The 230,686-nt window shown below is 57.8% G+C and carries 197 protein-coding genes, 3 tRNA genes and 2 pseudogenes (1 of these 202 cut by a window edge); 120 read left to right on the top strand and 82 right to left on the bottom strand.

The window, feature by feature from the left end; genetic code table 11:
• Together IEV54_RS04980 and IEV54_RS04975 are read right to left on the bottom strand one after the other, a co-directional pair.
• On the bottom strand, window positions 1-454 hold the 5' end (the start) of the coding sequence (locus IEV54_RS04980) for a glutamine synthetase family protein (RefSeq protein ID WP_150276243.1). 893 nt of this gene lie to the left of the window's left edge; 454 of the gene's 1,347 nt are visible here — the first part of the coding sequence; its start codon is at window positions 452-454; its stop codon lies off the left edge, out of view.
• 7 nt (window positions 455-461) lie between these two features.
• Window positions 462-1,223 carry a gamma-glutamyl-gamma-aminobutyrate hydrolase family protein gene (locus IEV54_RS04975; RefSeq protein ID WP_150276242.1) on the bottom strand — a complete coding sequence of 254 codons (762 nt, stop codon included), beginning with the start codon at window positions 1,221-1,223 and terminating at the stop codon, window positions 462-464.
• A gap of 273 nt (window positions 1,224-1,496) precedes the next feature.
• On the opposite strand from IEV54_RS04975, the gene IEV54_RS04970 reads away from it, so the two are divergent.
• From IEV54_RS04970 to aguA, 5 genes are all read left to right on the top strand, one after another.
• The gene (locus IEV54_RS04970; protein ID WP_150276241.1) at window positions 1,497-2,906 is read left to right on the top strand and encodes a glutamine synthetase family protein; all 1,410 of its coding nucleotides are present in this window, start codon (window positions 1,497-1,499) and stop codon (window positions 2,904-2,906) included.
• A gap of 134 nt (window positions 2,907-3,040) precedes the next feature.
• Window positions 3,041-3,358 (top strand): hypothetical protein, encoded by a 318-nt coding sequence (locus tag IEV54_RS04965; RefSeq protein ID WP_150276240.1) that lies wholly within the window; start codon window positions 3,041-3,043, stop codon window positions 3,356-3,358.
• A gap of 98 nt (window positions 3,359-3,456) precedes the next feature.
• Complete coding sequence (locus IEV54_RS04960) at window positions 3,457-4,113, top strand: TetR/AcrR family transcriptional regulator (RefSeq protein ID WP_188434328.1); 657 nt, start codon at window positions 3,457-3,459, stop codon at window positions 4,111-4,113.
• A 108-nt stretch (window positions 4,114-4,221) separates the two neighbouring features.
• Window positions 4,222-5,100, top strand: coding sequence for an N-carbamoylputrescine amidase (gene aguB / locus IEV54_RS04955; RefSeq protein ID WP_150276238.1), 879 nt, complete (start codon window positions 4,222-4,224; stop codon window positions 5,098-5,100).
• Entirely contained in the window at window positions 5,100-6,197 is a 1,098-nt protein-coding gene (gene aguA / locus IEV54_RS04950; RefSeq protein WP_150276237.1) for an agmatine deiminase, read from the top strand. Before aguB ends, aguA begins: the two co-directional genes overlap by 1 nt.
• A 28-nt stretch (window positions 6,198-6,225) precedes the next feature.
• Here the strand turns inward: aguA and argH are convergent, their stop codons facing one another.
• Entirely contained in the window at window positions 6,226-7,620 is a 1,395-nt protein-coding gene (gene argH / locus IEV54_RS04945; RefSeq protein WP_150276236.1) for an argininosuccinate lyase, read from the bottom strand.
• A gap of 84 nt (window positions 7,621-7,704) precedes the next feature.
• Between argH and IEV54_RS04940 the strand changes: the two genes are divergently transcribed.
• From IEV54_RS04940 to IEV54_RS04915, 6 genes are all read left to right on the top strand, one after another.
• Window positions 7,705-8,784 carry a sensor histidine kinase gene (locus tag IEV54_RS04940; RefSeq protein WP_150276235.1) on the top strand — a complete coding sequence of 360 codons (1,080 nt, stop codon included), beginning with the start codon at window positions 7,705-7,707 and terminating at the stop codon, window positions 8,782-8,784.
• A gap of 11 nt (window positions 8,785-8,795) precedes the next feature.
• Window positions 8,796-9,545, top strand: a complete 750-nt coding sequence (locus tag IEV54_RS04935) for a LytR/AlgR family response regulator transcription factor (RefSeq protein ID WP_150276234.1) — start codon at window positions 8,796-8,798, stop codon at window positions 9,543-9,545.
• Between the two features lie 79 nt (window positions 9,546-9,624).
• Window positions 9,625-10,563: a hydroxymethylbilane synthase gene (gene hemC / locus IEV54_RS04930; RefSeq protein ID WP_150276233.1), complete on the top strand. Its 939-nt coding sequence runs from the start codon at window positions 9,625-9,627 to the stop codon at window positions 10,561-10,563.
• Window positions 10,560-11,330 carry a uroporphyrinogen-III synthase gene (locus IEV54_RS04925; RefSeq protein WP_150276232.1) on the top strand — a complete coding sequence of 257 codons (771 nt, stop codon included), beginning with the start codon at window positions 10,560-10,562 and terminating at the stop codon, window positions 11,328-11,330. The genes hemC and IEV54_RS04925 overlap by 4 nt, the downstream gene beginning before the upstream one ends.
• Before the next feature lies 1 nt (window position 11,331).
• Window positions 11,332-12,627, top strand: coding sequence for a uroporphyrinogen-III C-methyltransferase (locus IEV54_RS04920; RefSeq protein WP_150276231.1), 1,296 nt, complete (start codon window positions 11,332-11,334; stop codon window positions 12,625-12,627).
• Window positions 12,624-13,856, top strand: a complete 1,233-nt coding sequence (locus tag IEV54_RS04915) for a heme biosynthesis HemY N-terminal domain-containing protein (protein WP_150276230.1) — start codon at window positions 12,624-12,626, stop codon at window positions 13,854-13,856. The genes IEV54_RS04920 and IEV54_RS04915 overlap by 4 nt, the downstream gene beginning before the upstream one ends.
• A gap of 15 nt (window positions 13,857-13,871) precedes the next feature.
• Here IEV54_RS04915 and IEV54_RS04910 read toward each other — a convergent pair whose 3' ends face one another.
• The 4 genes from IEV54_RS04910 to trxA form a co-directional block, all read right to left on the bottom strand.
• Window positions 13,872-14,840: a 2Fe-2S iron-sulfur cluster-binding protein gene (locus IEV54_RS04910; RefSeq protein WP_150276229.1), complete on the bottom strand. Its 969-nt coding sequence runs from the start codon at window positions 14,838-14,840 to the stop codon at window positions 13,872-13,874.
• Between the two features lie 34 nt (window positions 14,841-14,874).
• Window positions 14,875-16,341, bottom strand: a complete 1,467-nt coding sequence (gene ubiD, locus IEV54_RS04905; protein ID WP_150276228.1) for a 4-hydroxy-3-polyprenylbenzoate decarboxylase — start codon at window positions 16,339-16,341, stop codon at window positions 14,875-14,877.
• A gap of 179 nt (window positions 16,342-16,520) precedes the next feature.
• Window positions 16,521-17,786 (bottom strand): transcription termination factor Rho, encoded by a 1,266-nt coding sequence (rho, locus tag IEV54_RS04900; protein ID WP_150276227.1) that lies wholly within the window; start codon window positions 17,784-17,786, stop codon window positions 16,521-16,523.
• A gap of 224 nt (window positions 17,787-18,010) precedes the next feature.
• Window positions 18,011-18,337 carry a thioredoxin TrxA gene (trxA, locus tag IEV54_RS04895; RefSeq protein ID WP_150276226.1) on the bottom strand — a complete coding sequence of 109 codons (327 nt, stop codon included), beginning with the start codon at window positions 18,335-18,337 and terminating at the stop codon, window positions 18,011-18,013.
• Between the two features lie 158 nt (window positions 18,338-18,495).
• Here trxA and ppx point away from each other — a divergent pair, with 158 nt between their 5' ends.
• The gene (gene ppx, locus IEV54_RS04890; protein ID WP_150276225.1) at window positions 18,496-20,001 is read left to right on the top strand and encodes an exopolyphosphatase; all 1,506 of its coding nucleotides are present in this window, start codon (window positions 18,496-18,498) and stop codon (window positions 19,999-20,001) included.
• On the opposite strand, the gene ppk1 is transcribed toward ppx, so the two are convergent.
• The 3 genes from ppk1 to IEV54_RS04875 all read right to left on the bottom strand — a co-directional run bounded on the left by ppk1 (window position 19,980) and on the right by IEV54_RS04875 (window position 24,561).
• Window positions 19,980-22,223, bottom strand: a complete 2,244-nt coding sequence (ppk1, locus tag IEV54_RS04885) for a polyphosphate kinase 1 (protein WP_150276224.1) — start codon at window positions 22,221-22,223, stop codon at window positions 19,980-19,982. The two genes, ppx and ppk1, sit on opposite strands and share 22 nt — an antisense overlap.
• Before the next feature lie 15 nt (window positions 22,224-22,238).
• On the bottom strand, window positions 22,239-23,252 hold the full coding sequence (gene hemB / locus IEV54_RS04880) for a porphobilinogen synthase (RefSeq protein ID WP_150276223.1): 1,014 nt from the start codon (window positions 23,250-23,252) through the stop codon (window positions 22,239-22,241).
• 76 nt (window positions 23,253-23,328) lie between these two features.
• On the bottom strand, window positions 23,329-24,561 hold the full coding sequence (locus IEV54_RS04875) for a GGDEF domain-containing protein (RefSeq protein WP_150276222.1): 1,233 nt from the start codon (window positions 24,559-24,561) through the stop codon (window positions 23,329-23,331).
• A 235-nt stretch (window positions 24,562-24,796) separates the two neighbouring features.
• On the opposite strand from IEV54_RS04875, the gene IEV54_RS04870 reads away from it, so the two are divergent.
• Window positions 24,797-25,372 carry a DUF6436 domain-containing protein gene (locus IEV54_RS04870; RefSeq protein ID WP_150276221.1) on the top strand — a complete coding sequence of 192 codons (576 nt, stop codon included), beginning with the start codon at window positions 24,797-24,799 and terminating at the stop codon, window positions 25,370-25,372.
• Between the two features lie 10 nt (window positions 25,373-25,382).
• Window positions 25,383-26,894, top strand: coding sequence for a methyl-accepting chemotaxis protein (locus IEV54_RS04865; protein WP_223825370.1), 1,512 nt, complete (start codon window positions 25,383-25,385; stop codon window positions 26,892-26,894).
• 2 nt (window positions 26,895-26,896) lie between these two features.
• On the opposite strand, the gene IEV54_RS04860 is transcribed toward IEV54_RS04865, so the two are convergent.
• Window positions 26,897-27,343 (bottom strand): YaiI/YqxD family protein, encoded by a 447-nt coding sequence (locus IEV54_RS04860; protein WP_150276219.1) that lies wholly within the window; start codon window positions 27,341-27,343, stop codon window positions 26,897-26,899.
• Between the two features lie 55 nt (window positions 27,344-27,398).
• On the opposite strand from IEV54_RS04860, the gene IEV54_RS04855 reads away from it, so the two are divergent.
• On the top strand, window positions 27,399-28,157 hold the full coding sequence (locus IEV54_RS04855) for an SDR family NAD(P)-dependent oxidoreductase (RefSeq protein WP_150276218.1): 759 nt from the start codon (window positions 27,399-27,401) through the stop codon (window positions 28,155-28,157).
• A 19-nt stretch (window positions 28,158-28,176) separates the two neighbouring features.
• Here IEV54_RS04855 and IEV54_RS04850 read toward each other — a convergent pair whose 3' ends face one another.
• Entirely contained in the window at window positions 28,177-30,096 is a 1,920-nt protein-coding gene (locus tag IEV54_RS04850) for an ATP-binding cassette domain-containing protein (protein ID WP_150276217.1), read from the bottom strand.
• A 64-nt stretch (window positions 30,097-30,160) separates the two neighbouring features.
• On the opposite strand from IEV54_RS04850, the gene IEV54_RS04845 reads away from it, so the two are divergent.
• Together IEV54_RS04845 and IEV54_RS04840 are read left to right on the top strand one after the other, a co-directional pair.
• Complete coding sequence (locus IEV54_RS04845; RefSeq protein WP_150276216.1) at window positions 30,161-30,646, top strand: TIGR02444 family protein; 486 nt, start codon at window positions 30,161-30,163, stop codon at window positions 30,644-30,646.
• A 141-nt stretch (window positions 30,647-30,787) separates the two neighbouring features.
• Window positions 30,788-32,410, top strand: coding sequence for a methyl-accepting chemotaxis protein (locus tag IEV54_RS04840; protein ID WP_150276215.1), 1,623 nt, complete (start codon window positions 30,788-30,790; stop codon window positions 32,408-32,410).
• Between the two features lie 44 nt (window positions 32,411-32,454).
• Here IEV54_RS04840 and IEV54_RS04835 read toward each other — a convergent pair whose 3' ends face one another.
• The 7 genes from IEV54_RS04835 to IEV54_RS04805 all read right to left on the bottom strand — a co-directional run bounded on the left by IEV54_RS04835 (window position 32,455) and on the right by IEV54_RS04805 (window position 36,040).
• Complete coding sequence (locus IEV54_RS04835; protein WP_150276214.1) at window positions 32,455-32,991, bottom strand: hypothetical protein; 537 nt, start codon at window positions 32,989-32,991, stop codon at window positions 32,455-32,457.
• Window positions 32,992-33,008: 17 nt separating this feature from the next.
• Window positions 33,009-33,482 (bottom strand): sigma D regulator, encoded by a 474-nt coding sequence (gene rsd, locus IEV54_RS04830; RefSeq protein ID WP_150276213.1) that lies wholly within the window; start codon window positions 33,480-33,482, stop codon window positions 33,009-33,011.
• Window positions 33,483-33,576: 94 nt separating this feature from the next.
• A complete protein-coding gene (locus IEV54_RS04825) occupies window positions 33,577-34,098 on the bottom strand; it encodes a DUF3833 domain-containing protein (protein WP_150276212.1) in 522 nt (173 codons plus the stop codon).
• A gap of 12 nt (window positions 34,099-34,110) precedes the next feature.
• Window positions 34,111-34,626 carry a disulfide bond formation protein B gene (locus IEV54_RS04820; RefSeq protein WP_150276211.1) on the bottom strand — a complete coding sequence of 172 codons (516 nt, stop codon included), beginning with the start codon at window positions 34,624-34,626 and terminating at the stop codon, window positions 34,111-34,113.
• A gap of 187 nt (window positions 34,627-34,813) precedes the next feature.
• A complete protein-coding gene (secB, locus tag IEV54_RS04815) occupies window positions 34,814-35,311 on the bottom strand; it encodes a protein-export chaperone SecB (RefSeq protein WP_150276210.1) in 498 nt (165 codons plus the stop codon).
• 35 nt (window positions 35,312-35,346) lie between these two features.
• The gene (gene grxC, locus IEV54_RS04810) at window positions 35,347-35,604 is read right to left on the bottom strand and encodes a glutaredoxin 3 (protein WP_150276209.1); all 258 of its coding nucleotides are present in this window, start codon (window positions 35,602-35,604) and stop codon (window positions 35,347-35,349) included.
• Between the two features lies 1 nt (window position 35,605).
• A complete protein-coding gene (locus IEV54_RS04805; protein WP_150276208.1) occupies window positions 35,606-36,040 on the bottom strand; it encodes a rhodanese-like domain-containing protein in 435 nt (144 codons plus the stop codon).
• A 200-nt stretch (window positions 36,041-36,240) separates the two neighbouring features.
• On the opposite strand from IEV54_RS04805, the gene gpmI reads away from it, so the two are divergent.
• The 3 genes from gpmI to IEV54_RS04790 all read left to right on the top strand — a co-directional run bounded on the left by gpmI (window position 36,241) and on the right by IEV54_RS04790 (window position 40,362).
• Entirely contained in the window at window positions 36,241-37,779 is a 1,539-nt protein-coding gene (gpmI, locus tag IEV54_RS04800; RefSeq protein ID WP_150276207.1) for a 2,3-bisphosphoglycerate-independent phosphoglycerate mutase, read from the top strand.
• Window positions 37,780-37,788: 9 nt separating this feature from the next.
• Window positions 37,789-38,979, top strand: a complete 1,191-nt coding sequence (locus tag IEV54_RS04795) for a murein hydrolase activator EnvC family protein (protein ID WP_150276206.1) — start codon at window positions 37,789-37,791, stop codon at window positions 38,977-38,979.
• Between the two features lie 75 nt (window positions 38,980-39,054).
• The gene (locus IEV54_RS04790) at window positions 39,055-40,362 is read left to right on the top strand and encodes a S41 family peptidase (RefSeq protein ID WP_223825342.1); all 1,308 of its coding nucleotides are present in this window, start codon (window positions 39,055-39,057) and stop codon (window positions 40,360-40,362) included.
• Window positions 40,363-40,390: 28 nt separating this feature from the next.
• Here the strand turns inward: IEV54_RS04790 and hisF are convergent, their stop codons facing one another.
• The 4 genes from hisF to hisB form a co-directional block, all read right to left on the bottom strand.
• Entirely contained in the window at window positions 40,391-41,167 is a 777-nt protein-coding gene (gene hisF / locus IEV54_RS04785) for an imidazole glycerol phosphate synthase subunit HisF (RefSeq protein WP_150276205.1), read from the bottom strand.
• Between the two features lie 97 nt (window positions 41,168-41,264).
• Window positions 41,265-42,014: a 1-(5-phosphoribosyl)-5-[(5-phosphoribosylamino)methylideneamino]imidazole-4-carboxamide isomerase gene (hisA, locus tag IEV54_RS04780; protein WP_150276204.1), complete on the bottom strand. Its 750-nt coding sequence runs from the start codon at window positions 42,012-42,014 to the stop codon at window positions 41,265-41,267.
• Between the two features lie 96 nt (window positions 42,015-42,110).
• A complete protein-coding gene (gene hisH, locus IEV54_RS04775) occupies window positions 42,111-42,755 on the bottom strand; it encodes an imidazole glycerol phosphate synthase subunit HisH (protein ID WP_150276203.1) in 645 nt (214 codons plus the stop codon).
• Between the two features lie 3 nt (window positions 42,756-42,758).
• Complete coding sequence (hisB, locus tag IEV54_RS04770; RefSeq protein WP_150276202.1) at window positions 42,759-43,352, bottom strand: imidazoleglycerol-phosphate dehydratase HisB; 594 nt, start codon at window positions 43,350-43,352, stop codon at window positions 42,759-42,761.
• 140 nt (window positions 43,353-43,492) lie between these two features.
• Here hisB and IEV54_RS04765 point away from each other — a divergent pair, with 140 nt between their 5' ends.
• The 16 genes from IEV54_RS04765 (at window position 43,493) to IEV54_RS04690 (ending at window position 57,834) form a co-directional block, all read left to right on the top strand.
• Window positions 43,493-44,632 (top strand): NAD(P)/FAD-dependent oxidoreductase, encoded by a 1,140-nt coding sequence (locus tag IEV54_RS04765; protein ID WP_150276201.1) that lies wholly within the window; start codon window positions 43,493-43,495, stop codon window positions 44,630-44,632.
• A 20-nt stretch (window positions 44,633-44,652) separates the two neighbouring features.
• Entirely contained in the window at window positions 44,653-46,815 is a 2,163-nt protein-coding gene (locus IEV54_RS04760) for an AsmA family protein (protein WP_150276200.1), read from the top strand.
• On the top strand, window positions 46,812-47,858 hold the full coding sequence (gene mutY / locus IEV54_RS04755; RefSeq protein WP_150276199.1) for an A/G-specific adenine glycosylase: 1,047 nt from the start codon (window positions 46,812-46,814) through the stop codon (window positions 47,856-47,858). Before IEV54_RS04760 ends, mutY begins: the two co-directional genes overlap by 4 nt.
• A gap of 21 nt (window positions 47,859-47,879) precedes the next feature.
• Window positions 47,880-48,152 carry an oxidative damage protection protein gene (locus IEV54_RS04750; RefSeq protein ID WP_150276198.1) on the top strand — a complete coding sequence of 91 codons (273 nt, stop codon included), beginning with the start codon at window positions 47,880-47,882 and terminating at the stop codon, window positions 48,150-48,152.
• A gap of 87 nt (window positions 48,153-48,239) precedes the next feature.
• Window positions 48,240-48,315: transfer RNA gene (locus IEV54_RS04745), tRNA-Phe, on the top strand.
• A gap of 209 nt (window positions 48,316-48,524) precedes the next feature.
• Window positions 48,525-49,997: an ATPase domain-containing protein gene (locus IEV54_RS04740; RefSeq protein WP_150276197.1), complete on the top strand. Its 1,473-nt coding sequence runs from the start codon at window positions 48,525-48,527 to the stop codon at window positions 49,995-49,997.
• Window positions 49,990-50,400, top strand: a complete 411-nt coding sequence (locus IEV54_RS04735) for a response regulator (RefSeq protein WP_150276196.1) — start codon at window positions 49,990-49,992, stop codon at window positions 50,398-50,400. Before IEV54_RS04740 ends, IEV54_RS04735 begins: the two co-directional genes overlap by 8 nt.
• Before the next feature lie 298 nt (window positions 50,401-50,698).
• A complete protein-coding gene (locus tag IEV54_RS04730; protein ID WP_150276195.1) occupies window positions 50,699-51,466 on the top strand; it encodes an ABC transporter ATP-binding protein in 768 nt (255 codons plus the stop codon).
• A 12-nt stretch (window positions 51,467-51,478) separates the two neighbouring features.
• A complete protein-coding gene (locus IEV54_RS04725) occupies window positions 51,479-52,228 on the top strand; it encodes an ABC transporter substrate-binding protein (protein ID WP_150276194.1) in 750 nt (249 codons plus the stop codon).
• A gap of 44 nt (window positions 52,229-52,272) precedes the next feature.
• Complete coding sequence (locus IEV54_RS04720) at window positions 52,273-52,965, top strand: ABC transporter permease (RefSeq protein ID WP_150276193.1); 693 nt, start codon at window positions 52,273-52,275, stop codon at window positions 52,963-52,965.
• Between the two features lie 20 nt (window positions 52,966-52,985).
• Window positions 52,986-53,663 carry an ABC transporter permease gene (locus IEV54_RS04715; RefSeq protein ID WP_150276697.1) on the top strand — a complete coding sequence of 226 codons (678 nt, stop codon included), beginning with the start codon at window positions 52,986-52,988 and terminating at the stop codon, window positions 53,661-53,663.
• A gap of 8 nt (window positions 53,664-53,671) precedes the next feature.
• Window positions 53,672-54,895 carry a methyltransferase gene (locus IEV54_RS04710; protein ID WP_150276192.1) on the top strand — a complete coding sequence of 408 codons (1,224 nt, stop codon included), beginning with the start codon at window positions 53,672-53,674 and terminating at the stop codon, window positions 54,893-54,895.
• Between the two features lie 316 nt (window positions 54,896-55,211).
• A tRNA-Thr gene (locus IEV54_RS04705) sits at window positions 55,212-55,287 on the top strand.
• Window positions 55,288-55,393: 106 nt separating this feature from the next.
• On the top strand, window positions 55,394-56,464 hold the full coding sequence (locus tag IEV54_RS04700) for a tyrosine-type recombinase/integrase (RefSeq protein ID WP_150276191.1): 1,071 nt from the start codon (window positions 55,394-55,396) through the stop codon (window positions 56,462-56,464).
• Window positions 56,465-56,593: 129 nt separating this feature from the next.
• Complete coding sequence (locus IEV54_RS04695; RefSeq protein WP_150276190.1) at window positions 56,594-56,854, top strand: hypothetical protein; 261 nt, start codon at window positions 56,594-56,596, stop codon at window positions 56,852-56,854.
• Window positions 56,854-57,834: a replication protein RepA gene (locus IEV54_RS04690; RefSeq protein ID WP_150276189.1), complete on the top strand. Its 981-nt coding sequence runs from the start codon at window positions 56,854-56,856 to the stop codon at window positions 57,832-57,834. The genes IEV54_RS04695 and IEV54_RS04690 overlap by 1 nt, the downstream gene beginning before the upstream one ends.
• A 282-nt stretch (window positions 57,835-58,116) precedes the next feature.
• On the opposite strand, the gene IEV54_RS04685 is transcribed toward IEV54_RS04690, so the two are convergent.
• Window positions 58,117-58,998, bottom strand: coding sequence for a hypothetical protein (locus tag IEV54_RS04685; RefSeq protein WP_150276188.1), 882 nt, complete (start codon window positions 58,996-58,998; stop codon window positions 58,117-58,119).
• A gap of 1,123 nt (window positions 58,999-60,121) precedes the next feature.
• Between IEV54_RS04685 and IEV54_RS04680 the strand changes: the two genes are divergently transcribed.
• From IEV54_RS04680 to IEV54_RS04670, 3 genes are read left to right on the top strand one after another with little or no spacing between them, the layout of a single operon-like run.
• The gene (locus IEV54_RS04680) at window positions 60,122-60,811 is read left to right on the top strand and encodes a hypothetical protein (RefSeq protein WP_188434327.1); all 690 of its coding nucleotides are present in this window, start codon (window positions 60,122-60,124) and stop codon (window positions 60,809-60,811) included.
• Window positions 60,808-61,647 carry a dCTP deaminase gene (locus tag IEV54_RS04675; protein WP_188434326.1) on the top strand — a complete coding sequence of 280 codons (840 nt, stop codon included), beginning with the start codon at window positions 60,808-60,810 and terminating at the stop codon, window positions 61,645-61,647. The genes IEV54_RS04680 and IEV54_RS04675 overlap by 4 nt, the downstream gene beginning before the upstream one ends.
• A gap of 8 nt (window positions 61,648-61,655) precedes the next feature.
• Complete coding sequence (locus tag IEV54_RS04670) at window positions 61,656-62,687, top strand: thiamine-phosphate kinase (protein ID WP_188434325.1); 1,032 nt, start codon at window positions 61,656-61,658, stop codon at window positions 62,685-62,687.
• A 380-nt stretch (window positions 62,688-63,067) separates the two neighbouring features.
• Here the strand turns inward: IEV54_RS04670 and IEV54_RS04665 are convergent, their stop codons facing one another.
• From IEV54_RS04665 to IEV54_RS04655, 3 genes are all read right to left on the bottom strand, one after another.
• On the bottom strand, window positions 63,068-64,867 hold the full coding sequence (locus tag IEV54_RS04665; RefSeq protein WP_150276185.1) for an ATP-binding protein: 1,800 nt from the start codon (window positions 64,865-64,867) through the stop codon (window positions 63,068-63,070).
• Window positions 64,864-66,027, bottom strand: coding sequence for an SIR2 family protein (locus tag IEV54_RS04660; RefSeq protein ID WP_150276184.1), 1,164 nt, complete (start codon window positions 66,025-66,027; stop codon window positions 64,864-64,866). Before IEV54_RS04660 ends, IEV54_RS04665 begins: the two co-directional genes overlap by 4 nt.
• Window positions 66,028-66,539: 512 nt before the next feature.
• Complete coding sequence (locus tag IEV54_RS04655; RefSeq protein WP_223825341.1) at window positions 66,540-67,199, bottom strand: hypothetical protein; 660 nt, start codon at window positions 67,197-67,199, stop codon at window positions 66,540-66,542.
• Window positions 67,200-70,697: 3,498 nt separating this feature from the next.
• Here IEV54_RS04655 and IEV54_RS04650 point away from each other — a divergent pair.
• The 14 genes from IEV54_RS04650 (at window position 70,698) to gtfA (ending at window position 87,776) form a co-directional block, all read left to right on the top strand.
• The gene (locus IEV54_RS04650) at window positions 70,698-71,015 is read left to right on the top strand and encodes a hypothetical protein (RefSeq protein ID WP_150276181.1); all 318 of its coding nucleotides are present in this window, start codon (window positions 70,698-70,700) and stop codon (window positions 71,013-71,015) included.
• Between the two features lie 108 nt (window positions 71,016-71,123).
• Window positions 71,124-71,876: a hypothetical protein gene (locus IEV54_RS04645; RefSeq protein WP_150276180.1), complete on the top strand. Its 753-nt coding sequence runs from the start codon at window positions 71,124-71,126 to the stop codon at window positions 71,874-71,876.
• A 238-nt stretch (window positions 71,877-72,114) separates the two neighbouring features.
• A complete protein-coding gene (locus tag IEV54_RS04640; RefSeq protein ID WP_150276179.1) occupies window positions 72,115-72,297 on the top strand; it encodes a hypothetical protein in 183 nt (60 codons plus the stop codon).
• Window positions 72,298-72,434: 137 nt separating this feature from the next.
• The gene (locus IEV54_RS04635) at window positions 72,435-73,364 is read left to right on the top strand and encodes a DNA-binding protein (protein WP_150276178.1); all 930 of its coding nucleotides are present in this window, start codon (window positions 72,435-72,437) and stop codon (window positions 73,362-73,364) included.
• A gap of 152 nt (window positions 73,365-73,516) precedes the next feature.
• Window positions 73,517-75,502: a type I restriction-modification system subunit M gene (locus tag IEV54_RS04630; RefSeq protein ID WP_150276177.1), complete on the top strand. Its 1,986-nt coding sequence runs from the start codon at window positions 73,517-73,519 to the stop codon at window positions 75,500-75,502.
• Entirely contained in the window at window positions 75,499-76,914 is a 1,416-nt protein-coding gene (locus IEV54_RS04625) for a restriction endonuclease subunit S (protein WP_150276176.1), read from the top strand. Before IEV54_RS04630 ends, IEV54_RS04625 begins: the two co-directional genes overlap by 4 nt.
• Window positions 76,914-80,120 carry a type I restriction endonuclease subunit R gene (locus tag IEV54_RS04620; protein ID WP_150276175.1) on the top strand — a complete coding sequence of 1,069 codons (3,207 nt, stop codon included), beginning with the start codon at window positions 76,914-76,916 and terminating at the stop codon, window positions 80,118-80,120. The genes IEV54_RS04625 and IEV54_RS04620 overlap by 1 nt, the downstream gene beginning before the upstream one ends.
• Before the next feature lie 137 nt (window positions 80,121-80,257).
• Window positions 80,258-80,833, top strand: coding sequence for a hypothetical protein (locus IEV54_RS04615; protein ID WP_150276174.1), 576 nt, complete (start codon window positions 80,258-80,260; stop codon window positions 80,831-80,833).
• 373 nt (window positions 80,834-81,206) lie between these two features.
• On the top strand, window positions 81,207-81,668 hold the full coding sequence (locus IEV54_RS04610; RefSeq protein ID WP_188434324.1) for an ImmA/IrrE family metallo-endopeptidase: 462 nt from the start codon (window positions 81,207-81,209) through the stop codon (window positions 81,666-81,668).
• 953 nt (window positions 81,669-82,621) lie between these two features.
• Entirely contained in the window at window positions 82,622-83,770 is a 1,149-nt protein-coding gene (locus tag IEV54_RS04605) for a PIN domain-containing protein (protein WP_223825340.1), read from the top strand.
• Window positions 83,771-83,864: 94 nt separating this feature from the next.
• Complete coding sequence (locus IEV54_RS04600) at window positions 83,865-84,236, top strand: hypothetical protein (RefSeq protein WP_150276172.1); 372 nt, start codon at window positions 83,865-83,867, stop codon at window positions 84,234-84,236.
• Between the two features lie 392 nt (window positions 84,237-84,628).
• Window positions 84,629-85,276: a c-type cytochrome gene (locus IEV54_RS04595; RefSeq protein ID WP_150276171.1), complete on the top strand. Its 648-nt coding sequence runs from the start codon at window positions 84,629-84,631 to the stop codon at window positions 85,274-85,276.
• Window positions 85,273-86,190, top strand: coding sequence for a c-type cytochrome (locus tag IEV54_RS04590; protein ID WP_150276170.1), 918 nt, complete (start codon window positions 85,273-85,275; stop codon window positions 86,188-86,190). The genes IEV54_RS04595 and IEV54_RS04590 overlap by 4 nt, the downstream gene beginning before the upstream one ends.
• A 143-nt stretch (window positions 86,191-86,333) precedes the next feature.
• Entirely contained in the window at window positions 86,334-87,776 is a 1,443-nt protein-coding gene (gene gtfA, locus IEV54_RS04585) for a sucrose phosphorylase (protein WP_150276169.1), read from the top strand.
• Window positions 87,777-87,827: 51 nt separating this feature from the next.
• On the opposite strand, the gene rnk is transcribed toward gtfA, so the two are convergent.
• Together rnk and IEV54_RS04575 are read right to left on the bottom strand one after the other, a co-directional pair.
• Window positions 87,828-88,235, bottom strand: a complete 408-nt coding sequence (rnk, locus tag IEV54_RS04580) for a nucleoside diphosphate kinase regulator (protein WP_150276168.1) — start codon at window positions 88,233-88,235, stop codon at window positions 87,828-87,830.
• Window positions 88,236-88,532: 297 nt separating this feature from the next.
• Entirely contained in the window at window positions 88,533-89,426 is an 894-nt protein-coding gene (locus tag IEV54_RS04575; protein WP_150276167.1) for a LysR family transcriptional regulator, read from the bottom strand.
• Between the two features lie 116 nt (window positions 89,427-89,542).
• Here IEV54_RS04575 and IEV54_RS04570 point away from each other — a divergent pair, with 116 nt between their 5' ends.
• Window positions 89,543-91,279, top strand: a complete 1,737-nt coding sequence (locus IEV54_RS04570) for a sulfatase family protein (RefSeq protein WP_150276166.1) — start codon at window positions 89,543-89,545, stop codon at window positions 91,277-91,279.
• A gap of 20 nt (window positions 91,280-91,299) precedes the next feature.
• Here the strand turns inward: IEV54_RS04570 and IEV54_RS04565 are convergent, their stop codons facing one another.
• Window positions 91,300-92,145, bottom strand: a complete 846-nt coding sequence (locus IEV54_RS04565) for an acyl-CoA thioesterase (protein WP_150276165.1) — start codon at window positions 92,143-92,145, stop codon at window positions 91,300-91,302.
• 200 nt (window positions 92,146-92,345) lie between these two features.
• Here IEV54_RS04565 and IEV54_RS04560 point away from each other — a divergent pair, with 200 nt between their 5' ends.
• Entirely contained in the window at window positions 92,346-93,797 is a 1,452-nt protein-coding gene (locus tag IEV54_RS04560; protein ID WP_150276164.1) for a YdgA family protein, read from the top strand.
• Here the strand turns inward: IEV54_RS04560 and IEV54_RS04555 are convergent.
• Genes IEV54_RS04555 through IEV54_RS04520 form a run of 8 tightly spaced genes read right to left on the bottom strand, consistent with a single transcriptional unit; the run spans window position 93,763 to window position 100,668 of the window.
• The gene (locus tag IEV54_RS04555) at window positions 93,763-95,415 is read right to left on the bottom strand and encodes a complex I subunit 5 family protein (protein WP_150276163.1); all 1,653 of its coding nucleotides are present in this window, start codon (window positions 95,413-95,415) and stop codon (window positions 93,763-93,765) included. The genes IEV54_RS04560 and IEV54_RS04555 overlap by 35 nt on opposite strands.
• Complete coding sequence (locus IEV54_RS04550) at window positions 95,412-97,016, bottom strand: proton-conducting transporter transmembrane domain-containing protein (RefSeq protein WP_150276162.1); 1,605 nt, start codon at window positions 97,014-97,016, stop codon at window positions 95,412-95,414. The genes IEV54_RS04555 and IEV54_RS04550 overlap by 4 nt, the downstream gene beginning before the upstream one ends.
• A complete protein-coding gene (locus IEV54_RS04545; RefSeq protein ID WP_150276161.1) occupies window positions 96,926-98,350 on the bottom strand; it encodes a complex I subunit 5 family protein in 1,425 nt (474 codons plus the stop codon). The genes IEV54_RS04550 and IEV54_RS04545 overlap by 91 nt, the downstream gene beginning before the upstream one ends.
• Window positions 98,347-98,652 (bottom strand): NADH-quinone oxidoreductase subunit K, encoded by a 306-nt coding sequence (locus IEV54_RS04540; RefSeq protein WP_150276160.1) that lies wholly within the window; start codon window positions 98,650-98,652, stop codon window positions 98,347-98,349. The genes IEV54_RS04545 and IEV54_RS04540 overlap by 4 nt, the downstream gene beginning before the upstream one ends.
• Window positions 98,649-99,557 (bottom strand): MnhB domain-containing protein, encoded by a 909-nt coding sequence (locus IEV54_RS04535; protein WP_150276159.1) that lies wholly within the window; start codon window positions 99,555-99,557, stop codon window positions 98,649-98,651. The genes IEV54_RS04540 and IEV54_RS04535 overlap by 4 nt, the downstream gene beginning before the upstream one ends.
• Window positions 99,547-99,876, bottom strand: a complete 330-nt coding sequence (locus IEV54_RS04530; protein ID WP_373286425.1) for a cation:proton antiporter — start codon at window positions 99,874-99,876, stop codon at window positions 99,547-99,549. The genes IEV54_RS04535 and IEV54_RS04530 overlap by 11 nt, the downstream gene beginning before the upstream one ends.
• Before the next feature lies 1 nt (window position 99,877).
• On the bottom strand, window positions 99,878-100,129 hold the full coding sequence (locus tag IEV54_RS04525; RefSeq protein ID WP_150276157.1) for an MrpF/PhaF family protein: 252 nt from the start codon (window positions 100,127-100,129) through the stop codon (window positions 99,878-99,880).
• A complete protein-coding gene (locus IEV54_RS04520) occupies window positions 100,126-100,668 on the bottom strand; it encodes a Na+/H+ antiporter subunit E (RefSeq protein ID WP_223825339.1) in 543 nt (180 codons plus the stop codon). Before IEV54_RS04520 ends, IEV54_RS04525 begins: the two co-directional genes overlap by 4 nt.
• 178 nt (window positions 100,669-100,846) lie before the next feature.
• Here IEV54_RS04520 and IEV54_RS04515 point away from each other — a divergent pair, with 178 nt between their 5' ends.
• Window positions 100,847-102,130: an ABC1 kinase family protein gene (locus tag IEV54_RS04515; RefSeq protein ID WP_150276694.1), complete on the top strand. Its 1,284-nt coding sequence runs from the start codon at window positions 100,847-100,849 to the stop codon at window positions 102,128-102,130.
• Window positions 102,131-102,152: 22 nt separating this feature from the next.
• Here IEV54_RS04515 and IEV54_RS04510 read toward each other — a convergent pair whose 3' ends face one another.
• From IEV54_RS04510 to IEV54_RS04500, 3 genes are all read right to left on the bottom strand, one after another.
• Entirely contained in the window at window positions 102,153-103,790 is a 1,638-nt protein-coding gene (locus IEV54_RS04510; protein WP_150276156.1) for a methyl-accepting chemotaxis protein, read from the bottom strand.
• Between the two features lie 251 nt (window positions 103,791-104,041).
• Window positions 104,042-104,974: an alpha/beta hydrolase gene (locus tag IEV54_RS04505; protein WP_150276155.1), complete on the bottom strand. Its 933-nt coding sequence runs from the start codon at window positions 104,972-104,974 to the stop codon at window positions 104,042-104,044.
• Window positions 104,958-106,433, bottom strand: a complete 1,476-nt coding sequence (locus tag IEV54_RS04500; protein WP_150276154.1) for a flavin-containing monooxygenase — start codon at window positions 106,431-106,433, stop codon at window positions 104,958-104,960. The genes IEV54_RS04505 and IEV54_RS04500 overlap by 17 nt, the downstream gene beginning before the upstream one ends.
• A 261-nt stretch (window positions 106,434-106,694) precedes the next feature.
• On the opposite strand from IEV54_RS04500, the gene IEV54_RS04495 reads away from it, so the two are divergent.
• The 8 genes from IEV54_RS04495 (at window position 106,695) to cydC (ending at window position 116,177) form a co-directional block, all read left to right on the top strand.
• Window positions 106,695-107,873: an acyl-CoA dehydrogenase family protein gene (locus IEV54_RS04495; protein ID WP_150276153.1), complete on the top strand. Its 1,179-nt coding sequence runs from the start codon at window positions 106,695-106,697 to the stop codon at window positions 107,871-107,873.
• Between the two features lie 21 nt (window positions 107,874-107,894).
• Window positions 107,895-109,037, top strand: a complete 1,143-nt coding sequence (locus IEV54_RS04490; RefSeq protein ID WP_150276152.1) for an acyl-CoA dehydrogenase family protein — start codon at window positions 107,895-107,897, stop codon at window positions 109,035-109,037.
• A 142-nt stretch (window positions 109,038-109,179) separates the two neighbouring features.
• Window positions 109,180-109,542: a CidA/LrgA family protein gene (locus tag IEV54_RS04485; RefSeq protein WP_150276151.1), complete on the top strand. Its 363-nt coding sequence runs from the start codon at window positions 109,180-109,182 to the stop codon at window positions 109,540-109,542.
• Complete coding sequence (locus tag IEV54_RS04480; protein WP_150276150.1) at window positions 109,539-110,264, top strand: LrgB family protein; 726 nt, start codon at window positions 109,539-109,541, stop codon at window positions 110,262-110,264. Before IEV54_RS04485 ends, IEV54_RS04480 begins: the two co-directional genes overlap by 4 nt.
• A 167-nt stretch (window positions 110,265-110,431) precedes the next feature.
• Entirely contained in the window at window positions 110,432-111,832 is a 1,401-nt protein-coding gene (locus IEV54_RS04475; RefSeq protein WP_150276149.1) for a cytochrome ubiquinol oxidase subunit I, read from the top strand.
• An 8-nt stretch (window positions 111,833-111,840) separates the two neighbouring features.
• Window positions 111,841-112,842: a cytochrome d ubiquinol oxidase subunit II gene (cydB, locus tag IEV54_RS04470; protein WP_150276692.1), complete on the top strand. Its 1,002-nt coding sequence runs from the start codon at window positions 111,841-111,843 to the stop codon at window positions 112,840-112,842.
• Complete coding sequence (gene cydD, locus IEV54_RS04465) at window positions 112,826-114,505, top strand: thiol reductant ABC exporter subunit CydD (RefSeq protein ID WP_223825337.1); 1,680 nt, start codon at window positions 112,826-112,828, stop codon at window positions 114,503-114,505. The genes cydB and cydD overlap by 17 nt, the downstream gene beginning before the upstream one ends.
• Window positions 114,498-116,177, top strand: a complete 1,680-nt coding sequence (gene cydC, locus IEV54_RS04460; RefSeq protein ID WP_150276148.1) for a thiol reductant ABC exporter subunit CydC — start codon at window positions 114,498-114,500, stop codon at window positions 116,175-116,177. The genes cydD and cydC overlap by 8 nt, the downstream gene beginning before the upstream one ends.
• 24 nt (window positions 116,178-116,201) lie before the next feature.
• Here cydC and IEV54_RS04455 read toward each other — a convergent pair whose 3' ends face one another.
• Window positions 116,202-119,480, bottom strand: a complete 3,279-nt coding sequence (locus tag IEV54_RS04455) for a carboxyl transferase domain-containing protein (RefSeq protein WP_150276147.1) — start codon at window positions 119,478-119,480, stop codon at window positions 116,202-116,204.
• A 1-nt stretch (window position 119,481) separates the two neighbouring features.
• On the bottom strand, window positions 119,482-121,173 hold the full coding sequence (locus IEV54_RS04450; RefSeq protein WP_150276146.1) for an AMP-binding protein: 1,692 nt from the start codon (window positions 121,171-121,173) through the stop codon (window positions 119,482-119,484).
• A 161-nt stretch (window positions 121,174-121,334) separates the two neighbouring features.
• Here IEV54_RS04450 and IEV54_RS04445 point away from each other — a divergent pair, with 161 nt between their 5' ends.
• Window positions 121,335-122,282 (top strand): LysR family transcriptional regulator, encoded by a 948-nt coding sequence (locus IEV54_RS04445; protein ID WP_150276145.1) that lies wholly within the window; start codon window positions 121,335-121,337, stop codon window positions 122,280-122,282.
• Here the strand turns inward: IEV54_RS04445 and IEV54_RS04440 are convergent.
• Window positions 122,240-124,633 carry a penicillin-binding protein 1A gene (locus IEV54_RS04440; RefSeq protein ID WP_150276144.1) on the bottom strand — a complete coding sequence of 798 codons (2,394 nt, stop codon included), beginning with the start codon at window positions 124,631-124,633 and terminating at the stop codon, window positions 122,240-122,242. The two genes, IEV54_RS04445 and IEV54_RS04440, sit on opposite strands and share 43 nt — an antisense overlap.
• Before the next feature lie 185 nt (window positions 124,634-124,818).
• Here IEV54_RS04440 and IEV54_RS04435 point away from each other — a divergent pair, with 185 nt between their 5' ends.
• The 12 genes from IEV54_RS04435 to IEV54_RS04380 all read left to right on the top strand — a co-directional run bounded on the left by IEV54_RS04435 (window position 124,819) and on the right by IEV54_RS04380 (window position 141,339).
• The gene (locus tag IEV54_RS04435) at window positions 124,819-125,883 is read left to right on the top strand and encodes a pilus assembly protein PilM (protein ID WP_150276143.1); all 1,065 of its coding nucleotides are present in this window, start codon (window positions 124,819-124,821) and stop codon (window positions 125,881-125,883) included.
• The gene (locus IEV54_RS04430; protein ID WP_150276142.1) at window positions 125,883-126,458 is read left to right on the top strand and encodes a PilN domain-containing protein; all 576 of its coding nucleotides are present in this window, start codon (window positions 125,883-125,885) and stop codon (window positions 126,456-126,458) included. Before IEV54_RS04435 ends, IEV54_RS04430 begins: the two co-directional genes overlap by 1 nt.
• Complete coding sequence (locus IEV54_RS04425) at window positions 126,455-127,078, top strand: type IV pilus inner membrane component PilO (RefSeq protein WP_150276141.1); 624 nt, start codon at window positions 126,455-126,457, stop codon at window positions 127,076-127,078. The genes IEV54_RS04430 and IEV54_RS04425 overlap by 4 nt, the downstream gene beginning before the upstream one ends.
• A gap of 2 nt (window positions 127,079-127,080) precedes the next feature.
• Complete coding sequence (locus IEV54_RS04420; protein ID WP_150276691.1) at window positions 127,081-127,605, top strand: pilus assembly protein PilP; 525 nt, start codon at window positions 127,081-127,083, stop codon at window positions 127,603-127,605.
• A gap of 56 nt (window positions 127,606-127,661) precedes the next feature.
• Complete coding sequence (locus IEV54_RS04415) at window positions 127,662-129,761, top strand: type IV pilus secretin PilQ (RefSeq protein ID WP_150276690.1); 2,100 nt, start codon at window positions 127,662-127,664, stop codon at window positions 129,759-129,761.
• A gap of 5 nt (window positions 129,762-129,766) precedes the next feature.
• Window positions 129,767-130,282 carry a shikimate kinase AroK gene (aroK, locus tag IEV54_RS04410; RefSeq protein WP_150276140.1) on the top strand — a complete coding sequence of 172 codons (516 nt, stop codon included), beginning with the start codon at window positions 129,767-129,769 and terminating at the stop codon, window positions 130,280-130,282.
• A 97-nt stretch (window positions 130,283-130,379) separates the two neighbouring features.
• Window positions 130,380-131,459 carry a 3-dehydroquinate synthase gene (aroB, locus tag IEV54_RS04405; protein ID WP_150276139.1) on the top strand — a complete coding sequence of 360 codons (1,080 nt, stop codon included), beginning with the start codon at window positions 130,380-130,382 and terminating at the stop codon, window positions 131,457-131,459.
• Between the two features lie 20 nt (window positions 131,460-131,479).
• Complete coding sequence (locus IEV54_RS04400) at window positions 131,480-133,060, top strand: AAA family ATPase (RefSeq protein WP_188434323.1); 1,581 nt, start codon at window positions 131,480-131,482, stop codon at window positions 133,058-133,060.
• 235 nt (window positions 133,061-133,295) lie between these two features.
• Window positions 133,296-137,744: a glutamate synthase large subunit gene (gene gltB, locus IEV54_RS04395; protein WP_150276137.1), complete on the top strand. Its 4,449-nt coding sequence runs from the start codon at window positions 133,296-133,298 to the stop codon at window positions 137,742-137,744.
• A 106-nt stretch (window positions 137,745-137,850) separates the two neighbouring features.
• A complete protein-coding gene (locus IEV54_RS04390) occupies window positions 137,851-139,269 on the top strand; it encodes a glutamate synthase small subunit GltD family protein (protein ID WP_150276136.1) in 1,419 nt (472 codons plus the stop codon).
• 177 nt (window positions 139,270-139,446) lie between these two features.
• Window positions 139,447-140,529 carry a uroporphyrinogen decarboxylase gene (gene hemE, locus IEV54_RS04385; RefSeq protein WP_150276135.1) on the top strand — a complete coding sequence of 361 codons (1,083 nt, stop codon included), beginning with the start codon at window positions 139,447-139,449 and terminating at the stop codon, window positions 140,527-140,529.
• A 39-nt stretch (window positions 140,530-140,568) separates the two neighbouring features.
• The gene (locus tag IEV54_RS04380) at window positions 140,569-141,339 is read left to right on the top strand and encodes a ParA family protein (RefSeq protein WP_150276134.1); all 771 of its coding nucleotides are present in this window, start codon (window positions 140,569-140,571) and stop codon (window positions 141,337-141,339) included.
• 4 nt (window positions 141,340-141,343) lie between these two features.
• Here IEV54_RS04380 and IEV54_RS04375 read toward each other — a convergent pair whose 3' ends face one another.
• Complete coding sequence (locus tag IEV54_RS04375) at window positions 141,344-142,174, bottom strand: universal stress protein (RefSeq protein ID WP_150276133.1); 831 nt, start codon at window positions 142,172-142,174, stop codon at window positions 141,344-141,346.
• A gap of 161 nt (window positions 142,175-142,335) precedes the next feature.
• Here IEV54_RS04375 and IEV54_RS04370 point away from each other — a divergent pair, with 161 nt between their 5' ends.
• On the top strand, window positions 142,336-143,616 hold the full coding sequence (locus tag IEV54_RS04370; RefSeq protein WP_150276132.1) for a bifunctional O-acetylhomoserine aminocarboxypropyltransferase/cysteine synthase: 1,281 nt from the start codon (window positions 142,336-142,338) through the stop codon (window positions 143,614-143,616).
• Window positions 143,617-143,783: 167 nt separating this feature from the next.
• Here IEV54_RS04370 and IEV54_RS04365 read toward each other — a convergent pair whose 3' ends face one another.
• Complete coding sequence (locus IEV54_RS04365; protein ID WP_150276131.1) at window positions 143,784-145,580, bottom strand: SLC13 family permease; 1,797 nt, start codon at window positions 145,578-145,580, stop codon at window positions 143,784-143,786.
• A 358-nt stretch (window positions 145,581-145,938) separates the two neighbouring features.
• Here IEV54_RS04365 and IEV54_RS04360 point away from each other — a divergent pair, with 358 nt between their 5' ends.
• The gene (locus IEV54_RS04360; RefSeq protein ID WP_188434322.1) at window positions 145,939-147,729 is read left to right on the top strand and encodes an acyl-CoA dehydrogenase C-terminal domain-containing protein; all 1,791 of its coding nucleotides are present in this window, start codon (window positions 145,939-145,941) and stop codon (window positions 147,727-147,729) included.
• Between the two features lie 118 nt (window positions 147,730-147,847).
• Here the strand turns inward: IEV54_RS04360 and IEV54_RS04355 are convergent, their stop codons facing one another.
• A complete protein-coding gene (locus IEV54_RS04355; RefSeq protein ID WP_150276130.1) occupies window positions 147,848-148,207 on the bottom strand; it encodes a hypothetical protein in 360 nt (119 codons plus the stop codon).
• Window positions 148,208-148,526: 319 nt separating this feature from the next.
• Here IEV54_RS04355 and IEV54_RS04350 point away from each other — a divergent pair, with 319 nt between their 5' ends.
• Complete coding sequence (locus IEV54_RS04350; protein ID WP_150276129.1) at window positions 148,527-150,314, top strand: acyl-CoA dehydrogenase C-terminal domain-containing protein; 1,788 nt, start codon at window positions 148,527-148,529, stop codon at window positions 150,312-150,314.
• A gap of 260 nt (window positions 150,315-150,574) precedes the next feature.
• On the opposite strand, the gene IEV54_RS04345 is transcribed toward IEV54_RS04350, so the two are convergent.
• Entirely contained in the window at window positions 150,575-151,366 is a 792-nt protein-coding gene (locus IEV54_RS04345; protein WP_150276128.1) for a 2-keto-4-pentenoate hydratase, read from the bottom strand.
• The gene (locus IEV54_RS04340; protein ID WP_150276127.1) at window positions 151,359-152,270 is read right to left on the bottom strand and encodes a TauD/TfdA dioxygenase family protein; all 912 of its coding nucleotides are present in this window, start codon (window positions 152,268-152,270) and stop codon (window positions 151,359-151,361) included. Before IEV54_RS04340 ends, IEV54_RS04345 begins: the two co-directional genes overlap by 8 nt.
• Before the next feature lie 117 nt (window positions 152,271-152,387).
• On the opposite strand from IEV54_RS04340, the gene IEV54_RS04335 reads away from it, so the two are divergent.
• The 10 genes and pseudogenes from IEV54_RS04335 to ilvA all read left to right on the top strand — a co-directional run.
• Window positions 152,388-153,476 (top strand): AraC family transcriptional regulator, encoded by a 1,089-nt coding sequence (locus IEV54_RS04335; protein ID WP_150276126.1) that lies wholly within the window; start codon window positions 152,388-152,390, stop codon window positions 153,474-153,476.
• Window positions 153,469-154,134 carry an ABC transporter ATP-binding protein gene (locus IEV54_RS04330; protein WP_150276125.1) on the top strand — a complete coding sequence of 222 codons (666 nt, stop codon included), beginning with the start codon at window positions 153,469-153,471 and terminating at the stop codon, window positions 154,132-154,134. Before IEV54_RS04335 ends, IEV54_RS04330 begins: the two co-directional genes overlap by 8 nt.
• Window positions 154,134-156,605 carry an ABC transporter permease gene (locus IEV54_RS04325; RefSeq protein WP_150276689.1) on the top strand — a complete coding sequence of 824 codons (2,472 nt, stop codon included), beginning with the start codon at window positions 154,134-154,136 and terminating at the stop codon, window positions 156,603-156,605. Before IEV54_RS04330 ends, IEV54_RS04325 begins: the two co-directional genes overlap by 1 nt.
• On the top strand, window positions 156,595-157,674 hold the full coding sequence (locus tag IEV54_RS04320; RefSeq protein WP_150276124.1) for a lipocalin-like domain-containing protein: 1,080 nt from the start codon (window positions 156,595-156,597) through the stop codon (window positions 157,672-157,674). The genes IEV54_RS04325 and IEV54_RS04320 overlap by 11 nt, the downstream gene beginning before the upstream one ends.
• Window positions 157,675-157,702: 28 nt before the next feature.
• A complete protein-coding gene (locus IEV54_RS04315) occupies window positions 157,703-158,065 on the top strand; it encodes a DUF2237 family protein (RefSeq protein ID WP_150276123.1) in 363 nt (120 codons plus the stop codon).
• Window positions 158,058-158,591 carry a CIA30 family protein gene (locus IEV54_RS04310; RefSeq protein WP_188434321.1) on the top strand — a complete coding sequence of 178 codons (534 nt, stop codon included), beginning with the start codon at window positions 158,058-158,060 and terminating at the stop codon, window positions 158,589-158,591. The genes IEV54_RS04315 and IEV54_RS04310 overlap by 8 nt, the downstream gene beginning before the upstream one ends.
• 144 nt (window positions 158,592-158,735) lie before the next feature.
• A complete protein-coding gene (locus IEV54_RS04305; protein ID WP_188434320.1) occupies window positions 158,736-160,910 on the top strand; it encodes a TonB-dependent receptor in 2,175 nt (724 codons plus the stop codon).
• 22 nt (window positions 160,911-160,932) lie between these two features.
• The gene (locus IEV54_RS04300; protein WP_150276688.1) at window positions 160,933-162,081 is read left to right on the top strand and encodes a PepSY-associated TM helix domain-containing protein; all 1,149 of its coding nucleotides are present in this window, start codon (window positions 160,933-160,935) and stop codon (window positions 162,079-162,081) included.
• A complete protein-coding gene (locus IEV54_RS04295) occupies window positions 162,078-162,287 on the top strand; it encodes a hypothetical protein (RefSeq protein ID WP_150276120.1) in 210 nt (69 codons plus the stop codon). The genes IEV54_RS04300 and IEV54_RS04295 overlap by 4 nt, the downstream gene beginning before the upstream one ends.
• Before the next feature lie 299 nt (window positions 162,288-162,586).
• Window positions 162,587-163,636, top strand: a pseudogene (gene ilvA / locus IEV54_RS04290) (threonine ammonia-lyase, biosynthetic); the annotation flags it as partial.
• Window positions 163,637-163,655: 19 nt separating this feature from the next.
• On the opposite strand, the gene trkA reads toward ilvA, so the two are convergent.
• From trkA to IEV54_RS04260, 6 genes are all read right to left on the bottom strand, one after another.
• Window positions 163,656-165,032, bottom strand: a complete 1,377-nt coding sequence (gene trkA / locus IEV54_RS04285; protein WP_150276118.1) for a Trk system potassium transporter TrkA — start codon at window positions 165,030-165,032, stop codon at window positions 163,656-163,658.
• A gap of 101 nt (window positions 165,033-165,133) precedes the next feature.
• Window positions 165,134-165,820: a response regulator gene (locus tag IEV54_RS04280; RefSeq protein ID WP_150276117.1), complete on the bottom strand. Its 687-nt coding sequence runs from the start codon at window positions 165,818-165,820 to the stop codon at window positions 165,134-165,136.
• Entirely contained in the window at window positions 165,817-167,358 is a 1,542-nt protein-coding gene (locus tag IEV54_RS04275; protein ID WP_150276116.1) for a sensor histidine kinase, read from the bottom strand. The genes IEV54_RS04280 and IEV54_RS04275 overlap by 4 nt, the downstream gene beginning before the upstream one ends.
• On the bottom strand, window positions 167,271-168,719 hold the full coding sequence (locus tag IEV54_RS04270) for a TrkH family potassium uptake protein (protein ID WP_150276115.1): 1,449 nt from the start codon (window positions 168,717-168,719) through the stop codon (window positions 167,271-167,273). Before IEV54_RS04270 ends, IEV54_RS04275 begins: the two co-directional genes overlap by 88 nt.
• 117 nt (window positions 168,720-168,836) lie before the next feature.
• Window positions 168,837-169,709 carry a DMT family transporter gene (locus IEV54_RS04265; RefSeq protein ID WP_150276114.1) on the bottom strand — a complete coding sequence of 291 codons (873 nt, stop codon included), beginning with the start codon at window positions 169,707-169,709 and terminating at the stop codon, window positions 168,837-168,839.
• A complete protein-coding gene (locus IEV54_RS04260) occupies window positions 169,709-170,545 on the bottom strand; it encodes a CvfB family protein (protein ID WP_188434318.1) in 837 nt (278 codons plus the stop codon). The genes IEV54_RS04265 and IEV54_RS04260 overlap by 1 nt, the downstream gene beginning before the upstream one ends.
• Before the next feature lie 165 nt (window positions 170,546-170,710).
• Here IEV54_RS04260 and IEV54_RS04255 point away from each other — a divergent pair, with 165 nt between their 5' ends.
• The 6 genes from IEV54_RS04255 (at window position 170,711) to IEV54_RS04230 (ending at window position 176,206) form a co-directional block, all read left to right on the top strand.
• Window positions 170,711-171,259, top strand: a complete 549-nt coding sequence (locus IEV54_RS04255) for a sigma-70 family RNA polymerase sigma factor (protein WP_150276113.1) — start codon at window positions 170,711-170,713, stop codon at window positions 171,257-171,259.
• Window positions 171,256-171,996, top strand: a complete 741-nt coding sequence (locus IEV54_RS04250) for an anti-sigma factor (protein ID WP_150276112.1) — start codon at window positions 171,256-171,258, stop codon at window positions 171,994-171,996. Before IEV54_RS04255 ends, IEV54_RS04250 begins: the two co-directional genes overlap by 4 nt.
• Before the next feature lie 204 nt (window positions 171,997-172,200).
• Window positions 172,201-173,700 carry a DUF4331 domain-containing protein gene (locus tag IEV54_RS04245; protein WP_150276111.1) on the top strand — a complete coding sequence of 500 codons (1,500 nt, stop codon included), beginning with the start codon at window positions 172,201-172,203 and terminating at the stop codon, window positions 173,698-173,700.
• A gap of 10 nt (window positions 173,701-173,710) precedes the next feature.
• Window positions 173,711-173,974 (top strand): hypothetical protein, encoded by a 264-nt coding sequence (locus IEV54_RS17325; RefSeq protein WP_223825331.1) that lies wholly within the window; start codon window positions 173,711-173,713, stop codon window positions 173,972-173,974.
• Window positions 173,952-175,100: a tetratricopeptide repeat protein gene (locus tag IEV54_RS04235; RefSeq protein ID WP_188434317.1), complete on the top strand. Its 1,149-nt coding sequence runs from the start codon at window positions 173,952-173,954 to the stop codon at window positions 175,098-175,100. The genes IEV54_RS17325 and IEV54_RS04235 overlap by 23 nt, the downstream gene beginning before the upstream one ends.
• Window positions 175,097-176,206: a HupE/UreJ family protein gene (locus IEV54_RS04230; RefSeq protein ID WP_150276109.1), complete on the top strand. Its 1,110-nt coding sequence runs from the start codon at window positions 175,097-175,099 to the stop codon at window positions 176,204-176,206. The genes IEV54_RS04235 and IEV54_RS04230 overlap by 4 nt, the downstream gene beginning before the upstream one ends.
• 36 nt (window positions 176,207-176,242) lie before the next feature.
• Here IEV54_RS04230 and IEV54_RS04225 read toward each other — a convergent pair whose 3' ends face one another.
• The 7 genes from IEV54_RS04225 to IEV54_RS04195 all read right to left on the bottom strand — a co-directional run bounded on the left by IEV54_RS04225 (window position 176,243) and on the right by IEV54_RS04195 (window position 186,894).
• Window positions 176,243-176,623, bottom strand: coding sequence for a rhodanese-like domain-containing protein (locus IEV54_RS04225; RefSeq protein ID WP_150276108.1), 381 nt, complete (start codon window positions 176,621-176,623; stop codon window positions 176,243-176,245).
• Window positions 176,620-178,401, bottom strand: a complete 1,782-nt coding sequence (locus IEV54_RS04220; protein WP_150276107.1) for a SulP family inorganic anion transporter — start codon at window positions 178,399-178,401, stop codon at window positions 176,620-176,622. The genes IEV54_RS04225 and IEV54_RS04220 overlap by 4 nt, the downstream gene beginning before the upstream one ends.
• Window positions 178,398-180,140, bottom strand: a complete 1,743-nt coding sequence (locus tag IEV54_RS04215) for a bifunctional protein tyrosine phosphatase family protein/NAD(P)/FAD-dependent oxidoreductase (RefSeq protein ID WP_150276106.1) — start codon at window positions 180,138-180,140, stop codon at window positions 178,398-178,400. The genes IEV54_RS04220 and IEV54_RS04215 overlap by 4 nt, the downstream gene beginning before the upstream one ends.
• Before the next feature lie 10 nt (window positions 180,141-180,150).
• Window positions 180,151-181,014, bottom strand: coding sequence for an MBL fold metallo-hydrolase (locus IEV54_RS04210; protein ID WP_150276105.1), 864 nt, complete (start codon window positions 181,012-181,014; stop codon window positions 180,151-180,153).
• 150 nt (window positions 181,015-181,164) lie between these two features.
• The gene (locus IEV54_RS04205) at window positions 181,165-182,595 is read right to left on the bottom strand and encodes an efflux transporter outer membrane subunit (RefSeq protein WP_150276104.1); all 1,431 of its coding nucleotides are present in this window, start codon (window positions 182,593-182,595) and stop codon (window positions 181,165-181,167) included.
• The gene (locus tag IEV54_RS04200; protein ID WP_150276103.1) at window positions 182,592-185,741 is read right to left on the bottom strand and encodes an efflux RND transporter permease subunit; all 3,150 of its coding nucleotides are present in this window, start codon (window positions 185,739-185,741) and stop codon (window positions 182,592-182,594) included. Before IEV54_RS04200 ends, IEV54_RS04205 begins: the two co-directional genes overlap by 4 nt.
• Before the next feature lie 4 nt (window positions 185,742-185,745).
• Window positions 185,746-186,894, bottom strand: a complete 1,149-nt coding sequence (locus IEV54_RS04195; RefSeq protein WP_150276102.1) for an efflux RND transporter periplasmic adaptor subunit — start codon at window positions 186,892-186,894, stop codon at window positions 185,746-185,748.
• A 203-nt stretch (window positions 186,895-187,097) separates the two neighbouring features.
• On the opposite strand from IEV54_RS04195, the gene IEV54_RS04190 reads away from it, so the two are divergent.
• The 4 genes from IEV54_RS04190 to IEV54_RS04175 all read left to right on the top strand — a co-directional run bounded on the left by IEV54_RS04190 (window position 187,098) and on the right by IEV54_RS04175 (window position 192,680).
• Window positions 187,098-187,733, top strand: a complete 636-nt coding sequence (locus IEV54_RS04190; RefSeq protein WP_150276101.1) for a TetR family transcriptional regulator — start codon at window positions 187,098-187,100, stop codon at window positions 187,731-187,733.
• Between the two features lie 135 nt (window positions 187,734-187,868).
• A complete protein-coding gene (locus tag IEV54_RS04185; RefSeq protein ID WP_223825330.1) occupies window positions 187,869-189,050 on the top strand; it encodes an efflux RND transporter periplasmic adaptor subunit in 1,182 nt (393 codons plus the stop codon).
• Window positions 189,047-192,148, top strand: coding sequence for an efflux RND transporter permease subunit (locus tag IEV54_RS04180; protein ID WP_150276099.1), 3,102 nt, complete (start codon window positions 189,047-189,049; stop codon window positions 192,146-192,148). Before IEV54_RS04185 ends, IEV54_RS04180 begins: the two co-directional genes overlap by 4 nt.
• Window positions 192,141-192,680: a DUF3087 family protein gene (locus IEV54_RS04175; RefSeq protein ID WP_150276098.1), complete on the top strand. Its 540-nt coding sequence runs from the start codon at window positions 192,141-192,143 to the stop codon at window positions 192,678-192,680. Before IEV54_RS04180 ends, IEV54_RS04175 begins: the two co-directional genes overlap by 8 nt.
• Before the next feature lie 38 nt (window positions 192,681-192,718).
• Here IEV54_RS04175 and IEV54_RS04170 read toward each other — a convergent pair whose 3' ends face one another.
• The gene (locus IEV54_RS04170) at window positions 192,719-193,807 is read right to left on the bottom strand and encodes an NADH:flavin oxidoreductase/NADH oxidase (RefSeq protein WP_150276097.1); all 1,089 of its coding nucleotides are present in this window, start codon (window positions 193,805-193,807) and stop codon (window positions 192,719-192,721) included.
• 100 nt (window positions 193,808-193,907) lie between these two features.
• On the opposite strand from IEV54_RS04170, the gene IEV54_RS04165 reads away from it, so the two are divergent.
• The gene (locus IEV54_RS04165) at window positions 193,908-194,243 is read left to right on the top strand and encodes an ArsR/SmtB family transcription factor (protein WP_223825329.1); all 336 of its coding nucleotides are present in this window, start codon (window positions 193,908-193,910) and stop codon (window positions 194,241-194,243) included.
• A 101-nt stretch (window positions 194,244-194,344) separates the two neighbouring features.
• On the top strand, window positions 194,345-194,734 hold the full coding sequence (locus tag IEV54_RS04160; protein WP_150276095.1) for a septal ring lytic transglycosylase RlpA family protein: 390 nt from the start codon (window positions 194,345-194,347) through the stop codon (window positions 194,732-194,734).
• 126 nt (window positions 194,735-194,860) lie between these two features.
• Here the strand turns inward: IEV54_RS04160 and IEV54_RS04155 are convergent.
• A pseudogene (locus tag IEV54_RS04155) lies at window positions 194,861-195,293 on the bottom strand (GNAT family N-acetyltransferase).
• Window positions 195,294-195,422: 129 nt separating this feature from the next.
• Here IEV54_RS04155 and IEV54_RS04150 point away from each other — a divergent pair.
• The gene (locus tag IEV54_RS04150) at window positions 195,423-196,406 is read left to right on the top strand and encodes an alpha/beta fold hydrolase (protein ID WP_150276094.1); all 984 of its coding nucleotides are present in this window, start codon (window positions 195,423-195,425) and stop codon (window positions 196,404-196,406) included.
• Here IEV54_RS04150 and pdxR read toward each other — a convergent pair.
• Window positions 196,386-197,825, bottom strand: a complete 1,440-nt coding sequence (pdxR, locus tag IEV54_RS04145) for a MocR-like pyridoxine biosynthesis transcription factor PdxR (protein WP_150276093.1) — start codon at window positions 197,823-197,825, stop codon at window positions 196,386-196,388. The genes IEV54_RS04150 and pdxR overlap by 21 nt on opposite strands.
• A gap of 99 nt (window positions 197,826-197,924) precedes the next feature.
• Between pdxR and IEV54_RS04140 the strand changes: the two genes are divergently transcribed.
• The 3 genes from IEV54_RS04140 to IEV54_RS04130 all read left to right on the top strand — a co-directional run bounded on the left by IEV54_RS04140 (window position 197,925) and on the right by IEV54_RS04130 (window position 201,013).
• Entirely contained in the window at window positions 197,925-198,521 is a 597-nt protein-coding gene (locus IEV54_RS04140) for a pyridoxamine 5'-phosphate oxidase family protein (RefSeq protein ID WP_150276092.1), read from the top strand.
• Between the two features lie 214 nt (window positions 198,522-198,735).
• Complete coding sequence (locus IEV54_RS04135; protein WP_150276091.1) at window positions 198,736-200,058, top strand: substrate-binding domain-containing protein; 1,323 nt, start codon at window positions 198,736-198,738, stop codon at window positions 200,056-200,058.
• A 235-nt stretch (window positions 200,059-200,293) separates the two neighbouring features.
• Complete coding sequence (locus IEV54_RS04130; protein WP_150276090.1) at window positions 200,294-201,013, top strand: hypothetical protein; 720 nt, start codon at window positions 200,294-200,296, stop codon at window positions 201,011-201,013.
• A gap of 56 nt (window positions 201,014-201,069) precedes the next feature.
• Here IEV54_RS04130 and uraH read toward each other — a convergent pair whose 3' ends face one another.
• Entirely contained in the window at window positions 201,070-201,480 is a 411-nt protein-coding gene (uraH, locus tag IEV54_RS04125) for a hydroxyisourate hydrolase (protein ID WP_150276089.1), read from the bottom strand.
• Window positions 201,481-201,490: 10 nt separating this feature from the next.
• The gene (locus IEV54_RS04120) at window positions 201,491-201,991 is read right to left on the bottom strand and encodes a GlcG/HbpS family heme-binding protein (protein WP_150276088.1); all 501 of its coding nucleotides are present in this window, start codon (window positions 201,989-201,991) and stop codon (window positions 201,491-201,493) included.
• A gap of 149 nt (window positions 201,992-202,140) precedes the next feature.
• On the opposite strand from IEV54_RS04120, the gene IEV54_RS04115 reads away from it, so the two are divergent.
• From IEV54_RS04115 to IEV54_RS04095, 5 genes are all read left to right on the top strand, one after another.
• Complete coding sequence (locus tag IEV54_RS04115) at window positions 202,141-202,812, top strand: heavy metal response regulator transcription factor (RefSeq protein WP_150276087.1); 672 nt, start codon at window positions 202,141-202,143, stop codon at window positions 202,810-202,812.
• On the top strand, window positions 202,809-204,179 hold the full coding sequence (locus IEV54_RS04110) for a heavy metal sensor histidine kinase (protein WP_150276086.1): 1,371 nt from the start codon (window positions 202,809-202,811) through the stop codon (window positions 204,177-204,179). Before IEV54_RS04115 ends, IEV54_RS04110 begins: the two co-directional genes overlap by 4 nt.
• Before the next feature lie 280 nt (window positions 204,180-204,459).
• Window positions 204,460-205,704 carry a YbfB/YjiJ family MFS transporter gene (locus IEV54_RS04105; RefSeq protein WP_223825328.1) on the top strand — a complete coding sequence of 415 codons (1,245 nt, stop codon included), beginning with the start codon at window positions 204,460-204,462 and terminating at the stop codon, window positions 205,702-205,704.
• The gene (locus IEV54_RS04100) at window positions 205,697-206,074 is read left to right on the top strand and encodes a hypothetical protein (RefSeq protein WP_150276085.1); all 378 of its coding nucleotides are present in this window, start codon (window positions 205,697-205,699) and stop codon (window positions 206,072-206,074) included. Before IEV54_RS04105 ends, IEV54_RS04100 begins: the two co-directional genes overlap by 8 nt.
• Window positions 206,075-206,185: 111 nt before the next feature.
• Window positions 206,186-206,797, top strand: a complete 612-nt coding sequence (locus tag IEV54_RS04095) for a hypothetical protein (RefSeq protein WP_150276084.1) — start codon at window positions 206,186-206,188, stop codon at window positions 206,795-206,797.
• 61 nt (window positions 206,798-206,858) lie between these two features.
• Here the strand turns inward: IEV54_RS04095 and IEV54_RS04090 are convergent, their stop codons facing one another.
• The 6 genes from IEV54_RS04090 to IEV54_RS04070 all read right to left on the bottom strand — a co-directional run bounded on the left by IEV54_RS04090 (window position 206,859) and on the right by IEV54_RS04070 (window position 212,644).
• Window positions 206,859-207,761: an MFS transporter gene (locus IEV54_RS04090; protein ID WP_229734521.1), complete on the bottom strand. Its 903-nt coding sequence runs from the start codon at window positions 207,759-207,761 to the stop codon at window positions 206,859-206,861.
• Window positions 207,682-208,065, bottom strand: a complete 384-nt coding sequence (locus tag IEV54_RS17320) for a hypothetical protein (RefSeq protein WP_229734520.1) — start codon at window positions 208,063-208,065, stop codon at window positions 207,682-207,684. Before IEV54_RS17320 ends, IEV54_RS04090 begins: the two co-directional genes overlap by 80 nt.
• Window positions 208,066-208,198: 133 nt before the next feature.
• A complete protein-coding gene (locus IEV54_RS04085; RefSeq protein ID WP_150276083.1) occupies window positions 208,199-208,546 on the bottom strand; it encodes an ArsR/SmtB family transcription factor in 348 nt (115 codons plus the stop codon).
• A 60-nt stretch (window positions 208,547-208,606) separates the two neighbouring features.
• Window positions 208,607-210,538, bottom strand: a complete 1,932-nt coding sequence (locus IEV54_RS04080) for a metallophosphoesterase family protein (RefSeq protein ID WP_150276082.1) — start codon at window positions 210,536-210,538, stop codon at window positions 208,607-208,609.
• Window positions 210,539-210,660: 122 nt separating this feature from the next.
• Window positions 210,661-211,989: an ATP-binding protein gene (locus IEV54_RS04075; protein ID WP_150276081.1), complete on the bottom strand. Its 1,329-nt coding sequence runs from the start codon at window positions 211,987-211,989 to the stop codon at window positions 210,661-210,663.
• Window positions 211,982-212,644, bottom strand: a complete 663-nt coding sequence (locus IEV54_RS04070) for a response regulator (RefSeq protein ID WP_150276080.1) — start codon at window positions 212,642-212,644, stop codon at window positions 211,982-211,984. Before IEV54_RS04070 ends, IEV54_RS04075 begins: the two co-directional genes overlap by 8 nt.
• 204 nt (window positions 212,645-212,848) lie before the next feature.
• On the opposite strand from IEV54_RS04070, the gene IEV54_RS04065 reads away from it, so the two are divergent.
• The 5 genes from IEV54_RS04065 to IEV54_RS04045 all read left to right on the top strand — a co-directional run bounded on the left by IEV54_RS04065 (window position 212,849) and on the right by IEV54_RS04045 (window position 217,765).
• Window positions 212,849-213,232 (top strand): PepSY domain-containing protein, encoded by a 384-nt coding sequence (locus tag IEV54_RS04065; protein WP_150276079.1) that lies wholly within the window; start codon window positions 212,849-212,851, stop codon window positions 213,230-213,232.
• 58 nt (window positions 213,233-213,290) lie between these two features.
• Window positions 213,291-213,755 carry a DUF2271 domain-containing protein gene (locus tag IEV54_RS04060; RefSeq protein ID WP_150276078.1) on the top strand — a complete coding sequence of 155 codons (465 nt, stop codon included), beginning with the start codon at window positions 213,291-213,293 and terminating at the stop codon, window positions 213,753-213,755.
• Window positions 213,756-213,776: 21 nt separating this feature from the next.
• Entirely contained in the window at window positions 213,777-216,002 is a 2,226-nt protein-coding gene (locus tag IEV54_RS04055) for a PepSY domain-containing protein (RefSeq protein ID WP_150276077.1), read from the top strand.
• Between the two features lie 180 nt (window positions 216,003-216,182).
• Window positions 216,183-216,794, top strand: a complete 612-nt coding sequence (locus IEV54_RS04050) for a hypothetical protein (protein ID WP_150276076.1) — start codon at window positions 216,183-216,185, stop codon at window positions 216,792-216,794.
• Between the two features lie 113 nt (window positions 216,795-216,907).
• Window positions 216,908-217,765 (top strand): SDR family NAD(P)-dependent oxidoreductase, encoded by an 858-nt coding sequence (locus IEV54_RS04045; RefSeq protein WP_150276075.1) that lies wholly within the window; start codon window positions 216,908-216,910, stop codon window positions 217,763-217,765.
• 41 nt (window positions 217,766-217,806) lie between these two features.
• Here the strand turns inward: IEV54_RS04045 and IEV54_RS04040 are convergent, their stop codons facing one another.
• Window positions 217,807-218,190, bottom strand: a complete 384-nt coding sequence (locus IEV54_RS04040) for a winged helix-turn-helix transcriptional regulator (RefSeq protein ID WP_150276074.1) — start codon at window positions 218,188-218,190, stop codon at window positions 217,807-217,809.
• Between the two features lie 87 nt (window positions 218,191-218,277).
• Between IEV54_RS04040 and IEV54_RS04035 the strand changes: the two genes are divergently transcribed.
• Entirely contained in the window at window positions 218,278-219,345 is a 1,068-nt protein-coding gene (locus IEV54_RS04035) for an SDR family oxidoreductase (protein ID WP_150276073.1), read from the top strand.
• 15 nt (window positions 219,346-219,360) lie between these two features.
• On the opposite strand, the gene IEV54_RS04030 is transcribed toward IEV54_RS04035, so the two are convergent.
• The 6 genes from IEV54_RS04030 to rpsU all read right to left on the bottom strand — a co-directional run bounded on the left by IEV54_RS04030 (window position 219,361) and on the right by rpsU (window position 226,366).
• Window positions 219,361-220,110, bottom strand: a complete 750-nt coding sequence (locus tag IEV54_RS04030; RefSeq protein ID WP_150276072.1) for an MBL fold metallo-hydrolase — start codon at window positions 220,108-220,110, stop codon at window positions 219,361-219,363.
• Between the two features lie 37 nt (window positions 220,111-220,147).
• Window positions 220,148-221,461 (bottom strand): PQQ-dependent sugar dehydrogenase, encoded by a 1,314-nt coding sequence (locus tag IEV54_RS04025; protein ID WP_373286421.1) that lies wholly within the window; start codon window positions 221,459-221,461, stop codon window positions 220,148-220,150.
• A 412-nt stretch (window positions 221,462-221,873) separates the two neighbouring features.
• Window positions 221,874-221,950 (bottom strand) — tRNA-Ile (locus tag IEV54_RS04020).
• A gap of 114 nt (window positions 221,951-222,064) precedes the next feature.
• Entirely contained in the window at window positions 222,065-223,918 is a 1,854-nt protein-coding gene (rpoD, locus tag IEV54_RS04015) for an RNA polymerase sigma factor RpoD (protein WP_150276070.1), read from the bottom strand.
• Between the two features lie 89 nt (window positions 223,919-224,007).
• Entirely contained in the window at window positions 224,008-225,906 is a 1,899-nt protein-coding gene (gene dnaG, locus IEV54_RS04010; protein ID WP_150276069.1) for a DNA primase, read from the bottom strand.
• 244 nt (window positions 225,907-226,150) lie between these two features.
• Window positions 226,151-226,366 (bottom strand): 30S ribosomal protein S21, encoded by a 216-nt coding sequence (rpsU, locus tag IEV54_RS04005; RefSeq protein WP_022961595.1) that lies wholly within the window; start codon window positions 226,364-226,366, stop codon window positions 226,151-226,153.
• A gap of 259 nt (window positions 226,367-226,625) precedes the next feature.
• Here rpsU and tsaD point away from each other — a divergent pair, with 259 nt between their 5' ends.
• The gene (tsaD, locus tag IEV54_RS04000; RefSeq protein ID WP_150276068.1) at window positions 226,626-227,657 is read left to right on the top strand and encodes a tRNA (adenosine(37)-N6)-threonylcarbamoyltransferase complex transferase subunit TsaD; all 1,032 of its coding nucleotides are present in this window, start codon (window positions 226,626-226,628) and stop codon (window positions 227,655-227,657) included.
• Here tsaD and plsY read toward each other — a convergent pair.
• Entirely contained in the window at window positions 227,647-228,231 is a 585-nt protein-coding gene (gene plsY, locus IEV54_RS03995; protein ID WP_150276067.1) for a glycerol-3-phosphate 1-O-acyltransferase PlsY, read from the bottom strand. The genes tsaD and plsY overlap by 11 nt on opposite strands.
• Before the next feature lie 49 nt (window positions 228,232-228,280).
• Here plsY and folB point away from each other — a divergent pair, with 49 nt between their 5' ends.
• Together folB and folK are read left to right on the top strand one after the other, a co-directional pair.
• A complete protein-coding gene (gene folB, locus IEV54_RS03990; protein ID WP_150276066.1) occupies window positions 228,281-228,643 on the top strand; it encodes a dihydroneopterin aldolase in 363 nt (120 codons plus the stop codon).
• Window positions 228,640-229,188 carry a 2-amino-4-hydroxy-6-hydroxymethyldihydropteridine diphosphokinase gene (gene folK, locus IEV54_RS03985; RefSeq protein WP_150276065.1) on the top strand — a complete coding sequence of 183 codons (549 nt, stop codon included), beginning with the start codon at window positions 228,640-228,642 and terminating at the stop codon, window positions 229,186-229,188. Before folB ends, folK begins: the two co-directional genes overlap by 4 nt.
• 21 nt (window positions 229,189-229,209) lie before the next feature.
• Here the strand turns inward: folK and IEV54_RS03980 are convergent, their stop codons facing one another.
• A complete protein-coding gene (locus IEV54_RS03980; protein WP_150276064.1) occupies window positions 229,210-230,454 on the bottom strand; it encodes a multifunctional CCA addition/repair protein in 1,245 nt (414 codons plus the stop codon).
• Window positions 230,455-230,686 lie beyond the last annotated feature (232 nt).

Raw genomic sequence — 230,686 nt, 5'->3', positions numbered from 1 at the left:
GCGGCAGGTCGGGATCTTCGTTGCGTTTGGTCAGGTAGAACTCCATCTCGGGAGCGACCAGTGGCTGCCAGCCCTTGTCGGCATACAGCTTGAGAACCTTCTTGAGAATGTTGCGCGGCGACATCTCGATCGGTTCGCCGGTCTTGTCATAGCAATCGTGAATAATTTGCGCGGTCGGCTCGATCGCCCAGGGCACAAGGTAAATGCCGGTGAAATCGGGCTTGCAGATCATGTCGATGTCGGCAGGATCGAGCAGGTCATAATAAATGTCGTCCTCGACATAATCACCTGTGACCGATTGCAGCAAAATGCTTTCGGGTAGGCGCATGCCTTTTTCCGAAATAAATTTCATTGTCGGTGCAATTTTGCCCCGGGCAATGCCGGTGAGGTCGCTGACCATGCATTCGACTTCGGTGATCTTGTGTTCTTTCAGCCATGCTTCGATGTTGTTCATAAAATCCTCAGGAGTGCCGCGCCGCTCTGGCGCGGCAGGCGTCTCCAAACGCCTGGAATAGGGATAGATAGAAAGGATTGTCACAAACCTGCCATTCCGGATGCCATTGCACGCCTAGCGCGAACGCTGGGGAATCGACAACGGAAAAGGCCTCGATCAATCCGTCTGCTGCGGTAGCTTCAGCTCGCAATCCGGCACCCAGCCGGTCAACACCCTGAGTATGCAGGGAGTTGACCTGTGCCGAATTGCGACCGGCAATTCGCTGCAGAAGGCCCCCCGGTTCCAGCTTGACCTCATGGGCCGGTCCATACTGGACTGCCACGGGTTGTTCCTTGTTTTCCCGATGTTCAATATAGCCGCCTACTTCATGCAGACGCTGATGCAGGCTGCCGCCAAAGACAACATTCATTTCCTGAAAGCCGCGACAGATACAGAGCACCGGAATGCCTCGGTCGATTGCTGTCTTTATAAGCGGTAGAGTGGTGGCATCGCGCTTGGGGTCGTGCCGCGTACCTTCCGCGCTGGCGGGGCCCTGGTAATGATGGGGCTCGACGTTGGAGGGTGATCCGGTGAACATCAGGCCGTCGACGGTATCGAGCAGCTGGTCCGTAGCCAGACGTTCGCCCAGCGCCGGAATCAGCAGTGGCAAGCCGTCGGCACCGTCGACGATGCCAAGGATGTATTTTTCACCTACTATATGGAAAGGGTGCAGGCCCAGCTGATCGGTGCAGCAGGTGATGCCAATCAGGGGTTTTTGAGTAGATGACATGGTTTGCAGCCTGTAGTGAATAACATACATGAATTCATTGTTGTTCAATTTTTCATACAATAGCAACAAAAAATAATTAACACAAAACCCGCCATCAAGGTTCCGATACAGGCATTCAAAAATGCCTCGCAGCCCTGTTTGCGGCCTTATTTGGTGCGGCATGCACCCTATTTGTGCATCAGTGATTCTATTGACTCGTCATAGGCTTTCAGATTTACTCTCTCCCTGTAGCCAACGTGATTGATATATTTTACAAACAACAGGTGACATTCCATGCAATCCCAACCCGGAGCGGACTCTGCAGCAGCCATCGCTGCGCCCGTCAGTGTCCAGGAAGCTGAGGCCTTTTTGGCCGAGCATCCGGAAATCCATTTTATTGACCTTCTTATTGCCGATATGAACGGCATCGTCCGCGGTAAGCGCATAGATCGGTCGGCACTGCTCAAGGCCTACGAAAGAGGCATTGCACTGCCAGCATCGATCTTTGCCCTCAACATCCAGGGCACTACGGTTGAAGAAACCGGCCTGGGGCTGGAAATAGGCGATGCGGATCGGATATGTCTGCCCATCCCCGGCACTCTGAATGTTGAGCCCTGGCAAAAGCGGCCCACCGGGCAGTTGCTGATGACCATGTATGAGGTCGACCGCAAGACGCCCTTCTTCGCAGACCCGCGCTATGTGCTCCAGCGCATTGTTCAACGTTTCAGCGAACTGGGCCTCAAGCCGGTCTCCGCTTTCGAGCTGGAGTTTTACCTGATCGACCAGGAAAACATTACCGGTCGGCCGCAGCCGCCGCGCTCGCCGATGTCAGGCAAGCGCCCCAATTCCGTTCAGGTCTACTCGATGGACGATCTGGACGAGTACGCCGAGTTCCTCCAGGACGTCATCGAAGCTGCCCACGAACAGGGCATCCCCGCTGACGCCATTGTCGCGGAATCGGCGCCGGGCCAGTTCGAGGTCAACCTGCACCATGTGGATGACCCGGTCGTGGCCTGTGACTACAACGTGCTGCTCAAGCGGGTGATCAAGAGCGTAGCCTACGACCATGAAATGGATACTACATTCATGGCCAAGCCCTACTACGATCAGGCCGGCAACGGTATGCACGTGCATATCAGTCTGGAGGACGAACAGGGCAAGAACATTTTCGCTCCCAACGCCGATGGTACGCTGAGCGAGACCCTCCGCTGGGCGGTCGGCGGCCTGCTGCAGACGCTGCCGGAATACATGGCCTTCCTGTGTCCGAACGTGAACTCCTATCGCCGCTTCAGTCCGAGCTTTTTCGTACCCTGCGCAGCTACCTGGGGTATCGATAACCGCACTGTGGCTGTTCGTGTGCCCGGTGGCGAGCCCGATGCGATGCGCATCGAGCACCGTCTGGCTGGCGCCGATGCCAACCCCTATCTGTTGATGGCGGCACTGCTTTCGGCTATCCATTACGGTATCAGCAACAAGATCGAACCGCCGGAAATGACGGAGGGCAATGCCTACGACCAGCACGAGGCTTCCTTGCCAACCAACCTGCGCGATGCTCTGCGGTCGCTGGAGACCTCGGAGGTAATGAAGGAATACATCGGCGAGGAGTATCTTGACGTGTTCGTCCTGTGCAAGGAAAGCGAGCAGGAAGAGTTCGAGCGCACCATCTCCGATCTGGAGTACATGTGGTACCTGCATACGGTCTGATCGATGTGCGGCTGAAGATCAATCCCGCCCCTGAGGCGGGATTGTTGTTTTCAGGCTCTTCTTCGGACGGACGGCCCGAACTTCCCGCTAGCGTCATGCTCGAATGCAGAACACGCGTACGACAGGAGTGCTCGATGAAAAACCGTCTGACATACCGGATCCTGGCTATTGCCATGGGTGCGTTGCTGGTTGCAACTCAAGTGCAGGCTGCCGATACCACGGGTGCGCATACCGGTTCGGGTCACCGCATTCACCAGCAGGATAATGACGCTGGTGGGAGCGGCTCGATCGGCGGAGGTCCTCGCGTGGTGAATCCCGATGACGACAACGGTTATCAGAGTGATTCCACCATCCACCGCACAGGGGGCGATGAACGGACCAATGCCGATGGCAGTGAGTTCGAAACTGATCTTGACGGGACCAGCAACACCACCTTTCCTGGCGACGATTAATTTGCCGGCGGATCTCGGCATCGACCTGCGGGGGCGATGGACACCTGTGCTATCTTCCCCATGCAGGTACCCATGTGCGCCCACGGATGCGAGAGATCATGTCAGCCGTCAAACCTCTGCCCAAACGCCGAGCCAGTAGTCAGGAGCGCATCGATCGCATTCTGGATGCGACAGTGACCTTGCTGGCGCAGCGCTCGCTCGGCGAGTTGTCAATTTATGCCATTGCTGCTCAGGCCGATATTCCCCCTTCTTCGGTTTATCACTTTTTCCCGCAGCTTGCCGACGTGCTTGCTGCTCTGGCGGAGCGAGTCTTTGCGGAGCTGGATGGCGTTCTGGGAGCTGCGCCGGCCGGATTCGAGCCGGCGAGTTGGATGGAGCTTATCGAGCGCCTGGAAGATCGCTTCCAGCAGTATTATCAGTCGCACCCAGCAGCTCGCGAGCTGATTCTGGGTGCCCATGAGCTTGCGGGTGTGCGCCAGGCCGACCGCCACCATGACAGACTTTTGGGTCAGAGTTTGCGCGCCTATCTGGCTCGGTATTACCAGTTGCCAGCGTTGCCGGAGGATGTGGATATCTTTGCCTTGGCGATGCAGGCGGCGGACAAACTGCTGGCGGCAGACCACCAGCAGCATGGGGAGTTGACCGCGCCCATGCGGCGGGAGGCCAAGCGCATGATGGTAGCCTACCTCGGACTCTATCTGCCGCCTGTGTTGCCGCGAGCGAGTGACGCAGCCGATACGGATCCGTTGATGTGATCGATAGTTGTCGTACTGAATGCCGTATTTGATGTAAAACAGGATAATTATTTTGTTTAGCGGATATTTATCCGGTATAAGGTTTTATCAATCTATCAGGAGACCGCCATGACCCGCCTTGTCAGTGTCGCTGCTACCCAAATGAGTTGCTCGTGGGATCGTCAGGACAACATAGCCAAAGCCGAGAAGCTGGTGCGTGAAGCTGCGGCCAGAGGCGCTCAGATCATTCTGATTCAGGAGTTGTTCGAGACCCCCTATTTTTGCCAGAAGCCCAATGCTGAGTATCTGCAATTGGCAACAGAAGTCGACAGTAATCCGGCTATTGCGCATTTTAAGGCGCTGGCCAAGGAGCTCGAGGTCGTTTTGCCGATCAGTTTCTTTGAGCTGGCCGGGCGAGCGCGCTTCAATAGTGTGGTGATCCTTGATGCCGATGGTCGCAATCTGGGTTTGTACCGCAAAAGCCATATTCCTGATGGCCCGGGCTACCACGAAAAGTATTACTTCAATCCTGGCGATACCGGCTTCAAGGTGTGGCAGACCCGCTATGCAAAGATTGGCGTGGGCATTTGCTGGGACCAGTGGTTTCCCGAGTGCGCACGCGCCATGGCCTTGATGGGTGCCGAGATCCTGTTTTATCCGACGGCGATTGGCAGTGAGCCCCATGATTCGACGATCAGCTCCCGGGATCATTGGCAGCGGGTGCAGCAGGGGCATGCCGGAGCGAATCTGATGCCGCTGGTAGCCAGTAATCGCATCGGTCGCGAAGAGCAGGACGGATACGAGATCACCTTTTACGGCTCATCGTTCATCGCCGATCAGTTCGGTGAAAAGGTGCAGGAAGCCAACGAAACGGACGAGACTGTGCTTGTTCAGCAGTTCGATCTGGATCAGCTGGAGCATATACGCAGCGCCTGGGGCAGCTTCCGTGATCGACGGCCGAATCTGTACGGTCCGCTGAAAACCCTCGATGGTTCACTGGAGTCCTGATGTACACATTGCATAGCACGCCCCGCGCAGACAGTTACAGCATGCCCGCCGAATGGGCCCCGCATAGCCAGACCTGGATGATCTGGCCCGAGCGTTCGGACAACTGGCGCCAGGGCGGCAAGCCTGCCCAGGCCGCGTTTGCCGAGGTTGCCAAGGCCATTGCCGGGTTCGAGCCCGTCACCGTCTGTGTTTCGCAGGCGCAGTATGAGAACGCCAATCTGCAGTTGAGTCACCCCGGCATCCGGGTGATCGAGTTGAGTTCAGATGACGCCTGGGTGCGCGACACTGGCCCCACCTTTGTTACCAATAGCCAGGGTGGTCTGCGCGGGGTGGACTGGACGTTCAACGCCTGGGGCGGTTTCAACGGTGGTCTTTACTGGCCCTGGCAGCGTGACGATCAGGTGGCCGACAAGATTCTCGGGATTGAACGCTGCCCGCGCTACCGTACCGAGGGGTTTGTACTCGAGGGTGGATCGATCCATGTGGATGGCGAAGGCACCTTGCTGACCACCGAGGAGTGTCTGCTCAACAGCAACCGCAATCCGCACCTGCTGCGCGAGGAAATCGAAGTGGTTCTAGCCGACCACCTGGGCATCAGCAAGGTGATCTGGTTGCCGGAAGGTCTCTATAACGACGAGACCGACGGCCATGTGGACAACTTCTGTTGTTTCGTACGCCCCGGCGAGGTGTTGCTGGCCTGGACAGACGACGAGAGTGATCCCAATTATCCGCGCTGCCAGGCGGCGCTGCGGGTGCTGCAGGCCAGTCGAGATGCGCAGGGTCGCGAGCTGGTTGTGCACAAGATGCCGATTCCGGGTCCACTGTATGCGACCGCGGAAGAATGCGCCGGAGTTGACCGGGTAGCAGGCAGTCAACCACGGGATCCATCGATCCGGTTGGCCGGTTCCTACGTCAATTTTCTGATCGTAAACGACGGCATTATTGCACCCAGTTTCGACGACCCGCAGGACGAGCCGGCCCGCGAGCTACTGCAGCAGCTGTTCCCGGACCGCCGGGTAGTGACGGTGCCGGGCCGTGAGATTCTGCTTGGTGGCGGCAATATCCACTGCATAACCCAGCAGCAGCCCGCCACCTGAACAGGCGGCGGACCAGGGTTCATGCAGTTCAGCTGGCGAGCAGGTCGCGACCGCGCACTACGGCGGCGCGAACCTGGGCTGGAGCCGTGCCGCCAATGTGGTCACGGGCATTGACCGAGCCTTCCAGCGTCAAGACATCAAACACATCCTTCTCGATCTGATCGCTGAATTGGCGCAGTTCTTCAAGACTCATTTCGGCCAGATCCTTGCCGCTTTCCACGCCAAATTTGACCGCATGTCCGACGATCTCGTGGCAGTCACGGAAGGGCAGGCCACGGCGAACCAGGTAGTCGGCCAGGTCCGTAGCAGTGGAAAAACCGCGCAAGGCCGCCTCACGCATGGCCTCGACATTCGGCTGGATTGCCGGGATCATGTCGGCGAAGGCGCGAAGACAGTCGCGCAGGGTATCCACGGCGTCAAACAGGGGCTCCTTGTCTTCCTGGTTGTCCTTGTTATAAGCCAGTGGCTGGCTTTTCATCAGGGTCAGCAGGCTCATCAGTTGGCCATACACGCGACCGGTCTTGCCGCGCACCAGCTCGGGCACGTCAGGGTTCTTTTTCTGCGGCATGATCGAGGAGCCGGTGCAAAACCGGTCAGGCAATTCGATGAAGTTGAACTGGGCACTAGTCCAGAGCACCAGCTCTTCGGAGAAGCGTGACATGTGCATCATGGCCAGTGAGGCCGCAGCGCAGAATTCGATGGCAAAATCGCGATCCGATACGCCGTCCAGTGAGTTGCCGGAGACAGCATCAAAACCGAGCAGCTCACAGGTGATGCTGCGATCAATCGGGTAAGTGGTGCCTGCCAATGCGGCGCTGCCCAGGGGCATGCGGTTGACCCGCTTGCGGCAATCGAGAAGGCGCTCGCGGTCGCGGCTGAGCATCTCGAACCAGGCCAGCAGATGATGGCCGAAGGTCACCGGTTGCGCGGTCTGCAGGTGGGTAAAGCCGGGCATGATGACCGCTGCATGGCGTTCGGCCTGGTCCAGCAGTCCGGTCTGCAGGCGTTGCAGCTCGACCAGAATCACGTCGATCTCCTCGCGCAGCCAGAGACGAATATCGGTCGCCACCTGATCGTTGCGTGAGCGCCCGGTGTGCAGCTTCTTGCCGGTAACACCGATTTGCGCGGTCAGTCGCGCCTCGATGTTCATGTGCACATCTTCCAGATCAACACGCCAGTCGAACTGCCCGGCCTCGATTTCGCTCTGGATGCTGTGCAGGCCGGCGATAATGCTGTCGCGTTCTTCTTCGCTTAGCACGCCGACGCGGGCAAGCATCGTCGCATGGGCGATGGAGCCCTGGATGTCCTGTTTGTATAAACGCTTGTCGAAATCAACCGAGGCGGTGAAGCGGGCTACAAAGGCGTCGACGGGCTCACTGAAGCGGCCGCCCCAGGATTGGTTGGTTGTCTGATCTTGGCTCATAGGTCGGGTTGTTCCGCTGGCAAAAGCCCATAGCATACCACTTCATGCTTGCGCGATGGCGCCCCGCTGGCGGACACTTGAGTGATGAAGAACGGACTCTGGACACTGCTTGCGCAACCCTACTCGGGGGAAGATTTCTTTCTCCCCGACCTGTGCTCGTCCGTTGCCGTTTTTACTCTGGTTGTGCTGGCTGAGCTTCTGGTACTTACCTGGGTCCTGGCAGTACCTTCCGCCAAGGGTTTTGACTGGCTGAGCCTGGCCATGGCATCGCTTTTCGTGCAATGGATTGTGCTGTTGTCAGCGGCATTGCTATGCCGCCTGCGCGGCTGGATTCAGCGGCGTGCTCTGTGGATAGCGATCGCGGTCTGTCTGCTGGTAGTGGTTGGTCTCACCCTCATATTTACCGTCCTGGCCGACTGGGTACTCAAGCAGGGTATGCTTGGTGCGCCTCAGTTGCAGGCCGGGCAGATGCTGCGCCACGGTCTCATCGCCCTGATCATGACGGGTTTGCTGTTACGCTATTTCTATCTGCAACAGCAGTGGCAACGCCAGCATGAGGCCGAGCTCAAGGCTCGGCTGCAATCGCTGCAGTCACGCATACAGCCACACTTTCTGTTCAATAGTCTCAATAGTATCGTCAGTCTGATCGGCAGTGCCCCGGACAGAGCCGAATCGGCAGTGCTCGACCTGGCCGATCTGTTTCGCGCGAATCTGGCTGAGGTCGGGGGTGTTGCTACCTGGGAGGAGGAGCGGCACCTTTGCGAAGGCTATTTGCGCATCGAGCATTACCGGCTCGGTGAGCGGTTGCAGGTTGAGTGGCAGTGCGATTTGCCGGCGCACACTCCGATGCCATTGCTGACTCTGCAGCCTTTGCTGGAAAACGCTATCTTGCACGGGCTCCAGCCCAGTCTGACGGGGGGTAATATCCGCATCTCCGCGGGGCTGCATGGCGGGGTAGTCGAACTGTTGGTGTCAAACAGTTGTCCATCATTGACGAACAATCATGAGGGCAGTCGCATGGCGCTGGACAATATCCGTGCACGCATGAATGTGCTATTCGGTCCTCAGGCCAAGCTGGAAGCCTGGCGCGAGGGGGAGCGCTTCTTCAGCAGGCTGGTCTATCCTGTTAGTCACACGTCCTCAATCTTGCAGAGAAGTCATTAAGGCATGAAGGCATGAAAGTACTTGTAGCCGACGATGAACCACTGGCCCGGGAACGCTTGTCACGTTTGCTCGATGCGTTGCCTGGTTACCAACCCTTGCCGGATATGGCGAGCAACGGGCAGGAGACGCTCGACCTGGTGCAGCGTGAGCATCCCGATATAGTCCTTCTGGATATAAAAATGCCCGGTCTGGATGGATTGCAGACGGCGGCGAAGCTGTGTGAGATGCCTGACGCGCCAGCGGTTATCTTCTGCACTGCCCATGGCGAGTATGCCCTGGATGCCTTTGCGGTCAGTGCCGTGGGCTACTTGCTCAAACCTGTGCGTAGCGAGGCCCTGGCCGACGCACTGGCCAAAGCGCAAAAACTCAATCGAGTGCAGTTGTGCAGCCTGGGTCGCGCCAGCGGTCAGGGCGAGGGTAGCCCGGCGCGTAGCCATATCAGCGCACGTACCCGCAAGGGTGTGGAGCTGATCCCGATCGACGAGGTCCTGTATTTCATCGCTGATCACAAATATGTCACCCTCCGTCATACCGGCGGCGAGGTCCTGCTGGATGAACCGTTGAAGGCACTGGAAGACGAATTTGGCGATTATTTCGTCCGGATACATCGTAACGCGTTGGTGGCGCGGCATCGCATCGAGCGCTTGCAGCGCAGTTCTGTAGGGCATTTCCATCTGCACCTCAAAGGGCTGCCTGATGAAAATCTGACGGTCAGCCGTCGTCACGTACCGGGTTTGCGCAAACTGATGGATCATCTGTGATTGCCGGCTTCAGGGAAGCTCGCATGGATGCATGCCGGAGCATGGCGTATCATGCAGACTGGTTTTGAGCGAGAATCCCATGAGTCGACATCTGCGTATTGCCACCCGCAAGAGCGCCCTGGCCCTGTGGCAGGCCGAGTACGTCAAGGCACGTCTGGAACAACTCCACCCCGAAGTTACCGTCACGCTGGTGCCGATGGTCAGCCGTGGCGATCAGCTACTGGATTCGCCGTTAGCCAAAATCGGCGGTAAGGGTCTGTTCGTCAAGGAGCTGGAAGCAGCGATCATCAGCGACCAGGCTGACCTGGCGGTGCATTCCATGAAAGATGTACCCATGGCCTTCCCCGAAGGCTTGGGATTGTATGTGATCTGCGAGCGCGAGGACCCGCGCGACGCCTTTGTTTCCAATCAATATGAAAATGTCGACAGCCTCCCCCAGGGCAGTGTTGTGGGGACTTCAAGCTTGAGACGCCAGGCGCAGATCATGGCCCGACGGCCTGACCTGCAAGTACGTTTTCTGCGCGGTAACGTGAATACCCGTCTGGCCAAGCTGGATGCCGGAGAATACGACGCAATCATTCTGGCTGCTGCTGGTCTCATGCGTCTGGGCTTTCACGACCGCATCCGTTATGCAATGCCCCCCGAGGAAAGCCTTCCGGCCGGCGGCCAGGGCGCGGTGGGTATTGAATGTCGCAGTGACGATCAGGAACTGCATGCGCTTCTTGCCCCTTTGAATGATGAGGACAGCGCCTTGCGGGTGCGCGCGGAACGAGCGTTGAATACACACCTCAACGGGGGCTGTCAGGTACCGATTGCCTGCTATGCCGAGCGCCAGAACGGCGAGATATGGTTGCGTGGGATGGTCGGAGATCCCGATGGCACCTTGTTGCTGACGGCGGAGGGTCGCGGTCCTGAGGCCAGCCCGGAGGCACTGGGCATTCGCGTGGCGGAAGATCTGCTTGGTCAGGGTGCACAGAAGATTCTTGATGCGGTCTATCTGGGAGCCGAGAGTCGGTGACACCCGCAATACTGCTCACCCGCCAACCTGCGGACAACCAACGATTGGCGGGAAGGCTCGATGCCCTGGGCATAAGAAGTTATTGCACGCCCCTGCTGCAGATCCGGGCGGTCGAAGAAAGCAGTGAGCAGCGAAGTTTGCTGCTGGATCTGGATCGTTATCAGGCGGTGATAGCGGTCAGTCCTGTGGCTGCGCGGTTGGGCCTGGAGCGGCTTGACCGTTATTGGCCGCAGGTTCCGCTGGGCATAGATTGGTTTGCCGTGGGCGAAACCACCGCAGGTATTCTGCGCCAATACGACCTGCCGGCCCAGGCGCCGCTGGATGGCCAGGACAGTGAGGCGCTGTTGGCTTTGCCGCGCTGGGAAGCACTTCTTGCCGAGCCGAATCTGCGGGTGATGATCTGGCGCGGCGTGGGTGGGCGCGAGCACCTTGCTTCGCGCATAGCTTTTGCTGGCGGGCAGGTAGACTATCTTGAGTTGTATCAGCGCCTGCCCGCGGACGGCTTGCCACAATCGATCGAGGCTGCCCGCCAGGCCGGCGTACGTGGCATAGTGGTACTCAGTGTTCAGGCGCTGGAATACTGGCATGCAGCTGCTGGACAGGAATGGTTGCAGCAACGTCTCTGGCGCTGCTGGGTTCCCGGCAATCGGGTGGCCAAACGGGCTGCCGAGCTGGGCTGCGAAGACATAATAATGTGCAACGGTGCGGATGATGACGCGTTAGTTACCGCCATCAATGCCCACCGGCTGACAGTACAAGGGGAATAGCGTGGAACCGATCGACCCGAGCAAGAGCGGCAGCAAGGATAACGCCACAGATCACGCTGCCAGCGATGATTCCATCAAGTCTGAAAAAAACCGGGCAGAAGGCCCCGGCACTGGGCCGGTCGGTGCGCACCCGGAATCTTCTGCAGGCGCTAAACCCGTGACTGGCGCCCAGTCCGATATTTCGAAGCCGTCTGCAAGCGCTTCTACGGCTAACGCGGGTCTGGGCGGCAAGGGTAAGACACCACCTCCCGGGACCAGAGCGTCAAAGGGTAACAATGGATCGGGGCGGGGTCTGGCTGCAGTAGCGCTGATAGTTGCCATCGCGGCCCTCGGCCTGCAAGCCTGGCAGTGGCAAACAGATAACCAGCAGGCCGCAGTGCAAGGAGAGGAACTGAGCGGACAGATGGAGCAGTTGGCTAATGCGCAGCGCCGTGGCCAGCAGTCCATGCAGGCACGGCTGGAGGGACTTCCCGATGGCGCCACGTGGCAACAGATGCAAAGCCTGGCCGCCGAGCTTCAACGCAGCCAGAGAGCCCTGAGTCAGGAGTTGGACGTCATACGCGGGGATGCTCGTGCTGACTGGAAACTGGCCGAAGCGGAATATCTGCTGCGCCTGGCGAGTCTGCGATTGCTGGCCGCCCAGGATGTCAGGTCAGCCCGTGAGTTGTTGGAAGCGGTTGACTCCATCCTGCGCGAGCAACCCGACAGCGGGGTATTTGCAGTACGCGAGGCGTTGGCGCAGGTTCAGGCATCTATCGAAGCGTTACCTGAAATTGATCGCTCGGGTATCTATCTGCGACTGGCGGCATTGCACGAGCAGGTCAACCGGCTGGTTCTGTTGCCGGTGCCGGAGTTCGACCCAGACGCAATCAGCGCAGAGGAGGAATATGAGGATCGACTCTCACGCCGGACTCGCGCCGAGCGCGTACTCATGCGTCTGGAACGCTATGTGCGTGTGGATTTCCAGCGCGGCAAGGTCATTACCCCCCTGCTGGATGAGGCGGAGATGCAACGGGTTCGTCGTACCCTGCAATTGACCATGGAGCAGGCTCAGTGGGCTGCTCTTCGCGGAGAAAGCGCCATATACCAGGCTAGCCTGACTCAGGCGAAGAATATTCTGCAGCAGTTCTTCGAGCTGGAGAATCCGCAGGTGAAGGCAATGCAGAGTCAGCTCACTGCATTGGCTGAACGCCAGGTCGATCTTGATGCGCCAGATCTTTCGGATGTTCAACAGGATCTCGCTGCCTACATCCAGAGTCGTCGTAGCCCAACCAATAGTGGGGAGGGCGCTCAATGAGCAAAAGTTATCTGGCTGTACTGGCCATATTGCTGGTCGCTGCTCTACTGGGTATGGCGGTAGCCGAGGACCCGGGCTACCTGTTGATTGCCTGGCGAAATATGTCGATCGAAACCAGTATCTGGGTCGGGATTGCCTTTCTACTGGCGCTCTGGCTGGTGCTTTCTTTGCTGCGTGCAGTGGTTCGTCTGCTTAATGTGTCGGGTCGTAGAATCAACCCCTGGTCCCGGCATAACCGCCAGCGTCGGGCCAACCAGGTCACGACCCGGGGCCTTCTGGAATTTGCCGAAGGCCACTGGGCCGAAGCAATGAGATTACTCAAGCGCTCGGCACCCCACGCTGAGCAGCCATTGATCAATTACCTTGTGGCGGCCCGGGCTGCTCACGAGCTGGAAGATTATGCCCAGTGCGACGGCCTGTTGCGCGAGGCTTACGAGACCACTCCTCAGGCTGACGTTGCCATCGCGGTGACCCAGGCGCAGCTACAGATCGCTCGCGGTCAACTGGAGCAGGCTCTGGCCTCGCTGACGCGGCTGCGCAAGGACCATCCCAAGCATCTTTATGCCTTGAAACTGATGGGCCAGCTCTACGCCAAACTGGAAGACTGGTCCCGGTTGGAGAAGCTTCTACCGGAGTTGCGCCGGCACAAGCTGCTGAGTCCTGGCGATCAGGAAAGCCTGGAGCATCAGGTTTATATCGCCCTGCTCGGGGAGGCCGGCCAGCGTCGACAAACGGAACCCGGTCAGGCCGATATGCTGACAGCGCTCTGGGAGCGGCTGCCCAAGCATCTACGGCACGATCCGGCGCTGGTCGAGGCCTACTGCATTCAGTTGCGTCATCAGGGTCGCAGCGATGAAGCGGAGACGATTTTGCGCGCTGCCCTGCGCGAAGGTTTCAACGAACGACTGATCCATCTTTATGGTCTGGTGGAGGGTAAGGATCCTGCTCGCCAATTGAGCAGCGCAGAGCACTGGCTGGCCGACCACCCGCATAATGCTACTCTGTTGCTGGCCCTGGGTCGGCTGGCGTTACGCAACAAGTTGTGGGGTAAGGCAAGGGAATACCTCGATGCCAGCTTTACCAGCAAGCGGGATATTCAAACCTGTGCGGAGCTGGTTAGGTTGCTGGAGCATATGGGCGACCAGAAAAGCAGTCAGCAAATGCTGCGTCAGGGATTTGACCTGATGGTGCACGACTTGCCCGAGCTGCCGATGCCGGATGCTCGCTGAGTAGGCCAGCGCCCTTCAATCGCGAGGGGCGTAGGCAAACACGTCGGCGTGCATCTGTTCACCCGGCATGCCTGCCTCAACCAATGCATCCAGGGTGCCGTAGACCATAGGCGGCGAACCACTGACGTAGAACTCGTACTCGCTCAGGTCGCCGAGGTCTGCGCGGATCGCCTCATGCAACATGCCCTGGCGCCCTGACCAGTCGGGATGGTCGCTGACGATCTTGTGCACAATCAGGTTCTCCTGCTCCTCCCAGCGCTGCCAGTAGGTGGTCTCGTACAGATCATCGCCATGACGCACCCCCCAGTAGAGGTGAATCGGGTAGGCGAAGCGCTGCTCGAGACAGTGCTCGACCATGCTCTGCATCTGCGACAGACCGGTGCCTGCGGCGATCAACACAAGCGGGCGATCCGGCAATGTAGCAAGGTGGCAATCACCAAAGGGTACCTGAACATGGGCAATGCGATCACGCCGCATTTGCTCGATCAGGGCTTCGGTCGCCGGATCCTTGGCCAATATATGCAGTTCCAGCGTCCGCTCCTGGTGGGGTGCAGAGGCGATAGAGAACGGGGTCGCTTCACCATCGGGTCTTTGCAATAGCAGATACTGGCCGGCGTGATAGCGCAGGGGTTTACCTGCCGGGGGGCGTAAATCAATCTGCCATACATCCGCCCCTATTGGCTCACAGGCGACTACCTGGCAGGCAACGCTGTGCTGCGGCAGCTCGCCGGGCGCAAGTACATGCTCCCAGAAAAGCTCGCAGTCTTCTTGCGGCGTGGCCAGACAGGTGAAAATTTCACCCTGGGTACGTGTTTCGTCGTTCTGCATGACTCTGCCCTGCAGCAGCTGCGCATTGCATACATGACAATTACCGTTACGGCAGCTTTGCGGCGCGTCGAAGCTAAGCCGGCGCGCGGCATCAAGAATGCGCTCGCCGGGTAACAGGTCCAGTACATGACCCGCCGGTTGCAGTGTTACCTTCATAATCCGCTCTCTGGCCTCATTGGAGTTGGCGTCATCAGTCAATACCCAGCTCGGCCCAGATATCGTCAATACGCTTCTTTACTGCAGGGTCCTGGGCAATGGCTACTCCCCACTCGCGCGTGGTTTCTCCGGGCCACTTGTTGGTGGCGTCCAGGCCCATCTTGCTGCCGAGCCCGGATACCGGGGAGGCAAAATCCAGATAATCGATCGGCGTGTTGTCGATCATCACCGTGTCCCGCTTGGGGTCCATCCGGGTAGTTATTGCCCAGATCACATCATTCCAGTCGCGGATGTTGATATCGTCGTCGGTAACGATCACGAACTTGGTATACATGAACTGGCGCAGGAAGCTCCAAACGCCGAGCATTACCCGCTTGGCATGGCCCGGGTATTGTTTCTTCATCGAGACAACGGCCATCCGGTACGAGCAGCCTTCAGGCGGCAGATAGAAGTCAGTGATCTCCGGAAACTGCTTCTGCAGAATGGGAACGAATACCTCATTCAGTGCTACACCGAGGATAGCCGGTTCATCCGGTGGTCGTCCGGTGTAGGTGCTGTGATAAATCGGTTTTTCACGCTGGGTTATACGCTCAACAGTAAATACCGGAAAACGATCTACCTCATTGTAATAGCCGGTGTGGTCACCAAAGGGGCCTTCGTCAGCCATTTCGCCGGGATGGATCACGCCCTCCAGCACAATCTCGGCACTGGCTGGCACCTGCAAATTGGAGCCCCGGCATTTGACCAGCTCGGTACGTTGGCCGCGCAGAAGCCCTGCGAAGGCGTATTCCGAAAGACTATCGGGTACGGGAGTCACGGCGCCGAGAATGGTGGCCGGGTCCGCGCCGAGCGCGACGGCAATCGGAAAGGGCTCACCCGGGTGTTTTTCACACCAGTCCTTGAAGTCCAGAGCGCCGCCCCGGTGGCTCAGCCAGCGCATGATCAGCTTGTTGCGACCGATTACCTGCTGGCGGTAGATGCCCAGGTTCTGCCGCTCCTTGTTCGGGCCACGGGTGACCACCAGACCCCAGGTGATCAGTGGCCCGGCATCCCCAGGCCAGCAGGTCTGCACCGGGATCGAGGAAAGATCCACGTCCTCGCCCTCCATTATCACTGCCTGGCAGGGAGCGTCGCGCACAACCTTGGGGGCCATGGAGATGACTTTCTTGAAAATGGGCAGCTTGGACCAGGCGTCTTTGAGACCCTTTGGCGGATCGGGTTCCTTGAGGAACGCCAGCAGCTTGCCGATTTCACGAAGCTCGCTGACTTCCGTAGCGCCCATGCCCATGGCCACTCGCTGCGGAGTGCCAAACAGGTTGCCAAGCACTGGCATGCTGTAACCGGTCGGGTTTTCGAATAACAGAGCCGGACCACCCTTGCGCAGGGTGCGATCGCATATCTCGGTCATTTCCAGTATTGGCGAAACGGGAGTCTGGATACGCTTGAGCTCGCCGCGCTGCTCCAGGCCCTTGATGAAATCACGTAGATCGGAGTACTGCATCTCAGCTTCAAGCCTCAAGCGGCAAGCTGCAGGCATCCTGGAGACTGCCTCAGCCTGTGGTTTCTGGTTGGAAGCGCATTATGCCGGTAAAGCTGTTTGCGGGGGTGGCGTAAAATGCAACAAGCTGCAAGCAGTGTAGATCTGCTTGCAGCTTGAGGCTTGCCACTTGTCGCTGCGGTTCAGTTCTTGCTGCGCTTCATCGACTGGAAGAACTCGTTGTTGGTCTTCGTGTCTTTCAAGCGGTCCAGCAGGAACTCGATTGCGGCGATTTCGTCCATCGAGTGCAGAATCTTGCGCAAGATCCACATGCGCTGCAACTCGTCTTCGCTGGTCAGCAGCTCCTCGCGGCGGGTGCCGGAACGGTTGATGTTGATCGCAGGGAACACACGCTTTTCGGCAATCTTGCGATCCAGGTGGATCTCCATGTTGCCGGTGCCCTTGAACTCCTCGTAGATCACCTCGTCCATCTTCGACCCGGTGTCGACCAGTGCGGTGGCGATAATGGTCAAGCTGCCGCCTTCCTCGATGTTGCGAGCTGCGCCGAAGAAGCGTTTGGGTTTTTCCAGGGCGTGGGCGTCGACACCACCGGTAAGTACCTTGCCTGAGCTGGGGATTACGGTGTTGTAGGCGCGCGCCAGACGGGTGATCGAGTCAAGCAGAATGATCACGTCCTGTTTGTGTTCGACCAGACGCTTGGCCTTTTCGATCACCATCTCGGCGACCTGCACGTGCCGGCTCGGCGGCTCATCGAAGGTAGAGGCAACGACTTCACCGCGCACGGTACGCTGCATCTCGGTCACTTCTTCCGGGCGCTCGTCGATCAGCAGTACGATCAGGTGACACTCGGGGTTGTTGCGCGCAATGTTTGCCGCAATGTTCTGCAGCATCAGCGTCTTACCCGCCTTGGGCGGAGCAACTAGCAGGCCTCGCTGACCTTTGCCGATAGGTGCGCACAGATCGATGATCCGGGCCATCAGATCTTCTGTCGAGCCGTTACCCGCTTCCATCGCCAGACGCTGGGTCGGAAACAGCGGTGTCAGGTTTTCGAACAGGATCTTGTTCTTGGTATTTTCCGGCCGATCGAAGTTGATGGAGTCAACTTTCAGCAGCGCAAAATACCGCTCGCCGTCCTTTGGAGGTCGAATCTTGCCGGCGATGGTGTCGCCGGTGCGCAGATTGAAGCGCCGGATCTGGCTGGGTGACACATAGATGTCGTCAGGGCCGGCCAGATAGGAGGAGTCTGCAGAGCGAAGAAACCCAAAACCGTCCTGAAGAATTTCCAGCACGCCGTCGCCGTGAATGTCTTCACCGCCTTTGGCGTGTTTTTTCAGGGTTGCGAAAATCACATCTTGCTTGCGCGACCGGCCCATGTTCTCGAGGCCCATCTGTTCGGCGATTTCCAGCAGTTCGGTAATAGGTTTTTGTTTGAGTTCGGTCAGGTTCATAGAGTCGGTAGGATATAATTTTTCGGCAGGACGGGTTAGTAAGAGGCCGCCATGAATGCATGGGGCGATGGGTTTGGCTGATGTTGGAAAGCCACAATCGCAGGGTGCGACAAGGAATTGAGGGCTAAATCTAGCACTGCTTGCTGGGAACGTCCATAGTCAGATAGCAGAAAGTCTGCACGCAGTGAACTCCCCCGGTCGGCGGACAACCGGGGGAAGGTAGTTCAGATGTTGCTATCAAGGAAAGCAGAGAGCTGTGACTTCGAGAGTGCTCCTACTTTGGTCGCCTCGATATTGCCGTCCTTGAACAGCATCAAGGTCGGAATGCCGCGTACACCATACTTGGGCGGCGTGTCGGCATTCTCGTCGATGTTCAGCTTGGCAATTTTCAGTTTGCCCTGATATTCCTTGGCAATCTCATCCAGAACCGGGGCAATCATTTTGCAGGGGCCGCACCACTCTGCCCAGTAATCGACCAGCACGGGGCCGTCAGCCTTCAGCACTTCGCTATCGAAGCTGCTGTCTGTGACATGCACGATCAAATCGCTCATTAGTTTCTCCAGGGTTCAAAGACAAATCAGGTTTCACTATAGCATCACCTCGGCAAACAGCGGAAGGCGGCGGGTAAGCAGTTATGCACACGTGCACGCGGGCCAAAGGCTTCAATGCAGTGTTAGAATCCGGGGAACTTACCCCCGGAGGCAGTCGCATGGTGCAAAGAGAACAGTCCGATTTCCCGCTGGTTGCTGCCATTGACCTTGGCTCCAACAGTTTCCACATGGTTCTGGCCAAGGTGGATCACGGCGAAATTCGCATTCTCGAACGACTCGGTGAGAAGGTGCAGTTGGCCGCGGGCCTTAATGAAAAGGGTGAACTCAACGAAGAGTCAATGCAACGCGGTCTCGATTGCTTGAGGCGTTTCGCACAACTGACCAATGGGTTGCCTGATGGCGCGGTACGTATAGTCGGTACCAATGCGTTACGGGAGGCGCGCAACCGGGGTCAGTTCATGCGTCAGGTCCGGCAGATAATCGGGCACAAGGTCGATGTTATTTCAGGTCGTGAAGAAGCGCGTTTGATTTACCTTGGCGTTGCCCACACTCAGGCGGACGATCAGGGCAAGCGTCTGGTGGTGGATATCGGCGGCGGAAGTACCGAGTTCATAGTGGGTGAACGTTTCGAATCCTTGTTGCGAGAAAGTCTGCAGATGGGCTGCGTGTCCTACACGCGTGCGTATTTTTCCGAAGGCAAGGTCAATGCCAGTCGCTATGCCCAGGCCTATACCACGGCGCGACTGGAGCTGATGAACATCGAGCAGGCTATCGGACGCATGGGTTGGCAGGAGGCAGTGGGTGCCTCTGGGACCATTCGTACCATTGGGCAATGTATGCAGGGTTCCGGACAGAAGGAGCCGGGATTGACGCTTGAGGGTCTCAATTGGGTCAAGCGCCGGGTCATACGGGCAGGGCACGTCGACAAGATCGATATCCCCGGCCTGAAGGCCGATCGTCGTGCGACCCTGCCAGCCGGCTTGGCGATTCTGGAAGCGATCTTTGACGCACTCGGTGTGCAGAATATGGCCCACTCCGACGGCGCGCTCCGGGAAGGTGTGCTTTATGACTTGCTCGGCCGCCATCAGCACGAGGATGTGCGCGAAAGAACCCTGAGCGCGCTGATGGAGCGCTGCCATGTGGATGTTGACCAGGCATCGCGTGTAGAGCACAAGGCGCTCAGTCTGCTGGGCAAGGTGGCTGGGGCCTGGGGTCTGACTGAAGTCAGGCACGCCGACATGCTGTGTTGGGCTGCGCGGGTACACGAAGTAGGCCTGGATATCGCACATAGCCAATATCACAAGCATGGCGCCTATCTGATCGAGCATGCCGATCTGGCGGGATTCAGTCGCCAGGAGCAGCAGGCTCTGGCGCAACTGGTGCGCGGCCACCGACGTAATTTGCCCAGTACCGAGCGCCTGGCGGAATTCGGTGAAGAGGCAACCTACCTGCTCAGGTTATGCATGCTGTTGCGCCTGGCGATTCTGTACCACCACATTCGCGGCAATCAGACCATGCCGGAGCTTGCCGTTGAGGCCGGCTCCGACTACCTGCAGTTACACTTCCCCGAAGGTTGGCTTGACGCCAACCCGCTGACCAACGCCGACTTTGCCCATGAGGCCCAGTTCTGGGCCAAGGCGGGTTATACGTTGACGGCGCGCTGAGGCGAACTGGAGAGCTTCTCCAGCAGGGTGCTCTGGGCACTGCGCGCCAGTTGATTACCCGTAGGTGAGCTGCGCACGTAGGTGCCATCGGTTTGCAGAATCCAGCTCTGGGTATTGTCAGTCATGAATACCAACAGCTCCTGCTTGGCTCGGGTGATCAGCTTCTTGCCCTCGAGGGGGAAGCAGGTCTCGACGCGCTTGTCCAGGTTGCGCTCCATCATGTCGGCACTGGACATCCACACCTGCTCCTGGCCGTCGTTGAGAAAATAGTAGACCCGGCTATGCTCCAGAAAACGGCCGATAATCGAGCGCACGGTAATGTTGTGTGACACCCCCGGTACCCCTGGACGCAGGCAGCACATGCCGCGAACAATCAGATCGATTTTCACGCCGCACTGGGAGGCCTTGTAAAGCGCCTTGATGATCTTTGCATCGGTAAGGGCATTGGCTTTGGCGATAATATGTGCAGGCTTGCCGGCCATGGCATTCATGGTTTCGCGATTGATCAGTTCGAGCAGGCGTTTCTTGAGGGTGAAGGGTGCCTGCAGCAGCTTCTTCATGCGCAGGGTCTTGCCCATGCCGATCAGCTGGTTGAAGAGTTTGTGCACGTCCTCGGTCAACGCCAGGTCGGAGCTGAGAATGCTGTAGTCGGTGTACAGGCGAGCGTTGCCTGCGTGGTAGTTGCCGGTGCCCATGTGCACGTAACGTCTGAGGATTTTGTCCTCGCGACGCAGGATCAACATCATCTTGGCGTGGGTCTTGAACCCGACCACGCCGTAGATCACTACAGCTCCGGCCTGCTGCAGGCGGCTGGCCAGTTGCAGGTTGGACTCCTCATCAAAGCGTGCGCGCAACTCGATCACCACGGTGACTTCCTTGCCGTTGCGGGCGGCATCAACCAGTGCGTTGACAATTTCCGAGTTCGCTCCAGTGCGATACAGGGTCTGCTTGATTGCGAGGACGTTGGGGTCCTGCGCGGCCTGGCGCAGCAGATCGACCACCGGGCTGAAGGACTCATAGGGGTGTTGCAGCAGAATGTCCTGCTTGCCGATCGCCTGGAAGAGGGTGTCGTTGTTCGACAGCAGCTTCGGAATGCCAGGGCTGAAGGGCGGGAATTGCAGTTCCGGATGGTTTTCCAGTGCGGTAATGGAAAACAGCCGGGTCAGGTTGACCGGGCCATTGACCTCATACAGCTCGGACTCGCTCAGACCGAACTGCTTGAGCAGAAAGTCGGTAAGCGGCTTGGGACAGTTATCCGCGACCTCCAGGCGCACCGCATCGCCGTAGCGGCGCGAGAGCAGTTCGCCACGCAGCGCCCTTGCCAGATCATCCACCTCGTCAGGGTCGACGATCAGATCGGCGTTACGGGTCAGACGGAACTGATAACAGCCCATCACCTTCATGCCCGGGAACAGATCATCGGCATGGGCGTGGATCATCGACGACAGAAAAATGAAGTTGTCACCACCGTTGCACAGCTCGTCGGGCATGCGGATCAGACGTGGCAATGAGCGCGGCGCGGGAATAATGGCCAGGCCGGAATCGCGACCAAAAGCGTCGATACCTTCGAGCTGCACTATGAAGTTCAGGCTCTTGTTCACCAGCAGCGGGAACGGATGCGTGGGATCCAGACCAATGGGGCTGATGATCGGCGCCACTTCCTGGCGGAAGAATCGGCGAATCCACAGGGTCTGCTTATGCGTCCACTGGTGTCGGCGAACGAAACGGATGCCTTTCTCCGCCAATTGCGGCAGGAGCATATCGTTCAGCAGGGCGTATTGACGACTTATCTGCTGGTGGGCTATCTCGCTGATCTTGGCCAGCACCTGCTGGGGCTGGAGGCCATCCGGGCCGGTCTGTTCGCGGGCGAAGGTAATCTGCTTCTTCAGGCCGGCCACGCGAATCTCGAAGAATTCGTCGATGTTGCCGGAAAAGATCAGCAGAAACTTCAAGCGCTCCAGCAGGGGGTAGGATTCATCCAGCGCCTGTTCGAGCACGCGGATATTGAATTGTAGCTGCGATAGCTCGCGATGAATGTACAGCTCCGGGGCATTGATGTCGGCCAGGGGCGCGGCTGGCTCAGTCTGCGTCGCAGTCGGCGCTGGAAGCCTGGGTGCGTTGGCTGAGCCACTCGGGCTGGTCTGGTCGGTCTGACTGGCTGGCGCGACGGTGTTGTCCGCGGTCTCACTTGTCTCGTCACGCACGCTCTTCAACTCCTGCATGGGTACCTCGAATGATTATTCTTTTTGCTGCAGCTGTCTGGCTGCCGCTTTGGCGAAATAGGTCAGGATGGCATCGGCGCCTGCACGCTTGATGGCGGTCAGGGACTCGAGGATAACGGCTTCGCTGAGCCAGCCATTCTGAATTGCCGCGCAATGCATCGCATATTCGCCACTCACCTGATAGACGAAAGTCGGCACGCGGAAGGTACTTTTTACCCGATGAACGATATCCAGGTAGGGCATGCCTGGTTTGACCATGACCATGTCGGCGCCTTCAGCCAGATCCTGGGCAACCTCATGCAGCGCCTCGTCACTGTTGGCCGGGTCCATCTGGTAGGTGGACTTATCGGCTTTGCCGAGATTGCCGGCAGAGCCCACGGCGTCACGGAAAGGCCCGTAATAGGCGCTGGCATACTTGGCGGAGTAGGCAAGGATACGGGTGTTCACATATCCCGCAGCTTCCAGGGCGTGACGCATTGCGCCGACGCGGCCATCCATCATGTCTGATGGTGCGACTATATCGGCTCCGGCCTGCGCATGGGACAGCGTCTGTTTGACCAGAGCCTCCACGGTCACATCATTCAGGACGTATCCCTGATCATCTATGATGCCGTCCTGGCCGTGGGTGGTGAACGGGTCCAGAGCCACATCGGTAATCACGCCCAGGCCAGGAAAACGCGCTTTCAATGCGCGCGTAGCACGCTGAGCCAGCCCCTCGGGATTATAGGCCTCGGCCGCATCCAGAGACTTGCAATGGGCTGGTGTGACCGGGAACAGAGCGATCGCCGGGATGCCGAGCTCGACCAGTTCAGCCGCTTCCTCGAGTAACAGGTCGATGGAAACTCGCTCGACACCGGGCATTGAAGCGACGGCTTCGCGCTGACCTGTTCCTTCAAGGACGAACATCGGATAGATAAGATCGTCTACGCTGAGCCGGGTTTCGCGCACCAGTCGGCGGGAAAAGTCATCGCGACGGGCGCGGCGCAAGCGGGTGTTGGGGAACTGTCGATTGGCAGGATTGAAACTCACTGGAACTCCTCAGGTTTGGATGCAGTGGCCCTCACAAGTAACAGAAGTCTGCACGATAACCTGTCTGTAAGGGACGTTATACCTCCAGATTATGACGGAATTGCGACAGTAAGCGTAATGCCATTTGGTCGCCGGGGTCGGCGCCCTGTTCTGCGGCGAGCTCAACGCGGTTGCGACCCAGCGCCTTGGCCTGGTAAAGAGCGCCGTCAGCAGCGCCAAGCAGAGCGTCAAAGTTATAGCCCTGCTGGACCGAGCAGGCGACGCCCAGGCTGAGGCTGAGGTTCACCGGGGTGCTTTCGCAATGCCATGGCTGGTTGCACAGGCCTACGCGAATCCGCTCGGCAACCTGACTGGCACTGTCGGTATCCAGGCCTGGCAGGATGAGCACGAACTCTTCACCACCAAAGCGCCCGAGAAGATCGTCGGTCCGAAGATGCTGGCGAATCCGGCTGACCATATGGCAGAGCACCGCGTCTCCTGTCTGGTGACCGAATTCATCGTTGATGCGTTTGAAATGATCGGCATCCATCATGATCAGGGTAACAGGTGCCTGCAGCTCCTGAGCCTTGACCAGCACTTCGCTTGCCCGGGCGTGCAGGCTCCGGCGGTTCAAAGTGTCCGTGAGTGAATCGCGCTCGGATAGGCGGTGCAATGCCATGGTGGTGCGGTAGTGCGTCATCAGAATGAAGCCGCTGGCCAGCCATATCTGGGCGACCATGGCTCCCAGTAATGTGGCACTCTGCAGCGCGTTGTCGGCGATTGCGGTGGTCGGTGCAAATTCGGTCAGACTTAAAAGTGCGCGTATTATCAGGCCCGAACCGCAAAGCAAGGCAATGCTACCGGTCAGCCAGAAGGCGGTGCGCAGAGGTTGCTCTGCAGTCACGAACAGCTCGCGGGCACACAGCAGGCTCATGCTGGCCAGGATCATAGATGAGATGCCCAGTCTGGCAGTGAAGCTGTCGATTTCAAACCGGAATACCCACAGCAATGCCATTGTCAGTAGCGCGGCAATGATGGGCCATGTCTGCGGCTGGCTCTTGCCCTTGAAGGCGCGTATGCCAAGCCAGGTGACACCGATACCCAGAGTCATCAAGCCGTTGGCCAGGACAATCGACAGACTCGGGTGGACCAGTTCCTGATTGACGTTGAGCAACAAGCCCAGCATCAGCGCAAAATTCCCCACGGCCCAATGCCGTAACCCTGTCTGAACTCCCGAATGCCAGGCAGCAACTGCTAGCAGCAGCGTCATGCTCAGGGTAACCAGCGAGAGCGCCGCGCCTAGAGAAGAGAGGTCCAATTGACCGAGCATAGCGGGTTTTCATCCTTGTCCGGCCAGGTGCAACCGGATCCCTTGCATGCGTTGAGTTCAGCCCTTGAAGGATACTCCCGATGGTGGGGGTGAGATAGCGAGATGCCAGAGCAATATTCCAAGTTGTGGATGAGTTAGCACTATCCTGTCGGACACTTCTGCGGAAGCTGTACAAAAAACAATCTGTGTATAATAATGTGCTGCCTTACAAATAGCTGGCGTGTGGAGTTGAGTCTTGAGCAGGCAGGAAAGCCGTTATTCCTCGACGAAAAAAATGGCGGTCGGGCTGTTGCTGTTGGGATGGTTTGCCGGACTTGCCTGGGCATTCTGGTGGTTCGAAGGACAATATGTGAAAGCCTTCGAGCGGCCTGTGTATTTCAGCGCGCAGAACGTTCAGCCGCCATTCGCTCCCGGCCAGGTTCAGGTGTTGCATGTGTGGCAGCCGGGTTGCCCCTGCAACGGAGGTCATGAGGATTATCTGGAAAGCATGACGGAGCGATTCTCGGAGCTTGGCGTCATGTTTGCTCGCGCCGGGTCGCAGAGCACTGAGGGCCTGCTGCCGGCACTCAAGCAATTGCCTCATTGGCCGATACCCAGTGAATGGAACGACTGGCCAGGGGCGCCCTCTGTGGCGATCTGGGACGCGGCGGGAAACCTGGCATACGTTGGGCCATACAGTGATGGAGCGCACTGCAGCAGGGATAGCAGTTTTATAGAGCCGGTGATCACAACCCTGTTGGCCGGACGACCGGTCAATATTGTCACCCAGGATACGGTAGCTTGCCTGTGTGACCTCAAACGAGGCATCTAGCGTGAATACAATGCAATCCAGCTCCCTGGCAGCTCACTATCTCAAGGCTGACCGCGTCATGCTAGTGGTGCTCTGGGTTTGTCAGGTTTTCGCGCTGGGGCTGGCGGTCTGGTACGGCACCTGGTTGCAGGCCCTGCTGGTCGGCGGCGGCACCCTGGCGGTTATGCACGGTCTGCATGCGTTGATCGGCGGAACTCGCCTGTTTCGTTGCGTGATGGGCGCCGCGCTGATGGTGATGTCGATGCTGCACATCAACCAGAGCATGGGCACTGTCGAAATGCATTTTTCGATTTTTGTGCTGCTCGCTGTGCTGATCTTCTATCGCGATTGGCTGCCAATTGTTGTTGCTGCCGTGGTCATTGCCGTACATCACCTGCTTTTTTTCTACTTGCAGTCGCGCGTCGCGGGTGTATGGCTTGCAGCAGAGGCAACCTGGGGTCTGGTCTTCGTGCATGCCGGCTATGTGGTGGCCGAGACAGCGGTGCTGGTCTACCTGGCGCGCGAAAGTTATCGCGACGCCCGTGATGGCGAGATGCTCGCTTCGCTTACCAGTGCCATTATGAAAAATCCGGAAGCCATGGACTTGACCCATCGCGCTACGGACGCTACGCCAGTCCTGCTCGGTTTCAACCGTCTGATCGGTCAACTTGATGATCTGATCTCAGGTGTGCAGGATACCCTCAAGCAGCTTAGCGGCGTAAGTGGCGCGGTATCGGACAAGTCAGGTCTGGTACGCGAGGGCGCTGACCGTCAGGCTAGCGAAGCGCAATATATGAGCCAGGCAATGCAGGAACTCAGCTCTGCGACCACAGACGTGGCGCGCAGTGCCGAGGAGGCCGCGGGCGCGGCCCGCAATATGAACAATCATGCCCGTCAGGGGAACGAGGCAATGCAGCAGATACGGGTCGAGATCGATTCACTGAGCGGCGATCTCGCTGTGACGGGTGACGCGGTCAACGGTACCGCCAATCTGGCCAATGAAATCCATCAGGTCGTGGATATGATCCGCGGTGTGGCCGAGCAGACCAACCTGCTGGCGCTGAACGCAGCGATTGAGGCGGCGCGTGCAGGTGATCAGGGCCGAGGGTTTGCGGTGGTTGCCGATGAGGTACGTAACCTTTCGCAGCGCACGGCAAAATCTACCGCCGAGATACAGGATCTGATAACTCGCCTCCAGCATGCCTCTGAGGCTGCGCGATCGGCAATGGAGCGCAGTCAGGAGTCGGTGCAGCGGTGCCTGGGCTCCGCGGACGCCAGCGCTTCTACGTTGGCCAATATGGTCGAGGAGATGGGCCATATTTCGCGTCTAAATGACATGATCGCAACGGCAACGCTGGAGCAGTCCACCGTGGGTGATGATGTGTCGCAGCACCTGGTCGGGGTCAAGGACGTTGCTCGGAATAATGCCGAACAGGCGGTTGCTCTCGATGGGCTTTCCAACGAGGTAGACCGGTTGCGCACAGAGCTTGAATCCCAGGCCCTGGGGTTCGTGACTACTGCTGGCGCTCGGGGCCGGTCCTAGCGTCAGAGTTTTGCCAGCAGCCGGTCGAGAGAGTTGGCGAATGCCTGCTTGTCTCGATCGCTGTAGGGGGCGGGCCCGCCACCGCCTGCCAGCCCTGCACCGCGAAGCTCGTCCATCAGGTTGCGCGTGGCCAGACGTTCGCCCACGTTGGACTTGGTGTATATCTCACCGCGCGGGTTGATCGCGGTGACATTGCGGTCGACCAGGCCTGCTGCCAGCGGGATGTCGGCAGTGATCACCAGATCGCCGGGTACTGCATGATCGATGATGTACTGGTCCGCCACATCGGCGCCGCTGGCAACCGTTACCTGGCGAATTCCCGGTCCGGGCGGCAAGGTCTGAGCGCTGTTGGCAACCAGCACCAGCTCTATCTGGCGACGCCGTGCTGCGCGTACTACCACGTCACGAACCGGTCTCGGGCACGCATCGGCATCAATCCACAGGGTCATATCAGGCTCCGTCAGCAATCCGGATATTGTGGCGCAAACTTACGAGGTATGCAGTATGGATTCCAGTGGGCAAGACGTAAAAGCGCGCGGGGCGCTGATTGCCGGTGCAAGTAGGGGCATCGGTCGTGCTCTGGTTGAAACCCTGTTGCAGCGCAACGATTTCGATTGTGTGTTTGCGGTGGCACGAAACTGGGACGGCCACTCGTTTCCAGCCGATTCCAGGTTGCATACTATCAGCGCGGATCTGACTGACGATGCCGCGCGTGACGCTCTGGCGTTAACGCTGTCAACGCACTGCAAGCAGCTTGACCTGGTGATCAACACGGTCGGGTTTCTTCATGAGCCGGGTGGCCAGCAGCCGGAGAAAAGCCTGAAGCAACTGAATATGGCTGCACTTCAACACAGTTTCTCGATCAATGCCGGCGTGCCGATTCTGCTCGCGCAGGCGCTGCTGCCGCTGCTACGTGGCCATCGCCATTGTGTGTTCGCCTCGCTCTCAGCTCGGGTAGGCTCAATTGGCGATAATCGGCTGGGTGGGTGGTATGCCTACCGTGCCAGCAAGGCCGCGCAAAACATGCTGATGCGCACCTTTGCCGTCGAATGGAAGCGTTTGAACCGCGACAGTGTTTGCCTATTGCTGCATCCGGGCACGACCGATACGGAGCTGTCTGCCCCCTTCCAGGCCAATGTGCCGGAGGGCAAGCTGTTCACCACAGAGTTCGTCGCAGAGCGATTGCTGGCGGTGATAGCCCAGCGCTCAGCGGCCGATACCGGTAATTTTTACGCCTGGGATGGGGAGCCGATACCCTGGTAGGAAGGCTGTCGAGGCCGCTTCAGCCGGCCTCGGCCTGTTCGAGAACCTCGAGTTCTTCATGGCCTTCCAGCCAGCGCTCCTCCAGCTGTTCGACTTTCTGAGTGCAGTTTGCCTGGCGAGCCAGTACCTGCTTGAGCTGGTCCTTGCGGTCGGCGCCGTACAGATCGGTATCAGACAGTTCTTCTTCGATACTGGAGAGTTCCGTCTGTGCTTTGGCCAACTCCTTCTCCAGTTTCTCGATCGCTTTTTTCAGTGGTGCAAGACGCTGTCGGCGTTCAGCGGCTTCTCGGCGCTGGGTCTTGGCGTCAGGTCTGTCGTCCGTGACGCTGGCGTCGCCATTGGCGGCTCTCAGTTCTTCCTGTTGTTGCTGGCGGAAGCGCGCCAACCACCTCGTATAGGTATCGAGATCGTCGCTGTAGGTTTGCAGCCGCCCGTCGGCTACAAGCCAAAGCTCATCGGTGGTGTCGCGAATCAGTGCACGGTCGTGGGATACCAGTAGCATTGCCCCTTCAAAGCGCTGTAACGCCAGAGTCAGTGCGTGGCGCATTTCCATGTCCAGATGGTTGGTAGGCTCGTCAAGCAGGAGCAGATTGGGTTTCTGCCAGGCAATCAGTGCAAGGGCCAGACGGGCCTTTTCGCCACCGGAAAAATTCAGTACGGGCTCTTCGGCCCGAGCCCCATGAAAATCGAAGCCGCCGAGGAAGTTGCGCAGGCCCTGCTCGCGTTCCTGCGGTGCTATTCGGGCCAGGTGTAGCAGGGGGCTTGCCTTCGCGTCGAGGCTGTCGAGCTGGTGCTGGGCAAAATAGCCAATTGCCAGATGCTCGCCCGTTTTCAATTCTCCGCCTATCAGTGGCAGAGTGCCGGCCAGTGTCTTGATCAGCGTCGACTTGCCTGCGCCGTTCGGGCCCAGCACACCTATCCGTGCGCCAGGTACGAGCTGCAATTTGACCTGCTCGAGTATTTGCGTGTCGGCATAACCGAGTACGCCCTGGTGGAGGTCGACCAGGGGGCTGGACTGGTGATCGGCCTCGCGAAAGCTGAAGGAGAAGGGCGAGTCGATGTGCGCCGCTGTCAGCGTTTCCATGCGCTCGAGCGCCTTGATCCGGCTTTGTGCCTGCTTGGCCTTGGTCGCCTGCGCACGAAAACGGGCGATGTACTTCTGCATGTGCTCGCGTTCAGCCTGTTGTTTTTCGAAAGCGGCCTGCTGCTGGGTCAGGCGCTCTGCGCGGGTGCGCTCAAATTGCGTGTAGCCACCGCGGTACAGGGTGAGCTGTCGACCTTCCACATGCACGATATGGCCAACCACTGCATCGAGAAAGTCCCGATCGTGGGAGATCAGAATCAGCGTTCCCGGGTAGGCTCGCAGCCAATCTTCCAGCCAGAGAATGGCGTCCAGGTCCAGGTGGTTGGTTGGTTCGTCCAGCAGTAGCAGATCCGATGGACACATCAGCGCCTGGGCCAGGTTGAGGCGCATCCGCCAACCACCCGAAAAATCACCGACCAGAGCGGTACATTGTTCACTCGAAAAACCCAGGCCGGCGAGCAGCGTGCGGGCCCGGCTGTCGGCACTGAAGCCGTCGTGGGCTTCCAGCTCTGCGTAAAGGGTGCCGAGGGCGTGGGCGTCCTCCCGTTCCTGCGCGCTTTGCAGACGGGTTTCTATATCACGCAGGCGCTTGTCGCCGTCGAGAACATAGTCCACCGCACGGCGTTCCAGGTTCTCGATTTCCTGTTGCATATGCGCGATTCGCCAGTCTGCCGGAAGCGAACAGCTGCCGGCGTCTGTGCTCAGCTCGCCGCGCATCAGCGCAAAAAGACTCGATTTTCCTGCCCCATTGGTGCCCAACAGGCCGACTTTCTGGCCCGGGTGCAAGGTGAGGTTGGCGTTTTCCAGGAGGCGCAATGGCCCACGCTGGAGCGTTAGAGATTCGATTTTGATCATGGCGCGAGTATATCAGCGCCCCGAGCCACTGTGATCATCCTTTGCCAGGGAGTAAGCTGGCCCCATGTTGCTCCGCGAAACAGCGCTAACCGATTACGTATCCCGTCTCTATCCCCACCCCGGGGTGGAGCCATTGCTTTTGCGGTTACAGAATGATCGAGACCTGGATGTACTGCTTCTGCTGGTAGCCTGTTGGCTGGGCTGCAGCGGCCGAGCGGCGGCGGTCGCAGATTGGCGTGCCATCTGTGACTGGCAAGCGCCGTGGCACAGGCAGATCATTGGCCCCCTGCGAGCCGCGAGAATCGCGGTGCGCGGGCTTGATGGTGATGCGCAGCTGTATTCGCAGATAAAAGAATGCGAACAAGCGGCGGAGTGGTCACAATTGCAGCGGTTGCAGATTGAGTGTCTGCGGCTGATACCTTCTGGTGACGCTGAGCCCGACTGTTTGCAGCATCTGATCAGTTGCTGCCTGGGGCAGGGAGTCTCGGCCAGTGAAGAGCTTCGGTTGACGCTGCAGCAGCTTGCTGATCTGGCCGCTGAGGTCGGTTGAGGGAGGCTCCCTGTCGGGGCTGCTGATCGGCCGGTGCCTGTTGGTTCATTTTTTAAAGTGTCAATAAATGTTGCGGTGCCCTTCAGCCAGCTCCCTGGTTGTCGATACTTTGCAGACCTACCTTCTACGCTCCGGTGCATCATGTTCAAACATTCCATACGCGCTCAGACGCTGGCACTTATTGCCTGCAGTCTGCTCCTCCTTACCGTCATCGCGTTGGCCAGTAGCGCCATCCTGGCGGCTGGCGTGAGCTCTTATCGGTCGCTTGTTGATGGGCCTGTTCAGGCCGCACAGCTGATCGAGCGGGCCAATAGTCAGTTCAAGACCCAGGTGCAGGAATGGAAGAACGTGCTCTTGCGGGGTCAGGATCCTGCGGCCCTCGACAAATACTGGACTGCATTCCAGGCTCAAGAGCAGGAGGTGCAGACGATTCTGGCCGAGCTCGTCGCTCTGGAGGGTGTGCAGGAGAAAACCACAGCCGCGGTCAACGAGCTGCGTGCCGAGCACCGACAGCTGGGAGAAGCTTATCGCAGAGGCTATCAGTCGTTCATGGCAGCCGGTCAGGATGCGCAAGCCGGTGATACCGCGGTGCAAGGGGTTGACCGGGCTGCATCAGCTCAGATGAATACGCTGGTCGCTGATCTGCGCGCCCATGCCGAAACACAGGCGGCTGGTATTGCTGCTGAAGCTGCCAGGGCAAGGCTGGTAGGTACACTGACCCTCTTGCTGGCGGGAATCCTGCTGACGTTGCTCAGTGTCTGGCGGATCGACCGCGCTCTTGTCGCGCCTATTCGCACACTGATAGACCAGGTAACCGCCCTCAGCCACGGACGAACGGGCAACAAGGCAAGCCTGAAACGGGATGACGAACTGGGTCATCTGGCCGAGGCCGCCAACACGTTGAACGACTTCCTTGCCGAGACTTTTGCCCAGTTGCGCAGTAGCACGGTCGAGCTTGACCAGGCCAGCGGTGAGCTCAACAGCGTTGCTACAACTATCGCCGGCGGAACCCGCGAGCAGTTCGATCGGACCGACCAGGTGGCTACGGCAATGCAGGAAATGTCCGCCACCGCGCAAGAGGTTGCCCGCCATGCCGGAACTGCGGCGACCTCAGCGGATGCTGCGGATAACGCTGCGCGTCAGGGTGAGGGGGTTATGCAGTCGACAGTGCGCAGTATTACCGAGATGCAGAGCGAGATAACCCGTACTGCCGGCGTCATAAACCGTCTCGCGGATGACAGTAGCCGCATAGGAAAGGTTCTTGACGTCATTCGCGGCGTTGCCGAACAAACCAATTTGCTGGCCCTGAATGCCGCGATTGAAGCTGCCCGTGCGGGTGAAGCGGGAAGAGGCTTTGCCGTAGTGGCTGACGAGGTCCGGACCCTCGCGCAGCGAACGGCCGCGTCAACTGCTGAAATCAACGAGATTATTGCAGCCGTTCAGCGCGGGGCTATCGAGGCTGCCCAAGCCATTGAGACTGGTCAGGAACGCAGTGATCAGGGTGTGCGCCTGGTAACCGAAGCGGGGGAGATGCTGCATGACGTGACGCGTGCCATTGAGGCGATCAGGGATATGAATCGTCAGATTGCAACCGCGGCTGAAGAGCAGAATGCGGTGGTAGACGATATTTCGCGTAACTTGACGGAGATTACCGAGATTGGCATGGCTAACCAGGAAAACATTAAGCGCACCGCCAAGGCCAGCGAGCGTTTGCATGTGCTTTCAACTGATCTGGGGAATATAACCAAACGCATCAGCGCCTGAGCCCCGCAGGGTTCAGGCATTGTGCGTGATCGGTCTGCAATCGATCAGGTGTTACTGCCTGATTCGGTCTTTTGCTCGCCAGGCCGGGTTGCGGCCGGCTTGCGGCTGCGTGGCTTGCGGGGTCGACTGGCAGCTTTGCTCGGAGGCTTTGGGTTGTTGCGCTTTTCGATGGCCAGGTCTGCCTGGCTCTCGATACGCTCCAGGCCTTTGGCAATACGCAGTGTCTGCCGTACGTCACCCTGAAGTTGCCGGGTATAGGTCTCCGCGGCGTTACGCGCATCCTGCAATTCGTTCAGCCCTGCCTGTAGGTTGGCTACTTTCTGTTCGCTCTTCTCGATAGCCTTGCGATCAGCTCCCGACGTTTGACGATTGCTCAGTTTTTCCTGGGCCTCGGCCAACTTTTCCTGCAGCTTGGCATGCTGGCGGGTCAATTTCTCCATGGCCTTGCGCGCATCTTTTTCCGCTTCGCGGCACGCATCGGCGAGATGCTCGTTCAGCGTGCGGGTAAGCGTCTGCAGCAGGTGCAGTGGGGTGATGACGGGGGCAGCTTGCTTGCCGTTATCTTTCTCTTTGCTTGTCACATCAAGCTCCGTTGCGTTCAGCTTGCGCTGAGTATGTCCTGGTGGGCGGTATGTAGTACTTCGATAAGGCAGTCTTCGAGCTCGAAACGCTCATGTAGCAGGCCGCCCAGTCGAAGCAGGCGTTCGTGCATCTGCTGTCGGTCATCATCCGATCCGGCCCGTCCGTACAGATCATTGAATTCAACTGCACTCTGGGTGATGGTCTCGATCCGGGGGTAGACCTGACGCGCAAGCGCCAGTCCGCCCTGGTCCTCGAAAGCCTCGGCTTCGTGGATCAGTTGCTCATAGACTTCGAAGTGACCTGCGGAAACGTAGTCGACGAGGACGTCGCAGAAGGATTCGAGGGTGGCCTGGCTGGCTTTGCCGGTTTCGGCAGCCTGGCGTAACTGGTTGTATTGCAGCACCAGTTGCTTGCGCTCTGCCAGCCAGCGGTCAATCAGTTTATGTACACCGCCCCAACGTTCCTGGGCTGTTGTGCAGCTCTCCAGCATGATCCACCTCTACTTGCAATTGGCTGGTTGGATCGATGCCAGACGGCGTCAATCCCTTGTAGATGGACAGCATAGGTCAGCCAAGGTGCCTGCATCAAGGCTTGATGAAGCTGAGGGTTACCTGGCCCAGCTCCACGCCCCATTTTGACATTGTCGCGCGGTTGAGCATGACCTTGTCATCGATCAGGTACATCCAGTCGTCAAAGTCGACCAGCCAGGTGCTGTCATCAACCTTGAGCCTCAGTGTGTAGCGCCAGTGAAAGGCATTGCCGGACACTTCGCCGACGGCCTCACCCTCCACATCGTCCGCGGTCCCGCGCCAGGTTCCATCAGATTGCTTCACCAGGGTCCAAACGCGACGCTCGGTGGAGCCGTCTGAGTAAGTGAAATATTCATCCAGCACGCCGGTGTCGCCTTCCCAGCTCCCCACCATGCGCACGTGGAAGCGTCTTACCAGCTCGCCATCACGCTTCTGGAACATGCCCCAGGCTTCCAGTTCGCCATTGAAATAATCCTGCAGGCGCAACTCCGGGGTTTCATTGGCATAGTGTTCCACGTCGGGGCTTGCGCAGCCCGCGAGGGCCAGGGCAAAGACAAAAGCGATGATCAGGCGCATGGGGTCTCCATTTCAGTCGTTACTGCGAAAGAGCTGTGTGAGTCCGAACAGGCTGAAGGCGATAAACGCTAGCAGCGTACCTTCGGCGATGCTGAGGCCGAGAAAAGTCCAATCGACCTTTGCGCAGTCGGCGGTGCCGTTGAACAGCATGTGCATGATGTCCTGGAGGGGCAGAACGTCAATCATGTAGTCCAGGCTCGGCAGGCAGGACGGTAGCTGGTCGGACGGCTGGTGCTGCAGCCAGACCTGGCGCCCGGCCACGGCGGCGCCGAGGATGGCAAACAAACTCACTCCGACTCCATAGAGGCGAGCTGCTGTGGGTCTGCGGGAGGTCGGCTCGGCGCTTGGGCTGTGTATCAGGGCGGCCAGGCACACCAGGCCGACAAGAACAAGTATTACGCGCTGAATGATGCATAGCGGGCAAGGTATCAGGCCAACAACATGTTCAAGATAGAGCGCAACGCCCATCAACAGAACGCATGTGATCAACGCAAGCAGATACAGGGGGCGGGAAGCAGGTAGGGCCATGGAATTTCCGTCTGTTCGAATAGGCAGGCGAATTACAGTAGATCAAGGAGTGCGGGCTGACAAGGATGTCGCAGGGCGGGGTTGTAACAACACCGGGCCGCCGAGTGGATGGGCCTGGCCGCGGTCCGCGCCGCAATCGAGCTATGCGGCACGGATCGTTTCAGCCATGGGCGGCTGACCGGGCGACTCAGTTCTTCTCGGCAGCTTCTGCCACACGGCGCTGTTCTGCCTGGGCAAACAGGGCGTCGAAGTTGACTGGTGACAGCATCAGGGGAGGGAAGCTGCCCCGGAGTACCAGGTTGTCAATCGCTTCACGGGCATAGGGGAACAGGATGTTCGGGCAGAATGCGCCAAGAGTGTGGCGCATGCCAGCCTCATCCAGGCCGCTGATAGCGAAGATGCCGGCCTGCTGAACTTCGGCGATGAAGGTGACATCGTCTTCGCCATTGGTAACGGTGGCGGACAGGCTGAGTACTACTTCATGTACGCCTTCCTGCAACTCGCTGTGGCGGGTGTTCAAATCCAGATTGACGTGGGGGTTCCATTGGGATTGAAACACCGCTGGCGCCTTGGGAGACTCGAAGGACAGATCCTTCACGTAGATACGCTGCAGCGTGAACTGTACCTGGGGCTGCTGATCCGCAGCGCCGTTGGCGCCCTGAGTGTTCTGGTTTTCTTCGGCCATGATGGGGTCCTTGTATTGTGGTCTTGTTAATAGTGTTAGCTGGCGAGCATGGCGTCGAGTTTGCCTGAGCGCTCAAGCGCTTGCAGCTGATCGCAACCGCCGACGTGGGTCTTGCCAATCCAGATCTGTGGTACCGAGGTCGCACCGCCGGCAAGGCGGGTCATTTCTGCCCGCACCTTGGGCTGACCATCGACGCGAATTTCGTTGTACTTGACGCCTTTCGCATCCAGCAACTGCTTGGCACGGATACAGAAGGGGCAATAGTTGCTGCTGTAGATCGTTACTTCTGACATGTTATTTCACCACTGGAAGGCTGTCGGCGCGCCAACTGCTCATGCCACCACTGAGGCGACTGACGTTGTCGTGTCCAGCTGCCTTGATCTGCTTGGCGCAGGATCCGGCGTGCTGGCCGCTCGCGCAGGCAAGAATGATCGGGCGCCCCTTGTACTTGTCGAGGTCACCCAGGCGAGTATTCAGACTGTCGTACGGGATGTTGATCGAGTCCACGATGTGACCGGCGGCATAATCCTTCTTGGAACGCAGGTCGACGACCACGGCGCTTTCGCGATTGATCATGGTGGTGGCCTGCTGAGTGGAAACAGTCTTGCCGGCTTTGCGGCCCTCGGTAACGATCAGCAGCGTGACTACCACCAGGAAGGCGACCGCCAGAAACGGATGATTGCCGAGGAACTCGGCGAACTGGGTAAAGAAATCGATAACGCGTTGCATGCGAGTACTTCCGGATAAATAAAGTCCGCCAGTATACACAGCAGGCGGCGGTGGCAGAACCATCCCTGCCGAATGGTACGCGGGGCGTTGCAGCATGACAGGCTGGTGCCGGCGCAGTAGACTGTGGGCATCGCGTCTGCCCGGCCGTCATGCGGCCAGGGCTGCTATCCGATCATTCAAATATTTTGTGAGTCGCCTTCATGACAGATGCCCCCAAACCCCTGGTTCTGATGATTCTCGATGGTTTTGGCCACAGTGAATCGCCTGACTCCAACGCCATCATGGCCGCCCGCACCCCGGTATGGGACAAACTGTGGGCGCAGGCTCCCCATACGCTGGTGTCCGGCTCGGGTATGGACGTAGGGCTACCTGACGGACAAATGGGTAACTCCGAAGTAGGTCACATGAATCTGGGCGCTGGCCGGGTGGTCTATCAGGACTTCACCCGGGTAACCAAGGCGATTGCCGATGGCGAGTTCTTCGACAATCCGGCCATTGTCGAGGCAGTGGACAAGGCGGTTGCAGCCCAGGGCACCGTGCATATCATGGGTCTGGTCTCGCCCGGCGGCGTGCATAGCCACGAAGACCATCTGGTAGCGATGGTGGAGCTGGCAGTGCGACGCGGCGCCGACAAGATTGCCGTGCACGCCTTCCTTGACGGTCGGGATACCCCGCCGCGTAGCGCCAAGCCCTCCCTCGAGATGCTCGAACAGGCCTATAAGCGCCTGGGCAAGGGACGGACGGCTACGCTGATCGGCCGTTATTTCGCGATGGATCGTGATAATCGCTGGGAGCGTGTGGAATCCGCCTACAACCTGATCGCTGATGGTGAGGCGCAGTTTACCGCGGCAACCGCTGTGGACGGTCTGCTTGCCGCCTACGAACGTGAAGAGAACGACGAGTTCGTCAAGGCTACCCGCATTGGCGAGCCTGCACCGGTTGCTGACGGGGATGCACTGATATTCATGAATTTTCGTGCTGACCGCGCCCGGGAGCTGAGCCGCGCCTTTGTCGAACCTGATTTCAAGGGGTTTACTCGCCAGCGTCAGCTGCACATGTCCGGTTTTGTCATGCTGACCCGGTACGCGGCTGATATTCCGGCACCCTGTGCTTACCCGCCTGCTTCGCTGAACAATGTGCTGGGCGAATACCTGGCCAGTCAGGGCAAGACCCAGCTGCGGATTGCCGAGACGGAAAAATACGCCCACGTGACGTTTTTCTTCTCCGGCGGCCGTGAAGAACCCTTTGCAGGTGAAGAGCGCATTCTGGTTCCATCTCCCCAGGTGGCTACCTATGATCTGCAGCCTGAAATGAGCGCGCCAGAGGTCACTGATCGAATCGTCGAGGCGATTGATCAGCAGCGCTATGATGTGATTATCGTCAATTATGCCAATGGTGACATGGTTGGGCATACCGGCGATTTCGACGCTGCGGTCAAGGCTGTGGAGTGTCTTGATACCTGTATCAAGCGCATCTGCGAGGCCCTTGCCCGGGTAGACGGAGAGGCATTGATTACGGCTGACCACGGCAACGTCGAGAAGATGTCCGATCACGATACAGGTCAGGCACACACCGCACATACCTGCGAGCCGGTACCCTTTGTGTATGTAGGGCCGCGGCAGGTGAGCATGCGCGAAGGCGGCATACTGTCTGATGTGGCGCCAACCATGCTGACTCTGCTGGGTCTGCCCAAGCCGGCTGAGATGACGGGTCGATCGATTCTGACATTGGCCTCCTGAGACTCCGACATGCTCAAGCTCAGGCCGTTGCGCACACTTTCACAGCACTTTTGCACCGCTGCAGTGCTGGCAGCGCTGGTGTATAGCGCTCCGTTGACTGCGCAGGAGACCCAGACCGACTCCCGTGAGGCGAGAGCCGAGCTGAAACAGACCGAAGCGGAAATTGCACGGCTGAAAAAAATGCTCGAGAGCTTCGAGCAGGAGATGTCCGGTCTGGAGTCGCAACTCAAGCGCAGTGAAAGCGAGATTGGCAGGTTGCAGCGCGAGAGCGAGCAGATCGAGGAAAAGATCCGCCAGGGCGAAACCCGGGTTCGCGATCTGCGCGAGCAGGCAGCCGGTTTGCAGGTCGCACTGACTGGGCAGCAGGATCAGATCGCCAGGCAGGCACGCGCGGCTTATATGGCTGGGCAGCAGGATTATCTCAAGATGTTGCTCAACCAGGACGACCCTGCGCGCATGGCGCGCATGATGCGCTATTACCAGTATCTGAGTCGTGCTCGAATGACCGAAGTGACGCGCTATACCGATACCCTTGAGCAGATACGCTTGGCCAGCGCGCAGATTGTCGAGCAGCAGGCCCTTCTTGAAGAGCGCCGCGAGCGGCTCGCTGCCAATGCCACGGAGCTACAGTCTCAGCAGACCGCGCGCACCGGGCTGCTGGCAAATCTGCAGGGCAAGAGCCGTAGTCAGAGTGAAAAGCTGGCAACAGCTCAGGCTGAGCGTGCGGGCCTGGAAAAGCTTATCAAGTCCATTGATGAAACCATAACCAGCATCCCTACTCCCGCCGGCAGCCTGCCTTTTGCCAGCGCCAAGGGGAAGTTGCCATTGCCGGTCAAGGGCCCTATTCAGGCGCGTTATGGTAGCCAGCGTGGTGGCGATGCGCGGCTGAAGTGGGATGGTCTGTTGATCGGCGCATCCCAGGGCACTGCGGTACATGCCGTTCATGGTGGGCGAGTGGTATTCGCCGACTGGCTGCGTGGTTCGGGTTTGCTGGTAATACTTGATCACGGCAGTGGTTATCTGAGTCTGTACGGCCATAACCAGAGCGTGCTCAAGGACGTTGGTACCTGGGTGCAGCCCGGTGAGGCCGTTTCCACAGTTGGCGCCAGCGGGGGGCTCACGATGCCAGCTCTGTATTTTGCGATTCGCCACCAGGGCCGTGCACTGGACCCTGCGGCCTGGTGTATGCTGTCGGGGTGAAGTGCCGGCGGCCAAGACCTGCAAGTGCGTTTCCTGCCCTAGTCCGTAAACAAGCCCCTGTGTTGGGAGAGATCGATGACCGCTGTGCGTACCATGCTTGCCGCCTGCATCAGCCTGGCATTTGTTGTTGGGCCCGTGCTGGCCCAGGAAACAACCGCACCTGCTCCTGTGCCGGCACAGGCGCAGAGCCCGGCAGCCCCTCTGCCGCTGAACGAACTGCGGACTTTTGTCGAGGTAATGGAGCGTATTCGCACAGCCTACGTCGAGCCGGTTGATGATGCGACTCTGCTGGAGAACGCCATCCGCGGGATGCTCGATGGGCTTGACCCGCATTCTGCCTATCTGGAGCCAGAAGCATTCCGTGGGCTGCAGGATGCAACCAGCGGCCAGTTTGGCGGCCTGGGTATTGAGGTGGGTCAGGAAGATGGGTTCATCAAGGTCATCTCGCCTATCGATGACACGCCCGCCGCTCGTGCTGGTATCGAGGCTGGCGATCTGATCGTCAAGATTGATGGCGAGCCGGTAAAGGGTTTGACTATCATGGACGCGGTGGAAAAAATGCGTGGCGAGCCGGGCACCACCATCACTCTTACCGTGATTCGCGATGACGGCCGTCCATTCGAGGTCGAGCTGGAGCGGGCGGTGGTCAAGGTGGCCAGTGTGCGCACTGAGCAGCTGGATCCGGGTTACGCCTATATGCGGCTCACCCAGTTCCAGGTCAACACGGGCGACGAAGTGCGCCGCGAGCTTGAGAAGCTCAACGCGGATGGCGATCTCAAAGGGCTGGTACTGGATCTGCGTAATAACCCCGGTGGCGTGCTCCAGGCCGCAGTCGAGGTGGCGGACAGTTTTCTGGATTCAGGTCTGATTGTTTATACCCAGGGCCGGCTGAGCAACTCAGAGCTGCGCTTCTCTGCCACCAACACCGATCCGAGCATTGGCGTGCCAATGGTTGTCCTTATCAATGGCGGCTCGGCTTCGGCCTCCGAAATTGTTGCTGGCGCACTGCAGGATCATGGCCGTGCGGTCATCATGGGTACCAACACCTTCGGCAAGGGCTCGGTACAGACGGTCTTGCCGCTCAACAACGACCGCGCGCTCAAGCTCACTACCGCGTTGTATTACACTCCTGACGGACGTTCTATTCAGGCGCAGGGTATCGAGCCAGATATCAAGGTGGAGCAGGCCAGGGTGACCAGGGATGAAGCGGAGATGGGATTTCGCGAGGCAGATCTGGCAGGACATCTGTCGAACGAAACGGGTGTCGAGAGGCCCACTGTGCGCAAGCCCGCGGGTCCCGAGCGGTCTCAGGACGCCGACTACCAGTTGAATCAGGCGCTCAATCTGCTCAAGGGTCTGAATATCTCGCGCGCCAGAGGCTAGCGCGCCAGATAGCGTTCCAGGCGGTTGATCAGAGACGCATTTCAATGCCGCGGTCGGCCATGTACTGCTTGGCCTGGGTGATCGAATACTCGCCAAAATGAAAGATGCTCGCAGCCAGCACTGCATCGGCACCGCCGAGCTGCACGCCGTCAGCCAGGTGCTGCAGATTACCGACCCCGCCCGAGGCGATTATCGGGATATGCAGCCTGTCACTGATCGCCCGGGTGACCCCCAGATCGAAACCGCTCTTCATGCCGTCCTGATCCATGCTGGTTAGCAGGATCTCGCCCGCGCCCAGCTCCTGCATCTTGAAGGCCCACTCTACTGCGTCCAGGCCAGTTGGCTTGCGCCCGCCATGGGTAAAGATCTCCCAACGCGGGGTTGCCGCCCCCTCATCCGATACCCGTTTTGCATCGATGGCCACCACGATGCATTGGGAGCCAAACCGATCGGCAGCCTCGCCCACGAATTCGGGGTTGAATACCGCGGCGGTATTGATCGACACCTTGTCGGCACCGGCATTGAGCAGGTTGCGTATATCCTGAATGGTGCGAACGCCGCCACCGACAGTCAGCGGTATGAACACCTGGCTGGCCATGCGCTCGACAGTGTGCAGGGTGGTGTCCCGCTCCTGATGGCTGGCAGTGATATCGAGAAAGGTGATTTCATCTGCGCCCTGCTCGTTGTAGCGCCTCGCTACCTCGACCGGATCACCAGCGTCACGGATGTTTTCAAACTGCACACCTTTGACCACGCGACCATTGTCGACATCGAGACAGGGGATAATGCGTTTAGCGAGACCCATCGACTTTCTCCGAAAGCAGCTTCAAGCGGCAAGGCGGTTGGCCGTCCCCTTCAAGCTGCAAGATAATTCCATTGAGCGGCGCGCCCTAGCTTGTGGCTTACCGCTTGACGCTTGAAGCTGCTTTATCACACAGCGCCTGGGCCTCTGCCACATCAAGCGTACCTTCATAGATCGCCCGGCCGGTGATGGCGCCGACAATGCCTGGGGCGCCAGCATCCAGCAGTGTCTGGATGTCGCCCAGGTGATGAATGCCGCCTGAAGCAATAACCGGAATGGATGTGGCGTTGGCCAGTGCGGCTGTAGCTTCGACATTACAGCCCTGCATCATGCCGTCCTTGGCGATGTCGGTGTAGACGATCGCCGATACGCCATCTGCTTCGAAACGGCGCGCCAGATCGACTGCCTGAACGCTGCTTACCTCTGCCCAGCCGTCGGTGGCTACAAATCCGTCCTTTGCGTCCAGTCCGACAATGACCTTGCCCGGGAAGGCGCGGCAGGCTTCGGCAACGAATTCCGGTTGCTTGACTGCCTTGGTGCCGATGATCACGTAGCTGACGCCAGCGCGCACGTAGTGCTCGATTGTTTCCAGGGAGCGGATGCCGCCACCAATCTGGATCGGCAGGTCAGGATAGGCGCGGGCGATGGCAGTCACCACTTCGCCATTGACAGGCTTGCCCTCGAAGGCGCCATTCAGGTCGACCAGGTGCAGGCGGCGGCAACCAGCCTTGACCCACTTGGCGGCCATTGCCACAGGGTCATCGGAAAATACGGTGGCATCGTCCATCAGGCCCTGACGCAAGCGAACGCAGGCGCCGTCCTTGAGGTCGATAGCGGGGATTATAAGCATGACTTTTTCCTTTGGAAAAAGAGCTTCAAGCTTCAAGCCTCAAGCCTCAAGCGGGGTTGCTTGCAGCTTGCAGCTTGCAGCTTGCCGCTCGGGTTTCTACCAGCGACCATCCCATGCCAGAAAGTTCTGCAGCAACTGCAGGCCATTGGTATGGCTTTTTTCCGGGTGAAACTGGGTGGCAAACAGGTTGTCCTGAATCAATGCTGCGGCAAAGTCGGTGCCATAATGGCATCGCCCTGCCACATGGGTATGGCGTTGTGGTTGGGCGTGATAGCTATGTACAAAATAGAATCGCGCATCCTGTTCGATGCGGTGCCACATAGGGTGATCTATGGTCTGTTTGACCTGATTCCAGCCCATGTGCGGCACCTTGAGGCGCTGCTCGCCATCGTAGAGCTCATTCCCGAAAAAGCTCACTTTGCCGGGGATCAGGCCGAGGCCTTCTACCCCACCATTTTCCTCGCTGTGTTCGAGCAGCATCTGCATGCCCACACAAACCCCCAGCAGCGGCTTTTCGCGCACCACATCACGCACTACAGCATCAAGGCCGAGTTGGCGTAATTCGCTCATACAGTCGCGGATGGCGCCGACGCCGGGTAGTACAACCCGGTCGGCCGCCATGATGATTTGCGGGTCGCTGGTGACGTCCACACGGTTCGCGCCCACATGCTCAAGGGCTTTGGCGACCGAGTGCAGGTTGCCCATGCCGTAGTCGATGACTGCTACCTGACCTCCAGCCATGGGTTAAAGACACCCTTTGGTGGAGGGCATCATGCCACTCATGCGTGGGTCTTCCTCGACCGCCATCCGGATTGCGCGACCGAAGGCCTTGAATACGGTCTCGATCTGGTGGTGGGTATTCACGCCGCGCAGGTTGTCGATATGCACGGTGGTTTGCGAGTGATTGACGAACCCCTGGAAGAATTCACCGAACAGATCCACATCAAAACCACCCACGCTGGCACGGGTAAAGTCCACATGCATGTGCAGGCCGGGTCGCCCGGAGAAGTCGATCACCACGCGTGACAACGCCTCGTCCAGCGGGACGTATGCGTGGCCATAGCGGCGCAGGCCTTTCTTGTCACCCACCGCCTTGGCGAACGCCATGCCCAGGGTAATGCCGACGTCTTCCACCGTGTGGTGGTCGTCGATATGCAGATCGCCACGGGACTTGATGCTCATATCGATCAGCCCGTGCCGGGCGATCTGGTCAAGCATGTGCTCCAGAAAAGGGACACCGATGTCGAAGTCCGACTGCCCGGTGCCATCCAGGTTGATGTCGACTCTGACCTGGGTTTCCAGAGTGTTGCGCTCGACGCTTGCCTTGCGCTCCGCCATGGCTGTTTCTCCACTGAGTGATCTATCGAGGGTGGGCATTATACGTGCAGGCAGTGCGAGGGGCTACCGCGTACTGATTGCTTATGTGTATCGGGTCTATGGCTCTTCTCCCCGCATCCGAGTCAGGGCAGAATAACCTGATGACCGATATACAGACAGTGGTTGTGGGTGCCGGAGTAGTGGGGCTGGCGGTAGCGCAGAAACTGGCAGAAGCCGGGCACGAAGTATTGGTGCTCGAGCAGGAGGCCTGGCCGGGACAGCATGCGTCCAGCCGAAACAGCGAGGTGATTCACGCCGGGCTGTATTATCGACCTGGCTCGCTCAAGGCCAGGTTATGCGTGCAGGGGCGCGATCTCTTGTACCCCTGGTGTGTCGAGCATGGCGTGCCGCATCGGCAAATCGGCAAACTTCTGGTAGCGGTTGAGGAGGCAGAAGTGCCGGTTTTACGGGCGCTACAAGCCAATGCCGCGGACTGCGGCACCCGGCTTGAGTGGCTGGATGCGGATGCTGTGGTGCGGGCCGAGCCGGAGGTCAGGGCGGTTGCCGGTCTTTTTTCACCCCTGACCGGTATTGTTGACAGCCATGCTCTGCTTCAATCGCTGGAGGCTTCTCTGCAGTCAGCTGGCGGGATGGTCAGTTATCGCACACAGGTGACGGGAGTGGCGCCAGGTGCAAGCGGATTTCTGGTGCGCGGACGTAGCGCAGGCGAGTCGTTCAGTCTGCGCTGCCGGTATCTTATCAACGCGTGCGGCGTATTTGCCCAGCAACTGGCTGCATGCATCGAGAATCTGCCAGCCAGCACCGTACCTGCACTGCATTTGTGCCAGGGTCGCTATCTGGCTTACAGCGGGAACTCGCCGTTCAGTCATCTGGTCTACCCCGTGCCTGCAGCCAACACCTCTGGTCTGGGCGTGCACGCCACCCTGGATCTGGCCGGCCAGGTTCGTTTCGGACCTGATGTGAAATACCTTACGCGAATCGATTACGACGTCGAAGACGGGCTGGTTGATGAGTTTGCCCGGGCGGTCCAGCGCTACTGGCCAGGCTGCAAGCCGGATCGGCTGGTGCCAGGCTATGCCGGTGTGCGGGCCAAGCTCAGCGGACCGGGAGATGCCCCGGCCGACTTCGTCATACAGGATCATCGGGAGCATGGTATAGAGGGGCTGATCCAGTTGTTCGGCATAGAGTCGCCCGGCCTGACCGCAAGCCTGGCATTGGCCAGGGAAGTGGTCATGCGTCTCGACAAGCTCTACCCTATGACAAAGGCCCCGATGGCCTGAACTGTTTACAAGGAATACCCATGAAAGCGCTTGCCAAGGTCCTGGGACTGGTTGTGTTCGGCGTGTTGTTGCTCGCCGTCGCTCTGTTGTTTTTCCTGACCCGGATATTCGACCCCAACGATTACAAGGACAATATTCGTGAAATCGCCCGCGAAAAGGCCAACGTCGAGCTGACCCTTGGCGGTGACATTGGCTGGTCCCTGTTCCCCTGGCTGGGAATCGAGCTGAAACAGGTCGGGGTAACACCGGTTGATCAACCAGATCAGTCGCTGGCCGAGGTGGGTAGTCTCGGGCTCGGAGTAGAGGTGCTGCCATTGCTGCGCCGGGAGCTGCGCTTCAGTGATGTCATCCTCAACGACGTCAGTCTCAACCTGGTCAGAAATGCTGACGGCCAGGGCAACTGGGAAACGGTAGGTCCGCAGACCAGAGAACATGCCGACACCGGATCAGGCTCCGTAGAGGCACCTGATACCCAGAGAGAAGAGCTGGATATAGCGGTGCAGAGTGTGAATATCACCAACGCCCGGATTCTCTATGAGGATCGCGAAACCGGCCAGAGTGTGCAGCTTAACGACGTCAATCTGGAAACAGGTGCGCTGGTTGAAGGGCAGCCGTTCGATATCGCCTTTATCGGTTTGTTGACGACTGAGCAGCCTGCCATGCGCATGCGAATTGACCTGCAGACCGTTGCGCAGTTTGATCTGGGACTTGAGCGCTATCAGTTCGATGCCATCGATCTCAAGCTGGATGCCAGTGGCGCGCCATTTTCGGGTAGGGCAGTTTCTCTGCAGCTGCAGGCCGACAGCGTGGTCGATCTCGGCGCCCAGGTGGCAGAACTGAATCAGGTTCGGCTGTCGCTGGCAGATCTGCGCGCAACGGGGGCAATCAAGGCTACACAGCTGGATCAGGATATGCAGCTGGCCGGCAGGCTGGACGTAGCAACTTTCAATGCCCGCTCACTGATTGAGGCGTTTGGGCAGGAGATTCCGGAAACGGCGAATCCGCGAGCGCTGGAAGAAGTATCCATGGCAGCCAATCTGGTTGGCTCGGCCACCAGCCTTATGTTCGAAGACCTGCAGTTGCAGGTCGACGGCAACGAATTTACCGGCAGTATGGGGCTGGCAGATCTCGAGCGTCAGGCGCTCCGGTTCAGGCTTACGGGCAATCGCCTTGATCTCGACGACTACCTGCCACCTGTCGATGAGGACGCCGCGCAGGAGCCAGCGGGCACCAGTGGGGGCAGCAAGTCGGAGTCTACGCCTATGGCCTGGAGCGATGAGCCAGTCCTGCCGTTGGGGCTGATCGCAGAGCTGGATGTGGATGGCAGTTTGGACATGCAGGAAGTCGTATTGACCGAGCAGGTCATCAGGCCATTCAAAGCTGCTGTTCAGGCCCGGGGAGGCATGGTGAACATCAGTCGGTTCGAAGGCGGCGTGTTTGGTGGCGACTTTGCTGTGACCGGGCAAATTGATGCGCGCACGCGACCTGTGACCCTGAGCGCGAAGAAAAAACTTGCAGGTATGAACTCGATAGCCATTCAGGAGGCCTATGACGTTGCACCCCAGCTGCGTGGAGCCATCAACCTGGATATGGATGTGCGCGCCACTGGCAATAGTATGCAGCAGTGGATGTCGAGTTTGAATGGTCGGGCCAGCTTCGATGTGAACGACGGCGCATTACTCGGGATTAATCTCGAACAACAGCTCTGTCAGGCGATTGCACTGGTCAATCGTGAGCCCCTGGGCGCCCCCGTGGGTTCACAGGACACTCCGTTCAGCGCCTTGAAGGGTAATTTCCGTATCGTTGACGGCACAGTTATCAATGAGAACCTGGTGGCCGATCTGCCGGGCATCACCGCAAAGGGCCGCGGTGAAATCGTCCTGCCGACTCAGCGTCTGGACTACCGCCTGGGTCTGGTTCTCAAGGGCGACAACATCGAGATGCCTGACTCGGCTTGTCGGGTCAATGAGCGCTATGTCGGCGTTGAGTGGCCGATCCGTTGTAGCGGCTATCTGCATAACGCTGCCAGCAGCTGCGGGGTTGATACCGAAGCGGTTACTCAGCTCGCTGGTCAGCTTCTGGGCAATGAAGCAAAGCGCAAACTGGGCGACAAGTTGGAAGAAAAGCTGGATCAGCAGGCGCCAGCCGTCCGTGACGCGCTACGTGGCTTGTTCGGCCAGTGACCGAGCCAACCTTCGCCGAGGCCGTGCTGGGTTGGTATGACCTGCACGGCCGCAAGGATCTGCCCTGGCAGCAGAACATGACTCCCTACCGCGTCTGGGTGTCAGAAATCATGCTGCAGCAAACCCAGGTAGCCACGGTGATTCCTTACTATGAGCGGTTCATGCAGGCGCTGCCGGATGTGCAGGCTTTGGCTGCAGCTCCGGCAGATGAGGTGTTACATCTGTGGACCGGTCTCGGCTATTACAGTCGGGCCCGCAACCTGCACAAGGCCGCCAAGCGGGTGGTCGATGAATACGCTGGGGAGTTTCCCCTTGATCTGCCCCTCTTGATCGATCTTCCGGGTATCGGGCCGTCCACAGCGGGTGCGATTGCCAGTCTGAGTATGGGCTTGCGCGCCCCCATCCTGGATGGCAACGTCAAGCGGGTGCTGGCGCGCTTTCATGCCGTGCAGGGCTGGCCGGGCGAAAAGGCAGTTCACGACCGGCTGTGGGCGATAGCTGAAAGCCACACGCCTCACTCCCGGGTCAATCACTACACCCAGGCGATGATGGATCTGGGCGCAACCCTGTGTACGCGGAGCAAACCATCGTGTCTGATATGCCCGCTGCAGGCTGGCTGTCAGGCTCGCATGCTGGGCGAGCAAACTGCGTATCCGCAACGCCGGCCGCGCAAGAGTATTCCGGTACGCAAGTGCCTCATGCCCCTGCTGGTTAATCCCTTGGGCGATGTCTGGCTGCAACGCCGCCCCGACAGCGGGCTCTGGGGCGGTCTCTGGTGTCCGCCGCAGCTGGATGATCACAGGCAGCTCGAGGCTCTTATCGCCCGTGAGGGCTGGCAGGCGGCCGAACCTCAGGTGCTGGAGCCATTACGGCACACCTTCAGCCACTTCCATCTGGATATCCAGCCACTGCTGATCAGAGTTGAGCATGGTCATGGCGTGGCCGAGAGCGGGCAGGTCTGGTATAACCTGCGCCAACCTTCCCGTCTGGGGCTGGCCGCACCGGTCAAGAAACTGCTTCAGCGGGTCGAATCGATTATCTGAATTCATCGTGGAGGATTGCCCATGACCCGTATGGTGATGTGCCGCAAATATCAGCAGGAACTGCCTGGCCTTGATCGGCCGCCTTATCCGGGCGCCAAGGGGGAAGCGATCTTCACGGATGTCTCGAAAAAAGCCTGGGACGAATGGCAGGCCCACCAGACGATGCTGATCAATGAGCGCCGCTTGAACATGATGGATGCCGAGGACCGCCGCTTCCTGCAGGGAGAGATGGACAAGTTTCTCGCCGGCGAAGATTACGCCCAGGCCGACGGTTACGTGCCTCCTGTGGAATGACAATCGGGTAAGCGGCTGAAAGAATGGCAAATAATTTGTGCGGCCGCTTGACAGCTAAGGTCTTAAACCGTTTAATAGCGCCCCGTTGCCCAGATAGCTCAGTTGGTAGAGCAGAGGATTGAAAATCCTCGTGTCGGCGGTTCGATTCCGTCTCTGGGCACCATCTTTTTTTAAAAAACTCGCCGAATGGCGAGTTTTTTTTTGCCTCGGGTTTTTGCAGGCTACATCCTGTTGCGCCGGAAAACTCAGTCGGGAATGTGGCTCGGTAGTGGGCAGCGGAACTTTGGCACCCACCATTGTCTAGAGTCCTGTCGGTGAGTTTTCGCTTGCTGACTCGCAAGAAGATCTGGTTTGCACAATGGATATAGTCTAGTGACCGACAAAATCGACAATACCCAATTCGACCGCCTTCAGACCGGTGTACCCGGGCTCGACGAAATCCTCTGTGGTGGCTTGCTGCCCCAGGCGGTATATATCGTGCAGGGCGGGCCCGGCGAGGGGAAGACGATTCTCGCCAACCAGTTCTGCTATTACCGCGCCAAGCTGGGCGAGCGCGCCCTGTACGTCACTCTCCTGGCTGAGACTCACAACCGGCTCTTGCGTCATCTGCGCAAAATGGATTTCATGGCGGATACCGGCGATCAGCAATCGGTATTTTACGGGAGCGCCTTTGATACCTTGCGTCAGGACGGGCTGGAGGGGGTACTGCGCTTTCTCATGCGCAACGCCAAAAGCCATGACGTATCGACGATCGTTGTTGACGGCCTGTTTGCGCTGGAAGAATCCGCTGAAACGGAGCGCAGCTTCCGCGAGTTCATCAATGATCTGGCGGCATTTGCTGACATCAGTGGTTCTACGGTTTTGTTGTTAACCAACAGCGAGCGCAGCACAGGCAGTCCCGAATTCACCATGGTGGACGGCTGGATAGAGCTCAATAGCGGCGAGCTGGAGTGCCGGAGCTTTCGTTACATTCGCGTGCACAAGCTACGCGGTAGCGGCTTTGTCGCCGGGCGTCACATGACTCGAATCAACCAGCAGGGCTTTCACGTCTACCCGCGCCTTGAGTCTGTTGCTGGCGATGCCAGGGCCGTGGCAATGCGGGAGGAGCGAGTCTCCAGCGGTGTGCCGAGTCTGGATGAGCTGATTGAGGGTGGTTTTCCCTACTCCTCCAGCACAGCTCTGGTCGGCCCCACCGGTATCGGCAAGACTTCCCTTGGGTTGGCATTTATCTGTCAGAGTACAGTCGAGGAGCCAGGCCTGCTGTTTGGCTTTTATGAAGACAGCATTCGGCTGGAGCGCCGCGCGGCTGCTTTGGGGCTGGATCTGGCCAGTCTGCTGGAGTCGGGCGCTGTAGAAATATTGAATTACCCGCCGACCGAGCAGATTGTCGATCACTTGGCTGAGGATATGCTTCACGCCGTCCGCCGCCGGGGGGTGAAAAGATTGTTTGTCGATGGGGTGGACGGATTCCGCCAGGCGGCTGTCTACCCATTGCGCACGGGACGATTTCTATCGGCCCTGATCAGTTGTTTGCGCGCCGACGGTGTGACCACCGTATTTACCGCCGAGCTCCCAGAGCTCATGGGTGGTGAGAACGCAATGCAGTTCACCGCCATCTCGGCGGTAGCCGAAAATATTCTGCTGTTGCGCTACGCGGAGCTGGACGCCACGCTGCATCGCACTCTGGCGGTAATGAAAATGCGTGAAAGTTCCTTTGCACCCTACGTCTTCGAGTTTCACATAGGCCAGGACGGCTTCCAGATTGATAGCCGAATGAGCGGGACCGAGGGTGTCATATCAGGCCTCCCACATCGGCAGGGCCGCGGGGAAAACACCGATGGCTGAAGCCGCTGGCAAGTCTGGCAAGCCACTTATCCTGCTGGCAGAGGACGAGCGTGCAATCAGGAAGGTAATGGAAATTCTTCTTGAGAGTGAGGGCTACGATGTCATGTGCGCGCAGCACGGGATTGCAGCCCTCGATATTCTTCTGACCGTCACGCCGAGCCTGGTCATTACCGACTACATGATGCCGGAAATGGATGGCGCAGAGCTTTTGCGTGCTATTCGCGGAAATGCCCGACTCAGCGCCATTCCTGTGCTGTTGATGAGTTCGGCTGTTCCGACGGATCTGCCTGATCATCATTTGGCCGACCAGACCTTTTTGAAAGGTGGTGAGCTGGAATCACTGCTCGCGATAGTCGCCTCCTTGGTTGCCCACGGCGCCCCACCGTCGACCGAGCCTGCCTGAACAGCACCGTAATCGTGCGGTTCTCGTTCGCATTCGCTCATTGAGTATTTTTCCTGGCACCGTTAGAAGGGGGCTGCAGGCTCTCGGATGAATGTGGACAACAGATTTAATCTGGACAGACTTTTGCATGCACATTCGGGACATGACCCGGAGAGGGTTCTTGGTCATGTGGCGGACCTGTGCTAGTTTTGCCTGATTACAGGATCATTACTCCTATACAGACGGAACTGTGTTGGTACGCTGGACCACTCCGGCCAAATTTACTGACGCCCTCTGGCGCCGATCTGGAAAAACATACGTGACACCGCCCGCACTGGAAGTCCGCAATCTGCACAAACGTTTTGGCGACCTTGAAGTGCTCAAGGGCGTTGATCTGGTCGCCCATGATGGCGCCGTCATCTCGATTCTCGGCTCCTCCGGTTCGGGTAAAAGTACGCTGCTGCGTTGTATCAATCTTCTGGAAAATCCCAACGAAGGTCAGATCATCGTTGCCGGCGAAGAAATGAAACTCAAGCCCGGCCGCGATGGCGCGCTGGTTTCGGCGGATAATAAACAGATCAATCGACTGCGTGCACGGGTCGGCTTTGTATTTCAGAGCTTTAATCTCTGGCCGCACATGAGCATTCTGGACAATATTATCGAGGCGCCTCGCCGCGTTCTGGGCCAGCCCAAGGCAGACGCTATCGCCGCGGCCGAACTGTTTCTGGAAAAGGTCGGTATTGCCGACAAGCGGCACTCCTTTCCTGCGCAGTTGTCTGGCGGGCAGCAGCAGCGCGCTGCCATTGCCCGAACTCTGGCGATGCAGCCTCGAGTCATTCTGTTTGACGAGCCCACCTCGGCACTGGACCCGGAAATGGTGCAGGAAGTGCTTTCCGTGATCCGGGCGCTGGCCGACGAGGGTCGTACTATGCTGTTGGTAACTCACGAGATGGGCTTTGCCCGACAGGTGTCGAGTGAGGTGGTGTTTCTGCACAAGGGGCAGGTCGAGGAAATCGGCACTCCTGAGCAGGTGTTCGAACATTCGAAATCAGAACGCTGCAGACAATTCATGTCCAGCCACAAGTAAGGAGCCGTACCCATGAAAAGCTATAAGAAGGTTCTGTTGGCGGTTACTGCCGCCATGGTATTCAGTGCCCCGGCCCTGGCAGACAAACTGCGCATCGGTACCGAAGGTGCTTATCCTCCATTCAACATGATCGACAGCAGTGGTGAAGTGACCGGTTTCGATCTCGACATCGCCAAGGCGCTGTGCGAGCGGATGGGCGCTGAGTGCAGCGTGGTTATTTCCGATTGGGATGGCATCATCCCAGCTCTGAATACCCGTCGCTTCGACTTCCTGGTGGCCTCCATGTCGATCACCGAAGAGCGCGAGCAGGCCGTGGACTTCACCATGCCCTACTACACCAACAAACTGCAGTTTGTTGCGCCGAAGAAGTCCGAGTTCGGCGTGGATGAAGAGAGCCTCGACGGCAAGACCATTGGTGCCCAGCGCGCAACTATCGCGGGCCAGTGGCTCGAAGAAAACATGGGCGACGTAGTCGATATTCGCCTGTATGACACCCAGGAAAATGCTTACCTGGACATGAACGCCGGTCGTATCGATGGCGTGCTGGCTGACGCCTTCGTGCAGTACGAGTGGCTGCAAAGCGAAGCTGGCGAAAACTTCGAGTTCAAGGGTGAGCCGGTATTCAGCAACGACAAGATCGGTATCGCTGTGCGCAAGGGTGATCCACTGCGTGAGCGTCTGAACGAAGCCCTGCAGGAAATCGTTGACGACGGCACCTATGCCGAAATCAACGCCAAGTACTTCCCCTTCAGCATTTATTGACCTGACTGGCCGGGCCCCTCGGGGCCCGGAACTGATACCCGCCCATGTTTGAATTACACGGTTTTGGTCCGGCCCTGATTGAAGGGACCTGGATGACCATCCGCCTGTCCCTCGCATCCGTTGCACTCGGGTTGCTGCTCGGACTGCTGGGTGCTAGTGCGAAAATATCCGATAACACGCTGGTGCGAGGTGTAGGCGGATTTTACACATCAGTGGTGCGCGGTATCCCGGAAACACTCTGGGTGTTGCTGGCCTATTACGGTACCACCTCCATTTTCAATTACCTGGGCAGCTTTTTCGGCAACCCCTACCTGACGCTGAGCCCGTTCATTGCCGGCACCCTGGCCCTCGGTCTGTGCTTTGGTGCCTATGCTACCGAGGTATTCCGGGGCGCCTTGCTGGCCATTCCAAGCGGCCAGAAAGAGGCTGGACTGGCCCTGGGTATGTCGCGAACCCGAATCTTCTGGCGTATTACTCTGCCCCAGTTGTGGCGCGTCGCGTTGCCAGGCCTGGGTAATCTGTATCTGATTCTGCTCAAGGACACCGCTCTGGTATCGCTGATCAGTCTGGAAGAAATCATGCGCAAGGCGCAGTTTGCCGCCAATGCCACCAAGGAGCCCTTCACCTTCTACTTCATGGCCGCACTCATTTATCTTGGGTTGACGGTGATTATCATGGCTGCACTGCATGTGTTCGAGCGGCGAGCCAACCGGGGTTTTGTGAGGACTGAACTGTGAGCTGGGCTGAACGCTGGGAAATGATCGCGCGATTCCTGCCAGACTTGCTCGAAGGCACCTTGATGACCCTGGAGCTGGTAGGAATTGCCGTGGTCGTCGGCCTGATCCTCGCCATTCCGCTAGGTATCGCCCGTGCATCGCGCCATTGGTACGTGCGCGCGCTACCCTATACCTACGTGTTCTTTTTTCGCGGTACGCCGCTGTTACTGCAGCTGTTTCTGGTCTACTACGGACTCTCGCAGTTCGAGGCCGTACGCGAGAGCATGTTCTGGCCCTATCTGCGCGAACCCTACTGGTGCGCGCTGATCACCATGACCATGCACACGGCTGCCTACATCGCGGAGATCCTGCGCGGTGCCATTCAGTCGGTACCCGGGGGAGAAGTGGAGGCGGCTCGTGCCCTGGGCATGTCCCGGCGGCAGGCGTTGCAGTACATCATTCTGCCGCGTGCCATTCGCATCGGTCTGCCTGCCTACGGCAACGAAGTGATCCTGATGCTCAAGGCCAGTGCGGTGGTCTATACCATCACCCTGATGGACATCATGGGCGTGGTGCGCGGCATCAACGCCCGGACCTATCAGTTCGAGCTGTTTTTTCTGGTAGCTGGCCTGATTTACCTGGTGATCACTGTGGTTTTCACTCAGCTATTCAAGCTGGTAGAGCGCTGGCTCAAGGTTGAGGCCAGCCGCAAACGCTGAGGCAAACAATGAATTTTGCCGAGCGCTTCCAGCAACTGGATGCCTGGCTCGTTGAGCATCAACAGCTTTGGCGAGCCAAACCCTTTACCGAGCACCAGTGCTCCTGGGAAAACCAATGGCCCGAGCTTGCCATCTGGCTACGCAGGCGCAGCCTGGAGCAGGCTGAACAGGCGCATACCCAGCTTCATCTGCTCGATGCACCCGCGCCCTTTGGTAATTTGGCGCGAGCAGGTATCGCCCTGACGCGGTTGCCTGACTGGTCTTCACAGCGGCACGACGAGCTTCCTGAACCGCTGTACCGTCACATCCCCGGACGCAAATGGCAGCAGATATCCCGCTTTGCCCAGGCAAGCCAGGCTCGTTGGCAACAGCCAGCCAGCCACTGGGTTGACTGGTGCGCGGGGAAGGGCCATCTGGGTCGCGTGCTTGCCTGGAAGACGGGGCATCCTCTGTTGTGTCTGGAGCACAATGAACAGCTCAACCGCGATGGTGAAAAGCTCAGTGAGCAATTTCACCTTAGCGCTCGGCATCAGGATGCAGACGTTCTCAGCCCAGCGACCTGGCATCATCTGGCACCCGAGCAAAGCCTTGTGGCGCTGCACGCCTGTGGGCAGTTACATATGACGCTACTGCAGCAGGCAGCAGCCAGCAGATGCGTTCAGGTGGCGCTGGCGCCCTGCTGCTATAACCGCATCGAGGGGCCGGAGTATCAGCCCTTGTCAGACACAGCCAGAATTGCGCAGTTAAAACTCAGCAAAGACGATCTTGGTCTGCCGATGCAGGAGAGTGTTACTGCAGGCCAGCGGGCGCGCCGCCTGCGGGATTGCTCCATGGCATGGCGTCTGGCATTTGATCTGTGGCAGCGCGAAGCGCGGAACTCGGACCAGTATCTGCCTACCCCCTCGCGTCCGGAAAGCGCCACTAATAACGGTATTGCGTCTTTCTGCCGTGAGCTGGCCAACTATCACCAGCTGGATTTGCCAGAGCCTGACAGTTGGCCGGAGATGGAGCGGCGCGGCTGGCAACGGCTTGCCGAGGTGCGCAATCTCGAGCTTGTGCGCGGACTCTTTCGCAGGCCGTTGGAGATGTGGTTGCTCCTGGACCGGGCCCTGTTCATGCAAGAGGCGGGCTACCGTGTCGAGATCGGCCTGTTCTGCCCATCGGAGCTGACGCCGCGCAATTTTCTACTGATTGCGGAAAGACCTTGCGCACAAGTCATCACCAGTCTGTGAACGGCTTGCACACAGACTTATCCACAGATGCGCGGTCTGGTAACTTATCCCCGGCGTCTGTGCATAACAATGTTGATGACTTATTAGTATCTCCCTGAAAGCCACACAGAATGCGGCTTTCAGCTATCTGATCAAAAATGAATCAAAGTGGATAACCGAGAAGAAACAAGAGGTTAAGGCCTCTTTGTCAAGTGCTGCTATAGATTTCATGCACAAGCTGGCCAACCCTATGAATAACCCCTGAAACCAGGAAATTTCACTCCAAGGGCCTCTCACGTCTTTACACAGCACACAGCCTAGATATAATGCACCCCGCGCCGGTATAGCTCAGCTGGTAGAGCAACTGACTTGTAATCAGTAGGTCCCGAGTTCGACTCTTGGTGCCGGCACCATATAAATCAGGGGCTGCAGCGATGCTGCAGTTTTTGACACCGCATTCAGATGTTCCCGAGGTACATTTTCAGTACAGTCGTACTGATCGCCACCTCGGAGAACGGCATGGCAACACTCGTTAAAACCCCCTCTGGTACCTGGAAAGCCCTCATCCGCAAAAACGGATGGCCTACTACCTCGAAGACCTTTCGTACAAAACGTGATGCCCTTGACTGGTCCCGGCGGGTCGAGGATGAAATGGTGCGCGGCGTTTATATTCAGCGCACAGCCTCGGAACGAACGACGCTCGAACAGGCTCTCAAACGTTACCTCTCGGAAGTCAGCCCCACCAAAGCCCCTAAAACCCTTATTAGCGAGCAAGGCAGCGCGAAGAACCTCGTTCGTAGGCTTGGGGGCTATTCCTTAGCAGCCCTGTCTGCAGAACTGATCTCTGGCTACCGGGATCAGCGTCTAAATGAGGCAACGCGGCGCAATACACCTGTTAGCAACAATTCGGTTCGCCTTGAGCTGGCGTTGCTCAGTCACATGTTCAACGTCTGCATCAGAGAGTGGGGTGTCGGGCTTCCGTTCAATCCGGTCTTGAATGTCCGAAAGCCTGCGGCGGGAAGGGGGAGGGATAGACGTCTGACGCCTGACGAGGAGCGTCGTCTTTATGCTGCCGTTGACGCTCATTCGAACCCATTTCTCGGCTACATCGTCCGGGTTGCTATCGAGACGGGGATGCGGTCCTCCGAAATCACTAATCTCCGAAGATCGCAGGTAGATATCCGACGCCGAATCATCACATTAAGCGCCACCAAGAACGGCGAGCGTCGCGTGGTACCGCTCAGTAAAGCCGCGACTGCGGTTTTCAGCCGGGCGCTCGACCATCCATATCGACCTATCGACACTGATCTGATTTTTTTTGGGGAGCCGGGCGCAAACGGCCGCAGACGTTCTTATGCCTTCAATAAGACATGGCAACAGATTAGAAACCGACTGGGAATGCGTGACCTGCGCTTTCACGACCTGAGACACGAGGCGGTTAGCCGCTTAGTAGAGGTTGGGCTCTCGGATCAAGAGGTGTCTGCCATTAGCGGCCATAAGTCGATGCAAATGGTTAAAAGGTACACCCACCTGCGGGCGGAAGACCTCGTGGAGCGTATTGATTTGCTGCGCAAGCAGCGGCAAATCTAGAGAAATACAGCCATCTTTCGCATGCGAAAGATTTTATTTTGAGTTTTTTGCGAGGGGGCCCCAAAAAGGGCCGAAAAAGGGGCACCTCTTCGCACTATTAGTGAAACCCATAGAATATTGGAGTTTCACATGGTTGACCCTAGTAACCGCGAGCATGCTGCGGAAAAAATCGAAAAAAACCTGATCGCGACTTACGGCATGATGCTTAGTCGCGAACAGCTCGCAGATTTGCTCGATCGTCGTATTGGCGGACTGAACTGGGAGCTTGCTCGGGAAGAGTCTCAGCTTCGACGAGAGCTCGGTCCGTCGATGGTCCGATTTGGCCGTCGCGTCTATTACAGTGCGCCTGAGCTTGCTCTAATTCTGGCTGCTCGGCTGGGCCGTGATTGATGGAGCAAGAACAAACTTCTGCTGATGATGACGAGACCATGTCAAGCGGATTGGGGTTGAGCGGTCCCAAGTTAAAGCGCATGGATCGCGCTATCGATCAAATGCTTGCTATCGAAAACCAAACTGCTCAGGAGGCGGGAGAAATTGGCTTTTTAGCGAAAACCTTACTGCAGGCTAACCTACCACATAGTAAAAATTCCGACAGTTCCTGGACTCGTATCAATGGAAATTTAACTTTTCATGTTACGAGTCAACCGGCAGTAGGTTTACCCTATGGGAGATATCCCCGGCTGCTCTTGGTTTGGATAACCACCGAGGCCGTGCGCAACGCGGCTAAATTAGCGCGTGGCCAAATTACGAATTCCGAAGCTCGGCTGCTAAGTTTGGGCGCTTCTTTAAAGCGGTTTATGGCTGATCTGGGGCTTAGGGCTACAGGTGGGAAAAGTGGATCGATATACCCATTTCGCGACCAAATGGACAGGCTATTCAATGCTACGGTGACGGTCAGCGTAACTAAAATTCAAGGAGAGACCGGGTCGGTTGTTATCAGCTTGGGGCCTTTGCGCGTAGTAGATAGGTTCGAATTGTGGCCTAAGACCTTCGATAGCACAAAGGACTCATACATAGAGCTTTCATCGGGATTTTACGAGCTCGTTACCAGTAAAGCGGTGCCCATCGATAAACGTTTTATACGGCATTTAAAATCATCGATGTCGTTTGACGTCTACTGCTGGGCGACTTACAGAGTTAGCTATTTATCCAAGTGGACTGAAATACCATGGTCCGATTTGAAGAGCCAAATAGGAGCGGGTTACCCAGATACCGTCCAGGGGCGCAGTGATTTTCAAAAAAACTTCAGAAAAGCGCTTCATGCCGTGAAGTTGCTGTGGCCGCAACTAAAGGCGACACCCACCAAAAAGGGGCTGACTCTTAAGCCCTGTGCACCTCAAGTACCTCGACGCGTCTCAGAACCAACCTAAGCTACCCAGCTGACGCAGTCGCTAAGCTGCCAATTTATCCACGCATATTTACTCCCGCATATCCGCACATGACTGCTCCATTTAAATGAATATTTACTCCTTTTTCACGCATATTTACTCCTTCTGACCTTCGTCAAAGGCTTTAAGAACGGGCCTTTCAGAGGTATTCCTGTTGAGCCTGTAACTTCTCCTGTAAAAAAGATCTTCCTCTACGCGAAGAAGCGACTTTCCGTAGGACACAAAAAAACCGCCCCTGGAGGCGGTTTTTCACTTTTATCACCCTCAGTCGAAGGTTTCTCCTCCAGCATACTCGGCGTACATGTACACCGTAGATTGCGTTATCTCTGCTGCGTCCGTGAGGGATAGGTTGAGTTGGTTATTGTACGTCTTCAGTTCGGCCCAAAGCTCTCTCTCGGGTAGGGGCGGGAGGTTTCTGATGTGCTCAATCTCCCTACCCTGCTCATCGCACTTGATAACGGCATGTGGATTCCGCGCATCATCACTATTAACCAAGCAATAACCCTTGCGATTGAAGGGCTCTACCCCAGTAACTGTCTCAACAATGCTGTTGTACATAGGCTTGTGCGAGGCACCGTTGAAGTAAATCGGTGAATCACTCAGGGCGGAGAAAGTCACAAGCCAGAGGGTCAGCTTGAAGGAAAACCTCCCTGTATGATCAGCGAAGGTCACCACGATAGGGGTGTGGTTATGATGACAGTAACTGATGTCGTTGGGGTCTAGCGGCTCTCTGTACTCGGTGTGCTCGTCGACAGCCCTGCTAAAGCCAATGGTGAGGAATCTGGGCTTCTGAGCTAACACAGGGGTAGGCCTTGTGTAGCTGGTAACCCCAAACCCATCGGGGTCCAAGGATTGGGCGATCAGGTAATCACGAACCACCAATGGCATTTTCCAAGGCGCGGCACGCCCATGTGCCAGAAACGTCATTGGTGTTTGGCCAGGAACCTCCAACAAGGCGATCGCTGCCGCAGTTTCCTCAGGGATCGTCTCTGGAAGGCCAGCACTTGCCGCATTCCAATGACGGTAGCCCAGCAAGTGGCTGAGTTTTTCTTGATGTGTAGATAGTTTGCTGCTTTGACCAAGGGCTTTGGTCGTCGAATGCAGGATTTTGGCTAGTTCAAGGACTTGCTTGCGAGATAGGCACATACGGGGCTTCCTCAGATCTGGTTTGCATCTGCTCCCCCGTTCCAGACGATTCAAAGATCGTAGGATTGACCCAATGTATGGTTTAACGCGATCCGCTGACGCGGACAGGGGAAGGCATTCACCGCGGCGTAAATTGCGCTGGGGAAGGGCAGGGGCTCCCGGAACCTGCCTTCAGGTTATGTCCTACCCGACGAAGATGCAACTGGGTTACTGCACCATCGAGATGGCTTGCTGAATAATCGGCGCAACCGTCGCCTCAGAGATACCGCGCTCCTGACAGTATTTCGAGCTAAGCCAGGACGTTACATGAGTTTGCCACTTGGATGCGTCAGATACTTGGAATGCTTCTGGATTGGCCGATGACCTGAAAGAAGAGTGTGCTGATTTTTGTATAATCAGGTGGGTTTTAGCTGATCTCAGGCTAATGCGACAGGCTCAAAGCGTCCAAAAGCCGACATTAGCAACCCTTTGGGGCATAACGGAGGGTAAACAAACACTTTTCAGAGCCGGCAATCCATAAGATGAGGAAAATCAAGTGAGTCAGCATAGGATCATAATAGTTAATTTTCATCTGAACTGACCCGAATTACTCGCGCAAGTTTAGGGTTTTTAGAGTGCCCACCCTATGCACCTTTAGTAATGGGTTATGAAAGCGAACACAAGCGCCGCAACGGTAGCACCTATCGCGACGACACCGTAGACGTACCCAAGAAGTACAGAGACAAAAGATCCCTCGAGCTTTGCCATAACCAACTGTCCCGCTTGTTGCAGCATCAGTGATAGCAGCAGACCTACCGGGTAAAATCCAGAAAGTTCGTGGGTTGCGAGAGTCGGAAGCGTGAGGACAGCAGCACTAGCTAAAAAGATTGGTAACATGGCCGCGATAAGGAACCCCGGGCCAACCGCCACGTTCCTCGTTCTCGACATCAGAAGCCCAGTGATCACACCTGCGCTAGCACCCAAAGATAAGAAGCCAAATGCAGTCACGAAAATTTCCCAAAATTCGATTTTTTGACTTCAAAGTACACCCAAATGCCAGGCACCTTGACCGAGGCGAACGAAATTATCAGACTGGATCCGCCAAGTCACCATCGTTGACTATCTGCCTAGGACTTTCCCCCAGATGACGATACGCCCGCTGAAAAAAGGCAAAGATTCTGCTTCTCTGAGACATGATCGCTCTCAAGCGGAAATCATCACGGAGGTGGTTCAAGATGCCTCGAACGTATCATTGCTGGCCTGCTTGGATGGGCTGTTGGCGGATGAGGATCTGCTAGCTGATACTGCTAGACGCTCCCACAGGCACCAGCTTGGCTTTTGGAAGTACGTGCTGATGGTAGATGACGAAGGGAGAGCCCTTCGTATGCATCTCTGGGACCGTGATCACTACGTGCTGGAGGACATTCACTCACACTGCGCTGATTTTACGTCCCGCATAGTATTCGGGAGGCTGACAGAGAATGCTTTTAATCTGGTCGAGGGTAGTAGTTTAGCAAGCTTTCTATATCGTTTTGATGAGGGCGTCGGACATAGTGTGGCTGTGCCAAACGGTCATGTAGAGGGATCGCTCCGCTCGAGCCGGGTTCTGGGGCCAAATGAAGTGTATTCGAAGACAGCGCAGGAATTACATAATGTGAGCGATGTCGAAGTTGGTACGGTTACCGTGTCCGCATGGTTTCAGCGCTCGCACGATGCGCTGGTATTGAAGGGCGCCAATGCTTGCGCAGAGGATTGCGTGGCTACCATCGGGATCGAAATAGGGGAACTCCGTTTGGTCCTAGAAGAAATCAGAAAAAGGATTTCCGCGAAATGATTCTTCCAAATACAGTCATTAAGAATCTCTCTCCTAGTGCCGGTGGCGGCTTGATTCACCCGTTTAGTGATGAGCAGCTTCGGCCGAGCTCTTATGATTTGACCGTCGGCGACGAATATTACATCGAAGAAGGTAATGGTGCCCTTACTGTTGAGACCCAAAACCTGAAAAAAAAACAGACGTTGATTATCCCACCTCATGCTATTTGTTTTTTGCTCGCCGCCGAAACCATAAATTTGCCAGCTGACGTTACAGCAAAAGTATCTTTGCGCATGACTCATATATACGCCGGCATGATGCTGACTACGCAGCCGCCTTTTGACCCAGGTTATTCAGGTAAAGTCATCGTCATGCTTCATAATTTTTCCTCGTCTCCTGTATGCATAAAATCCGGGGAGCGGATAGCGACAATCGAATTTATGCGGCTCGAATCTGGTGTTACTAATCTAAGGGCACATCGATCAGTCAATAATCTTGTCGAGCAACTTAGGCAGCCTCTGATCAGTAGCTTGCGTCAGATAGCAAACTCTTCCAAAGACGCGCAAGACAAGGTTGCTTGGCTTAGCGGGCAAATGGTTATATTTGCCGCCCTCATTGTCGCGATACTAGCGATTCCGGGACTTCTTTCCTACAACGCATTATTTGACCGTCTAGGGGATCAGACGCAACGGTCCAACAACATGGACGTGGCCTTGGATCAATATCGAGAAGAACTCCGGCTGAATAAGCTCGAAACGGAAAAACTTAGAGTCCAGATGACTCAGCTGCAGTCACGATCATCTTCCGTTGCATCTTCACCCGAGGCAGAGAAATCTATTACGGGCGAAACACCCTGATGACTTCAATGAGTGATCTTGGGGAAAAGGCCTTCCTCCGATCGTTGTTGCCGAGCCTCAAGGTCGACCCCTCTTTTGTGAATGGTTTCGGGCACGACGCTAGTATCCTAGACATAGGACTAGAGCAATTATTAGCGTGTAAAATCGACCGTGCTCCGTTTCCGGTGGCAATCGGACGCGGAGTCGGTTGCTATAGGGTATGGGGTCGTTTAGCGGTTGCCGCCAATGTCAGTGATCTGCTCGCTGTCGGCGCAGAGCCAAGGGCTATGATGCTTTCGTTGGTTGTTCCGGGAAACTTCGAGGCTGATGCCGCTCGGGAAATCGTAATGGGCTGTGAAGAATCATGCATTTCCCACAGAATCGCCTTTGTTGGCGGCGATACCAAGGAGGGGACGTCTCCGCAGGTGGTTGGTGCTGCTTGGGGTACGGTCATCCGAGGGGCTGGTTTCGGTCGAGAGGCAGCAAAACCTGGTGACTTTCTGTTCATAGCTGGGCGGCTGGGTGCATTTGCAAGCAGTCTTGCATTAATGGATTCGCAGGATGGTGTCTCTGGATATCCTAAAAGTTGGATTGATGCACTCGTGTCCCCCATGGCCAGAATCAATGAGGGGCGCTACATGCGCGAGTCTTGCAAAGTCGTAGCCGCCTGCGATTTAAGTGATGGACTAGCCGACGCTATTCGCATCTTTTGTGCGGATGGGGCTGGAATTACTCTCTCTGAGCCCAACTTGCCTATGAATCCCTTAGCTAAAACCGCCTCTGAAAAGCTCCGAGTTCCACTCTGGCGGTTCGCGTTTGGCGTAGGGGACTGGGCGATTGCATTCGTTGTTCGGGAATCGGATGTAGAGACGTTTAGAGCAGGAATACCCGATGGCATGGAGCTAACCCAAGCAGGTCGCTTCGACGGTTCGGGAGATATCTTGGTTAAAGATCGAGCGGGTCGGATCCAGAAGCCGCCAGAGCTAATTAACGAGCACTTCCGACGTCGCGCGGAAGATGATGACAACCACTATTTGCGAGCGCTAACTAGGAAACGATAGGCAGCCTCTCGCTATGACTAGGACCCCATATCCATCTGCAGCTAGGCCACGTTCAGAGCTTGAAAGTTGCTGACGTTTTTGTACTGCGCTGTCGTAGCGTTGAGCAAGCGAATTTGCTCGGTAGTTTCAAACGGCACAGCTCGCAGGGTAACTGGGGTCACATGAAAATTAACCCTTGTTTGCGAAGCTCGCTTTCTTCCTAAATTTAACCGTTTCGATAGACGGCTTTGAACGTCCGCTTCTGGCCAATTGCTTACTCTAGAAAGGGACTGCATTCGGCCAAAAGTGGACGTTCGCTATGGCTAGCCGTGCGGCACCGTTGTCCGAGAGTCTCAAAGCGCAGATCATTCACCTCCGCTACCTAGTTTTACGTTCGCAAGCTACTCCAACCCGTCTGCGACATCATTGCTCCATAGTTTTTCCAGATCGACGTCCTCGCTTGCGGGCTGCTTGCTACCTGGTAGCCGATCAACCTGGATCACCATTGGCAGTTCAAAGGCGGTGCCAGTGACCACGCAACACCCTTGTGAGAGTCCAGGAATGAGACTGCGTGATAGCGCGTCCAGCGTAGAGATCGTGTTGTCGACCAAGTACAGGTCGCGGTCATTTACCAGGCGGTGAATAAAGAAATTATGAATTTGCGAGACGATTGTGGGCGATATGTCTGCTGGGCGCTGGCTAGCGATAGTGATGAACATCCCGAACTTACGTCCCTCTTTAATGATTTCCTCGAATTGCTCAAGCCGATAATCTCTCCAGGTTTCGCTTTCTCTAGCCGATTGAGCGGACAAAATGTTGTGAGCTTCGTCGATGATAAGATGAACTGTTCGGTCCGGCGGATTGGCAACCGTGTCCTTGTGATCGTTGTAATAATGCTTTGCGAACAGCAACGGTAAAACCTTCTTGACCTCATTATTGCAGCGGCGCATGGAAATCACGGTCAGCAAGCGCTCCTCTGCCGGCACATCTGATACGCACAATACTTTACGTAGATTGGCGAGCGAGGATTCGACGCGCTTAAGAAGCGGCTGAATGTGCTCGAACTGGACGTATCCAGCATTCAGGTCGGAGATCAGCTGTAAGTTGACGCGTAATACCAGCTGGTCGAATACGTCGAGGCCATCGGCACTGAGCGTTTCCACTGTGGGACCTACGTGCAACGCGTATTGCGCGCCATCGGTTCCGATGAATGCTCTGTTGTACATGAAGCGGCCACCAGTCCGATGCCAAGTGATGTTTGCCAACATCTCCTGGACCTGCTGGTTTTCCATTAGCTTCGCGACCGTTCGCATCAGATCTAGCGTCGCCGGCTTGACCTCTCCGGCACAAAACGCAATCTTGAAAGCCCACTTCGTATAGTTCTCAAGCGAGCCAGGGATCGCTCCATAGCGTTCCCAGCCTGCGATGACACGGTTGAGAAAGGGCTTTTGTGTGTTGGGCGTGGCTTGAAAAAGCAGGGCCATAGTTTCCAGCTGCCAGAACTCCTGCACGGACAGCGGAAAGCGGGATGAAGGGTCATCCAAATCAGGGTTAGTCAGCGTGGACAGCGTGTAGACAGCCTTGTGATCTGCCGCCGCGAGCTGCTCGCCTCCATACTCACCGTTGAAGTCAAGAATAATGAAGCGGCTCTTGCCTGTAATCAGAGGAAGCTTCTGATCGAAAAGAACAGTATATAACTTCGCTAGCGTATTAGATTTGCCACTTCCGGTATTACCGAAGATACCGATATGGCTATTGAAGAGGCGCTTCCATGGCAACCCAATTGCTATCTCCTCTTTGAGCATGGTGCCGATCCTGAAATCGCTTTCTATTTTGCGGTCAAAGATGGATCTGATTTTTTCTTCAGAAAGCAGATAGGCCGCATCCTGGATCATTGGCAAATACTTTATGCCCTGAGTGAAGCCCGCGCTGTCGAAGTATCCGATAGGCCTCGCTTCTACCTTCCGCACAAATGTTTGCCGGCCGTCATGCAGCTCAGTACGGCCTTCATCCAAGAACTCTCCCTCCACCATGCAAACGATATCGCGAAAGCCGCGCTGGATAGACAGGTACTCGCGGATTGAGACTCCCTTGTATTTCTCGCCCTCATAGAACAGCGTTTCCTTGCTCGACTGCTCATCGATCTTTAAAACCAGTTTGGTACCGTGAACTGCTATTACCTCCCCAACCCGAATGCTCATGCCGGGTCCTCAACATTGGGCGCTGAAGCCAGGAGAGTATCCGGTTTAGGAGCCGCTGCGCTTGGCCAAGCCAAGACCTGCTCATTGAATGCGGTAAAGTCCATCTCTCCATCTTGCAACATCAGGCACTCGACGTTGCGGTGTAACTTGAACCTGGCTTCCATTACGGCGTGTTCTGCCGCGCTGTAGCAGCAGACAAAGACCTTCAGGCCGGGGTTGGAAAGAGACCGCATTACTAAACTGAGGATGTGCTCGTCAGCAAAAGAGAAGCCGAAGGTGACGAGGACGGCGTTGGGCTTTTCAAGCTCGTAGCTGAGCAGCCGCAGCATCTGATAATAGTGTTCCTCGTATACCGTCTCGTGGAACTTCCATTTGGTAGGGTTGACGATAGGGATCTGCTCATAAGCTGCCCAGAACGCTTCCAGTTCTGGATCGGAAAAATCCGTGCCTGGCACGTCGGCAAGGGTCGATGCCGGATTGTTAAGTGCCTCCGAAAATGGCTTTAACAATTCCATCGCATCGTTATCCAGCAGGCTCTCGCGGCGAGACAGGTCATAGTCAACTTGGATCTTGGAGTCCTGCTTGCTCCAATAGATGGACCCATGCAAGTGGATCAGATTGATCTGGGGGATACTGCTCTGATAACGACCGAAGACGCCTGCCTGACAAAGGTAAGACCCAAAGTTTCGGGCCTGTAGGATGCGCTGCGTGAACCCCCGCGTTCCATCATTCAGCACGAAATCAATGTTGCCCTCCTTAATAAGCGCGTCAGCCACGAGAGGGAAACAGCCGTCGTAGTTCGTTGTGAACACATTGCAGCGGCGATCCAGCGCTTTGCGGCGCTTCACCATCTCAAGTGCCGTAGTTAGGAACGTGCGGTAGTTTCTGATAACGGTGGCGCCGGGCTCTTCGGCTAGCGCCTGCTCTAGGTTGAGGCGCTCTGCGGGACGTATGCAACTGGCGTAGTAGTGCATGAACAATGGGACGAGACGCTTGTCTTCGTCATGTTCAAATTTGGTAGCTAGTTCTTCGAGTGTATAGCGAGACTTACCATCACCGGCCTGAACCTGCAGCTGGAGGGTTGGAAGCAGCCCGAACGATGCGCCTGATCCGAATAGAAAATTGATGTCTTGGTTGTAGATGTCGCCGATAGAGATCATAGGCCGTCTTCCCTGACTAATCAGTTAAAGGACTTAGTGGTGCAATTAGAGAATACAGAGCACCGCGGGCAAAGTGCAGCAATAAAGGACCGGGCTGGCTTCCAGGCGGAAAAGGCCGGCGACTTATGGGAAAGTGAAACATTCAACTGCGGTGGCCGAAACGCTTGTGGGAGATGTGGCGCGTAACGATCATCTACCCCCTGTCGTAGCAGGATAAAGGGATGCTAGACTCCTGATGGGATCTAGCATCCCTACCTTGCACCACCACAGCCCTGACCAGTCAAGACTCGACCCTAGGCTGGTTCAGGGCTTTCATTTTGAGGGCATCAAGTTGGGTGGTCTGGCACTCGATGCCCGAGACTCTTCTCCTCGAGATCCGCATACGGCCTCCTTAGTCTTTACTCTAGCGTTATACCACTACAGCCTTCGCCAGCAAGAACTCTGGCCGGCAAGGGCCCCTAAAAATTTGGGGTCATTCAGGAGGGGCTAGCACCCGAGGGCCCCAGACGTTCCTACGAACTCGACTTGGCCCTACTGATACGTTTGGGCTTGGTGGGTGGATCAGGAGGCGTAGACACGCTCGATGCCTGTTTGGCAGCTTTAGCCATGGCTGCTGTCTCTGCTTCCTTGCACGTTGCCCAATACACGCGGAGCGCCTCGATATCGCCATAGGCTCCTATCTCAGGCAGTCGCTCAATGAAGCGGCCATATAAGCCATCCTGAACCTTGCCGTGGCTGCGCATCCACTCAATCGCAGCATTAGGATTGGTGAGCATCACATAGTGAAATTCGCCAGATGCTCCAGGCTTGGTTACGATGAATTGCAGTTCCCGGAGTTTCTTCATTCGGCGACGCCAGGTGTCCACAGCCCGCTCGCCGAGGAATCCCGCTTCGGCAGCAAAAGTGCTGGGGTTTTCGATCGTGATGACTGGATGATCCGGCATACGCGTCCATAAACAAAACAGCACATGGCCGGCAGGCTGTCCCTTTGATTGGGCGTCGATGATCTGCATGGCAATGGGCAAGGTTCGAGGAATCGTGCTGAAGCCATGGTTAGTTTTGCGAGTCCATATCCACTGCTCGGGAAAGCTGGGGAAGTGAACCTCCATCAATTGCTGAGCACGCTCAGCCATATTTAAGCGGCGTTTTGCTGACTGCTTTACGTTGGCCATTCTGAAGCCCTTATCCGATTTCTGCTGAGCCCAGTTTCCCGTTATCCGCTAACGATAACAAACCGTAATTACACGCTCATATCGTGCATCTTTACGCATCCGAATGAGCGATACAGGCCAATCAAATTCTTTATATCATGCTATCCCATTGACTTAAGTTGCGTTATACCGCGCAAAATCATACTTTAACTGTATGATTTTAATACTTTTTTATATTTAATTTCGGTGCTCATTGTGCTCCTTGTGCTGATTTGTACTCATTGTGCTCGCCGTGCTCTTGGGTGATGGGTGTGGGAAGAGGGTCATATTGAGGTTAAGCCGCTCGAATCTTTTGCGCCTAAAACCCCGAGTATTGTCAGCAGACTCTTCAAGGTCGGGGGGATAAAAGCGGCTGTCGGCAACTATGACCCAGCAGCCCCAACAACAGGCTTCATGTCACACGGTACCCCTTGGGAGGTTTCATTAGTTCTGTCAGTATTGTCGTACAGTTAGTCTTTGCCGACTTACCTTATCGCTGGCGTCACCTCCTAGCCACTTTGATTCACCGCTCCCCCGCCAGGGGTTCTACCCTCCCTACGGCGTACCAACGCGTCATTGACCTGCCTCAGGGCGAAGAACTTCAGGGCCATGCAGCACTTACTATCCCACACGAAGCTGGGAATCATGGTCCGCTATCTGGGAATCGACGTGGACGACGCTCCTGATTTGGCAGAACAGACCTAGGTCAGGCCAGCGATAGCGACGGCCTAAGCCAGGCCATCACTATCAACTTGAAGCAGACATTTACTGTCAAAAGGGTGGGGCTACCCACCTCTACCTGGTAACGAACCTGCCTGATAGTGACACCACTGAAGCGAGAGAGCTCCTATAAAGACCGGTGTGATTCATGTCGCTTACCAGTACTCTCTGACTATCCACTCATGGCCGTTAGCCGTCCAAAGCCCCAAATTGGCATCGCCCAAAGCTTGCCGATCAACCCATGTCTTAACTCGTCTCCTTTTAAGGTTTCGAGATTCCAGAAAAGCGGGGAGATTTAAGGTACTGAAAGGAGATATTCAGGCATACAGGGTTTTTCTGAGTCATTTAGAGGGGGTGTTAGGGATGTCAGGGAGATTGAGAAAAGATCACGTGAAGCAGTTTTCTGTTTTTTTAGGAGTAAAAGGAGGGATCCTGCGAATTGCAAGGATAGGGATAAGGCCGGTAAGGGTGTGTAAGGGACGGCAAAGTAATTCATCATGAGGTTGGATGAGTTTCACGAGGTAGGCCTCCTGCGAGCCCTCGTCATCGCAGGTAAATCTCGGTGATCTCCGGCCGGAAATGCCCCAATTCCTGACTCACCGTCTCCAGTGCTTCGTTCCTTAATAATCCTTTGGATTGAAGCTCGACCATTCTCTGCTGGGCATAGGCATGCCGCAGCCCGTGCGCTCCGGTAGACCAGCCTAGGGCTCTTTGGGAGGCCGCTGTGACAGACTGGCTCCACGCGTGTCCCCCAGGTAGCTGGTAATGCTGCTTGTAATAGACGCCGCGATCTGCAACTACCACTGGCACCTCCAGCCTTAGGGTCTCCAGGGCTTTGGCTAGATCTGCCGGCACTAGGACCTCTCTTGCTAAACCACCCTTTCCGATAACAACGTATCGATGTCCTGATCTACCCAGAAACTTCTCATCCCTAGCTGGTCGGCTGTCAGCTCTTCGTTCTTTGGCTGGTTGCAGAGTGATCAACTCGTGGGCTCTCAGTCCTGCTGCGTAGGCGATTTCCGTCGCTAGTGCATTGGCTTCTCGCTGATGCGAAGCAATTCGACGCACTTGTTCTCTCGAGTAAGCCCGAGACTGCAGTGCTTGCGTCTGCTCTGACTTTATAACGGGCAGACGTTCTGAGGGTTGCAGTTTACCAATGGACCGTAAAAAGGACTGCACAGCCTGACGATCCAAATCCAGGGTCTTTTGTCCTACAACCTGGCCTCGTGTCTCCAGGAAGCGGATAGCGTCCTCACGGGAAAGTCCGTGGAGACCACCTGGGACGCGCTCTGAGCTGGCGTATTCTGCGGCTCTTGTGAGTGCCTGGTGATAGTTGCGACCCGTCCCGACACTTTTCAGATTGCCACTGCGCTGGACCTGTCGAATCGCTGAGAGAGCCTGCTTGGCGGGCTTAGCAAATTTCGCCATTCGTTGCCCCCTTGCGCTTGAGCCAGCGGGCTACTGTCGAATGTGTTACTCGGACCCTTTGCTCGAGCAGCCAGCGCTGTAGCTCAGCTGGACGCGCACCTGCTTCATGCAAACGCAGAAGCTCTCCGGTGTATTTGTCCAGCCGGGAGGTGCGATAGGGTTTTTTGCGCCTAGCGAGTGAATCCTGGCGTAGGCGCTTAGCTAAAGCGTTGGGGTCGAATTCGTGAGGCATGTTGTATTCCAGTCAGAGCGATTGGAACACGATATCCAGCAGGAAATAGGCGCGCCACCGAAGTGGGGTGTAAAAACGAGATGTTCAACTGCATTGTAAGAATGACTGGCCAAATTCTGGCTCAGCGGCTTGTCGCCTATTCGCCCCTGTTCGCATGTCCCATGCGGGCTCGGACTGGTCTCGCCCCTACCACTTATACAACAGTCCTTAAGTCAGCCGTCGCGTCGAACATGCGATGCGGTATGGCTCGGTTAAGGACGTCTCATTTTGGCTAGATGAGTTACTAGATCTCCAAATTATGAGCCGGAGCGGGCCCTAGTGTATCTGCCGCTGAATGGCAGCTAAGACGCAGAAACACCTCAGATTAACGTGGTGGTGCACGCGTGAACAAAGTGCTCACGATTTCAACAAGGTCATCATAGCGCGCCGGCGATGGGTAGGATATGGCCTTTTGAAATCGTGCGTTGGACTCTGTGCGCGAAACTTGCTTAAAGGCTCTAGCACGGCTATGTCAGGCCGGTTTTTGAGGCTGACATAGCCGTGCTACGCACGGAAGCGCGACGTAGTCGCGCTGGGTTGTGCGAGTCGTACTCGCACAGCACGTGGTTGGGTCATCCACGTGCGCAAGGAGCGCGAATCCAACCATTAGGTGAGGTGTTGACACAGAGTCCGTAGCTGCAAAGTAGGACTGGCTCTTGGGGAATGGGGCACGTGCTGCAGGGTGCGTATAGTCATCACCTGCAGCACCAGACATCTCGAGACGGATGTTCTCCTGCTGTGTATGAAAATACGCATGTTAAACATTTGCCCAACTCGAATGGGGGGGTAGAAATGGTGTTGTTCGATTTAGCTAACCAGTTCCCAATCTTGGGCGCTCAGTTAAAAATTCTGATGCGAGACGAGTCGTCAGCGATTGGAGTCATTGTGTGGATAGAAGAGTATTTATCCGGCCTTTGTGATGCAGGAGTCATTGACTGGCGCCAGCGCCTCGAATGCCAAGCTGCAGTGGCCATGTGTATTGGTGTCGGGGAAACGCATTTTCAGATGCTTGTGACACCGATACTGCACTAGACAATACGCTTTTGGCTGAGGCTTACATTATGCAAAAGGGTAACGAAGTCGCTATTGATGAATTGGTCGGTCAGTATCCGAGTTACCAGTGGCGCATTTGGACGCGTCGCTACAGCGAAGAATTAGGCAATGAGGTCCTTTCGGCGAGCTCATTTTTTCTAGATGTGCCGGAGGAAATCCTTTTCTTCGCGCCAGCCATTGGTGACGGCAAGCTTGATGCTCTCGTTGAGGAGCTGAATGCGCGCGCAGGTTGGGATGGCGCAATTCAGAAGTGGCAATCGAGGCGTCTTCGAGCTTTGATAGCTGAATTACCGTTACCAACGCCTGGTCCCGTCGGGCATGGGTAAAATTGAGTAAATGATAGCCCGCGGTGATCAATGTTTTTGACCCCTGATTCGGATGAACGGGACAGCCGTTATTGGTAGCGTTTCTTCTCACACTGTTGAGGAGTACCTATGTCGAGCCTTACTGAAACAATCGCAATGAAAATCCCGGTTACCGCTGTATCGAACCCTAACGGCTTTAAGCCTGGGTTTGTGAGCTGCTACGACATGAGGCAAATACTTAATGACGCTGCGAGTTACTTTAAGCTAGGGGACGCGCTGGCCGCGGTAGGTATTCTGGAAGACGTCTTATGGTCACCGAAGGCATCCAAGCTATCCATAGTGCATTGGCTTCGCTTGCCGATTTATCTGCAGCATGCGGGCTCTAATGAAATGGCATGGCAGGTTCTCGAGATTTATCGCTATCGGCGTAAGGATTGGGGATCGCAGAAGGAAATCGCTCGTACAATGCGAGAAATGGCTGTAAATGGAAACCGGAAAGAGAGTTTTTACGTCGCTATGTTCTGGTTTATCTGCTGTGAGGATAGGGAGAGGGCATCACAAATCAAAGCCGCTCGTTCATCACTAGGTATGAGCGCGCAGGACCTGAAGCAGTTTACAAAGACCTTAGCTGAAAAAAATGGCACCTTACCAAATGCAGGAGATTATTTAGACGACGGTTTTTGTGCGCTCAAAACAGCTGTCTGGCAGAACATCTGTTCACTGAACCCCAAGCGCCTGCAAACGCGACTACAAAACTACGCGCACAGGCAAGGTATGCCCTTTCCGAAGCAGTTAACAGAAGCGTTGATTCAATACCGCCTAACTGAAAAGGAGTATAGGTTTGATTCGATCGTCGCTCTGGTTCGCGCGCAAAATCTGTAAGATTAATGATCCGGCGCTGGTGACACCGTTTCACTGATTGATGATGACGACTCCAACCAATGAAGGAGCCGTCATCATGAATGTATCTAGCAATAAAGTGGTCAAAATCGGCAAGCTCGCGATGTCGCCGTCACAATTTATGGTGGTATGTGCTATTGGGGGCGCGCTGGCTGCAATACCAGGCGCTCTCGCCTCAAGGTCACAACCTTGGCCTTGTTCAAATTTCCTGGAAATCCTCATGAGCCGACAGCTGCTCAATACCCTGCTGCTTGGCGCGCTGCTCCTAGTCGTATGTGCAGGGCTGGCCAGCTTCAAGCCACTAGTCGAGATGCGTCAGATTGAGCGGTTGACCTGTCTATTCTGGGGAGCTTACGCAGGGTCCTCACTCGGCCCGCTCCTCAGCGGCATGGGTATGGGGTAGTAAGTAGTAATAGTAATAATCCTACGATTACTACTGTTGCTGCGTGGTCTCAGCTCATTTGCAAAAGTTACACCGGGTTCGGTGGCGGCGTGTTTTGGTTGACGGTAGCGTGGAGATTCATAACCACATGAGACTGAATGATGACGCTAAGTACCGAAATCCGAGATCGCATTTACACTGCTGCAGACGAGCTGTACGAGCAGGGCGGAAAGGAGTCTTTTCCAAAAGTTGATGCAGTAAGGAAGGCCGCTCGCGTGAACATGAACGATTGCTCAACTGGAATGAAAGACTGGCGTCGAGCGCAGACCGTTCGTGCGGCACCTTTGGCCGTACAGGTGCCGGAAGCTATTCAGCTTATGAATGGGCAAGCCCTCGCCCAGCTATGGGCGCAGGCTCAAGAGCTGGCGAACGCATCTCTACGGGCGGCCGAGGCAGCTTGGGAAGGGGAACGCGCCGAGCTGGAGGTGATGAGGTCTGAGTTGGCAACGGCTTACGAGCTGCAGGCCGGCGAGTTGGAGTCGTCGCTGGCCGGGCTCGAGTCTGCAAAGGAAGTGGAGCGAGCGCAGGCCCAATTTGTTGAGAACATGGAAGCAGCCTTAGCGTCGGCTAATGAAGCTGCCGTAGACGCTGAGCAAAAAGCTGCGGAATCTAAACGCCTGGCACGGGAGCTCCGCGCCGAACTGGATCGGGCTCACACAAACGCTGACCGTCTACGTGAGGAAAGGGATCGGGCGGCTGAGCTCGTCAGGGAGGCGGATGAATCAGCGAAGGCTCAGGAAAAAACGCTTGCCGAGCTACGTATAGCCATGGCTGCATCTGATCGCGCAACAGCGTTGGCAGAACAGAGAGCCGAGGAGGTGGAGCGTCGCGCGTTGGAGCTAAGAGCCGAGCTGGACCGTGCCCATCTGGATGCTGACAGAGTTCGTCAGGAAAGAGATCATGCGGCCTCGTTGGTCAGAGCGGCGGAAGAGGCGAGGGATGGCGCGCGTCAGGAGCTGGCCACGATGCGTGAGGAAGTCGCATTCCTGCGCGCAAAAGCTCAGGAGCCAGAAATGACTGATTCGTAAGGGATCGCTCGCCCTTCCGTCAATGCTGCGGTTACCTCGAGCAGGGATGCTCTTCAAGCCCTTCATTGGGCGCTCTAAAGTGCTATTTCTACCATTCGCAAAACTCAGCAGGTAAGCTGCCTCCAGAAGAATATATTTTCAGGAGCAGTACCATGAACACGGAAAATCACTCCCAAACCGCGGCCTTCCTATGGTCCGTTGCGGACCTCTTGCGCGGGGATTTCAAGCAATCGCAGTACGGTCGAATCATCCTGCCTTTCACGCTCCTGCGGCGTATGGAGTGCGTGCTTGAGTCAACGCGGCAGGAGGTTATCCGTGAGGCCAAAGCCCAGGAGGGCCGGCCAGATCTGGTACGTGAGCAGATGCTGCTGCGCGCTGCGGGTGGGCTGCAGTTCTTCAATGCTTCGCCTCTGTCACTTGGCACTCTGTCGGATACCCAGACTGCTGACGACCTGATGAGTTACGTCCAGGCGTTCAGTAAGGACGCTCGGGAGATCTTCGATCATTTTCATTTTGAGGATTATGTGCAGCAGTTGGCCTCCGCCGATCTGCTCTATCAGGTAGTGCAGCGCTTTGCCGCCACGGACCTGAGCCCGGCGCGCATCAGCAACTTCGGCATGGGCATTGTTTTTGAGGAGCTGATCCGGAAATTTGCAGAGAGCTCGAACGAGACTGCCGGGGAGCACTTTACCCCGCGCGATATAGTTCACCTGACCACCTCCCTGGTCATCACCGGCCAGGACGATAAGCTCAAGCCCAACAGCATCGTGACTATCTACGACCCGACAGCAGGCACGGGTGGTTTTCTGTCCGAAGGCGAGGAGTACATCCAGTCCATCAGCGACAAAGTCACAGTCTCCCTGTTTGGACAAGAGCTGAACCCCGAGTCCTATGCCATCTGCAAGGCGGATATGCTGATCAAGGGGCAGACGGTAGGCAACATCAAGCTCGGCAATACGCTGTCGGATGATCAGCTACCCGGCGGCGAAAACCACTTTGATTTCATGCTTAGCAATCCGCCTTTTGGTGTGGAGTGGAAGAAGGTTCAAAAACAGATCGCAGAGGAGCACAGCCGCAAAGGTTTCGATGGTCGATTCGGTCCTGGCCTTCCACGGGTATCTGACGGCTCGTTGCTGTTCCTGCTGCACCTGGTCAGCAAGATGCGCGAAGCAAAAGACGGTGGATCTCGGATCGGTATCATTCTTAACGGCTCGCCGCTGTTCACGGGTGGCGCGGGTTCTGGGGAGTCAGAGATTCGCCGCTATTTGCTGCAAAACGATCTGGTCGAAGCCATCGTCGCGCTACCCACCGACATGTTCTACAACACAGGTATCGCTACCTATGTATGGGTGCTTTCCAACCACAAGGTTGCTGCGCGCAAGGGCAAAATTCAGCTGATTGACGGTAGTAAGTACTACGCCAAGATGCGCAAATCCCTCGGCAGCAAGCGTCAGTACATTACCGACGAGCAGATCGATGAACTAGTACGGCTCTATGGTTGTTTCGAGGAGACGCCGCAGAGCAAGATCTTCCCCATCGACGCTTTTGGTTATCGGCGCATCACTGTCGAGCGGCCGCTGCGGCTGAATTTCCAGACCACTGCCGAACGCATCGAGCTAGTGCTGGAAGAGAAAGCTATCCAGAAGCTCAATGCTGCCGCCCAGCAGCGCCTTATAAGCGCCCTGGAGTCAATGGACGCAAGCCTGCAGCACCGCAACCGGGAACAGTTCACGAAGCTGCTGAAAAAGGCGCTGAGCAACCACGATGTATTCCCGGCAACGGCAGAACTGAAGGCACTGCTCGCTGCCCTGAGTGAGCGTGATCCGGAAGCTGATATCTGCATAAGCAAGGGCAAGCCGGAGCCCGACGCGGGCCTGCGCGACAATGAGAACGTGCCGCTGGGTGAGTCGGTCTATGACTATTTTGAACGGGAAGTGATACCCCATGTGCCTGATGCTTGGATCGACGAGAGCAAAACAGATGCGCAAGATGGTGAGGTGGGTATCGTCGGTTTCGAGATCCCCTTCAACCGCCATTTCTATGTCTTTCAGCCGCCGCGCCCGCTGGAGGAAATCGATCGTGATCTGAAAGCCTGTACCGACCGTATCAAACAGATGATTGAAGAGTTGTCAGCATGAGTGGATTTGAGCCGTACCGGCAGTACAAGATGTCCGGCGTGGATTGGTTGGGTGATGTGCCGGAACATTGGACTACCGGTACGCTACGTTGGTACGCAACAATCCAAGGCGGGATTGCTAAGGGTAAGGACTATCAGGGGCGCGATACCGTTTCCGTTCCGTATTTGCGCGTCGCGAATGTTCAGGATGGCTTCTTGGACTTGACTGAAGTCAAAGAAATTTCCGTCTTAGAATCCGAACTTGAACGTTACAGCCTCCAGCTTGACGACGTGCTGATGAATGAGGGCGGTGACAACGACAAGTTAGGTCGTGGCGCCGTATGGCGAGGCCAAATAAATCCCTGCCTTCATCAGAACCACGTTTTTGCAATCCGGACAAACCATCTACTTAAGCCGGAGTGGCTGGCGACGTTTACTGGTAGCCAGCCGGCGCGCACATATTTTTTTCTAAACTCGAAACAAAGCACGAACTTAGCATCAATATCTGCAAGTAATATTATGAGTCTTGCTTTGCCAATACCGCCTGTTGCAGAGCAAGAGCGAGTCCTTCGCTTCCTCAACCATGAAATCGCCCGCATCGATGCCCTGATCCAAGAGCAGCAGCGCCTTATCGAGCTCCTCAAGGAAAAGCGCCAGGCAGTGATCTCCCATGCCGTCACCAAAGGTCTCGATCCGACAGTACCCACGATGGACTCCGGAGTGGAGTGGCTGGGGCCAGTGCCGGCGCATTGGCGCCAAAACTACAAGCTAGGAGCAATGGCTGATGAGCGTCGTGGCGGGTTTGTTAATGGACCATTTGGAAGTGATTTGCTGTCAAGTGAACTGACGCACGAGGGGGTGCCAGTTGTCTACATTAGAGATGTTAAACCGACCGGTTACTTTCGAAAGAGTACCGATTGCGTAACTAAAGAAAAAGCACGGCAGCTCAGTGTATGCCGAGTCCTGCCCGGAGATGTATTAGTTGCTAAGGTCGGCTCGCCCCCTGGAGATGCCTGCATCTATCCAGGCTCAGAACCAGATGGGATTGTTACCCAGGATGTGGTGCGCATTCGAGTTAAATCGGAAGTGGTCGATGCAGAGTATTTGGTTTTTTTGCTCAAATCAAACTACGCAAGAGCGGTGGTAGATGCAGTTAGTGTTGAGTCAACCCGAAAGAGATTCAGTCTGGGTGATTACAAGCAGTTAAAGCTTCCTCTACCACCACTGGCCGAGCAGGTTCAAATAGCGCGCAATATTGGGACGCAGTTTGAAACGATGGATGCTTTACTGTCGACTGCGAATGAGGGCATCTTCTTGATCCAAGAACGGCGCTCTGCACTCATCACCGCTGCAGTTACTGGCAAAATCGACGTACGGGATTGGCAGCCCTCGGCCATCGCCCCGTCTTCTCAACTCGCGCAAGAGGCCGTGTAATGGCAGACAGCAAGGAAGCTCAGTTACAGCAGGACATCATCACTGCCATGACCGCCCGAGGGTGGCTCACCGGGCCGGCCACTGGGTACGATCGTCGTTCAGCACTTTATACCGAAGACCTTCTCGGCTATTTCAAGCAAGCCTGGCCAGAGCGTTGGGACAAGTTCAGCAAGGCCAACCCCAAAGATCCGGAGGGAGTGCTGATTCAGAAAGTGGTACGCGAACTTGAACAGCACGGCACCCTGGATGTGCTACGGCATGGTTTCAAGTTGCCAGGGGTCAAAATTGATCTCTGTAGCTTCAAACCTGACCACGGCATGAACCCGGACACCCTCACGCGTTACCGGGCCAATCGCCTACGTGTGGTGCAGGAGGTTTCCTATTCGCCCCATGCCCGCGAAAGTGCAGACTCAGGGAAGGGATACAATCCCAGGCTGGATCTGGTGCTTTTCGTCAACGGCATACCGGTGGCGACGCTGGAGCTGAAAAGCGAGTTCAAGCAAACGGTAGAGAATGCCAAGCGGCAGTACCGTTATGACCGCCCACCCGTGGACCCCGTCACGCGCAAGCCCGAGCCGCTGCTGACTTTCAAGCGCGGCGCGCTGGTGCATTTTGCAGTGGGGCAAAGTGAGGTGGCGATGACCACCAAGCTGGCGGGTAAGGACACCTTCTTTCTGCCATTTAACCAAGGCACAGAGGAGAATGGTGCCGGCAACCCTGTGCCGGCAGATGCAAGCCAGTACGCTACTGGGTATCTATGGAATCGGGTTTTCCAGCCAGAAGCCTGGCTCAAAGTGCTGGGACGCTTCTTGCACCTGGACAAACAAACCAGCGAAGGATTTGACGGCAAGCGAATCACCAAAGAAACGCTGATCTTTCCCCGCTTCCACCAATGGGAAGTGGTCAACAAGCTGATCGATACTACGCGTAGCGAAGGCCCAGGCCAGCGTTACCTGGTTCAGCATAGCGCTGGCTCGGGCAAGTCCAACTCAATCGCCTGGACTGCCCACCAGCTCGCTTCACTGTACGACGCTCAGGGCAACAAGCTGTTCAACTCGGTGATCGTGGTTACTGACCGCACCGTGCTGGATACCCAGCTGCAAAACACCATCTATCAGTTCGAGCATGCCCAGGGCGTAGTTAGGCCGATCAGCAGGGATATTGGCAATCAGAGCAAATCGGAGCAGCTGGCTGATGCCCTGTCTGAGCAAACGCGGATCATCATCGTCACCATCCAGACCTTTCCTGCGCTGTTTGCTGCCTTGGACAAACACCCAAAGCTGGCTGCTGGGCGTTATGCAGTTATCGCCGACGAGGCCCACTCCTCTCAGACTGGTTCCTCAGCTAGCAAGCTGAAACAGATCCTCGGCAGTGATGCGCCAGAGAAGGACGAAGAGGAAGTTTCAGTTAGCGCCGAGGAGTTGCTGGATGCCGCCGTCGCCGCACGTGGGCCGAATGAGCGGATCAGCTACTACGCCTTTACCGCCACGCCCAAAGCCAAGACGCTGGAGCTGTTCGGTCGCCCGCCTGATGCCTCAACACCCCCCAGCGCAGACAACAAGCCCGAGCCCTTTCATCTGTATTCCATGCGTCAGGCTATCGAGGAGGGTTTCATTCTCGATGTGCTGCGCAATTACACTACCTATAGCACCGCCTGGAAGATTGCTCACCCCGATGCCGACGACGAGGAGGTCGACAGCAAGAAAGCCCGTATGAAACTGGCGCGCTGGGTGCGGCTACACCCATACAACATCAACCAGAAGGTCGAGGTTATTGTTGAGCATTTCCGCGCCAACGTGCGGCACCTGCTCAATGGGCAAGCCAAAGCCATGGTGGTCACTGCAAGCCGACAGGAGGCTGTGCGTTATCAGCTTGCGGTCAAGGCCTACGTGACACAGCAAGGCTACGACGATGTGCACCCGCTGGTCGCGTTTTCGGGCAGCGTACTGCCTGATGAAGTGATCCGAGAAGAGGTGACTGAGAACAGCAGCCTGCTCAATGGCGGGCTGAACAATCGCGATCTGGCGGAAGCATTCGATACCCAGGACTTCAACGTGATGATCGCGGCCAACAAGTACCAGACCGGCTTCGATCAACCCAAGCTTTGCGCCATGTATGTAGACAAGAAGCTGCAAGGCGTCGATTGCGTCCAGACACTCTCGCGCTTGAATCGTACGTTCGGTGACAGCAAGCAGACCTTTATCCTGGATTTCTTCAATGATCCGCAGGACATTCTCGATGCCTTTCTGCCCTACTATGCCAAGGCCGAACTGAACGACGTTACGGATCCACAGATCCTCTACGATTTGCAAAAGAAGCTGGATGCCGAGGGTATCTACTACCGTTCTGAGGTAGAGAGTTTCGCGCTGGCTTTCTTTGATCCCAAGGCCCCAGCTTCCAAGCTGAGTTACCACTGCTACTCGGCCAAGGACCGTTTCGCCAAGCGATACCGTTTCAGCCAGGATGCCCGCCAACACGCACTGGATTACAAGCGCAACGCTGAGGCCAATGGCGACAGCACGGGCTTGAAGAAGGCCGAGTACGATCTTAAGGAAGCCGGCGAGCAGCTCGACCAGCTCACGTTGTTTCGCAAAAACCTGCAGAGTTTCGTGCGGCTATATGAGTTTCTGTCGCAGATAGTCCCTTACGAAGATCGGGACCTGGAAGCCTTGTGTGTATTCGCGCGCCATCTGTACCCGTTGCTCAGCGTTGAGCAGCTTGAGCAGGAGAGCGTGGATGTGGGCGACCTGCAGCTTACCCATTACCGCCTGACAAAAACGGCTGAGCATCAGTTGAGGCTGGAGGACGAGAAAGGCGAATGGGGCCTAGACCCTGCTACCGGTATTGGCTCAGGCAAACCTCACGACGCAGAAAAGAAACGCCTGGCGGAGATCATAGAAGCTTTGAATGATCTGTTTGGCGCTGAGGTTGGCGACGACGATCAGCTGCAGTTTCTCACCGGAATAGCCCAACGCATTAGCCGGCAGGACGATGTAATGGCGCAGGTAAGCAATCACAGCGAAGAACAGGTAATGCACGGTCTTTTCCCCAAGCGCGTTGTGGACACGGTGCTGGACGCCATGACGGACCATGAAAAGCTGTCGCTGGACGTGCTGGACAACGAAGTCAGCGGCCGCAAGTTTGCGTTGCTGGTCTTGCAGATGTTGAAGAGTCTGGGGGCGCAGCCTGAGAGGCGAGAGCTGTAAGCTGATAAGGCGCCTCTCTATGACTTAGCAAGGTTCTGCATCGGTTTTGAGCCACTCCAGTTTGTGACACCCGATTGGGTCGCGGGCGAATAATTTTTTGTGCACGATCGTATCAACTCATTTACAGGAGATACGCGATGCACCCCACGACCATGATTTATTCCCTAGTCACGAAAACCAGGACCAGAATACATTCCATAGAACTGCCCATCAGAGCTACTGCGCGCAGCCTGCAATTAGAGCTGCCGTTTGCCAACGTCGACGTTTGGCTGGGCGGCTACGGAGAGATAAATGGGCGGATATTGCAGAGCTTTTCATGTGAGGAGACGGCACGTTCTTCGTATAACCGGTTGTGTGACAGAATAAAAGTCTGCACGTCTTCGCTAGCAAAAGTTCAGCCAGCCGGCAAAGGCCCGACCGAGAGAAGCAGGAAGGTGCGGGTCCTTGCAGTCTACGTTGGGTATCCCGAAGACTATCGCGTTCCAGTTGAATTAGTGCATGAGCACACAATTACTATTCCCGCGTCCATGGTTAAAGAAATTTCGGGGAGCCTCTACGTACCGCGCTGGTTTCTAAGGAAAGCCCTGATAGATAGACAAGTACGCCAACCCTATGAGCACTTGGTTCGTGTGGAAGGGGAGTGGGATGGTGAAGAAAAGCTTTGGGCGGCAGTGTTTGAGCCTATGCTCAAGTACTTGAACGAATCGGTTTGAGAGATTTCTCAGAACTTATGTATCGGCCCTAGTTTCGTAGACGCCTAAGGCTAGAGGCGGCTGGGAGCACTGTCATTTCAAGCTACCCAACGTAGGTATTGAAGGGCGCGCTGTTGAGTTGCTTTGGCTCAGGGGGTCGTAACCACGGTTGGCTAGCTAAAGGTACAGTGCGCTTGCGTATGAGAGCGTGCCGAGCCGACTCCAGCACGGCCTTATTTCCCCAAATGTTTTTCTAAGCCTTGCTATTTGCTGCGGTTTGAGGTGCGTTAAACGCACCTTTTTGTATTCCAGCGTGCTAATATTTATGAGCAAACGCTAACCCGGACGCCATTTGGCTTCGGGTATTTGCATGGCAGTCCGAAAAGGAGGGCGCATGAAATATCACTCAGCAAACGACGTCCTCAAGGCTCATTGGGACGGCAAGCTGCCCGTGAACCCGGCGGCTATTGCGCGAGATATGGGGATCACTGTTAAGGCGCAACAGGACTTAGGCTACTGCGGCCTTTATCGTTTTAACGACGGCGCTCCCGAGATCATTTATAGCCCTGAGGCGTATGTCCCGCGTTTGCGATTCACAGTAGCCCATGAACTTGGCCATCATGTAAATGGAGATCTCCACGCACCACGTGACGACAGCTCAACTTTTTCATCGGCTGCCTCTAGTCCGATTGAGGTGGCGGCTAATCAGTTCGCCGCCGCATTGTTGATGCCTGCCGACGTGGTGAGGTACCTCGTTCGGGATAAAGGAATGAGGGATCTAGGTGGGCTGGCGGATAAATTTGGGGTTTCCCCTGCCGCCATGCGGTTCCGTCTGAAAAATCTTGGTCTCATATGATAGAGCGGGGAGAGGATTTAGCTGGCTCTGCGGAGCAGGTACTTGCGGGCGAGGAGACAAAGGACGTAGCTGCGACGCTGGACACTAAGGCTTGGCGCTTCAAATGGGAGAGACGGCTTACCTGGGTGACGCTAGGGGTGGTGGCATTATTTTATGCCGCTCTACTAGGGTTTATTTTCATTGGCCCTTTCAGGCTAACCATAGGGCCTGGTTTTCATTTCTTTGCGGCTCGATCCCTGGGAATGGCTGATATCCCAGTTATCATCGCGTTGTCGACGGTGCCCACCCTGCTACTGATTGCTTTGCTGCGATACTTTCATCATCACGATAACCTTCAATCGGAAGGAACCGAAACCTTTCCCATAAGTGTTCAGGCGATGCGAGAGATTTTCAAAGGCATCGATACTACGCCCAAGCCTTAGTTTCTCTACCGAAGGTCTCACCTTCGACACGCGAGTTTATACACATCTGTCATCGAATATTCCTTGAGATTATTGGCCCGCGGTAACACACCGCGTTCTATGGGGGCCGCCTCGTTTAGGCTCGGAGATTACGGCCGGACCGGTGAATTGGCCATGGCTTCGTGGACGTCTCCAGTCTAGGGGGGTTCGGAGGTGCAACTGACCTTTACTTTGAACCTCCGCCGTCCGGTTTCGCGTGACGTTTGTCTCCGGCAGGGTTCCTTGGGCGTTTTTCTACAAGTTGGCAAGCTAGGGAGCTGTCTCATCTCAGGATCTCGTTTGGCTTGCCCCGCTTAGGATTTCGCATTGTGATTCGGGCCCGGTATGTAAATACTCTGGTCGTCCGATTTTGGTAGGTAGGTTCTCCGACATATCTACAGAGCTAGGGGCGGTAAACATTGCAGTAGGCTTTAATTAGCCCTGAGCAAACGGCCCAATCGTGGCGGCCGACGACTTGGTCGGGCTGCACATCACCTTCAAGGATAATGGCCGATGCCAGCACTGCATTTATTTATCGATACAAACATCTTTCTTAATTTTTACTCCTTTTCAGACGACAAGCTCGAAATCCTTGATGAACTCAAAGAGCTCACGGCGCCGGGCCAAATTGTTCTGCACCTGCCTAAGCAGGTTGAAAATGAGCTTAAACGTAATCGTGAGGCGAAGCTGCAAGTAGCTATGTCTGACTTCAAGAAGGCTCAACTCCCGACCGGCGTGCCACACCATATGCGAGGGTCTGAAGCAGCTAGGCAGTATGATGAAGCCGTAAAAAGTGCTGAGCAGGCTAAGAAGCTATTGATCGCAAATGCTATAGCCCTTGCGTTGAGTGATGAACTGGAGGTTGATCAGAAGCTCTCGAGACTGTTTGAAAAAGCGACTCGTTATGTCGAAGACGATGAGTTATACCAAAAAGCGCTGGTGCGAATGAATAAGGGCAATCCTCCCGGAAAAGCTCAAAGCATTGGTGATCGGTATATCTGGGAGACACTGCTGGCTCAGGTGCCAAACGGCGATTTATTTATCGTCTCGAAGGACGGTGACTACGCTTCCCCTCTAACGATGGACAAAAATACTCGCCCACTTGCGTTTTTAGCTGAGGAGTGGAACGAGCGAAAGCAGGGCGGACATCTGACTATTTTTAGGACTATCAATGAGGTAGTGGCTTACTACAAGAACACTCAAAATCAACCAGATGCCGGGGAGCATGTGGCTACCAGGATTCCGGAGGAGCCCGAAAATCCAGAGGTGGAAGATGACGGTCAGCGGCAAGTCCCTGAGACCCCTGCTCCGGCACTTCAATTCGGTGTGCCGCCGCAGGAGGTTATTGCTGCGGTGCCACGTGAAGAAATAGAAGCCGCCATCCTCCAGTTGGTGGAAAGTGGAAGTTTCGCTACCACTCATTTTGCAGTGGCGAACCTGAATCGATATCGGCAGTCCCTGACGAAACAAGACGCCGAACGTTTATTCCAAGCGGCAATCGATAACAGTCAGATTGGCTGGATCGTCTCTGACGAAGACGTTAACGATTTTTACTTATCTTTGATCACTCAATGGGTAACAGAGATAAACCAAGAGCTGGCGGATAGCATTATCGAACTGTTGGGCTTGTCGCCCGAAACCCCTGTGGAAGAAATTTTCTAGTTTGAAGCTCTCCTCAAGTCGTCTGAAGGGCTACTGACACCTCGGGCCCTCACGCAGGATGTAAAGCCTGAACCCACCGAAGGAGAAAGGTTTTATGTTCTATAAATGTCTGGTTATCGGTATGGTCTGCGTTCTGGCAGGCTGCAAAGGTGATTTTGATGGTAGCTATGCAGGAGATAATGGCATGGGTACCTACGCCGTTATGACTGTGAACGGAAACAGCGCTCGGATCGAATCTATCGGCCGGATGAGACGGGACATCAAGTGGGCGGATGATTTTGACGCAGATGTCCGCGAGGGAAAGTTAGTCCTTTCAAATGGCCCTGTTGTTTTCGTCTACGGTCTAGGCATCGATGAAGAGAGTCTGGATTGCTTGAGCAAAAGCTGTCAGGGATTTGCTGGTCTAGGCGCGGCTGGAATGCCAAGGACATGGAAGCCGTTCACGCGCTCAAAAGGTACAAAATAGGTACACCAGAAAGGTACAGTAGTGGTACAGTGCCCAGTTTTTGCGATCTCGGCAAAACTCATGAAAACCAAGCATAAACAACTAGTTAACTCTATTGTACCCTTGGCAATACTAGCCTAGACTTTACTGGCCTCAGGGTAACATCTAGCGACTTGTAATCAGTAGGTCCCGAGTTCGACTCTTGGTGCCGGCACCAGAAAGAGAAAAGACCCGTTCCGAAAGGAACGGGTCTTTTTTTTGCGGCCTCAGCCGGCCTCAATCTGGCATCACCTATCTCAATCGCCTTTCTCTCCTCGCATTCGCTACATACAGCCATTTCTGCGGCTATGCTCAATGTAACGGCAAGGGGACCGCACCCTTGCCGACATTAAAATAATCCACAAGGTTCTGATATGAACGTCTTGCGCTGGACTAGCTGCTTGCTCCTTCTGGCGGTATCCATTCCGATCCATGCTGCAGATTCGGTTTCTGTATACACAAAAGGTGGAGCCAACCCGGCGGCCATGGCTTGCATTACCTGCCATGGTGCTGAGGGTGAAGGGATGGGTGCCGCGGGCTTTCCCCGGCTGGGTGGCCTGTCTGCCGAGTATATGAAAAAGCAGCTGACTGATTTCGCTTCCGGTGAGCGCGCCAATCCGATCATGCAACCCATTGCTGCGGCTTTGAGCGCTGAAGAAGCTCACGCTGTGTCTACTATGCTTGCCGACAAACCCTGGCCCGCGGTCGAGCGGGTTGGTCGTGCAGCTGCGGCTTTGGGTGTCGGTGAGATACTGGCATTACGCGGTGCATGGGAACGCAATATCCCGGAATGTGTAGCCTGTCACGGACCTGGAGGTGTGGGCGTAGGCGAGGCGTTTCCGCCACTAGCAGGACAATCAACTCAATATATAGCCGCGCAGCTCAATGCATGGCGCCAGGGTGCGCGCAATAACGATCCCAATGACCTGATGGGCCACATCGCTCGCAAACTGACTGATGCCGAGGTGGGAGCCGTAGCGCAGTACTTCGCCGGCTTGGCTGAAAAAGGAGCAGGCCAATGAGAATGCGCATAAAGCCTTTATTGCTGATCGCTCTTGCCCTTTCCGCGTCAGCTGAAGACATTGTGATGGAGGATCAGTCGCAGATTGTCACCGGTGCAGTTGTGGGCGCAGGCGTCCATGATTTCAGACCACCGCTGGAAAGTGCGCTTTCAGACAATGCCTATGGAAAGCTGGTGCAGGAGGGGCGCGCGGTGTTTGTCGACACCAGAAACCGTGCCCCGGAGTTTGTTGGTAACGGTCTCGCCTGCGCCAACTGCCATCTTGAGCAGGGGCGCAAAGCCAATTCCGCACCGCTTTGGGCGGCGTACACCATGTACCCTGCTTACCGGAGCAAAAACGACAGGGTAAACAGCTACGTTGAGCGTATACAGGGTTGCTTCCAATTCAGCATGAACGGCACAGCTCCGCCGGCCGACGGACCGGTTATAGCTGCTCTTTCGGCGTATTCCTACTGGCTTGCTACTGGTGCGCCTACCGGTCAGGAGCTGCCCGGGCGGGGCTACCCGGCTGTGCCTGAGCCATCGGATGGATATGATCTTGTGCAGGGAGAGCAGATCTACGCGTCCCAGTGCGCGGTTTGCCATGGTGATAATGGCCAGGGCCAGAAATCCGGGGATGACTATGTTTTTCCACCTCTCTGGGGCGCGGATTCCTTCAACTGGGGTGCAGGCATGCATCGAATCAATACTGCCGCTGCGTTTATCAAGGAAAGCATGCCTCTGGGTAAGGGTGGATCCTTGTCAGATGCTCAAGCCTGGCATGTGGCGGCCTATATGAACAGCCACGAGCGGCCACAGGATCCCCGGTTGATTGATGGTTCGGTTGAGAAAACCCGCGATAAGTATCACGCCAATGATGGGGAAAACCTTTATGGCAAGACCGTCAATGGTCAGATGCTCGGTAAGGGTATGTAGCACTTGGGGCCTGTGCGTGTGAATTGCTGGCGGCATATTGGTGGACGCGGGGCGGCCCGTCTCGGTTTTTCGCCACTGTGCCTAGGTGCTATGCTTGGTTACGGGCTTGACTGGGATTCTCATTCTGACGGAGGTGCTCCGCATTGGCGTTACGCAACGCAGTACAACTGATCTGTTACCCCAATCGTCTTGGCAATAATCTTCATGACCTGCACACCGCGATCAGTCGTCATCTATCCGACGCCATCGGTGGCATTCATATCCTGCCGTTCTTTCCTTCCAACGCCGATGGCGGATTTTCCCCCCTGACGCACAAGGAAGTGGATCCTGCATTTGGGACCTGGGAGGACATTGAGCGGTTGGCTGACGAGTACGATATCTGTTCGGATCTGACGGTCAATCACATCTCTGACGAGTCCGAGCAGTTCAAGGATTTCCTGCAGAATGGTTTTGACTCGCCCTATGCCGAGCTCTTCGTACACGTCAACCGGTTTGGCGAGATCACTCCCGACGACCTGGCCAAGATTCATATCCGCAAGGAGAAAGAGCCCTTCCGCGAGATAACCTTTGCCGATGGCAGCACTGACCGCGTCTGGTGCACCTTTACCGAACGGCAGATTGATCTCAACTATGAAGCGGACATTACCTATCGGCTGATGGAAGAATACATCCAGTTTCTTACAAGCAAAGGCATCAAGCTTCTGCGTCTGGATGCGTTCGGCTATACCACCAAGCGCATCGGCACCAGTTGCTTTCTGGTCGAGCCGGATGTGTATCGCATTCTGGAGTGGGTCAACGAGACCGCTGCCCGGTACGGCGCGGAATGCCTGCCGGAGGTGCACGACCACACCAGCTTCCAGTACGCGATCAGCCGGCGCAACATGCACCCCTATGCTTTTGCCTTGCCACCGCTGCTGCTCTACACGCTGCTCGACAACAACAGTGTGTATCTGAAGAACTGGTTGCGCATGTGCCCGCGCAACAGCATTACCGTGCTCGACACCCACGATGGCATCTGTATTCCTGATGTCGAGGGTGTACTACCCCATGACAAGATTCGCGAGTTGATCGATAACATCAACGCGCGCAGTGCCGACCCGATCCTGCGGCGCTCTGCTGCCCGGGTAAACAGTGTGGGAGCCATATATCAGCTTACCTGTACCTTTTACGATGCCTTGATGAAGAATGACGACAGCTACATTGCTGCCCGTGCAATTCAGTTTTTCACGCCCGGCATTCCCCAGGTGTATTACGTCGGCCTGCTCGCCGGCTGCAATGACGAGGAGCTGATGAACGCCACCGGCGAGCTGCGTGATATCAATCGGCACTATTACAGCCTGGAGGAAATGGATGAGGCCATCGAACAGCCTGTAGTGCAACGGCTGCTGAAACTCATGCGTTTTCGCTCGAGCTATCCGGCCTTCGATGGACGTTTTGAGCTCAATTACTCCAATGACTCAAGTGTCGCCATGGCCTGGCGACACGGTGAGTATTACTGCCATTTGCTGGTGGATCTGAATTTCAAGACCGCGCGGATCACCTACCTCGATGAGGTGGATTTCAGCGAGAAGTTGTTTACCTGCTGAGCGCTGCTGGAGTGGGCCGGTTGTGCCTGCCAGCAAATTCGGGCGCTTAATCTAGAGGTGATATTCCCCGTTAGCCTCTGGCTGATAGGGAATGTCCAGGACCTTCAATTTGAGTGGCCGGCATTGCGCAGATGACCACTCGATGCGTTGGCCGATCTTGAGACCAAGGATCGCCATGCCCACCGGGGCCAGCACAGATACCGTGTCGGGCCCACCTGCATTGTGTGGATACACCAGCGTCACCAGGAATTCTCGTGCGGTGGTTTCATCCAGCAAACGCACTGTGGAGTTCATCGTAACGATGTCGGGCTTGATGCGCTTGTGGCTGACGACCCGTGCGCGGGCTATTTCAGTCTCCAGCGCTTCCAGGGTATCCATGGGGTATTTCAGCGGGTCCAGGACCTGGTCCAGGCGCTGTAAGTCGAGCTTGCTGATAACGATGCTTGGATTGCTGCTCATGAGCGCGATTCCTTTTGATCTTTTCAAACGATATATGTCCGCTGGCGCGCAATAGCGGCGCGGCGGGCGACAGATACGGTGTTTAATTGCAGTGTGAAACGGCCGGGTACGCGAAAGCGCCCCGGCTTAGACGAGGAAGTCCTGAGGCGTTCGAAATGGAGTGCGCGAATATTCCATTGGCGGCGAAAGGTACTTTGTAAGGTAAGAAATAAAGTAAATAAAAAGTAGGGTAAGCGAGAAAATTACTCGGCAAAAGCTACTGCCACCATAATCAATCTACTGGTAAAAGCAAGGGCCTCACGGTGGGGCGTCAGCCAGGATCTGCAACCGCATCGCCTGCGCCGCCGGCGACAGGGTATGTCCAGCACGGCTCACCAGTCCGTACGCCGAGTGCTGGTTGAAGCTGTTATGCCTTAACGGCAGGATCACCAGTCGACCGGCGCTGACGTCGTCGGCAATGACATCCCAGGGCGCCATGCTCAGCACGTTGCTCTGCGCCACCAGGGCTTTGAGCACCATGAAGTTGTCGCACTGGATACTCACGGGCTGTTCCCGACCGCTCACCGAGCTCAATTCACGCTCGACACTTTCAGGCAATCGGGTAGCGGCCAGGGGGTATTCCAGGAGCTCCTCGATATCCAGATTCCTGCGTTCTGCCAGGGGGTGATCGGGACGGCTGAACATGACGCCCGGGTGCACGCCCAGCGCTTGGATGCTCAGTAACGGATCCTGTGAAAGATCACGAATGTCAGCGACGAACAATTCGAGCTCATCGCGCAGCAACCGCTCACGAAGGCCCTGCCAGTTGTCGATCAGCAGCTTTACCCTGACCCGCGGCCAGTCGCTTGCCATGCGGCCCAGCGCCTGGGGTACCAGCCGCGCTGCGGGGTAAGGCCCGCTGCCTAGCAAGAGTTCACCTGCCTCCAGATTGTCCAGTTGACTCACCGCGTTCTCCAGGGCGCGGCTGCCGGCCAGTAGGCGCTGAGCATGTTCGAGCACTACTTGGCCATGCACAGTGAGACTGATGCCGCGGGTATGGCGATCCAGTAGTCGACAATCCAGGCTGGCTTCCAGGGCCTGAATGCTGCGGCTGAGGGCCGGTTGGCTAAGGTGGGCCGCTTCGGCGGCGCGGGCGAAGTTGCCATGCTCGACCAGCGCGGCGAAGTGGCGTAACTGCTGCAGATTGGTCATGCGGTCTCCGCATCGAATGAGGTCATAAAATGCATTGGAATTATGCATCCGCTTTTGTCAGCCTGCCACTGTCGTCTACCAACAAAAGCCCGCGTCAAAGACGCAAGGAGCATCAGATGAAGCGACGGGAACTACTGAAATGGGCTGGAGCGCTTTCAGCCGGCAGCCTGGCATCATCCATCAGTGCCCGCGCGGCTCTGCCTGGCACGGCTCAAAGTGCGCCACAACCGCCCGGACCGCGAGCGAGCAAGCTGAACATTCTGCTCATTGTGACCGATCAGGAGCGGGCCTTTACGGACCTGCCCAGCGTGGTGCACCTGCCTGGGCATGAGCAATTGCTGGCTTCGGGTGTAAGCCTTGAGAATTTCCACGTCAATACCACGCCCTGCTCACCGTCCCGGTCGGTGATGTTTACCGGCCAGCACACGCAAAAGACCGGGGTGATTGCCAATATCGGTCTGCCCCCCTTCAACGAGCTGGAAAGCAGCATGCCGACCCTGGGCCATATGCTGCGTGACCAGGGATACCACACGGCCTACAAGGGCAAATGGCATCTTTCGCATATCCCTGAATCGAGCGATTTGACCTATGGTCTGGTCAGGCCGACCACTGACGAGTTGATGCCCTATGGCTTCGCTGATTTCAATCTGAATGGCGACCCACATGGTTCACACCTGAGCGGTTTCATCTTTGACAAGGTGACCGCTAGTGACACCGTAGGCTGGTTGCATGATCACAAGGATGACGAGCAGCCCTGGTTCCTGGCGGTCAATTTCGTCAATCCCCACGACATCATGTTCTACAGCTCGGGGGCGGAGCAGAAGAACTCGCGTCTGCGCCAGAATTACCTGGGGCCGATATCTCCGGGCCCCAACACGGGGGTCTATGCCAAGCAATGGGACGTGCCGCTGCCCAAGAGCTTCTACGCCGATGACCTGAGTACCAAGCCCTGGGCTCAGCGTACCGACGTGGCCATCTGTAATCAGGTGTATGGGCATATTGCGCCGGATGATGAACAGGCATGGCAGGGCTTGCAAAGTTACTATCTGAACTGCATCCGCGACGTGGATCAGTCCATTGCCCAGGTGCTTGCGGCATTGAAGGAGAGCGGTCGCGATCAGGACACCATCGTTATCCTTACCGCAGACCATGGCGAGATGGCCGGGGCGCACAAGCTGCGGCAGAAGGGGCCGCATATGTACAAGGAAAATACCCGGGTCAATTTCATTGTGCGCCATCCCGATATTCAGCAGTCTCGCAGTACCCCGGCGCTGGGCTCGGCAGTTGATATCGTACCCACGGTGCTCGAGCTGGCGGGGATAACCCCCCAGATGCAGGCAGAGCGCTACCCGCAACTGGCAGGGGTCAGCCTGGCGCCGAGCCTGGGCGGTGCGGCGTTGCGTTCTCTGCGTGACGAGCGCGGGCACCTGTTCAACTATGGCGTGGTGATGTATCTGGATCCGGAATTCAGTGAGGCGGTGATGACCAACACTGACAAGGTTACACCCTGGGCGATCATCAAGGAGTCATTGCGCCAGGGTCAGCTCGGACCGTCGCGTAACAACCGCGCACTGTTTCGCGGCATTCATGATGGACGCTACAAGTTTGCCCGCTATTTTGCGCCGAGCAATCACCACACGCCCGAGGGCCTTGACGACCTGATGCGCAACAATGATCTGGAGCTTTATGACACCCAGGCCGACCCCGATGAGCTGCATAATCTGGCGGTGGATCCGCCCGCTCAGTGGGGTTTGATCAACGGGCTCAACCAGCGCCTCAACGCGCTGGTCAGCACCGAGGTCGGAGTGGACGACGGCCGCGAGCACCCCGGGCCGACGTTCATGTACAACTAGCGGGGCAGGGACTGATCAGGTCAGATTTTCAGCCCTTGCAGTTGTTCTCTCAGGACATCGGGAATGGGTGCCGGGCGACCACTGGCCTGGTCAATCACCACCATCACGCTGTTAGCCGCTGCCTGCAAACCGTGCTCGCTGGTAGCGCAGCCGGTGAAGACGAAAGAGCTGTTGCCAATGCGGTTGATGCCGGCGCGCAGGTCAACCGGTTTCCAGCCAGCCTGGAAGTGCAGGTAGCTGACGTCCATTGATGCGATCAGTATGCCCAACCCGCCCAGATCCAGATGGCGGATGGCGCCGAAGCGCGCCTGTTCCATGTAGCGAGCCAGAGCGGCTTCGCTGCGTTGGCTGTCAGCGTCGAGATCCGCATAGCGGGGCGTCAGTTGCTGGATGACCGGGAAGCTTGTTACCAGGCCGACTCGCTCTACATAATCCGGGGTCGGCAGGAGCTGCGCATCATTACTTACGATGGCTTCCAGCCGCTCACGGGTTGCTGCTGGCAGGTCAACCCGTTTGCCGTTCTCGTAGGCACCCATGAGCGCCTGCTGGGTGCCTACATGTTCACCGTTCTGAAACAGATCGCTGCGCACCCTGTAATCGTCATTGGTACAGGTTTGCACCTGCACCTGCGCTTTTACCTCGCTGCCATACCAGGTGACCTGACGAAAGTCGGTAATGCTGCGCAGCGGCCGCAGGCGAACCTCGTCGGAAAACCAGGCATCAGGACCAAACAGGTCCAGGTGGGCCTGCAATCTTGCTTCCTGATGCAACTGATAGATGCGCGAGTTGTTTACGTGGCGCCAGGTATCCAGGTCGGTAAAGCGCGGTGTCAGGCTGCAGTGAAAGGTGTTTTTATTTTCGTTCATGTCGACGTGGTAATCCTGTGCGTGGTTCTTGTTCAGCCTTCAAGCATCGGCATTTGCCCGGTGGATCGCAAGTCGCGGCGGCCATGATAGGCAGCGCAAATGGCCGATCATCTTGGTGATGCGATGCGGCGAGGCTGACAGCCTTGGCGCTATGGCCTACAGTTCCCGTTGATTCTCCATCACTGGTTAAGGACACATGTATGAAAAAAGCAGGGATAGCCGTCGCGGTCGTGGTTGCACTTGGCGTGGCCGGCACGGCGGGCGCGTGGTACACCGGCACGCAAATGGAAGAGGTGCTGCGTGACGCGGTGGCGCGCAGTAACGCGCAGATTGAAGAGGCAATGCCCGGTGCCTCGGTGACCATGGAGATGACCCGATTCGAGCGCGGGCTGTTTTCCAGTGCCGCCCGGTATGAAATCACTTACCCGGGTGAAGAGGAGGAAGGGTTGGTTACCCTCGCGGTTATCGACCGGCTGGAGCATGGTCCGTTTCCTGCCTCGCGCCTTGCCCGGTTGAAACTGACGCCGGTTATGGCGACCAGCAATGCGACACTGGAACGCAGCGACAGACTGGAACCGCTGTTTGCCGCCAGCGGCGACCAGACGCCCGTGCAAATAAGCAGCACCCTGGGTTATGGCAACAGTGTTGACGGCAGTTTCAGTGTGGCACCGCTGGTGTTCCAGAACGAGAAAGTGACGGCCGAGCTGGCGCCGGTAACGCTCGACTTTGCCACCGACGTCGAGGGTAATGCAGTGTTGTTGGAAGGGCAGTGGGACGGCATGCGCATGACCTCGCAGCCGGATCTTGAGGCGTCATTCACTCTGGATCTGGAGGGGGTCACCCTTTTCACCGATCAGCAGCGTGGCTCTGCCGGCATTTACCTGGGTGAAGGGCGTCTTGCGGTAGAGACCTTGCGGCTGGTGAGTGAGAACGACGGAACCATGTTGCTGGAAGGGCTGACGCAGAACGCTGTGCTTGGTGAAGACGCCGGTAATCTTGCAGGCGGCATTGATTTCGGGTTGGCGAAGGTCAGTTACGACGGTCAGGAGCTGGGGTCGGCGGAAATGAAATGGAGTTTTTCACAGTTCGACCAGGACGCCACAGCCGAGATCAATCAGTTGTACAACGAGCTGAACATGAGTATTTACCGCGGTGAAGAGCCTCCAGAGCAATCCGAGCGCTGGAGAGAGGCACTTACTGCTCTGTTGGCTGCGCAGCCAAAACTGGCACTGGATCTGCTGGTGATCCGCACGCCCAATGGTGAGAGCAGGGCGCGAGCAGAGGTGCACCTGGCCAATCCGGAGTCCTTCGATCTTGCGCTGCCCGAGATGCTCCCACAATTGTTTTCCAGGGTCGACTCACATGTGCAGATATCCCTGCCCATGCTGCGGGACATGATCACGTACAAGACTCTGTTCGATCCGGGTGCGGATGCCGAGGCGGTTGCCGTGGAGGCCGAGGTGGTAGTCGAGATGTTGGCGGGTATGGCTGAAAGTACCAATCTGGCCCGCAAGGAAGACGATAATCTGGTGACCAACCTGATCTACGCTGACGGCGAAATCGAACTCAATGGTGAGACCATCCCGCCACAGGCGCTGGTAGGTATGTTGGCGCTGTTCAGTCCAGCCAACCCAGAAGCAGCAGGAGAATAATGATCCAGGCGCTGACCGCCACAGCGCCGCCGCTCCAGAGATGATTCCAGCGCCGCTCAATGTCGCGCCAGCGGTGGCGCTGGATGTCAGGGTGAGCTTGTGGCACCGGGGGGCGCTGGAGCATGCGCTTTAGCCGCAGCGAGCAGGCCCGTGCCGGATTCGGCAGAGTCTGCAGTCGTGCGGGTAGCTGCCAGCCGCTTACGTGTACCGCCCAGGCCGTGACCGTTGCGCCAAGAAGCGGCCACATGGCTGCCCACAGGGGCTTGAGAGGCAGGCTGGCGAGCAGGGCGTTGCGCAGCTCGGGCCATATCCATGGCAGCAGGGCCGGCATTGAGCAGAGTAAAACCCAGGGCACCCATTGGCCAGCAGGAGGCGAGGCAGCTGGTGCTTCGGGCTGATTGCGCCACATCAACCAGATGGCCCGCAGCACCAGTAGCGCGGTGGCAGCAGAGCCCAGGGTCAGCAAAACAGACCAGTGACTTACGTCGCTTGCATACACCGTATCCTTGAGCAGGATCTTGACCGCTGCACCGCTAGTAAATGGCAGGCCTGCCAATGCCAGCGCTGGCAAGGTCATCAATAGCCAGTGGATAGCACCCAGGCGGTAGTGCGCTGCCAGGCCTGCACCCATGAACAGCGCGCCCTTGGCGAGGCCGTGATGCACGCCGTACAGAGCCAGCAGGACGGCAGCCGCGGGGCGCGCATCAGGATGTAGCCAGGCCAGTGCCACAATCACCAGCAGATAGCCGATCTGGCTGACCGAAGAGTAGGCAAGGGCGCTTTTCGCCTTGATCTGTATCAGACCCAGAGCCACACCGTAAAAGGCGCTGATCGTGCCTATGGCAAGCAAGGGCATTGCCCAGCTCTGCAGGAGCGGGTCCTGCTCCGGCAGAAATCGCCACATTCCCAAAATGCCTGCCTTGATCATTGCGCCGGACAGCACCGCACTGGCCGCCGCCGGAGCCGCAGGGTGAGCCAGGGGCAGCCATACATGCAATGGCCAGAATCCCGCCTTCAGGCCAAAACCCATGATCACCAACGCCGCGGTCAGCGTACCGACCGGCACGCTTTGCCAGGTTGCCAGATCAAGCGCGCCACCAGATTCGTGAATGCGCAGCAGCATGCCGGCAAAGATCAGCATCTCACCGAGGACTGCCAGCTGCAGATACAGGCGCCCTGCCTGCCGGGGCTTTGGTCCGCGCTCGTGCACGATCAGCCCGTAGGCAGCCAGGCTCATCAGGCTGAAACCCACGTAGAAACTGCCCGCGTCCTGAGCTATTACCAGCAGCAGATTTCCGGTCAGGGATAACAACCAGCAAGACCAGAACCGAAACTGGTGTTGATCGTCCACCAGGTCGGTGCATGCATAACGGCTGGCGCAGCCCCAGAGCAGGGCGCTGAATGCCAGCCAGGCGCGCGATAGCAGGTCCTCTGCGGCCCAGGCGGCACCGGGCCATAATATGCCGGGCTCCAACGCTGGCGCCGGCCACAGGCTCAGCAGCAGGGCTGGCAGACAGCTCAACCATAACCAGGGGGCCAGGCGTTCAGGCCAGCGCCACAAAAGCGCCCCCGCAAGTAGCGGTGCCAGGGGGATGAGGAGCCAGAGAAGCGCACTCATGGATCGAACTGCCTGTCGATAATCAGTTGGCTCCAGGCCAGCGGGCTGAGTTCGGTGTTGGCAAAAATGCCTACCAGGAGCGAGAGAACGGTGGTGAAGATCACGGGGGCTAGCAGCATCCAGTGGGTTTCGCCGAGCCCCGGTTTGCCATTACCCAGGTTGCGTTCTTCAGGCCACTGCGCCGGGGGCGCAGAAAACCAGCCGCGATAAATCAGCGGCATGAAGTACGCTGCGTTCAGCAGGCCGGAGGCCACCAGCACCAGCAACACCCAATCCTGCCCGACATCCAGCGCACCGATGCCAAGGTACCATTTGGTAATAAACCCGGCCGTCGGCGGCACACCAATCATGCCAAGGGCCCCCAGGGTGAAGGCAGTCATGGTCACGGGCATGCGTTTACCCACGCCATCCATTTCCCGGATACGGTGGATACCCAGGGTCTCGGCGAAATTACCCGCGCAATAGAACAGGGTGACCTTCATCAGTCCCTGGTGCACCAGATGCGCCAGCGCGGCCACGGCGGCCAAAGGCCCCAGCAGTGCGACGCCGAGTGTAATGTAGGACACCTGGCTGATTGTAGAGTAGGCCAGTCGTTTTTTCAGTTCCTGCTGCTGCAGCGCTTTCAGCGACCCGTAGAGAATAGTGGCGGCCGCCAGAGCCAGCAGTGGGGTCGCCAGCCCCAGCGCCTGCATCTGTTCCACACCATATACGTCAAACACTACCCGGATAATGCCAAAGGCCCCTGCCTTGACCACAGCTACCGCATGCAGAAGCGCGCTGACTGGTGCTGGCGCGACCATGGCCTGGGGCAGCCATCCATGCAGGGGAATCAGCGCGGCCTTGACCCCCAGGCCGGCGATCATCAGGGCGAAGGCCAGAATCAGGCTGGGGCGATGGGCGTCAAGCATGGGCCCCAGATAGCCTCCGGGTTGGAACTCGGGGCTGCCGATCAGGCTGTGCAGCAGTGCCACACCCATCAGCAGCAGGGCGCCGCCGCCCATTGTGTAGGCAAGATACACCCGCCCTGCATGCAGGGCCTTTTTGCTGCCGCGATGTACTACCAGAGGAAAGGTCGCCAAGGTCAGCAGTTCGTAAAAAAGCAGGAAGGTGACCATGTTGCCAGCCAGCGCCACCCCCATGGTGGCGCTGACACACAGGCTGAAATAACCGAAAAATCGGGAGCGCAGTGGGGAGTTTTCCAGGTAACCGATCGCATAAACGGTGGTCGCCAGCCAGAGCACGGCGGACAAAGTGATGAACTGCAGGGAGGTGGCGTCAGCCTGCAGAACGAGGCCGCCGCCGGGCAGAAAGTCGATGGCAAAACGAAAACTCAGACCCCTGTCCACGCCCCAGAGCATGACGCCAACCAGACATAGCTTGAGAGTGGCGGCCAACAGGTTCAGGCTGATGCGCAATCTGACCTGATCTTCACGCAGGGTGAAAATAATCAGCCCGGGCAGCAGCGAGCTGAGCACCAGTGCGAGCGGCAGGAAGGTAGTCCAGGCGCCGGTCACAGGCCTGCCTCCCCGAACCAGCGGATGACGGGTTCGCTCATCAGGGCCATGGCCCAGACCACCAGCGCTGGCAGCATTGCCAACCATTGGGCGGATGTATCCGGATCATAGTCCGGGCGGTTGGGGTCGGCGCGGTCGAAGGCGATGGCCACCACCCGAAACACATAGGCGGCACTTGCCAGGGTGCCGAGCAACACCCCGAGTGCCCAGGGCCAGTGCGAGGGCTGGGAGAACAGTGGTTGCAGAAGCACCCACTTGGCCACAAATCCGCCGCTGGGGGGCAGCCCGACCAGGCTGCCGCCGGCCACCGCAAAGGCGAACATGGCAATCGGCATGGTCTGGCTGGCCCCTTTGAGTGCGCTTACCTTGCGGCTACCCAGGGTCGCCTGCATCTCGCCGGCGGCAAGGAACATGGATACCTTGGCCAGGCCGTGGGCAATGACGAACAGCCAGAGCGCGGTGGACAGGGTCGGGTCCTGCCAGTGCAGCAGCAGGCCCAGCGCCAGCAGGGCATAGCCCAGCTGGGCAACGGTGGAATAGGCTACCAGCACCTTGATCCAGGGTGTACGCAGTGCCGCCCAGCCTCCGCTGATCAGTGCTGCTATGCCAGCGACGGCAAAGAAAACACCTGCCTGGCGGGCCAGTTCGACCGGAGCGAGGTTGTCCCAGAGCATCCAGAGGATGAACAGGGGCCCCTTGACCACCAGTGCCGAAAGCAGCGCGCTGACCGCGGTGGGCGCGGACGCATGGGCGGCCGGTAACCATTGGTGCAGAGGCCAGAGCGCGGCCTTGAGCATCAGGCCCAGGGTGAGTAGCAGCAGCGCCAGTCGCGTTACCCGATCATCGGTCACCATGTCTGCCAACAGGCGAATATCCAGCACGCCGTATTGACCATAGATCAGGGCGACGCCGAGCAGATAACAGAGGGATGCAGCGAGCGACAGCAGTAGATAGCGCAATGCGGGTGCATGTGCCTTGGGCCCGGAGAGGATGACCATTGCCACCGCAACCAGGCCGAGCAGTTCGAGTGTGACGTACCAGTTGAACAGATCCCGTGACAGCCAGAGCGCCGCGAGACTGGTATGCAGCAGGCAGGACAGCGGCCAGAAGTCGGTGTCGCGTGTCTGGCTGTGGCGGCTGCGCTCGGCATAGACCGCGACCAGCAGATGCACCAGCGCGGTGAAGACGAGCAGGGACGCGGTCAGCGGTCCAAGCTCGAAGCGTATGCCCAGGGGCGCGTCCCAGCCGCCGAGATTCAGTTGCTGTGTGCCGGTCGATACCACGGTGCTCAGGGCCATGACAGCCAGCCCCAGGCTCAGGGCATTGGCGGCGATCACCAGGCCGCCGGCACGCAGCCGCAACAGCAACAGCAGTAACGCGGTGAAGAGTGGAACCAGCAGGCTGAGTAATGCCGCGCTCATCTGCGCTCCTGGTCTGCGGGCTGCTTGGTGTCAGCGTTGTCACCCGCGTCAGCGGTCGCTAGCCGAAGGGCAAAGGCGGTAGCGCTCGCGGCTACCACTAGGCCGGTCACCACGAGCGCCTGGAGCACCGGGTCTATATCTGCGCCGCGACTGGCCAGTGCTACCATGACCATGAATACACCGCTACCCATTACATTGACAGCCATGATGCGGCGAAGTGCGCTACGTTGCAGCATCAGGGCATGCAGGCCGAGGACCCAAAGGGCAATACCGCCGAGAAGATAGAGAGATACATGGGTCATGGCGAGGGTTGCTCATTTTCGCCGATCACCAGAACGGTCAGGCTGACTGCAATTGACAGGGTGGCGGCGATCTCGATCAGCACGATAAGCGGCTTGCTCCAGTTCAGCGGATAATCCAGCCAGCCCGCGCCAAACCAGTGGGTACCAACGGCGACCAGCGCAAATACGGCTATGCCACCCAGGATCAGAGAGCGGGTTAGCCCGCTGTCCCAGCGGATATTGGGCAACAGGCCAGCCAGGTTGAGCATCACCGCTCCCGCCGCCAGCACGGCGCCGGCCTGAAATGCGCCGCCGGGCGCCACGCTGCCCCGCCACAGCAAATAGCCGCCGATCATGATTGTGAGTGGCGCGAGCAGCCGGCTCCAGGCGCGCAGTATCGGCCAGGCGGTGGGTAACTGCATGGTCGTTCGGCCGAGTTGGCGCACCCCGAGCAGCGCCAGCAGCAATACCACCAGCTCCAGCAACGTATCCCAGCCGCGGAAGTTGAGCAGCACCGCAGTGACCGGGTGGCTGACGCCACTCGCTGCAAGTTGGATCTCGACCATGTCCGGAAGTGCCGCAGTGTTCTGTGCCAAGGGCCATACCGCGCGGGTCAGCATGGCAACCAGCAAACCGCCCAGACCCAAGCTGACGATTATCGCCGCCCGGCCTGAGCGCGGGCCGGGTTCTGCATCGCTGCGCGCCAGGGCGGCAAGCAGCATGACACCGATCAGACCGGCACCGATTGCCGCTTCAGCCAGTGCCAGGTCGACTGCTCCGAGCCGGGCCCAGGTAAGCGCCAGAAGCAAACCGAACACGATAAACAGCACGATTGCGTTATAGAGGCTGCGCACATGCAGGGCCCCACCGGCGAGCATGAGTAGCAGCAGTATGAGTATGCCATCGAAGATCAGCTCAGCGGGCATCGTTTGCCTGCCTATGCTCGGTCGTCGCCTTGCTGCTCTCTGCTTCGCGCTGGTAACGGGCCAGCAGCTGACACGCAGTTGCACCGGAAGCCATGACCAGCAGCCAGACCATGATCATCAAGCCGACGCTCTGCCAGCTGTCGCTGCGCAGGGAAAGGCCGGCAACCAGCAAACCCAGACCCAGGGTGTCGGCCTTGGTGACGGCGTGCAGGCGACTATACACATCGGGAAAACGCAGCAGGCCCAGTGTCCCGGCCAGAAAAAAGAACACGCCACCAAGCAGGAATGGCCAGCTCAGCCAACTCATCCATACTGTCAGCTCAGGCATGGGGCCTCCGGCGCATCAGCTGGACCAGCGCGGCGCTGACCACGGCGGCAAGTACGGCCAGCACCAGGGCTGCCTCGATCAGTGCAGGCTGACCCTGTGCGTGGGCCAGGACCAGTAGAATTGCCGCACCAGTAGTGCCGAACAGCTGCACGGTGAGCAGTCGGTCCGCCCGGGTCGGTCCGCGCACCAGTCGCCAGAGTCCGGCGGCTATACTCAGAAGCAGCAGGGTTGCGAGCAGCATCATATTGGCGTGTCTCCAAGCAGTTGTGCGAGCAGGGATTCCAGCCGGGTTACCGTGCTCTGCCAGTCTTGCTGTTGATCCAGCGCGTGTATATGCAGCGTCTGTTCCTCATGGTGAGAGGCGAGGGTGCCCGGTAGCAGGCCAACCAAGGCAGACAGAAGGAGTTTGGCTCGTGGATCTGTGGCTTTGAGCTCGAAAGTCTGCCAGGCGGGCGCGATCGGTAGTCTGGGGTGCAGTGCGCGTCGGGCTACATCCCAGCCACCGGCAAAGAGCTCAAGCAGAAAGAAGCCGATAAAGGCGGGCAGGACCTGCAGGCGCAATTTGCCAGTGTGTAGCCGCAGGCGGTACCCGACAAATGCCCCGATCAGCGCCAGTGGCACACCGAACGCCCAGCCCTGCCCCTGGCTTAAAAGCGCCCACAGGGCCAGCCAGGTGCAGAAACCCAGAAAGGGGCCGAGCCATCTTTCATCAGAGGGCGGCTGGCTATCGGTACCAACACGGGCGCCGGCTTGTTGCTGTGTTCTGCTGGAAGGGATCGCCACTGGCTCTTCGCTGGTTGGGATAAGGCTCCATCTTAGAAGATGCGACTCCACGGCTCAAAAGTCTTGCCCGAACCGTCGGAATGCTAGAGGTTGTCATCTTTGCTTACCGGGCTCTGATTGCGGGTGACGCTGGCTCGGCTCAGTATCGGAACTCCATATCTTGAATAGGTTCCGTGCCTTGTCATCTGCCAGACCGCCTTCCGTCTCCGCCGCCCGACGTTTTTTGCGCCTGGCCGGCACTGCCACCCGTATTGCCGGTGGCGTATTCGGTCAGCGCGTGTTGCGCGGGCGTTCGGGAATTGACTGGCAACCGGTTGGCGAGTTACTTGCCGCCGTGCTGGGGGACATGAAAGGCCCGGTGCTCAAGCTCGGTCAGATGGCTTCTCAATGGCATGACGTGTTGCCGGAGCCGATTTCCCGTGCGCTTGGAGCATTGCAGAACAGGGTTCCGGCTCTGCCCTACGATCGCCTTCAAGCTCACTTGCGCAAGGTTTATCAGGGCGAACTCACAGACTATTTCGAGTTTATCGACGAGCAGCCTTTTGCGGCGGCGTCACTCGGGCAGGTCCATCGCGCCCGCGGGCTGAATGGTGAAGCCCTGGTGCTGAAAATCCAGTACCCGGGGATCGCGGAGATTTGTGCGGCTGATCTCAGGCAGGTGCGGCGGCTGTTGCCTTTGGGGCGACTTTTTCGCGCCCCTGCTGCGCAGCTTGAGGGCATTTACCGGGAGTTGGAGCAGACCATTCACGCGGAGCTGGATTACGCCGCAGAAATGCAGCGGCTCAAGCGCTTTGGTGATTTTTTTGCCGACTGGGATGCTGTTCTGTTGCCGCGCCCGATCGAGCATCTCTGCCGGCCCGGTGTGCTGGTGCTGACCGAAGTGCCCGGTTTGCCCTTCGCCGAGGTCGCTCAGGCGCCATTGGAGGTCCGACAACGGCTGGCGCATACGCTGCCGGCCTGGCTGGCAGCGCAGGCTTTCGACCTGGGCGAGTTGCACGCAGATCCGCACCCCGGCAACTTTGCTTATACACCTGCCGGTGAGTTGGTGGTCTATGATTTTGGCTGCGTGCAGGCGGTTGACCCAGCGGTGCTGGCCGCTTACGTCTGTACCTTCAAGGCCTTGCAGTCAGGCAATGCTGAGCAGCTGGAAAGAGGCTTTCAGGCGCTGGGGACGCGTCAGCCGCAATCTGCACCGCCCTGGGCATTGTATCGCAACCTGACGCAGCTGCTCGGTCCCCTGCTGCAGCCGGGCGTGCTATGGGATTTTGCTGACCAGCCGGTACACCAGGAAATTCAGCGATTGATACCCGATGCACTGGCGTCCCTGAGCAGTCTGCAGCCCGCACCGGGCACGCTGTTGGTCAATCGAACATTGGAAGGGCATTACTGGAATCTGACGCGTTTGGGTTTGCGCGTGCCGGTGGCCGATCTGCTTGGGCAGCAAATCGAGCAACACCGGTGAGTTGGGCGATTAAAGAACGCGTTCAGAGCTGAAAGAAACGCACCTTTTCCTTCAACTGCACTGCCAGGGTCGACAGCTCCCGGCTGGATGAGGCGACTTGATCAGATCCGGCGGAGGTCTCAACCGTCGCATCGTGGATCCGGTTGATGTTCTGGTTCACTTCTTCGGCAACCGCGCTCTGCTCTTCCGAGGCGCTGGCGATCTGCGCATTCATGTCGTTGATAGCGCTGACCTCGTGGCTGATCTTGCCCAGGGCGCCTTCGGCCTGGCGGATCTGATCTACGGTCTTCTGCGCCAGTTCCCGGCTGGTTTCCATCACGCCTACCGCGTTGCTGGCTCCTTCCTGGAGTGTGCCGATCATGCCGCGAATCTCGCGAGTTGAATCCTGTGTACGGGTGGCCAGCGAGCGGACTTCGTCGGCGACCACGGCAAAACCGCGACCGTGTTCACCGGCCCGGGCCGCTTCGATCGCAGCGTTCAGGGCGAGCAGATTGGTCTGTTCCGCAATGGCGTTGATCACTTCGGTAATCTTTTCGATGTTGGCGCTGTCGCGGGAGACTTTCTTTACGGTCTCGGTAGCATCTTCCAGTGTTGTGGCCAGGTCTTGAATGGCGCTGGCCGTGGTGCCGACAATCCGGTTGCCGGTGACCACTTCCGCGTCGGCATTGCGGGTGGCATTGGCGGCATTGGCCGCATAACCGGCAACCTCGTTGACTGTGGCCGCCATCTGGTGAATGGCAGTCGCCATTTGCTCTGACTCGCGCGATTGCAGACGGATCTGCCGGTTATTGCTGTCGGAGGTACCAAGCAACTGCTCCGCAGCTTCGTTCAGATCTACCGAAGCCGAGCGTACCTGCTCGATAACGTCCGAGAGGTGTTTTACGGTGTCCCGGGCAGCACCCATAACGCTATCAGGATAGGTCGTTGTGATGCGCTGATTGAGCTGACCATTGGCCAGGCGCTGCATGACTTCAGCCACCTCATGGGGCTCTGCGCCCAGGGTCGAACGGATCTGTTTGATAATGAGCATCGATACGCTGACGCTGAGCAGCACGGCGACCCCTGCAAGGACCAGTATCAGGAACTGGAAACCGCCAGCCACTTCACGAACGGTGCCAATTTCGGCAGCAATTATGTCCTCCTGGTAGTCGATAAAGGCATTGATACGACGCAGCCATTCACTGTAAGCCGGCGAGACTTCTTCAAGCAACATGCTGCGCGTCGCGAGGGTATCACTGGCGCGCCTCTGCGCAACTAGTTCGGCAGTCAGGGGCAAGGTCTGGCTTTCGATCTGCTTGATGGCCGTTAGCAGGCGTTGCTCTTCGGCGTTCGGGTTGCCCTGGGCAAACAGGCGATCCATGGCGACAGCCGACTCCTGGTAAAACCCGTTTAGCTGCTCGATCTGCTGCAAAAAACCATTGAACGACTGAGCATCCGGCGCGAGCACCGCATCGCGTATTGCAATGGCACGGTCATGCACGCTGCCCCGGAAGTTGATCGCATAACGTTGCTTGACGGTGTCAGTGTCGCTGACCTGAGTCAGGGTGGAATCGATAACGCTGACGCGGTTGATACCGACCAACGCGATAATAATCATCAGGGATAAAACAACGCCGAATCCCATTCCGAGACGTTGCGCAATAGTGAGCTGGCGGAACATGGATTGTGTCCTTGGTTGTGTACAGGAATGCCGTAAATTCGAGACAATCTTATACACATTTTATCCGACGTACAAGAAAGTGCTGGCATTTTGATATTCTCTGTCACACAGGAGCACTGTAATACGGGGCTCATCCGGTTTGAGCAATTCGAGGCGGGAGGGTGCGATTGACTTGTACAAGAACCGGCGTGCTTGGCATGGAGGCAGGTTGATTGGTCTGCAGCGCAGTGCCTGCCACAGACCGTGTCTGTTCAGACCCTAGGGCGCTTGTTCAGGAATACGCCGACCCTTTCCAGCGCGAGGTCGGCCACCTTGAGAATGCCGGTGTTGGCCTGAAAAACATGCCAGCACTCGGGATAGCGCTCCAGTTGCACATTCACGCCCGCAATGCGGGCCTTTTCGGCCAGTCTTAAGCTGTCGTTGAGCAGCAATTCGTCCTCACCGACCTGGATCAGCAAAGGTGGCAAGCGAGTCAGATCGTCGTTGATCGGCGATAACCCCGGATTGCGCCGGTCCATCCCGGGTGGACAAAAGAGATCGGCGGCCTGTTCGATCCAGCTTGCATTCAGCAGTGGATCACCTGACTCGGGGGCATGCAGTTGCTCGCCGGTAAAGTCGACCACGGGTGAAAAGCAGACCAGCGCGCCCGGCATATGTTGGCCCTGGCGATCCAGCTCCAGGGCGGTGATGAGTGCCAGGTGTCCTCCTGCAGAATCACCGGCCAGCACGATGTCGGCGGGTTCGTAGCCTCTGCGTAGCAGGGCCTGGTAGGCGGCTACCGCGTCGTCCCGCGCGGCGGGGAAGGGATGCTCCGGTGCTAGTCGATAGTCAAGTACACACAGATCCCGCTCGCCAGTGCGGGCCAGGGCGGCAGCCAGCCCCCTGTGAGTTGCCGGCGAGCCGATCAGGTAGGCGCCACCATGCAGATAGAGAATAATCTTGTCAGAACCCGCCGGGAGACGGTGCCATTCGCAGGGTCTGCCGGCAATCAGTTCGCGGCTGCGCTGCACTCCACCACTGACCGGCATGGCGGCCGTCAGGATGCGAATGACCGCCCGCTGGATCGCGATAGGTACACCTGGGCGTATCAGGCCGCGGAATAACAGCCGCATTACTCCGCGGATAATCGAGCTGAGTATTGGCTGGCCCGGATTGGGGTGAGTGTAATCAGCGTGCACATTCATAATCGTTGAGCTCCGGGGTCCGTGTCAGGCGGCGATAGTTGAAGGTGTAGCCCGGCCAGTTGTTGGTCTGCTTGCCTTCTGCAGTCTGGTACCAGCTATTACAGCCGCGACTCCAGATGGTGGTGCTGATATCGTCCTGGATCAGGGTGTTGAAGGCAGTCTGTACCTCGGGTTTCACGTCAATGAAGCGCAGCCCTCGCCGTGCCAGGGTCTGCAGGCAACTGATAACATAGTTGAACTGACTTTCCAGCATGTAGATGATCGAGCTGTGCCCCAGGTTGGTATTGGGGCCATAAAGCATGAACAGGTTGGGAAAGCCGCTGACGCTGATGCCCTTGTAGGCTTCGGCCCCTGCCTGCCAAGCCTCGTTCAGGTCGTGGCCGCCGCGGCCCTGTATCGTCATCGGCGCCAGAAAGTCGGTGGCGGCAAATCCGGTGCCGAAGATCAGCACGTCGGCTCTGTGTTCCTGGCCATCATCGGTTTGTATCCCGTCCGGGGTGATGGCATCAATGCCGGTGGTGATCAGCTCGACGTTGTCACGATCGACGGCCGGAAAGAAATCATTGCTGATCAGCATGCGCTTGCAGCCCATGGGGTAGTCAGGCACCAGTTGGGCGCGTTTTTGCGGATTGCTTACGCCCTTTTCCAGATGCTTGCGAAAGCTGCCTTCCATCATTTTCATCAGCGACGGAAAACTGATAAATGCCAGAGCGCGCATTTCGTGGGTCAGGTAGTGGCCGCTGCGACTGAGCTTTTGCAGAGTTGGAAAGCGCCGCAGCAATGCCTGCTCACGCTTGCCGTAGCGTCTGTCCGACTTGGCTATTACGTAGGGTGCGCTGCGCTGGAACAGCATGAGCTTGCTGACCTTGGGTGCTATCTGCGGGACGAACTGGATTGCCGAGGCGCCGGTGCCGATCACCGCCACCTGTTTATCCTGCAGATCAATGTCATGGCGCCAGCGGGCGGAGTGAAAGGCCTCGCCGTTGAAGCTGTCGAGTCCGGGAATCGAGGGGTAGATCGGACGATTGAGCTGGCCGCAGGCGGTTATCAGCGCGCGCGCCTGGTACTCACGTCCATCGGTCGTGGTGACATGCCATAGCCCGGTGTCTTCATCAAATCGGGCCTGGCTGACTTCGGTATCGAACTTGATCCGTGGGTAAAGGTGATACTTGCGTGCACAGTGGCGGATGTAATCGTGGATCTCGGCCTGCGGCGAATAGCGGCTCGACCATTCGGCGCGGGGCTCGAAGGAGAATGAGTACAGGTGCGAGGGAACGTCGCAGGCAGCCCCCGGGTAGCTGTTGTCGCGCCAGGTGCCGCCAACATCTCCCGCTTTCTCCAGAATCAGAAAATCACTGATTCCTACCTTGTCCAGACGTATTGCCAGACCTGTTCCGCCAAACCCGGCGCCGATGATCAAGGCGCTGAGTGGCGCTTCCTGTTGTTTGTTGTTGTGCATTGTTAACAGCTCCTCCAGTGCCGGGGACCGGCCTGCTCTATCCTATCCCGTTGGCAGTGAACAGGGTGAAGGCTGAATGGCCAGCGATAGCGGGATTTCAGTCAGGTCCGGGCGCTAACGCCGGGCAATATATTGCTGTGACTAATGGGTCATTATTCCTGCGATCAAGGCACGGGTGTTGGAGGCACCCGGAGAGTATCTTATGCTGCCTGATTACACATTCACCGATACACGCTGTCGATTCATTGAGGAGACCATCCCGTGACCGATCTGGACGCATTCCGTCAGGAAGCTCGTACCTGGCTTGAAGAGAACTGCCCCAAGAGCATGCGCACGCCCTTTTCCGCTGACAATGATCAGTGCTGGGGTGGCCGTGACTTCAAATTCAAGAGTGAAGAGCAGCGCCAGTGGCTCGAGCGCATGGCCGACAAGGGCTGGACAGCGCCCGACTGGCCAAAGGAATACGGCGGTGGTGGGCTGAGCCGTGAGGAGCACAAGGTTCTGCGTGAGGAGCTGTCGCGCATTCAGGCGCGCCCGGCGCTGTCCAGTTTCGGTGTGTGGATGATTGGCCCGGCGATTCTCAAGTTCGGTTCCGAAGAGCTCAAGCGCCAGCATCTGCCGAAAATGGTGCGTGGTGAGATTCGCTGGTGTCAGGGTTATAGCGAGCCCGGGGCAGGCTCTGACCTGGCTGGCCTGCAGACCAAAGCCGAGGATATGGGCGATCACTTCATCGTCAACGGTCAGAAGATCTGGACCTCCTACGCCGACAAGGCCGACTGGATGTTCTGTCTGGTGCGCACCAACCCTGACGCCAAGAAGCAGATGGGCATCAGCCTGGTGCTGTTCGATATGACCACTCCCGGTGTAAGCACACGGCCGATCAAGCTGATCTCGGGCAGCTCACCGTTCTGTGAGACCTTCCTGGACGACGTACGGGTCGATAAGGATCAGGTTGTCGGTGAGGTCAACGCTGGCTGGACCATTGCCAAGTATCTGCTGACCCACGAGCGCGAGATGATCGGCGGTATGGGTCGCACTGCCGCAGGGCAGAAAACCGTTCCGGAGTTCGCAGTCGAAGCTCTGGGTCTGGAAAACGGCAAGCTGGCTGACGGTTACCTGCGCAGCGATATTACCCGCTGGGAACTCGATGCCAAGGCGTTCGAACTGACTGCCGAGCGCGTGCTTGATGAAGTCAAGGCGGGCCAGGGCGTGGGCAACACATCGGCGATGCTCAAGTATTACGGTACCGAAGTGAACAAGCGCCGTCAGGAATTGCTGGTAGCGCTGCGCGGCAGCGACGCAATGGTCTGGGAGGGTGAGGCCTGGAATGAGGGTGCAACACCACGCACCTGGTTGCGTTCCAAGGGTAACTCGATCGAGGGCGGCACCTCGGAAATCCAGCTCAACGTGATCGCCCGCAATATTCTCGGGCTCCAGTAGAACGAATCGAGGACAGCATTCATGGCAGCTTTGGTACTCAATGAAGAACAGCAAATGCTCCGGGACGCCGCACAGGGCTTCCTGAGCGAGAACGCTCCGATCAGCCAGTTGCGCAAGCTGCGCGACGAGCGTGACGAAACAGGCTTTTCCACCGATTTGTGGAAGGGCATGGTAGAGATGGGCTTCGTCGGCACACTGGTCGATGAAGAGTTTGGGGGGTCGGCCTTTGGCAACGTGGGTATGGGTCAGGTATTTGAATATGCAGGTCGTAATCTGAGCGCCTCACCGCTGCTGTCGACCGGCGTGCTTGGCGTGTCGGTGCTGCAACTGGCCGGGTCGAAAGCGCAGAAGCAGGATCTGTTGCCGGCTATCGCCGAGGGCCGCCTGCTCACAGCATTGGCGGTGGACGAGACCCCGCGACATGCGCCAAGTCGGGTTGCCACCACCGCCCGCCGTCAGGGCGACATGTTCGTGATTGATGGCCAGAAGTCTTTCGTCATCGATGGTCACGTTGCCGACAAGCTGATCGTTTCAGTACGCACCAGTGGTGAGCTGAATGATCACGAAGGTATCAGTCTGTTGCTGGTCGATCGCGATACCGCCGGCGTCAGCGTTGAGCGGACCATCATGGTCGACAGTCGGAATGCGGCGATCGTGCGTTTCGACAATGCGCAGGTGAATGCCGACGCGCTGCTGGGCGACATTGATCAGGGGTTCGCGACGCTCGAGAAAACGCTTGATATTGCCAATGCCCAGTTGGCGGCAGAGCTGCTCGGCATCTCCCTGCAGTCCTTCGAGGTCACGGTGAAATACCTGCAGGAGCGTAAGCAGTTCGGTGTGACACTGGGTTCCTTCCAGGCTTTGCAACATCGATGTGCGCACCTGTTCAGCGAGCTCGAACTGGTCAAGTCGGTGGTCCTCAAGGCGCTGGTCGCGCTGGACGAGCAGGATCCAGAGGCATCGGTTCTGGTTAGCTTGGCCAAGGCCAAGAGTTGTGAAGTGGCCGAGCTGGCAACCAATGAAGCGGTGCAGTTGCACGGCGGCATGGGCATGACCGACGAGTTCGATGTGGGCCTGTTCATGAAGCGGGCGCGGCCGGTGCAGGCCCTGTTCGGCGATTATCGTTACCATGCTGATCGCTTTGCCAGCCTCCGCGGTTACTGATCACAGTCAGACTGTCACTGCATCACCCAAAGACCGGTCATTTGACCGGTCTTTGCGTTTGCGGACCATGGTAGGGGTGGTCAGACCCGCGACCAGCCATTAATCTTCGCACTTCTTCCACTGGCCACTCGAGGCTTTGATCATGTTACTGCGCGGACTGACCTGGCTGATTGTCTTTCAGTTGCTTGGTAGCGGCCTCAGCGTTTTGCTGTTGCCATTCCTGCCTGGGCCGATCATCGGCATGGTGCTGCTGGTGCTTTTTCTCTGTCTGCGCGGTGAAACAGGCGAGTCGCTGGATATGGCAGCCTCCGGACTGCTCAAGTATCTGCCCCTGATTCTCGTACCTCCGGCCGTCGGGGTGATGGCCTACGGCAGGGAAATTGCCGCCGACGCCACAGCGATCATGATCGCCCTGCTGTTGTCTTTCGTGCTCACTCTACCCCTGTGTGGCTGGCTGATGCAGAAACTGATCAGGCGCCAACGCAACGCGGAGAGCGGACGATGATCGGCAACTTGCATGGGGCCTGGCAGGCGGTTGCCGGGCATCCGTTGTTCCTCCTGGGACTGACGCTGGGGGCCTACCAGCTTGGATTAGCTCTATACGAGCGCACGCGTATGGCGGTCTTTCATCCGGTATTGGTGTCGGTCGCTATTCTGGTTGTATTGCTGTCGCTGCTGGGTTTTGAATATGCGGTTTACCGCGAAGCAGTCTGGCCGCTGGTGATTCTGCTCGGCCCCGCGACCGTAGCGCTGGCGGTTCCGCTGTATCTGAATTTGCGACGGATCCGGCTGTATTTCTGGCCGGTGGTGCTGACGATCCTGCTCGGCGGATTGTTTGCCACTGTCATTACCCTGTTGATTGCCTGGGCGCTGGGTGCTGACCTGATGATGTTGATGACGCTGGCGCCCAAGTCTGTCACCTCACCGATAGCCATGCTGGTGGCCGAACAGATTGGCGGTATTCCCGAGCTGGCGGCGGTATTTGTGATGTTCACCGGGGTGCTCGGGCCTCTGTTCGGTCCCTGGCTGTTGCGCAAATGCAAGATCACCGAGCCCGCCGCCTGGGGCATGGCCATGGGCATGACCGCCCACGCGGTCGGCACCTCCCGCGCGATCGAAGAGGGCGAGGAACAGGGGGCGTTTTCGGCCCTGGCGATGAGTCTGCTCGGCGCCGCCACTGCGCTGCTGTTGCCCCTGGGCGTGACTCTCTGGCTTGCATTGGCTTAGGCGTAATGCTGCGGCAATTCACCACCTGTCCTTGATCTGAATCAAGGAGCACACTTAATTCAGGAACATTCAGGACCCTGCTGCAGTCACAGCCACGATTCGTTTCGGTTGCTATGCTGACTGAGCCGGGCCGTCGGTGCCATCCATTTCCATAAGGAGCTGTGCTCATGGAGCTCGATCCCCTCCTGCTGTCGCGCATCCAGTTTGCGTTTGTGGTGTCTTTTCACGCTATCTTTCCGGTATTTACTATCGGTCTGGCCTCCTTTATCGCCTTCCTGGAAATACTCTTTTTCAAGACCGGCAATCCGGTATGGGAGCGTCTCTCCGCGTTCTGGGTGCAGGTCTTCGCCGTAGTATTCGGCATGGGCGTGGTGTCGGGTATTGTCATGTCCTTCCAGTTCGGTACCAACTGGAGTAACTATTCCTATGCGGCGGCCAACTTCCTCGGCCCTGTGCTCAGCTACGAGGTAATCACTGCCTTCTTTCTGGAGGCGGCGTTCCTCGGGGTATTGCTGTTTGGCCGCAACCGCGTGCCCAAAGGGGTGCACCTGTTTGCTGCCTGTATGGTGGCTCTGGGTACCTTCATCTCTTCCTTCTGGATTCTCGCTGCCAACAGCTGGATGCACACGCCGGCTGGTGTAGAACTGCGTGAAGGGGTGTTTTTCGTTACATCCTGGACGGAGGCGATTTTCAATCCGTCCTTCCCGTACCGGTTCATGCACATGGGCCTGGCGTCCTTCCTCACCGGTGCCTTTGTTGTAGCGGGTGTCAGCGCCTGGTACCTGCTGCGCGGGCGCGAGGTGGAGGTAAACCGCAAGGCGCTTTCCATGTGCCTGTGGCTGATACTGATCATCGCCCCAACCCAGGCAGTTGTCGGTGATTTCCATGGCCTCAATACGCTGGAGCACCAGCCGACCAAGGTGGCGGCCATGGAAGGCAACTGGGAAACGACCAAGGGTATGCCCTTGCTGTTGTTCGCCTGGCCGGATCAGGAAACCCAGAGCAACCGCTTTGAAATCGGTATTCCCAAACTGGGCAGTTATATTCTTACCCATGACTGGGAGGGCGAAGTGCCTGGTCTGAACGAGGTGCCGGCAGTGGAGCAGCCACCAGTGGCCATTGTCTTCTGGTCGTTCCGGATCATGGTCGGCCTGGGCCTGCTGATGATCGCGGTGGGCGTGACTGGCTTGCTTCTGCGCCGTAAACAGCGCTACTGGCAAACGCCGTGGTTTCTGCAGGCCCTGCGTCTGATGAGTGTGACGCCGTTCGTGGCGGTGCTGGCTGGTTGGGTGGTAACGGAAGTGGGCCGCGCGCCCTGGCTCGTCTACGGTCTGGTGACCCATGCCGAGGGGGTGACACCCTCCCTGACCGGTCCCATGGCGCTGTTTACCCTGCTTGGCTACATCCTCGTTTACGCCATGATTTTCAGTGCCGGGCTGTATTACCTGATGCGCGTATTGCAGGACGGTCTGGAGATCAACAGGCACGCCGATGACGCCGATGAGGTGCATCGTCCGGCACGTCCGCTTTCGGGCAGCGACGTCTCATTTGAACAGAAGGGGGCCTGAGCATGGATATGGAAATCTTCGATTTATCAATGATCTGGGCAATGATCATCGCCTTCGCTGTGATCATGTACGTGCTGATGGACGGCTTCGATCTGGGCGTAGGAATGCTGTTCCCGTTCGCCCCGGACGAGGATGCCCGCGATGTGATGATGAATTCGGTAGCGCCAGTCTGGGACGGTAACGAAACCTGGCTGGTGCTCGGTGGTGCTGGCTTGCTGGGTGCCTTCCCGCTGGTCTACTCGATCCTGTTGCCGGCGCTTTATATCGGTGTCTTTCTGATGCTCGCGGGTCTGATTTTCCGCGGTGTAGCCTTCGAGTTTCGCTTCAAGGCCAAGAGCTCACGCTACCTCTGGAACTGGGCGTTTGCCGGTGGCTCCTTTCTCGCAGCCTTTGCCCAGGGCGTGGTAGTGGGTTCCTACATTCAGGGTTATGAAACAGAGGGTCTTGCCTATGCGGGCGGCGCGTTCGACTGGCTGACGCCCTTCACCGTGACTACCGGGCTTGGGTTGATGGCTGGCTATGCTTTGCTGGGTTGCACCTGGTTGATCATGAAAACGGAAGGGTACATTCAGGAGTGGGCCTACGGTCTGGCGCCCTGGTTGCTGGGTGCGGTGCTGGCGGTATTTGCGATCATCAGCATCTGGACTCCCTCGGTCGATCCTGCGGCCTTCGAGCGTTGGTTCGCCGAGATTCGCTGGATATGGATCTTCCCGGTGCTGGCAACGTTCTTCGCCTTCCAGATCTGGCGTAGCCTGAGAAAGCGCAAGGAGGCGATCCCGTTTATTGCCACCATGGCGATGTTTGCGTCGACCTATTTCGGTTTGCTCTGGACCCGTTGGCCCTATGTGATTCCGCCGAACTTCACCCTATGGGATGCGGCGTCCGCGCCGGAATCACAGTTGTTCCTGCTACTCGGCATGCTGTTTGTGATTCCGATCATCCTGGCCTACACAGCCTGGACCTACTGGGTATTCCGCGGCAAGGTCCGTGTCGGTGAAGGCTATCACTGAGTCGGGGCGCCGCAGCCGTGACTGGTTGCGGCAACAGGGTCTGCCGATCAGGCCCTGGCTGCGCGCAGCGGTGGTGTTGGGTGTTTTACACACGCTGACTATCGTTGTGCAGATGGGGCTGATTGCCTGGTTAGTGCATGCATTACTGATTGCAGATGTACCCCCTGTGGCGTTGTTCTGGCCGGCTGTGGGCCTGGTTCTGGCTATCGTTTTCCGCGTCTTGATGCAATATGCCCAGGAGCGTTGCGCCCAGCATGCGAGCGCGCAGGTACGTCAGCAGGTGCGCTGCCAACTGGCTAACCATTGGGCCCTGCTGGGCCCCGTGCGTCTTGCTGACCGCTCCAGTGCGACTCTGACCAATCAATGGGTTGAGCAGGTCGAGGCCTTGGACGGTTATTACGCCCGATACCTGCCACAACAGTGGCTTGCCTTGTTGTCCCCCCTGTCGATTCTGCTGGTGGTGTTCTGGCTTGACTGGCTGGCGGCACTCTTCCTGCTGTTTGCCGCGCCGTTGATTCCGCTGTTCATGGCGCTGGTGGGCATGAGCGCGGAGAGGGTCAGTCAGCAACACGTGCTCGAAGCAGGCCGTCTGGCCGGGCATTTTCTTGATCGGGTGCGCAGCCTCACCAGCCTGCAATTGTTTGGTCAGGTGGGGGCGGCTACGCTGTCGGTAGAGGCCGCAGCCGAACGCTATCGTGCGGTAACCATGCGAACATTGCGCATTGCCTTTCTGTCTTCGGCCGTATTGGAGTTCTTCGCCTCGGTGGCCATCGCCGTGGCGGCGATGTACATCGGCTTTGGCCTGCTGGGGTATATCCAGTACGGTCCTGCGGCCCAACTGACATTGTTTTCCGGCCTGTTCATCCTGCTGCTTGCGCCGGAGTTCTTCCAGCCCCTGCGCAGCCTGGCGCAGTCCTATCACGATCGCGCTGCGGCACTCGGGGCAGCAGACAGCCTGGGCGCGTTGCAGCTCGAATCGGCAGACCTCGATCAGGCTGACAGCCTCAGCCGCGGTGCGGATGACAACAGCATATCTTTGCAGAACCTCTCACTGGCTTATCCTGAGCGGGGCCGGGTGCTCAACGACATCACCTTGACGCTCACCCGTGGCCAGGTTGTTGCGCTGGTGGGGCCGTCGGGGTCCGGTAAGTCCAGTCTTCTGCATTGCATGGCCGGCTTTGTGCAACCCGACGCCGGCAGCATCAGCCTGTTCGGTCTATTGCCCGGTCGGCAACCTGTTGCGTGGCTTGGGCAGCGGCCTTTTCTGATCCAGGGGACCTGGGCCGACAATCTACGTCTTACTGCGCCTGACGCCGATGAGCATGCCATGCTGCACGCTGTTGAGGCTGTCGGCCTGGGCTCGGTTCTGGCCGCCCAGCCAGAGGGTTTACACACGCACCTGGGGGAAGGTGGTCGCGGATTGTCCGGTGGCCAGGCACAGCGCCTGGCGCTGGCGCGCGTATGGCTGTCGGATGCGCAGCTGGTGTTGCTGGACGAACCGACGGCCAGCCTCGACGAACAGAGCGAAGCCGAGGTAATAGCAGCCCTGCGCGCGCTGGCAGGCAGTGGAAAAACCCTGATCATTGCTACCCATCATCCAGCCCTGATGGCGCTGGCGGAGCGGCGTATCGAGATCGCCCGGGGGAGACTCGTCGATGTCTGACCTCAGCCCCTGGTTGCAGATGATCATGCAGCGTCGTGGCCGCCTCTGGGTGGGTGCGCTGTTGTTGGCGCTGACGTTGTTCAGTGCGGTGGGTCTGCTGGCGCTTTCGGGTTGGTTTATCACCGCCACCGGCGTGACGGCTTTATTGTGGGCCGCCGGGCAGCGGGTGATGTTTGATGTATACATGCCGGGTGGCGGCATCCGCTTTTTTGCCCTGACGCGCACGGTGGCGCGGTACTCTGAGCGGGTTTTCAATCACAACACGGTGCTGAGCCTGCTTGCGGATCTGCGCGGCCGGCACTTTGCCGCACTGGCGGTATTGGACGGTGCTACGTTAAGCCGGCTGCGGGCAGCGCAGTGGCTCAACCGTCTGACGGCTGACATCGACACTCTCGATACGCTTTATCTGCGTCTGCTGGCACCGCCCCTGGTGGCCCTGCTGGGCGTTGTGCTGGTAAGCGCTCTGATCGCGGTTTTTCATCTTTCCCTGGCGTTGTTGATCGGAGTAGTGCTGCTTGCTGTGTTGTTGATTCTGACGTTGGGGATGGCGCGAATTGGCTTGCACTACAGCGCGCGGCGGGTAGAGCAACTGGACGGATTGCGGGTGCAGGCCGTTGAGCAGTTACAGGGTATGGCTGAGCTGACAGCGGCGGGCACCCTGGAGCTGCACCGCCGGCACCTGCTCCAACGCAGCCAGCAGATGCTCGACGATCAACTGGCGCTCCAGGGTCGTATTGCGCTGGGTCAGGCACTGGCAACTCTGGGTGTCATGGGCGCCGTGGTGGTTGGTCTGTTCGGCGCCATCCAGGCGTATTCCGAAGGGCTGTTGTCCGGCCCGGTGGCGGTGATGATCCCGCTGGCGCTGATGGCATTGAGCGAAGGATTTGCCGGTCTGCCCGCGGCCTTTGCCCAATATGGTAGCACCCGGGCAGCGGCCAGACGGTTGAACCAGCAGACGGCAATGAGTACGGCTCTGGTGGACCCGGAAAAACCCGCCGAAGTACCGACTGATCTGACCCTGCAATGGCAGGATGTGTGCGTGCCGTACGCAGGTTTGCAAAACGTCAATCTGACTCTTCATCATGGAGAGCGATTGGCTTTGATCGGACCCTCAGGCTCGGGGAAATCGACGCTGGCAGCGCTGGCTGCGCGTCTGATTGATCCGGAGATCGGCCAGATGACTGTGGGCGGCACTCCGCTGGGCGGCATACAGTTGGGCAGCACCCGGCTGCATCAACTGTCGCTGACCCAATGGCGGGCGCAAGTGGGCTATCTGACGCAACAGACCGAATTACTCCACGACAGCATCGCCGCCAACCTGTTACTGGGCAATCCTGCCGCAACTGACGAACAGCTCTGGCGGGTGTTGGAGATGGTTGACCTGGCCGAGTTGGTCAGTGGTTTGCCTGCCGGGATCAACACCTGGGTCGGCGAATCAGGCAAGCAGTTCTCGGGCGGGGAGGGGCGACGACTGGCTCTGGCCCGGGTACTGCTCAAGGAGGCGCCAGTGGTGATTCTGGACGAGCCCTTCAGCGGTCTGGATGCGGCGACGCGCAAGCGTGTAATCGCCCGCATGGAACCCTGGCTTGCCGGGCGAACGGCACTGCTGCTGGGGCATGATGCAGGTTTGCTGCCCCAGGCCGGCCGAGTATTGTCGATGGCCGACCTGTAGGCATCAAGTCGCGGACCTACCGCATTACCAGGTATCCACAAAGGGGCGCAGCCCCTTACGCAGTGACTCGGTGGGTGCCGAGTTGAGACCCCGCAGCAGCCAGTCCCGGGTTTCCAGCGGATCAATTACCGCGTCGATCTCCAGGAAGCTCGCCATGCTCACGCCCTTGCCCCGCTGATACAGCTCGGCGACCAGTTTCTCGTACATCGCGTTACGCTCGTTTTCATCCTCGATAGCTGCCAGCTCCTTGGCGTAACCCAGGCGTACCGCGCCTTCCAGACCCATAGCGCCAAACTCGCTGCTGGGCCAGGCGATGGTGAACAGCGGCGCCTGGAAGCTGCCGGCGGCCATGGCCTGGGCACCCAGCCCATAGCCCTTGCGCAGCACTACGGTCATGAACGGGATCTTCAGACTGGCTGCGGTGACGAACATGCGCGAGACGTGGCGCACGGTCGCCTGTTGCTCGGCTTCCGGTCCGACCATGAAACCGGGCGTGTCGCACAGCGAGACCATCGGCAGGCCATGGGCCTGGCACAGCTGCATGAAGCGGGCGGCTTTGTCGCCACCCGCTGCATCGATCGCGCCGCCCAGATGCATGGGGTTGTTGGCCAGCAGACCGAACGGGCGGCCTTCGATACGGATCAGTGCGGTGATCATGCCGGGGGCGAACTGACGGCGCAGCTCCAGCACCGAGCCGCTATCGGCCAAGGTCCCGATGACCTGGCGGATGTCGTAAACACGCAAACGATTTTCCGGGATCAGGTGGCGCAATTCGCGCTGGTCGGCGGTTTCCCAGTTCTTCATGTCGCCCTGGAAGTAGGCCAGGTATTGCTTGGCCACGCGTGTGGCTTCAGCCTCGTCCTTGACGACCACATCCACCACGCCGTTGGGACCTTGCACGCTGGTGGGCCCGACCTGCTCCGGCGTATAGCTGCCCAGGCCGCCACCCTCGATCATAGCCGGTCCGGCCATACCGATGGTCGCGTTCTCGGTGGCGATGACTACGTCGCAACACCCCAGCAAGGCGGCGTTGCCGGCGAAACAGCGACCGGAAACCACACCCACTAGCGGCACCTGACCGCTCAGGCTGGCCATGCGCATGAACGTGGTGCAGTCCAGACCGGCAACGCCCACCTTGTCGATATCACCGGGCCGGCCGCCGCCGCCCTCGGTAAAGAACACCACGGGCAACTTCCATTTCTCGGCCAGATCGAGCATGCGGTCGGTTTTCTTGTGGTTCATCGCGCCCTGGGTGCCGGCGAATACGGTGTAGTCGTAGGACAGGGCCATGCAGCGACTGACGTGCTCGCCAAACAGGTCGGCATTGATAGTGCCGATGCCATTGATCAAGCCGTCCGCCGGGCTCATGGCCAAGAGCTCTTCATGGGTGCGACGGCCGCGTTGTGCCGCCAGGGCCATGGAGCCGTATTCCTTGAAGCTGCCGTCATCGAGCAGGTCTGCGAGATTTTCGCGGGCGGTGCGCTGACCGGTCTTGCGCCTTTTTGCAACGGCGGCAGGGCGGCGCTCGTCGGTCAGGTCGGCCTGCCGTTCGAGGACTTCGGCGAGATCGGCACGAATATGCGCAATATCGATCTGCTCTTCGTTGGATTGCTCGCCTGCGGCCACATCGGCGGGTTCGAGGAACAGCAATGGACTGCCTTCGAACAGACTGGCGCCAGCTTCGACCAGTAGCTCGCGGACGATACCGCTTTGCGTGGCCTTGACCTCGAATTCCATTTTCATCGATTCCATCACGGCGACCTGTTGGCCGACCGCAATGGCATCACCGGGCTGCACTGACAGAGCAACCAGCACACCTTGCACGGGCGCGTTCAGCGGCTCGGTACCCGGGGGCGCGGTGATCTGACTGGCGTTCTGGTGGGCTTGCGCAGTTTTCTGTGGGAAAAACAGGTTTGGGTGCGCGCTCCTGTCGACCAGCTCAGCAGCATGCTGCTCGATAAACGCAGTAGTGACGTCATTGGCCTGAACCTGTGCATTGCCGAGCAGGTTCTGCAGAAAGGCAAGATTGCTGCTGACACCTTCCAGCCGAAACTCGCAGAGGGCGCGATAGGCGCGGCGCAGCACGGCGGGGTAATCGGCATCGGCCTGAACAATGACCTTGGCCAGCAGGGAGTCGAAGCTGGGGCTGGTGGTGTAGCCACTGTAACCGTATCCGTCGACCCTGATGCCCGGCCCACTGGGTGGCTCGTAGGCGGTAAGGGTGCCGCCAGCGGGGCGGGCACTGCCATCGGCAGACATGTTTTCCAGATTGACCCGTAGCTGCACTGCAAATCCGCGCGGGGCCGGGATCTGCGACTGGGTCAACCGTAGGTCGCTGAGCGTCGCCCCGGCAGCCAGGCGAATCTGAATCTGCGCCAGATCCAGGCCGGTGACCGCTTCGGTAACGGTGTGCTCGACCTGGATGCGCGGGTTGGCTTCCATGAACACGAAGTCGCCAGCATCTTCGTCGAGCAGAAATTCGAAAGTACCCAGACCGCGATAGCCTGCTGTCTTGGCCAGGGTCAGGGCTGCTTCCAGCAACTGGTCACGTTGCTCCGGGGCAAGGCTCGGGCTTGGCGCTACTTCCAGCAGTTTCTGGTTGCGCCGCTGCAGGGTACATTCGCGTTCCCATACATGGCTAACGTTGCTGCCATCACCGATGATCTGCACTTCGATATGCCGGGCATTGCGAATCAGTCGCTCAACGTAGAGATCACCGGTGCCGAAGGCGGCCTGGGCTTCCGAGGTGCAGCGGGCATAGGCCTCGTCGAGTTCATCCAGGCTATATACAGCGCGCATCCCGCGGCCACCGCCACCGGCCAGGGCCTTGAGCATCACTGCTCCGCCCGGGCCTTGATCCTGCAGAAATTGCATGGCCTGTTCGAGGCTGGTTGCCTGGTTGGTGCCCTGGCCCAGCGGTACGCCGCACTGGCTGGCCAGGCGTCGGGCACTGGCCTTGTCGCCAAAGGTGTCGAGTACCGAGGCGTCGGGCCCAATGAAGACGATGCCGGCGCTATGGCAGCGGCGGGCGAAATCCGCGTTTTCGCTGAGAAAACCGTACCCTGGATGTATCGCATCGCAGCCGTGCTCACGTGCTATGGCAATGATCTGCGCTGCGTCCAGGTAGGCGCTGGCACCGCGACCGCTCAGGGCTACCGCCTGATCGGCCTTGCGCACATGCAGGGATTCGCTGTCATCTTCGGCGTAGATGGCAAGGGTAGGGATATCCAGTTCAGCCGCGGCGCGGGCCAGGCGGATGGCGATCTCGCCGCGATTGGCGATCAGCAGACGCTTGAAGTTCATATCAGATCCATTCCTGCAGTTCCTGTTTTTTGACCTTGCCGGTTGCTGTCATGGGTAAGGATTCGACCAGCCGGATTTCGGGTATCTTGTACACCGCCATGGCTTTCTTGCACCACTGATGTAATACGTCGGCAGTCAGTCCGCTGCCGGGCTTGGCGACTATAAAAGCCAGAGGCATCTCACCACGCTGTTCGTCCGCCCGGCCGATCACTGCCGAAGCCAGAATGTCCGGATGCTGGCCGAGCATCGCTTCGAGCTCACTGGGGAACACGCTCATGCCGTTGACCTTGAGCATTTCCTTGCGTCGTCCCAGATAGCGAATGTGGCCCTGTTCGGTGATCACGCCGCTGTCGCCGGTATGCAGCCAGCCATCACGCAGGGCCTCGGCGCTGGCCTCGGGCTTGTTCCAGTAACCCTTGAGCAGTGACGGTGTGCGCACGCACAGTTCACCCTCGGCACCCAGGGGTAGCAGCTCGCCGGTGGCGAAATCACACACCTTGAATTCGGTGCCGGGTACCGGCAGGCCGACAAAGGTGGGCGCCGAGCGCAAATCGAAGTCGTCATCCTGCATGCCGGCGGTAAAGGTATCGCAGGTATGCGTCTCGGTCATGCCGAAACTGGTTTCGAACAGGGTGCAGCCGGTCAGCTCGCGCCAGCGGCGACGATATTCCGGTGTGAGCTTTTTTATAAAGGAAACGCAGCTGGTGACGGCAAGGGAGCTGAAGTCGAACTCGCTGACCCTCGGGTGATCCAGTACTTCCGAAGCGCTGTCGACCAACAGGCCGGTGTGGCCGACCCGGTAATGCTGCACTGCACTCATGAACGCAAGGGCATCCCACCGCGCCAGCAGCACCATGGTGGTTCCGGCAAAGACGGGAAACAGCAGGCCGGCATTTTCGCCGGCAATCCAGAATTCCGGCATGAAATTCAGGCTCACACGGTCCAGATCCAGACCCAGGGCGACAGGCATGAAGCTGGCGCAGGTATAAAGCATGTCGCCATGAGTGTGTATGCAGCCCTTGGGCAGGCCGGTGGTGCCGCCGGTGTAGTTCAGTGCGGCAATATCATCCAGCTGCAGTTCCGGCAGGTTCGTTGCAGGTGCGAGCTTTTCCAGGGCCGGCAGCATATCGATGCTGTCGGTAATGGCCAGTTTGGGCGCCTGCAGCAGATCGGGTACGGGTATCGAGGGAGTGGTGGGGCACAGTTCGGAGAGGCTGGTACTGATGACCAGTTTCAGGTCGGTTTCGGCCCGCACTTCGCGTATCACCGGCAGCAGCTGATCAAAACAGACTATGGCGCTGGCGCCGCTGTCCTGGAGTTGATAGCCCAACTCCATACCCTTGGCCATCGGGCTGACGGGAGCGTGAATGGCTCCGGCTTTCAGAATGCCGTAGAAGGCGATGTGTAATTGCGGGCAATTGGGCATGAACACCGCAACCCGGTCGCCGGCGCCGATACCGTGCTGGTAGAGCAGCGCAGAGAAGCGATCACTGAGATCGTCCAGTTCTGCATAGCTGAGCTGGTGGCCGTAGAAATGGATGGCGGTTTTATCCGGAGTGCTTTTTGCCCAGTGCTGCAGATAGCGGGTGATTGGCTGCTCGCCCAGGGGGTAAACAGCTTCGGTGGGTGCGCCCCTCGGCCAGGCTGCTTCCTGCAGGTTACGCAATGTCGACAGATACTCATGTTCCCGCATCGGCTTGTCTCCGTGGATTATTGATCTTGTGCTGAGCAGCTTAGGCCCAGGAAGCCGCGGGGTGAAGCGAAGGTTATTCATCTATAATCATGAATCAATTTCATAATATTGGGAGGGCGGCGGGGTGAGTGTCGCACGCTACCGATCCAGAGCTTCTTCACATGAATGAAATGAATGGCATTCCATCGCTTGCGCGCATGGATCTGAACCTCTTCAGGGTTTTCGAAGTGATTTTTCGCGAACGCAGTCTGACGCGCTCGGCAGCGGTACTGCATGTCAGTCAGTCTGCGGTCAGTCATTCCCTTGCACGCCTGCGCGAGCATTTTGCGGATCCACTTTTTGTACGTGAGGGGCGAGGCGTCATGCCTACTGTGCTGGCGCAGAGGCTGGCGCCAGTGATCAGCGATAGTCTGGCGCGCTTGCAGAGGAGTCTGGAGGGGCTGCAGGACTTCGACCCCTTGCGTGATGAGCGCACCTTTACCTTGAGTCTGCCGGAGCAACTGGAGATGGTATTGCTGCCTCCCTTGCTCACCCACCTACGTCGCAGCGCTCCCGGATGCAGGGTGCGCACGGCGGGGCTGAGATGGTCGGAGCTGAAGTTGGAACTGGCAGCCGGGCGCATTGACCTGGCGGTACAGATCGCGCGGCCGGTAGAGGCCAGTCTGCGCCAGATGCAGTTGCTGTCGGAGCCCCTCTGCGTGGTTGCAGGACCGGGTTTCGAGGGCGAGTTGACTACCGATCGATACCTTGAAAGCGACCATATTGCTGTAGCGTCATGGCGTCGAGGGTTATCCTATGAAGATCTGGCGCTGGGGCATATGGGTTTGATGCGACGGGTCGTGCAGCGGTGTCAGAACTACCAGGCCGCCAGCCTGGTAGTGGCGCAGAGTGACTTGCTGCTGACCATGTCACGGCGTCATGCAGAGCTGGTAAATGCGGCACTTGGCAATCGCTTGCTGGATATGCCGCTACCGTTGCCCTCTATCGGCCTCAACCTGTACTGGCATGAGGCCGCGGAGCACGACCCAGTGAACCGCTGGCTGCGCCAGCAGGTATCTGCTCTGGCTCAGAACAGTTCGAGAGGTGTGACGGCGCCTTCGCTTGAGTAGCCGCCGGCATCCAGTTCGCTGAATGAGGGAGGGGCGTCCTCCTCCTTGAATACTTCGAACAGGGCGTTGTCGCTTCCGGGTCGGGCGGTCCGGCCGGTATCAGGATCAATCCGCGCGTTCACCAGCCCATCCGGCATGGGTTGGGTGCTCTCCGGTCGGTCTTCCAGAGCTTCGGCCATGAATGTCATCCATACTGGAAGTGCTGCTGTACCGCCGTATTCCCTGCGGCCCAGAGTGGCTGGCTGGTCGAACCCAACATACACCGTGGCAACCAGGTCGCCGTTGTATCCGGAGAACCAGGCGTCCTTCTGCTCGTTGGTGGTGCCGGTCTTGCCCGCCAGGTCAGGCCGCTGCAATGCACGCGCCCGGGCAGCGGTGCCGCGGGTGATGACGTCCTTGAGCATGCTGGTTAGCTGGTAGGTTGTGCGAGGGTCAATCACACGCTCTGCCGAAGGTATCTCCAAATCCGGCACTGTCGATATTGCACGGTATTGTTCTACACGTAGCTGATGGGCTTCGATCACCTTGGGCGTAACTGCGGGTCTGGCAAAGTCGATGACTCCGCTCTGGTGGTCCTGAATCCGCTCGATCAGGTACGGTTTGACTGCGTAGCCGCCATTGGCAATGGTGGTGTAACCCTGGGCAATCTGCAGCGGCGTCAGTTCCGGTGTTCCCAGGGCGGCTGAAAGATTTCGCGGTAGTTCGCGACGACTGAAACCGAAGCGTTCAATGTAGGTAAGCGCCCGATCCACACCGATGTCCTGCAGCAGGCGGATAGAGACCAGATTGCGTGAGCGGTAGAGTGCTTCACGCAGTCTGATCGGGCCGAGAAAATCGCCCCCCGAGTTTCTTGGCCGCCATGCTTCTTCCATGTGGCCATCATCTACTACCAGAGGCGCATCGTTCACCAGGCTTGCGGGTGTATAGCCATGGTCGAGAGCTGCACTGTAGAGAAAGGGTTTGAAGCTGGAGCCTGGCTGACGTTTCGCCTGGGTGACACGGTTATATTTACTTTGCTCGAAGGAGAAGCCGCCGACCAGAGCCTGAATGCTGCCGTCGTCCGGAGAGAGCACTACCAGGGCCCCCTGGGCTTTTGGAATCTGGGCGAGCCGATAGCGAACATCTTCTTCATGCATTACCCGGATGATGTCCCCAACATCGAGCACGTCCGAAGGGGACCTCGGATTTGGCCCCAGGCTGTTGGTGTTGATGTGCTTTCGGGCCCAGCGCATGCCTTCCCAGGGTATCTCGCCGAGGGCGCCGCCGCGCATCTGAATCAGAGCTTTATCAGCGCTGACGGCAGTGACGACTGCGGGCAATAATCCGCCCATCTCCCGGTAGGGCCTAAGAAGGGTTTCCCACTGATCGGGCGTAGCTTCAGGGTTGCTCGCCTCCGGCCCCTTGTATCCGTGCCGCCGGTCGTATTCCATGAGACCTTCACGCAGTGAGCGGTTGGCGAGGGTCTGCAGGCTGCTATCGACAGTGGTGTAAACATGATAGCCGCTTGTGTAGGCGTCATCACCGAAACGCTCGACCATCTCCAGGCGAGCCATTTCAGCGACATAGGGCGCCTCGAGCTCGGCCTTTGCCTCGTACTTGGTCGCCTTTATCGGCTTGGCGACAGCGTCTTCATAGGTTTGCTGATCGATATTGCCAAGACTGAGCATTCGGCCCAGAATCCAGTTACGACGAATCAACGTTCTTTCCGGATTGGAGACAGGGTTGTAACGTGATGGAGCCTTTGGCAGGCTGGCGATCATGGCCAGATCGGCAAGGTCGAGTTGGTCAATCGACTTGCCAAAGTAGATCTGGGCTGCAGCCTCTATTCCATATGCACGATTGCCCAAATATATCTTGTTGACGTAGAGTTCGAATATCTCCCGTTTATCGAGGCTTCGCTCTATTTGCAGAGCAAGCAGAATTTCGTTGAATTTGCGGGAAAAAACACGTTCGCTGCTCAAGAAATAGTTCTTTGCCACCTGCATGGTGATAGTACTACCGCCTGTTTGGATCTGGCCGGTTTGTACCAGTTCAACAACAGCGCGCAGCAGGCCCATCGGGTCTACGCCACGATGGTTTAGAAAATTGTCGTCTTCAGCGGCCAGCAAAGCATTGATGAAATCGGGCGGTATCTGGTCATAGCTTATTGGAATTCGACGCATCTCACCGAATTCTGCTATGAGTCGATTATCTGTGCTATATATCCGCAAAGGGGTTTGTAACTGAAGGTCACGTAAAGCGTCGACATCAGGCAAATCCGGGCTGAGATACAGGGCTACCCCGCTCAAAACAAGGATTGGGGCACTGACGAGAGCAATTATTGACCAGAATATAAATTTTAAAAATGGCATGGGGGAGAAGCGAATTCCCTGTCAAATGAAATGGTTAGGGATGAGGCCAGATGAGAACGGGTTAACAGACTCCATTATAAGCGTATTTTTTTTGTTTTAGCTATTTGCGCTTGTGCTAGGTCTGTTATTTAATGTAGGAAAACATAAACCGTCCGTAAGTGTCGGATGCTGATAGGAAATTGGCTGTGCTAGGGCTCATAAAGAAAAAAGCGAATACGCTTCTGGGTATCGATATCAGCTCCACTACTGTGAAGCTGCTTGAACTCAGTCGCTCCGGCAACCGCTACAAGGTCGAAGCCTATGCGGTTGAACCCCTCCCACCAAGTGCGGTCGTCGAGAAGAATATCGTCGAGCTCGAAGGTGTTGGTCAGGCGCTGGAGAAAGTCCTGGCCCGATCACGCAGTTCGCTGAAGCAGGCTGCCGTTGCGGTTGCCGGCTCCGCCGTCATTACCAAAACCATCGAAATGGATGCGGGTCTCGATCCTGACGAGATGGAAGAGCAGATCAAGCTCGAGGCGGATCAGTACATTCCCTATCCTCTCGATGAAGTCGCCATCGACTTTGAGGTGCAGGGTGTGTCACCCCGGAATTCCGAGAGGGTAGAGGTGCTGCTTGCTGCCTGTCGTCGGGAGAACGTCGACATCCGTGAGGCAGCCCTGGCATTGGCGGGGCTCAACGCACGGGTAGTCGAGGTCGAGGCATATGCGATGGAGCGTGCCTGCGAGCTGGTCATCGATCAGCTTGAGGGTGACCGAGACGACGTTACCGTTGCGGTGATCGATATCGGCGCCACGATGATGACCCTCAGCGTCCTCAGCAAGGGGCGGATCATCTATACCCGCGAGCAACTCTTCGGCGGCAAGCAGTTGACCGACGAGATTCAGCGTCGCTACGGACTTTCCCAGGAGGAAGCCGGTCTGGCGAAGAAGCAGGGCGGCTTGCCGGACGACTACGAAAGCGAAGTGTTGAGCCCGTTCAAGGATGCGGTAGTGCAGCAGGTCTCGCGCTCTCTGCAGTTTTTCTTTGCCGGCGGCCAGTACAACGATGTGGATTATATCCTGCTGGCAGGGGGGACCGCTTCCATTCCGGGGCTCGATCAACTGATCCAGCAAAAAATAGGCACCACAACGCTGGTTGCCAACCCCTTTGCAAACATGACCCTGTCAAACAAGGTCAACGCCGTCGCGCTCAGCAATGACGCTCCTGCGCTGATGATTGCCTGTGGTCTGGCAATGAGGAGTTTCGACTAATGGCTCGCATTAACCTGTTACCCTGGCGCGAGCAGCTCAGGGAAGAGCGCAAGAAAGAATTCATGACTGTTCTGGTGCTGATTATCATTTTTGCCGGTGGCCTGGTTTTTCTCGGGGATCGTTTCCTCAACGGCAAGATTGATCACCAGAATGCCCGTAACGAGTTCCTGCAAAAGGAAATCACCTTACTCGAAGCGCGTATCAAGGAGATCGAGCAGCTGCAGGCGCGTCGCACGCAACTTCTCGATCGGATGAAGATCATTCAGGACCTTCAGGGTAATCGGCCGATCATTGTCAGAGTGTTTGATGAGTTGGCCAGAACACTGCCGGATGGCGTGCACTTTGATTCGCTCGGGATGCAAGGGCCGACAATCAGCATCAAGGGTCGGGCCGAATCCAACAGCCGGGTTTCCAATCTCATGCGTCAGATGGATGCGTCCGATTGGCTCACCTCACCGAATTTGACCGCGGTACGAGCCGTTACCTCCGGTGGGCTGGATCAGGCTAACGTGTTTGAGCTTTCAGTGAAGCAAACCGAACCAAGTGCCGGTACCGCTGGGGAGAAGCAGCCATGAGCCTGTCTAAATCCATGGATAGCTTCAAGAAGATCGATATCAACAATATCGACTTCAATAATGTTGGCTCCTGGCCCGGTGCCTTGAAGTTCATAGTCGGTCTGGTATTACTTATTGCCTTGTTGTTTGCCGGCTACCATTTCCATCTCAAGGATCTACAGCTGGTCCTCGAGCGCAGTGAGGCTCAGGAAGTTACCCTGCGCAAGGACTTTGAAGCCAAATCCTTCCGCGCTGCCAATCTGGAAGCCTACAAGGAACAGTTGGTGGAAATAGAAGAGCGCTTCGGTACGCTGCTCAAGCAGCTGCCAAGCGACACCGAGGTGCCGGGCCTGCTGGAAGATATAACCCAGATGGGGCTCAACAGCGGCCTCGAGTTCGAATCCATTACGCTGCAACCGGAAACGGCGAAACAGTTCTATATCGAGTTGCCCATAAGGATCGTGGTGCAGGGCAGTTACCATGACATGGGTTCTTTTGTCAGCAGCGTTGCCAGCCTGCCGCGTATTGTTACGCTGCATGATTTCAGCATCGCGCCGGTAACCGAGGGAAATGGGGACCTGCTTAAAATGAGTATTCTTGCCCGTACCTATCGCTACAACGATACAGGAGGCGAGCAATGATCATGCACAAGCGTGTATGGGGCTTGGCCCTTGCTTCCTCCCTGCTCCTTTCCGGCTGTGGCGATAGCGGCTTCGGCGATCTGCAGGCATTCATGGCTGATACGCGGGCCAAGCCTGCAGGAAGTATCGAGCCACTGCCACGGTTCAAGGCATATGAGGCTTTTACCTACAGTGCAGCTTCATTGAGAAGTCCGTTCCAGCCACCTATTCGAGTTGACGTGACTCAGAGGCAGCGTGGATCCCAGGACGTCAAGCCAGATGATGACAGAATCAAACAGTTCCTCGAAGGCTTCAATATCGAGGGGTTCGAGATGGTTGGTACCCTGAGCGACGAACAAGGCATGCAAGCGCTTATTCGAGGTGCAGGCAGCGTCCATAGGGTGCAGGTAGGAGACTATCTGGGTCGTAACCATGGACGCATCATCGCAATCGAAGAAGGTCGTGTCGAGGTGATGGAGATCGTCCCGGACGGTGAAGGCGGTTGGTTGGAGCGCCCGCGAACGCTCAGCTTGCCTGTGCGCGGATAGGACAACCAGGGAGAGAAATCATGAACTGTAAACAGTCAAGCGTGGAACGCAATCAAATGCCTCTTACCAAGAAAGTTACGCTCGCCGCGGTTATTGCGCTGCTGAGCCCTCTGGCCCTTGCGGCCAACCTCCAGAACCTAGATGTTGCCTCTCTACCGGGTGAAAGGGTTGAACTCAAGCTGACTTTCGATGAGCCGGTGCTCTCGACACCGAAGGGCTACACAATCGAGCAGCCTGCGCGTATTGCCATTGACCTGCCGGGCGTTACCAACCAGCTGGATTCCCGTAATCGGGAGCTGGGCATGGGCAACGCGCGAAGTCTGACGGTCGTCGAGGCCAACGATCGCACTCGGTTGATTATCAATCTGGACAGCCTGGTCCCTTACACTACTCGCACCGATGGCAATGATCTTTACGTGCTGGTAGGAGAAGGTGCGGCCCCGGGTTATGCAGCTGCACCTGCGGCACAGCCAGCGACTGCTACAGCAGTTCCGGGTAATTGGAGGTCCTCAGACGAGCCCGTAGTCAGTAGTCCCGGAACCAGCGGATCGGCGATTCGGGGTTTGGACTTTCAGCGTGGTGATCAGGGTGAGGGTAACGTCGTTATTGATTTGTCCGATCCTTCGGTACGGGTTGACGTGCAGGAGCAGGGTGGCAAGATTCGGTTGAACTTCCCCAATACCGAGTTACCGGATGCTCTGCGGGTTCGGCTGGACGTCACCGATTTTGCTACACCGGTCAACTTTGTGAATGCATCCAGCAGTAATGGCAATGCAGTTATCAATATCGAACCAACCGGCTTTTATGAACACCTTGTCTATCAGACCGACGATCGTCTGATTGTCAGCTTCAAACCTTTGAGTCGTACCGAGGCGGAGCAGCGTCGTGCCGAGGACTTCGCCTACACCGGCGAGAAATTGTCTCTCAACTTTCAGGATATCGAGGTCCGCTCGGTACTGCAGCTGATCGCTGACTTCACCGATCTCAACCTCGTAGCCAGTGACACGGTTCAGGGCAGCATCACCTTGCGCCTGCAAAATGTACCCTGGGATCAGGCTCTGGATCTGGTGCTCAAGACCAAGGGCCTGGACAAGCGCAAGATTGGTAATGTGTTGTTGGTTGCACCGGCTGATGAGATTGCTGCGCGTGAGCGCCAGGAGCTGGAGGCAAAGAAACAGGTTGCCGAGCTGGCGCCTTTGCGCAAGGAGATTATCCAGCTCAATTACGCCAAGGCGTCCGATGTGGCTGGGCTGTATGAAGATACTGCCAATGCAGGCACTCTGAAGGACGACATGCGCGGCTCGGTCATATTCGATGATCGTACCAACAGTCTTCTGGTAACCCTGACCCAGGAGCGCATCGACGAACTGCGCCGCATCATTACTCAAATTGACATACCAGTTCGCCAGGTAATGATCGAGGCACGCATCGTTGAAGCCAACGTCGGCTTTGACAAGGCGCTTGGTGTGCGTTGGGGCGGCAGTATCGATCTTGGGGACCGCTATGAGGTCTTCGGTCGTAACCCCGGCGGCGGCGCAGCAATGCCCACTCCGGCGGTCAATGCTCCTTTTGTTGACATGGGTGTGATTGGTGCGAGCTCGGGAATTGGTATCGGTTTCATCACCAATAACGCAATCCTTGATCTTCAGCTTTCAGCCATGGAAAGCACGGGTAATGGCGAAATCATTTCCCAACCGAAAGTCGTCACCTCAGACAAGGAAACAGCCAAAATCCTCAAGGGTTCGGAAATTCCTTATCAGGAAGCCAGCTCCAGCGGTGCAACGACTACGGCCTTTGCCGAAGCCGTTCTGTCTCTGGAAGTGACTCCCCAGATCACGCCGGATAATCAGGTGATCATGGAGGTCATCGTCACCAAGGATGAGCCCGACTTCACCAATGAAGTGAACGGTGTGCCAACCATTCGCAAGAATGAGGTCAACGCCAAGATTCTGGTGGGTGATGGCGAAACCATCGTTATTGGTGGCGTATTCTCCAGTGAAACCCAGAACAGTCAGATGAAAGTACCTTTCCTTGGTGATCTGCCGGTGCTCGGGAAGGTATTCCGCCGCGACGTGACTTCAGAGACGAAGTCCGAGCTCCTGATCTTCCTGACTCCACGGATTATCAAGAACGGCGCCATCACTGTGGCCAGGTAATCGCCTTGCGTAATGTCTTTCTGGTAGGCCCGATGGGGGCAGGAAAAAGTACCATCGGGCGACTCCTTGCCAAGGAGCTCAAATATCCTTTCAAAGACTCTGATCGTGAAATTGAGGCGCGAACCGGCGCCGATATTCCATGGATCTTTGACGTGGAAGGAGAAGAGGGTTTTCGTCAGCGCGAAGAGGCTATGATTGCCGAGCTGGTGCTGGAGAGCGGTATCGTTCTGGCTACCGGCGGCGGGGTAGTCATGCGCGAAGCCAATCGGCAAGCTCTGGCAGCTAACGGCCTGGTTGTTTATCTGCGTACCAGCGTTGACCAGCAGTTGCAGAGAACGTCCAAGGACCGGCAACGGCCCTTGTTGCTGAACGCTGATCCCGAACGAGTGTTGCGTGATCTGATGGCCAAGCGTGATCCTCTGTACCGGGAAATTGCCGACATCATCATCGATACGGATCAACGGGGCCCAAAAGTAGTGGTTAATACCGTTGTTGCGCGGCTGCTCGAATCTGATTCCTGAATCCGTTCCCGTCTACCTGTCAGGTCGCTTCCGTACCTGACTGCCCATAATGCCATCGTCTGTTGTATTCTTGCCGCATTCGCTTGGGAGAAACTATATGCAGCAACTGACGGTCGAGCTCGGTGAGCGCAGTTATCCAATATTCATAGGCTCCGGACTGTTGGAGCAGCGCGAGCTGTTCGCTCCCTATATCGCAGGTAAGCAGGTTTGTATTGTAACGGACGATACGGTAGCTCCTCTGTATCTTGATGCTCTGTGTCGCACTCTCGACGGTTACCAGTTGTCCCGAGTCGTGCTGCCTACCGGTGAGGCGTACAAGAACTGGACAACCCTGCAGCAGATCTTCGATACCTTACTGGCTTCGCGGCATGATCGACGCACTACCCTGATTGCTCTGGGTGGTGGCGTTATTGGCGATATGACCGGATTTGCCGCCTCTTGTTATCAGAGGGGTGTGGATTTCATCCAGGTACCAACGACGCTGCTTTCCCAGGTTGACTCTTCTGTCGGCGGCAAGACGGGGATCAATCATCCGGCCGGAAAGAACATGTTGGGGGCTTTCTACCAACCGCGCGCGGTCATAATTGATACGGCGAGCCTGAGATCGCTGCCTCCTCGTGAGGTGAGCGCCGGTCTGGCTGAGGTCATAAAGTACGGGCTTATCCGCGACGAGACCTTTCTTGATTGGCTAGAAGCCAATATGCAGGAGCTTCGAGGCCTGGACCATGACCTGGTAACGCAGGCGATTGCGCGTTCCTGCGCCATCAAGGCGGAGGTTGTTGCTGCGGATGAGCGAGAAGGAGGTGTGCGAGCGATCCTGAATCTGGGTCATACCTTCGGACATGCGATCGAAGCTCAACAGGGTTATGGCCAGTGGCTACACGGTGAAGCGGTTGGGGCCGGCATGGCCATGGCGCTGGATATGTCCAGGCGGCTTGGCTGGATTGACGCAGCAGCTTGTGATCGCGGAATCCGGATAATTGCCCTGGCAGGTCTCCCCGTAAGGCCGCCTGAAACAATGACGCCGCAGGACTTTGTCCGTCTGATGGCGGTGGACAAGAAAGTTCTTGATGGACAGTTACGCCTGGTTTTGCTGGAAGCCATCGGCAAAGCGGTGGTTACCGCCGAATTTGATACTGAAACATTGCAAGCTACCCTTGCACAGGGCCACCCATGACAGATTCACAGGAAACAGGCATGAACGCGTTGAGCGGTGCTGAAAGTATCGAAGAGTATTACCAGCTAAGCCATGATCCTTTTGCAGCGCGTACGCCGGGATTCAAGTTTTTCACGCCGCAACGCAAGACAGTGCTGGCGCAACTGCACCATCTGGCCCGATTTGGTGATCAGGTTCTGTTGGTCACCGGCCCGCAGGGAAGTGGCAAGACGCTACTGCGCCAGGTGTTGGTAGCCAGCAGTAACAAGGATACTACCCAATGCGTGGTGACCACCGCGCGCGAGTTTCCGAGCGCCAGCGCACTGACTTCCTTTTTTTGTCAGGCGGTTAATGCCAGTGGACGAGACTCCAGGTCGCTGTTGCTCCGGGCCGGCCAGCTCAATGATACGGGCGTAAACCTTTATCTGATTATCGACGACGCGCATCTGCTGGAACAGGATGCGCTACAGGAGCTCGTTGACTTGAGCCGGGTGAGCGGCGGGGACTCTCCCCTGCGTATCTTCCTGTTTGCCGATGATAGTATCCAGCCCATGCTGGACAGCGTCAGCGCCGATGAAGAGGGTGCTGAATGGCTGCATCTGATTGCCCTGCAGCCCTACACCCTTGACGAGACTCGGGATTATCTTGCTCAGCGTCTGGAGGCTGCAGGACAAGGCATCGAGTTGCTCGATGAAGATCAGACGCAATGGATTCATCGACATAGCGGTGGCTGGCCTGGTCGTATCAACGACGCAGCCCGGCAATCCATGGGCGAAGCCATGGCTGAGCAGGAGTCGCCCATCACATCCCGCCGTGCCGTCCTGCCGTTGAAGTCCCTTGTGGCGGTGGTTCTGGTGGCTGTGGGCATAGGTTTTGCCTGGTTCATGGGTGAACGCGAGGGAGAGCCGGTCACCACGGTGCTGGAGTTGCCGGATCCGGTAGTACCGGTCGATGCAACCAATGACCCCCAGCTCGCCGAGCTCACCGAATTAAACGCTGCCCCCGGCCTTGCTCCATCAGAGAGACCTCCAGGGTCAGATGAGCTCGCCGAGGTCCCGTCTGATAACGAAGATACCCGTATTGCGGACTCCGAACGTTCTGCCACGGTCAATCTTTTTCCCAGTAACGGTGCTGGAGAAGTTCCCGTGGAAGCCTCTGCTGAGGCGCAGGTAGAGAGGTCGGAACAATCACCAGCTATGCCAGCTCAGCCAGTGCAGCCTGTACCCGAATCGCCGGTGGTGGACGCGCCGACACCGACGTCAGAGGCTCAACCGGTTCAGCCTGCCCGCGAGCCGGTAGCTCCCTCGGCACCACAAACAGCTGCGGCTGGTGCGAGTGGTGATGACTGGTACCGTGCGCAGCAACCAGGTAGATATGTGTTGCAGGTGCTCGGCTCGCGCAGTCGTGGCGCAGCCAGTGGTTTCATCAGTAATAATCCCGGCGTGGCAGAGTTGAGATTTTTCCAGACGACCCATCAGGGTGAACCCTGGTTTGTCGTTACTCAGGGCAACTATGCTGGTCGTCAGCAGGCTCAGCAGGGAATCTCCGGACTGCCTGCTTCAATGCGCAGCGCTAACCCGTGGCCACGCTCGGTGGGTGATATTCAAAAAGCCCTGAAATGACATAGGTTCTGGTGGCGGGGTGAGGCTTTCACTTCGCCGCTAGTAGTCTGGTCACTGAAAAGCTTTCTTATTTACGACATTTGGATACGCTTATGCGGCACTTCTAGCCGAAAAAAAATTGTGGCTGTACAAACCGCTGTGTACAATTACTCCCCTTTTGTCCGGCGCCGAGCCAGATCCAGTCTCGTTTGAGTCTCGTAAGCGTCTGAATTCAATAGCATTTGAGAGTGTGCCTATGAAAGCAGGTTTATATCAGCCTGATCAGTTCAAGGATAACTGTGGTTTTGGTCTTATCGCCCATATGCAGGGAGAGCCGAGCCACCACTTGTTACTGACGGCAATTGAAGCCCTGACGTGCATGACACACCGTGGCGGCATCAACGCTGACGGCAAGACCGGTGACGGCTGTGGTCTGCTCATTCAGAAACCGGACCGATTCCTGCGCGACGTAGCCCAGGAATCGATTGGCGTCGCCCTGCCTGAACAATATGCCGTTGGCATGGTCTTCATGGGTGCTGATCAGGCCGCTACAGAGGCAGCCCATTCGGCCTTTGATGCAGCGCTCCAAGGCGAGGGTCTGGTATCGCTGGGCTGGCGTGAAGTGCCGGTAGACAGCAGTGTCCTCGGGCCGCTGGCTCTGAGCAGCATGCCGCGAATCGAGCAGGTGTTTGTCTCTGGCGAAGGCCTCGACGAACAGCAGTTCGGCATCAAACTCTTTTACGCACGACGCAAGGCCGAGATTGCCATGCAGGCGGCCCCGGATTTCTACGTCTGCAGCCTGTCGCACAAGGTCATCTCCTATAAAGGTTTGATGATGCCGGCTGATTTGGGCCGCTTCTATCCAGATCTGAGCGATCAACGTATGGAAACCGCTATTAGCGTGTTCCACCAGCGTTTTTCCACCAACACACTGCCCAAATGGCCGCTTGCTCAGCCGTTCCGGCTGGTTGCCCACAATGGTGAGATCAACACCATTACCGCCAACCGCAATTGGGCCCACGCTCGCCGCAACAAGTTTACCAATGAGCTGTTACCTGACCTTGAGAGCATTTCGCCCATCGTCAACGTGACTGGCTCGGATTCCTCCAGCATGGACAACATGCTCGAGCTTCTGCTTGCCGGTGGTATGGATCTGTTCCGTGCGATCCGTATGGTGGTGCCGCCAGCCTGGCAGAACGTTGAGACCATGGATGCTGATTTGAAGGCATTCTACGAATTCAACTCGATGCACATGGAAGCCTGGGATGGCCCGGCCGGTATCGTGTTGACCGAAGGCCGCTACGCCGTGTGCCTGCTTGACCGTAACGGCCTGCGTCCTGCCCGTTACGTGGTTACCAAGAACGGCTACATTACCCTGGCCTCGGAGATCGGTGTCTGGAATTACCAGCCCGAAGACGTGATTAGCAAGGGCCGGGTGGGCCCGGGCCAGATTCTCGCGGTTGATACCGAGACTGGTGAAGTGCTGCACACGGATGACGTCGAAGGTCGACTGAAGTCCCGTCATCCTTATCGCAAGTGGCTGAAGGAAAACGCACTACGTATCCAGGCCACGATGAACGATCGCGATCATGGCTCGGATTTTCTCAGCCCGGAACAGCTCAAGCAGTACATGAAAATGTTCCAGGTCACCTTCGAAGAGCGGGACCAGGTGCTTCGTCCATTGGCCGAAAATGGCCAGGAAGCAGTTGGCTCCATGGGTGACGATACGCCGATGGCAGTGCTGTCGACCCGTGTACGTTCGGTTTACGACTACTTCCGCCAGCAGTTTGCCCAGGTAACCAATCCGGCAATCGATCCGCTGCGGGAAGCCATCGTGATGTCGCTGGAAACCTGTGTTGGCGCCGAGCGCAATGTGTTCGAAGAGACTGCCGAGCACGCCAACCGCGCCATCCTGAGCAGCCCGGTCATGTCGCCTGCCAAATGGCGCACATTGATGAATCTCGAACGCCCGGGTTTTGCCGTTCAGCGTATCGAGCTTAATGTGCCAGCCGACATGCCCCTGGCCGACGCGGTCAAGGACATAGCACTACAGGCTGAGGCCGCCGTACGCGAGGGCAAGACCCTGCTCGTGCTCAGCGACCGCTATATTGAAGAAGGCAAGCTGCCGGTACACGCGGCCCTCGCCGTGGGCGCCGTGCACCACCACCTGATTGAAGTGGGACTGCGTTGCGACTGTAATATTCTGGTCGAAACGGCTACCGCCCGCGACCCGCACCACTATGCAGTGCTGATTGGCTTCGGTGCTACTGCGGTCTATCCGTACCTGGCTTACGAAGTGCTTGGCGACCTGATCCGTACCGGCGAAGTCATTGGTGATCTGTACGAGGTCTTCAAGAGCTACCGCAAGGGTATTTCCAAGGGGCTGTTGAAGATCCTGTCGAAGATGGGTATCTCCACTATCGTCTCCTATCGCGGTGCTCAGCTGTTTGAAGCAATCGGTCTGGCTGATGAGGTAGTCGACGTCTGCTTCCGCGGGGTGGTCAGCCGGATTCAGGGTGCGCGCTTCAGTGACCTGCAGATGGAGCAGGGGCTGCTGGCCAAGGAAGCCTGGAATCCACGCAAGGCTATACAGCAGGGCGGCCTGTTGAAGTTCATCTTCGGCGGTGAGTACCATGCCTACAATCCTGATGTGGTGAGGGCATTGCAGGATGCGGTTCAGGGCGACAGCTACGACAAGTATCTGGAATATGCAGGGCTGGTAAATAGCCGTCCGGTAGCGTCCCTGCGTGACCTCCTGCGCCTGCGTGACGATCAGACGCCGATTGATCTCGACCAGGTCGAGCCGCTCGAGAGCATCTTCAAACGTTTCGATTCAGCGGGTATCTCGCTGGGTGCATTGTCGCCGGAGGCCCACGAAGCCATTGCTGAAGCGATGAACCGTCTGGGCGCCCGCTCGAACTCGGGTGAGGGTGGTGAAGATCCTGCCCGTTATGGCACCTCACGCAGCTCCAAGATCAAGCAGATCGCCTCTGGCCGGTTTGGTGTTACCCCCGAATACCTGGTCAATGCCGATGTGCTGCAGATCAAGGTGGCCCAGGGCGCCAAGCCGGGAGAGGGTGGTCAGTTGCCTGGCGGCAAGGTCAATGAGCTGATTGCCCGCCTGCGCTATGCAGTGCCCGGCGTAACGCTGATCTCGCCGCCGCCGCACCACGACATCTACTCGATCGAGGATCTTTCGCAGTTGATCTTCGACCTCAAGCAGGTCAACCCCCAGGCCCTGGTATCAGTCAAGCTGGTATCCGAGCCCGGGGTAGGCACCATCGCTGCCGGCGTTGCCAAGGCTTATGCTGATCTCATCACGATTTCCGGGTATGACGGCGGTACCGGTGCCTCGCCACTGACATCCATCCGCTATGCAGGGTCGCCCTGGGAACTGGGCCTGTCTGAAGCGCATCAGACTCTGCGCGGTAACGATTTGCGTGGCAAGGTCCGGGTACAGACTGACGGTGGCCTGAAAACGGGTCTGGACGTAATCAAGGCAGCGATACTCGGTGCCGAGAGCTTCGGTTTCGGCACAGCGCCGATGATTGCCCTGGGTTGCAAGTATCTGCGGATCTGCCACCTGAACAACTGCGCTACCGGTATTGCAACGCAGAACAAGCACCTGCGTGACAACCATTACATCGGTACCGTGGAAATGGTGATGAATTTCTTCACTTATGTCGCGACCGAGACCCGGGAGTGGATGGCGAAGCTGGGTGTTACACGCTTGCAGGATCTGATCGGGCGGACCGACCTGCTGGAAATTCTGCCGGGTAACACCAGCAAGCAGCAGAACCTGGACCTCGAGCCACTGCTGTTCAGCAAGGATGTACCTGCTGACAAGCCTCAGTACTGTGAATCGCCACGCAACGAGCCCTTTGACAAGGGCCTGACTGCGGAGAAGATGGTCGAATTGGCGCGTTCCTGCATTGACGGGCTGACTGGTGGCGAGTTCGAGATGAAGCTGACCAACTGCGACCGTTCTATCGGTGCGCGGGTATCTGGCGAAATCGCCCGGGTACATGGCAACCAGGGCATGGTCAAGGCGCCGATCACCTATCGTTTCAAGGGTACCGCAGGTCAGAGTTTCGGCGTCTGGAACGCCGGCGGACTGCATATGTACCTAGAAGGTGATGCCAACGACTATGTGGGCAAGGGTATGACAGGGGGCAAGCTGGTAGTAGTGCCGCCCAAGGGCAGCCCGTTCCGCTCGGAAGAGACGGCGATCATCGGCAATACCTGCCTCTACGGCGCCACTGGCGGCAAGCTGTTCGCCGCGGGCAGTGCCGGTGAGCGTTTTGCCGTGCGTAACTCCGGTTGTCACGCGGTTATCGAGGGTGCCGGCGACCATTGCTGTGAGTACATGACCGGCGGGATGGTTTGTGTGCTGGGCCATACCGGTCACAACTTCGGTGCAGGCATGACCGGTGGCTTTGCCTTTGTACTTGACCAGGACAACAGCTTCTTCGACAAACTGAACCACGAGCTGGTGGAGCTGCATCGGATTTCCAGCGAATCCATGGAGTCCTACCGCAGTCACCTGACCATGGTTCTGAACGAATACGTAGCCGAGACTGGGAGTGCGTGGGGTGCCGAGGTTCTGGACAACCTGGACAATTACATACGGCGCTTCTGGCTGGTCAAGCCCAAGGCGGCCAGTCTGGGTGCCTTGTTGAGCAGCACCCGAGCCAATCCGCAATAAAGCGGCTGTCTGGCATCAGGCTCGCGGTGTTTGAGCGGGTCTGAGCCCAAGGTGAATGTTTGCGGCCGTGCTCCGTTGGAGCACCGCTGCTGCTAAGAGGTTTTTTATGGCTGACCGTTTGAACAACGACTTCCAGTTTATCGATGTGGGCCGCAAGGACCCGCAGAAGCGTCCGCTGCGTATGCGCAAAACCCAGTTCGTCGAAATCAACGAACAGTTCAAGCCAGAGCAGGCGGGCGATCAATCGCACCGTTGCCTGGAGTGCGGTAACCCATACTGCGAGTGGAAGTGTCCGGTACACAACTATATTCCCAACTGGCTCAAGCTGGTCTCGGAAGGCAATATTCTCGAAGCTGCCGAGCTGTGTCATCAGACCAACACGCTGCCTGAGGTGTGCGGACGGGTCTGCCCCCAGGACCGCCTCTGTGAAGGTGCCTGCACCCTGAATGACGGCTTCGGTGCCGTAACCATCGGCTCGGTGGAGAAATACATCACCGATACCGCCTTTGCGATGGGCTGGCGACCAGATCTGTCCCAGGTAGTGCCTACGGGCAAGCGTGTTGCCATCATTGGTGCCGGCCCCGCAGGCCTTGGCTGTGCCGATGTGCTGGCGCGTGCCGGCGTTAGTCCGGTGGTGTTCGACCGTAACCCCGAGATCGGCGGTCTGCTGACTTTCGGTATCCCCGAGTTCAAGCTCGAAAAAATGGTCATGTCACGCCGTCGCGAGATATTCGAGGGCATGGGTATTGAGTTCCGCCTGAATACCGAGATTGGCAAGGACGTGACTATTGACGAACTGCTAGGAGAGTTCGATGCGGTATTCATGGGTATGGGCACCTACACCTACATGAAAGGTGGCTTCCCGGGTGAAGATCTGCCGGGTGTATACGATGCTCTGGATTTTCTTATCGCCAACGTCAACCGCAACCTCGGATTCGAGAAGTCCGAAGCTGATTTCATCAACCTCAAAGGCAAGCGGGTGGTTGTGCTGGGGGGTGGTGATACCGCGATGGATTGTAATCGTACGTCGATTCGCCAGGGCGCCAAGTCGGTACACTGTGCCTATCGTCGTGATGAAGAAAACATGCCCGGCTCGCGCAAGGAAGTAAAGAACGCCAAGGATGAAGGCGTGAAATTCCTCTTTAACCGCCAGCCGATTGCGATTGTTGGTGAAGATCGCGTTGAAGGCGTAAAGGTGGTCGAGACCCGTCTCGGTGAGCCCGATGCCCGCGGTCGTCGCAGCCCCGAACCTATTCCCGGCTCGGAAGAGATCCTGCAGGCCGACGCGGTTATTATCGCCTTCGGTTTTCGTCCCAGTCCTGCGGACTGGTTTGCCGACAAGAGTGTGGATACCGACAGTCAGGGTCGAGTGGTTGCAGTCGAGCAGGCGCAGTATCGGTTCCAGACCAGTAACCCGAAGATCTTTGCCGGTGGCGACATGGTTCGTGGGTCCGATCTGGTAGTGACTGCGATATGGGAAGGTCGTCAGGCTGCAGAGGGAATTCTCGAGTATCTCGATCTCTGATCGCGCCAGCGTGAAATACAGGGCGCCTTCGGGCGCCTTTTTTATGCCTGTGACAGTGGTCGCGCTCTAGAAAACATGACATGTGGCAACATGCCCTGAGGTTTGGCCGGCCAGCGCTGATCTTTCTGCCGATTTCCCGGTACAATGGCGGCTGATTCCGCTATTGGATGCTACTACATGCCCCAACTGAAAAATGACCGTTTCCTGCGCGCCCTGATGCGCGAGCCTGTTGATGTGACTCCGGTTTGGATGATGCGCCAGGCCGGGCGCTATCTTCCCGAGTACCGCGAAGCGCGCAGTCGGGCGGGTGACTTCATGGGGCTGTGCATGAATCCCGAGCGAGCCTGCGAGGTGACATTGCAACCGCTGGAGCGCTACCCGCTGGATGCGGCGATCCTGTTTTCCGACATTCTGACTATTCCGGATGCGATGGGGCTCGGACTGTATTTTGAGACAGGCGAAGGCCCACGCTTTCGCAAGCGTATCGATACCCCGGCCGATGTTGAGGCACTGAAGGTGCCTGATCCGGAACAGGATCTGGGCTACGTGATGAATGCCGTGCGCACCATTCGCAGCGAACTCAATGGTCGCGTGCCGCTCATCGGCTTTTCCGGCAGCCCCTGGACGCTGGCTACCTATATGGTCGAGGGCGGATCTTCGAAGGATTTTCGCAAGACTAAGGCCATGTTGTACGACCAGCCTGAAGCCATGCATCAATTGCTCGACAAACTGGCCCAATCGGTAACCTCTTATCTCAACGGTCAGATCATGGCCGGCGCCCAGGCAGTGCAGATTTTTGATACCTGGGGTGGCAACCTGTCGGCTGATGCCTATCAGAAGTTTTCCCTGGCCTATATGCGCAAGATTGTATCTGGCCTGATCCGCGAGCATGACGGGCGCCGCGTACCGGTGATTCTGTTCACCAAGAACGGCGGGCTCTGGCTGGAAAGTATCGCTGATAGTGGGGCCGATGCGCTGGGTCTGGACTGGACGATCGATATGGGCGCAGCACGCTCGCGGGTGGGCTCGAAGGTCGCACTGCAGGGCAATATGGACCCCACGGTGTTGTACGCCAAGCCGGCTGCTATCCGCGAAGAAGTCGCGCGCATCCTAAAGAGCTACGGCAAGGGCAATGGTCATGTATTCAATCTTGGTCACGGTATCACTCCAGAAGTAGATCCTGCGCATGCGGGTGCGTTTATCGAGGCCGTGCACGAGTTGTCGGCGATCTATCACGACCCCTCTGCTATCGTAGTCTGAATCAAATCAGCCATACGCAGGACTGACCGGGAGAAGGTTATGCGGCGAGTCATTTTCAATCAGAAAGGCGGTGTCGGCAAATCCAGCATCGCCTGCAATCTGGCCGCAGTCAGTGCTGCGGCGGGGTACAAGACATTGGTCGTGGATCTTGATCCTCAGGCCAATTCCAGCCACTACCTGCTCGGCGACGGTCTCGAAGATGTTGACCTGACCATTGCCGACTTCTTCGCGCAAACGCTGTCCAGTAGTCTGTTCAACAAGAAGGCCGAGCAGTTTGTCACCGAAACGCCCTTTGAAAACCTCTGGCTGATGCCCGCGAGCCCGGAACTGGGTGAGCTGCAACATAAGCTCGAGTCGCGCTACAAGATCCAGAAGTTGCGCAAGTTACTCAACGACCTGAAAGACAATTACGAACGGATTTATATCGATACCGCGCCGAGCTTCAATTTCTATACTATTTCCGCGCTGATCGCTTCTAACCGCTGCTTGATCCCCTTTGATTGCGACAGCTTTTCCCGCCAGGCGCTCTATGGTCTGCTCCGTGAGTTGGAGGATATCAAGGAAGAGCATAACGAGGACCTGGAAGTTGAAGGCATTGTGGTGAACCAGTTCCAGGCGCGGGCATCGCTGCCACAACAGATGCTCGACGAACTGATCGCCGAGGGGCTGCCTGTCTTGCCTGTGTATCTTTCCAGTTCAGTGCGAATGCGCGAGTCTCATCAGGTCAATACACCGCTGATTTTTCTCGATGGCCGGCACAAGCTGACCCAGCAGTTCATCGCGTTGCACGACCATATCGAGGCTGGCTAGGGCCTCAGCGAGCAACCAGCACGTCACAGGGCGGCTCTCTCAGCAGCGCGAGCGCAAGGCTGCCCAGTAATGCTTCCCCCATGCTGCTGCGGCTATGGCTGCCAAGAGCGATGAATCCGGGATGGATTTGGGCTATTTCCAGTTCAAGCAAGGCGCGGAGTTCTCCACTGCGCATCTTCAGCTCAGTATCGGGTCTGGGTGTACCAATAAGATCCAGAGTCTCCATCTCATCTTCCAGTAGATACGATAACGTTTCCTGTCTCTCGACCATGAATGCTTCGCGGGCAGCCGGCCCAGCCAGCCGCGCTCCCAGCGGTGGATTGCACATGTGCAGTGCATGTAGCTTGCCCCCTTGCAGCAGCATTGCAGCACAACGCAAGGCCTCACTGGCGCAGGTTGAAAAATCCAGCGCCAGCAACCCGTTGTCATAAGAGCTGCTCTCACTGGCGACTAACAGCACCGGTACCGAGGAAAGTCGGCTCACTCGCTCGAGTGTGGTGCCCACAAATAGCTCCGGATTGCGTTGATGGTGCCGACCCAGTATCAGCAGCTGTGCCGCACATTCACTCGCTGCGCGCAGGATGGTCTCGGCAACAGGACCGCGCTGAATGACAATCTGTACGTCGGCAGTGCCACCGGGGCATCGTTCGAATTGTTTCTCGAGCAGGACCCTGGCCTCGGCACAGGCCTTGTCCTGAAGGGCCAGGGATAAATGATTATCCACCGTATGCAGGGCAATGAGTGGTGCGCCCAGACGGCCGGCGAGCATGCATGCCCGGCTAATGGCCAGATCGGATTCGGGGCTGAGGTCGCTGGCAACGATGATCGGTGACACGGCAAGCACTCCTTGAGGTTTACTGCTCCAGTATGCCCTCCTGTTTTGTGTGATTAGTTGACCGAAAGCAAGCTTTGCTCTCAGGTCCGTTTCCGATATTGACCTGTCACCTGCTGCATGGGCATGCTTGTCGGCACACCCCTCGACGGACAAATATAACCATGAAGCTCGAAACACTCGCGGTACACGCCGGTTATTCCCCGGATCCGACCACCAAGGCAGTAGCGGTCCCGATCTACCAGACTACCTCTTACGCGTTCGATAACACCCAGCACGGTGCTGATCTATTCGATCTCAAAGTGCCCGGGAATATCTATACGCGCATCATGAACCCGACCAACGATGTACTCGAACAGAGGCTCTCGGCGATGGAGGGTGGTGTGGGTGGTCTGGCTGTGGCGTCCGGTATGGCGGCCATCACCTACGCTATTCAAACCCTGGCCGAAGTCGGTGACAACATCGTTTCAGTTGCCAAGCTGTACGGCGGTACCTATAACCTTTTTGCCCACACCCTGCCGCGTCAGGGTATCGAGGTTCGCTTTGGTGATCACGCCGATATAGCCAGCCTGGAAAGCCTGATTGATGCCCGGACCAAGGCGGTTTTCTGCGAGTCAGTGGGCAACCCCTCGGGGAATATTATCGACATTACCGCTCTGGCCGAAGCGGCCCACAGGCATGGTGTACCGTTGATTGTCGACAATACAGTGGCCACGCCAGCACTTTGCCGGCCAATCGAGCATGGTGCAGACATCGTCGTGCACTCATTGACCAAGTATATCGGCGGCCATGGCACCACGCTGGGCGGCATGGTTATCGATAGCGGAACCTTCCCCTGGGCAGATAACGCAGAGCGTTTCCCGCTTTTGAATACGCCCGATCCTTCCTACCATGGCGTGGTGTATACCGAGGCCTTTGGCCCGGCTGCATTTATCGGCCGCTGCAGAGTGGTGCCGTTACGCAACATGGGGGCAGCACTGTCGCCGATGAATGCGTTCCAGATCCTGATGGGCCTGGAAACACTCACCTTGCGTATGGAGCGTCACTGTGAAAACGCGATGAAGGTCGCGCAATACCTGCAGCAGCATCCGCAGGTCAGCTGGGTGCAGTTTGCCGGACTGCCGGACCACCCGGAACACGCGCTGGCGCAGCGATACATGGGAGGCATTCCAGCCTCGATTCTGTCATTCGGCATCAAGGGCGGTCAGGAGGCAGGTGCGCGCTTTATCGACGCCCTGGATCTTGTCGTGCGACTGGTGAATATTGGTGACACCAAATCCCTTGCATGCCATCCGGCAACCACCACCCATCGCCAACTGGATGACGAAGAGCTGGCCAAGGCTGGCGTACCGAGGGATATGGTGCGGTTGTCGATCGGTATTGAACATATCGATGACATTCTTGCGGATCTGAAGCAGGCGCTTGAGAAAAGCGAGAAGGGCTAAGCCGCAAGCCGCAAGCTGCAAGCGGTAAGCGGTAAGCGGTAAGCTTCAAGCTGTCCGAGCTGGTTGATAGTGAGCAGGTTTCAGCCTGCCAAGTGGTAATTGGCGGGCTTTATTATAAAAGCCACTTCAAACTGCTTGAAGCTTGAAGCTTGAAGCTTGCCGCTGCGTTAGCCGGGAAATAACGGCCAGACCAGCGGTATCACCAGCGTCGCCGTGGCCCACATGATCAGGTTCATCGGTATCCCGATGCGCATGAAGTCGGTGAACTTGTAACCCCCTGCACTGTAGACAAAGGTGTTGGTCTGGTAGCCGATTGGTGTGGCGAAGCTGGCGCTGGCGGCGAACATCACGGCAACCACAAAGGGCCGCGGGTCGGCGCCGAGCTGATAGGCAACACCCATCGCGATAGGCGTCAGCAATACCGCGACGGCGTTGTTGCTGACAATCTCGGTGAGGATCGAGGTCAGCAGGTAGATGAAAGACAGCATGAAAAGCGGGCCCATCAACGGTGCCAGCAGCATGACCTGATCGACAACGCTATCCACCAACCCGACCTTGTTCATCGCGACGCTTATCGCCAGCATACCGAAGATAATCGTCAGAATGCGCCAGTCTATGGCCTTGTAGGCGTCTTCGGTATCCAGGCATCGGGTCGCCAGCACAGCGGCGGTAGCGATCATTGCCAGACCCTCTATAGGCATCACTTTCAGTGCTGCCAGCACCATCACCGCCAATACGGCAGCAATCGCGATAGGCGCCTTGTCGCGGCGATAGGCACGCTCCTGCACGGTGTTCAGACTGATCAGATCACCGTTGTCGGCAAATTTGCGGATCTGTGCGGGGGTACCCTCCACCAGCATCACGTCACCGAACTGCAGCTGAAAATCATCCAGGTTGTCCTGGATGTTTTCGTTATGTCGATGGATCGCCAGTACGTGAATACCGTAGCGGGCGGTCAGGTTCAAATCGCGCATGGGGCGATGGCTGTAGCGCGAGTTACGGCCAACGATGGCTTCGGCCAGCACCACATCCCGGGTGGATATGGTTTCGAAATTGGCTGGCTGCTGGTGATTGAAGGTAAGCAGGCCGGTCTGACGTAGCTCTATGAAGTCGCGCATGTTGGCGTGCAGTACAAGCCTGTCGCCGGCATTGAGCACAGTCGTATTGACCGGAGTAGAGAGCTCTTCATCGCCGCGGAAAATCTTCAGAACCTGAATGCCGGTATCGCCATTGAGCTTTGCATCGCTGATGGTCTGATTGACCACGGGGGAGTCATGGGGGACCAGCAGTTCGGTCATGAAGGGTCTGCTTTGATCCGGGCGCAACTGCTTTGACAGACTCTCGCGGTCAGGTAACAGTCGATGACCGACCAGCATGATGAATGCCAGGCCGATTGCTGACATGATCAGGCCAGGCAGGAATATTTCAAACATGCCGAAGGGCTCCATGCCCTGCTCTCGAGCCACGCCGTCGACCAGAATGTTTGTCGATGTGCCGATCATGGTCATGGTGCCACCGAGGATCGTCGCGTAGGACAGCGGTATCAGCATCTTGGATGCCTTGCTGCCAACCTGGGCCGCGAGCGTTACAGCGACGGGCGTTAGAATGGCAACCACGGGTGTGTTGTTGATAAAGGTAGATAGCACCATGGCGGTCAGCATCAGGCTGAACAGGGTGCGTAACGGGCTGCCGCCACCCATGCGCGACAGCCACTTGCCCAGCGCCTCGACGCAGCCTGTGCGTTCCAGCGCAGCGGAAAGCACAAACATGCAGGCAATGGTAATAGGCGCACTGTTGGACAGGATGCCGAGGACGTCGGAAGGACTCAGTAAGCTGCTGACCAGCAGCACCGCCACAGCGATACCGACCACTACATCAGGGCTGAATTTTTCCCGTGCAAAGGCGTAAAAAACCCAGCACAGCAGAACGGCGACGCCAATCATTGGCAGGGAATCCCAGTTCATCAACCCGAACCTTGTCTTGTAACAGTGGCTCCGCGGGTCGGAACCTTTCAGGCCGCCACATTAAGAGGGATGGCTAAGATTGTCCAAGCACGAAAACTGATTTTTATATAGCTTTATAGAATAAGAGGCCTGGCGGGTAAGGACGAGTGCGGCGCAGCGCTGGTCAATCGTCTCGAACAGAGCACAGCAGTCTGCATAAGGACTCCCGCTGTTCTGCTGGCGCCTTATGGCTTTGTATCAAGCAATGAAATTGGCAGGCATTTGCCTTGACCGACAGGGCCTGGCGGCATAGTGTTCAAACGACTGTATGAATTCTGACGCCTGGCACATGCCAGGTGTTTCTTTAGGAGATTGAACCATGCCTGATTACAAAGCTCCGTTGCGCGACATGCGCTTCGTGATGGAAGAACTGCACAACTTCGGCGCCGGTTACGAGCGTTTCGAGTTGACCGAAGCGACCCCGGATCTGATTTCCGCGGTGATGGAAGAAAGCGCCAAGTTTGCTGGTGAAGTGCTCGCACCGCTGAACCGTACCGGTGACGAGGAAGGCTGCCATATCGACGACGGCGTCGTTACTACACCTGCAGGCTTCAAGGAAGCTTACCAGCAGTTCGTGGACAACGGCTGGGCGTCGATGACAGGACCCGAAGAGTTTGGCGGTCAGGGTCTGCCGGCATCCCTCGGATTTGTAGTGGCTGAAATGATCGGTTCTGCCAACTACGCCTGGAGCATGTATCCGGGTTTGAGTCAGGGCTGCGCTGCAGCTATCCGTGCCCATGGTAGTCAGGAGCAGAAGGAGCTGTACCTGAACAAGCTGGTACCAGGGCAGTGGACCGGTTCCATGTGTCTGACCGAACCCCAGTGCGGAACCGACCTGGGCCTGACCAAGACCCGCGCGGTACCCCAGGCCGATGGCAGCTACCAGATTACTGGCACCAAGATCTTTATCTCCTGCGGCGAGCATGATTTTGCCGAGAACATTGTACACCTGGTGCTGGCCAAGCTCCCCGACGCGCCGGAAGGCACCAAGGGTATTTCGTTGTTCATCGTTCCCAAGTTCCTGCCTGACGCCAATGGCGAGAAGGGCGAGCGTAACGGCGTCAAATGTGGCTCGATCGAGCACAAGATGGGCATCAAGGCATCGGCTACCTGCGTGATGAACTTCGACGATGCCAAGGGCTTCCTGATCGGCGAGGTCAACAAGGGCCTCAACTGCATGTTTACCATGATGAACCACGCCCGCCTGGGTACTGGTATGCAGGGTCTGTGTCACGGTGAAGCGTCCTATCAGAGCGCCCTGGCCTACGCCAAGGATCGCCTGCAGATGCGCGCCCTTTCCGGCCCGGCCGAGCCGAACAAGCCCGCCGATCCGATCATCGTACACCCCGATGTACGCCGTATGCTGCTGACCATGAAGGCCTTCAACGAAGGCAATCGTGCGCTGGCCTATTACACCGCGCAACTGCTGGACAAGGCGCATTACTCCAAGGATGCAGCCGAGCGCGAGAATGCCGAAGAGCAGCTGGCGTTCCTGACGCCCATTTGTAAAGCCTTCATGACCGAAACCGGTCTGGAAGCAACCAACCACGGTGTGCAGATCTTCGGTGGTCACGGATATGTCCGCGAATGGGGTCAGGAGCAGCAACTGCGTGATTGCCGCATCGGTCTGATCTATGAAGGCACCAACGGCATCCAGGCACTCGACCTGCTCGGCCGCAAGGTACTGATGACCCAGGGCAAGATGCTGCGTGCCTTCACCAAGGAAGTGCACCTGTTCTGCAAGGAAAACGAAGGCAACGCCCAGTTTGGTGATTACATCAAGAAGGTCAGTGCGCTGAACGCCCAGTGGGGCGAGATGACGCAGAAGATCGCGATGAAAGCCATGCAGGATCGTGAGGAGATCGGTTCGGCCGCCATGGACTATCTGATGTTCTCCGGTTACGTCACCCTGGCGTTCTTCTGGGTGAAGATGGCGATTGCCGCGCAGAGCAAGCTTGATGCCGGCACCAGCGAAGTGGATTACTACAAGGCCAAGCTGGCCACGCAGGAGTTCTACTTCAAGCGTCTGCTGCCGCGCGCCCAGGCCCACGTCGAGGCTCTGGAGTCCGGTGCTGAGAGCCTGATGCAGATGACTGCCGAGCAGTTCTAAGAGTCAGCGGCAAGCTTTAAGCTTTAAGCTGTAAGTAAAAAAGCCCCGACTGGTTCGGGGCTTTTTGTTTTTAATGCGTAGATAAACACATGTTTATGACGTCAACGCACTATCGAGCCTAGAGAGATAATGAGTCATCAGGAAAATGCGTGCGAAAGCGTTGTTCACTATCAAATTTCAGTTGCGCGCCCTCACTGATTTGATTTTGCGCATTTTCTAGATCGGCTTGGGCGCGACTAAGTTCACGCTCGGCCCTTCGTACAGCACGATCTGCTCGTTTGACGGCTTTTTCGCCATCAATAATCATTTTGTTCCCCGTATCCCAGTCCTTGGCTATTTGTCTTTTCAGTATTACCTGATCACTCAGCTCAGCAGCATGGTCGCGCATCAGGTCGCTAGTGGTTGGAGAGGTTGAGCATCCGGTTACAAATAACGCAAAGCAAAGGGCGAAAGGAATGTGGTGATTAGTATTAAGCATGTTTTTTACCCCTAATAGGACTAAGAGCCTGGGGTTTGGCATCGTGGAGTGCCATTCAACCAGGTGAAGTGAGATGTTCTTGCTTTAGCGAAAGTCACAGTGCCGCGGGGTTTGGTCGCAAAGAGTTCGCTCCTGACTGAAGGGCGCAATTGTGATACTTACTGGCACGATCCTTTGATAACAAAAGCAACGAATTGGCTATGTGACCGGAAATTACAATTTAGTCATTTAAAGACGCTATGACCAAAAACGTTGCCGGGCTACACTTGTGACATTTCCCGGACTGTTCCGGGCGCAACCACTGCTAGAGGAGTGTCCCATGGCCGACTACAAAGCCCCCCTGCGTGATATCCGCTTCGTACTCAACGAGGTATTCGAAGCCGACAAGCTGTGGCAGAGCCTGCCCGGCCTGAACGGCGCAATCGATGCCGAAACCGCTGAAGCCATGCTCGAGGAAGCCGGCAAGATCACCTCGCAGACCATTGCCCCGCTAAACCGTAGCGGCGATGAAGAAGGCGCCCAATGGAACGACGGCGTAGTGACGACCCCGGCTGGCTTCAAGCAGGCCTACACCACCTACGCGGAAGGCGGCTGGGTGGGTCTGGGAGGCAACCCTGAATTTGGTGGTCTGGGTATGCCCAAGACGCTGGGCGTGCAAGTAGAGGAAATGGTCTACGGCGCCAATAACAGCTTTGCGCTTTACCCGGCACTGACAGCAGGTTGCTGCCTCGCGCTCGACGCCCACGGTAGCGAAGAACTCAAGCACGCCTATCTGCCCAACCTGTACGGCGGTTCCTGGGCCGGCACCATGTGCCTCACAGAACCTCACTGCGGCACCGATCTGGGCATCATCCGGACCAAGGCGGTTCCCCAGGCCAATGGCACCTATGCGGTTACCGGCACCAAGATCTTCATCACTGGTGGCGAACATGACCTGACAGAAAACATTATTCATCTGGTTCTGGCCAAGCTCCCCGATGCACCCGCTGGTCCCAAGGGTATTTCGCTTTTTCTGGTGCCCAAGATCCTGGTCAAGGAAGATGGCAGTCTGGGCGAACGTAATACTGTCAGTTGCGGCTCGATCGAACACAAGATGGGCATCAAAGCCTCTGCAACGTGCGTGATGAATTTCGACGGCGCCGAAGGCTACCTCATCGGTGAAGTGAACAAAGGTCTCAACGCCATGTTCACGATGATGAACTATGAGCGCTTGTCCATCGGCATCCAGGGTATCGGCTGTGGCGAGGCGTCCTACCAGACCGCGGTGGCCTATGCCCGCGAGCGCATTCAGAGCCGCTCCCCCACCGGAGCGATTGCCCCGGAGCAGGCAGCGGATCCGATCATCGTGCACCCGGACGTGCGCCGCATGCTGTTGACCATGAAGGCCATGACCGAGGGCAGCCGCGCGTTCTCCACCTATGTCGGTTCGCAGCTGGATATCAGCAAGTTTGCCGACGACCCGCAGATCAAGAAGAAGGGCGAGGACCTGGTGGCGCTGTTGACGCCGGTGGCCAAGGCGTTCTTCACCGATATCGGGCTTGAAAGCTGTGTGCATGGTCAGCAGGTGCTGGGCGGTCATGGTTACGTGCGCGAGTGGGGCCAGGAACAGTTGGTACGTGACGCCCGTATCGGCCAGATTTACGAAGGTACCAACGGTATTCAGGCACTGGATCTGATGGGCCGCAAGACTGTTGCCAATGGCGGCGCCTTCTTCAAGGTATTTGCCGAGGAAGTTCGTGAATTTATTGCCGCCAACCAGGATCAGGCCCTTGCTGACTTTGTGCAGCCGCTAAAAAAAGCGCTGTCCAATCTGGAGGAGCTCACTGCGCTGGTAATTGATCGCAGCAAGACCAATCCCAACGAAATCGGTGCAGCCTCTGTCGAGTATCTGCATGTGTTTGGCTACACGGTTTACGGCTACATGTGGGCGCGTATGGCCAAGGCCGCTCTGGCCAAGCTGGATCAGGACAGCGACGGTTTTTACGCTGCCAAGCTGGGCACCGGACGCTTCTTTATCAAGCGCCTGTTACCGCGCATTCACTCCTTGAGTGAAGCTGTGCGCTCCGGTAGCGAGCCCTTGTTCGAGCTGGATGCCGCGCAGTTCTGATTGCCGGGATGCGCAATTGAGCGCTTTGTAGGTAAAGGCTTACACGCGCTGGTGGCAATCAGCTATGGGCAGTCCCTGCCCTGATCCGTAATATGGATCTTGCTAGGAGCAACGCAGGGACGCACCAAGTTTGAAATGGAATAGGGACAGTGCCTGGAGGCACCTTGATCCACGGATGATCAGGAACAACGTTCTGCAAAACCCCGCTTCGGCGGGGTTTTCTTTGTCTGAAATTTGACCAGACTCCCCAGCCTCCCAGGCTACTCGAAGCTGCATTCAAGTGTGCCCAGCTGGGTCAGTTCCAGGCGGATCAAGTCACCATTCTCGACCTTTTGCATGGGGCCCAGCGAGCCTGAGAGTATGACATCACCAGCCTTGACCGGTGTGCCGCGCTCCGCCAGTTCGCGGACCAGCCAAAGGCACGCCGTCAATGGGCTGCCCATGCATTGGCGAGCGTCGCCTTCAATGGCCTTTTCTCCGTTGCGGTAAAGCTGCATTGTCATGTTTGCGAAGTCCAGCTCCCGAACATCCTTCGCCTCATTGCCCAGCATATAAAAGCCTGATGACAGGTTGTCTGCGACAGCATCAAACAGACTGCGCGGCCAACCGGCGAACGCCGAGTCGCATATTTCAAGCGCGGGTAATACCTTGCTGATACTGTTCTTGAGGGTTTCTTCGTCCACCTTGGGATCATTGATACCGGCACTGAATATGAACGCGACTTCGCCCTCCACTCGGGGCGAGATCAGTTTGCTCGTAGGTATTTCCGCGCCGGCCGCAAAACTCCAGCCCTCCACCAGCTTGCCGAACAAAGGTGTATCCAGTGCCATCTGCGCCTGCGCCTTGGGATCAGTCAGGCCCAGCTTGTAGCCCACTACCTTGTGACCGGCAGTGTTGAACCGTTTGATCAGTTCGTCCTGGACCGTATAGGCCTGTTCCAGCATGCCGATCTCGTAAGTGCCCGCAACCGGATCGCAGGGCTCGACATGCCGGCGCGCCTGATACAGCTGCCGAGCTGCACCCCTGGGATCGAAAAGAGTTTCTTCATTCATTCAGGCTACCTCGTTCGGGCTTTTCACCCACAACAGTGGTTCGGTACATTTCACGGCGCTGGCCGAAGTAGTCAGACACCGGCTGGTGCCATACGCAGCGGTTATCCCAGATAGCCAGGGTACCCGGCGTCCAGCGCATACGGCAGGTAAACGCCGGTGCGCTGGCGACCGAGAACAGGTAGTCCAGCAGGGGGCGCGCCTCTTCGGCCTTCATGCCTTCTATCCCCAGAGTATAGGCAGGGTTGGCGAACAGCACATTGCGGCCGGTTTCCGGGTGGCGGGTAATCAGCGGATGGCTGCGCACATCGTGGTCGATATTCTCTCCGTAAAGAATCTGCATGCTTTCCAGGCCCGCATTGTGTTTGGCATTGGGGCCATAGCCATATTCCGGTGTGTTGATACCGTTTAGCCCCAGCAACATCTTGCGCATAGCCGGCGATAGCCATTCGCAGGCCAGATACATATTGTTGAACAGGGTATCGCCTCCGACCTTGGGTACGTCGTGACCATAGAGCAGTGTGAAGGCCGGAGGGCGTTCCTGGAACGACCAGTCCGAATGCCAGGCACCGCCAAACACAAATGGCGTGCCCTCGCTGGCTTCCTTCACCACATGCACCACGTGGGGGTGATCGGCCATGGGTTTTACGTAGGGTTCCACGCCGAATTCGCCAAAGCGCTGTGATACCGCTTCGAGCTGCGTGACACTTAACGACTGGTCGCGAATGAAAAGCACCTGGTGGTCCAGCAAGGCCTGACGCAGATCCGCCTGGCCATCCTCGGACAGGTTGTTCAGATCAATGTCGTGGATGTCGGCACCGAGCCCGCCACAAACGGGCTCGGTACGGAAATGAGAGCTGCTGCGTGCCTGGTTGTTGCTCGCAGAGGTGTAGAAAAATTCGGGCATGACAGTTACCTCTTGTTATAGGTTGATACCCGCCGAGCATGCCTCAGGTCCTATACTGCCTCCATGATAAACTGTGCCACCGTATGATAGTTACTGCCATTTTAAGAGGGGCATGATGTGGACTGGCGGCAGCGAAGAGATAACACCAATCTGCGTTTTCTGCTCGACGTGGCAGTGGACAACAATGTCGAGTTGGCGGCCTGCCTGGCCAATACGGGTTTACCTTGTGCGGCAGAATCCCAACAGGATATCGAGTGCATTGAAAGCGTGGAGCTGTGGCAAGAGCTCGCGGTGATCCGCAATCTTGTCGCTCGACATTCAATGCCGGGTCTTGGGCTGCAGGTCGGCCGGCGTTACCACCTGACCAGTCTGGGTCTGCTGGGTTACGCGATGCTGGCGAGCCGCACCCTGCGTGATGCGATTGACGTAACCAGCCAGTTCAGAGCTCTATCCTTATCGATTTGTCCCGTGAGTCTGCAGAATCACCCTGAGGGTGTGTTGATGACAATGGATCAGGGTGTCCTGCCAGCTGACGCGCAATGCCTGGTGGTGGAGCGAGGCATGACTGCCTGGCAGTGCCTTTTCTCCGAGTTGCTGCAGCGGCCCTTCATACCACTGCGAATGGATATCTGTGTGCCCGGCGCGGGCACCTCCGAGCTGTATCTTGCGCATTTCGGCTGTGCCGTGAACACCCAGGCGCCCCGTAACGCCATGCTTATATCGGACGCGGATCTTGATGCCGAGTTGCCTCTGGCCAACGCGTTAACCCAGCGAACATGCGCAAACCTGTGTCAGCATCTGTGTGACAGCCTTGAAGATATCCACGCGCCGTTAGCGCGCCAGGTGATGCAGCTGCTTATGAGTCGTTCCGGGCAGATTCTTCCGGCGCGAACTGTTGCCGCCCATCTTGCCCTGTCCGAGCGTACCCTGCATCGCCGTCTGGCCGAGGAGGGGCATCCGTACCGGAGACTGGACGAACGGGTCAGGCGTAACCTCGCCGAAAGGCTATTGAGCGACAGCGCTCTGGGGCTGGACAGCATCGCCCGGCAATTGGGCTACGCCGAAGCGGCCAGTTTTTCACGTGCGTTCAAACGCTGGTCTGGCCTGTCGCCGGACCATTGGCGCAGACGACGCCCGACACAGACATTAGAGCCATTGATCAATGCGCTGGTGCATCCCGGCTCTGGAGAATCGCAACGTGCTTGAAGTAACCAACCTGAAAAAATCGTATCCAGGCCCACAAGGGCAGCTTCCGGTACTCGACGGGGTCAGCCTGCAGCTTGACGCGGGCAGGAGCCTTGCGTTGATGGGGGAGTCAGGTAGTGGCAAGAGCACTTTGTTGCATCTGGTTGCCGGGCTGGATCAGCCCGATAGCGGCGCTGTTCACGTTGCCGGAAGATCGCTTGCCGGCCTGGATGAGTCTGCGCGGGCCGCCTTTCGCCGCGATCAGGTAGCGGTCATTTTTCAGCAGTTCAACCTGATCCCGTCCCTGCGAGTAGTCGACAATCTGGCCTTTCAGGCTCGGTTGGCCGGTCGTATCGACGATCAATGGCTGGGCTGGCTCGCGCAGCGGCTGGGCTTGAGTGCACTGCTGCAGCGCTACCCCGAACAGCTCTCCGGGGGGCAGCAGCAGCGGGTTGCCGTTGGTCGTGCGCTCGCCGTGCGGCCACCGCTGGTGCTCGCTGATGAGCCCACAGGCAATCTGGATGAGGGCAGCGCCGACGAGGTCATGGCCTTGCTTCTTGAGCTGGTGCAGGAAGCGGGCTCAAGCCTGTTGATGGTCACCCATAGTGCATCCCTGGCTGCGCGGCTGGATCGTCAGGTAATGCTCAAGTCTGGACGAGTGCACGGGAGTGATTTGTGATCCGACACTGGGGCTGGGTACTGCACACCCTGCTCAGCCATTGGCGTCGGCATCCGTTGCAGGCCGGCTGTCTGTTGGTCGGGCTGTGGTTGGCTACGGCACTCTGGACCGGCGTGCAGGCACTGAACAGTCAGGCGCGTGAAAGCTATGATCGGGCTGCGGAATTGTTCACTGGCAGCGCCCAAACCGCCCTGGTAGACCCGGCAGGTCAGCCCTTTTCCCAGCAGTACTTCATCACCCTGCGCCGCGCAGGGTGGCCGGTGTCGCCGATGTTGAGCGGGACAGTGGAGCTGGTCGGTGTCGAGGGTACGCGGCGGTTGCAGTTGACCGGGATTGAGCCGCTGACATTGCCCGGCGAAGGGACCATTGCCACCCAGGCCGGCGATCAGAGCCAGCTACAGGCGTTCATGCTGGCGCCGGGCCTTACCTGGATCGCAGGCGATACCCTTAGCGAACTTGGTCTTGCCGCCGGTGACACCCCGGTTCTGGCCAGTGGTGAACAGCTTCCGCCGCTGCATGTCGTGGATACCCTGCCGCCGGGCATGCTGCTGGTGGATATTGGTCAGGCACAGCGGCTGCTGGAACAGACTGAAAAGCTCACTCAGCTGGTGGTTGCCGCTGGCTTCGCCGCTGACCTGCCGCCGCTGCCGGAGAGTGTGTCGCTGGTCTGGGAGACCCGCGGTGAGGATGACCTGGTGCGGCTGACCGACAGTTTTCACCTCAACCTCACCGCCCTGGGTCTGCTGGCTTTCGTGGTCGGGCTCTTTATCGTGCATGCTGCGGCCAATCTGGCCATGGAGCAGCGTCGTGGTCTGCTGCAGACGTTGCGCGCCTGCGGCGTCAGTCTCAAGACACTGCTCGCAGTTCTTCTGTTCGAACTTCTGATACTGGCGTTGCTGGGCGGCAGTCTCGGAGTACTCAGCGGTTTTGCGCTCGCGGCGTTACTGGTTGGTGATCTGGCGGCCAGTTTGCGAGGCTTGTATGGTGCCCAGGTGGCGGGGCAGTTATCTCTGGATGCACTCTGGTGGCTTACCGGGTTGGGCATGAGTTTGCTCGGGACCCTGATTGCCGGTGGAGGTAGTGTGCTCGCGGCGATGCGTCTGCCGGTGCTGGCCTGGGCCAGACCGCAGGCGTGGAGAGAGGCCCAGGGCCGAATGATCAAAAGACAAACGGTACTTGGTGTGCTGCTCTTGCTGGTGGCCGGCGGGCTGATTTTCTGGGGCGACTCACTGCTTGCCGGCTTTGGTCTGCTCGCCTGCCTGTTGCTGGGCGCCGCCTGGTTGTTGCCACTGTGCCTGCAGGCAATATTGCGAGTGGCCCAGTTGCGCCGTGGCGGTCCGGTGCGGCAGTGGTTCTGGGCGGACAGTCAGCAGCAATTATCAGGCTTGAGCGTGGCCCTGATGGCGCTGCTGCTGGCGTTGGCTGCCAATATTGGCGTGGGCAGCATGACCGAAGGATTTCGCCAGACCTTCACCGGCTGGCTGGACCAGCGTCTGGCTGCCGATATCTATGTGCGTCCATTGGACTCGCAACAGGCGGATGTCATTGAAAAATGGCTGAACCATCAGCCTCAGGTGCACGCACAGCTACCCAGCTGGCAGCTGGACACGCGTGTCGGCGGCTGGCCCACCCAGCTGAGCGGTGTTATTGACCACCCGCTCTACGCCGACACCTGGCCACTATTGGAAAACGCCCCGGATCCCTGGCCTCAGCTGGTTGCAGGCACAGGTACCATGGTCAGCGAGCAACTTGCCTACCGTCTGGATCTGGCGGTGGGTGATACCTTGATGCTGGACACCCCTGCCGGGGTCTGGCCGTTGAACGTGCTGGGCCGCTATGCCGATTATGGTAATCCCAAGGGCCAGATGCTGGTATCTGCCGCCGGGTTGCAACAGCGTTGGCCCGATCTGCCACTGACCAGTATCGGGATACTGACTGAACCCGCCGCCGCGCCCAGGATAGCTTCCGACCTGCGCACAGAGTTTGATCTGGGCGACAGCCGGGTGATTGATCAGGCTGCCCTGAAAGCCTATTCGCAGCAGATATTTGAACAGACATTCTCTGCCACAGCCGCGCTTAACACCTTGACCCTGGGGGTTGCCGCGGTGGCGCTGTTTACCAGCTTGCTGGGCCTGGCCGACAGCCGACTAAGTCAGCTTGCACCGCTCTGGGCAATGGGCTTGCGGCCGGGCCAGTTGGCCCTGCTGAGTCTGGCGCAAATGCTCGTTCTGGCGGCACTTACCTGCGCGCTGGCCATTCCGCTTGGGCTGGCGCTGGCCTGGTGTCTGGTCGAAGTGGTCAATGTGCAGGCATTCGGCTGGCGCCTGCCCTGGCACTGGTTTCCACGGCAATGGTTGTTGTTGGTGTTGCTGGCCCTGGCCGCGGTATTGCTGGCGAGCATCGGCCCTGCCTGGCGCATCATGCGCACCGGGCCCGCGCGCTTGCTGAGGAGTTTTACCCATGGTGCCTAAATGGCTGTGCGCATTGATTCTGAGCTCCCTGGCGGCCTGTGACAGCTCCCCGCCGACCGCGCCTGCTGGCTTTGCCGGTTTGGGAAGTGAGGCGGAAGGTTTCAGCGCCGTTACCCCGGGCGAGCCGCTGCGCTTTCCAGCCGATTTTGCCGCCCACCCCGACTATCGGATCGAATGGTGGTACGTCACCGCCAACCTGACAGATGAGCAGGGCAAGGCGTGGGGCGCACAATGGACACTCTTTCGTCAGGCCATGGCTCCGCAGAACGAGCAAGAGGCACAAGATGGCTGGCAAAGTGCGCAGGTCTGGCTTGGCCACGCCGGCCTGACCCATGCCGATGGGCATCAGCATGCCGACCGCCTGGCCCGGGGAGGTATAGGTCAGGCTGGCGTGCGGGTCGAGCCTTTCCAAGCCTGGATTGATGACTGGTCCCTGGAAGGTGATGCCGACGGGCAGCTAAGCCCCCTGCAGGTCAGCGCCGCCTCGGAGGGTTTCAAATACCAATTAAGTCTGCAGGCAGAGGGGCCGCTGGTATTGCATGGTGAACGCGGTTTCAGCCGCAAATCGGATCGTGGCCAAGCGTCCTGGTACTACAGCCAGCCGTTCTATCAGGTTGAAGGCGAAATCGAGTGGCAAGGGGAACAACACAAGGTCAGCGGCAGTGCCTGGCTCGACCGGGAATGGAGCAGTCAGCCGCTGGCAGAGGATCAGCAGGGGTGGGACTGGTTTTCACTGCATCTGCACGATGGCAACAAATTGATGCTTTTTCGCCTGCGCAGTGACGATGGCAGTCATTTTTACTCGGGCACCTGGATTACCCCGAACGGAGTCAGCGAGCCGCTGGACCAGGAGCTCATCACCATGACCCCGCTGGCGCAAACCGAGGTCGCAGGACGCACTCTGCCGACCCATTGGCGATTGCAGGTGACAGGCAAGGGGCTCGATATCGAAGTGCAGGCGCTGAACGAGCAGGCGTGGATGGGCACCGGGATCCCCTATTGGGAGGGTCCCATCAAGGTTACTGGTAGCCACACTGGTGTCGGCTATCTTGAGATGACCGGGTACTGACTAATTTAATGTAAAAGGAGAACACGCAATGGCCAACAGTGCGAAGAACGTTCTGGGCACCGCCCTGGAGCCATGTTGCAATCAAATCAAAGCCGGTTTTTACCGGGACGGGTTTTGCCATACCGGTGATGCCGACCTCGGCCGGCATGTGGTTTGCGCGGTAGTGACCGACACCTTTTTGCAATACAGCCTGGAGCGCGGGAATGATCTGATCACGCCCCGGCCCGAGTGGGACTTTCCCGGGCTCAAGCCGGGTGACAGGTGGTGCCTTTGCGCCAGTCGCTGGAAAGAAGCCTACGAGGCGGGCGTTGCACCTCCGGTGTTGCTCGATGCCTGCCACGAAAAGGCGACCGAGATCATCAGTCTTGAGGTGTTGCAGGCGTATGAGTGAGGCTCTGGAGGTACACGGTCCTCAAGTCGAAGAGGATCGATTGATCGATGTCTATCGAGCGCAGCGTGATGTGCCCTCGCCCTGGGTGGCGATCAGCGATCAGGTGATGGGTGGCGTGTCCAATGCACGGGTTAGTCAGTGCGAGCGGAGCAATTCGAGTGCTAGCTGTCTGACCGGGCAGACCAGTCTGGATAACAATGGCGGCTTTGTGCAGATGAAGCTGGATATCGGGCCGGCGTATTCCCTGGCCAATTTCCAAGGCTTGTTTATCGAATTGTGCGGCCCCGCCCACGAATACAATCTGCATATCAAGACCAGCCAACTGGACAGGCCCTGGCAATCCTATCGCCATACTCTGCGGGTGGAGCCGTATTGGATCCGTTTCAATATACCCTACTCGCAGCTCAGCCCTCATCGTACTGACATTGAGCTGGACCCCGCGCAGATCAAGAGCATTGCAGTGGTTGCCATTGGCGAAGCGTTCGACGTCGATGTCTGCGTGCGCCGGGCCGGTTTCTACATCTGAGTAAATGCTGAACAAAAAGGGGTGGGAAAGTTTCTGCATGATAAGTAGAATGCGAACCGTTTGTATTACGACGAACATATTTGTGCGCCACGCGTGCGTTCTGTCGTTACGGTTTCCCTTACTTATCCTTCAGAGCTGCCTCCCATGCCGACTCCTTATTTCAAGCTTTCCGCCCTTTCCCTGGCGCTAACGGCACTGGCTCCGCTGGCGCATGCCCAAACATCTGCTCAGGATGAGCCGGCCAGTGCAATCGAGCTGCCTACCACAGTGGTTAGTGCCAGCGCGGATGCCTCCGCCGAAGGCCTGCCGGCACCCTACGCCGGCGGTCAGGTGGCAAGCGGCGGGCGGATTGGCATTCTGGGTAACAAGGACTACATGGAAACGCCCTTTGCGCTGACCAGCTACACCGAGATGCTGATCGAAGACCAGCAGGCGGCCAGCGTTGGTGAGGTGCTGATCAACGACCCAGCAGTGCGCGTGGCCCGTGGCTTCGGTAATTTCCAGCAGGTATATCTGGTACGCGGTCTGCCCATCTTCTCCGATGACATGTCCTACAACGGCCTGTTCGGTCTGCTGCCACGTCAGTATCTGGGTACCGAGTTCATCGAGCGGGTTGAAGTGCTGCGCGGCGCCAATGCCTTTCTGTATGGCGCTGCGCCCGGCGGCAGCGGGTTGGGTGGCGCTATCAACATCGTGCCCAAGCGGGCGCCGAACCAGCCGTTGAGCCAGGTCACTGCCGGGGTACGCTCCGGCGGCCAGGCCTATGTGGCTGGTGACTTCGCTCGCCGTTCCGAGGACGACCGCTTCGGTTTGCGTTTGAACATGGCGCGTCGCGATGGCGATACCGCCGTTGATGGTGAGTCCACCGAGCTGGATGTGGTCGCGCTGGGCGCCGACTTCCGCGAGGGCAACATGCGGGTTTCAGCCGATGTGGGTTATCAGGATCATCGTCTGGACGGGTCGCAGCCGAATATAACCATCGCCCCCGGTCTGGATATTCCGTCCGCACCGGACGCTTCTGAAAGCATTGCCCAGCCCTGGACCTACTCCAGCGCCCGGGACACTTTCGGGACCCTGCGCGCCGAATACGATTTCCGCGACAATCTGACTGGCTGGATTGCTGGCGGTCTGCGCAATGGGGAAGAGTCCGGCGATTTCGCCAACCCCACGTTGATCAATGCTGCGGGTGACACCAACGCCTATCGCTTCAACAATGTGCGCGAAGACGAGGTAAAGACCGGTGAAGCGGGCGTGCGCGGCAACTTCGCCACCGGCTCTGTAGGTCACACGGTCACGCTGTCGGCAGCGGTGTTTTCCTCCGAGTCGCGCAACGCGTTCGGTTTCTCCGATTTCGCCGGTTTTGGCAGCAATCTGTACGCGCCGACCGACGTCGCCGCGCCACCGACTACTGCCTTTATCGGCGGTAGCTTCGACAGTCCGCTGGTGACCGAAGAAGTTGATACTCGCAGTGTTGCCCTGGCCGATACGCTGGCGCTGATGGACGATCGTTTGTTGGTCACCCTGGGCGCCCGCCACCAGAACATCGAGACCCACAGCTATGACGCGACTTCCGGCGCTGAGACTGCGGAGTATTCGGAAAGCGCGGTCACGCCAATCGCCGGTATCGTTTACCAGATCAATCCCGAGTTCTCAGCCTATGCCAATTACATTGAAGGCCTGGTCAAGGGTGATGTGGCCAATGCCGGCTCCGGTCAGCCGCCGCTGAACAACGAGGGTGAAGTGCTTGAGCCTTACAAGACTCGGCAGAGCGAAATTGGTCTGAAGTATGACGGTGGCCGGTTCGGCGGCAGCGTAGGCGTATTCCAGAGCCGCAAGCCGATTGGCGGCGTGGAGAACAATACCTACAAGATTGTCGACCATCAGGAAAATCGCGGCCTCGAATTGAGCGCCTTCGGTCAGCCGGTCTCGGGTCTGTCGCTGCTCGGTGGCATCAGCCTGCTGGACGCAGATGTGGATGGCAACGAAGCTATCGGCTCGCCGACTACCCAGGCCAATCTGGGCGTTGACTGGATGGTACCGGGCGTAAATGGTCTGGCGCTGGATGCCCGGGCGATCTACACCAGCGAACAGTACGCCGATCTGGCCAATACCCAGGAAGTCCCGTCCTGGACCCGTTTCGATCTGGGCGCGCGCTACACCACCTTCATCAACGATGCGCAGCAGGTGACCCTGCGTGCTCGCGTGGAGAACGTGGCTGATCGCGACTACTGGGCGTCGGCCGGTGGCTACCCGGGCTCCGGTTATCTGACCGTTGGCGCGCCGCGTACGCTGATCGTCTCTACCACGCTGGATTTCTGAGCAGAGGCGAGGGCGGGTAATGTTGAGTGCAGGTTCGCTTAAGGTCTGGTCCTGGTTGCATACCTGGACCAGCCTGGTCTGTACGGTATTCATGCTGCTGCTGTGCCTGACCGGGTTGCCGTTGATTTTCCATCACGAGATCGGTCACCTGCTGGGCACCGAGGCCGAGCCGGCAGAAATGCCGGCCGATACGCCGCGGATCAGCCTGGATCGGGTAGTCGATATTGCCGGGGAGCGGCATCCTGATCTGGGCGGTATGTTTCTCTCCCAGGAGATGGACGATGACCGCATCTGGTATCTGACGATGTCACCAACGCCGCGCTCCCACGACGGCCTCAAGCAGGTCGCAGTGGATGCCCGCACCGGCGAGATACTGGTGGAGCCGCAGTTGGAAAGCGGCTTCATGTACGTCATAAACAGTCTGCATATCGATCTCTTCGCCGGTTTGCCCGGCATGCTGTTTCTCGGTTTGATGGGCTTTCTGTTGTTGATCTCGCTGGTGTCCGGCGCGGTGCTCTACGCCCCCTTCATGCGCAAGTTGCGCTTCGGCGAAGTGCGCCGTGAGCGGACCAAACGTATCAAATGGCTGGACCTGCATAACGTGCTGGGTATCGTCACGCTGGTCTGGTTCTTCGTCGTCGGCGCTACCGGTGTGATCAATGCCTGGGCCGATCTGCTGGTGGATTACTGGCAGGAGGATCAGCTCAGCGAAATGGTTGCGCCTTACGCGGGCAAGCCGGTGCCAGAGCAGATCGGCTCACTTGAAGCGGCGGTGCAGGCTGCACGGAGACTGGAGCCGGGCATGAGCGTGCAGTTTGTCGCGTTTCCCGGCACCACGTTCTCCAGCCCGCATCACTACGGTGTGTTCATGCGCGGTAACGAGCCTTTGACCTCCCGCCTGTCCAAACCGGTGCTGGTCGATGCAACCACCTCCGAGGTGACTGACAGCCGCGAATTGCCCTGGTACTTCAAGGTACTGCAGGTATCGCAGCCACTGCATTTTGGTGACTATGGCGGACGCGGCGTGCAGATTCTCTGGGCGGTGCTGGATATTCTTACCATCGTGGTGCTGGGTAGTGGATTGTATCTGTGGTTCGCCAAGCGCCGCAGACGCTCCGCGCAATCGGTCGAAATCAGTGATGCAACTAAGCTCTCCGGGGGCAAAGCATGATCAGGCCACGCAGGGGCAGTGCATTGAATATCTGGCTCTGGCCGGTCTTGCTCGGCATGTTGAGCGCGGCTGGGCTGGCGGGCGCGCTGATCGGTGATGGCTGGTGGGATATCGCCTCCACCGCCGCATTGGGTGTCGTCACGCTGGTCTGCTTCCGCTTCTGGCTGGTACCCAGCGACGCTACTGTCAGGGCACCGCGCCGTTAGAGTAGCTCCGGTCATCGCGTGTCAGCCGCTTAGGGATTTGAAAAGTGGATGTAGTCACCGACTGGCTGCTATTAAACCTGCTGATCAGGTCCGATGGTTAATGCCGGGAAAAGTTTTCTTGACGCAAACCGTCTGAGCACATAGATTCAAGCCATGAAGCTATTCAACGTGACCACCAGCCAGATGATTATGACCGCCATTCCACCATTGGCGGGCTGACTCACGTCGCTCTGAAAACCCGCCCTCGAGGCGGGTTTTTTGTTTCTGTCTCCGGGGCCTGCAACCTGACAGGAGTCTGTATGTCCCTTGCACTCGCGCAGCCAGCTGCCGCCGATTCTGAGGCTTTCCCGCAAACGGAGACGAGCTTTCCCTCGCTTCATCGTAGCTACGTCACCCGGATTCTCCGCGCGCCGGTCTATGACATTGCAATCGAAACACCCTTGCAGCACGCACCGCGACTTTCTGCTGCCCTGGGCAACCAGGTATGGCTCAAGCGCGAGGACCTGCAACCGGTTCACTCGTTCAAGATTCGCGGTGCCTACACGCGGGTTGCGGCGCTCGACAGCCAGGCGCGCAATCGCGGCGTAATCACCGCTTCCGCCGGTAACCACGCCCAGGGGCTGGCGCTGGCGGCGCAGAAGCTGGGCATCGAGGCGACCATCGTCATGCCCCTGAGTACTCCGGATATCAAGCTCCAGGGTGTGCGCTCACGTGGTGCGGAAGTGGTGCTCTATGGCGAGACCTTTGCCGAATCACTGGACTACGCCATAGGACTTGCCGAAACGCGGGGCCATACCTTCGTGCCGCCCTATGACGATGCGGATGTGATTGCCGGGCAGGGCACCGTAGGTCTGGAGCTTCTACGCCAGCACCAGGGTCGGTTGGACGCGATATTTGTACCGGTAGGCGGCGGGGGATTGATTGCCGGCATAGCGGCCTATGTGAAGTATCTGCGCCCGGAGGTGCGGGTCATCGGCGTTGAGCCGGTGGGTTCCAATTGTCTGCAAGCTGCGTTGGCGGCCGGTGAGCGGGTGATATTGCCCAGGGTGGATCGCTTTGCCGATGGCGTGGCGGTGGCGCAAATTGGCCAACTGAACTTCGAGTTGTGCCGTCACCTGGTCGATGAGGTGATCACGGTAAGCACGGATCAGATCTGCTCGGCGGTCCGCGACATCTACGAGGACACCCGCTCGATTGCCGAGCCTGCCGGCGCTTTGGCGGCCGCTGGGATCCGGTCCTATGTAGCCCGGGAGCGCTGCCGCGACCAGGTGCTGGTAGGAATCAATTCCGGGGCCAATATCGATTTCAGCAATCTGGGTCTGATCGCCGAGCGCGCCCGGCATGGCGACTGAGCGCAACGGGACGGGATCAGATAAAGCCGATCCCGAGTTGAAACAGTTTCTCGACGGCGCGCACGGCCTTCTTGTCGGCGACAAACAGGATCACGTGGTCGCCGTCTGCGATGACCGTGTCATGGTGGGCCATGATCACCTGTTCCCCCCTGACCACTGCGCCAACACTGGTACCGGCGGGCAAGGCCAGTTCGTCAACACGACGCCCGACGACCCGCGAGCTGTCCATGTCGCCGTGGGCTATCGCCTCCAGCGCCTCAGCCGCTCCGCGTCTGAGCGAGTGCACCGACACTACATCGCCACGGCGTACATGGGTGAGTAATGCGCTGATGGTCGATTGCTGTGGTGACAGGGCGATGTCGATCAGGCCGCCTTGCACCAGATCCACGTAGGCGGAATTGTTGATAAGCGTGATAACGGTGCGGGCCCCCAGCTTCTTGGCCAGCATCGAGGCCATCACATTGGCCTCCTCATCATTGGTCAGGGCCAGGAACACATCGGTAGCTTCTATGTTTTCTTCAATCAGCAGTTCGCGGTCGGACGCATTGCCGTGGAGGATGGTGCTCCCGTGCAACTGTTGGGACAGATGCTCGCAGCGAGCCATGTTCTGCTCGATTATCTTCACCTGATAATGGCCTTCGATGCTGGTTGCCAGCCGTGCGCCGATGTTGCCCCCGCCAGCGATGATGATGCGTTTGTAAGGTCGATCCAGGCGCCGGAGCTCGGCCATTACCTGGCGAATATCCGGTCTGGCGGCGATGAAGAACACCTCATCTTCAGCTTCGATGACGGTATCGCCATCGGGCATGATCGGCTGCTCCTTGCGGAAAATGGCGGCCACCCGCAAGTCGATATCCGGGAGATGTTCTCGCAAGGTTCTTATGCGCTGGCCTACCAGCGCACCGCCGTAGCGCGCTTTTACCGCCACCAGCTGCACCCTGCCGTCGGCAAAGTCGAGAACTTGTAGCGCGCCAGGGTATTGCAACAGCCGCTTGATCCCCTGGGTAATCAGCGACTCGGGGCTGATCAATACATCAATGGGTACTGCTTCGCGACTGAACAGCAACTGGTCCCGGGCCAGATAATCGGGTTCGCGTACGCGGGCGATGCGGGTAGGAATATTGAACAGGCTGTAGCCGACCTGACAGGCGATCATGTTGATTTCGTCGCTATTGGTCACCGCGACCAGCATGTCGGCGTCATCCGCTCCGGCTTTGCCGAGTATTTGCGGATGTGAGCCGGAACCCTGCAGGGTGCGCAGGTCGAGACGGTCCTGCAGTTCGCGAAGCCGGCGGCTGTCAGTGTCGACAACAGTGATGTCGTTGTCTTCGCCTGCCAGATGTTCGGCCAGTGTTCCACCGACCTGGCCGGCGCCCAGAATGATGATGCGCATGAACTACTCCTGATGAGTTGCTGCATGCGTTCATTGTTTGCCAGTGGTGTGTAAACAAACCATGCCAGGCTTCGCCCGGGGTCGTAAAAATTGCGTATACGTCAGTCGGCCTGGCCGATAAACCGGTAACCCACACCCGATTCGGTCTCGATATGGCGTGGCGCCGTGGGGTCGTCCCCCAGCTTGCTGCGCAGGCGTCCGATGAAGATTCGCAGATAGTGGGTATCGTGGGTGTGGTGCGGCCCCCAGATCTCCTTCAACAGCTGCTGTTGGGTAACGATCCTCCCGGGGTGGGCGATGAGACTGCGCAATAACTCGAATTCCTTTTTCGACAGATGCAGATCTTCTCCGGCCAGGCTCACCCGTCGGTCAAGCAGGTCGACACGCAGGTAGCCGTCGTCGTAGCCGGTCGGTGGCACTGCAACGTCACCAAAGGTCCGCAAAACCGACCGAATACGCGCCAGTAGCTCGTTGGCGCCGAAGGGCTTCTCCACGTAGTCATTGGCCCCGTTGTCCAGGGCTAGCACCTTGTCTTTCTCTCCATTACGCACCGAAAGCACGATCACCGGGCCCTTGTAGAATTCACGCATTTGCTGAAGTAGCAACTGCCCGTCCATATCGGGCAAACCCAGGTCCATGATGACCAGGTCGGGCTGATGCAGGGCGGCCTGCTGGAGGCCCTGCCGGGCGTCTTCAGCCTCGAGCAGTTGGTAACCCTGCGAACCCAGGCATATGGTCAGGAAGCGGCGGATCTGTGGTTCGTCGTCGATGATCAGGACGTGCGTCAAAGGTCGTCCTCCTGCATTGTTGTCGGAGTCGCCAGGGGCAGGCTGATTCGCACCCGTGCGCCGTCACCCGGGGCGCTGTCTTCTACCGACGTGCGGCCACCGTGGGCGGCGACGATGCTCCTGCAGATGGCAAGCCCCAGCCCGGTGCCGGCGGCGTACTGATCCCCATGGCTGAAGGTGTGGAACATGTCGAATACCTGTGCTCGTTTGTCAGGAGCAATGCCGGGGCCGCTGTCGCTGACGTCGAGATGCAGCCAGTTATCGTCTTGCAGCGCCTGGAGCCGAATATGCCCGTTGGCGGGCGAGAAACGGATGGCATTCTCCAGGACGTTGAACAGGGCCTGCTCGATCAGCGCCGGATGAACGTGCAGCAGTGGCAGATCAGGTGGGATGTCGATCTTGAGCTCGATATCTTTCAACAGAGGTCGGCTACGACGAATCACCACGCTTATCAGATCGTCCAGGCCAATCCAGTCCCGGTCCAGGCTCAGCTCGCCATGCCCCAGACGCGTCATGTCCAGCAGCTTCTGAATATAGCGATCAAGCCGCCGCGCCTCGGTTAGGGTGTTGTCCAGCAGCTCCGCCCGTTGGCTGGCGTCCAGGGAGTCCGACAGATCTATCAGGCTGGATACCGAACCAATCATGGTCGACAACGGCGTGCGCAGGTCGTGGGATACAGAGGAAAGCAGGGCGGAGCGTAACTGCTCGCGCTCCTTGTCCAGGGTTTCCTGTTTCAGCGATTCGCCCAGTTCGATTCTGCCCCAGGCCAGGCTTGCCAGGTTTACCAATACGTCCAGGCGCTCGCGGTGCCATGCGCTGGTTGGCTCTGTAGCAGACAGCCTGATGGTATTGGCTGCCTCTCCCCTGGAGCCATGGAACAACACGTTTACACCGCCCGGGTCCTCATGCCAACTGACCGTCCGTGGGGATGCTGAAAGTGTTGTGGCGTCCGGCTCGACGCTGCGGGCATACCAGTCGAGGGTTTCTTCCAGTTGGACTGCAAACGCCTTGATCAGGGTCGTCCGGTCCACGCAGACGGAAAGCGCTCTGGCGCAAGCCATTTGTTGTTCATTCCAGCGTTCGCTGGCTCGCAGCGCAGCGACTTGTTCGCTAAGTCTGCCAGCCATCTGTCCGGTGATCAGGGCCACCATTGCCAGCAGGGCAGCAGTGAGTGCGTCCTCCCGGTGCAGCATGCGCAATGAATACCGAGGCTCGGTCAGAAAGAAGTTATAGGCTGCGAAGCTCAACAGAGCGCATACCAGGGCAGGCCATACCCGGGTGCTGATGGCCGTCACCAGTACTGCAGCCAGATAGATCAGCGCCAGGTTGGCAGCGGGCATGACGCTGGCCAGCAGCAACGCCAGCCCAGTGGCAACCAACGGTGTCAGCCAGGGTAAAGTGAAACAGAGCAGATCCTTGCGGGTCAGTTTTTGCAGTGTCATTGAGTTGGTCAGCCCCGCCAGAACATGGGAGAAAACAGTACCATCACGGTCATCAGTTCCAGACGACCCAGCAGCATCGCAAAGGATAGCAGCCATTTGGCCGCATCCGGCAGCGATGCAAAGTTGCCAGCCGGGCCAACGATGTCGCCTAGCCCGGGGCCGACGTTGGTGAGGGCCGTAGCGGTAGCGGTCAGGCTGGTGACCAGGTCGAGTCCCATCATCGCCAGCACCAGAGTAAATCCGGCCAGACACAGGAAAAACAGAAAGGAGAACGCAATGGCGGAAAGGATGATGTCGTCGGCCACCGGCTTGCCGGCGTATTGGGTAACAAATACGCCGTTGGGATGCACCAGCTTGCGTACCTGGCTGCGCAGAAACAGATAGCTCAGCTGGAAACGGAAAATCTTCATGCCGCCGCTAGTGGAACCCGAGCAACCCCCGATGAACATTACTACAAAGAACAGCGCTACGCTGAAGGGCCCCCAGAGTGTGTAGTCGGTTGAGGCGTATCCGGTCGTGGTAATGACCGACACCAGGTTGAAAATCGAGTGGGTCAGGGCCTCAAAGGCTGAATGCGAACCCTGAAAGACCAGATAAAGCGTAAGCAGGGCCGTGACCGCAGCAACAATACCCAACAGCCCGATCACTTGCTGATTATTCAGCGTGGCAAGCCGGGGGCGGCGGGCAAAGCCGATGATCATGGTGAAGGGTACCGCTCCCAGCAGCATGAACCCGGTGGCGATCCACAGTACTGCGCTGCCGAAACGACCCATGGAGCGGTCATCGGTAGCAAAACCGCCGGTGGACACCGTTGTCATCGCATGGTTTACCGCGTCGAATGGGCTCATGCCCGCTAGCCAGTAACTGAGTGTGCAGGCGGCGGTGATGGTCAGGTACGTGACGAGCAATGCTCTGGCCAGGGTCTGGATGCGCGGCATGGACTTGTCTGACCAGTCGGAAGACTCGGTATGAAACAGCCGCATGCCGCCCACGCGCAGAAAGGGCAGGATAGATACTGCCATTCCGATTACCCCCAGACCCCCAAGCCATTGAAGAATCGACCGCCAAAGCAGCAGGCTGGCGGGCAAGGTTTCCAGGCCCGAGAAAACCGTTGAGCCGGTGGTAGTGATGCCGGAGACCGCCTCGAACCAGGCGTCGGTAAAGGCCACGTCATAATGGCTGAGAAACAGCGGCAGGGCCCCGCCCAGCGACATCATCAGCCAACTGGCACTGGTCAGGAGGTAAAGCTGGCGCGACACCAGATTGAATTTTCCGCCGCGGCAAAGCATGACCATAGCCAGGCCCAGAGTCGCCATTACCGCAGCGCTGTAGAGAAAGACCGGCAGCTCGGGATCTGCCCATACCCAGGCTGCCGCGCTGACGCATAGCATCAGCCCGGTCATGATGAGGCTCAGGATGCCGCATACATAAATGATCGGCCGTATGAATTTGAACATGAGTCTGGCTCCCTAACGATAGGGCCAGACTAGAGTCTGCGGGCATAAACAAACGAGCTGCAAAGGGCATGATGCCCGTAAAAAAGGCGTAAACACGGCATACCATCCGGGCCTATTTCACGCTCTGGCTCGGCTCATCCTGGCTTTCAACACAATGGCCAGGCCGCCGATCACCGCGACGGCAGCAACCAGCATGCGCAGGGAAAGCGGCTCACCGAGCAGCAGCACGCCTGCTACCGCAGCCAGAATGGGTACGGAAAGCTGAAGGGATGCTGCCTGCATGGCGCCCAGGCCTCTCAGTGCGCTGTACCAGATGGCATATCCGAGCGCCGAAGTGAGGGCGCCCGAGAGGATCGCATACAGAGCGCCCTCGGTATCCCAGTTGATCCGGTCCAGAAAAGGCAGTGCAGCGAGAAGCACCAGGGGGACGGAGCGCAGGAAGTTGTCGGCGGTCGTTGCCAGGGGATCCACAGAGCCTCTGCCCAAAAGTGAATAGGCGCCCCAGGCAAGACCGGATACCAGCATGATCAGTGCACTTCCCAGCGGTGGAGCGCTGCTGCCTGGTAGTAGCAGAGCGAGAACGCCAATCGTCGCCAGCACCAGTCCGGCGGTTGCCGCAGGGCTGAGTCGTTCGCCGCGGAAAAGACCGAACGCTAGCATGCTCAATTGCACTGCGCCAAACAGCAGCAATGCACCTGTGCCTGTATCCAGGCGTATATAGGCGAAGGAAAACGCTGCAGCATAGACGGTCAGAGCCAGTGCGCCTGCCCAGTTACCAGACGCCGGTCGTGCCCGTTTACGCAGGCTCAGCAGCAGCCACAGCACTATCGCACCGCTGACAATGCGTAGCACGGTAAAGCTCGCGGCATCGATCCGGGTATCGGCTAGTGCCAGGCGGCACAGAACCGAATTGCCGGCAAAGGCGAGCATGGCGATGCCTGCCATCAACAGGGTAGGCAGCGCTAGCGTCCGCTCCGCTGCCGCGGGCATTACACCAGCTCGATACGGTCGGCGTGGATCACGATGCGGCCCTGCTTGAAGAGCCCGCCAATTGCTTTCTTGAAGTTGCCCTTGCTGACGCCGAACTGGCGAGTGATGACTTCTGGAGGACTCTTGTCGCTGACCGACAGTGAGCCACCATTGGCCTGTAACTTGTCCAGAATCTGTTGTTGCAGCGCATCGGCGGCTTGGGCGCCGACGGGCTGCAGGCTGAGGCTGATCTTGCCATCGGGGCGCACTTCACGGATATAACCCTGCTCGCGCATCCCGCCGCGCAGAAATTTGAAAGCCTCGTTCTTGTGGATCAGACCCCAGTGCTCTCCGTTGATAATCGCCTTGAAGCCCAGGTCGGTGGTGCCGACTACCAGCAGATCGACCGCCTGCCCGGTGGAGTAACGGGCGGGCGTCTTGTCCAGGTGGCGATCGAGGTGTGCGGTCGCGGTAATACGGCGGGTGTGTTTGTCCAGGTACAGATAGACGACAACATAATCGCCTTCCTTGAGGGGGCGCTTTTCTTCGGAATGCGGCAGCAGCACATCCTTGGGCAGACCCCAGTCCAGGAAGAGACCAATCTTGTTGATCTCCTTCACCTTCAAACTGGCAAACTCGCCGACCTGCGCCTTGGGCGTCTCGGTGGTCGCGATCAGCCGGTCTTCGCTGTCCAGGTAAACGAACACATTCAGCCAGTCTTCCTCTTCGGTCGGCTGGTCCTTGGGGATGTAGCGGTTGGGCAGCAGAATCTCGCCCTCCGCGCCGCCATCCAGATAAAGCCCGAAGCCCACATGACTGACTATCTGCAAACTGTTGTAGCGCCCGATCAAGGCCATGGTGCAATCTCTCGGTAAATAACGGCAGTGTAACAGGGCCGCGGGTAGTTCAAGTAAGATCGGGAACAACCGACCCATAGTTCCAGTAGTCGGGCCTGGCAATAGCTGCTAGATTCCAAGAATCCCGGACCGAAATGTCGAAAACAAAAAAGGACATCAATCCTAATGGACGAAGCGCAAGACCCTTCTGACATAGCTGGGTTGCTTATGGCCACCGCGCGGCAGGATCAACAGGCATTCGAACGCCTGTATCGACTGACCAGCGCCAAGCTTTTCGGCATCTGCAAACGCATGCTGTTGCAAGGCACCGATGCTGAAGACGTGCTTCAGGAAGTCTATATAACCGTCTGGGCCAAGGCTGCCCAATTCGATGCCCAGCGTGGCAAGCCGATTACCTGGCTAACCACAATTGCGCGCTCCAAGTGCATCGATCGTTTACGTCTTGGTGGTGTGGATCGGCATATGGACCCGGTTGACCTTGACCAATTGCCGGAGCCGGAAAAAACCGACCCAGTCGAGTTAGCCAGCGATCAGCAGCGGCTCGATAATTGCCTTTCCAACCTGCAGACCCAGCATCGCACCGTCATCAAAACCGCCTTTTTCGACGGTTGTACCTACCATGATCTGGCTGCCCGCACTGGTGTGCCCCTGGGAACAATGAAAAGCTGGATTCGACGTGGCTTGATGAGCCTCAAGGCGTGCCTGGAGCAATGAATACGACCCGATTAATAAGTGAAGAAGACGACCAGCGTCTGGCAGAATACGCTCTTGGCGTGCTGGAAGCCGATGAACGCAGATCCGTCGAGGCGCAGCTTGCTGCGGACGCCGGGTACGCTGAGCGATTGGCCGAGTGGCACGCGCACCTCGCGCCCATGCTGGCAGAGATAGCCGACCAGACGCCACCGGAATATGTGTGGGCGCGCATCCGCGACAGTCTTGGTCAGAATCCGCGACACGAAGAGGCGGTTCGCTCCCGACCCGAAGGTCGAGGTAGCATTTGGGAAAGCCTGAATGCATGGCGCTGGCTTACCGCGGGAAGTGCTGCTGCAGCGCTGCTCATGGCGCTGTTGCTGGTGGTCATGCTGCCCCGGGAAGACAGCCTGCAGCCCATCGACAGCATGCTGACCGCGGCACTGCAGCTGGAAACCGGCCAGGTGGTTTATACCGCTACCCTGGACGCCAGCCGGCGCAGCCTGGTGGTGGTTCCGGCGGCAGAGATTCAGCTCGAAGGCCGCGATGCCGAGCTCTGGCTGATTGCCGGTGACCTCCCTCCGCAGTCGCTTGGCCTGTTGCCGGCTGATGGTGCGGCGCGTCTGGCTGTCCCCGAAGAGCTTGTGGCATTGGCCAATGCCAACAGCGTATTTGCCATATCCCTGGAACCGCCCGGCGGCTCACCAACGGGACTGCCCACGGGGCCTGTGGTCGCCCAGGGCGTACTGGCAGACATCTGACCTGACTCCTCAATATCCGACCGGCCGGGCGTAGCGCAACGCACCCTGGCCGGCGCTCCTCTGCAAAGCTCCCCCGGCCTTCTGGCGACATCTTCCGCGGGATCTGGTGGTATCCGAAATAAAATCAACTTGTGCTGCGTCCGTTTTCCGACTCGTTGCGTATATCCATTGAGGTATCCAAAAACAACAGAGAAGGAGGTTCACATGAGCCGGCAATACACGCGTTCCCTTTTGGCAAAATCCGTCGTGGCCAGCATTCTAATTGGTGCGGGTTTTGGCTCGGCCATCAGCTTGGCCTCCAGTCACCGCGAAGCACCGTTTATTACTGAAGTGCCCAAGGTGGATGGCACTGATTTTTACATGTTCCGCAGTTATGAGCTCGGCCGTGAAAATACGGTGACAATGATTGCTAATTATCTGCCTCTTCAGGACGCCTACGGCGGCCCCAATTATTTTGATCTGGATGGCAATGCGATCTATGAAATTCATATCGACAACACCGGTAATGCAGAGGAAGACATTACTTTTCGCTTCAAGATGACTGATGTGAAGCAGGATCTGCAGCTGGATGTCGGTAACGATGGTGCTACGCAAAAGGTATCGGTACCGCTGAAGAATATTGGTGGAATCGGACCGTCTGCTGATCAAACCGCCGCAGTGCAGATGAGACAGACCTACGAACTGACGGTGATTCGTGGCGACCGCCGCACGGGCACAGCCGAAACGGTGATGAACGCCTTCGATCAGTCCGCTACGTTCAGCAAGCCGGTGGATAATATAGGCAACAAGTCGATAGGTGATTACGAAGCCTACGCCAATGATCATGTCTACGATGCAATCATCCCCGGTTGCAACGGGACTGCCCGGGTATTTGTAGGTCAGCGCAAGGAAGCTTTTGCCGTAAACCTTGGCGAGATATTCGATCTGGTCAACACCAACCCGCTGGGTGGCCGTAACGCCGAGGCCAACGATCTGGCAGACAAGAATGTCACCTCGCTGGCGCTGGAAGTGCCCACGTCCTGCCTGACCGGCACCGCGGCCAATAGCAACAACCAGAAAGTAATTGGCGCCTGGACAACTGCCAGCCTGCCTCAAGGCCGTGTGTTGAACCCTCAGCCAATGGCTAACGCCAAGGGAGCGAGTATCCAAGGCGGCGCCTTCACTCAGGTTTCCCGTCTGGGCATGCCTCTGGTCAATGAAGTTGTCATTGGTCTCAAGGACAAGGACGCATTCAACGCCAGCGAACCGAAGGACGATGGACAGTTTGCTACCTATGTAACGCATCCAACGCTGCCCGAATTGCTGGAGATCCTGTTCCAGGGCACCGCAGTGGCTCCGAATATGTTCCCGCGCACCGATCTGGTCAGCGCATTTCTCACCGGCGTGCCTGCTGTCAACCAGCCCCAGGGTGTAGTTACCTCGGAAATGCTGCGCCTCAATCCCGAGATCGAGGTAACACAGCCGGGCTTCCAGAATGATCTTGGCGTTCTCGGCGGTGATAACGCGGGCTTCCCCAATGGTCGCAGACCAATTGACGACGTTGTTGATGTATCCCTGCGAGTCGCCATGGGCGCGCTGATCGCCGACTCGACTGTTGCGCCAAACAACCAGGCGCCCTTCACCGATGGCGTGCAGGTAGATCCGAACGGTCTGCAGTCATCCTTTCCTTACCTGAGCACACCGCTGCCCGGCTCACCCAACTAAGGAGACTGACATGATCAAGACACTATGCATGTTAAGTCTGGCTGGTTGGCTGCTCACCGGCTGTCTGAGTGGCGGTGGTGGCGGCGGCTCTGCTGGGGGCGGAGGCGTTGATGGGGGCGGGGGACAAGGCACGCAGTCGTTCACGGCCCTGGTCAAGGATATCTTTGCTGGCACCAGTGAGACCGCAGAGCCCGTTGCCATCAACGACCTCACCATTACCTATGACGATCAGGAAAACGAAGGAGCGTTTGATGATCTTCTCAGTCAGCAATAAGGGAGGCCGGGGCTTGCGCCCCGGCGTTTTCCCCATCCTGGGTATGCTGTGTTTTCCTCTTGCTGGATGGGCGGGTGCGATAGGTACCGAGATCAAGCTGCCTGCCCGTGATGCCGTTGTTCTCTCCGTCAAGGAAACTGCGGCGGCAACCGCGGCCAGCGCTGTATTGCCAGTGGCCTTGCGCTCACCGGACAGGTTGGCCAAGGAGCTACGCGGCCTTATCGATCTGTCCCGAACTACCGGCAGTCCGCGCCCGTTGGGGTTGGCCGTGGGTTTGCTGAACCAACTGCCGCAGGATCGATGGACCCCGGATGTATACCTCATGCGGGCAACCATCCACCAACGGCTGCACCGGTTTGATCAGGCGGAAGCGGATCTCGCACGGGTGCTAAAGGCCCAGCCCGATAATCGTCAAGCCTGGCTTACCCGCTATAGCATCGCCATGGTACGCAACGATCTTGTGGCGGCTGAGCTTGCCTGTAACAAGCTCGCTCAGCCCCGGCCAGGTCTGTTGTCTGCAAGCTGCACTCAGGAGCTGGCCAGCCTCGGGGCTCAGCCCCGTCAGGCTTATGATCTTTTACGCCAGAGGCTCGATGTCTCTGGTTCTGCTGGCGCTATCGAGCGTGACTACGCGCTCATTACACTGGCGGAAATGGCTTCACGGCTCGGTCTGCCCGAGGCCGATGGTTACTGGCAGCGCGGTCTGCTGCAGGCCCCTGATGATTTGTATCGTCGGGCACGCTACGCCGACTGGCTATTGGCCCAGGGCAGGCCCGCGGAAGTTCTCGTGATTACGGACGGATTCAATGAGATAGACACCCTTGCGGTATTACGGGCTATCGCCTTGACCCGCCTCGATGATCCCCAGCAGCCTGGCCTGGTTTCCGAGCTTGATGAGCGTTTCAGGGAGGCGCGTTGGCGTGGAGAAAACCTGCACCATTGGGAATACGCACGTTTTCTGTTGGACGTAAAAGGCGATGCCGATGCGGCTCTGGAAATGGCCCTTGCCAACTGGGAGACTCAGCGTGCTCATCCAGATCGTGAACTTCTGATACGTGCTGCGGCCAGAGCGGGTAAGAGCCCCAATTTTGCTGTTGAGCTGCGTGATGGGGAAAGTACGTTATGAAAAGCTCAATCATCCTGGTGATTCTCAGTTTCGTCATGGCGGGCGCGGCACATGCACATAAGGCCAGCGACAGCTTCCTGTATTGGCAACCGGCTTTCGTCGAGGCTCCCGGTCGGCTGGATATAGCACTGGTTGACCTGGCGCGCGCCGTTCCGCTAGACGGCAATGGCGACGGTCAGGTGCTCTGGGGCGAAGTGGTGGATCGGCAAGCCAGCGTAAGAAATTACCTCGCTTCGCGACTACAGGTTATGTCTGGTGATCTGGAGTGTCCGCTGGATTTGCGCCTGGCGGGGATCACCCGTCACAGCGACGGCAATTACCTGGCCGTGGAATTTCGTCCTGACTGCCTGCATTCGGAAGTCGCTCCGTCACAGTTGAAATACAACGTATTTTTTGATCAGGACCCATTGCATCGTGCTCTGGTGATGACGCGGATCGAGGGCAATGACCGGTTGGCGGTACTGAGCCCTGACCAACGCACCCTGACCTTTGCCGAAGTGCCCAGTGTCTGGCAAACCGCAGGTGACTTCATCTGGGAAGGGATGGTGCACCTGTGGATCGGCTACGACCATATGCTATTTCTGCTGGCGTTGTTGTTGCCCGCTGCGGTGCGGCGTGAAAAGGGCCATTGGGTGGTAGAAGACCGGCTCGGGGCTGCAGTCAAGGACGTGGCGTTGATCGTGACCGCCTTTACCGCTGCTCATTCGGTGACCCTGGTCATCGCCACCCTGGGTGTGGTCCGCTTGCCCATCGCCTGGGTGGAAACCTTCATCGCATTGTCCATCGTTGCTGCTGCGGTGAATATCATCTGGCCGTTTCTGGGGCACAGAAGATATCTCGTCGGTTTTGGTTTCGGTCTGATTCATGGCTTTGGCTTTGCCAGCGTGCTGGGTGATTTCTTGAGTGACACGTCATCTCGGCTAGTCGCCCTGGCCAGCTTCAATGTTGGAGTTGAGCTGGCTCAATTGGCGGTAGTGCTAGCGGTGGTGCCGGTGATTTTTCTGCTGCGCAATCAGTGGATTTATCAGCGAGTAGTGATGCCGATCGGGGTGGCCGTCGTCGCGCTGACTGGCACAGTCTGGGCGTGGGAGCGGGTACCTCTCTAAGCACCACGCGGTGCTGTTGCAGTGCTGAGAGAGGTCTCAGTCGAAAGAGGGCAGGCTCGGCGTTACAACCGGTTTGCCTGCTTCGCTCCAGGCGTCAAAGCCGCCACTGATGGACTGCACATTCATGTAGCCCATCTCTTGTAGAGAGCAGGCGGCCAGTGCGGCGCGTCCGCTGGTCTTGCAGTAGAGCACCAGCTTGAGATCGCGCGCTGACAGCTCTGGCGCATTGCTCAGTTTGAACTCCAGCATGCCCCGTGGGATGTGCACTGCTCCGGGAATATGCCCGGCAGCAAATTCGTCGCTTTCGCGCACGTCAATCAGCGCGTCCGCGTCGCGAATTGCCGCCTCGGCGTCCTGTATGGACACCTCCTGAATTCGGGTCTTGGCATCGGTTACCAGGTCATGTGCATTTTTCATGGCGCTTGCCTCTCGAGTTGAGTGGGTAGATGAGCAATATGCGCTCCCTGCTTCAGGGTATCCAGGGCGATTTGCGGTGAAAGCGTCTGCAGAGCCTGGAACTGGCTGATAAATACCTGGCCGCCAAAATCCTGCAGAAAACTCGAGCGCTTGAGTTGGTCCATTACCGGGCCCTTGACCTCGGAAAGGTGCAACTGAACCCCCGCGGTGCGAAGTCTCTCTACGATATTTTCCAGCGAGTCCAGCGCGCTGGCGTCGATCAGATTCACCCCGGGGCACATCAACACCAGATGGCGTACCTGCGGCCGGGCAGCAATCAGCTCGGCAATGCGCTCTTCCAGATAGCGGGAATTGGGGAAGTACAAGCTTTCATCGACCCGCAGCGACAGTACATCGGGCGATTCGACCACCGCAAAACGCTCGATATTGCGAAAGTGTTCGCTCCCCGGCACCTGGCCGACTACCGCCATGTGGGGCTGACTGGTGCGCCAGAGAAAAAGCATCAGCGAAAGCCCGACGCCCAGCAGGATGCCTGCTTCCACTCCGATGAGCAGCACGCCCAACAGAGTCGCTGCCTGCGCGGCCCCATCCGGACGCGAGTAGCGCCAAGTGCGTTTCAGCGATTCGAGATCGACCAGGCTCAGCACCGCAATAATAATCGTGGCCGCCAGCACCGCCTGTGGCAGATTGTGCAGTAACGGGGTCAACAACATGACGCTGAGGCCAATGCCGGCAGCAGTAAAAACCCCTGCCATGGGTGTCTGGGCGCCTGCATCATAGTTCACCACCGAGCGGGCAAAGCCGCCGGTAACCGGATACCCGCCACTGAAAGCCGCGCTCAGATTCGCCGCTCCCAGGCCGAGTAATTCGCTATCGGGTTCGATCCGTTGGCGCCGTTTGGCGGCCAGGGTCTGCCCCACGGAGACGGATTCGACAAAGCCTACCAGGCTGATGAGGAGCGCCGCCGGCAACAAGACTATCGCCAGTTGCAGATCCAGCGTTGGGGTCATCATCCCCGGTAGACCCTGGGGAATAACTCCCACCACCTTTACCCCGGAGTCATCCAGTTGCAGAACAGTCACCACCAAAATGGCGGTGATGATGGCCAGTACAGGCCCGGCTTTGGTCAGGTTGCCCGCCATTCCGGCGCCCAGACCCAGGTGTTGCAGCAGCGGTTTGAGCCGGCTCCGTGCCCACCATAGCCATGCCAGGCTGAGAAGGCCGATCAGCAGCGTCTGTAGATGAATCTGCGGAAGCGACTGCCATAACGACGATGAGATCTGTAGCAGGTTCCCGCCTGAACCAGAAACGCCGAATATATGTTTGAGCTGTCCCACTGCGATCAGAATGCCGGATGCACTGATAAAGCCCGAGATAACCGGATGACTGAGGAAATTGGCCAGAAAGCCCAGGCGCAACACCGCCATGAGACTCAGGATCACGCCCGAGAGCAACGCCAGGAGCATAGCCGCGCCGATGTATTCTGCGCTGCCTGCGGGAAACAGCGGGCCCAGTGCCGCAGCGGTCATCAAAGACACCACAGCGACAGGGCCCACGGCCAAAGCGCGGCTGGAGCCGAACAGGGCATAGGCCAGCAGGGGCAGGATGCTGGCATACAAACCTGTGACCGGGGGCAGGCCTGCGAGCATGGCGTAGGCCAGACTCTGCGGGATCAGCATCAGCGTTACGATCACCGCCGCCAGGCCATCCTGGGCGGCGGTGGTTCGATTGTATTGGCGGCCCCAGTCCAGCCAGGGTAACCAATGGCGTAGTTTCATTTGCCCTGTTCCTTGCCAAAATCGCATGCCGGGGGCGCCTCAACCGCCAGCGGTTCGTGGGGCAGGTGCTTGGGGTGGGCCAGCCATTCGCGGCCACGCAGCATCATGTCGAAGTAGATGCCCGGCATCATTTTCACTTTCAGGTCCCAGGCCAGCCGCCGCGGGACGACAGGGTCCAGCGGAAAGGTGGGTAGGAGCTTTCCGCCATAACCGAATTCGGCAAGTATCACCTTGCCTCGCTCAACGGTTAGCGGGCAGGATCCGTAGCCGTCATACAGGGCGCGAGGGCCTTTGCCCGCCAGAACCGCAATCACGTTCTCGGCCACTACCGGGGCCTGTTTGCGCACAGCTGCAGCTGTTTTGGCATTCGGTGCGGCACACACATCGCCCAGACTGAAGATGTTGCCATAGCGCGGGTGGCGCAGGGTTTCGTGGTCAGCCTCCACCCAGCCATCAGCGTTCGCCAGGGGGCTCTGACTGACAAAGGCGGGCGCCTGTTGGTGGGGCACCACATGCAGAAAATCGAATGACTTCTCGACTGTCTGGCTGTTGCCCTGAGCATCCACCTGCTTGAACCAGGCCTTGTGCGCAGGGCCGTCGACTGCGGTCAGCGTGGTATTGAAACTGAGCTGCGCTCCGTAGCGTTCGATGTAGTTCATCAGCGGTGGCACGAAGGTGGAAACACCAAAGAGCACGGCCCCGGACGAGCAGAACTCCACATCGATGTCAGACAGCACGCCTTGTTTCTGCCACCAGTCGCAGGACAGATACATGGCTTTCTGTGGCGCGCCGGCGCACTTGATCGGCATGGGCGGCTGAGTGAAGAGGGCGCGGCCGCGCCGCAGATTCTGTACCAGCTGCCAGGTATAGGGCGCCAGTTCGAACTTGTAGTTCGAGGTCACCCCGTTCTTGCCCAGGGTTTCCCTGAGTCCTTCGACGGCATCCCAGTTCAGGCTGAGACCGGGGCACACGACCAGGGTCCGGTAGCCGAGACGGTTGCCGTCCTCCAACACCACCCGCTGCTGGTCCGGCTCGAAAGCCGCCACCGCCGAGCGTATCCACTGGGCAGCCTGGGGAATGCACTTGCCCATGGGTCGCTCGGTCTGAGCCCGGTCAAAAATGCCAGCGCCGACCAGGGTCCAGCCTGGCTGGTAATAGTGCTGCTCCCGTGGTTCAACCACCGCAATGCGCAGGTGTGGATCGCGCTTCAACAGGCTCGCCGTCACGGCGCAGCCGGCGGCACCGCCCCCGACCACCAGTACGTCGTAGCGTTGGGTAGCGCTGATGCTCGCGGTAGGCGTGGGGCCTGGGGTGGTTTGCGAATACAGCTCCAGCCGGGGAGCAAGACCGGTAAGGTCGTAACCCTGCCCCCGAGCGGCGGCCAATAGCGCCAAAGGGTCAATATGGTGCGCTTCACTCAATGCCCAAAGCGAGATGGAGCGGGTACCTGTTCGGCAAAAAGCCAGAACCGGTCCGCGTACCTGATTGAGCAGCTCGGTAAAGCCAGCTACGTCGGTATCCGTGATCTGCCCCGAAGTGACTGGCAGGTGATGGTATTCAAGTCCGCTGGCCCTGGCGGCCGCGTGCATCTCGGCCGAGGTGGGTTGCCCCTCCTCTTCGTTGTCGGGACGGTTGTTGATAACAGTGCGATATCCTGCGGCAGCCAGGGTGCCCATATCCGCCGGTTGCAACTGGGCCGCCACGGCAATGAAAGGGCTAAGGCGCTTGAGCGAGTCCATGGTTATCTCCTCACAGCACGTCGAGGGGGATTTTCAGATAGCGGATGCCGTTATCTTCGGCGGGTGGCAACTGGCCCGCTCGCATGTTGATCTGCACTGACGGCAAAATCAGCGTCGGCATACCCAATGTGGCATCACGGTCGCTGCGCATGGTAACGAAATCTGATTCCTGGATTCCCTCATGAACGTGCACGTTATGCGCGCGCTCTTCGGCCACCGTGGTCTCGTAGCGAAAGTCATCCCGGCCAGGAGCCTTGTAGTCGTGGCACATGAACAACCGCGTCTCATCGGGTAGCGCAAACAGCTTGCGAATCGACTGGAACAGCACTCGCGCATCACCGCCCGGGAAGTCGCAGCGAGCGGTGCCATAGTCAGGCATGAACAGAGTGTCGCCGACAAAACCGGCGTCGCCGATCAGGTAGGTCATACAGGCCGGCGTATGGCCAGGGGTATGGATGGCGCGGGCTTCGATGTTACCTATCTGAAAGGTATCGCCGTCCTTGAACAGGTGATCAAACTGGCGCCCATCGGTGGCGAACTCGGTGCCGGCATTGAATAGCTTGCCGAAGGTATCCTGCACGACAGTGATGTTTTCGCCGATCGCCAGTTGCCCGCCCACTTCACGCTTCAAATAGGGCGCAGCAGAGAGATGGTCGGCGTGCACATGGGTCTCCAGCAGCCAATCGACTTGAAGGCCCTGCTCGCCCACATGGGCGATCAGGCGATCTGCACTGTTGTGGGAGGTTCTGCCAGATGCTGGATCGTAGTCGAGTACGGAGTCAACGATAGCGCAGCGTTTAGTGGCAGGGTCACTCACAACATAGCTGTAGGTGAAGGTCGCCTGGTCGAAGAAAGCTTCTACAAGAGGTTGCATGATCACACTCCATTACTGGGCTTGAAATACTCAATTAAGATAAATCATAACTGTTTAATAGTTATAACGTTATATCGATTAAGAATAAGTAAGCCAGTGCTTGTATGGGTGGACCATAAGGCCGGGGTTGGCTGCCCGGCCCTTCATTGGTTACTCAGTCTGATCCGTCGGCATGGTCCAACCTCCCCCCAACGCGCGAAACAGCTCCACTTCACTGGTCAACTGATTCAGCCGATCGGTGATCAGTTGCTGGCGAGCAGTGAAGAGCTGGCGCTGGGCGTCGAGCAAGGTCAGGTAACTGTCCACGCCGCTGCGGTAACGACGCTCGGCGATCTGGAAATAGTCTTCGCTGGCGCTGAGCAGACGCTGTTGCGCGGCGACCTGATCCACGTAGGTCTCCCGTGCGGCAAGGCCATCGGCGACTTCGCTGAAAGCCACCTGGATCGACTTTTCGTATTCGGCTACACGCACATCACGAATGACCTCTGCGTAGTTCAGGTTCGCCTGCAGGCGCCCAGCGTTGAAGATCGGCAGGCTGATGCTCGGCGAGAAATTCCAGTACTCCGAGCCGCTGTCGAACAGGCCAGACAGCTGGTTGCTGGCGCTGCCGGCGTTGGCTGTCAGGCTGATGCTGGGGAAGAACGCCGCCCGTGCCGCGCCGATATTGGCGTTGGCTTCGCGCAGCGCATACTCGGCCTGCAGAATATCCGGGCGCTGCAACAGCACCTCCGAGGACAAGCCCGCCGGTAACTCGGCGAGCAGGTCGGTCCCTAGCTCCGGTTTTGCGCCGGGTAAAGCCGGCGCCTGCTGGCCCAGCAGCAGGGTCAGGGCGTTGCGGTCTTCAGCAACCAGTCGCCTGTATGCGGCCAGACTGCTGCGAGCCGTTTCCACCGCTGTGCGGGCCTGGGTCAGCTCCAGCGTCGAGGCGATCCCTACATCGAAGCTGCGCTGGGTCAGTCGCAGACTGTCTTCATAGGTCTGCAAGGTCTCCTGTGTAGCTTGAAGCAGCGCCTGATCAGCCTGCCAGCGCAGGTAGGTATTGGCTACGCTGGCGATCAGGCTGACCTGCACGCTGCGTTCCGCGGCTTCCGTGGCCAGATACTCTTCCAGCGCTTGTTGCTGCAGGCTGTCCACGCGGCCGAACAGGTCGACCTCCCAGGCAACGCCCAGGGTGGCGCTGTACTGGCTGTTGATCCCGCTTTGCGTACTGCCATTGAGGCCGGCGGGTGTACGCGCACGACTACCGCTGCCGTCCGCGCTGAGGGTGGGCAAGCGGTCAGCCCGTTGAATCCGGTAGAGCTCGCGGGTGGCTGCTACATTGAGGGCTGCCACGCGAAGATCCCGGTTGTTTTCCAGTGCAGCTGCTATCAGTTCGCGTAACTCTGGATCGCGGAAGAAGCTTTGCCACGCCGGTGGCGTGACGCTGGATTCAGCAGAGGTAGCCTCGTAGGCCTCGCCTCTCGGCCAGCCGTCGGCTACCGGCGAGGCCGGGCGCTCATACTCCGGGATCATTGAGCAGCCAGTCAGCGCCAGAATCAGGCTGATGCCCATCATGTTCCTGGTAATCATGCTGCGCTTCATGGGGTGATCTCCCTGGTGGTCGGATCGGAGTCGTCGGTCTTGACTTTCTTGCCTGCGAATAGCGATGAAACCATCACGAAGAACAGGGGCACCCAGAAAATTGCCAACACCGTGGCGGTGATCATCCCGCCGATCACACCGGTCCCGATGGCGTGTGAGCTGCCAGCGCCAGCCCCACTGGCCAGCGCCAGGGGCACCACGCCAAGGGTGAAGGCCAGGGAGGTCATGATGATCGGCCGCAGGCGCATGCGGCAGGCTTCCACTGCAGCGTCGAACAGACTCATACCCTGCTCGTGCAGATCCTTGGCGAACTCGACAATCAGAATGGCGTTTTTTGCGGTGAGTCCCACGGTGGTCAGAAGGCCGACCTGGAAGAACACATCGTTGGTCAGCCCGCGGCCCAGGGTCGCCATCAGCGCACCGATCACACCCAGGGGGACCACCAACATGACTACTAGAGGTATCGACCAGCTTTCATACAGTGCTGCCAGACAGAGAAAAACCACGAGCAGGGACAGCGCATAGAGCATGGGCGCCTGGTCCCCGGAAATGCGTTCTTCATAGGACAGTCCGGTCCAGGCTACGCCGATGCCCTGGGGCAGCTTCTGGGCGATTTCCTCTATCGCGGCCATGGCGTCGCCAGTGCTGTAGCCGGGCGCGGCTTCACCCATGATTTCCATCGCTGCCACACCGTTGTATCGCGACAGCTTGGGCGAGCCGTAGATCCACTCACCACTGGCGATGGCATCGAAGGGCACCATCTCGCCGCTGCTGTTACGTACGAACCACTTGCCCAGATCCTCCGGGCTCATGCGTGCGCTGGCTTCGCCCTGCATATAAACGCGCTTGACCCGGCCGCGGTCGATAAAGTCATTGACGTAGCTGGAGCCCCAGGCAATCGACTGAGTGCTGTTCACTTCGCTCAGCGATACCCCGAGTACACGGGCCTTTTCGTCGTCCACGGTCAACTGGTATTGCGGCTCATCGTCCAGCCCGTTGGGGCGCACGGCCATCAGCGCGGGATGTTGCGCTGCCATGCCGAGCAATTGATTACGCGCTTGCATCAAGGTGTCGTGACCAACGCCGGCGTTGTCCTGCAGGAACAGGTTGAAGCCGGTCGCGTTGCCCAGCTCCATCACCGCAGGCGGTGCAAAAGCAAAGACCATCGCGTCGCGGTAGGTGTCGAACTTCGCCTGGGCCCGTTCGGCCAAGGCAAATACACTCTGCTGGGGTTCAGTGCGCTCGTCCCAGGGCTTAAGGCCAATAAAGGCCATGCCCGAGTTTTGTCCGCGGCCAGCAAAGTTGAAGCCGGTCACGGTAAACACCGAGTTCACCACATCACTTTCTTCTTCCAGCAGGTAATCGCGCATCTGGTCTACGGTCTGTTGGGTGCGTTCTGCGGTAGAGCCCGCTGGTGTCTGCACCTGGGCGAAGAGTACCCCCTGGTCTTCGTCCGGCAAAAAGGCCGAAGGTACACGGGTAAAGAGCACCGCCATGACCGCGGCTATGACTACATAGAGCAGCAGGTAAGGGGTCTTGCGCCGCAGCATGCTGGCCACGCCGCGCTCGTATCGGCCTACGCCGCGGTCAAAGGTCCGGTTGAACCAACCAAAGAACCCGCGCTTTTCATGCTGACCGCCCTTGGGGATCGGTTTGAGCATGGTGGCGCACAGCGCCGGAGTGAATATCAGCGCCACCAGTACCGAGAGCGTCATCGCTGACGCAATCGTGATTGCGAACTGACGGTAAATGACACCGGTTGAGCCGCCGAAAAAGGCCATTGGAATGAATACAGCTGAAAGCACCAGGCCGATACCAACCAGCGCACCCTGGATCTGGTCCATGGATTTGCGTGTGGCTTCGACCGGAGAGAGTCCTTCTTCTGCCATCACCCGTTCGACGTTCTCCACCACCACGATGGCGTCATCCACCAGCAGGCCGATAGCCAGCACCATCGCGAACATGGTCAGAATATTGATGGTGAAGCCGAATAGGGAAAGCACGCCAAAGGTACCCAGAATGACCACTGGAACGGCCAGGGTAGGAATCAAGGTGGCGCGGAAGTTCTGCAGAAACAGATACATCACCAGGAACACCAGCACCACAGCTTCCAGCAAGGTATGCACCACGCCGGTAATGGAAGCGGAGACCACCGGTGCGGTTTCGTACGGGTATTCAATCTCCAGCCCGGGCGGGAAGAAGGGCTCAAGGTCGGAAATGGTTTGCTTGACTGCGGTAGCGGTATCCAGCGCATTGGCCCCGGTGGCCAGCTTGATCGCCAGCCCGGAGGCCGGCAACCCGTTGTACTGCGCAGAAACGTTCGCGTTTTGCGCACCCAGCTCAACGCGGGCAACATCTTTCAGTCGAACCTGGGAGCCGTCCGGGTTGGCCCGGAGCAGTATCTCGCGGAACTGCTCCGGACTCTGAAGACGGGTCTTGCCGACAATGGTGGCGCTGAGTTGTTGGCCTGGTACGGCGGGCAAGCCACCGAACTGACCGGAGGAGATCTGCACATTCTGGGCCTGAATTGCAGCGCTGACATCGGTAGGGGTCAGCTTGAAGTTGTTGAGCTTTGCCGGGTCCAGCCAGATGCGCATCGCATAGGGCGCGCCGAACACCTGAAAGTCGCCAACACCTTCGGTCCGGGAGATCGGATCCTGCAGGTTTGAAATAATGTAGTCGGCCAGGTCGTCGCGGTTCATGCTGCCGTCGGTTGAGACCACGCCAATGACCATCAGGAAGTTACTCACTGATTTGGTCACCCGAATCCCCTGTTGCTGTACTTCCTGGGGTAGCAGGGGGGTGGCCAGTTGCAGCTTGTTCTGAACCTGTACCTGAGCGATGTCCGGGTCAACGCCCTGGTCAAATGTTACGGTTATTTCCATGCTGCCGTCGGAGTTGCTGTCCGAGCGGATATAGCGCAGGCCATCAATGCCATTAAGCTGCTGTTCGATTACCTGCACCACGGTGTCCTGCACAGTTTGCGCGGAAGCGCCGGGGTAACTGACCGAGATGCCGACCGCGGGCGGGGCGATACTCGGGTATTGGTTCACGGGAAGGCTCAGCACCGAGAGCCCCCCGGCCAGCATGATCACCAGGGCAATGACCCAGGCGAAGATAGGGCGGTCAATAAAAAAGCGTGGCATGGATTTATCCTTCCTGTCTGGCAGTGGAAACAGGTTCGGCAACGTTGCCAGCTGGCACAGCCTTGACCTTGACGCCTGGCTGAACAAACTGCAGACCCTCGGTGATCAGCCGGTCACCGTCATTGAGTCCATCACTGATCAACCAGCGATTTCCTACAGTGCGTTCGGTACGAACTTCTCGCAGTTCGACGATGTCGTCGGCATTAACCACCAGCGCAGTGGCTTGCCCGCGAGGGGTGCGGGTAATGCCTTGTTGAGGCGCCAGAATGGCCTCGGATCGGGTGCCGGCCACGAGTTGTGCGTGTACAAACATGCCTGGCAGCAGCATATTGTCAGGGTTGGGAAAGATGGCCCGCAGGGTCACTGAACCTGTCCCGGCGTCCACCGATACCTCAGAGAACTCCAGCGTGCCCTGGTGCGGATAGGCGCTACCATCCTCCAGTTGCAAGGTAACCTGGGCGGCATTGTCCCCAACCTTCTGCAGGCGGCCTTCTTCCAGATCACGACGTAGTGCCAGCAGGTCGCGGGCCGGCTGGGTTACATCCACGTAGATCGGATCGAGTTGCTGGATAGTTGCCATTGCGGCTTCCTGGCCATTGGTAACCAGTGCACCCTCGCTGACGGCTGAACGACCGATACGGCCATCGATTGGCGCTCTGACCTGGGTGTAGCGCAGGTCGATCTGCGCGCGCTCCAGAGCAGCCTGGGTTTGCAGGCTGGTCGCACGAGCTTCGTCATAGGCCTGACGGCTCACGGCCTGATCCTCGATCAGTTGCTCATAGCGATCACTTAAAGATGTGCTCGACAGGTGCGAAGCTTTTGCGCTGTTGAGGGCTGACTGATACACCGAGTCGTCTATCTGATACAGCTGCTCGCCAGCCTTGACCTCACTACCTTCGTTGAACAGCCGCTTTTCGATCAGCCCATTCACCTGCGGCCTTACTTCGGCAATGCGAAAGGGTGCGGTACGCCCTGGCAGATCGGTTGTCAGTTCAAAGGGTTCCGCGGCCAGGGTAACCACACCCACCTCAAGCACCTGCTGCACCTGAGCTTGGTCTGGAGCGACGCTGCTCTGTTTTTCACAGGCGCTTAGTAGCGTAAGCAACGCCAATAGGGAGGGTAGCGCGAAGCGCGCAGTATTCAGATGGGGCATGACAGGGTCCTCGCAGAGCGCAGTACTGGTTTCGTTGGTCATTGTGCGTGGGCGTCGGGAGCGCAGATGACCGGGTTGGCGAACAATATACTTACATTCATGAATGTTTGTAAACAGAGATAACATTAGTTAACATAAGCAGCATTCGCGGACCTGCCCGGTCAGGCCGCACGATTCATGAAACCGATTGGATGAAATGGCGGATGGTCAGGCGAACAAAAGAGGAAGCGCAGGAAACCCGTAGTGACATTCTTGCTGCAGCGGAGCTGTGCTTTTACCGCAAGGGTATTTCCCGTACCTCACTGTCGGAAATTGCCACCGCTGCGGGCGTGACCCGGGGCGCTATTTACTGGCACTTTCAGGATAAGTCCGAGCTGGTGGGCGCCTTGCTCGAGCGGGTACATATGCCACTCCAGCCCCTCAGTGAAGCCAGTCGCGATCCCCATGAACCAGACCCGCTTGGTCGCCTCCGTGAGTTGCTCATAAAGATGTTTCAGCGCGCCGGGAGTGACCCGGAGGTACGTCGAGTCGGCGAGATCATGTTTCACAAATGTGAATACACCGAAGATCTGGGCAACATGCGCCAATGGATGCAGGATTTTCGCCGGGAATACGACCACAACATCGAGCTCAGTTTGCGCAATGCGGTAACCAGGGGGCAGTTGCCTGACGATCTGGATCTGCCGGTTGCCAGTCGGTGTGTGCACGCATTTATCACCGGCATGCTGGATCAGTGCCTGCTGGTGCCCGAAGGGCTGGATCTGTATGCCAAGGCAGAAACCCTGGCTGACAGTATTCTGGATATGTTGCGTCTGAGTCCTGCCCTGCGCATGACATGAATCGCAACTTCTCCCTGCACAATACTGTCAACTGAGCTCAAGCACGCAGTGCTATTGGCGGATATACTGCCGGGCGTGCAGGCGCCCCAACTGCATTCGCCGCTTATTATTCAGGCTCTCTGGTAAGGAATGTCCGTGACTGCTTCTTTGAAGAACAAACTCCGTCGAGGTATCTCACCGGTGGCGCTAGCCATCCTGATGGCGGTAGCGCTGGTCATATGGCTGTTGCTGGGTGATACCCGGAGCGCCAAGGACACCGCCCCGCCGCCGGAGGAGCAGGCAGAGGAGCAAATGCATGAAGTGGAAACCCGTTGGTCCCAGGCCCAGCCGCTGACCCGTGAACAGGTGCTCCAGGGCCAGTTACTGCCCTGGCAGCAGGTGCAGGTCATGGCGCAGGTATCCGGTCGGGTCGCAAAGCTGCTCAAGCAGCAGGGTGATATTATCTCGGCTGGCGAGCCACTGCTGGAGCTGTCCGACGAGGGGCGTAGCCAGCAACTGACCCAGGCCCGAGCCATCTATCGCCTGCGCCAGAAAGAGCTCGATGGCGCACGCAAACTGCGCGCGTCCAATTACGTCACCGAAAATGAAATCATCCGTCTTGAGGGCGAGGTGGCGCGCGCCCAGGCTGATCTGAGTGCGGCGCAACTGGCGGTGGAATACAACTCACCGGTTGCACCCTTTGATGGGGTGGTCGACCGCCATCATGTGGAGATAGGCGAGCTGGTGCAGCCAGGCGCCGAGCTGATGTCGCTGGTGAACGTTTCCCGCCTGAAAGCGACCGCGCAGATTCCGCAGCAGGATGCGGGCCGCGTAGCGGAAGGCCAGGCAGTGAAACTGCGCCTGCTCGACGGCCGGGAACTGGAGGGTGAAGTGCGCTTTATCAGTCTGGCTGCCGATCCGCAGACCCGCAGTTTCTACGTGGAAGCAGAGTTGGCCAACCCCGAGCTCTGGCGTGTGGCAGGTGGCAGCGCCACGCTGCGGATCCAGTTGCCGGAGGTGATGGCTCATCAGTTTTCGCCAGCGCTGCTGCGTCTTGGCCCGGATGGCAATCTGGGTGTGCATGCTGTGGATGAAGATGGACGCGTCATCAACTACCCGGTCCGGGTCGTGGCTATCACCAACGAAGGTGCGACGGTGGAAGGCTTGCCGGAGAGACTCCAGGTTATTACCCAGGGCGCGGGATTCGTTGATCCTGGACAACAGGTGCGCACCGAGGTGGTACCCGAGGACGAGACAGCTGATGCGAAGGCCAGTAACGAATTTCAGCCCGGGGCTGCGCAAAGCGGACCTCTGCCGGGCCAGGGAGCCGCTGAATGAGTGCGATGATCCACGCTGCGATAGACCGCAGCCGGGCGGTCATCACCTTGCTGATCTTTCTGTTTATCGGTGGCCTGGTCGCCTATAACGCGATTCCCAAGGAAGCCAACCCCGACGTCACCATTCCGATGATGTACGTCTCGATGACCCTGGATGGTATCAGCCCGGAAGACGCCGAACGATTGCTGGTCCGCCCCATGGAGCACGAGCTGCGGTCACTCGAAGGCATAAAGAAGATGACCTCGGTATCCAGCGAAGGCCATGCCTCGGTCATGCTCGAGTTCGATGCCGGCTTTGATGCAGACAAGGCTCTGACCGACGTGCGCGAGAAGGTTGACGCCGGTCGTAGCAAACTTCCCAGCGAAGCGGATGAGCCCACCGTCAACGAGATCAACGTCGCCCTGTTCCCGGTGATGTCGATCGGTCTGGCGGGCCCGATATCCCAGAGCGAACTGGTATTCATCGCCCGGCAGCTGCAGGAAAATATCGAGGCGATACCGGAAGTGCTGGAAGTCGAAATCGGCGGTGATCGTGAGGACCTGCTGGAAATCGTCGTCGACCCCCAAGCCCTGGAGACCTACGGCCTGGATTATACGGAACTGTTCAATCTGGTCTCCAACAACAACCGCCTGGTTGCAGCAGGGAGCCTGGATACCGGCGAGGGACGCATGTCCATCAAGGTGCCTGGCGTGATTGAAAATCTCGATGATGTGCTGAATATGCCGGTTAAAGTAGACGGCGATACCGTCGTTACCTTTGCCGATGTGGCCACCATCAACCGCGGTTTCAAGGATCCGATGGGGTTTGCCCGGATCAACGGCCAGCCCGCCATGGTGCTGGAAGTGAAAAAACGCGCTGGCGCCAACATCATCTCGACCACCGAGCAGACCCGGGCGCTGATCGAGCAAGCCAGTGAGTACTTCCCCGAAGGCCTGGAAGTGCACTACATCATGGATGAGTCCGACCAGGTCGAAACCATGTTGTCGGATCTGCTCAATAACGTACTGACGGCCGTGGTGCTGGTGTTGATTCTGATTGTCGCCACCATGGGTCTGCGCTCGGCGTTGCTGGTGGGTATCACCATTCCAGGCGCCTTTCTGGCTGCGATTCTGGTGCTTTACCTGATCGGTTTCACCATGAATATCATTGTGCTGTTTGCACTGATTCTGGTGGCCGGCATGCTGGTGGACGGTGCGATTGTGGTCAGCGAGTTGGCTGATCGGAATATCTCCGAGGGGCAGCCGCCGAAAGAGGCCTGGGGTAACGCTGCAGAACGTATGGCCTGGCCCATAATTGCGTCTACCGCGACGACCATTGCGGTGTTCGGGCCGTTGCTGTTCTGGCCAGGTGTGGTCGGCCAGTTCATGAGTTATTTGCCGGCCACGGTGATCATCGCACTGCTGGCCTCGTTGGTCATGGCGCTCATATTTCTGCCGGTACTGGGTTCACTCAAGCGCCACCAGCCTGCCGTTCCGGCAGAGGGGGGCAGCCGCACGGGAAGAGCCTACGGCCGATTGCTGAAAAAATTGTTGCTGCGTCCAGGCCTGACCTTTGGCGGCATGTTGCTCGTCATGATGGTGATCTTTATTACCTATGCCAACTTCAACCACGGCGTGGAATTCTTTCCCGAGGTCGAGCCGGAGTCGGCTCAGGTGCTGGTGCGCGCTCGGGGCGACCTGTCTATTCATGAACGCGATGATCTGCTGCAACAGGTAGAGCAGCGTTTGCTCGGACTTTCCGAGGTCAAGGCGCTGTACGCGCGCTCCCTGGTTTCTGCCAGCAACGAGCTGCCACCTGATGTGGTCGGCACTATCCAGTTCCAGTTCATTGACTGGGACGAGAGACGCCGCGCCAATGCCATTCTGGATGATATGCGCGACCTGACGGCGGACATCCCCGGGATCATTCTGGATTTTCGCAAGCAGGAGAACGGCCCTGCGGCGGGCAAACCGATCGAGCTCCAGGTCACTGGAGAAGACCAGGACGCGATTGATAAGGCCGTTGAGCTCATGGTGAAGGAAATGAACCGGCTGGGCGGCTTTGTAGATATCGAAGATGACCGCAGTCTGCCGGGTATCGAATGGCGAGTGAACGTTGATCGCGCCGCCGCAGCCCGGTTTGGTGCCGACGTGATGACCGTGGGCAATGCCGTGCAAATGGTTACCAACGGATTATTGCTGGCGAAATTCCGGCCGGAGTATGCCAGTGATGAGGTCGACATACGCGTGCGTTTTCCCGAGAGCTGGCGTTCGGTGGAGGAGCTTACGCGTCTCACCGTCCAGACGCCCAGAGGGCAGGTGCCCATCGGCAACTTTGTCACCGTCGAGCCTGCACCCAAGACGAGCGTGATCAACCGTATCGATGGTAATCGTGCGGTGACCATCAAATCCGATCTGACCGGCGACGCCCAGGTCGGCGAGCGCCTCAACGCACTGCTCAACAGCGATCTGGACCTGCCACCAGGGGTGCAGGTCAATACCGCTGGCGAAGGCGCAGACCAGCAGGAAGCTGCCAGCTTTTTGGGTACTGCCTTTGTGGTGGCGATTTTCCTGATGCTGTTGATCCTGCTGGTGCAGTTCAACAGCTGGTACCAGGCCATGCTGGTCATGTCGGCGATCGTGTTTTCCACAGCCGGCGTATTGATGGGCCTGCTGGTCAACAGTCAGCCATTCGGCATTGTCATGGTGGGGATGGGCATCATCGGCTTGTCGGGCATCGTGGTGAACAACAACATCGTACTGATCGACACCTACAACCAGATCCGCGCAGACGGCGCCTCGGCTGTCGATGCCGCCTGGGAGACCGGTTGCCTGAGGTTGCGCCCGGTGTTGCTCACCTCCATCACCACGGTATTGGGCCTGATGCCCATGGTGCTGGCCGTCAACGTCAACCTGCTGGAACCCAGCCTGGGCTTTGGCGCGCCCTCCACCCAATGGTGGACCCAGCTCTCCAGCGCGATTGCCGGCGGTCTTACCGTCGCGACCGTACTGACACTGTTCATTACCCCCTGCATGCTGGTGCTGGGGGATAACGCCCGCAGTTGGTTAGCTGCCCGCCGGGCCTCGAAGACACAGGATCAGGTCAACTCCCATGTTTGAGATCCAACATCTCGACCCGCAGCGCTATCGTCAGCAGACGCGCAAGAGCACGCTGGTTATAGTGGTGATTTTTGCCGTTTTGGCGATGTCATTGTCAGCGCTTGCAGTCGCTCTGTTTGGTAGCACGGAGGGCAGTAATTTTCGCTGGAATCTGGGTGGTGTGCTGCTGGGTGTGGCCCTCACCATAGTGCTGGTGCGCTACGTTTTCTGGCATCAGAGCTGGATGCAGCCTGCGGTATATGGCTGGCAGCTCAAGCGCAGCTTGATGAGCGTTACCAACGTGATGCATCAGGTGGAAGCGGGCGTGCAGGCAGGCTTGCCAGAGGCCATGAAGCTGCTCCGGTTCTATCACTTGGGTCAGGTGGAAATGCATCGGCTCGATGGCCACCCACAGGCAGCGGATGAGCTCAGTGGGCCGTTGGAAAAGCATCGTCAGGCGATGCTTGAGACGGGCCTTTCGATCGACCAGTACCGGTTGGATCCCGCATGGCTGGCCAGCCTCCAGCAGCGCAAGCCTGATACTTCGGCTTGAGCTGCCGGGGCGCTAGCAGTTACCCGCTTGCGCCTTGCTCAGTAGCGTTCCAGCCAATGCGCGTAAGGTGCCGGCAGGGTCCATGAAGGCTTGTCGATTTTCAGCTCTCGTGCGGCCAGATAGGTCCAGTGCGGGTTGGCCAGATGGGCCTTGCCGACCATCACCAGATCCAGTTGACCATCGCTTACTGCCTTTTCCGCAATATGCGGCTCGCCAAAGCCCCAGGCGGAAGACACCGGCACACCTGCCTCGTCACGCACGCGCTGGGCAATCGGCCCCATGAAACCGGGCGCCCAGGGAATATTTGCGGTGGGGGTGTCGAAGCCCATGCTGACACTCATCATGTCCATGCCGGCGGCCTTGAACTGACGCGTCAGCTCGATGGATTCGTTCAGCGTCTGCTCGTCGCGCCCATCAAACTCGATCACACCAAAACGAATGGTCAGCGGCAGGTTCTGTGGCCAGACCTCGCGTACGGCGGCCAGGGTTTCCAGCAGAAAACGGCTACGGTTCTCGAAGCTGCCGCCATAGGCATCGGTGCGCTGATTGGCATGCTCGGAGAAAAAGCTCTGGGCCAGATAGCCGTGGGCGAAATGCAGCTCCAGCCATTCAAATCCCACGTCCAGGGCACGCTTTGCGGCGGCAACGAAGTCAGCCTTTACCCGGGCAATATCGTCCAGGGTCATTGCATCGGGCACCTTGGGCAGGTGGGCGCCAAAGGGAATAGCGGACGGGCCAATGGTCTGCCAGCCGCGTGCGTCATCGTTGCCGATGTGGTCGTCACCTTCCCAGGGGCGGTTGGCACTGGCCTTGCGGCCGGCATGGGCAATCTGGATGCCCGCAACAGCGCCGTGGGCCTTGATGCTGCGCACTACCGGAATGAATGCCTCGGCCAGCTGATCGTTCCAGATGCCGGCGCAGCCGGGGGTAATACGACCTTCCGGCGATACTGCTGTGGCTTCGACGATCACCAGACCAGCGCCGCCGCGGGCCATGCCCGTGTAGTTGGCCATGTGCCAGTCGTTGATCAGACCGTCGGTGGCCGAGTATTGGCACATGGGCGGAACCGCGATGCGGTTGCGCAGGGTGACGTCTTTCAGGCTGAAGGGTTGAAACAGTGCAGACATGGGAGCTTCCGTGAAGTGATAGTGAATGATGGCTTGGTTCAGTTGTTCGATAATATTCGAACTATGGATCATAAGTAAAGCCGAGTGTATGATTCAGCCCATGCGACCTTTTAAACATCCCCCCGTCAGTGACTTCAATCTTGAGCGCGTGCTCTACGCCTTGAGTGACCCCGTGCGCCTGGAAGTCGTTCAGCGCCTGGCGGAGGTGGACGAGGCCAGTTGCGGGGAGCTTGACGGTGGCCGGCCCAAATCCAGTATGTCCCACCACTTCCGGGTGCTGCGCGACGCCGGTCTGGTCTGCACCAAGAGCGTCGGCACCACGCATATGAACTCACTTCGCCGCGCCGAACTGGATGAGCGTTTTCCAGGTTTGCTTGCCGCCATACTGGCGCAGCATGTCCAGGGTGAGCGGAGCCCAGCGGCCGCTGCGATCTGACAATGGCGGCTTTATTCTGCGTTCTTGCCTGTATCGCGTATGCTGAACGGCGGTTCCTGCATGGGATTGCTGCTTAAGTGCCACCTATAGGGAGATGGCGTATGCAAGGGTTAACCAGAACGTTCTGGCTGTTATTGCTGCTTTTCGCGGTCAGCGGCTGCAGTACCAGTCAGGCCAGTGCGAACGATAAATGGGTTGGCCATACCGAAACCGGCCAGGCGTCCTACTACGCGGACAGGTACCTTGCCAGGCCGACCGCCAGTGGCGAGCTTTATCAGGCCGGAGAGAATACAGCCGCGCACAGGACTCTGCCTTTTGGTTCGATGGTTCGCGTAACCAATCTCAAGAATGGCAAGAGTGTCGTGGTGCGAATAAATGACCGCGGCCCCTTCGTCAGAGGCCGGATCATAGACTTGTCCCGTGCGGCCTTCGAAAGCATAGGGCGCGCCTCGGAGGGTTTGTTGCGCGTGGAGATAGAAGTTATCCGCTAGCTTGATCTGATTCCTTTTGCGTTGTTGAGAGAATAGATTAAAAGAATACAAATCTATTTTCTGCGCAGAAGTTTTCCTCTTCGATGATCTTATCCAGACAGCGAAACTGTGGCTTACCCCTGCGCATCAGTCCAACCGTTTCTGAAAGAAGTAGCGCTGATGTCCCGGAGGAAAATCGTCGATTTGTCCGAACCGGGTAAAACCGTGTTTCGGATAGAACTCGGGAGCCTGAAAATCGAAAGTGTCCAGCCAGATGCCGATGTAGCCTTTCTCCAGTGCCAGTTTTTCGGCCATCTCAAGCAACTTTGAGCCTGTACCCTGTACCCTGGCCCCTGGTTTGCTCTGGCACCGCCAACAATTCGATGAATAGCCAGCGATAGAAAATGTTGCCATACAGGCCGCCAAGGATGTCGTTGGTATCTTCGTCGCGGACCAGCAGGGCGACTGCTTCCGATTTGGGGTCACCTGCCTGCGCTATGTTGTAAGCGTTGAGAGGCTGAAGAATAGCTGTGCGTTCAGCGTCCCCCGGATTTAATGCGATTTCGATACGTGTGTTCATTGATTAGCCTGCTGGATAGTCTTATGTCGAAGTACAGGTTAGGTGTTTGATTGCCTGCTGCTATGCTTTTCTACTTTTGACCTGCTGAGCAAGCCCCAGCACAATCAGTTGTCCTGTCAGGGAGTCAATATGTTCGCACTCGAAGACATCACCCTTGAATCCTGGTCTGTCACCGGTTTGCGTACCCGCGTTGCTAGTGTCGGTCAGGGGCCGGTGGCGCTTTTCATTCATGGCTGGCCGGAATGCTGGTTTACCTGGCGAGAGCAGATGGTTGCCCTGGCCAATGCAGGGTACCGCGCCATCGCGCCGGACATGCCCGGATTCGGCGAGACCGATGGCCTCCCGGCAATTGCAGATTACAACGTGGTGCGGATCTGCGAATTCATGGCCGATCTGGTGACGCAGGCCAGTGGAGCACAACCGGTGCTGCTGGTTGGTCATGACTGGGGAGCAATCAATTGCTGGCAATTCACGCTGCGCCACCCGGATCGGGTATCGCTGCTGGCGAACATGAGCGTCCCGCTGCACCCCATTGCTGATCGTCCGCCAATGACCCTTTTGCGCGAGCATTTTGGCGACGATTTCTTCTACCAGTTGTACTTCCAGAAACCGGGTGTGGCCGAGGCTGAGTTCGATGCCGATCCAGAGGGCATTTTGCGTGCGCTTTACTGTTCGCCGGATACGCCGCGCGATCCGCCCGTGCTTGGGCGGTCGATAACGGAGGGTGGTGGCTGGACAGGCCGGCTGGGCAAGCCGCGCGAGCAGCCGGAATGGCTTGCCGACGCAGCGCTGGCTTACTACGTTGATGCTTATCGCCGCAGTGGTTTTGCAGGTGGCATCAACTATTACCGCAACCTGGACGAGAATTGGCGGCTGATGCAGCCGTATCGCGATATGCAGATTACCTGTCCGGTGCTGTTTCTGGTCGGTAGTGCCGACAGCGTCATACGCGGTGCCAGTGAAGAACAGCTGAGAAAGCGAATGGCTCCGCGCATTCCTCAGTTGGACATTGTGATGCTGCCGGATATAGGACACTGGGTGCAGAGCGAAGCCTGCGCGCAGGTGAACGATGCTCTGGTGACCTTTGCCGGGTCATCGAGCGACCGGGCTTGATCCGAGTCGCTCCCTCAATAGAGCGACGCATGTTTCGATTTCATGTTCGCTGGCGCTGGCAAAGCCCATGACCAGGCCGGTTCTATTCCCCTCGCCAAAGAAATGCGAGCTCAGCGGTGTACTGCCAAAACCTCTGGTTCTGAGCCAAAGGCTCAGTTCCTGATCGTCGAAGTCTCCTTCCAGCACCAGATGCATGCCGGCGCTTTCGGCCACCGGCGTTACCAGCCCGTCCAGCTCTGCGGCTACCCGTGCCTGAAAGTGCAGCCACTTGTCGCGGTACAACTGACGCATCCGGCGCACGTGGCGGGTGAACTGCCCGGTCTCCATGAACTCCGCAATGGTCGCCTGAATGAGTAGTGGGCTCTCTCCGCCATTAACCTGCTTGGCCTGCACAAAATGGTCAACCAGCGGTTCCGGTACAACCAGATAGCCCACGCGTAGGGCAGGCAGAAGGGTCTTGCTGAAACTGCCGACGTAGAGTACTGGCGCGTGGTCGAACATGCCCTGCATAGCGGCAAAGGGCTTGTTGTAGAAATGGAATTCGCTGTCGTAGTCGTCCTCGATAAGCCACGTCTGGTTTTGTTGCGCCCATCGCAATAACGCCATGCGCTGGGAAATGTCGAGAATGCCACCCATGGGATATTGATGTGTGGGGGTGCAGAACAGCAATCTGGCCGGCCCCAACGCGGGCAGCGCGTCGACGTCCAGCACCTGTCTTTTTAGCGGCACCGAGGTTACCGGGTTGCCACGGGAGGCGAGGGCGTATCTGGCACCGCGGTAGCCGGGATTCTCACTGAATACCCGGTCGCCGGGTTTCAGCAGCACATCCATAACCAGTGATAGTGCCTGTTGAGCGCCGTTGGTAATAATCACCTGATGCTCCTGACAACGCACGCCCCGGGCCGAGCGCAGGTACTCGGCAATGGCGTGGCGCAGCGGCAGGTAACCCTGGCTGCTGTCGTAACCGCGCAGCCTTTTGCGACTTTCCTGATGATGCAGGATGCGATTCCAACTGCGAATCGGAAAGGCATCCAGATCGGGTAAGCCAGGTTGAAAGGGCAGGCTGACATCTCCAGCTCTGTCGTACTTGCTGGCTTGCAGCTTCGGTATGGGAGGCAGCAATGCCACCCCATCGGGTTGCAGGACAGGCCGCCCGATGCGCTGGAGCGTGTCCGAGTGGATGCGCTGATGTACGAACAAACCCTTGCCGGGCTGGCTTTGCACAAAGCCCTCTGCTTTCAGCTGATCGTAAACTGCATTTACCGTATTGCGGCTGATGCCCATATCCAGCGCAAGTTGCCGGCTGGATGGCAGGCGGCTGCCCGCCGGATAGCGGCGGTCGATAATGCGCTCGGCAAGCTGTTGGTATAGCTGCTGCTGGAGTGGCTCTGGGCCGTCCAGGCGAATATCGTCAATCACGGCAACTGGTCCTGTTAGATTTCACAATCTGGATCTTTTGAGAGTATCAGATAAAGCCTTAAATGGAGCCCAGGACAGTTACCTTCCAATGGAGCTCCCATGTCACAGACTGACAACAACACAACCTCTTCAGATCCGCTGAGCTGTTGCCCGCGCAGCAAGGTCAAGCGAGCCGCCAAACGTGCGAGTTACGAACGCGCACCGGCCTATGCTCTGATTGACCGGCTGAAAACCGCCCACCTGGCCTTCGTTGAGGAGGGTGAGCCGCGCATCATTCCAATCACCGCCTGGCGCGTGGGCGATGACCTGTACGTACATACGCTAAACGGTGGCAGGCTGGCAGAGCGGCTGGATGCGGGCATACAACTGTGTCTGTCCTTTGCTGTGACCGAGGAGTGGGTGATGAGCAAGTCTGCCTACAACCACAGCGCCAACTATCAATCACTGGTGCTGTTTGGCAGGGCGGAGCGGGTAGTGAATGAGGATGACTTTGATGCGGCTTTCAGAGCGGTCATCAACGACATCGAACCCGGCCGCTGGGACAAGGTGCGGGCACCCAATGCGAAGGAGCGCAAGGCCACCGCATTGTTCCGGATACCCATTGAGGAGGGGGCCTTCAAAAGCCGGACAGGGGGCCCTGTCGAGGAACCCGAGGATCTCGATTTGCCGGTGTGGCATGGCAATCTGAAAGCTTAGTTGTGCGCCTTGCTTCTGGCACGATGTGAGAGGCCAGATCGGGCTGCAAGAATGCAACAAATCCGACGGTTGAAAGCCCCATCTGTGTCCCGGGCTTCACTTCGGGAGCGTTGCTCTTCGCAGTATGGGCGTAACCTTGTTGTAATCCAGTTGACATCTTTTGGTCGCATTCTAGCCGCCCGAACTTGCATGTCCGATTTCAATGAGACCAACCATGTCATTCATTTGCCGTTACCTACTATGCCGCTTGTGGCTCACGCTGACTATTCTTCCAGGCCTGGTTTCTGCCCACGACCTGGAGATCCATGGCTCCAACACCATTGGTGCCACCCTCGCGCCCATGCTGATGACAGGTTTCCTGGAGCAACTAACCGGAGAGGCTGTGACCGCAACCGCCACAGGGAACGAAAACGAGACCGTACTCAGCGTTACGGACAAAGCCACACCATTGACGGTGTTGGTAGCGGCACACGGTACCAGCACCGGCTTCACTTCGATGGTGTCCAACAGGGCAGATATATGGGCGGCTTCGCGGCGGGTCAAAGCCAGCGAAGTCACTGCCATGGCGGCACGGGCCGACATGGTTCATGCCGATAGTGAGCATGTTATTGCCATAGACGGGCTGGCAATACTGGTTCACCCGTCAAATCCGGTTGAGCAGCTCAGCATAGAGTCCCTGGCGAAGATCTTTGCCGGAGAGATTATCAACTGGTCTTCCGTTGGTGGGCCCGACAGAGCTATTACCGTGTACGCCCGCGATGACCGGTCAGGAACCTGGGACACCTTCAAGGAGCTGGTTCTGGCGGGGGCCTATACGCTGACCGACCGAGCTCTGCGCTACGAGTCGAACGACCAGTTGTCAGCGGATGTCAGCCAGGACCCGGCTGCCATTGGTTTTGCCGGTTTCGCTTCGGCGGGGACCAGCAAGCTTCTGGCTATTGCCGACGGTAACGCGGCGGCCCTCAAGCCCAGCAAGCTGTCGGTGGCGACTGAAGACTATGCACTATCTCGCCGGTTGTACTTTTACACCACTGGCAACACTGGCAAGCCGCTGACCCAGGCCTTTATCGAGTTCGCGCAGAGCCCGGCCGGACAGGATATTGTGGCCAAATCCGGATTTTTCTCCCAGAACCCCTTTGCGGTCGACCCGGTGCATGATGCTAGCGTGCCCGACACCTTCAAGCGCCTGACCGAGCGTTATCAGCGGCTATCTGTGAATATTCGCTTTGCTGAGGGACGCACCAAACTCGACAACAAGGCTAATCGGGACCTGCTGCGAATTCAGGCGTATCTCAAGGAAACTGGCAAAACCGGCAGAGATCTGATGCTTATTGGTTTTGCGGATCAGCAGGGGGACGAGCTCCAGGCTCAAATGATCTCTGAGCTGCGAGCATTGTCCGCCAGCAAGGCCCTCCGAGAGCTGGGTACCAAGGTGCAGGGGCGCACCGGCTACGGCCATTACATGCCCGTGGGCTCTGCGGGTGGGGAAGCCGGTACAAAGCGCAACGGTCGGGTCGAGGTGTGGGTCAGGCGTTGAGCTATTTTGTTTCCACGCAGCCGATGCTTCTCTGCCAAACACAGTCTGGCCGCTTTTGGCGTATGGAGTGCCGCTGCGACAGTGTGACCTGCGCCACAGATGGAAAGCATGGACGCAGCCAGGGGCGGGCAAGAATGCCATGATGTTCATGGGGTCGTGGTTGACCTGAGCAGATAAAGGGGCGCTACAAGGATTGCCGGGGCGGTGAATGGGCCGGCAGGACAAGGAGAAAGTCATGAGAGCTGACAGGGATGATGGGCCGCGCAGGCTCAACAGGGGCGCGCGCAATAATTCCACCAAGCGCGCAGTCATTATTACCGCCGTGCTTGGGGGCGGCTTGCTTCTATACCTGAACGGTAACGGCCGGGACCCGACGCCAAGCCAGGTTGATTCAGGTCATCAGGAGAATGTTGTCGAAACAGAACGGCCAGCCCCCAGTCAGCCGGCACAATCGGTTGCTGTCGAGGCAGCGCCTCAGCCGCCGCGACCCACGGCAGAAATGACGTTTTGGGAGCATGTAGAGCGGGATCGCAAGAGGCAAGCGACAACCGTGCCCCCTGATCCTGAACGCGAGGTGGTCGCCAGGCAGACGACCTTTAACGACACCAACTACATGCCTCCTAAACAGGTCAATATCATTCAGTCGGTACCTGTTGAATCTACGCGGCGATCAACCAGAACCCGAGCGCAAGGACTCTCTGGCTCCAAGGCGGCGTCCATTCTCTGGGAGGATGCCAGAGGAAACACATCCCGGTGGAAAACCACCTTTGATTTTCACAATAACCGTATAGATAACAGCAGTTTTTGTCTGAACCTGGGCAAAGGCTCGCTCTCGTACCGTGATTGCCGCAAAGGTGCACAGCAGTGGCTAAAAGGTCAGTGTCGGAGCAGCGGCAGTATCAGTGATGAGTGGCGGAGGATGTACTGTCATGCCTACAGCAATTTCAGAACCTGAATGCTGCAGGCGACAGGGCGTACAACGGGTAATCAACGCCTGTACGTTACGGAGGCTCAGTTACCGCGGTAGGTCGAGTAACCGTAGGGGCTGAGCAATAGTGGAATATGGTAGTGATCTACCCCACCATCCACTTCGAAAATCACCGGCACCTCCGGGAAGAAAGTGGGTGCCTGATGCATGGCAAACCAGTCACCAGTCTTGAAGGTCACCTTGTAAGTGCCGCTCTGCAGCGTCTTGCCCGCCGGGAACAATTCTGTGATGCGGCCCTGTTGGTTGGTAACGCCTTCGTTCAGGGCTTGCCAGCCTGCGCCTTGGAGCTGCTCCAGGGTGACACGCACCTGAGGTGAGGGTAATCCGTCTTCCAGATTCAGCACGTGAACGCTGAGTGGGTTTTCTGCGGCAAGCGCAATACCGGCCATGCCAGTCAGCAGTAATGCCAGGGTGTAACGCGGAATTAGCTTCATGGTTTTTTCCTTACTCATCTGATTGGATCAATTGTTCTATTGAGCTGTTGGCGCAGCCCTCGTCGATACTGGAGCCGCCAGCCCCGGCTACTCCCAGGGCACCGATTACCTGTCCATCAACCAGCACCGGAACACCGCCGCCCAGTAGCAGCAACTCATCAAGGGTGTTGAGGTTGGCCGAGCTCGGGTCGCTCTGGGCGCGCTTGGCCAGCTCGCTGGTGGCGGTCTTGGTAGACAGGGCGGTGAACGCCTTTCGTTGGGCTGCCAGGGTGTTATGGGGGCCGACGTTGTCATCGCGTTGCAGCGCAACCAGATGGCCTGAGCGATCCACCACGGCAACCACGGCGCTGCGATTCTGGGCATGGCAGGCAGTCAGGGTGGCTGCCGCCAACTGGTTACCGAGTGCGAGGGTCAGGTCCTTTCGTTCTGCTATGCCGGCGCTATCGGCTTGGGCAGCGCCCGCCGCCAGGCTGCCGATAAACAGCGTCATTAGGGAAAGTTTATGCAGCATGTGGGTATCTCCGTGTTCCGGGGTGCATGTGAGTACGGCTGCATGTTGCTTTACCGGAACGGTCACCCGCATTGCTACTTCATTACGTATTTGTAATGGGCATGCCTGGAGTTTGGCTCTAATCTGGCGGCATGCATCTGGAGAAGAACATGCGCATTCTGGTTGTTGAGGACGAACGCAAGGCCGCCGAGTATCTGCAGAGAGGTTTGGGGGAATCTGGTTATCAGGTGGCAGTGGCCCTTGATGGGCTGGATGCACGGCATCTGATCGAAGAAGACCACTTTGACCTGATTATTCTCGACGTCATGCTGCCTGGCATTGACGGTTGGCAACTGATCAAACTGATCCGCCTGCGCGGACAGACGCCGGTCCTGTTTTTGACGGCACGCGATAGCGTTGAAGACCGGGTAAAGGGTCTGGAGCTGGGTGCGGATGATTATCTGGTCAAGCCGTTCTCCTATTCAGAGCTGCTCGCCCGCGTGCGCAGCCTGTTGCGCCGCGCACCCCTGCGCGAGGTTGAGCATCACCGGCTGGAGGATCTGGAAGTGGATGTGCTGCGTCGCCAGGTCAGCCGTGGGGGTAAGCGTATTACGTTGACCAACAAGGAGTTTGCCCTGTTGCAATTGCTGATCAGTCATCCGGGGGAAGTGATGTCACGCAGTCGCATCGCCTCGGAGGTCTGGAATATCAACTTCGACAGCGACACGAATGTGGTCGACGTTGCTATTCGAAGGCTGCGCGCCAAGGTAGATGATCCCTTCCAGCACAAGCTGGTGCATACGGTAAGGGGTATGGGATACAAGCTGGACGGCTCTCCGTGAATTTTCTGATGCGTTCCCTGAGCCTGCGACTGGGCCTGGCTTTTGCTCTGGTCGGCACGTTGCTGCTGGGCAGTATCGGTTTATACCTGTATCAGTCACTGCAGCGTGAAATTGCCTGGCGCGATGACCAAAGCTTGCTCGGGCGCCTCGAGCGGGTGCAGTTATTGCTGGAAAACAGTCCTGATCTGACCGCACCAACCGACCGGCCGGAGCTTTACGCCAACATGCTGGGCAATACTCAGCATTTTCTCTGGGTACTCGATGACAACAATCGCAGGTTGGTCAGCATAAATCCGACCGGCTTGCCCATGCCTGCATTGCCGGTCACCGGCGAGCCGATTTTTCATCAGGATGAAGCTCAGACCTATCGCCTGGTTACTCAGCAGATCAGGGTGAACGGGAGAGCCTTGACGTTAATCGCCGGGCACCTGTTAGCTGAACGGCAATTGATGCTGACGGCGTACCGGTCAAACCTGATCGCTGTGCTCAGTGCCGGTAGCGTGCTGTCGTTCCTGTTGGGGTTCTGGATCAGCCAGCGGGGTCTGCGACCATTGAGACGACTGGCGTTGCAGGCGGGGGCGATCGACAGCCAACACCTGCATCTGCGTCTGCACACCGTCAACCGCTACAACGAACTGGATACCCTGGTCAGCAGTTTCAACCAGGCCCTGGGAAGGCTGGAAGAAGGCTTTGAGCAACTGTCGCGATTCTCGGGCGACCTGGCCCACGAGATGCGCACGCCCTTGAATAATCTCATCGGTCAAACCCAGCAGACACTCAGCCTGCCACGTTCGGCCGAACAGCATGAACAGTTGCTGGAGTCCAATCTGGAGGAGTTCGAGCGCTTGGCACGGATGATCGATAGCCTGCTGTTCCTGGCCCGCTGCGTGCAGCCCAAGCAGAGCCTTCAGCGCCGCTTGACCGAGCTACATACAAGCGTTGAAGGGCTCTGTGACTATTTCGAGGGTATGGCCGAGGAACGGCAGCTGACGCTGGTAAATCGCTGCAACGGTGTCTTGTGGGTAGAGCCGGAGATGCTGACCCGGGCCCTGGCAAATCTGATTGCCAATGCCATCCGCCATGCCAACACAGGTACTGCGATCAACATCACCAGCTGGACCGAAGCAGCGCACACCGTTATCAGCGTGCATAACCGCGGGCCCGGCATCGCGCCGGAACACCTGCCCAGATTGTTCGAGCGCTTTTACCGGGCAGATCCCTCGAGAAGTGAGCCGGGTGATAGCGGTGGGCTGGGACTGGCGATCGTTGAGGCAATCATGGGCCTGCATGGCGGATTCGTTCGCGTGTCCAATATCAGCGACGGGGTCTGTTTCGAGCTGTATTTTCCAGCCCCGGCCAGGGTGTAAAGCACATGACAACTTTGTAATGACCGCGTCATGCTGGCGCCGGGACGGTTTTCATATCCTGTGCAGGTCAAGCGGCGGCACTCGCCACCGCTAATCACTGTACAAAGGGTTAATTACATGAAAATCGTATTCGCCATTCTGCTTTCCATTTCTGCACTTACCTGCACCCTGGCCCAGGCCGAAGACGGCAGCGAGCGCCTGCGTGAGCTGCACCAGATGCATCAGCAAAGCAACTGACCCTATCACCCACATCAATGCCCTGGCGGGCGGCAGTCATGGCATGCATACTCATGCCATGACTCTTGCCACCCAACGCCTGCAAGTGCTCTGCTCCGGCATCTTCAGCCTTATGCTGACGCTCGGCGTAGCGCGTTTTGCCTATACCCCCATGTTGCCGCAAATGCAGGCCCAGGCCGGCCTTGGCGTGGCTGATGCTGGGTGGCTTGCGGCAATCAACTATGCCGGATACCTCAGTGGTGCCTTGCTGGCCTCTTTCATCAGTGACCTGCGATACAAAGATCGGTTGTACCGGCTTGGTATCCTGCTTGCGGTGTTCAGCACAGTGATAATGGCTACCAGTACCAACCTGTGGGTATGGGGTATTTCACGTTATGTCGCTGGTCTGTCCAGCGCCGCAGGCATGCTGCTGGGTAGCGCCCTGGTTCTCAACTGGTTGATGCGCCACGGTCAGCGGAGTGAACTGGGCATCCAGTTCTCCGGTATCGGGATTGGTATCGCCCTGTGCGCTGCGCTGATCGCGTTGTTAAATCAGTGGCTTGACTGGCGCGGTGAGTGGCTTGCGTTCAGTGCGCTGGCCGTTTTGCTGGCGGTACCCGCGTTGCGTTGGTTGCCGCCGCCTGATACCAGTGGCAAGACTACCAGTGGCATGGCGATGACAGACAGTCCGCCCAGTCGTCTGTACTTGCAGGTTTTCATGGCAGCGTATTTTTGCGCCGGTATTGGCTATGTAGTCAGTGCTACTTTCATAGTGGCGATTGTCGAGCAACTTCCGGGTCTGAGCGGGCGGGGTAACCTGGCGTTTCTGCTGCTCGGCATCGGCGCAGCGCCAGCCTGTATTCTCTGGGACCTGATTGCGCGCAGGTTCGGCGACCTCAACGCGTTGATTACGGCTGCACTACTGCAGGTGGTTGGCATTCTCCTGCCGGTACTGCATCACGGCCTTTGGGCGGCATTGGGCGGCGCCTGGCTGTTTGGCGCGACTTTTATCGGCATGGTCAGTCTGGTCCTGACCATGGCTGGCCGCTACTACCCCACGCGCCCGGCACGCATGATGGGACGCATGACCCTGGCCTACGGTGTGGCCCAGATTATCGGGCCGGCGTTGACGGGTATATTGGCGACCCGCTTCGGGGGCTATGCGGTGGGGCTTTGGTGCGCTGCCGCGGTGATGATGCTTGGTGCGTTACTGCTTTTCGGGTTGAAATTCATCGAGCGCCGGGATCGTCGGGAAAAGCAGGACTCGATATCCAGCGCTTGCCTGAACGTCGGAGGTAATAATGAATAGAGTATTAAGCGTTGTTGTTGCGTTGCTCGGTGTGCTTTTCTTGGCAATCGGCTTGCGCTGGCTGGTGGACCCCGCCGCAGCGGCGGGAGCCCTGGGTATGCCGCTGCTCGACGGCTTGGGGCGCAGTACGCAGATTGGTGACATGACTGCGTTCTTCCTGGCCCTGGGAATATCGATTCTGCTCGCTTTGATTACCTCGCAGCGCACATGGTATTACCCGGCGTGCATGCTGCTGGGTATTGCAGCCTTTGGCAGAATACTGGCTTGGGCTGTTCACGACGCCGCCTTTGCGACCGACATGATTGCCGCGGAAATAATTATTACCTGTGTTCTGCTGTTCGCCTCACGTCGACTTGCTGTAACGAAATAGTGCGCTGAAGAGTTTTAGTCTGTGCGATGCATGCCATCACATTTTTGTCGACTGCACTTTGTATGCTGGCTATGATTTTGAAAGCAGTATCATTTACGACAGGAGGTCACCGTGATTCTTGGTACATGGAAGTCCCTTTGCCTGCTAGCCATGCTGATGCTGGTTGGCTGCGCCACAAAAAACGTTAATCAGGGTGTTGATCCTGGCCAGATGGTAGATACCGGGCTCGTGTTTGCCAGCGTGAGTACCTCAGTCGAGAGCGGTTTTGGTCCCGTTGCTCTTTTTTATTTTACCGAAGGTGGTTATGTGGAGTCGCGGGAAGAGCATATCCCCGGCGCCACTCTCAAGCCTAGTGAACTGGAAGAGGATTCCGGTCGTCTGGTTGTACTGGAAATGCCAGTCGGCCCAAACAGCTTGAGATACTGGCAACTGACCCATGGCATGGCCCGCTACACACCCGCACAGCCCGTACCCGAGATCAAATTCACGGTCGAATCCGGCAAGGCTTTGTACCTGGGCAATTTGCATATGAATGTGGATATGGGTAGCAACTTCCTGAATCAGCCTGTGGTTGGAGATCTGCTGCCAGAGATAAGGGATCGCAGTGAGCGGGACCTGGCGATGTTCAAAAGCCGATATTCTCGAGTGAGTGACGCTGACATCATTGCCAAACAGCCGTTCCTGGGCGTATGGCTGCCTCAGAATCCGTTCTTGGCGCCTTGAGTCGCTGCTGTTAGTGATATGCAGTGTCAGCGAATATAGCCTGTTGGTCCGTAGGGGTGCTTCATTTGTCCGGAAGGGTAAAGCTTACAGCCAGGCTTACTGCAACGAGTGCGCACATTACGATCAGCAAGAGGGATGAGCCAGACCTTTCAAGAATGAGCGCGGCGACGACAGGCCCCAAGGCCTGAGCCAGCAGCATGGGGCGTGCAAGCAGGCCCATGCGCGTGCCGTAATCCGCGGGGCCGAAGAGAGCCAGGGGCAGCGTACCGCGCGCTATGGTGAGTATGCCGATACCTGCCCCGTACAGACCCATTGCCACAAAGGCCAGCCACGGCGTGGCAAGCAACAACAACCCGATACCCAGTCCGCAGAGCACGACAGCTATGCGCGTGGACCAGGTAGGATGCAAATAACGTGCTATGGAAAACTCAGCCAGCCTTGCGGCGACCTGAGAGGGGCCGACCATCATTCCGATCGCCAGAGCTGTTGCCGTAGTGATGCCAAGCAGTTCGAGCACATCCAGCAGGTGAACTGACATGGTGGAAGCCACCAGCGATTGAGTGGTCAGCAGCACGGCGAGTAACAGCAGAAGCCGGGAGCCTGATTTATCCGGTACACCTGATTCTGCCGGGTTATCGGGGGTGGATACACCCTCGGCTGTTAGTGAGGGGCTGCGGGGTATTGCCAAAAGATGGATCGGCAAGCCAATGACCAGATGAACGGTAGCAAGAACAAAGCAGGTATGACGCCAGCCGAACTGGTGCTCCATTCCGGTGATCAGTGGCCAGCCCAGGGTACTGGCGAACCCGCCAAGCAACGTGAGGCCTGTGATCGATGCGCGTGCGTCGCTTCCCAGCAGACGGCCCAGAGTAGAAAAGGCCGCGTCATACAAGCCCGCAGCCATGCCCGCACCGATAAACGTCCATGCCAGGTAATAGGTTGGCAGATTGGGGGCCAGCCCCATTAGTAGCAAGCCCCATTAGTAGCAAGCCCATGGCCAGCAAGCCTGAGCTGGCGGCGAGCACCGAACGACCACCAAGCCGGTCGATCAGCCGGCCTGCAAGAGGTGAGCAGGCTCCCGCAGTCAGTAACCCCCACGCCAGACCCATAACAACGAAGGTAATTGACCATCCCGTATTTTCTGCAATGGGAGTAGCAAGAACCGCTGGCAGGTAGTAGGTGGTGCCCCAGGCCAGAATCTGGGCAACACCCAGTGCGCATACCAGGTTGAATCTGTTGATTTGCGTTGAGGCGAGGCTCAAGGCCATGATCGGGTCCCCCAACTTGCAGTGATCGGCTCGATTCCACTGCCTGCCAGGTCGCCACCGATTACCGGTTCAGCGTATAGGTCCCTATTCATGTTCATAAATGCACACCTATGCACCTAATTGGGTAAATGTTTCAGCTCGATGTGTTTGGGCAGCACAGTGGAGTGAGGCTTTTGGTGTGGCTGAGAATACCTTCAAGACGCCCGATGATTGCTGCCCCGTCAACTTCGTAGAACACCTGTCTGCCCACCTTGGTGGCACGGACTATTTCGGCTTCAAGGAGAATTTGCAGATGGCGGGACACAACCGAACGCTCTTGCGGCAGCTGCGCTGCAATTGCGCTTACGTCTGCTCTACCCAGCTGCATGACGCGCTTGAGCACAGCGACACGGGTGGGTTCGCACAATGCTTTGAAAAAGCCGCTATCAAGAGAGTCGATAGCGGCTTCAATTGCCTGGTTTCGGGTGAGTGGCTTATTCATCGAAGTAATATATGTGCATGTGTGTGCACATGTAAACTGTCTTCGTTGGATGCCAGGGTTTTATCTTTCAATCAAAGCATAGATGCCGTCTTGATCGAGCCTTGCCCATACATGCTGAACGCCTACCGTTACAACACCGATTGCCGTAGGACAGCTTGCTTCCACATCGCCAGGTAGGTCACTAATATAGCCTGGGTCGTAACTCTGCTGGCTCAGGCACTCAGTTGCTGCCACTGGTGTCCACTGTTCAGTCTGGGCGTTCCAGCGACCCAGTGTAAGCGTTTGCGGATCCAGATCGGCGGGGAGATTCATTTGCAACACATAGTCATCGCCTTCGCTATCGTCGTCCAGAATCCAGTTGCTGTTGACCCGTCCGGCTGGCAGGGTCACTGGTTGCTTGCCTGATTCACTGCCGTCGCCAAAACTGCCTGGGAGGCCAATGTCGGCCTGAATGTTTTTCGCTACACCACGTGCGTTTATGTAGGTGCCATCCTGACCTTGTATCCCGCTGATGATCAGGGCGTCCGACAGTGCGCCGGCGATCGGAGCCACCCAGCTCAGTGATACCTGCTTTTTCAGGTCGATGGTCGTTTCGCGGATCTGCACTTCTTCATCAGCTGTTCCCGCATTAATCAGGCGTACCCGCTGATTGTTGTTCAGGTTGGGGCTATAGCTGGCGTGCGGGATATGCAACCAACGGTAGTAGCGTGCCGCCAGTGCAGTATTACTGGTGGCCGTATTGACACCGGGTTCCACGTCGGTGGTCCGGGTGCGAGTCTCATAGCGGTTGAAGATGTTGTTTTCACCGTCGATTATTTTTGCTTCAAACCCGTTCGCAGACACGCACGCGCTGGTGTTGTAGCGTTTGTCGTGGGTCATGTTCAGCTGGTTCCCCGCAGGAATGCTGGAGGGGAAAACAACCTTGTCACAACGATCAGTGGTGCGGCTGAAGCGGTCCATCAATTTCCAGTTCGGGCGTTCCAGTTCCTTCATCCCATCTGCGTTGGAAGTGATTGTGTGATTCTCGAAATAGGAGGCGTAATCGACCAGATCACCATTGAAGGTGAGAATTGACGCGTTCACGTCCAGTTGCCCGGTGGCTCCTGAATCATTTACCTTGACCATCAGTACGTTCTGAATCTGCTCACTTTCTCCGAAGCGGCTGTCGTACCCTTTATAGGAAGCGTTTCCGCTGACTATCTCGGTGTAATGGCCACCAAAATTGCCGGCCACCAGGCTACGTACGTACTGATGCTCGTGGCCGGCTACGTAGATAACGTCGTTATCGGCAAAGAGCTGGCGGTAGTCTTCATGCACTTGAAGAAACTGCTGGTCAGAGGCAGAGGTATCATAGGCTTCGACCGCTTTCTCACGAATGTAACCGTAGCGCGATCCCACCATGGTGTTGTGCGTTGAAACAATGATGTGATCGACCTTGTCTCGATTTGTCTCGATAGTCTGTCGGACAAAGTCGTAGGTGAATGGCATGTGGCCATAGGAAATGTTGATCATCAAAACGTTGTCGCGCACAAGAGCATAGGTTTTGTATTCTTGCCCTGGCATATGGGTGGCATCAGCGGGTACCAGATCTGACACGTTCTCGACCCAGTCAAGGTCCGCACCTTTGATGTCGTGGTTGCCCTGTACCGGTAGCAAGGTAAAGTCGTTCTTGTAATCCTCTGCCACGCTGCGCCATTGTGCGTATTCTTCAGGGGTTGCTGTTTCTGAAAGGTCGCCAACGACCAGCACTACGTCCACCGCTTGCTCACGATAAAACTCCAGCAAGGCGCGCATTGGATGAATGGAGGTGTTGGCCCCACCACCCTGGGTATCTGGTAAAAAACCTACTTTTAGACTGCTAACCTGCGCCGGTGGAGGCGTGGATGGTGGAGTGGCGGGAGTATCATCTGAACTGCTGTTACTACTGGACAGGCACCCGCTTAGGAGGGTGGTGCCGAGAAGGATCCCAATACAGCTATACCGTAACGTCATTTTTGCTCTCGATATGGAATGGTCGGAGCGAATATATTCAGCAAGAGCTGTGACGTCTTGGCGGCAAAGATATTACCGTTTGTTGAAATTGATTCTCATTTAATGTGACGTATTCAAACTGCTCACTGGCGGTTCCTCAGGTTGATCTCTGCTTCGAAACCGTCCTGCCGTTCCCTTGCCGGAGAACGCAAATGCAATGTCATGCCTGCACCTTTGGCAATCGCATCTGCAATAGCGAGACCCAGACCGGATCCGCTTGCACCGGTTGTTGAACGTACAAACCGGTTTCGGAGCAGGTCGAGCTGGGCTGGTGAAACAATGCCTCCGCCATTGCACACCTTCAGGGTGCCGTTGTCGTGCATGCTGATTTCTATCAGTTGCGCCGGGTCACCATGCTTGATCGCGTTCTCAATCAGATTACGGACCAATATGGCAAAGGTATCCGGATCAAGGAATGAATCCACTGCATTATCTGGCAGGCTCAGCACAATGCGTCCTTGCGCCTGGCTCGCAAAATCCTTAACTACCATCTCCAGTATCGGCACGAGATTCTGAGGATTCTGCGCTATTGCCCCACCGCCCTCTGCTTTTGCCAGCTCGAGTAGTTTTCCGGACAGGGTCGACAGGCTGCGCAATGCATCCTCGATCTGAATAACGGTTTTTTTCAATGGATCGCCATCCATCTGACCTTTAAGCCTCTGCACCTTGGCCAGTGCGGTTGCCAAAGGTGTGCGTAACTCGTGGGCGCTATTAGCGGTGAAGCTGCGCTCGGACTCGAGGGCGCGGTGTAGTCGTTCCAGCAGTTGATTGACCGCTGTGGCAATAGGCTCGAACTCGACTGGTAATCGATCCGTTGCTACCGGAGAGAGGTCTCCTGCGCCTCTAGATTCTATGGATTTCTGGAATTCAACCACTTGGCGCAAGGTAAAGCGAACGATCCACCAGACACCCAGAAAACTGACCGGTATCAGCAGGAACAAGGGCAAGAGCAGCGCTACGCCGGCCTCCAGCGCAGCCTCACGGCGGTGAGCCAGGGGCTCGGCTATTTCAAGATAGATGGTCTCGCTTACTGCGGATACACCGTAGATTCGGTGCGAGGGCGTGTTCGAAAAGCCTTCACTGGGGTGTGACCTAAAGTCACCTGGGTTGGCATCGTGGGACTGGAGCAGGAGGTTGCCCTCGCCATCCCGTACCAGGTAGGTGAGATATTCGTCATGCTCCTTCAGAGCCGGCGCCCGAAGATTGCTGGCGCGATTCTCCCGGTTCAGTATGTCGGTCACAGCCAGGGGTAGAATGCGCTGCGCGGTTTCCTCAAGCGCGCTGTCGAAAACTTCATTCATTTCGTGCTGGGCGACCAGGCCCGAGGCGATCACCCCCATTAGCCAGAGCAGAGTGACCCCCAGCGTGAGGCCGATCCCCAGGCTTTTTTGCAGGCTGGCTCTGCTACTCATGTGTTTCCAGGCGGTAGCCCATACCCCTGACGGTTACAATGGCATCACGCCCCAGCTTTTTGCGCATACGGCTGATATACACCTCGATGGTATTGCTTTCGATTTCTGCCCCGAAAGCATAGAGGCGATCTTCCAGCTGTGCGCGCGATAGCAACATGCCAGGCCGCTGGATAAAGCCTTCGAACAGTGCCCACTCGCGAGCGGTCAGCTCTACCTGTTTACCGCAGCGATTGATTAGATGATCACCCAGGTCGATTTCCAGATCGCCAACGCGTATCAGCGGGTTTGGATCGCCGCGGTAACGTCGTGCTACTGCAGACACGCGGGCCGACAGCTCGGAAAGGTCAAAGGGCTTGACCAGATAGTCGTCGGCGCCGGCATTCAGCCCTTCAATCCGGTCAGATACCTGATCCCGGGCGGTAAGAATGATGACCGGTGTCGAGTTTCCAACTGCCCTTTGCTTTCTAAGAAAGCCAATGCCATGCCCATCCGGGAGCATCAGATCGAGCAGGATGAGATCATAGGTAGTGGCCTGCACACTGGCCTCGGCGAAGCTCAGAGTCTGCACCCAGTCTACTGCGTGACCGTCATCGGCGATCTGATCCCGCACCGCCTCGCCCAGTCCGACCGTATCCTCAACCAGCAGTACTCGCATGGTGCTCTCTTTTTCAGTCATGAATTGAGGATGCTACCGCTGCTTCCTGACAACAGCCTGAATGACATGGTCATTGTTCTCTTCCGTGGGCTGCGCGTCCATAAAAACACTTCTGCGGTTTTCTGATCTTCTTCTGACCCCGTTAAGGCCCGTGTCAGGAAAAGCTCATAGAGTCCGCTGTGAGAGTTCAACAGGAGACACGCCATGAAAACCAAGCCCTTGTTTGTCAGCCTTGTGCTCGTTTTTTTGAGTACGTCGGTATTGGCAGACGACGACTGTGATGATCCGGTGGCCAGTTGGCAGCCCCGGGAAAACCTGCGTCAGAAATTGGAAGCCGAAGGCTGGACTGTTTACCGCATCAAGGTCGATGACGGCTGCTATGAGGTAAAGGGGCTGGCCCCGGAGGGGTATCGAGCAGAGGCGTCCTTTGCGCCCGCCTCCCTGCTGTTGATGGAGCTGGAGCGCGAAGATGACGATGACGATGGCCGTCACGGTACTAAAAGGGGCAAGAACACGAAGGGCTCAGCCGCGGCGCCAGTAAGACGCTCCGACAGCGTCGAGGGTCGCCCAAGCGTAACTATCGAGTAACCCGCCGACCTAGCCCGTTCAGCTCTGATGCTGTTCATGTTTTTACTGGAGAGACTGTATGAAAATGTTCCTGTTTGCTTTGGGCCTGGCGATCGCTGTACCCGGCATGGCTCAGGCGCGTGAGGTGACCTTCACGACCCAATTGCTCAAATACCGAGGCGATGGCGCCTATGTGGCGCTGTACCTGACGGATGCTGCCGGTAGATATGAGAAGACACTCTGGGTTGCTGGGAAAAAATCCAAATATTACAAGCACCTGAGCGGTTGGGCTCGTGGTAGTGGTCTGGATCCGGCTGAATACGATGGCATCGCTGGGGCCAGCGTAACCAGTGGGCGCACTCTGAAAGTCACCCTGGACCTGGATGATGCGTTGATCGATAAGGGCTATGTAGTGCGGGTCGACACCGCAGTTGAAGACAAGCGCGATCATCGGGCGGAAGTCGCCGTTCCACTGACGAGTGACGGTTCCGGCAAACCGGTTGCCGGTGATGGGTATGTTCGCTCCTTTCGCTACGATTTTTGACGAACTGGAGGGGCAAAAGTGATGTTGCGTAAAATTCACGGCCTACCCGGCCTGTTCGCGGCGATATTTCTGATGACGCTTGCAGTCACCGGCGCGATTCTGTCCTTGGTGCCTGCAATGGACAGGGCAGCAACGCTGATCCCCGCTGCTGGTGAGGTGAGTGTGGCTGAGCTGGCCGGGCGTGTCGTTGACCATTATCCCGGCGCCGAACAGATTGTGCGTGGCGCTTCCGGCGGCGTGATTGTCTATTACAATCGCGACGGCCAGCCTGGGGCAGATCTGGTCAACCCTCTTACCGGCGAGGGCATGGCGCCCTACGAGCCATCGGCTTTTTTTATCTGGATCAAGGATTTGCATCGCTCGTTTCTGCTGGATAGCCCTGGTCGAATGTTGGCCGGGTTGATGGCGGTGGTAATGCTCCTTGTCTGTATCTCCGGCACCCTGCTGCTGGTCCGTCGGACAGGCGGCTGGCGTGCGTTGTTGCGGCCGTTCACAGGCTCGGGCAGCACACGGATTCACGCAGAACTGGCCCGATTTGCCATACTCGGCTTGCTGCTGTCGGCGTTGACCGGTGGTTATATGTCGGCATTGCGTTTCGGCCTGCTGCCCGAACCGCCCGAAACCGGACCGACTTTCCCTGCTGAAGTATCTGGGGGGCAACCGGCTCCGGTAGCGACCCTGGCGGCCCTATCGGATATTGACCTAGGCGAGTTGCGGGAACTGGTGTTTCCCTATCCCGATGACCGGCAGGACGCGTACTCGCTGACCACCAGCGAGGGTGCCGGTTTTGTTGATCAGGCGACCGGGGAGCTGCTGAAGTTTCAGCCACGGGCCGCCGCTAGCGTTTTCCAGAAGTGGATGGTCCGCTTGCACACCGGCGAAGGCCTTTGGTGGCTGGGCTTGGTTCTCGGAGCAACGGCGCTGACGGTTCCGGCCCTGTCACTGACTGGCATAACAGTCTGGTGGCGGCGACGCCGTTCTTCAGCGCAGTTGGCGAACAATGTCAGTATCTCCAGGGCTGACGCCATTATCCTTGTCGGATCCGAAAACAATGCTACCTGGGGCTTTGCCCGGGAACTCCAATCCGGACTGAACAAGGCAGGTATCCAGGTGCATTGCAGCGAGATGAACGCGTTAGCTGAGACTTATCCGCAGGCATCCATGCTTTTTATACTCACCTCGACCTATGGTGACGGCGACGCGCCGGCTTCAGCACGCCGATTCATGTCCAGACTCGCTTATTTCAGGGGTGGGGAGACGTTGAGATATGCCGTGCTGGGTTTTGGGGACAAGCAGTTCTCGACGTTCTGCCAGTTTGCCCTGGAGGTGGATGCCGCGCTCGCCGCCAAAGGGCTGTCCCGCATACACAAGATCGAACTGATAGATCGTTGTTCCGGTACGCAATTCAACCAGTGGGGAGGCAGGATCAGTGAGCTCATTGGAAGGCCACTTTCGCTGAGCTACGAGCCATTGCCTCCGGCAACGGTGACGCTGGAGCTTGTTGAACGGGCGGATTACGGGGTCGCGGTGCAGGCGCCGACCAGTATTCTGCGTTTCCGGCAGTCCAGGTTGGGTCGTAGCTGGTGGCAAGCCTTTTTCAAAGCGAGTCGCGGCAGTTTGCCGGATTTTGAGGCTGGAGACTTGTTAGGTGTTATGCCGCCTGGGGGGCATAGCCCACGATTATACTCCCTGGCCTCTTCTACTTCTGACGGTGTCATTGAGATATGTGTTCGCAAGCAGCCCGACGGTTTGTGCTCCGGTTTCTTGCACCAACTCAAGCGCGGTGATCGGATCGAGGGCTTTATCCGTCAGAACCCGGGCTTTCGTCCTGCTGTCGGAAGCGCCCCTGTTATTCTGATAGGCGCGGGTGCAGGAATAGGTCCGCTGACGGGGTTCATTCGAAAGAATACCCGGCGCAACCCCATGTTTTTGTACTGGGGCGGACGCAGTCCGCAATCGGATTTTCTCTATCAGCCCGAGTTGGGGTGCTACCTTGAGGACCACCGACTGACAGGGTTGAATACGGCGTTTTCCAGATCAGTTGAGCACGCCTATGTTCAGGACAAGTTAATGGAAGACCAGGTCGCTGTACGTCAGATGATAGAGAGGGGGGCACAAATACTGGTCTGTGGTGGCCGGGGCATGGCGTCGGGGGTCAGGCTGGTTTTGGACGAAATCGTCAGGCCGTTACGTATCGATGTCGAAACCCTCAGAAGTCGTGGGCAGTATCTGGAGGACGTCTATTAACGCCCTCACCAGAGCTCACCGCCAATACAGCGCAAAGAGCTGAATTCTGTCGACAGTACCGGGTGGTTTGGCTAAGCTTCCCGCAAGCAAAGGAATGTGCAGGCACCTCCCTTGCTGGGTGGAATGAACCGCTGCTCAGCCATCGTTTTTGCGTGCGCTGCAATTGACTGGAGGTCACCGTTGATCCGTATTACATGGAAGTACCTTGCCTTGCTGGCGATCTTGTTACTCGCCGGATGCGCGGCCAAAAATGCCAATCAGGGGCTTGATCCGAGTCAGCTGAGCAAAACCGGGCTGGTGTTTGCCAGCCTGAGTACCGGAGCTGAGGGTGGAGATGCCCCCATCGCCACCTTCAGCTTCAGCCAGGGCGGCTTTGTAAATTCCCGGCAAGAGCAGATTGCAGGTCTCAATCTCAAGCCCAGTGAGCTTGAGGGAGATTTCGGTCGCCTGATCGCCGTGGAGCTTCCCGTGGGGCCCAATAGTCTGACGTACTGGTCGCTTACCCATGGCGTCACGCAGTATTCATCAGCCAAGCCCGTTCCAGAAATCAAATTCATCGTAGAGCCCGGCAAGGCCCTGTATCTGGGTAATTTGCACGTGCATGTCGAGATGGCTAAGAACGTCCTCGGCCAACCGGTAATCAACAACCTGCTACCAGAGATTCGCGATCGCAGTGAGCGTGATGTTGCGCTGTTCAAGAGTCGTTATCCGCTGGTCGGTGATGCCAATATCCTCTTGAAACAGCCCTTTCTCGGCGAGTGGTCACAGGACAATCTTCTGATCTCCCGATAGAAGCCTGTCGCCGGGCCGACTGTCAAAATCGAGACAGACAGAACGCCCGGATAAGGCTATTTTGCATTGCTGCGCGGGACAGCCGTCGCCCGCCGACAATGGAGATACAAGCTATGTCATTTGCATCCAAAGTGGTCTGGATTACCGGTGCGTCTTCAGGGATCGGTGAGGCACTGGCCAACGCATTGCTTGCCCAGGGGGCAGAGGTAATACTCTCCGGCCGTCGCGCCGAGGCCTTGCAGGCTGTGGCGGCGCAGGCTCCCGAGCGGACACTGGTGCTACCCTTTGAGACCACGGAATACGACAGCTTGCCGGATCTGGTCGAGCAGGCCTGGACCTGGCGTGGGCGTATTGACCTGCTGATCAACAATGCCGGCATCAGTCAGCGCAGTCTGGCGTTGGATACCTCATTTGATGTGTATCGGCAATTGATGGAAGTCGACTATCTGGCGCCACTGGCGCTGACCCAGGCGCTGCTCCCGCGCATGGTGGAGCAGGGCAGCGGACAGCTCGCGGTGGTCAGTTCCGTGGCGGGCAAGGTTGGCACAGCGCTCAGAACCGGCTATTGCGGTGCCAAGCATGGGGTGGTGGGCTATTTCGAGGCGCTACGGGCTGAAGTCGAGGATGCGTACGGTATTGGCGTCAGTATTATTCTGCCGGGCTCTGTGCGTACGTCGATCGCTACGAATGCGCTGGAAGGCAGCGGCGCGGCTCGAGGCCGCTCAGACGCCAATATCGATAACGGCATCGACCCTGGCGTGGCTGCGCAAACCATTCTTGACGGATTGAGCACGCGACAACACGACATTGTCGTGGCCGAGGGTATGGAGCTGGGCGCACTGCAGATGCGGGTTGCCGATCCTGCTCGCCTGTTCAGTATCACTGCTGCCGAGGGTACCCGCCTGGCCAAGGTGCGTGCCGAGCTGGGCGCGGGCGCTTCGGTAGATCCGGGCGCTGTCAATAAATCCTGAGCCTGCTTCAGCTTCCCGGATACAGCGCTGCCCGACCCGATTCAGGGGCGTCTCCTGGACGTTGGGCGCACCTGCAACTGGTCCAGCGCGTTCGAATTGGCTCGCGCCCACTCGTAAATCATTTCGATAGGTTGGACCATGAGCTTGCCGAGCGGCGATAGGGCATAACTCACTGCTGGCGGCACGGTGTCCTGCACTTGTCGCTCGATCAGTCCGCTGGCTTCCAGCTCACGGAGGGTCTGGATCAGCATCTTTTTGGAAATGCCGGGCAAGGATCGGTGCAAGGATCCGGTCCGTGCTATCCCGTCATGTCGGACCTGCAGCGTATGCAATATCATGCTGGTCCACTTCGTGGAGAAAAGCTCGAGAACGCGCCGTGGTGCGCAGTCTTCACGCCATTGTGCTTCTTCTGATCCGGTCTGCATTGGGGGTGGTTACCATTTGGTGCCGACTAGGATCGGCGAGTGCGAGTGGTTAAGGTGGTTGCCTATATCCTTTTTGGAGTTGGCAACATGAAAAATCAAGCCTTGGTTGTAGGCGCGAGTGGCATTATCGGTAGCGCTGTGTCGCACCTGCTGGCCGAAGAGCACTGGGCCGTCGCGGGCCTTGCTCGTCGTCCCGATGTGGCAGCAGGTATAACACCAATCAGCGCAGATCTGTTGGATCCTCATCAGTTGAAGATGGCTTTGGCAGATATTGAGCCGACCCATGTATTTCTGACAACCTGGGCGCGCCAGTCGAGTGAGGCCGAGAATATTAGGGTCAACGCAGAAATGCTCAGGAATGTGCTTGATGCTGTTGGTAGGTCTGGCTCGGTTCGTCATGTGGCCCTGTCGACCGGCCTCAAGCACTACCTTGGGCCGTTCGAAGCCTATGGCCAGGGCGCGCTTCCGCAAACGCCGTTCCGGGAAGAACAGGGGCGCCTGGATGTCCCGAATTTCTATTATGCCCAGGAGGATGAACTCTTCGCCGCCGCCAAGCGTGATGGTTTTACCTGGAGTGTTCACCGGCCGCACACCGTCACAGGGGTTGCGGTGGGAAACGCAATGAACATGGCTACGACACTGGCGGTCTACGCATCCATTTGCCGCTTCACCGGGCGGCCCTTCCGCTTCCCGGGTTCTGGCGTGCAATGGAACAGTCTTACCGACATGACCGATGCCGGACAGCTGGCCCGACACATGCTCTGGGCCGCGACGACACCTGCGGCGGCCAACGAGGCATTCAACGTAGTGAACGGTGATGTATTTCGCTGGAAATGGATGTGGGCGCGTATCGCCGATTGGTTCGGCATTGCCCCTGCGCCGTTTGACGGCACACCTGCACCGCTTGAACAGCAAATGGCCGACGACGCTGACATATGGAAGGACATGTCAAAGCAGTTTCACCTGGCTGAGCCAGATATCCAGAGACTCATATCGCCATGGCATACAGATGCTGATCTGGGCCGCCCGATTGAAGTAGTGACCGATATGTCGAAAAGCCGCAAGCTCGGTTTTCTGGCCTATCAGCCAAGTGATGAGGCCTTTTTCAATGTCTTCGAGCGGCTTCGATCAAGCAACCTCATCCCCCGCAAATGAGCTGATCCGGGGGTACTAGCCCTGCGGTGATTGCGCGATCTGTTCGCAATAGTGTGCGAGGTGTTCCGGCAGGTCGGTGGGGCAGACGCCGCATTGTTTGTTGCCAGGCACCGCGTGGTCGATGAACTTGGGGTAGGGGAGGTTCAGGTCAGCCATGATGACCATGAACTCCTCCAGAGTCTTGTCCATGCCAAGGCGTGGATTGCGCTTTTTCTCCTGGGCGATGGTAGTTACACGCCGGTCCTGATAGTCGTGGGCCGGGTAGACCAGATAATCGTCAGGCAGAATGAACAGCTTTTCCCGAACGCTCTTGTACAGAGATTTGGCGTCGCCATTCTGAAAGTCGGTACGTCCGCAGCCATCGATCAACAAGGCATCTCCGGTAAACAGGCGATCACCCAGCAAGTAGGCGAAATGGCCGTCGGTGTGACCGGGGGTGTGCAGTGGAGCGATGGTCAGGCTGCCGACGCTGAAAGGGCGGCCTTCTTCGATACCGATGTCGGCGCAGGGCAGATTGTCGAATGCCGGCGCGGCGATTTTGCTGCCGACGCGCTTCTTGAGCTCCAGGGCGGCGGTTATGTGGTCCGCGTGTATGTGGGTGTCCAGACTGTATGCCAGTGTCAGACCCAGGCTGCTGACCTCTCTGAGGTCGCGATCCAGGGTCGCGATCACCGGGTCGATCAGTACGGCCTTACCGGTAGCTTCGCAGCCCAGCAAATAGGTATAGGTGCTGGAAACGGGCTCGAATAACTGTCGAAATATCATTGGTTCATCCTTCTGAATGCCGGCTGTTGGAATCAGCCTAAAGCTTTGACGTTACTCGCCATATTGCGTTGCCAACGTCATCGGCGACCAGTAAACCGCCACGTCCATCCGCTATAACCCCTACGGGCCGACCGCGGGCATTGCCGCTGTTGCCCACAAAGCCCGACAACAGGGTTTGCATGGAGCCTGTGGGGCGGCCATCAGCGAAAGGGACAAAGACGACTTCGTAGCCATTCAAGGGCCGCCGATTCCAGGACCCATGCAGACCAACGAACGCACCTTCATCAAAACCAGTGACGTTCCCGTTGTTGAAAGCCAGCCCCAGAGGGGCCACGTGTGTACCCAGGGCAAAATCCGGGGCGATTGCACGGGCTACCTGCTCGGGTTGCTGAGGGCTTACGCGTTCGTCGATATTCTGGCCGAAGTAGCTGTAGGGCCAGCCGTAGAAAGCCTCGCGACGGACTGAAGTCAGGTAGTCGGGCACCAGGTCACTACCAAGTTCGTCGCGTTCGTTAACAACTGCCCACAGTTCGCCTTTGTGGGGTTCCCAGTCCAGGCCGACCGGGTTGCGGAGCCCTGAAGCGAATACCCGCGTAGCGCCGGAAGCAGTATCGACCTCGAGTATTACGGCGCGCATATGCTCTACCTGCATACCATTTTCGCCGACGTTGCTATTGGATCCGACGCCTACATACAGGTGCTCCCCATCGGCACTGGCGAGCAGACTCTTGGTCCAGTGGTGGTTCAGCTCATTACCCTTGCCTGGTAGGTCGGTAAGCTTGGCAGGAACTGCAGTGATGCTCGTCTGACCGCTTTGATAGGGCACTTTCAACAAGGCATCGGCATTGGCCACATACAAGGTGTCCCCGACTAGGGCCATACCGAATGGCGAATGCAAGCCCTGGAGAAATACCTCGTGCAAGTCAGCCTTGCCGTCTCCGTCTGTATCGCGCAACAGGGTGATGCGATTGGCGCTCGGTACTGCCGCTCCGGCGCGCTTCATGACCAGTTTCATCATCCAACCCTTGATGCCGTCGATCCCGCTTTTCCCCGGTGGTGCATTAGTCTCGGCGACCAGTACGTCGCCATTTGGCAGGACGTACAGCCAGCGTGGGTGGTCGAGGCCCTCGGCAAAGACCGACACCTTCAGGTTTGCGGCTGGGGTTGGGGTGGCGCCATCTTCCCAGCCGACTGCCGGCGCGATCTTGATGACAGGAATCAGCCTGGGCCTGGGCTCTGGTAGTTCCGGCCCGGCGCCGGTAACGGCTTGCGACGGCAGCCGCGCCTGTCCTCCACAGGCTGTCAACAGCACGATCAGGGGTAGCAACACGAATAGAGATCCAGCCTTCAAGCCCTTTCCTGTCCCCGGATTAAAGGGGCGCGTAATACTCTTGCGCGCGTGTTTTTCACCGCAGGCCCCAAGTTGGAAGCTTTTGTAGGGCTTTCGGAGGTCAAGTGCCTCCCGCTTACCATCGATGCCTTTTTCGCCGAGTTCGTCAGTGTTCATCGTATGGCCTGGGAGAGTGGAGGAGGGGTGGCCGTAGGTGCCTGTCTGGATCAAATATAGCAGTGCGCGTCCATTAAGCTATCCAGTTGGGCTGGTTGGCCATTAGAGCAGACTTGTATTTTTACAGGCAGACAGACGTCACGCGGTGAGCCGATCCTTTTGTGCGTTGGTTCTGCTACCAAGCTGGCACGACGTTGGATACCGTGACTATCGGAATGGTTGCAAAGGCAAGACGGAGGGGTTACAGCGTAGAAAGTGGTGGGCCCAGTAGGACTTGAACCTACGACCAAGCGATTATGAGTCGCCTGCTCTGACCAACTGAGCTATGGGCCCACTAAAGTACGAACGCCGCGAATTATACGTATTGAGGCGGCCGCTGACCATAGTTATGCACTATGGAAATAAAAACGCCCGGCATTACCGGGCGTTTTGGTTACTGCTAAGCACTTACTCGTCGAGGAAGCTGCGCAGGTGATCGCTGCGAGTGGGGTGCCGCAATTTGCGCAGCGCCTTGGCCTCGATCTGACGGATCCGCTCGCGGGTCACGTCGAACTGCTTGCCGACTTCTTCCAGCGTATGGTCGGTATTCATGTCGATACCGAAGCGCATGCGCAGGACCTTGGCTTCCCGTGCGGTAAGGCCGGAGAGCACGTCGCGGGTAGCTTCCTTGAGGCTTTCCACGGTCGCCATATCGATCGGCGATTCCATGGTCGAGTCCTCTATGAAGTCGCCCAGATGCGAATCCTCGTCGTCACCAATCGGCGTCTCCATGGAGATTGGTTCCTTGGCGATCTTGAGCACCTTGCGGATCTTGTCCTCGGGCATCTCCATGCGCTCGCCAAGTTCTTCTGGTGTCGGTTCGCGACCCATCTCCTGCAGCATCTGGCGAGAGATACGGTTGAGCTTGTTGATCGTCTCGATCATGTGCACCGGAATACGGATGGTGCGCGCCTGGTCAGCGATCGAGCGGGTGATAGCCTGCCGAATCCACCAGGTGGCATAGGTCGAGAACTTGTAACCGCGGCGGTATTCGAACTTGTCGACGGCCTTCATCAGGCCGATGTTGCCTTCCTGGATCAGGTCGAGGAACTGCAAGCCGCGGTTGGTGTACTTCTTGGCGATCGAGATAACCAGGCGCAGGTTGGCCTCGACCATTTCCTTCTTGGCGCGACGGGCGCGGGCTTCACCGATCGACATGCGACGGTTGATGTCCTTGACCTCGGAAATCGTGAGTTCGGCTTCCTGGGCCAGTGCCGCCAGCTTCTTCTGAGCACGAATGATGTCGGGCTTGCGCTCTTCAAGGGCTTCGGCATAGCGCGGCTTGTCAGCCAGCAATGCGTCGACCCACTCGGTATTGATTTCGTTACCGGGGAAGCCGCGAAGGAAGTCGGCACGCGGCATGCGAACGTCACGAACGCACAGCTGCATGATCGCCCGCTCCTGGGCGCGGATCTGATCCTGGACGCCACGTACGCGCTGAACCAGCGCCTCGTATTGCTTGGGTATCAGTTTGATTGGCATGAACAGCAGTGCCAGCTCTTCCAGCTCTGCAGTTGCCTGCTTGCTGCCGCGACCGTGCTTCTTCAGAGCCTTCTTGGTTTTGGCCAGTTGATCGCCAATCGCCGTGAAGCGTTGACGAGCAACTTCCGGATCCGGGCCGCCATCGCCTTCTTCTTCGGCGCTGTCGTCATCTTCCTCGTCGTCGTCCTTGTCATCCTTGTCGGATTTGGCTGCTGGTGCTGGAGCCTGTTCGGCTGCAGGTCCACCAGTGCCGGACAAGCCGTCGTCATCGGGGTCGATATAACCGCTGAATATTTCGGTCAGACGGCCGCTCTCTTCGACTACGCGATGGTAGTCGGCGAGGATGCCGTCAACAGTGCCGGGGAACATCGAGATAGCGGCCATGACTTCACGGATGCCTTCCTCGATGCGTTTGGCAATTTCGATTTCGCCTTCGCGGGTCAGCAGTTCCACGGTACCCATTTCGCGCATGTACATGCGCACTGGGTCAGTGGTCCGGCCGATGTCGCTTTCGACCGCGGCGAGGGCGGCTGCGGCCTCTTCGGCAGCAGCTTCATCGGCGTCGTTGTCTGCCAGAAGCAGAGCATCGGCATCGGGTGCTGTCTCGAAGACGGTGATTCCCATATCGTTGATCATGCGAATGATGTCTTCGACCTGCTCCGGATCGGAAATATCTTCCGGGAGATGGTCGTTGACTTCCGCATAGGTCAAGAAGCCCTGTTCGCGACCGCGTGCGATGAGCTCTTTGAGACGGGATTGCTGTTGCGCTTTTCCGGACATAACAACCCTTGTGGATGCCGTGGTATACAAAAAAACAAGCTGCGGATTATACCCTGATTGCAAGCTGCAAAGCCAGTTGGGGTGCCGGTTTACTTGTCGGTGATGTGCGTGGAGCCTCGTGTCAGAAGCTCGCGCAGTTCCTGCTTTTCCTCGGTGGTCAGCGGCATTTGCGCAGACTGGTCGAGAAGTTTCTGGATACGTCTGTCAGTTTGTTGCGATACCAGGTTGTTAATGGTGTCGAAAAACTGTTGTTCAAGGTTGGCGCTGGGAATATTCAGGAGCCATTCCTTCTCGGCCAGTTGACCAAGCTGCTCTCCCATTTCGGTGCCGTGCCAGCGGGCCAGTAGTTGAACAGTACTGAGTGTAGGCGTTTTCTGCAGGGCATCAATTAATGCGACCAGCAATTGCGCCTGCTCGCTCTCTTCATTGGCAAACTGGCTGGCTCCTTCCACCAGGCCTGCCAGTTGCGGATGGTGCAGCAGTGTGCGGGCGGCAGTCAGCAGTGGGCTTTCTACCCCGCTGCGCTCGGTACCGCGTTTGCGAGGGGGTCGGGTTTCAGGGGAGCGTTGCCTGGGCGCCGGTTGCCAGGCTTGCGGAGAGTAATAATCCCCATCATCGTGCTCGCCCATCATTGCATCGGGCATGTTGTCATAATTGCCCGTCTCATAACCGACAGTCGGGGTCGGCTGCCGGGGCACTGTATCCAGATCCATGCCGGTCAGTTTTTCCAGTTGCTGGCGTAGCAGGCGTCGCAGCATGCTGCCCGGGACCTGCTCGATCAGCGGTAACGCCAGGGTGGCCAGGTGCGCCTTGCCTTCCAGGCTGTCCGGGTTGGCCTCCTCTGCCAGGTGTCGGAACAGGTAGTCGGTCAGCGGCTGTGCCTGCTGCACCATGCGTGCCCGGAACGCATCCTGACCTTCGCTGCGTATCAGTGAATCCGGGTCCTGGCCGTCGGGCAGGAAAAGAAAGCGCACGTGCCGCCCATCTTCCATCACCGGCAGGCAGGCATTCAGTGCGCGCCAAGCGGCTTGCACGCCAGCTCGGTCGCCGTCAAAGCAGAACACCACTGCATTAACAATCCGAAAGAGCCGCTTGAGGTGCTCTTCGCTGGTCGCTGTGCCCAGGGTGGCCACCGCATTGGTCACTCCGTGCTGGGCCAGGGCGATTACATCCATGTAGCCTTCGACGACCAATACGTCATCCAGTTGCCGGTTGGCCTGGCGAGCTTCATACAGCCCGTACAGCTCCTGGCCCTTGTGATATACCGGCGTTTCCGGGCTGTTCAGGTATTTAGGCTTGTCGTCACCCAATACCCGGCCACCGAACCCGAGGGTGCGGCCACGGCTGTCGCGAATCGGAAAAATGATTCGGTCGCGAAAGCGGTCGTAGCGTTTGCCGCTGTCGGGGTTTTCGACCACCAGGCCGGCTTCAATCAGCGCCTTGACCTCCGTAGAGTCTGTGGTCAGATGTCCCATCAGGTTGTCCCAGCCGGGCGGGGCGAAACCGATGTCGTAACGCTTGGCGATCTGGCCGGTGAGTCCGCGTTGTTTCAGATAGCTGACCGCGCGCTCCTTTTTGGGATGATGGCGCAATTGCTGTCGGTAAAACGCCGCGGCCTGCTCAAGCAATGCATAGAGCGGATTATCCTGGCGCGGTTTGCGTGATTCGCGTGAGCCTGGGCGGGTTTCTTCGCGGGGTACGTCGACACCGGCCTGTCGCGCCAGCTCTTCTACTGCCTGAGGGAAGTCCAGGCGCTCGAAGTCCATCACGAAGCTCAGGGCGTTTCCGCCTGCGCCGCAGCCGAAACAGTAATAGAACTGCTTGTCCGGGCTGACACTGAACGATGGTGACTTTTCGTTGTGGAACGGGCAGAGGGCGGAGAAGTTCTTTCCAGTCTTCTTGAGCTTCAGGCGCGAGCCAACCACCTCGAGGATGTCAGTCCGGCCGAGAAGATCGTCAATGAAGCCTTGGGGAATCAATCCCGCCATCGGAGCTGCCCTGCGAAGTCGTCGAGTTGGTAGTCGTAGCGCATGCCAGGCAGGCAGCGCCCGAGCCGGCCGGAGCACTATAGCAGTGCATTAACGCCGCGCAACGCAAAAATCCAGCCATTTCCCTATGCTTCGGGAGGCCGGACAGATGCGCAGAACCAGATATTTTCAATCCGTATGAATCAGGCCGCGTGGGCTGTGACTCGGCGGGCCTGTTCTGGCCCGTAGACGGATAGTCCGGTACTTAGTACAGGCGTACGTGGCGACGCTGTTCGCGTTGCAACTTCTTGGCGTGACGCTTTACAGCGGCAGCAGCCTTACGCTTGCGCTCGGTAGTGGGCTTTTCATAAAACTCGCGGCGGCGGACTTCAGCCAACACGCCAGCTTTTTCGCAGGAGCGCTTGAAGCGGCGCAGAGCTACGTCGAAGGGTTCGTTCTCTTTCAGTTTGACGGCAGGCATTTCGTACCTTTTCTCAAAGTTTAACTGTGAGTCATGCTCCGGGCCTTGGCCAGAAGCGATTGCATTTCAAGGGGAGCGGATGTTAACCCCAATAAACGGGAAATGCAAAACAAGATTGGATGAAAGCGAGGGAGTGTTGATCAGCTTCCGGACGAGCGGTGCGTTCAGAGTGCGATGTCAGGCCGGAAAAACTGGCCCGCAGCTGGCAGGAATATTATCATGCGCAGCCATTCCAACAGCTGATTGCAGCAAGGACCCTATGCGCGTTCTGGGTATTGAAACCTCCTGTGATGAAACCGGTATTGCACTGTATGACAGCGAGCGAGGCCTGCTGGCTGACGCCCTGTTCAGTCAGATCGATCTGCACCGCGTTTATGGCGGGGTAGTGCCCGAGCTGGCGTCACGCGATCATGTCAAACGGCTGATCCCTCTTATGCGCGAAGTGTTTGCCAGCGCCGGGGTCGAGGAAGGTGATGTCGATGGCGTGGTCTATACCGCAGGCCCCGGCCTGGTGGGCGCGCTGCTTGTGGGGGGTGCATGCGCCCGCGCGCTTGCCTTTGCCTGGGGTGTGCCGGCGCTGGGTGTGCATCATATGGAAGGCCACCTGCTGGCGCCTATGCTGGAGGAAAATCCACCGGCATTCCCGTTCGTCGCACTGTTGGTGTCTGGCGGCCACACCCAGTTGGTGCGTGTCGATGGCATTGGTCAGTACCAGCTTCTGGGGGAATCCCTGGATGACGCTGCCGGTGAAGCTTTCGACAAGACTGCCAAGCTGATGGGGCTGCCATACCCTGGCGGGCCGGAGATCGCCAGGCTGGCAGCCTCGGGTGTGCCGGGACGTTTTACCTTCCCGCGGCCGATGACTGATCGCCCGGGCCTGGATTTCAGTTTCAGCGGGCTTAAAACAGCCACCCTCAATGCCTGGCAGCAGTGCGTGACCAATGCCGATGACAGCGAACAGACGCGCTGTGATGTAGCCCTGGCCTTTGAGCAGGCAGTGGTCGATACGCTGACAATCAAGTGCCGCCGTGCGCTCAAGGCGACCGGTTTGAAGACCCTGGTGATTGCCGGTGGTGTCAGCGCCAACCAGCAACTGCGCCAGTCCCTGGATAAGATGGCCAGCGGTCTTAAAGGTGAATTGTTTTATGCACGACCGGCGTTCTGTACGGATAACGGCGCGATGATTGCCTATGCAGGCTGCCAGCGCCTGATGGCCGGGCAGCATGACCAGGCGGGTATTGAAGCCCGAGCGCGCTGGCCTATGGAACAGCTACCGCCGCTCAACGCTTGAAGTGATTTTCGCTGCCATCGAGCAATCGACCGATATTGACTCGATGACGGAGCATGATCAGTGCGACCATCAAGCCGCAGGGTAGCAGCAGTTCGGGTTGCTGCCAGGCAAGCCAGGGCAACAATCCGACGCAGGCGGCCAGTGAAGCGAGTGAGGCGATGCGGCGCCAGGCGAATACGCCTAGCCAGAGTGCTGCAGCTATCAGCGCAGCCGGCCAGGAAAGCATCAGTAGCACTCCGGCCGCAGTCGCGACACCTTTGCCGCCCTGCAGGCGATGGAATACAGGCAGAATATGCCCGCATACAGCAGCGAGTCCCATCCAGCCGAGAGCGGCCGGGCCCATGTTCCAGAGGCTGGCCAGCCAGATGGCGAGTGCGCCTTTGCCCAGATCGCCTAGCAGGGTGGCCAGTGCCAACGAGCGACTACCCATGCGCAGCATGTTGCTCGCCCCGGGATTACCGGAACCGAAACTGCGTGGATCGGGTAGTTTGCCAAGCTTGCTGAATGCCACGGCAAAGGATATCGACCCGAGAAGATATGAGGTGCACAGTAGCAGTATGAGTTCGATGGACATGGCCTTGGCCGTGATCAAAACCCGATTGTAGTCGACAGTGGAGTGGTGTGTGGACCAGGTATTTATCAAGGGGTTGTCGGTAGAGGCCGTGATTGGCGTTTACGACTGGGAGCGCACAATTCTCCAGCCGCTGGTGCTCGACCTTGATCTGGGTTGGGATATCCGCGCAGCGGCTGCCGGCGATGACCTGAGCGCGACTCTGGATTACGCGGCGGTCAGCCAGCGGGTGCTGGAGTACGTCGGTACCAGTCAATTTCAACTTGTCGAGTCGCTGGCTGAACGTCTGGCTGCGCTGATCATGGAGGAGTTCTCGGTGCCCTGGTTGCGCTTGCGGGTGACCAAGCCAGGTGCGGTCAGCGAGGCGTCTGGCGGCGTCGGTGTATTGATCGAACGTGGAGTGCGCACCGCATGACGGTTATCTTCCTGGGCATCGGTAGCAATAGTGATCGGGAACAGCATCTGCGCCGTGGGCTGGATGCCCTGAACCAGTTGCTGGGCCCGCTGGATCTGTCACCTGTTTTCGAAAGTGATGCCGTCGGTGTATTGGGTCGGCGTTTCTACAATATGGTGGTCGGTGCCGAGACGCATCTTTCACTGGTTGACCTGAATGCCGCTCTGAAAGCAATTGAAGCTGCCTGTGGACGGAGGGATTCACCATCCCCCGGGCGGATCACCCTGGATATCGACATTCTCAGCTTTGGGGATCTGACGGGTGTGCACGCAGGCCAGACCTTGCCGCGTCCCGAGGTGGTGCGCAATGCCTTTGTGCTTTGGCCGTTGGCCCTGCTGGCGCCCCACGCGGTGTTACCCGGCAGTAGTCAGAGTTATGCCGAGCTTTGGGCTGGCTGGCAGGGGGAGCAGCAATTGTGGCCTGTATCCTTTGAATGGAAGGGCCGGGCGCTCACGTCGCCGGCATTGCTGGAAGCGCAGGCTCTGCGGGCGCGGATCGGCGGCTAGCTGCTTCGAGACCTGCGTTATTCAGTTGTGGGTGAAAGCTGCCTTGAAGTCGGCAATGGCTTTTTCCCGTTCTCGCTCCAGCCCCTTTCCCAGTTCGGCTCCTTCCAGGCCTTGGGCCAAAAGTGATTCGACATTGACGTCTCGCGCTGCCTGGGCCGCCGCGCGTAAGTAATCTGCCTGGGGGTAGGGCTCGTTCTCCAGGCCGGTGCGGCCGCGGGCGTCGGCTTCGCAGGTGCCGAGAAACTGCTCGAATCGCTCCGGTCTGCGGTAAATATCGAAGGCCTTGAAAAGCTTGAGCAGGGTGCCGGGCTTGAGTTCCAGTGCCCGATGACAATGGGTATGGTATTCGCACGTCAGCAGAGCCAGGTCCTGACAGTCGCGGGGCACCTTGCAGCGTTTGTTGACCGCTTTAACTGCGGCTATGCCCTTGGTCTCATGGCCATGGTGCTTTGGCCAATGGGCCGGATCAGTCAGGCCCTTGCCCAGGTCATGGAGCAGGCAGGCCCAGCGGGCAGGCAGCGGTAATTGCATCAGGGCGGCAGTGTGCAGCACCAACAGCAGGTGTTCGCCGGTATCTACCTCCGGGTGATGCGTCTTGGGTTGGGGCACGCCAAACAGGCGGTCTACTTCAGGTAGTAGCTCAGCCAGGGCGCCGCAATCATGCAGTACCCGAATAAAAATTTCCGGATTGGGTTCCATTAGCGCACGGCTGATCTCCTTCCAGCTTCGCTCTGCCGTCAGCGCCTGCAGCTCCCCGCTTTCAGCCAGTTCACGCATCAGCGCCATGGTTTCCGGCGCGACAGTAAAGCTCATGCGGTGGTAACGGGCAGCGTAACGGGCGACGCGCAGCACGCGCATGGGGTCTTCGACAAAGGCGGGTGAGACGTGGCGCAGCAAGCGCGCAGCCAGATCCCGCTGGCCGCCATAGGGATCTATCACCTGGCAATCGCTGTCCATGGCCATCGCATTCACGGTCAGATCGCGGCGGATCAGGTCCTGTTCCAGCGTGACGTCCGGACTGGTGTGAAAGGTGAAGCCGCCATACCCCTGGCCGCTCTTGCGCTCGGTGCGTGCCAGAGCATATTCCTCACCGGTTTTCGGATGCAAAAAAACCGGGAAGTCCTGGCCGACTGGCCGAAAGCCGGCATCGAGCATGATCTCTGGCGTAGCGCCAACTACCACCCAGTCGTAGTCGCTGAACGGATGTCCAAGCAACTGGTCACGCACAGCACCGCCGACCAGATAGGTTTTATATGTGGATGACATCGGGCCTTGTGTCCTCGGTAGCCTCAAGCGAAACGCCAAGCTTCAAGCTTCAAGCTTCAAGCTTCAAGCTGCAAGCTGCAAGAAAAAAACTCACCCCCAAACCCCAAGGTCAAAATGGATTCCCGCCTTCGCGGGAATGACTGGATGGGGGGTACTAACCGGGCACATGGGTTACAGATCAAACCGGGCACATAGGTAACAGGTGATAGCGTATTGGCCTCAATAAGGAGGG

Origin of the sequence: Halopseudomonas salina (assembly GCF_014637955.1) — a bacterium.
Classification (GTDB): domain Bacteria; phylum Pseudomonadota; class Gammaproteobacteria; order Pseudomonadales; family Pseudomonadaceae; genus Halopseudomonas; species Halopseudomonas salina.
The sequence above is the reverse complement of the archived record's forward strand: the minus strand, read 5'-3'. Positions and strand labels throughout refer to the sequence as shown.

Coding starts and splice junctions, on each gene's coding strand:
- IEV54_RS04975 (WP_150276242.1), bottom strand. CDS start 1,223: ATGTCATCTACTCAAAAACCCCTGATTGGCATCACCTGCTGCACCGAT.
- IEV54_RS04970 (WP_150276241.1), top strand. CDS start 1,497: ATGCAATCCCAACCCGGAGCGGACTCTGCAGCAGCCATCGCTGCGCCC.
- IEV54_RS04965 (WP_150276240.1), top strand. CDS start 3,041: ATGAAAAACCGTCTGACATACCGGATCCTGGCTATTGCCATGGGTGCG.
- IEV54_RS04960 (WP_188434328.1), top strand. CDS start 3,457: ATGTCAGCCGTCAAACCTCTGCCCAAACGCCGAGCCAGTAGTCAGGAG.
- aguB (WP_150276238.1), top strand. CDS start 4,222: ATGACCCGCCTTGTCAGTGTCGCTGCTACCCAAATGAGTTGCTCGTGG.
- aguA (WP_150276237.1), top strand. CDS start 5,100: ATGTACACATTGCATAGCACGCCCCGCGCAGACAGTTACAGCATGCCC.
- argH (WP_150276236.1), bottom strand. CDS start 7,620: ATGAGCCAAGATCAGACAACCAACCAATCCTGGGGCGGCCGCTTCAGT.
- IEV54_RS04940 (WP_150276235.1), top strand. CDS start 7,705: ATGAAGAACGGACTCTGGACACTGCTTGCGCAACCCTACTCGGGGGAA.
- IEV54_RS04935 (WP_150276234.1), top strand. CDS start 8,796: ATGAAAGTACTTGTAGCCGACGATGAACCACTGGCCCGGGAACGCTTG.
- hemC (WP_150276233.1), top strand. CDS start 9,625: ATGAGTCGACATCTGCGTATTGCCACCCGCAAGAGCGCCCTGGCCCTG.
- IEV54_RS04915 (WP_150276230.1), top strand. CDS start 12,624: ATGAGCAAAAGTTATCTGGCTGTACTGGCCATATTGCTGGTCGCTGCT.
- IEV54_RS04910 (WP_150276229.1), bottom strand. CDS start 14,840: ATGAAGGTAACACTGCAACCGGCGGGTCATGTACTGGACCTGTTACCC.
- ubiD (WP_150276228.1), bottom strand. CDS start 16,341: ATGCAGTACTCCGATCTACGTGATTTCATCAAGGGCCTGGAGCAGCGC.
- rho (WP_150276227.1), bottom strand. CDS start 17,786: ATGAACCTGACCGAACTCAAACAAAAACCTATTACCGAACTGCTGGAA.
- trxA (WP_150276226.1), bottom strand. CDS start 18,337: ATGAGCGATTTGATCGTGCATGTCACAGACAGCAGCTTCGATAGCGAA.
- ppx (WP_150276225.1), top strand. CDS start 18,496: ATGGTGCAAAGAGAACAGTCCGATTTCCCGCTGGTTGCTGCCATTGAC.
- ppk1 (WP_150276224.1), bottom strand. CDS start 22,223: ATGCAGGAGTTGAAGAGCGTGCGTGACGAGACAAGTGAGACCGCGGAC.
- IEV54_RS04875 (WP_150276222.1), bottom strand. CDS start 24,561: ATGCTCGGTCAATTGGACCTCTCTTCTCTAGGCGCGGCGCTCTCGCTG.
- IEV54_RS04865 (WP_223825370.1), top strand. CDS start 25,383: ATGCAATCCAGCTCCCTGGCAGCTCACTATCTCAAGGCTGACCGCGTC.
- IEV54_RS04860 (WP_150276219.1), bottom strand. CDS start 27,343: ATGACCCTGTGGATTGATGCCGATGCGTGCCCGAGACCGGTTCGTGAC.
- IEV54_RS04855 (WP_150276218.1), top strand. CDS start 27,399: ATGGATTCCAGTGGGCAAGACGTAAAAGCGCGCGGGGCGCTGATTGCC.
- IEV54_RS04850 (WP_150276217.1), bottom strand. CDS start 30,096: ATGATCAAAATCGAATCTCTAACGCTCCAGCGTGGGCCATTGCGCCTC.
- IEV54_RS04845 (WP_150276216.1), top strand. CDS start 30,161: ATGTTGCTCCGCGAAACAGCGCTAACCGATTACGTATCCCGTCTCTAT.
- IEV54_RS04840 (WP_150276215.1), top strand. CDS start 30,788: ATGTTCAAACATTCCATACGCGCTCAGACGCTGGCACTTATTGCCTGC.
- rsd (WP_150276213.1), bottom strand. CDS start 33,482: ATGCTGGAGAGCTGCACAACAGCCCAGGAACGTTGGGGCGGTGTACAT.
- IEV54_RS04825 (WP_150276212.1), bottom strand. CDS start 34,098: ATGCGCCTGATCATCGCTTTTGTCTTTGCCCTGGCCCTCGCGGGCTGC.
- IEV54_RS04820 (WP_150276211.1), bottom strand. CDS start 34,626: ATGGCCCTACCTGCTTCCCGCCCCCTGTATCTGCTTGCGTTGATCACA.
- secB (WP_150276210.1), bottom strand. CDS start 35,311: ATGGCCGAAGAAAACCAGAACACTCAGGGCGCCAACGGCGCTGCGGAT.
- grxC (WP_150276209.1), bottom strand. CDS start 35,604: ATGTCAGAAGTAACGATCTACAGCAGCAACTATTGCCCCTTCTGTATC.
- IEV54_RS04805 (WP_150276208.1), bottom strand. CDS start 36,040: ATGCAACGCGTTATCGATTTCTTTACCCAGTTCGCCGAGTTCCTCGGC.
- gpmI (WP_150276207.1), top strand. CDS start 36,241: ATGACAGATGCCCCCAAACCCCTGGTTCTGATGATTCTCGATGGTTTT.
- IEV54_RS04795 (WP_150276206.1), top strand. CDS start 37,789: ATGCTCAAGCTCAGGCCGTTGCGCACACTTTCACAGCACTTTTGCACC.
- IEV54_RS04790 (WP_223825342.1), top strand. CDS start 39,055: ATGACCGCTGTGCGTACCATGCTTGCCGCCTGCATCAGCCTGGCATTT.
- hisF (WP_150276205.1), bottom strand. CDS start 41,167: ATGGGTCTCGCTAAACGCATTATCCCCTGTCTCGATGTCGACAATGGT.
- hisA (WP_150276204.1), bottom strand. CDS start 42,014: ATGCTTATAATCCCCGCTATCGACCTCAAGGACGGCGCCTGCGTTCGC.
- hisH (WP_150276203.1), bottom strand. CDS start 42,755: ATGGCTGGAGGTCAGGTAGCAGTCATCGACTACGGCATGGGCAACCTG.
- hisB (WP_150276202.1), bottom strand. CDS start 43,352: ATGGCGGAGCGCAAGGCAAGCGTCGAGCGCAACACTCTGGAAACCCAG.
- IEV54_RS04765 (WP_150276201.1), top strand. CDS start 43,493: ATGACCGATATACAGACAGTGGTTGTGGGTGCCGGAGTAGTGGGGCTG.
- IEV54_RS04760 (WP_150276200.1), top strand. CDS start 44,653: ATGAAAGCGCTTGCCAAGGTCCTGGGACTGGTTGTGTTCGGCGTGTTG.
- IEV54_RS04750 (WP_150276198.1), top strand. CDS start 47,880: ATGACCCGTATGGTGATGTGCCGCAAATATCAGCAGGAACTGCCTGGC.
- IEV54_RS04735 (WP_150276196.1), top strand. CDS start 49,990: ATGGCTGAAGCCGCTGGCAAGTCTGGCAAGCCACTTATCCTGCTGGCA.
- IEV54_RS04725 (WP_150276194.1), top strand. CDS start 51,479: ATGAAAAGCTATAAGAAGGTTCTGTTGGCGGTTACTGCCGCCATGGTA.
- IEV54_RS04720 (WP_150276193.1), top strand. CDS start 52,273: ATGTTTGAATTACACGGTTTTGGTCCGGCCCTGATTGAAGGGACCTGG.
- IEV54_RS04715 (WP_150276697.1), top strand. CDS start 52,986: ATGATCGCGCGATTCCTGCCAGACTTGCTCGAAGGCACCTTGATGACC.
- IEV54_RS04710 (WP_150276192.1), top strand. CDS start 53,672: ATGAATTTTGCCGAGCGCTTCCAGCAACTGGATGCCTGGCTCGTTGAG.
- IEV54_RS04700 (WP_150276191.1), top strand. CDS start 55,394: ATGGCAACACTCGTTAAAACCCCCTCTGGTACCTGGAAAGCCCTCATC.
- IEV54_RS04695 (WP_150276190.1), top strand. CDS start 56,594: ATGGTTGACCCTAGTAACCGCGAGCATGCTGCGGAAAAAATCGAAAAA.
- IEV54_RS04690 (WP_150276189.1), top strand. CDS start 56,854: ATGGAGCAAGAACAAACTTCTGCTGATGATGACGAGACCATGTCAAGC.
- IEV54_RS04685 (WP_150276188.1), bottom strand. CDS start 58,998: ATGTGCCTATCTCGCAAGCAAGTCCTTGAACTAGCCAAAATCCTGCAT.
- IEV54_RS04680 (WP_188434327.1), top strand. CDS start 60,122: ATGACGATACGCCCGCTGAAAAAAGGCAAAGATTCTGCTTCTCTGAGA.
- IEV54_RS04675 (WP_188434326.1), top strand. CDS start 60,808: ATGATTCTTCCAAATACAGTCATTAAGAATCTCTCTCCTAGTGCCGGT.
- IEV54_RS04670 (WP_188434325.1), top strand. CDS start 61,656: ATGAGTGATCTTGGGGAAAAGGCCTTCCTCCGATCGTTGTTGCCGAGC.
- IEV54_RS04665 (WP_150276185.1), bottom strand. CDS start 64,867: ATGAGCATTCGGGTTGGGGAGGTAATAGCAGTTCACGGTACCAAACTG.
- IEV54_RS04660 (WP_150276184.1), bottom strand. CDS start 66,027: ATGATCTCTATCGGCGACATCTACAACCAAGACATCAATTTTCTATTC.
- IEV54_RS04655 (WP_223825341.1), bottom strand. CDS start 67,199: ATGGCCAACGTAAAGCAGTCAGCAAAACGCCGCTTAAATATGGCTGAG.
- IEV54_RS04650 (WP_150276181.1), top strand. CDS start 70,698: ATGCAAAAGGGTAACGAAGTCGCTATTGATGAATTGGTCGGTCAGTAT.
- IEV54_RS04645 (WP_150276180.1), top strand. CDS start 71,124: ATGTCGAGCCTTACTGAAACAATCGCAATGAAAATCCCGGTTACCGCT.
- IEV54_RS04640 (WP_150276179.1), top strand. CDS start 72,115: ATGAGCCGACAGCTGCTCAATACCCTGCTGCTTGGCGCGCTGCTCCTA.
- IEV54_RS04635 (WP_150276178.1), top strand. CDS start 72,435: ATGATGACGCTAAGTACCGAAATCCGAGATCGCATTTACACTGCTGCA.
- IEV54_RS04630 (WP_150276177.1), top strand. CDS start 73,517: ATGAACACGGAAAATCACTCCCAAACCGCGGCCTTCCTATGGTCCGTT.
- IEV54_RS04625 (WP_150276176.1), top strand. CDS start 75,499: ATGAGTGGATTTGAGCCGTACCGGCAGTACAAGATGTCCGGCGTGGAT.
- IEV54_RS04620 (WP_150276175.1), top strand. CDS start 76,914: ATGGCAGACAGCAAGGAAGCTCAGTTACAGCAGGACATCATCACTGCC.
- IEV54_RS04615 (WP_150276174.1), top strand. CDS start 80,258: ATGCACCCCACGACCATGATTTATTCCCTAGTCACGAAAACCAGGACC.
- IEV54_RS04610 (WP_188434324.1), top strand. CDS start 81,207: ATGAAATATCACTCAGCAAACGACGTCCTCAAGGCTCATTGGGACGGC.
- IEV54_RS04605 (WP_223825340.1), top strand. CDS start 82,622: ATGCCAGCACTGCATTTATTTATCGATACAAACATCTTTCTTAATTTT.
- IEV54_RS04600 (WP_150276172.1), top strand. CDS start 83,865: ATGTTCTATAAATGTCTGGTTATCGGTATGGTCTGCGTTCTGGCAGGC.
- IEV54_RS04595 (WP_150276171.1), top strand. CDS start 84,629: ATGAACGTCTTGCGCTGGACTAGCTGCTTGCTCCTTCTGGCGGTATCC.
- IEV54_RS04590 (WP_150276170.1), top strand. CDS start 85,273: ATGAGAATGCGCATAAAGCCTTTATTGCTGATCGCTCTTGCCCTTTCC.
- rnk (WP_150276168.1), bottom strand. CDS start 88,235: ATGAGCAGCAATCCAAGCATCGTTATCAGCAAGCTCGACTTACAGCGC.
- IEV54_RS04575 (WP_150276167.1), bottom strand. CDS start 89,426: ATGACCAATCTGCAGCAGTTACGCCACTTCGCCGCGCTGGTCGAGCAT.
- IEV54_RS04570 (WP_150276166.1), top strand. CDS start 89,543: ATGAAGCGACGGGAACTACTGAAATGGGCTGGAGCGCTTTCAGCCGGC.
- IEV54_RS04565 (WP_150276165.1), bottom strand. CDS start 92,145: ATGAACGAAAATAAAAACACCTTTCACTGCAGCCTGACACCGCGCTTT.
- IEV54_RS04560 (WP_150276164.1), top strand. CDS start 92,346: ATGAAAAAAGCAGGGATAGCCGTCGCGGTCGTGGTTGCACTTGGCGTG.
- IEV54_RS04555 (WP_150276163.1), bottom strand. CDS start 95,415: ATGAGTGCGCTTCTCTGGCTCCTCATCCCCCTGGCACCGCTACTTGCG.
- IEV54_RS04550 (WP_150276162.1), bottom strand. CDS start 97,016: ATGGTTGGCAATGCTGCCAGCGCTGGTGGTCTGGGCCATGGCCCTGAT.
- IEV54_RS04545 (WP_150276161.1), bottom strand. CDS start 98,350: ATGAGCGCGGCATTACTCAGCCTGCTGGTTCCACTCTTCACCGCGTTA.
- IEV54_RS04540 (WP_150276160.1), bottom strand. CDS start 98,652: ATGACCCATGTATCTCTCTATCTTCTCGGCGGTATTGCCCTTTGGGTC.
- IEV54_RS04535 (WP_150276159.1), bottom strand. CDS start 99,557: ATGCCCGCTGAGCTGATCTTCGATGGCATACTCATACTGCTGCTACTC.
- IEV54_RS04525 (WP_150276157.1), bottom strand. CDS start 100,129: ATGATGCTGCTCGCAACCCTGCTGCTTCTGAGTATAGCCGCCGGACTC.
- IEV54_RS04510 (WP_150276156.1), bottom strand. CDS start 103,790: ATGTTCCGCCAGCTCACTATTGCGCAACGTCTCGGAATGGGATTCGGC.
- IEV54_RS04505 (WP_150276155.1), bottom strand. CDS start 104,974: ATGAATGTGCACGCTGATTACACTCACCCCAATCCGGGCCAGCCAATA.
- IEV54_RS04500 (WP_150276154.1), bottom strand. CDS start 106,433: ATGCACAACAACAAACAACAGGAAGCGCCACTCAGCGCCTTGATCATC.
- IEV54_RS04490 (WP_150276152.1), top strand. CDS start 107,895: ATGGCAGCTTTGGTACTCAATGAAGAACAGCAAATGCTCCGGGACGCC.
- IEV54_RS04485 (WP_150276151.1), top strand. CDS start 109,180: ATGTTACTGCGCGGACTGACCTGGCTGATTGTCTTTCAGTTGCTTGGT.
- IEV54_RS04480 (WP_150276150.1), top strand. CDS start 109,539: ATGATCGGCAACTTGCATGGGGCCTGGCAGGCGGTTGCCGGGCATCCG.
- IEV54_RS04475 (WP_150276149.1), top strand. CDS start 110,432: ATGGAGCTCGATCCCCTCCTGCTGTCGCGCATCCAGTTTGCGTTTGTG.
- cydB (WP_150276692.1), top strand. CDS start 111,841: ATGGAAATCTTCGATTTATCAATGATCTGGGCAATGATCATCGCCTTC.
- cydC (WP_150276148.1), top strand. CDS start 114,498: ATGTCTGACCTCAGCCCCTGGTTGCAGATGATCATGCAGCGTCGTGGC.
- IEV54_RS04455 (WP_150276147.1), bottom strand. CDS start 119,480: ATGAACTTCAAGCGTCTGCTGATCGCCAATCGCGGCGAGATCGCCATC.
- IEV54_RS04450 (WP_150276146.1), bottom strand. CDS start 121,173: ATGCGGGAACATGAGTATCTGTCGACATTGCGTAACCTGCAGGAAGCA.
- IEV54_RS04445 (WP_150276145.1), top strand. CDS start 121,335: ATGAATGAAATGAATGGCATTCCATCGCTTGCGCGCATGGATCTGAAC.
- IEV54_RS04440 (WP_150276144.1), bottom strand. CDS start 124,633: ATGCCATTTTTAAAATTTATATTCTGGTCAATAATTGCTCTCGTCAGT.
- IEV54_RS04430 (WP_150276142.1), top strand. CDS start 125,883: ATGGCTCGCATTAACCTGTTACCCTGGCGCGAGCAGCTCAGGGAAGAG.
- IEV54_RS04425 (WP_150276141.1), top strand. CDS start 126,455: ATGAGCCTGTCTAAATCCATGGATAGCTTCAAGAAGATCGATATCAAC.
- IEV54_RS04420 (WP_150276691.1), top strand. CDS start 127,081: ATGCACAAGCGTGTATGGGGCTTGGCCCTTGCTTCCTCCCTGCTCCTT.
- IEV54_RS04415 (WP_150276690.1), top strand. CDS start 127,662: ATGCCTCTTACCAAGAAAGTTACGCTCGCCGCGGTTATTGCGCTGCTG.
- aroB (WP_150276139.1), top strand. CDS start 130,380: ATGCAGCAACTGACGGTCGAGCTCGGTGAGCGCAGTTATCCAATATTC.
- IEV54_RS04400 (WP_188434323.1), top strand. CDS start 131,480: ATGAACGCGTTGAGCGGTGCTGAAAGTATCGAAGAGTATTACCAGCTA.
- gltB (WP_150276137.1), top strand. CDS start 133,296: ATGAAAGCAGGTTTATATCAGCCTGATCAGTTCAAGGATAACTGTGGT.
- IEV54_RS04390 (WP_150276136.1), top strand. CDS start 137,851: ATGGCTGACCGTTTGAACAACGACTTCCAGTTTATCGATGTGGGCCGC.
- hemE (WP_150276135.1), top strand. CDS start 139,447: ATGCCCCAACTGAAAAATGACCGTTTCCTGCGCGCCCTGATGCGCGAG.
- IEV54_RS04380 (WP_150276134.1), top strand. CDS start 140,569: ATGCGGCGAGTCATTTTCAATCAGAAAGGCGGTGTCGGCAAATCCAGC.
- IEV54_RS04370 (WP_150276132.1), top strand. CDS start 142,336: ATGAAGCTCGAAACACTCGCGGTACACGCCGGTTATTCCCCGGATCCG.
- IEV54_RS04365 (WP_150276131.1), bottom strand. CDS start 145,580: ATGAACTGGGATTCCCTGCCAATGATTGGCGTCGCCGTTCTGCTGTGC.
- IEV54_RS04360 (WP_188434322.1), top strand. CDS start 145,939: ATGCCTGATTACAAAGCTCCGTTGCGCGACATGCGCTTCGTGATGGAA.
- IEV54_RS04355 (WP_150276130.1), bottom strand. CDS start 148,207: ATGCTTAATACTAATCACCACATTCCTTTCGCCCTTTGCTTTGCGTTA.
- IEV54_RS04350 (WP_150276129.1), top strand. CDS start 148,527: ATGGCCGACTACAAAGCCCCCCTGCGTGATATCCGCTTCGTACTCAAC.
- IEV54_RS04345 (WP_150276128.1), bottom strand. CDS start 151,366: ATGAATGAAGAAACTCTTTTCGATCCCAGGGGTGCAGCTCGGCAGCTG.
- IEV54_RS04340 (WP_150276127.1), bottom strand. CDS start 152,270: ATGCCCGAATTTTTCTACACCTCTGCGAGCAACAACCAGGCACGCAGC.
- IEV54_RS04320 (WP_150276124.1), top strand. CDS start 156,595: ATGGTGCCTAAATGGCTGTGCGCATTGATTCTGAGCTCCCTGGCGGCC.
- IEV54_RS04315 (WP_150276123.1), top strand. CDS start 157,703: ATGGCCAACAGTGCGAAGAACGTTCTGGGCACCGCCCTGGAGCCATGT.
- IEV54_RS04310 (WP_188434321.1), top strand. CDS start 158,058: ATGAGTGAGGCTCTGGAGGTACACGGTCCTCAAGTCGAAGAGGATCGA.
- IEV54_RS04305 (WP_188434320.1), top strand. CDS start 158,736: ATGCCGACTCCTTATTTCAAGCTTTCCGCCCTTTCCCTGGCGCTAACG.
- IEV54_RS04295 (WP_150276120.1), top strand. CDS start 162,078: ATGATCAGGCCACGCAGGGGCAGTGCATTGAATATCTGGCTCTGGCCG.
- trkA (WP_150276118.1), bottom strand. CDS start 165,032: ATGCGCATCATCATTCTGGGCGCCGGCCAGGTCGGTGGAACACTGGCC.
- IEV54_RS04275 (WP_150276116.1), bottom strand. CDS start 167,358: ATGGCTGCTATCCTTTGCGATGCTGCTGGGTCGTCTGGAACTGATGAC.
- IEV54_RS04270 (WP_150276115.1), bottom strand. CDS start 168,719: ATGTTCAAATTCATACGGCCGATCATTTATGTATGCGGCATCCTGAGC.
- IEV54_RS04265 (WP_150276114.1), bottom strand. CDS start 169,709: ATGCCCGCGGCAGCGGAGCGGACGCTAGCGCTGCCTACCCTGTTGATG.
- IEV54_RS04260 (WP_188434318.1), bottom strand. CDS start 170,545: ATGGCCTTGATCGGGCGCTACAACAGTTTGCAGATAGTCAGTCATGTG.
- IEV54_RS04255 (WP_150276113.1), top strand. CDS start 170,711: ATGGACGAAGCGCAAGACCCTTCTGACATAGCTGGGTTGCTTATGGCC.
- IEV54_RS04250 (WP_150276112.1), top strand. CDS start 171,256: ATGAATACGACCCGATTAATAAGTGAAGAAGACGACCAGCGTCTGGCA.
- IEV54_RS04245 (WP_150276111.1), top strand. CDS start 172,201: ATGAGCCGGCAATACACGCGTTCCCTTTTGGCAAAATCCGTCGTGGCC.
- IEV54_RS17325 (WP_223825331.1), top strand. CDS start 173,711: ATGATCAAGACACTATGCATGTTAAGTCTGGCTGGTTGGCTGCTCACC.
- IEV54_RS04235 (WP_188434317.1), top strand. CDS start 173,952: ATGATCTTCTCAGTCAGCAATAAGGGAGGCCGGGGCTTGCGCCCCGGC.
- IEV54_RS04230 (WP_150276109.1), top strand. CDS start 175,097: ATGAAAAGCTCAATCATCCTGGTGATTCTCAGTTTCGTCATGGCGGGC.
- IEV54_RS04225 (WP_150276108.1), bottom strand. CDS start 176,623: ATGAAAAATGCACATGACCTGGTAACCGATGCCAAGACCCGAATTCAG.
- IEV54_RS04220 (WP_150276107.1), bottom strand. CDS start 178,401: ATGAAACTACGCCATTGGTTACCCTGGCTGGACTGGGGCCGCCAATAC.
- IEV54_RS04215 (WP_150276106.1), bottom strand. CDS start 180,140: ATGGACTCGCTCAAGCGCCTTAGCCCTTTCATTGCCGTGGCGGCCCAG.
- IEV54_RS04210 (WP_150276105.1), bottom strand. CDS start 181,014: ATGCAACCTCTTGTAGAAGCTTTCTTCGACCAGGCGACCTTCACCTAC.
- IEV54_RS04205 (WP_150276104.1), bottom strand. CDS start 182,595: ATGAAGCGCAGCATGATTACCAGGAACATGATGGGCATCAGCCTGATT.
- IEV54_RS04200 (WP_150276103.1), bottom strand. CDS start 185,741: ATGCCACGCTTTTTTATTGACCGCCCTATCTTCGCCTGGGTCATTGCC.
- IEV54_RS04195 (WP_150276102.1), bottom strand. CDS start 186,894: ATGCCCCATCTGAATACTGCGCGCTTCGCGCTACCCTCCCTATTGGCG.
- IEV54_RS04190 (WP_150276101.1), top strand. CDS start 187,098: ATGGTCAGGCGAACAAAAGAGGAAGCGCAGGAAACCCGTAGTGACATT.
- IEV54_RS04180 (WP_150276099.1), top strand. CDS start 189,047: ATGAGTGCGATGATCCACGCTGCGATAGACCGCAGCCGGGCGGTCATC.
- IEV54_RS04175 (WP_150276098.1), top strand. CDS start 192,141: ATGTTTGAGATCCAACATCTCGACCCGCAGCGCTATCGTCAGCAGACG.
- IEV54_RS04170 (WP_150276097.1), bottom strand. CDS start 193,807: ATGTCTGCACTGTTTCAACCCTTCAGCCTGAAAGACGTCACCCTGCGC.
- IEV54_RS04165 (WP_223825329.1), top strand. CDS start 193,908: ATGCGACCTTTTAAACATCCCCCCGTCAGTGACTTCAATCTTGAGCGC.
- IEV54_RS04160 (WP_150276095.1), top strand. CDS start 194,345: ATGCAAGGGTTAACCAGAACGTTCTGGCTGTTATTGCTGCTTTTCGCG.
- IEV54_RS04150 (WP_150276094.1), top strand. CDS start 195,423: ATGTTCGCACTCGAAGACATCACCCTTGAATCCTGGTCTGTCACCGGT.
- IEV54_RS04140 (WP_150276092.1), top strand. CDS start 197,925: ATGTCACAGACTGACAACAACACAACCTCTTCAGATCCGCTGAGCTGT.
- IEV54_RS04135 (WP_150276091.1), top strand. CDS start 198,736: ATGTCATTCATTTGCCGTTACCTACTATGCCGCTTGTGGCTCACGCTG.
- IEV54_RS04130 (WP_150276090.1), top strand. CDS start 200,294: ATGAGAGCTGACAGGGATGATGGGCCGCGCAGGCTCAACAGGGGCGCG.
- uraH (WP_150276089.1), bottom strand. CDS start 201,480: ATGAAGCTAATTCCGCGTTACACCCTGGCATTACTGCTGACTGGCATG.
- IEV54_RS04120 (WP_150276088.1), bottom strand. CDS start 201,991: ATGCTGCATAAACTTTCCCTAATGACGCTGTTTATCGGCAGCCTGGCG.
- IEV54_RS04115 (WP_150276087.1), top strand. CDS start 202,141: ATGCGCATTCTGGTTGTTGAGGACGAACGCAAGGCCGCCGAGTATCTG.
- IEV54_RS04105 (WP_223825328.1), top strand. CDS start 204,460: ATGCATACTCATGCCATGACTCTTGCCACCCAACGCCTGCAAGTGCTC.
- IEV54_RS04100 (WP_150276085.1), top strand. CDS start 205,697: ATGAATAGAGTATTAAGCGTTGTTGTTGCGTTGCTCGGTGTGCTTTTC.
- IEV54_RS04090 (WP_229734521.1), bottom strand. CDS start 207,761: ATGGGGCTGGCCCCCAATCTGCCAACCTATTACCTGGCATGGACGTTT.
- IEV54_RS17320 (WP_229734520.1), bottom strand. CDS start 208,065: ATGGCCTTGAGCCTCGCCTCAACGCAAATCAACAGATTCAACCTGGTA.
- IEV54_RS04085 (WP_150276083.1), bottom strand. CDS start 208,546: ATGAATAAGCCACTCACCCGAAACCAGGCAATTGAAGCCGCTATCGAC.
- IEV54_RS04080 (WP_150276082.1), bottom strand. CDS start 210,538: ATGACGTTACGGTATAGCTGTATTGGGATCCTTCTCGGCACCACCCTC.
- IEV54_RS04075 (WP_150276081.1), bottom strand. CDS start 211,989: ATGAGTAGCAGAGCCAGCCTGCAAAAAAGCCTGGGGATCGGCCTCACG.
- IEV54_RS04070 (WP_150276080.1), bottom strand. CDS start 212,644: ATGCGAGTACTGCTGGTTGAGGATACGGTCGGACTGGGCGAGGCGGTG.
- IEV54_RS04065 (WP_150276079.1), top strand. CDS start 212,849: ATGAAAACCAAGCCCTTGTTTGTCAGCCTTGTGCTCGTTTTTTTGAGT.
- IEV54_RS04060 (WP_150276078.1), top strand. CDS start 213,291: ATGAAAATGTTCCTGTTTGCTTTGGGCCTGGCGATCGCTGTACCCGGC.
- IEV54_RS04055 (WP_150276077.1), top strand. CDS start 213,777: ATGTTGCGTAAAATTCACGGCCTACCCGGCCTGTTCGCGGCGATATTT.
- IEV54_RS04045 (WP_150276075.1), top strand. CDS start 216,908: ATGTCATTTGCATCCAAAGTGGTCTGGATTACCGGTGCGTCTTCAGGG.
- IEV54_RS04040 (WP_150276074.1), bottom strand. CDS start 218,190: ATGCAGACCGGATCAGAAGAAGCACAATGGCGTGAAGACTGCGCACCA.
- IEV54_RS04035 (WP_150276073.1), top strand. CDS start 218,278: ATGAAAAATCAAGCCTTGGTTGTAGGCGCGAGTGGCATTATCGGTAGC.
- IEV54_RS04030 (WP_150276072.1), bottom strand. CDS start 220,110: ATGATATTTCGACAGTTATTCGAGCCCGTTTCCAGCACCTATACCTAT.
- rpoD (WP_150276070.1), bottom strand. CDS start 223,918: ATGTCCGGAAAAGCGCAACAGCAATCCCGTCTCAAAGAGCTCATCGCA.
- dnaG (WP_150276069.1), bottom strand. CDS start 225,906: ATGGCGGGATTGATTCCCCAAGGCTTCATTGACGATCTTCTCGGCCGG.
- rpsU (WP_022961595.1), bottom strand. CDS start 226,366: ATGCCTGCCGTCAAACTGAAAGAGAACGAACCCTTCGACGTAGCTCTG.
- tsaD (WP_150276068.1), top strand. CDS start 226,626: ATGCGCGTTCTGGGTATTGAAACCTCCTGTGATGAAACCGGTATTGCA.
- plsY (WP_150276067.1), bottom strand. CDS start 228,231: ATGTCCATCGAACTCATACTGCTACTGTGCACCTCATATCTTCTCGGG.
- folK (WP_150276065.1), top strand. CDS start 228,640: ATGACGGTTATCTTCCTGGGCATCGGTAGCAATAGTGATCGGGAACAG.
- IEV54_RS03980 (WP_150276064.1), bottom strand. CDS start 230,454: ATGTCATCCACATATAAAACCTATCTGGTCGGCGGTGCTGTGCGTGAC.